Here is a 204,435-nt window from a genome sequence, read left to right as displayed (position 1 = left end):
CGTTTTATACGTGGCGTAAGAAGTTTGGTGGCATGGAAATACCTGAAGTAAAAAGGCTTAAGTCACCTGAAGAAGAGAACGCCCGCCTCAGGAAGCTGCTCGCCGAAGCCATGCTGGATAAAGAGGCGCTACAGGTGGCTCTGGGCCGAAAGTACTGACGACAGACCAGAAGCGGGAAGCCGTGACAGTGATGTGTAAAGCGACAGGTCTGTCGCAACGTCGTGCCTGCAGGCTGACGGGTTTGTCCCTGTCGACCTGCCGTTATGATGCGCACCGTCCGGCTACTGATGCGTATCTGTCTGCACGTATCACCGAACTGGCACTGGAACGCCGACGTTTCGGTTACCGGCGTATCTGGCAGCTTCTGCGTCGTGAAGGCCTTTGCGTTAACCACGGAGACGTAAAATCACAAAAAAGCTTTTAAAACAGAGAGATGAATTTTCTGCGAGATCCTTTTCAGAACCTGAAAACTGAAAAACACTGAAATTCTTTTCAGTTCCGTTTTTTCCGCAAGCCGCCAGCAGTAGTGCGGGCTGCCGGGATGGGGTCAGGCGATGATGCCCTGGTACTTGCTGCGGGTCTGTCCTGCCTTGCCAGCCGTCTGCGTAAAGGCGCTGGCGTTGATCGTGGTTTTGCGCGTCACATTTTCGCGGTTTTCCGTCCGCGTCAAGCAACTGCACATCCACCGCATAGCGAGGACATGTGGTGCTGGCTACGCCACGGTTTGCTGCGCAGGAAGTCAAGAAAAGCAGAGCGGGCAAGTCCGTTTTGCCCAAGTCAAACTGACGAGGCGGGCTTCCGCTATCCGCCATGCCTCGTTCCAGCGCAGTAATCCATCGCCAGGATTTCTCCTCCGGAGCCCCTCAGACAATAGAGCGCAGCACGCCGCCATCCACGCGCAAGGCCGCGCCGGTCGTCGCCGAGGCTTGTTCCGAAGCGACATAGACCACCATGTTGGCGACTTCCTCTGTGGTGGCGAAGCGCTGGATCAGAGTGGTCGGGCGCATCGTTTTCAGGAAGTTCTGTTCGGCCTGCGCTGGCGTGATGCCTTGTTCCTGCGCGGTGGACCTCATCCAGTTGGACAGGATTTCCGAATCCGTCGGGCCAGGCAGTATCGCGTTGACGGTGATGCCGCTGCCAGCGACGAGTTCGGCCAGCCCGCGCGACACCGCGAGCAACGCGGCCTTGGTTACGCCGTAGTCGATCATTTCCCTGGGAATGTTCAGCGCCGACTCGCTGCTGATGAACACCACGCGACCCCAACCACGCGTTGTCATCTTAGGAATGTAGTGGCGCGCCAGGCGCACGCCGCTCAACACATTGAGCTGGAACAGGTCCAGCCATTCAGAATCGACCTGGTCGAAGAAATTGTTCGGGTGCGCGGTGCCTGCATTATTGACCAGAATGTCGACGTCCGGCGCATGCGCGATCAACGCCGCACAACCATCCGCCGTGGCAACGTCGGCGGCGATGCCGTCCAGTTCGGCGAACGGCAACAGCGCGCGCATTTCGCGCAGCGCGGCATCCACGCGCGCCTGTGTACGGCCGTTGATCACCACCGCCGCGCCAGTCCTTCGGCAATCGCGCGACCAATGCCAGCGGTGGAGCCAGTGACGATGGCCTTGCGGCCCTTCAGTTCGATGTGCATGGGATTTTTCTCCGTTCGAATGTTGAAAATGTCAGTCTGCTTTCTTCGCCACTGCGGCTTCAGCCGCATGTGCGAGGCGTTCGACCCAATCCTGGTGATAGCGATACAGCGCGCCGGGATATTGGCGGCCGATCACGTCGAGGAAGAATTCGCCTTGCTGTGTCTCTTCGGTCAGCACATGGCAGCCTTCGGCCGTCGGCGTGATAACCCAGCCGTGGTAAGCGCTGGAATCCGTTTCGTCGCCATCGACGGTGGTCGCCCATGCCAGCCGACGGTTCGGCACGCACTCGGTCACCGTCAGTGACATCGGGTAGCCGACCGTCACCCGGTGGTAGCGCGTGCCCAACTGCAATTCTGGTTCGCCGGAGAGGATCTCCACCTGATCTTCGGCAGGGAAATAGCGCGACCAATGCGTGGCATCGACCAGCAGTCTCCACACCGCTTCCGGCGGGGCTTTCACGTCGATGTCGTTGAGCGCGTAGAGGGATGAAACGCCCGGGTGATAGCCTTCGGGCCAGATGACTTTGTCGATCATGTGCGTAATCCTCGATGCTGTCGGAAGGCTCAGGCGAGCTTGACCAGGTCCTGGAAAATCAGTGGTGCCCACGTACTGCCGCACGCCTGCACCAACGCGCCGCCTTCGGCGAGCTTGCCCAGCCATACAGGCGCGAAGCCGAGGCGTTCGGCCAGCGCCGCGACCGGTGGCACCGCGTTATCGTCGTCGCTGGACAGGAACACCACACGGTGCCCACCTTCGATATTCGGATCGGCGGCCAGTAAACCGGCGGGCAGATGATTGAAGCCCTTCACAACATTCGCACCGGCAAACGCCCTTGCGATGACGCAGGAAGAGGGCTGACCGCCGAGTTCTTCGACGGGCACGCCGTACGCATTGGTCACGTCGATGATCGTCTTGCCTTGCCAATTCGCCCGCGACCTGGCGACGGTCACGTGTTCCGCGAATGGCACGGCGAGGAAGATGACGTCTGCCTGCAAGGCGTCCTGCAACGTCCTGGGCGAGACGGCCGAACCGATGGCTTGTGCCTGCGGTGTCAGTGCTTCAGGTGTACGCCGACTGGCGACGGTGACTTCGATGTTCTGGCGGGCGAAGGCACGGGCAAGTGCCTGCCCCACAGCGCCAAAACCGATGATCGAATACGACATGAAATTTCTCCTGACACTAATGTTTGTGTGAGGAGGAGAGTAATTTAATTCCATTTTGATGATAATATGCACATTCATCATAAAACTTATTCCGGAAAAGAATGGATAGATTTCAGGAATTAACGGCCTTCATCGCCGTGGTCGAGACCGGCGGCTTCTCTGCGGCAGCACGTAAGACGGGTGATTCACAATCGGGGATCAGCAAAGCGGTGAATGCGCTGGAGAAACGTCTTGGCGTAGCGCTGCTCCATCGCAGCACGCGCAAGGTAACGCTGACCGAGCAGGGGCAGAAGTACTACGAACGCACCAAGCCGTTGCTCGATGAAATCCAGGTGGCCGATGGCGAATTGACCAGTAGCGTACAGACCGTGTCCGGCCTGATGCGCATTGCCGCGCCTTCAACGTTCGGACGGCTGCATGTGCTGCCGCTGATCCCCGAACTGCTATCGCAGCATCCCGGCTTGCGCATCGATCTGGTGCTGTCCGATGCGTTGCGCGACATGATCGAAGACCGGATCGATCTGGCTATCCGCATCAGCCAGATCAATGATCCGGATTCCGTAGTGCGGCGCGTGACGGGCACTTCGCTGGTTTGCGCCGGCTCCCGCCACTACTTCGAGCAGCACGGCATTCCCGGGACGCCCGCCGATCTGGCCGACCACAACTGCCTGATCTACGGCGAAATGACCGAATGGCCGTTCACCGGGCCGGAGGGGCATTTCAGTGTTCCGGTGCGCGGCAATCTCTCGTCCAACAGTGTCGAAACCATTCTGGCTGGCGTGGTGGCGGGCGTCGGTATCGGCCTGTTCCATCGCGCATCGCTGGTCGGCGAGTTCCAGCATTCGGATGTCATCACCGTGCTGGATGAATTCATGCACGAGCCACGCGACATCAGCCTTGTCTGGCCGAAGCGTCGGTTTGTGCCTACGCGCGTGCGTCGGGCGACTGACTTTCTTGCCTCGGCGCTCTCGAAACGTATCCAGGACGGCAAAATTAACTATCCCCCGCTTACGCCTTGAATACTCAAAGCGCATCAAAGAATTACGGGCAGAAGCGACTGCGGGTGTGATTTTGTGGGAAAAAGCTGAGACCACTCACGCTGGCAGCCTCTCTGCCAGCGTGAGACCGCTTTAGAAAAGAATCATTAACCATATTCCCCCAACGGTTTTCGGTATTTTTGCTGAAAGCGGTGGAAATACCTGCGATGAAAAAGCTGAAACCTCTTTCACATCCTGTATCGCGTAGCCATTAATATTTAGCGCTCTAATATTGATATAAATGGAGAATCATTAATAGCGACCAACGTATTTCCTTTGCGTTGCCATTTCAGACGGCTATCCGAATCGTCAGGGTATTTTTTTAGACCGCCAGGCCGAACAAGTAATTTGATACAGTTATTAATCGATAACTGAAGATTCCGGGAAACCGCCCCTTTCTTTTCGCCTTTTTTCGCCCACTGATCGCCTGCTTTTGGCGGAATACCTTTGACGCATAACCATTGCAACGTCTCACCATCGTTGCGGAAAGTGCCGCCGGTACGGACAATACGTAATCGGCTGGATTGTTGCCCATCCAGGCGCATCAGGGGCGGCGTAACAATAAATGGCGCCTTATCCTTTTTGTTTTCCGTCAGCACCTGAGACTGAATTAAAATAGGGTAATTGTGCGGATTGGTTACCGTCAGGGTTGCCCCATTGGAATCAGGATCATAAATCAGGCGAGAAGCGCCAAGCCTGACTAAAGACATCCGGCTGGAGGTTTCAGGGCTGGAGAGCATTGCTAAAACACTATCTGTAAAAAAATAAACAGATGCGATGATGAGTGAAAATACTGCAATCCTTTTCTTCACGTGACATCCTGTATAAAAATCGAAGAAAAAACGCTAAATCATTGTTTCCGGCAGGCTCTCATCCGGAGAGCGTTATCGGTTTAATTGCCCGGCAGAAAAAGATCACCCATTGAATGCACAATACCGTTCGTCATTATTTATGCAGCAACAGCATCATATTATAAATAACGGCAACCTATGTTCTGAGCCATGATAACAACAATATCAACAACATGAATTCTTTCCATGTAGTTATTTAGCGATTTTATAAAATACAAAAACTTTATTTTCGAAATACAACCATCATCGCCACATTAAAATTTCACCCAGCAATGATGGATGCAAAAAATCATGACATAAATAATAACAAAAGAGAATCTATCGAAGTCACCATGCAAATTTAATAAAAAATTAAAGCCATCTATATTAAAATTAATTATTCATAGTAAAATATTAAAAATCATTACAATACAAAAACCTAACAGGTTGCACCGGTAAATATAACCCCTCATTTTTCTGTCAGGGGAAAAGAAAAGTCGTCACTCTCAGCCAGCCCATTCTTAATTTTAAAAAATATTCCAGATTATTCTTTCCCTGCATCCGATAAACCAGGCCACCTTCAACGAGTTTGATCATCGCCTGCCCGAAGCCGTCTGGCACCATAAAATAAAAACCCCGACAGACCTGAACCCGCCGGGGTTTGCATCCAACCGGCGCCCGCTAAATGACAGAGCGCAGCAGTTTCTCAAAACCTCACGCCACTTCCGCGCCATTCACCCCCATAAACTGGCGGATGCGTTGCAGCGCTGGTGTCGCTTCGCCGTGGCGAATATTTTCCGGCGTGGTATCGGCCTGAATAGTGCCTTTATCCATCAGCACCACGCGGTCAGAAATCGCCAGCGCAAAATCCATTTCGTGGGTCACAATCACCATGGTCATCCCTTCCCGCGCGAGATCGCTTATCACTTTCAGCACTTCGCCGACGCGTTCCGGATCCAGTGCCGAGGTCGGTTCGTCGAACAGCATAATATCGGGCGATAGCGCCAGCGCGCGGGCAATCGCCACCCGCTGCTGCTGCCCGCCGGAAAGTTGGTGCGGATATTTGTTCATATGGGCCAGCAGGCCGACTTTATCCAGCAGCCACAGCGCCTGCGCACGCCGTGCGGACTCCTGCTCCGGCTGCTGGTGATAACGCTGCGCCAGCATCACGTTCTGCAAAATGGTGTAATGCGGGAACAGATTAAAACCCTGAAAAACCATGCCGATGCGGCGAATACCCTGCTTGCGTAAACGGGAGTGGCGGTTGTCGCCGGCCTGAATAAAACTTTCGCCAAATAGCACAATCTCACCGCTATCCAGCGTCTCCAGACCATTAATACTGCGGATAAGCGTGGTTTTCCCGGAGCCGGAAGGCCCGATCACACTGACCACTTCGCCGGGCGCGACCCGCAAATCAATATCCTTAAACACCGGGTTTTGCCCCCAGGTTTTCTGGATCTGTTTCATCAACAGCGCGTCAGGCGTACCGTGCTGTTCGACAGCCTGACGTTTAGCCAACGGCACGGCCTGCTGGCGCAGCGCGTCAAGCTGGTTATCATGCAAGGTTTGCGGGGTTTTCACCTGCACGTTCGCCCAACGCTCCAGCGCCTGGAACAGCAAACTGAAAACGGAAACGATCAGCACGTAATAGACCGCCACCGCCGCCAGCGTCTCCATCACCAGAAAGTTTTCCGCGTAGAGTCGCTGCCCGGTCATCAGCAGTTCCGGCAGAGAAATCACCGACACCAGCGAAGTCTGTTTAACAATGGTAATAAACTCATTCACCAGCGCCGGTAACGCAATGCGCAGCGCCTGCGGGATCACCACCTTCCGCTGAATGCCGAGGTAGCTGAAACCCAGTGCATAGCCGGCCTCATGCTGGCCCTTCGCCACCGAGATCAGGCCGCCGCGGTGGATCTCTGCCATATAAGCCACTTCAACCAGAATGGTGGCAAGAAGCCCGGCAAAAAAAGCATTGCCGAGCACCGCGCCGCTGGCCGGGAACATCTGCGGCAGGTTATAAACAAACACCACCAGCACCAACAACGGCACGCTGCGAAACAACCAGATGTAGACCTGGCAAACGCTTTTCAGCCAGAGAGGGCCGGATAACCTGGCGCTGGCGACCACAAACCCCAGCACCAGTCCCGCGCACCAGGCAAGCACGCTGAGTTCCACCACGGTGACGCTGGCTTGCCAGAATGTCGCCATCGAAAACAGTGAAAAGAAGTAGTCCCAGTTAAATGTCATGCGTGCCGCTCCCTTATCTGGTGAGGCCAGGCGCTATCAACGCGCCTGGGTTTCGGTGATGCCATAACGGGCGTATTTCTGCAGCAGCGCGGCGTATTTACCGTTTTCACGCAGGGCGTTCAGCGCGGCGGTAATTTCGGTTTTCAGCGCGGTGTTGCCTTTCTTCACATAAATCCCCAGCGTCTGCGGATAAATGGTCTGCGGCGAGGTGATTTTGACGCGGCCATTGCTGCGCTCAGCGAACATACTCACCGCGCCAGCAATATCCACCTGCGCCTGCACATTGCCGGAAAGCAGAGCCTGCAACGTCTCCGGCGCAGTGGGGAACTCTTTCACGGTGATGCGTTCTTTACCGTTTGCTTTACAGTAGTTTTCCGACAGATCACGCAGTTTGGTCACCCATGAAGTGCCCTGCTGCAAACCGACGGTTAAGCCGCACAGATCCTGTTCGGTTTTTGGTGCGACCTTGCTGTCGCTGCGCACCATAATGTAGGCCCCGGTATCGGCATAAGGAATGGCGTCGGCCTGCGCGATGCGCCCTTCGGTGATGTACAGCGCGGAAATCACCGTGTCGTGACGATTGGCGTTCAGCCCGAGGATCAACCCGGCGAATTTGGTGTCGGCCAGTTGCAGTTTCAGGCCCATTTGATCGCTAAGGAGCTGTGCCAGCTCAGCATCAAAACCAACAATTTTATTATCCTGCCAGGATTCAAACGGCGGATAGGCCACTTCCAGCCCGACTTTCAGTTCTCCGGGCGTCAGAATGCCGTCTGCGGCGCTGGCCGCCGACATGCCCGCCATCAGCGCCGCTGCGGCGCAAAGCCCACGTAACATTTTCATTTTTTTCATTCCCCTGCTCCTGTAGAAAGCCGCCGCCGATGATGCGCATCAGCAAGCTGGCAAAGTAGTTCAAACATCATGGTGGCACCGGTCAGGCTGGTCAGATTGCCCTGATCAAACGGTGGCGAGACTTCCACCACGTCGGCTCCCACCAGATTTAACCCCTGTAATAAACGGATCCCTTGCTGCCCCTGTAGCGAGGTCAGCCCGCCGATTTCCGGCGTTCCGGTTCCCGGCGCGTACACCGGATCCAGCACATCAATATCAAAACTCACATAGGTCGGCTGCTGACCCACAATGGCTCTGGCCCGCGCCATGACTGCTGCCATGCCCTCTTCGACTACCTGCTCCATGCGAATCACCGTGATGCCGTTGTCTTCGGCCCAGCGATGATCTTTTTCGCTGAACAACGCGCCGCGAATGCCAATCTGCACGGTGCGTTTCGGATCCAGCACGCCCTCTTCCACCGCGCGGCGAAACGGTGTGCCGTGGGTAAAGCGCTCGCCGCCGAAATAGGTGTCGTTAGTATCGGAATGTGCATCAAAATGGATCATTCCCAGCGGCTGCTCACGCCCTAACGCCCGTAAAATGGGTAGCGTCGTCAGGTGATCGCCACCGGCGGTCAACGGCATCACCTTTTGCTCATGCAGCGCGCGGTACCAGGCCTCGATCAGCACCAGCGTGTCCTGCACATCTACCGGGTTGACCGGCACATCCCCCAAATCACCGACGCGGGCCTGGTCATACGGCGACTGAAAAGTCACCGGATGCACCCGCCGTACCAGGCTGGAGGCATTGCGTAATTCACGCGGGCCGTGCCGGGTTCCCGCCCGGTTGGTGGTGCCACCATCCCACGGCACGCCAACCACGCCGATATCGAGCGATGCAATTTGCGCGCCAAACGGCAGGCGAAAAAAGGTCGGCAGCCCGCTGTAGCGCGGAATTTCGCCGCTTTGCGGCTGCGGGTAATCCACTGGCGTTGAATGATTCACAGACGTTTTTCCCCCTGATAATGAACACCGGGCAACACACACAACATTTCGTACAGCAGGTTGGCGCCAAGCTGCGCCGTGATCCCGCTGATATCGTAAGGCGGAGAGACCTCCACCAAATCGCCGCCAATCAGGTTCAAGCCGCGGCAGCCACGTACAATCTCCAGCGCCTGAATCGCGCTCAGCCCGCCGACTTCCGGCGTGCCGGTGCCTGGCGCCCAGGCGGGATCGATGCTGTCAATGTCATAGGAAAGGTAGACCGGCCCGTCGCCGAGCATTTCGCGGATCTCTGCCATCAGCGGCGTCAGGCTTTTATGCCAGCACGCTTCTACCGGGATCAGTCGAAATCCCTGCTCCACGCCCCACTGGAAATCGCCGCTGGCATAGCCCTGCGCACGCTGGCCAATCTGCACCACGCGTTTGCAGTCCAGCAGCCCCTCTTCCACCGCCCGGCGGAAGGTGGTGCCGTGGGCAATCTTCTCGCCAAACATCTCGTCGTTGGTGTCGGTGTGGGCATCCACATGAATCAGCCCGACCGGGCCATGTTTTTTGGCGAGCGCGCGCAGGATCGGCAACGTCAGGGTGTGATCGCCGCCGAGCGTCAGCGGGATCACCGGCCACGCATTGAGTTCGCTATAAAACGCTTCGATAAGATCGACAGACTTCAGCAGGCTGTAGGTATTGATCGGCACATCGCCAATGTCCCCCACCTGCAATGACTCAAACGGCGCAGCGCCGGTCGCCATGTTGTACGGGCGAATCATCACCGATTCGCTGCGGATATGGCGCGGGCCATAGCGGGTACCGGCCCGCTGCGACGTACCGACATCCAGTGGAATGCCGACAAACGCCACATCCAGCCCGGCCGGGCTATCGCAATACGGCAGACGCATCATGGTGCTGCGTCCGGCGAAACGGGGCATGTCGTTACCGCTCTGCGGCTGGTGAAAAAGAGTTTCCATGCTGACTCGCTCCTCGCAATACAGGGTGTGTTGCGAAGATAGTGCCCGGGGGGAAACGGCGAAAAAATAGCAAAATACAAAAAATTAGTTTAGAAAAGTGAAAACTAATTACGCGCGAAAAAGAGGGCAATCGACTGTCATGGCTGCAAAATTTCCCAATCTGCGGTTAATGCATATTTTCGTCACCGTGGCGAAACATCAGGGCTTTGCCAGCGCGCAACAGGATCTCAACCTGACGGTATCGGCCATCAGTAATTACATGAGCGAACTGGAAGAGAAGCTGGGTTTTGTGCTGTGCCGCCGGGGGCGGGGAGGTTTTGCACTCACGCCGAAAGGCGAAGCGTATTTGCAGCAAAGCATGACGCTACTGAATACGCTGGAAAACTTTGAGCGCTACACCGCCTCGCTGCGCGGCGAACAGGGCGGGACGCTCAACCTTGGCGTCATTGACTCGACCATTACCGACCCGATGTTGCCGATCACCGATGCAATTGGGCAGTTCAGCGATCTCTTTCCGCTTGTGCATCTGAATCTGCAAATCAAAAACCCGAACGCCCTGCTACACGGCATTTTAAATAATGAACTGGATATCGCCGTCGGCACCTTTTCATTACAGGGAAACAGCGTGGTTTCGCATCCGCTGTACCGCGAGCAACACTGGTTATATTGCAGCGATCAGCACGAATTATTCGGCGTGCGCCATCCGACCGTCGCACATATTTCGCAGATGCGCATGGTGACCCGCAGCTACTGGAGCGCGGCGGATTTGGGGAAAAAAGGCTTTAAGCAGAGCGTGGCCAGCGTGGAGAGTATGGAAGCGCAGTTGATGCTGATCCTGTCCGGAAAATACATCGGTTATTTACCAGAACACTATGCGCTGCCGTGGGTGCAGCAGCAACGCCTGCGCGCCCTGCTGCCGACCGATTACGGCTACCAGGCGCCGTTTTCCCTGATCTTCCGCCGCGGGCGCAGCAAAGAGATCCTGATCCGCACGCTGCGCGATTTACTGCGCAGCGCGTCGAAATCGTGGAAAACGCGGCGTTAGCAATGCCAAAACAAAAGGCGCGTCCTGCGCCTTTTGTTCGTTTATTACCGCATTCCCGGCCCCTGATACATACCACCACCGCCGCCGTGACCGCCACCGCCAGGGCCACCACCGCCGGGTCCCCACGGTCCCCAGGGGCCAATACAACCGGTCAGCGCGCAGGCGCTGGCTAACATCAGCACGGCAAAAACTACTTTTTTCATATCCACTCCTCAGGGACATCACAGGTAAAACAAAACATTACTCGGACTGGCTGGCATGCCAGCCGCCGCCAAGCGCGGCAATCAATTCGACGCTCGCCACCCACTGCGTGCTCTGTAGCGACAGCAGGCTCTGCTGCTCGCTCAGGCTGCTGTTTTCGGTAGTGGCCACGTCGAGGTAATCAATCATCCCGGCTTCATACTGGTTGCGGGTTACGCGCGCGGATTCCTGCGCGGCATCGGAAGCGCGCTGCTGCGCGGCAATTTCCCCTTGCAGGGTATTCAGCTCCACCAGCCCGTCTTCCACTTCCTGCAACGCCGACAGCACCGTTTGCCGGTAGGTCGCGACTTTGCTGTCATACGCCGCGCGCGCCTGATCGACTTCGGCAGACGTCGCGCCGAAATCAAGCAGCGTCCCGCTCAGCGATGGCCCCAACGACCAGACGCGGTTCGGCAGCGAGAACAGGCTCTGAATGGCAGAGGCGCTGACGCCGCCGCTGGCGCTTAAACTCAGATCCGGATAGTAACCGGCCACCGCCACGCCAATCGCCGCATTGGCCGCAGCGACGTTACGTTCTGCTTCGGCAATGTCCGGCCGGCGCTGCAACAGCCCGGCGGGCAAGGTTTGCGGAATGGCGGGCATCGTGGCGCTGAGTTTTGCCACCGGCAGGCTGAAATCGGCAGGTGCTTTACCCAGCAGAATGGCGATGGCATGCTCCAGTTGCGCGCGTTGCCACTGGTAGTCCTGCGCAGTCGAGCGGGCGCTTTCCAGTTGCATTTGCGCCTGCGCCAGCGTGCCGCGCGATTCGCTTCCAGCCTGATATTTATTGTTGATGACCGTCAGATAGCGCTCATAAGCGGCAACGCTGCGCTGGTAGAGGGCGATTTTTTCGTCCATCACCCGCAGTTCGAAATAGTCCTGCGCCAGTTCGGATTGCGCACTCAGCGTCATGTTTGCCAGCTCAGCCGCGCTGGCTTCGGCGCTGGCGCGGTTCTCTTCCAGCGTGCGCCGCTGTTTTCCCCATAGATCCAGTTCCCAGCTGGCGCTGAGTTCCGCCTGGTGCGCATTGCCGGTGCTGCGCTGCCCGTCGCTATGGCTGCTGCTGCGGGTGGTACTGGCGTCATAACTGACGGAAGGGTATAGCCCGGCGCGCGACTGCGCCGCCAGCGCCAGCGCCTGGCGATACAGCGCGGCGTAACTGGCGACATTCTGGTTGGAGAGGCTCACCTGGCGCAGCAGCGCATCGAGTTGCGGATCGCGGTAAACCGCCCACCACTCGCCTTTGCTTGCGCTATCCTGCGGCGTTGCCTGCTGCCAGCCGCGCGCCTCTTTGTAGTGAACCGGCAGCGCCATCGACGGGCGCTGATAGTCCGGGCCGACGGTACAGCCGCCAAGCAGCAATAAGATGACCGGAGTCAGACGTAACGACATTTTCATCAATCAGGATCCTGCATGGCGCAGACGACGCCACTGACGGCGGGTCGCGCGGCTAAGCGTATCGAGCCAGAGGTAAACCACCGGCGTCGTAAACAGCGTCAGTAGCTGGCTGAGCGCCAGACCACCGGCAATCGCCAGCCCCAGCGGGCTGCGTAAATCGGCATCACCGCCGCTGCCCAGTGCCAGCGGCAAGGCACCAAAAAAGGCGGCAAGAGTGGTCATCATGATCGGGCGAAAGCGCATCAGGCAGGCCTGCACGATCGCCTGCTGCGGCGTCATCCCCAGCCGCCTTTCGGCGTCCAGCGCGAAGTCGATCATCATGATGGCGTTCTTCTTGACGATGCCAATCAGCAGGATGATGCCGATCAGGGCGATCACCGTCAGTTGGGTATTGCTGAGCAGTAACAGCAGCAGCGCGCCAACGCCTGCCGACGGCAGCGTGGAGAGGATCGTCAGCGGATGGATGTAGCTCTCGTACAGCATGCCCAACACGATATAGATCGCCGCCAGCGCAGCGACGATCAGCCACGGCATAGTGGCCGCCAGTTCCTCATAGGCTTTCGCCGTGCCCTGGAACCCGGCCTGAATCGATGCGGGTAAACCGATTTTCGCCATCGCGGTTTTAATCAGGCTCTGCGCCTGCTCCAGCGAGACGCCATCGTTAAGGTTAAAGGCTACCGTACTGGTCGCCGACTGCCCCTGGTGCGCCACCGACAGCGGCGCATTCCCGCTGACAATCGAGACAAATGCCGCCAGCGGCACGCGGTCGCCATCGTCATTAATCACAAACAGCTCCTGCAATATCGCCGGATCGCGGGTGTAGTTATCGGCGAGCGTCATCACCACATGGTACTGATTCAGCGTGTGATACAGAGTGGCGATCTGCCGCTGGCTGAACGCGTTATTCAGCAGGGTATCGAGCATGCTGACGTTGACGCCGAGGCGGCTGGCGCGATCGCGGTCGATCTGCAACACCACTTCCTGGCCGCCGGTTTGCGAGTCGGAATCCACGCTGTTCAGTTGCGGGATCGCCGCCAGTGCCGCCTGTACTTTTGGCGTCCACTCGCGCAGTAAATCGAGATCGTCAGCCTGCAGGCTGTACTGGTAGCTGGCGTTGGCGCTGCGCCCGCCAATGTGCAGATCCTGCGCCGCCATCAGGAACATTTGCGCACCGGGCACGTGGCTGGTTCGCCTGCTCAGCCGGTTGGCGATTTCAGTCGCGGTGGCGTCGCGCTGGCTAAAATCCTTCAGCCGGACAAAGAAGTTGGCGCTGTTGCGCGAACCGAACATGCCGCTGCCCATCGATGACATTACGCTGTCCACCGCCGGATCGGCCTCGATCAGTTTGGTGAACATCTGCACTTTCGGCTCCATCGCCTGGAAGGAGATATTCTGATCGGCACGCACTGCGCCCATCAGCAGCCCGGTGTCCTGATCCGGGAAGAAACCTTTCTGCACCACGCTGTAGAGAAACACGTTGAGTATGACGGTGAGCAGCAGGCTTAACATCACCACTTTCTGGTGCTCCATCACCCACGTCAGCCGCCGCGAGTAGGCCGCCAGCAGGCGGTTGAGCTGATTTTCAATCCACTGGTACAGCGGATGACGACGTTCATTGACGGCGGGTTTGGCTTTCAGCAACCGCGAGCACAACATTGGCGTCAGGCTGAGGGAGACGAACATCGAAATCAGCAGCGCCACGCTGAGCGTCACGGCGAATTCGCGGAACAGCCGGCCAATAATGCCGCCCATCAGCAGGATAGGAATAAACACCGCCACCAGCGAAACAGTCATCGACAGTACGGTGAAACTGACCTCGCGCGCGCCGCGCAGGGCCGCACGTAACGGGCTAAGCCCCTCTTCGATATGGCGGGCAATGTTCTCCAGCACCACAATGGCGTCATCAACCACAAAGCCGGTGGAGATAATCAGCGCCATCAATGAGAGGTTATCAAGGCTGTAGCCGAGCAGATACATCACCGCGCAGGTGCCAATCAGCGACACCGGCAGCGCCAGCGCCGGGATCAGCACCGCCTGCGCATTGCGCAGAAAAACAAACACCACCGCGATCACCAGCAGCACGGCGATCAGCAATGTCTCTTCGGTGTCATACAGCGATTCGCGCACCGTACCTGAACGGTCGACCACCACTTTGAGCTGCGTATCTGCGGGCAGATCTTTCTCAAGCTGCGGAAGCTGCGCTTTCACCGCATCGATAGTCTCCAGCATATTCGCGCCCGCCTGGCGCTTGATGCCCAGCATCACCGACGGGCTGCCATTGAGGAAACCGGCCTGGTATTTATCTTCGATCGAGTCATAGACGTTGGCGACATCGCTCAGGCGCAGCGCTTTGCCATTCTGATAGGTAATGATCAACGAGCGGTACTGCGCGGCTTTGTCGAGCTGGCCGTTGCCATCCACCACCCAGGATTGCGTGTCGCCCTGCAACATGCCTTTCGGCAGATTGGAGGTACTGTTGGCGACAGCCTTGCGCACGGTGTCGAGCGAAATGCCGTACTGCGTCAGGCGCTGCGGTTGCAGATCGATGCGCACCGCGGGCAAGGCGCTGCCCATCAATGACACTTCCCCGACGCCTTTCACCTGCCCAATGGCCTGCTCAATTTTGCTTTCCGCCAGATCGTAGAGTTCGCCCGGCGAGCGCGTCGCAGAAGTCAGCGCCAGCATCACGATCGGCGCATCAGACGGGTTGGCTTTGCGGTACGTCGGCAGCGACTCCATGCTGCTCGGCAGCAGGCTGCGCGCGGCATTAATTGCCGCCTGCACGTCACGGGCGGCGCCGTTGATATCGCGGTCGAGATCGAACTGCAAAACAATGCTCGCCGAACCCTGAGAGCTGCTGGAGGTCATCTCGGTAATACCGGCGATCTGCCCAAGCGATCGCTCCAGCGGCGTGGCAACGGTGGCCGCCATGGTTTCCGGGCTGGCACCGGCGAGGCTGGCGCTGACCATAATGGTCGGGAAATCGACCTGCGGCAGCGGCGCGACCGGCAACAGCCGGTATCCAAGGCTACCCAGCAGCAGGATAGCCAGCGTGATCAGCAGCGTGGCGACCGGGCGGAAGATAAACAGACGCGTCAGGTTCATGATTTCGCCTGCTGCCGACGTTTTATCCAGCGGCTACCGCGCGTGGCAAGGTCATCAAACAACAAATAGATCACCGGCGTGGTAAACAGCGTCAACATCTGGCTGACCACCAGCCCGCCAACAATCACCAGCCCCAGCGGCTGGCGCAGTTCCGCGCCCGAACCGGAAGCCAACATCAGCGGCAGCGCGCCAAGCAGCGCCGCCATGGTGGTCATCATGATCGGTCGAAAGCGCAATAAACACGCCTGATGAATCGCCTCGCGCGGGCTGAGCCGCTGCTTGTATTCGGCCTCCAGCGCAAAGTCGATCATCATAATGGCGTTCTTTTTCACGATGCCGATCAGCAGGATCACGCCGATCAGCGCAATCAGGCTGAAATCGGATCCGGCCAGCATCAGCGACAGCAAACCACCCACCGCCGCCGATGGCAACGTGGAGAGGATGGTCACCGGATGGATAAAACTTTCATACAGGATGCCGAGCACCACATACATGGTGAGCAGCGCCGCGAGGATCAGCCACAGCGTATTGCTGGTAGCGCTCTGGAAGGCGTCGGTTTCCCCCTGGTAGCGCAGGGTCATGCTGGAAGGCAACTGCAACTGCTCGCTCACCGCAGCAATTGCTTTTTGCCCGTCCCCCAGCGAATAGCCGTCATTCAGATTGAACGAAATCATCGCCGCCGGGAACTGGTTCAGGCGCATATGCATCAGCGAACCGGTGCGCTGATGGATGGTGGCAATGGAGGTCAGGCGAACCATACCGCTGGTGCTGGTTGAGGTCGTACTGGTCGAGCTACTGCTGGTTGAGCTGCTGGACGACGAGGTGCTGGTCGAGCTGCTGTCTGATGACGAAGAGGCACTGCTGGTCGACGGTTGCAACCAGACATCATCAAAAGAGGCCGGTGATTGCTGATACTGCGGCGCGACTTCCAGCACCACGCGATACTGGTTCGACTGGGTAAAAATGGTCGAAACCAGCCGCTGACCAAAAGCGTTATACAGCGCCGTATCCACATCGGAAGCGGTAATGCCAAAGCGGGAGGCTTTATCGCGATCCAGCGAAACATACGCCACGCGCCCCTGCGATTGCAGGTTGCTGACCACGCCGTTAAATTCCGGGCGTTTTTGCAACGCCGCCACCATCTTCGGCACCCAGGTGAGCAGATTTTCGCTGTCGGCATCGTCAAGGGTGAACTGATACTGGCTGGGTGTCACCTGGTCGTTGACCGTCAGATCCTGCGCCTGTTGCAGGTAGAGCTGAATACCCACCACCTGCTGCGCCGCCTGCTGCAACTGTTTGATCACCACCGGCGCTTTATCGCTGCGCTCAGCGAACGGTTTCAGGTTGATCTGCAACCGTCCGCTGTTGAGGCTGGTATTGTTGCCATCAATCCCAATCGTTGAAGAGAGGCTCTCCACCGACGGATTCTGCAAAATCACGTTCGCCAGCGCCTGCTGACGCTTCGCCATTTCATTGAACGATACGTCCTGCGAGGCAATGGTCACGCCCTGAATCAGCCCGGTATCCTGCACCGGGAAAAAGCTTTTCGGAATGGCGATATAGAGCACGGCGGTCAGCGCAAAGGTTGCCAGCGCCACCAGCAGCGTTAACTTGCGATGGTTAAGCACCACGGTCAGCAGACGGTCGTAGTAATGAATTAACCGATCAAACAGTTCCCCGCCCTTGCGGGAAAAACGCGACTGCTGTTCCGGCGGAATATGCCGCAGCAGATAAGCGCAAAGCATCGGCGTCAGGGTCAGCGACACCAGCATCGAAACGAGGATCGAAACCGCCAGCGTAATGGCGAATTCGCGGAACAGCCGCCCGACCACATCGCCCATAAACAGCAGCGGGATCAGCACCGCAATCAGCGAAAAGGTCAGCGAGATGATGGTAAAGCCAATCTGCTGCGAGCCTTTCAGCGCCGCCTGCATCGGCGTTTCGCCCTCCTCCAGCCGACGGGAAATGTTCTCCACCACCACAATCGCATCGTCAATGACGAAACCGGTGGCGATGGTCAGCGCCATCAGCGACAGGTTATTGAGACTGAAACCGGCGAGATACATCACGCCAAACGTGCCCACCAGCGACAGCGGCACCGCGATGCTCGGAATGAGCGTTGCCGCCACGCTGCGCAGAAACAGGAAGGTCACCATCACCACCAGCGCGATCGACAGCATCAACTCAAACTGCACATCGCTGATGGAGTCGCGAATGGTCTGTGTGCGATCCGACAGAATGCTCATCTTCACGCCATCCGGCAGCGCCGCCTGAAGCTGCGGCAGGCGCGCTTTGATGCTGTCCACCACCTGAATCACATTCGCGCCGGGCTGGCGCTGCACGCTGATGACAATCGCCGGGCTGTTATTGGCCCACGCCGACTGGAAGCTGTTTTCCGGCCCCTGCTCAATATGGGCAATGTCTTTCAGACGCAGCGCGGCGCCGTTCTGATACGTCAGAATCAGATTGCCGTACTCCTGCGCCGTACGCAGTTGGTCGTTGGCATCGATGGTGACCGAATGGTACTGGCCGTCAAAACCCCCTTTCGAGCCGTTGACGTTGCTGTCGCCGATCAGCGTATTGACGTCTTCCAGCGTCAGGCCGTGCGCCGCCAGCGCTTTCGGGTCCATCTGCACGCGAATCGCCGGTTGATGGCCGCCCGCCAGCGTCACCATACCGACGCCGGAAATCTGCGACAATTTCAGCGCCACGCGGGTGTTGACCAGATCCTGCACGCTGGTCAGCGGTAAGGTGTCCGAGCTGGCCGCCAGCGTGATGACGGCGTTATCCGCCGGGTTCACCTTTTTGTAGGTCGGCGGGTTCGGCAGGTCGCTCGGCAGCAAATTGTTGGCGGCGTTGATGGCCGCCTGCACTTCCTGCTCTGCAACGTCCAGCGACAGATCGAGCGAGAACTTCAGGGTGATGATCGACGAACCGCCGGAACTGGAGGAGGTCATCTGGCTGAGCCCCGCCATCTGCCCAAGCTGGCGCTCCAGCGGCGAAGTGACGGACGAGGCCATCACATCCGGGCTGGCGCCAGGATAAAGCGTCGTCACCTGAATCGTCGGGTAATCAACCTGCGGCAGCGCCGAGGTGGAGAGAAAACGGTAGGCGAAAATACCGCTGATCAGCACGCCGACCATTAACAGAATGGTGGCAACCGGACGTTGAATAAACAGACGTGACGGGTTCATTTCGCGCTGGCCGCCGCCGTTTTCGCCGGGCTTTCATCCACGACCGACACTTTGCTGCCCGCGCTAAGACGATCGATCCCTTCGGTTACCAGCCTGTCGCCCGGCGCAACGCCGGTGAGCACCACTTGCAGGTTATTCTGCCAGGCCGGGCCGGTCGTCACCGCTTTGCGGGTAACGGTATTGTCTTTGTTGATCAGCCAGACAAAGGTACCATCGCTGCTCAGTTGCAGCGCCTGCGATGGCACTACCGTGGCCTGTTTCAGCACGCGGGTCTGCAAGCGCAGATTGACAAACTGGTTGGCGTACAGCGCTTCGTTCTGATTGGGGAACAGCGCTTTCAGGGTAACCGTGCCGGTGCTGGTGTCGATCTGGTTGCTGATGAATTTCACCGCGCCCTCGTCCAGCACGCTGTTGTTGTCGGCATCGAAAGCGGTCGCAGGTAACGTCTGGCCGGCGTGCAGCGTTTTCGTCAGTTCAGGAATATAGCTTTGCGGCACGCTGAAGGTCACCGCCGCAGGCTGCATCTGGGTAATGATCACCAGCCCGGTGGTGCTGGAGCTTTGCACCATATTGCCCGGATCGACCAGCCGCAGGCCGACGCGCCCGCTGACCGGCGCGGTAATACGCGCGTACTCAATGTTCAGTTGCGCGCTGGCGATCTGCGCCTCGTCGGACGCCACCGCACCGCGATACTGGCCGACGGTGGCGATTTGCGAATCCAGATCCTGGCGCGCCAGCGAGTCCTGCGCATACAGCTTGCGATAACGCGCCAGCGTCAGCTCTGCGCTTTGCAGCAACGCTTTGTTTTCGCTTAATTCGCCCTGGTACTGTTTCAGCGTTGCCTGGTAAGTGCGCGGATCGATCTGCGCCAGCAACTGCCCGGCTTCCACTTTTTGCCCTTCGGTGAAGAACACGTTTTCCAGTTGCCCGTCCACCCGGCTGGTGACAGTGACCGACGCGTTGGGGATCACGGTGCCAAGCGCATTCAGGTAGACCGGCACATCCGCCGCGCTTGCTGTACCGCTATGCACCAGCGTGGTTCCGGCACCCAGCCTCGCCATCGGACCACCAGATCCTCCGTGCCCGTGCGGCCCACCGCCTGGAGGGAAATCACCGCCGGGCCCTTTCCCCACAGGCAGCAGACGCCACACCACACCGGCTGCAATCAACACCAAAATCAACACTATTAGCCATTTGAGCCAGCGGGAGCCATTGCTCGGGGATACGTTCGTTTTCATTGAATTCTTCTGGTGGACGGGAAAAAAGTCGCTGCTACCCGGCCAGGGAAAAACCTGTCGCCGGTTATGCCCGGTTAAACTCACATGAAATTATGAAGATAATTACTTTGGCGATATTTCAATTTATTTCAATATAATTCAAATAAATAACACCAAGGAAATAAATCAAATTTAATAATATTAAACAGTTCTTTTCATGCCCCTGACAAAAATACAGAATGCTCTCACAGACAAATAAAAATATCTCAGCCGGGTCGACAGATTCTTTACCCGCAGCTCCATAACCCTACCACTATCGAAGCTATTTCCCATATTCAGACGTTTATCCCCTCCGAATAATACTCCCGCATCGGGAAAACATAATTTATGGACAATTTGAGCAATGAAAATTAAATCATTGGCGTTACTGATCTGCGCAGTACTCCCCTCTTTCTCTGCGCTGGCGGAAAATATTCCGGTTATTCAGATCGCTTGGAAAGGCAATACTTACCCGGCCATTATGGTCAAAATGAAGGCCGCCTCCGGCCTCACTCGTCAGCAACTGCCCGCGCTGTTAGCGCTCGGCGATTCGTCTCTTAGCGTTAACGCGGCATTTAAGCACGCCACCGCACGCGGGACAGAAATAAGTGAGTTGCAGGCGCTGGATGCGAAGTACGGTTTTGACCGCTACCTGCGCATTGCCATTCCGGACGAACGCAAACGTGATATCGCGTATATCAACGGCATCGTCGAAGAGCTAAAACAAAATGCCAACGTTGAAGTGGTTTATCCGGAAGCGGAACTGATACCGCACGAAGATGCGGTAAAGACAGGGCGCGCCGCGAAGCAACTGAAAGTTATCGATTATCGCTCGTTGCAGTATTACACCAAAGGACCACATGACTCTTCCCCCTCCTACAGCCTCGGCGGCGTGAACCGCGACAGCGTAAATCAGTTTGAAGGTCATGAGGGTGCCAACGTCACGATCTTGTCCCATGAGCTGGGCATGTGGAACCAGAACCATATTAACCTGCCCAAAGCGGCCTTTATTCTGGGTACACCGAATAACAACCAGGCGATGACGGACCATGACACCGCATCGGTGGGCATCATGGCAGCGACGGATATCGGTGCGGGCGTGAAGGGCCTGGCCTGGAATACGCGCATGGCGTACGCCGCAGCGGGCAGCGATCAACTCTATAACGCCATTCCGCGTCTGCAAGCCGGGGACGTGGTGCAGATTGGTTTTGAGATTGCCGGTGGTCAGCAGGTTGGCTGTGCCGACGTGTGCGCTCTGCCGCTCGAAAGCCAGCAGGCGTACTTTGATGTGCTGAAAGCGCTGACCGACAAAGGCGTACACGTGATTGAAGCCGCTGCCAATGGCAATATTGACCTCGATAACAGCGCCTTCGGCGGCCTTTTCGATCTCAAAAAACGCGATTCCGGCGCCATTCTTGCGGGCGCAATCAACCCGGTAGACAGCATGCGCGCCAGCTTCAGTAACTACGGCAGCCGTGTCACCAGCGCAAGCTGGGGTTTATATGTCACCAGTACCGGCTATGGCGATCTCGCCAGACCGAATGTCAACGAAACCTATACCTGGCAGTTCAACGGCACCTCGTCGGCTAACCCGATTATCGCCGGGGCCGTTGCCAGCCTCTCCAGTATCGCCAAAGCGCACGGCAAAACCGTTACCCCACGCCAGATGCGAGACATCATTCATGACACGGGCACTCCGCTTGCGGGTAATACCTCCACGCTTATCGGTACCCAACCGGATATGGGCAGAGCGGTCGAGAAGATCCTTGAGCTGGACGGCGAAGTCATCTCCGATGAAGCGCCGGTTATCAGCGTCGATCGCGCCACCATCAATACCGTTGCCACCAGCACAAACTGGAGCTATCCGGTGACCGCCAGCAGCGATCAGGCCAACGTCTCCTGGGAGTGGAAATTCATTTCCGGCGACAGCAGCATCCGCCTGAGCAATACCAGCAGCGACAGCACCTCGATTATCGTCCCGGGCAACGTGGGCGATACTCAGGCGCGTTTCCAGGTGACGGCGACCAACGGCAGCGGTAAATCCTCCACCACCGACGTCACGATCGTTGTTACACAACCGACGGTGGTTATCGTCGGCGTGGACAGCATGGACACCAACAGCCCGGCCAGAATGTTCGCTCAGGCAAACTTTGAGCAGGCAAGCTATGCCTGGCAGTTGCTGAAAAATGGCCAGCCAGTGACTGGCGGCATCGATCAGAACGGCCAGATCAAAGCCGGTCTGCCTGCGGGCAACTATATGGCAGAAGTGACGGCCACCAATACCGCGCAGGGCACGCGCACAGCCACCACCCGCCACAGCATTAATGTGACCGGTGAAGCGGTACAGAACAACGATGCCGCCTTCATTCAGGCATTGCAGATGGCGATTTCCGCCACCGATAACGAACGCAGCGTGACCTTCAACGGCAACGTCACTTCCACACAAGCGGCGACCAGCACGCCGTCTTATCACTGGGCGCTGCCAGCGGGCGCACAGGGCAGCACTGACGGCCTGCCTTCCCAGCGTTTCACCATCACCAAAACCAGCCAGCCGCAAACGCTGACGGTGAACGTCACGGTGAACGCCGGTACCGAATCCCGCGTGCTGGCGCAGACGCTTACCGTTCCGGCGCTGACCAGCAACGACGGCGAAAACGACAAAGCACCGGTCCTCAACGTCGATCGTCGCATTATCAACACCGTTGCCAGCAATATGGCCTGGAGCTACCCGGTTGTTGCCAGCAGCGATCAGACCAACGTCGCCTGGGAGTGGAAATTCATTTCCGGTAACAGCAACATTCGCCTCGGCGGTAGCACCAGCGACCGTACCATCATCTCTGTACCGGCGAATGTGGGCGACACTCAGGCGCGCTTCCAGGTGACGGCCACCAACAGCAATGGCAAAGCCACTTCCACAGAAGTGGTCATCGTGGTGGCGAAACCGGCAGTCGTCATTGCCGGTGTGAAAAGCATGGATACCACCAGCCCGGCGAAACTGTATACCCAGGCGAACTTCGAGCAGGCAGGCTATGCCTGGCGTCTGCTGAAGGGCGGCCAGGTGGTCCGCAACGGCATCGATCAGAGCGGCCAGATCCAGTCTGGGCTGACAGCAGGTGACTATGTGGCTGAAGTGACCGCCACCAACACCGCGCAGGGCACCCGTACCGCCACCGCGACACACACGATCAAAGTGACCGGTGAAACCGTGCAGAACAACGACGCCGCGTTTATTAACGCGCTGCAAATGGCGTTCTCCACTACCGATAACGGCGACAGCGTGACCTTCAACGGCAACGTTACTTCCGCACAAGCTGCAACCAGCGCGCCGACCTATAACTGGTCGCTGCCAGCAGGTGCGCAGGGCGGCAGCAACGGCCTCGCGTCCCAGCGTTTTACCGTCGCCAAAACCAGCCAGCCGCAAACCCTGGCGGTGAATGTCACGGTGAAAGCCGGAACGCAATCCCGCGTGCTGACGAAGACCATCACCGTTCCGGCGAAAGAGGTGCCGAACACCGATGCCGCGTTTATTAACGCGCTGCAAATGGCGCTCTCCTCCACGGATAACGGCGACAGCGTAACCTTCAACGGCAACGTCACCTCCGCACAAGCAGCAACCAGCGCGCCAACCTATAACTGGTCGCTGCCAGCAGGCGCGCAGGGCGGCAGCAATGGCCTCGCGTCCCAGCGCTTTACCGTCGCCAAAACCAGCCAGCCGCAAACCCTGGCGGTGAATGTCACGGTGAAAGCCGGAACGCAATCCCGCGTGCTGACGAAGACCATCACCGTTGCGGCGCAGGCCAGCAATGATGACGGCGGCTATCCGCAGTGGGCCTTCGGCACCGCGTATAAAGCCGGTGATGTGGTGACGCACAAAGGCAAAAACTTTGAGTGCGTTGTTGCAGGCTGGTGTTCTCAGGCCGGTGAGTTTTCTCAGCTGCATTATGAGCCGGGCGTCGGTCTGAACTGGGGAATGGCGTGGAAACTCTCTAACTAAGTCATCTGGTTATCAAAGGCGATGATATCCGTCATCGCCTTTTTTATGCATTTTGTTAATACCGCGCAACATCTGAATTTATATTCAGCCAATAAGTAACAGCCTATTAAAATTCATTAACATTTATCCTGTAACTTCATTTACGCAAACACATCAAATAGATAAGAATGTATTTCCTTATCATTTAGCGCCGCTAAATTATTAATATCAAGAATATTCACCAAATAAATGCATCCTGTTGAAAAAGAGAAGAAAACTGCCGCCACCATCTATTTAAACTAACGAAATGCCTACTTTTTTACTTTCAATTGTATTGTTAGCCGACTTTCTTTTGTGTATCCTTATTTTCGTCTTAAGAATACTCCCTTAAGAAACTACTCAATAAGCGCACTATGATGCGCCGTAGTATGAAGTTCATTTATTATTAAATTGTTATTTGTTTTTTATTGTCGAAATAAGTGGTTGCTCGCTTTTATTAAATTAAGAAAAACATCGTTAACAGATTGTTGACATGTTGTTCTCAGGAGCAAACACATGCACGAACAAAATATGAATGAGCAAATGCAGTCTATTGAGGATCTGAACCTGTCCTATCTGTTACTGGCACAGCGTCTGATTCGCGAAGATAACATTGCGGCAGGTTTTCACCTTGGGTTGAACGAAACCACGATGGAAACCATCAAGGGGTTATCTCTTCCGCAGTTCATTAAATTGTCATCAACCGGTCAGTTAATTAGCCGACTGCGTATTGATGACGAAGCACTGATTGCTTGTTTGACAAAAGAATCCCGTATCGATGCGCTTCAGCGTTTTCATACTGGCATTATTTTATCGAGCAATTTGCTTTCTGAAGACAACGAAAGCAAAGCCGCATGAGGGATGACATGATGTGTGATAAAAGCATTATGTCTGAAATCAGGGACGCGCAAATCGCCATTGAGTTAATTACTTTTGGCGCCAGAATGCAGGTTCTGGAGAGCGAAACTGGCCTCAGTCGTCGCAAGCTGTTGAAACTTTATAAAGAACTGAAAGGCTGTTCACCCTCAAAAGGTATGTTGCCGTTCTCTGCGGACTGGTATATGGCCTGGGAACAGAATATTCATTCTTCTATTTTTTATAATATTTATTGTTTCATCAAAAAATCTGTATCTGGTCGCCCGGTAGAACTGATGCTGAAAGCATACCGTATTTATCTGGCGCAAGGTTTAGCGGATGCAGAGGAAAAGCCGGTACTGGATCTCACGCGGGCGTGGACACTCTTACGGTTTATTGATAACGGCATGATAAAACAGACCGAATGCAGCGAATGCAAAGGGAAATTTATCACCACGCCAGAACATATGTTTAACGGTTTTACCTGTAGCTTATGTGTTCCGCCATCGCGGGCCATGAAAAAAAGCGACAGATTAAATCAGTCAGCTTCTGCGTGAGTTTGTCGGGATAAATATTAATACCGTGCTTGAAACGTTTTCGGCGGCCTCGCATATTCAGGAAAATCCTGAAAATGCGAGGCCGTCGCGTTTTATCGTTATTCGGTAAACATACCGCGATAATAGGTAGGACAAATATTCAGGCGCATCAGAATATCACGTCGGTGAACATAAGCCGTTTTCAGGCTGATCCCCAGAGAGTCAGAAACCTGCTGCGCGCTCGCGCCACAGGCCAGCATACGAAGCACTTCGCGCTGACGCAGCGTAAGCAGCGGCGTAGTAGTGGTTCTGCGTTGAGGAAGCCTGTTTTTTCTCGCCAGGTGGCTTGCCAGAAACTCAAAGATTTCCGTCATTGATGCATTCAGTCCCATTACCGGAATCTCCGGAAATAATGCGGACAAGAGTGAATTACCGCTATCCCCTAATAACACACAGGGTAAATTTGCATTTTCCTTGCGCATATTATCAAACAGATGCGACATATCCCCGACGTTGGTTGCATCTGTCGCAATCCCTACCACCAGCCGTAGTCTGTTATTTTTCACCTGACGCATCTCCTCCGCGCGGCGAATATGGTAGACCTTCAAACTGGGTCGATAGAGTTTAATTAACTTGATAAGACCTGATGCAGCAAAAATATCCCCACTGTGAACCAACACATGTGCAGCTGCTAATGATAATTTTCCGTTCATAGCTCCCGGGCCTGTTTTTACGTCACCTCATGTGAACGCAGGTTGTCAAAAAAACGCAGGGCTCATTGTTCCTGCGTGTGTTAACCGAACCCTTTCAGAATGATGAAAAGAGTGTCGAAAATGCCCGCCATCATGTTTTCAAAAAAGGGGGCAAGCGTGTACATCACCAGCGACATGGCGACCATGCCGACAGTCAGCGAGACGGGAAAACCGACGATAAAAATAGAAAGTTGCGGTGTCAGACGGTTCAGCAACCCCAGCGTGAGGTTGAGGCACAGCAGCAAAGTAATGACCGGCAGACCGAGCATAAAACCGTACTGAAAGATCATGCGACCCTCGCGGACGATCTCCATCATTCCCTTAGCGCCCATCGGCGCGGCACTGACCGGGAACGCATTGAAGCTGCTCGCCACCACTTCCAGCAGATAGAGGTGACCATTGAAAACGAGGAACAGCAGCGTCACGCACAGGTTCAGCAGGCGGGCCACCACCGGCATATTGGTACCGCCGCTCGGGTCGTAGACCATCGCCATCGACAGCCCCATTTGCATACCGACCAACTCACCGGCGTGACGTACCGCGACAAAAATCAACTGTACGGAGAAGCCAATCGCGATGCCGATGATCAGTTGCTGGCAACCAGCCATCAGGCCATCCAGCGAGGCAATCGCAATGCCTGTATCGGGTAACTGCGGCGCAATTAAGAAGGTTGAAACCAGCGCCAGCGCAATTTTGATGCGCGCATTGATCTGTTTTTCACTGAAAATCGGCGCGGTGCCCAGGAGCGCGAGAATGCGCAGGCACGGCCAAAAGTAATGATTTACATACGGATACAGGCTGGCCAGAGAGAGCGTAAGCATTGTTAACGAAGGCTGGCAAGCGAGCTAAACAAACCGTGCATATAATCCACCAGCGTCGCCAGCATCCACGGCCCACAGGCAATCAGCACCACAATAATCGTCAGGATCTTGGGAATAAACGACAGGGTCATTTCGTTGATCTGTGTCGACGCCTGCAAAATACTGACAATCAGACCCGCAGCCAGTGCGGCTAACAATAAAGGCGCAGCAACCAGCAGCCCAACTTTGGTGGCCTGAAACGCCAACGACATTACACTTTCCGGAGTCATTCTCTTCTCTCACTTAGCGGAAAAAACTGTCTGCCAGCGAACCGATAATCAGTTGCCACCCATCCACCAGCACAAACAACATCAGCTTGAACGGCAGAGAAATTGTCGCCGGGGGAACCATCATCATTCCCAGCGCCATCAAAATACTTGCTACCACCAGATCGATAATCAGGAACGGGATGAACATTGTGAAACCAATCTGGAAGCCAGTTTTCAGTTCGCTGGTCACGAACGCGGGCACCAGAATGCTCATCGGAACATCCTCTGGCGTATTAAATTCAGCGGCTTTCGCAATACGGGAAAAGAGTGCTAAATCCGTTTCACGGGTCTGTTTGAGCATAAAGGCGCGCAGCGGCTGCGACCCTTTCTGCAATGCCACTTCCATGGAAATTTTGTCCTGCGACAGCGGCAACCAGGCTTCGTCATAGATGCGGTTAGCAACCGGCGACATCACGAAAAAAGTCAGGAACAGCGCCAGCCCCAGCAGCACCTGGTTAGGCGGCGTACTGGCAGTGCCGAGTGCGTTGCGCAGCAGACCGAGCACAATCACGATGCGGGTGAACCCGGTCATCATCAGCAACACCGCAGGTAAAAACGTCAGCGAGGTCATTAACACCAGCGTTTGCACCGGCAGAGACCAGCTTTCGCCATTCGCGGAATGGGTAAGCATGATGTCGTTATTTGCCGCCCAGGCGAAGTGCGCTGGCAGCAGGATCCCTGCCAGCACGGCACCGAGGCCAATCATTCTGGATGTCAGACGAGAGACGTTTTTCATGACTGGCTCCTGGCGGCGCGCTGTTTAAAACACCGGAGCAAAGAAGCCTGAAAATCAGAAACCACCGGCATGGCCGTGCTGCTCTCCTGCTTTTCCATCGTCATCAGAGGCGTAATGCTTTGTTGCGTCACCCCCAACAACAGCCATTTATCATCAACCTCAACCACCACCAGCCGCTCACGCGAACCGATACTCTGGCTGTGTTTCACTGCCAGCAGGTTATGGCCTTTAGCGACGCGAGAAACCACGCCAGTGCGACGGAGGATCCACGCAACCGCCACAATCATCACCAGCACCAGCGCCAGTGAGCCAACGATATTTCCCATGGAAATCGGGAAGGTCGCCGCTTCTGTGGTATGCGGCGCAACAGTATTCAGCGTCCCGGTATTCATTATCTGCTCAGCCGATGCATGCGCTCAGAAGGGGTAATAATGTCGGTAATACGAATCCCGAATTTATCGGAAACGACAACCACCTCGCCCTGAGCAATTAAATAACCATTAATCAAAATATCGAGCGGCTCACCCGCCAGGCCTTCCAGAGAAACAATGGAACCTGGGCTAAGTCTTAACAGCTCTTTAATTGTCATTTTCGTGCGCCCGAGTTCCACGGTCATTTTCACCGGGATATCAAGCACCAGATTTAAATCGTCAGTAAAATTCACCACAACATCTTCTTTTTCTGCAGATTGCATGGCCGTACCGTTTTCTGCGGTCAACTGTTCACTCATCGCGTCGCCCCAAAGATCGTCAAGTGATGATTTTTTTGCACCAGCAGATTGTTCAATATCGCTCATGTGACGATCACTCCTTCTTAAACGCTGATAATGTTGAATCCATCAGAGATTCGACCCGGATGGCATATTGATTATTGGCAAAGCCATATTTACCTGACATAACAGGCACATCATTAACAAAACCACCGACATCTTCTGGTTTATCCAGAGGAATAATATCTTGTGGTTTCAGACTCATAATTCTGGAAAGACGAGTCGAAATTTCGGCGAATTTCACCACCAGTTCCAGTTCGGTATCCCGAACCTGCGTTGCCAGTGAACTGCGCCACTGATTATTTTCCTGCTGTGAATTTTCCAGCGGCGGATTGGTTAATAATTCGCGCAGCGGCTCAATAATGCTGAACGGCATACAAATTTGTAATTCACCACTGTGCGAACCAATATCAACATGAAAAGGTGTGGTAACCACAATATCATTCGGTGAAGAGGTAATATTGGTAAACTTCACCTGCAATTCCGAACGCACATATTCCGTTTTGATTTTGTAAATCGAACGCCAGGCGTAATCGTACGCTTCCTGAGCCATCGCCAGCATGCGCTGGATAATGCGCTGTTCCGTCGGCGTAAATTCGCGACCATCGGCTTTAGTCGGGAAACGGCCATCGCCGCCAAACAGGTTATCCACCGCCATGAACACGAGGTTCGGCGAGAAGACAAACAGTGCCGTACCGCGCAGCGGATGCATGTTCATCAGATTCAGGTTGGTCATTACCGGCAAATTACGTGCAAACTCATGGTAAGGCTGAATCTTGATATTACCGACGGTGACATCCGGGCCACGACGGAGGATGTTAAATAACCCGATACGAAACTGGCGGGCAAATCGTTCGTTAATAATCTCTAATGAGTGCAGACGTTCACGAATAACACGGCGCTGCGTATTAGGATCATAAGGTTTAATATTATCGGCTGCGGTTAATGATGACATAGCCTCGATGCTACTGTTGCCAGCATTAGGGCCACCATTCAGCAGGTTATCAATTTCATCCTGAGATAAAAGGCTATCAGACATAATCACTACCGTAAGATAAATGCATTAAACAATACGCTTTTTACCATCACGCGTTTTTTTCCTGACAGTGGTTCACTCACCACAGCCATTATTTTTTCAGAAAGTTTTTTCTTTGCGTCATCGCTGATAAGATCTTCGGCTGACTGTTGAGAAAAAAGCACCAGCAAACGACTACGTACATCCGGAAGGTTTTCAACGAGAATGGCTTTCGATTTATCGTCCTGCAAGCGCAAGGTCAAACCAATATACAGAACACGATCGTCGCCATGGCTATCTGGTTTCAGGCTGACGGTAAAAGCTTCGAGATCTTCATACACCGGAACAATATTCTCTTCGTGTGCCGCAGATTCATTTGGGCCTTTCATATTGGCGATCTGTAAATTCAGCTTTTTAATTTCAATATAAGAATATGTCGCAACCGCACAGATACCAACGGCAATTAATAAGGTGAGCAGAGTCAGCAGCAGAGAACGCTTCCCGCTGTTAGCAGATAATTTCTTTTTCGACATTTAATGATTAGCTCTGTAAAAAATAAATCAAGATTCAGCAATTTGCCGGACTTGATGGGATGCGAATATAGTAATACAGCACCCACCAAGTACAATTCATTGATAAGCTGAAATTATTGCCAGTAACTTACTATTTAAGGCAATAATATCAGGCAAAAGTATTGATTCCGCTGGAATATATCAGCGTACGCGGTGTTGAAATGCGCTCTTCCGGCGCGGAAATGGCCATTTCGGACGACTCTTTCTCAGACTTTCCTTGCCCGGAATGCTCACCCGATGGCGCATCGCCGGTCGAGGAGAAACTTTCGGCGCCAACGCTGCTCTGCCCAAGCTGGATGCCGGATTCCTGCAGTTGCGTGCGCAGATGCGGCATCGCGGACTCCAGCGCGGCACGTACCTGATGATCGCCGGTAACAAAGTGCAGTTGCGCCTGATCGTTATTTAAACGCAGGCTAATCTGCAACGATCCCAGATCCTCAGGATGCAGACGCAGCTCCGCATGATGAACGCCATCACGGGTGAACACCGCAATCTGCTGGCCCAGCGATTGCTGCCAGGCGGGCGTTCCCACTTCAGCTTGCAGCGCGCCGGTAACCACTTTGTCGCCCGGCATCGCCGTCACCGGTTGGCTGACAGGCGTACTGATGTGGGCGGGATGCGCGTACTGAATCGGCTCCGCCGTTAAGGCAGAGTGCGGTTTCGCGGCGACATTTTCGCTGGTGACAACCGGCTGTGCGGCGGCCTCAGCGGTTTTCGCCGCCTCTGCGCTCTCCGCCGTTACCAGTTTCTCAACCGGCACCTCAGCCGTTTTTGCGGCTGCCGGTTTGGCAATGTGCAGCGTCGTCGCCAGCGGCGACATGCCGCTCTCCTGCGGTGGAAGTTTCGGCAGTGCGTCGCTCAGCAACGTGGCACTGCTTTGTGGGATATCCGCCGACATCTCACCGCTCAGCTCACTGCCCGGTGCTGCGGCGACCAGTGCTGCAGGATCCTGCACGGCTGAAATCTCTTGCTGGCCTGCTTGCAGGGCAGGCTCCTGAGGCAACAGTTCCTGCGGCAGCGTCACCGGCACCACTGGCGGTAACGGCAACGTGTTATCCGGCGCGATCGCAGCCGGTAACGGATTCAGTTGCGCGGCGTCGCCCTGCAAATCCGCCAGCTGTAACTCTTTTGTCGCGGGCTTCTTTTTGATCCCTTGCGGCAGGGGATCTTTTTCATCTCTCTGTTGCGGTTTATCAGCGGAGAGCTTCTTTTTCAGCTCCGTCGAGAAGCGATCATCCTGCGGGGCAGAAATCGACGCCGTTTGTTGTCCATTATTCCCGCTGGTGGAGGTCACAGGTTGTTGAATAATCATCTTATAACTGCCTCTGGCTGGCTGCCCGGCGAGCAAATTCATCCATCATTTTTTGCTCCAGCCGGTTCTCTTTTAATAATTGCTGCTCGTCGGCACGATCTTTCAGTGTCTGGAACGCATTCAAACGCCGCTTATCCTGTTTCCAGGCATCTTTCTCACTGTCAACCTTGTGCTGGCTGACGGAAACGCGTCTCACCTGCTGCGCCACAACGCCATCCAGCGAAGCGAGAAAATTCTGCTGCGTCTGCAAGCTGAGAATCGAAACACTGCTGGTGCGAATCGAATCCTGCAACTGCTGACGGTATTCGTGCGCGTAGGTGTGAAGCTGCTCCAGGCGAGAAGTTTCCTGTACATAACTCTGCTGCGCGCTGCCCAGCCTGATTGCCGTGTTATTGAGCTTTTTTTCTGCTAACTCACGAAGGTGATCCATCGGACCCGGTTTTGCCATTCGTTCCTGCCTTATTCCGGAAAGAGCGTAGAGAGCGCGTTATATGACGCCTCATATTCGCTGGACTCATGTATCCCCTGGCAGAGGAAATCCTGCATTTTGGGGTACTGCACAATCGCCTGATCCAGCAGCGGATCGCTGCCTGCGGCATAAGCGCCCACGCTAATCAGATCGCGGTTGCGCTGATAAGCAGAGAGCATCTGTTTGAAACGTTGCACTTTTTTATAGTGTCCCGGTTCAATCAATTCGGTCATCGCACGGCTAATGGAGGCTTCAATATCAATCGCCGGATAGTGTCCCGATTCCGCCAGACGGCGCGACAGCACCACGTGGCCATCGAGGATCGCACGGGCAGAGTCGGCAATCGGATCCTGTTGATCGTCGCCTTCGGTTAACACGGTATAGAACGCCGTGATCGAACCGCCGCCCTGCGTGCCGTTCCCGGCACGTTCCACCAGCGCCGGTAATTTCGCAAACACAGAAGGCGGATAGCCTTTGGTGGCAGGTGGTTCACCAATGGCGAGGGCAATCTCACGCTGCGCCATCGCGTAGCGGGTGAGTGAATCCATAATCAGCAGCACATCCAGCCCGCGATCGCGAAAATCCTCCGCAATGCGCGTGGCGTACACCGCGCCCTGCATACGCAGGATTGGCGATACATCTGCTGGCGCAGCAATAACGACCGAGCGTTTAAGCCCCTCTTTGCCGAGGATATTTTCGATGAAGTCTTTAACTTCGCGGCCACGCTCGCCAATCAGCCCGACCACGATGACATCCGCTTTGGTAAAGCGCGCCATCATGCCGAGCAGCACGCTCTTCCCTACCCCGGAACCGGCAAACAGCCCCATACGCTGGCCGCGACCGACAGTCAGCAGGCCGTTAATCGCCCGCACGCCGACATCCAGCACGGTTTTTATCGGATCGCGTTGCAACGGGTTAAACGGCGCGGTAAACAGCGGGCCTCTTTCGGAAGAGCCGGGCGCAGGAAGGCCATCCAGCGGACGGGCACTGGCATCCAGCACGCGGCCGAGCAGCTCCGGCCCCAGCGGTAAAAGCTTGCCTTTGGTATCGCCGCCGTGCGCATAGACGCGCGCGCCCGGCAGTACACCTTCCACGTTTTCCAGCGGCATCAGATAGAGCACGTTGCCGCTAAAACCGACCACTTCACTCTCGACGCGCTGCACGCCCTCTTCGCTGTCACGTTCGACAATGCACAACGTACCGATGGGCAGCTTTAAGCCAACCGCTTCCATCACCAGCCCGGTAGCCCGCGTCAGGCGGCCATACTGGCGGTACGGCGGTAGCGCTGACATTCGCTGTTCAGCGCGCGCGATACCATCCAGCCATGTTTTCAGCCGCGCCGTCATAAGGAAAACTCCTCGCGGCTCAGGGTACAGAGCGTATTCCAGCGGGTTTCCACGCTGGCATCGAGATCGCCGCTGTCGGTTGAGATCCGGCAGCCGCCAGGCAGCATCTGTGTATCGGGACAGAGTTCCCAGCCGCGCGGCTCAACAATGGCTTTCAGTTGCTGTAACACGCTTTCCGGTTCTTTATCGCTGACCCACAGTTGCACACTGCCCTGCTTTAAGCTCTCTTCATTCAGCAGTTGCTGAATACGCGTCATCAGACACTGGTGCGCATTCGCCGTGAGCGCGCTTTCACCCAGCATGCTGCGCGTCGCCATTAAAGCCACCTGCACCAGTCGCGAGGTCATTACGCTGTCGAGGCTATCGAGGGTAATGTTAAAATTATCAATCAGTTGCACAAGCTGTGCTAACTGTTCCTGCTGACGCTGTTGCTGTTCGATCAGCCCCTGCGCAATACCCTCTTGCAGACCTTGCTGGAACCCTTCGTCATAACCCTGCGCTTTGCCCTCTTCGATACCGCGCGTCTGGCCCTGGGCATAACCTTTCTTCTCGGCCTGCTGGCGAAGACGGGACAACTCAACCTGCATGGCGGCTTCTGTTGCCGGATCGGTTGTGGCGCTCGTCGGACGGAATTCAGGCTCTGCGCTGCTCTCATCGTGCAGGAGGTTTTCCGGTTTCCACGCCAGCCATTGCGTATTAGACATAGGCATCGTCGCCTCCACCGATCACGATTTCGCCGCTCTCGGCAAGACGACGCACCACCAGCAGAATGTTTTTCTGTTCCGTTTCGACCTGCGACATACGCACCGGCCCGCGGGAAGCCAGATCGTCGCGCATGATATCGGCCTGACGTTTCGACATATTGCGGAAGAACTTGTCGCGCAGTACGTCGTCAACGCCTTTCAGCGCCACAATCAGCGATTCACCGTCGATATCCTGCAAGATGCGCTGAATACTGCGGTCTTCCATCTCGACGAGGTTTTCGAACAGGAACATTTCGTCGATGATTTTCTGCGCCAGCTCCTGGTCGAATTCGCGCACGGCGGCAATGGCCGCATCTTCCTGGTGCGATTTCATCAGGTTGAGGATCTCCGCAGCAGGACGAACGCCACCCATCTTGTTGCGCTTGATATGCTGACCGTGCAGCAGCGAGTTGAGCACTTCGGTCAGTTCCTGCAACGCAACCGGCTGTACGCCGCCAAACGTGGCGATACGCAGCATAATGTCGTTACGTTCACGCTCATCGAAGTTCGCCAGCACATCGGCAGCCTGGCCGCGTTTCAGGTGAACAAGGATGGTGGCGATGATCTGCGGATGCTCATCACGGATGAGATCGAAGACCATCTGCGGTTCCATAAAGTTGAGCGTCTCAATCCCGTTGCTGCCATCTGACGAGTCGAGCAGATCTTCCAGCAGCGCGTTGGCACGCTCCTCGCCCAACGCTTTCACCAGCACGCTACGCAGGTATTCATTGGTGTTGACATCCAGCGCAGCATACTCGCCGGAGTCGCGACGGAAATCGCGGACCACGGACGAAAGCTGTTCATGGGTGAAGCTGCCCATGGAGACCATGGCGCTACTGATCATCGTCACTTCGTGGGTGTTAAGGTGCTTAAAGACTTCCGCAGCCCGCTCGTCACCGAGCGTTAGCATGAGGACAGCGCTTTTCTCGGCGGCATTCATGATGATTTCTTTTCCTTATTCAGCCACTGGCGAATAACCAGCGCGATAATCTGCGGCTCCTGCTCGGCAATCTTGCGCAGGTGCTGGGTTTCCTGTTCGGTCTCCATGCGCTGCTGTGCTTTTGCAGTCTCGTGGTGCTGTTTCTGACGTTGCTGTGCTTCCATCTCCGCCTGACGAGCTTCTTTTTCCAGCTCCAGACGATGCAGCAGCAGCTCCTGATGCTTGATCCAGAACGGCTGAACCGCTTTACGCCACAGGATCCAGGCAATCAGCGCCACAAAGAGGTAACGCGCGCCGGAGAGCAGCAACTTAATGAAGTCAGGTTGTTTCCACAGCGGTACGGGAGCTTCCGTATCTGCATCGGTGAACGGGGTATTGACGACGTTGAGGGTATCGCCACGTTTGTCGGAGTAACCCATCACCTCTTTGACCAGACCATTCACCTGATCAAGCTGCGCTTTGGTCAACGCGATGGTTTTACCGTTGCCATCCGCCACGTAATTCACCACCACCGCGACAGAGAGGCGCTGCACCGTGCCGGTATTACGCTTGATGTGCGTCAGCGTTTTATCCAGCTCGTAGTTGGTGGTTTCATCGTTCTGCTTGTTGTAAGGCGTGGTGGTCGTTGTCCCGCCCTGGCCATTGGCTGGCTGGTCGATCGGCGCGGTAACCGCCGCAGGCGGCTCGTTGCTTAACGCCCCCGGAACGCCGCCGACGCTGTTTTTACCGCCCTGCTCCGCATTGCTGCTCTGACGGCTGCGGATGGCCATGTTTTCAGGCCGACTGTTGGGCTGGTACTGCTCGGCAGTTTGCTCATGCTGAGTAAAATCGATCTGCGCCGTGACCTGCGTTCTGACATTCTGCGCGCCGACGATCGGCGCAAGGATCGCCTGAATACGGTGCTCATATTCGGATTCCACTTTACGGGTATATTTCAACTGCGTGGTTTGCGTGGCCTGCTCGCCACTCTGCGTCATCAGATGTCCGCTTTGATCGACGATAGTAACGCGATCGGCGCTCAGCCCCGGCACTGCGCTGGAGATCATGAAGGTGATCGCGCTGACCTGCCCGGCATCCAGCTTACGGCCATTGAGCAGATTCAACGTTACGGAAGCAGACGGCTGTTTTTTATCGTGCACAAACAGCGATGGCTTCGGCATGGCCAGATGAACGCGCGCGGTACGCACCGGACCTAACGTCTCGATAGTGCGTGACAGTTCGCCTTCCAGCGCGCGCTGGAAGTTAACCTGTTCGTTAAACTGGCTGATACCAAACTTTTCCTGATCCAGCAGTTCAAAGCCGACAGAACCGCCTTTCGGCAGCCCCTGCTGCGCCAGCTTCAGGCGCACCTCATAGACTTTGTCCGCCGGGATCTGAATAGAACCGTCATGCTCGGCAAAACGATAAGGTATCTGCATCTGCGTCAGCTGGGTGACGATCTCGCCGCCGTCCTGCTCGCTGATGTTGTTGTATAAGATGCGGAAGTCCGGCTCTTTTGCCCAGAACATCAATGCAATCACAACAGAAATAGCCGCCGCAGCAGCGATGAAAAAAATGATTCTGGGATTGCGCCAGATATTTTCAAGCATCGTTTTAATATCATCGATGCCTTTCTTTTTATTACCGTTGTTCGTGGCAAGCATGCCAATTTCCTGTGACAGTGAAAGGAGGCTATATAAATGAAACCCTATAGCGGCTCAGCGTTTCGCGTATGTAATAAAGTAGTAAATCGATATTTCGCAGGATATTTCCTGGTTGCGTATTATCTACAAAATGCGATGTTTCTTAAGTGCTGATAAGCTGAAACTTGTGTCAGCTTTTCACATTATGTTGTTGTCTGACCACATGTTAGGATTGCCGCAATTAATAGAAAGGTGTTTGTTATGTCAATAAATATGAGCAGCAGCATACTGGAGCAGATGCAGAGCCAAACTCGTCAAATTACCGGCGCGTCTTCGCTGAATCCATTTGCTTCTGCTAAAACCACTGAGAATAATCCATCCTTCTCAGATATTTTATTTAACAGCGTAAATTCAATTAGCCAAATGCAAAACCATGCCAAAACCCAGGCGGAAGGCTATCTGTCAGGCGTCGAAGGCATTGGTTTGAACGACGTAATGGTTTCCATGCAGGAATCTTCTCTGGCATTAAATATTGGTGTGCAGGCAAGAAATAAACTTGTTAATGCCTATCAGGAAATAATGAACATGCCGGTTTAATACCGGCCATTATCTTAATAACCACGAAATGAATTAACTATTCCGTTTCATCTTATTAATAACTGATTATTTTGCTGCGTACCTGAGCATCGCTGAAAACCCGGCAGGGGTACTACCGCTTATTATGATAAATAACTGGAACATTATGAACCCCGCAACCGAAGCCAATCAGTCTGGTCAGAAACAACTTACGCACAATGAAATAGAAAGAATTAGCGCGCTGATTTATCAACGTGCAGGCATTGTTCTTACTCCACAAAAACGCGACATGGTTTATAACCGCCTGTCGCGACGCATTCGCGTGCTGGAACTGAAGGGATTTACCGATTACATCAATTTGCTGGTCGCCAATCCGGAGAGCGATGAATGGCAAGTCTTTATTAATGCATTAACCACCAATCTGACCTCTTTTTTTCGCGAGGCGTACCACTTTCCGATCCTGGCGCGCCATGCGCAGGCCAGAGGCGGTATGTACAACGTGTGGTGTGCGGGCGCCTCGACCGGTGAAGAACCGTGGTCCATCGCCATGACGCTGGAAGAGACGCTGGGCCGCAGCATTACCGGCCCGCGCGTACTGGCAACCGACATTGATACCGATGTGCTGGAAAAGGCCGGTCAGGGCGTTTATCGCCTGGCGGATATCGACAGCCTGAGCGAACAGCAGAAGAAAACCTGGTTCCTGCGTGGTACCGGCGCGCAGAAAGAGCTGGTGAAAATCAAAGATGAATTACGCCATGCCGTTCAGTTCCGCCAACTGAACCTGATCGATCCGCAGTGGAACATCCAGGGCAATTTTGACGCCATTTTCTGCCGTAACGTGATGATTTATTTCGATCATAAAACGCAGGAAAAACTGGTCATGCGCTTCGCAAAAATGCTCAAACCCGATGGCTTGTTGTTTCTGGGGCACTCGGAACATTTTAACAGCGCTAACAGCCCATTCCGTCTGCTTGGGCAATCCGTCTACCGCATCGCAGAGTAAAAATTATGAACAAGATTAAGGTGTTGTGCATTGATGATTCGTCTCTGATGCGCAGGATACTGACGCAGATGGTCAATGAGCAACCGGATATGGAGATGGTCGCGGCGGCGCCGGATCCGATTATCGCCCGCGATCTGATCAAGCAACACAACCCGGATGTACTGACGCTGGATGTCGAAATGCCGCGCATGGACGGGCTGGAGTTTCTCGATCGTCTGATGCGCCTGCGTCCGATGCCGGTGGTGATGCTCTCGTCATTAACCAGCAAAGGCTCCGATATTACGCTGAACGCGCTGGAACTGGGGGCGGTAGATTTTATTACCAAGCCGTCGATGGGGCTGCATGACGGTATGGGGCAATACAGCGAGATGATTGCCGACAAAATTCGTATGGCGGCCAAAGCGCAGGTTCGTCGCCGCGAAGGACAACCGACCGCACCGCGAGTGATTCAGGCACCACGCGCAGGCAGCGATAAGATCATAGCGATTGGCTCATCAACCGGTGGCACCGAAGCGCTGCGCCAGATCCTGATGTCGATGCCGCAGGGTTGCCCGGGCATCGTTATCGCCCAACACATGCCGCCAGGATTTACCCGCTCATTTGCCGACCGCCTGAATAACTTGTGCCAGATTTCCGTGAGTGAAGCGACCGAGGGCGAGCGCGTGCAGCCTGGTCATGCGTACATTGCGCCGGGCGGGTTTCACATGGAGCTGAAGCGCAGCGGTGCAAACTACCAGATTGCGCTGAACAACGGTCTGCCCATTAACCGCCACCGTCCGTCGGTGGATGCGTTGTTCCACTCTGTTGCACGCTGCGCCGGTAAAAATGCCCTTGGCGCCATCCTCACCGGAATGGGCCACGATGGCGCCGCAGGGTTACTGGCGATGCGCCAGACGGGCGCGTGGACCGTCGCGCAGAGCGAGCGAACCTGCGTGGTATTCGGCATGCCGCGAGAAGCGATTGCCCTCGGCGGCGCCTGCGATATCGCCGACCTCGACCAGATTAGCCAGCAACTTCTCAACCATGCTGTCTCCCGGGCTCGCAGAGTCTGAGCCCTGGTTTCTCTCACCGTTCAATGACTTAACCTGGAAATAAAAAATTATGGCAGATACCAACTTGCGCTTTTTAGTGGTCGATGATTTCTCCACGATGCGCCGTATTGTTCGCAACCTGTTGAAAGATTTAGGGTTCAATAATGTCGAAGAGGCAGAAGATGGCCTGGATGCACTGAACAAACTGCGCGCCGCCACCTTCGATTTCGTCATCAGCGACTGGAATATGCCCAACATGGATGGCTTACAGCTGCTGACGGAAATTCGTAACGATGCCGCTTTCAGCAAAATGCCCGTGTTGATGGTCACCGCTGAAGCCAAGAAAGAAAACATTATTGCCGCCGCCCAGGCGGGCGCCAGCGGTTATGTCGTGAAACCTTTCACGGCGGCGACGCTGGAAGAGAAGCTCAACAAAATTTTTGAAAAGCTTGGGTGGTAATCGATGGACAAGATGGCACAAACACAATCGACAGACGATTTTAAAAATCTCTTTTCGCGCGTTGGCCACCTGGCCCGTTTGTTACGCGACAGCCTGGTTGACCTCGGGCTGGATCGCACCATTGCCGAAGCGGCAGAAGCTATCCCGGATGCACGCGAACGTCTGGACTATGTCGTCGGTAAAACCGCCGAGGCCGCCGAGCGCGTACTGACCAGCGTCGAACAGGCACGTCCTTTACAGGACGAACTGGGCGAACGCGCGGAGCAACTGACTGCTCGCTGGGACGGCTGGTTTGCCGCGCCGGTAGAGTTAGCCGATGCACGCGAACTGGTGGCGGACACCCGCAGCTTCCTCGCCAGAACGCCGGACCTTGCACGCAATACCAACAACCAACTGATGGAAATCATGATGGCGCAGGATTTCCAGGATCTTACCGGCCAGGTAATTCGCGGCATGATGTCGCTTATCGAAAGCGTCGAAAAAGAGCTGATTCTGGTGCTGCTGGAGTACCTGCCGGAGGACGTCAGCGGTCTGAAAGAGGTTGATACGACGCTGATGAACGGCCCGCAAATCGACCAGAACAAAACCGGCGTCGTCGCCAGCCAGGATCAGGTCGATGATCTGCTCGATAGCCTGGGTTTCTGATGACCGCCTCACCCACCGGGATGAGGCACTAACGGGAGGCCAGCGGCAGAGAATATGTCCGAAGAAAGTGATGTAGAAAAAACCGAAGAACCCACACCCCACCGACGACAAAAAGCGCGTGAAGAGGGGCAAATTCCGCGTTCGAAAGAGCTGAGTTCGCTGCTGATGTTGCTGGCCGGGTGGGCGCTGTTGTTATCCGGGGGGCAACATTTTGCCCATAACCTGATGCAGATCCTGCATAGCGGACTGATGCTGAACAGGCTACCGGTGACGGATCCCCGTTCCATGCTTCAGCAGGCCAGTTACCTGTTCTCGATGATGGCCAGCGGGCTGCTGCCAATTTTGCTGGGGTTATTCATCACCGGGCTGCTCTCTCCCATGCTGCTGGGCGGCGTGAACTTCAGCGGCAAGTCGCTGAAAGTGGACCTGGCGCGCATGTCGCCGATGAAAGGGCTGCAACGCATGTTCTCGGCGCAGGTGCTGTCAGAGATGTTGAAAGGTTGCCTGAAAGTTGCGCTGGCCGGTTGCGGGTTTGCGTTGTACGTCTACAACAACCGACCGCACTTTATTCAACTGGTTAACGCCTCATTCCCGACCGCAGTGAGCGGCGCCATCGGCATGATTTTTGACTGCCTGCTGATGGTGATTTTCTTCCTGCTGCCGGTAATGGGTTACGACGTGTTTTACCAGATCACCAGCAACCTGAAAAAACTGCGTATGAGCCGTCAGGAGATCCGCGACGAGTTCAAACAGCAGGAAGGCGACCCGCACGTTAAGGGGCGCATTAAGCAGATGCAACGCGCAGCCGCCCGTAATCGCATGATGACGGACGTACCGAAAGCCGATGTCATCGTTAACAACCCGACGCACTACTCCGTCGCGCTCTCTTACAAAGAAGGCGGGATGAGTGCGCCAACGGTACTGGCGAAAGGCGCGGGCGAAGTTGCACTAAAAATTCGTGAACTGGGCGCTGCACATCGCATTCCGATGCTTGAAGCGCCGCCGCTTGCCCGCGCCCTGTATAGCCACTGTGAGATTGGCGAACAGATCCCCGGCGAGCTTTATAGCGCTGTCGCAGAAGTTCTCGCCTGGGTCTACGGCCTGCGGCGGTGGCGCACCTCTGGCGGAGTTCCGCCTGTACAGCCCAGGGATCTTCCGGTTCCTGAGTCGATGGATTTTGCAAATGAGAGAAACTAATGGCCAGTATCGCCAGTAAATTACGTTTACCCGCATTTAAAGAGACACAGTGGCAAATTCTGGCTGGTCCGGTACTGATCATGCTGATTCTGGCGATGATGGTACTGCCGCTGCCGGCATTCCTGCTGGATACGCTGTTTACCTTCAATATCGTGCTGTCACTGATGATTTTGTTGGTGGCGATGTTTACGCAGAAAACCCTCGAATTTTCTGCGTTTCCTACCGTGTTGCTGTTCTCCACTCTGCTACGCCTGGCGCTGAACATCGCCTCTACGCGTATCATTTTGATGGAAGGACACACCGGCGCGGCCGCTGCCGGACGCGTGGTGGAAGCGTTCGGCCACTTCCTGGTGGGCGGTAACTTTGCCATCGGTATCGTGGTCTTCGCCATTCTGATCATCATTAACTTTATGGTGATCACCAAAGGTGCCGGGCGTATCGCCGAAGTGGGCGCGCGCTTTGTGCTGGATGGCATGCCGGGCAAACAGATGGCGATTGATGCCGATCTTAACGCCGGGCTGATTGGTGAAGCCGAAGCGAAACGCCGTCGTAATGAAGTGACGCAGGAGTCCGATTTCTACGGTTCAATGGACGGTGCCAGTAAATTCGTGCGCGGGGATGCCATCGCCGGGCTGCTGATTATGGCGATTAACGTCATCGGCGGGCTGACCATCGGTGTGCTTCAGCATGGGCTGAGCGTCGGCGAAGCCGGTGAAACCTACACTCTGTTGACTATCGGTGACGGCCTTGTTGCCCAGATCCCGGCGCTGATTATCTCTACCGCCGCAGGCGTTATTGTTACCCGCGTGTCCAACGAGCAGGATATCGGCGAGCAGATGGTCGGACAGTTGTTGAACAACCCGAAAGTGATGCTGCTTTCCGCTGGGGTGATTGGTCTGCTGGGGCTTATCCCGGGGATGCCGAACGTTGTCTTCCTGCTGTTTACCGCCGTTCTGCTGGGGCTGGCATGGTGGATGCGCGGTCGTCAGATGCAAGCACCTGCCCGTAACGTCACGCGTGAAGATAATGATAAAGCCGCGCAGGCTGCCAACGATCAGGCCTCTGCAGAAGCCTCATGGGCCGATGTGGAAATGGAAGATGTGCTGGGGCTGGAAGTCGGCTATCGCCTGATCCCACTGGTGGACAGCGCGCAGGATGGTCAGTTGCTGATCCGCGTGCGCGGTATCCGTAAGAAATTTGCCCAGGATATGGGCTTCCTGCCGCCGCCGATCCATATTCGCGACAACCTCGATCTGGCGCCAGGCGAGTACCGTATTCTGCTGAAAGGCGTTGAGATTGGCCGCGGCGAGATCGAACCGGAACGCTGGATGGCGATTAACCCTGGCTACGCCGAAGGGGAATTGCCGGGTACGCCGTGCGAAGATCCGGCGTTTGGTCTGCCAGCGTGCTGGATCGACGAAGTCTTCCGCGAGCAGGCGCAGATTCAGGGGTATACCGTGGTCGATCCGGGTTCCGTTATCGCAACGCATCTTAACCACGTGATCTCGCTGAATACGGAAGAGTTGTTCAGCCGCCAGGAGACACAGCAACTGCTGGAGCGCATTAATAAAGAGATGCCGAAGCTGGTTGAAGATCTGATCCCGGGCGTGATCTCACTGACGCTGTTCCACAAAGTGTTGCAGAATCTGCTGGCCGAGCGCGTCTCTATCCGCGATATGCGCACCATTATCGATACGCTGGCTGAACATGTTCCGCTACAAAACGATCCGGACGAACTGACCGCACAGGTTCGTATCCGTTTGGGCCGCGCCATTACGGCGCAGTGGTTCCGCACGGATAACGACATCAAGGTGATTGGGCTGGATACCACGCTGGAAAAACTGTTGATTCAGGCTCGCCAGAACGGCAGCGCGATCGAACCGGGTATTGCCGAAAATCTGATGAAGCAGGCCGAACGCGCCATCACCGACCAGCAAGCGCTGGGCATTTCGCCGGTACTGCTGGTGAATCCGGGGCTGCGCCTGATGGTTTCACGCTTCCTGCGCCGCGCCTTCCCGCAGCTGGCAGTCATGTCAACGCTGGAAATCAGCAGCAACAAAACGGTGCAAATGACCACCGTAATCGGTACACATTCATGATACCTGCCGCTGCTATTTTGGGCATGGCGCTGGTATTGCCAGCGAATGCCGCACCTTCCAGCGGTTCCTGGAGCGATACGGCAGCGGGTGGTAGCACCCGCACCGGCAAGCAGATTGTACGCGGGCGAGCGTTAAGCTCGCCTTCTGCGATCCCGGCGTCGGCAAAGGTTACCCGTGTTTCATGGCGTATTACGCTGCTGGCTCCGCCGCCGCCAGGGCTGGAGATCAAGCTGTGTCGTCACGATCGCTGCTTACGGCTGCCTTCCCTGGCCGGGCAACGCAGCATCACTTTTCCGCTCTCCGCAACGGGTGAATTTCGCTTTATTTACACAGTGAATAAGCGCGGCCCGTTACGACCCGCCCTGAATGTGGTCAACCAACAGTTAATCGTTAACTACCGCTAAAAAAAGAATAAGGCCATCAGTAAGTTAATTACTGGGCCTTATTTGTTTAATGTATTGAAGAGGTTTGCTGACTGGAGTAGAGCTTACTGAACGTGGTTCCACGATGTATTGAGGACAGATTCTGTTTCAGAACATGAAGGCGCGCCTGCAATTTCCGGGTTATTTCACCCTCGTTTTCGACCATCTGCTTTAATACCATTTTCAGATTTTCTCTTTCCGCAACAGATAGATCATCGGCGCTGACTTCCATAATGTCCTGCTTTTTCAGCATATAGCCAGCGGCCATTTCGGCAAGCAGGTCCCATTCTTCTTTCGCTGCCATATCCAGCAGCGTTAAATTCATCTCGTATAATTCAACGATAATTTTTGGCAGCACCTCACCCATAATTCACCCGACGTTGTGTTGGTTCGATCTCTTTCCATGTCATGGCCAGTTTCATTAACAGCGCATCGATGTGCTTTAATTTCTCCGGCTCGTTACGCAGATTCGCCTCTAATAATGTCCGCGACATATATTCGTACATTTGCTCCAGTTCTGCGGCAATGTGTACGCCCTTTTCGTGATCGAGCGCAGCGCGCAAACCGTTATCAATAATATTGATCGCCTTAGAGATCATCTTGCCACGCTGGGCGACGTTGCCATTCTCAAAATAGATATTGGCTTGCAGAATCGCGCTGTGCGCGCCGTCGAACAACATGGAAATTAACTGGTGCGGCGTGGCGCCAGAGAGCTTACTTTGAAGACCCACCTGCTCATACGCCTGGCTCCCCTGTGCTGCATACATGTTTGTCACTCCTGTTGGCAGGCCGCGGCGGGCCTGCGCAATGAAAAATTAGAGGGTTGAAAGCAATGACGTTAACTGACTGCTCATGTTGTTCAGATTCGACATCATGGTGTCGAGGTTCTGGAACTGCACACGGTAACGTTCGACCTGTGCGTCAATCAGCTTCTGCGTCTTGTCGATCTGGGTTTGCGCAATTTTAGTTTGCGACTCCAGGCTGTCGGTGGTGGTTTTAATCAAACCGTCCGTTTTGGTCTTCGAATCGCCAACGTAGCTGGTGATGATGGAGCCCAGCGCCGAAGAGAGCCCTTCGCTGTCGCCACGGCCGGAGAACATCAGGCTGATTTGTTCCGGATTATCGGCAATCGCTTCATCCAGCGTGTCTTCATCCAGCGTCATCTGGCCGGTTGCCGAATCAATCTTGATGCCTAAATCCGCCAGCGAGCCGTAATCTGCCCCGGCATCGCCGTAGACGCCATTGACGGTGGAGCGCACCTGGCTGACCAGGCTGCGCAGCGTGGAATCCCCCACCAGCGAGCCGCTACCGGAGTTTTGCGTCGCCACTTCTTCATCACCCAGGCTGGAGGTATCCGCCGCGACATATTTGCTGTCAGCGGTAGTCTCGGTAAGCAGCGCATTGTATTGCTTAACAAAATCCTGCAGGCTGGTTTTGATGGCCGAGGTATCCGAGGTCAGCGTCAACTGCTCAGCTTCGCCGTTTTCCGACACTTTTTTCAGGTTCAGCGTCACGCCGTCAATGATGTCGCTGATGTTGTTGCTGGAGCGGGTATAGTCAGAACCATCGACGCGCAGTTTGGCATCCTGGGCATCGGAAACGGCGATCATATTGTCGTTTGCGCCGCCATCAGCCACCACAGAGCCGTCATCATTAATATGCTGGCCGCCGCCGGAGGTGTTCAGCACACCCGCCAGCGTATTATCACCATCAACACTGACGGTCATTTCGCCATCGGAGCCGGTCTTTTTCGAACTCAGTACCAGCTGGTAGCCATCATCGGTACGCTGTACGGAAGCGGTAACATCACCCTTCTCTTTATTGATCGCTTTCGCAATCTGGTTCAGTGAGGTTTCATCATCCGCCAGCTCCACTTCCATGGTCTTGCCGTCATTCTGCGTGATCGTCACTGTACGGCTGCCGCCGGTGGTTTCGCCCAGCATGTCATCTGCGCTGGCTTCCGGCTGGGTTTTCAGTTTATGTGCCGTCGCGAGCTGTGAAATGGTCACCGAATGGCTGTCCGCCTGCGCGCCGCTGCCAGCAACGGCAGTAAAGGCTTCATTGGCGCTGACGTTCATTTTATTAAAAGCATCAGAACCCATGGTGGTAACGCTTTTTTGCAGATTCGACAGCAGGCTGGAGATCTTACCCCATGCTGAAATCTGCGACTTATAGCTGTTCTGTAGTTTGGTATAGGGTGTTAAACGCGATTGCTCACCGGCCTTCAGCTGTTCCAGCATTGATGCCGTATCGATCCCGCCAGTACCTACACCTAATGATGATATTCCCATTTCGTCTCCGGTCGGAAAGGTCATTTTGTTGAGTGAATTCTATTAACCAATCGGCCTGGGAAATAAAAAGATGAATATTTAATAAAGGAACTATATAGAAGAAAGAAAAAACTCAGCGCTACAGAGAAAATTCGCTAAATCGATAAGGGAATATAACGTCAGTTGTGCGCGCAATTCATATCTTCAATATCAGAATCGGCTGAAATAGCAGCTAAAAAATAGCTAAGTCATTGTTTCCTGAAATTCCCTTCAGCTATTCAACAAATCTTTCCGCAGCAAAAAATTTCAGTCCTTTTTTGAAGGGCCGATTTATTTAGTATGCGAGACAACTTACGCATAACCATAATCCATGTGAACTATAGAGTATTAAGGAATAAACATGTCCCAGGTTATTAACACTAACGCCCTCAGCCTCGTTGCACAGAACAACCTGAATAAATCTCAGAGCTCTCTGGGTACCGCTATTGAGCGTCTGTCTTCTGGTCTGCGTATTAACAGCGCGAAAGACGATGCAGCAGGTCAGGCAATTTCTAACCGCTTCACCGCGAACATCAACGGTCTGAGCCAGGCTTCCCGTAACGCCAACGACGGTATCTCTATCGCACAGACGACTGAAGGCGCGCTGAACGAAATCAACGATAACCTGCAGAACATCCGTCGTCTGTCTGTACAGGCGCAGAACGGCACCAACTCTGATTCTGACCGTCAGTCCATCCAGGACGAAATCAACGCACGTCTGGACGAGATCAACCGTATCTCTGAACAGACTGAGTTCAACGGCGTGAAAGTACTGAGCAAAGATCAGACTCTGTCTATCCAGGTGGGTTCTAACGACGGCCAGACTATCGATATCCAGCTGAACCAGATGGACTCTTCTACTCTGGGTATGGACGACTTCACCATCGCTAACGGCGTTGACGCAAGCACCCTGACTGATGCGACCACCGTTAAAGTTGATACCGGTGCTAAATACGATGTATCCACCATCACGGATACTGACGCTGCTGGCAAAGCTGCTGATGACGTTGTTGAGGGTGACGACGGTAACATCTACGTTAAATCTGGTAGCGACTACTTCCTCGCAACGACTGATGCAACGGGTGCTGTAACGTTTGACTCCGCTAGCACTGCTGCAACAGGTGTTACCATGGGCAACAGCGTAGCTGGCGACGCCGTTATGTTTGACAAAGCTCCGGACGTTTCTGGTATCACCGGTACCCTGAAAACTGACGGCGAAGGCAACTACTATGTTGAAGATGCTAACGGCGCGCTGACCGCTGCAACCGTTGACGATGCTGGCGTTGTGACTGATTCCGGTAAAGCAGTTTCTACCGCTCAGGCAACTGAAGATCCGCTGACCAAAATCGACGAAGCGCTGGCTCAGGTTGACGAACTGCGTTCCGGTCTGGGTGCGGTACAGAACCGTTTCGATTCTGTAATCAGCAACCTGAACAACACCGTTAACAACCTGTCTGAATCTCGTTCACGTATCCTGGATGCTGACTTCGCTTCTGAAGTTTCTGAAATGAGCCGTGCGAACATTCTGCAGTCTGCGGGTACTTCTGTACTGGCACAGGCTAACCAGGTTCCGCAGAACGTCCTGTCTCTGCTGCGTTAATTCGCGCTTTTCAGCCGAAGCCAAAGACCGCCCTCTCCGGGCGGTTTTTTTTTGCCCTTTCCTTACAACTCTTCTTTTTCGTCTGATCCCTTAGATGAGAAGAACGAATTCAAACTTGCGTTATCGTCGTAATCCGATGCGCCCGCAGCCGGACTGCGGGCCTGTGGTTCAGACGAGCCAGCTTAATAACAAGGTGGCAAAAATGACCGTTGAAGCACCACCAATGCGGGTGGCGATTTGCGCGAAGGGCATCAATGCCATTCTGTTGGATGCTGAGAGGATCGCCACATCCCCCGTACCGCCGAGGCCACTATGGCAGCTGGTGACGATCGCCGCCTCGACCGGATACATATTTAACTTTGTGGCAATGAAATAACCGCTGAGCGCCATAGCAATGACGATGGAGCCGCACACAATAACGTAGCCGACAGAGAATACCGCGACCACGCTTTCCAGCGGCACATAAAGCATGCCGAGACCAATCATCAGCGGCCAGACTAATGCTGCGGAAACAAACTTATAGCAACTGTGCGCGCCCTGCTCCATGGATTTGGGGATCACCTGTGCGTACTTGCACAGTACGGCAATCAGGATCATCAGCACCGGACCAGGAATATGCACCAGTTTTTCAAATAACCCGCCGACGATAAAAAAGGCGCATATCATCAACAGCCCGCCGCCCATAAGTTGAAAATCGGTATGCTGCGCCTCCTGCGTCTGTGCGAAGACGCGGTTATCCTCATCACTGCGGATCAGCATACCGTTACCGGTCAGGGAAGGACGGCGCATTCCTATACGCGCCAGCACGCCAGCGCAGATAATGGCAAAGATATTGCCCACCACTGCCGCGGGTGCCAGTTGGGCAACATAAACATCCGGGGTTTGCCCAAGAATGGCGGAATAGGCCAGTGACAGCGGTAATATGCCTTCGCCAATCCCACCGCCGATAATAGGCACGATGATAAAGAAAAAGGTGTGATACGGCGTGTAGCCAAATAATGTTCCTACCAGCAGCCCGGCGAGCACCGCGACCACAGTACCGGCCACCAGGGGCACAAACATGCGGATCATGCCCTGGATCAGGATCACCCGGTTCATGCCGAGAATGCTGCCAACCACCAGACAGGCAATAACAAAATAAAGCAGGTTGGCTTCTTTCATCAGCAGATGGACGGTGGCTAACGTATGCGCTTCAAACAGACCAAAATAGACCAGTACCGAGGGCACCATCAGGCACAATATTGCTGGCCCACCGACGTCCTTCAGCACCGGCAACATACGGCCTATTTTGGCAAAGGCAAAACCAAGCGTCATGATCACCGCCAGGCCGCCAATCATGTTTTTCGGCAATAAACCTGCGATAGCTGAAATGGCGACAATCGAAGCGATACCGATAAAGAGCAGCAAGGGTACGGCGCCGACTTCAAGCCCGTGCAGGCGCGAGAGTTGTGCACCCGCAGGGGATGCGTCAACAGAGGAAGAGAGAGGATTATCTTTCATTATTTTCACCTGATTCGCTATTAATAATTAACAGTGGGTCAGGAATAACCGCTGGGTTATTCGTAATAGGATAAAATGCTTGAAAAAATAAAGCCAACAAAATAAATATTGCCACCAGGAAGTTATGATTGAATAAATAACATAATCTTCGGCCTGTAAAGTGAGCAATAGTTACTGCTTATTGAATTTGTGAGTGCCGTAGTAATTCACATTTAAATAACTTAAACAGGCTATTCGTAAATAAAATAATTGCGCAGATACATGCATTAGATTCTTCTAATGAAAATATAAACTTAGCACCTCAATCTTTCCATTTAATTAAAGTATTCCTTTTGAAACTAATTAAAACACACGAAGTGTGATTCTAATCACCTTTGGAAGTAAATACGATAGATAGAGTTCCTGCCTGAAAACTATTTAAATAAAACAAAAACAGGACATTTTATGCCTTCACTACTCCTACAATCTTTATTCCCTTTAGTATTTATCATGTTACTAGGGTGGCTAAGTGGAAAATTAGGGTATACGCACCGTAAGGATGCCACTGTATTAGCGACAGTGGTGATTCGCTTTGCATTACCCTTTCATCTTTTTATCGGAGCACTGAACACCAACCCGGACAAAATCAAAAACTTCTCGTTTATGGCTGTGCTGGTAATTGGTCTGATGGGCTCTTATTTACTGACGCTGATCCTGTCGCGTTACGTTTTTCGTCATGATATCAAGACCAGCGCAATACAGTCTTTGGTTTGCGCTTTTCCTGATATGGCCTATTTTGGCGCGCCGGTACTGGCCGTGCTGATTGGACCGGAAGGATTTTTAGGTGTGCTAATTGGCAATTTAGTCACCAGCGTTTTAATGATTCCGTTGACCATTATCTTAATCCGCATGGGCGATAAAGATAGCGACATTGAAACGCTACATCCGGGCAAACTGATTATGCAGAATTTACTGCGGGCGGTGCGTAACCCGATTGTCTGGATCCCCGTATCCGGTGTGGTGCTGAGCCTGGCCGGTGTGCAGTTACCGCATCTGTTGAGTGCGCCGATTGAGATGGTTGGCAAAATTGCTGGTGGTCTGTCGCTGTTTGCCCTCGGTCTGCTGTTTTACGGTGAGCGCCCGTCGCTGAATCTCCAGACCTTTACCAATATCAGCATCAAAAATCTGATCCAACCCGCCATGATGGCAGTTGCCGGGCTGGCATTTGGCCTGAGCCACACCTTAATGCAGCAGGTCGTGATTATTGGTGCAACACCTTCTGCTATCGCTGCGGGAATGTTCGCCCTGCGCAGCGACACTTATATCGAATCCGCATCCTCTTCCATTCTTATTGGCACTGCGATCGGCGTATTAACTGAGGGCGTGATGATCTACTTGATTTCTTGAGCCTCTTTTCTGTTATCCCCGATACATCGGCAGCCGTGCCGTTATTATTTAGTCAGGAGCAGCAATAATGTTACGCAAAGAAACGCTTTATACGCCTTATAATGGTGCCGTATTACTGGAAAACCCGTTACTTAATAAAGGGCTGGCATTCACTGAGGATGAACGTCTGGCCTTTAATCTGTATGGATTATTACCGCATAACGTTGAAACCATCGAAGAACAAACAGCGCGCGCATGGCAACAATTTTGTCATTTTAAAAAAGACATCTCCCGCCATGTTTACTTACGCAATATTCAGGACACCAACGAGACGCTTTTTTATAATCTTCTGCGCTGTCATATGCAGGAAACCCTGCCAATTATCTACACCCCAACGGTAGGCGAAGCCTGTGAGCATTTTTCTGAGATTTATCGCCGCGCCAGAGGGTTATTTATCTCATGGCCGGATCGGCACCGCATCGATGAAATGCTGCAAAGTTTTTCACGCAATGATATTCGCGTAATTGTGGTTACCGATGGGGAACGCATTCTCGGTCTCGGCGACCAGGGCATCGGAGGGATGGGGATCCCGATTGGCAAACTTTCGTTATATACCGCGTGCGGCGGAATTGACCCGGCATCGACGCTGCCTATCATGCTGGATGTGGGTACCAACAACAGCCAGCATCTTGAAAATCCGCTGTATATGGGGTGGCGCCATCCGCGAATCAGCGACGAAGACTATATCGAATTTATGGATATGTTCGTTGAGGCCATCAAAGCGCGCTGGCCAAATGTCCTCCTGCAATTTGAGGATTTTGCCCAGAAAAATGCGACCAAACTTCTGAACCGTTACCGCCACCAACTGTGCTGCTTTAATGATGATATTCAGGGAACGGCAGCGGTCACCACCGGCACGCTGATTGCCGCTTCGCAGGCGGCGGGAATGCGCTTACGCGATCTGCGCGTGGTTTTCCTCGGCAGCGGCTCCGCCGGCTGCGGCATCGCGGAGAAAATCATTGCCTTGATGGTCGACGATGGTCTGACCCCGGAGGAAGCCCGCAACAACATTTTCATGATCGATCGCTTTGGCCTGTTAACAGATGACATGCCTAATTTACTGGATTTCCAGCAAAAACTGGTCACGCCACGTCGTCTTATCGCCGACTGGGATACCGATTCAGAGAATATGTCTCTGCTGGACGTGGTGCGCAATGTCCATCCCAACGTACTGATTGGCGTTTCCGGGCAACCCGGTCTTTTCAGCGAAGAAATCGTGAAAGAGATGCATCGTCACTGTTCCCGTCCCATTATCATGCCGTTGTCGAACCCGACCTCACGCGCGGAAGCCCAGCCCCGGGATCTGATTGAATGGACGCAGGGAGCCGCGCTCATTGCAACGGGAAGCCCTTTTGAGCCGGTCTTTTATCAGGATGAATCGTACGAAATAGCCCAGTGCAACAATGCGTATATTTTCCCGGGATTAGGTCTGGGCGTACTGGCAGGCAAGTTAACTCGCGTCACCGACACCATGCTGAGCGTGGCCAGCAAAACGCTTGCAGCATTCTCTCCGCTGGCAAATACAGAGAAAGGAGGGCTGCTGCCGCCAGTCGATATCATTGAAACCGTATCGAAAGCCATCGCCCTGCAGGTAGCCCAGGCGGGTCAGCAGGAGGGCGTCGGCCCGCTGATGAGTGAAGAGGAATTAACAACACGTCTCGAAAATATCTATTGGGATGCGCGCTATAAAGCGTACAAACGCGCGTCCTTCTGAGAATCGGCACGGCAGAGCGAGCCATACTCTGCCGTGCGTTAATCAGGACCAACCGTACATTAACTAAAACAGATGCGTTGAGGAGAAAAAGCCATTACGCCCGGCATATTTTGCGTGATAAAGCGCATCATCAGCTAATTCGATAAGCGTTGTCTCCTTGCCTTTCACTGCCGGACCGGGGCCGGAAGCGATACCAATGCTTACGGTCACTATTCCGAACGGGCTATATTCATGAGGGATATTTTCCTGACAAATACTTTGAATTATTTTTTTGGCTTTCTTTTCCGCCGCGATCAAATCGATTGCAGGAAGAATAACAACAAACTCTTCTCCACCATAGCGGGCAACCAGCGCAGAGCTGCTTTTTATTGTTTTTTTCAGGGATGTTGCGACTTGCCGTAAACAGTCATCACCCGCTAAATGCCCGTAATTATCGTTATATTTTTTAAAGTAATCTATATCAATGAGCATCAAGGATATTGCATGCTTATTTACGGCGCACTGTAATACCTCACGGGGCAGCGCCTCATCGAATTTGCGACGATTCGCCAGCCCGGTTAAACTATCCTCAGCCGCCATAGCCTTTAATTTCTCATTTGCGGTCATGAGTGATTCAGTAGTTTTTGACAATTCACGACTGGTGCGCACTCGCCGATGGATATCCCGCAGAAGAAAATAACCTGAAGTTATAACGCCTCCCATCAGGAAAATAACAATCACTATCAGAATCTCTGATTGTTTTTTCCAGGCCAACATTCCTTCGTCGATACTCACGGCGACAGTGGTAACTAATCCATATCGTTTGTTTTTTTGAAATGCATACATCCGTGGTATATTGTCAAAGCGAGAGACACTTCTTGCGGTACCGGAATTACTGTTTTTCAGGTATGTTGTAAAAAGTGGCGAATTGGAAATAACCCGACCAATATATTTATCGTCAAAAGGATAGCGTATCAGTAATATTCCAGACTCGCTTGTTAATGCAATAGCACCAGAATGTCCAATATCGATCTTGCCAAACGTTTCAAGGAAATTTTCAATATTGAGAGTGAGAACGGCGACCCCGGCAAATCTACCCTGGTGATCTTCCAGCCTGCGACTGATGGTTATCACCCATTTCCCGTTCGTCCGGCTTACTACGGGAGGACCAATAAAAACTTTTTTGGACGTATTGTTTTGATGATAAACGAAGAAAAAACGGTCTGCGCTATTGGCGCGGCCAGAAAGCCTTTCGTGTAATGCGATGAGCGTATTGCCAGTAGCATCATAAATAACAACATTATTGAGTTGCTCCAGCAATTCATCCTGACCAGCAAGAATTTTCTTTATATTGGTAATCTGGCTTTTGTCTTCACCATAAATTTCCGTTATGTCCGAAAGATTTTCTATGAGCATCTCGCCCTGCCGGATAACCCCCTCAGAATAAAGATTGAGAGTATGGCTTAAATTCGAAACGTTGGTATTAAGATCGTTGATTGTCTGTACACGGGTGATCCAGATATGGAAGGATAAAATTATCGACATCACGAAGAAGACAACAACAAGAATTGTCAACCCAATAAAACTCTCTCTCTTCATTATGATTTACCACCAGCCCAAATCACGTCTTAAATACCTTCATTACTGAGAACCTTTATCGTTAAAAATATAAACCCTGGCAGAAAATCGTTGCGGTCAGCAGGCAAATACATTTTTGCATTCAACTTTAAAGATTAACACCTGCAGCATAGCTGTGCTTTGCTTATTAATAAAGTGTTATATGAAATATTCATAAATTCATCTTATTACTATTAAAGCGAGAATGAGCGTAATTTCTTACAGACTGGAATTAGCACAGTAGTGCCACTGAAAAATATCCTATTTTGTTTCGTCTAATTTGCTGAATCGTAAGGTGATTAAAAGGATTGCCCGGCTGGTAAGCACTATCACTCTACACAGCGAAACGACATCGCCAATATACTTTCCTGAGCAGAACCAGCCCCTTCCAGCCCAACGCCATGGCGATGCCATGGCGTTGAAGTAAGCGCATTGCCAGGAAGGCATTCACCTGGCTTCACTCATCCACGCTTTCAGGGTAAGAGAGTAAAGCAGGCTCGGTGGCGCACTACATTACTTAAACAGTTTCTGGACAAACTCCGCATACGCCGGACGCCAGACATCCATTTCATGGTTCAGACCGGGGTACACTTTGTAATCAAACTTAATGCCCTGTTTCTCCAGCTCGCTCTTCAGCCCGGCGATGTCTTTCCCGGTGACGGAATCCTTTTCTCCGACAACAACGGTGAAATTATGCAGTTGCTTATTAATTAACGCCGGTTTACTGAACTGCGCGCTAACGCCAGCGTCAGGGACCGTTGTGGTGGTGACACCGCTAAAGGTTGCCAGCCAGCCGAAGCTTTCAAGATGGTTCATCCCGGAAACCAGCGCCTGATATCCCCCTTGCGACAACCCTGCCAGCGCGCGTCCGCTTGCATCTTTGCGTACGTTAAACCGCGCGTCGACCAGCGGAATAATATCGTGCATCAGTTCGCGGTCTGCCGCTTTGGCATTGAGAGGGTAAAATGTTTTGCGGCGATCTTTCGGCGGAAAATTCTCCGGGATCGCCTGCACAATGTCAGTTTCGGTATCCGGAACCACGACCAGCATCGGTTTGATTTTCCCTTCGGCCAGCAGGTTATCCATGATCTGCGGCAGACGTCCCTGATCGATAGCGGAAAGGCCGGTATCGCCAAAACCGTGGTAGAAATAGAGCACCGGTAGCGGTTCGCCTTTTCCGTTATAACCTGGCGGCGTCCAGATATAGACCCGCCGCTCGGAGCCCAGCTCTTTCGAGTGATAAGTCACCGTCAACAGATCGCCATGAGGAACAGCGCGATCGTCGAGAATACTGCCCGGCACCAGAATCAAACTGGTATTCACCTGGCGCTGCGGCTTCTGAAAACGGCTTCCCGTATCCACCGAGCGGAACCCATCGACATCAAAATAGTACTCATAGAGGTTCGGTGCCAGCGCCCCGCTCTTCCAGGACCAGACGCCGCTGGCGTCTTTACTCATATCATGCGAAACATAGCTGTCCGGGGTGGAACCCGTGATCACCGAGACCCGTTTTGCGCCCGGCGCGAAAAGGCGAAAGGTTATGCTTTTATCCGCGTTAACCTGCGTCACATACTGGCTGACCGGTACCGATAAGTCAGGCGTCACCGGAAAGGGCGCAGCAAAAGCCGGAACAGCCGCGCTGCCCAACAGAGCGGTAATGGCCAGCGTCAGACAAGCGATGTTTCTTTTCATATCACTCCCTCGTTTTTCACATTTATGCAGATTTATCGACCGGGCATTACTACCAGACCTTAGCCTGAACACCTGGGGCAAATGGTTTGTTTTTCTCATCAGTGCCGTTGAGATTACCCTGTTCGCTGCCCGGCGCATGAATGCCGATATCACAAAAAAGCATTTCCGCATGGAATTCAGGCATGCAGACGTTTCTTATCGACGTATTGGGTAAATTTTTTCAGGGGAGTGGAAATACAGCGAGGACGCGGCGTTAGCGTTACGCGTATTACACAGGCGGCGTTTTTTACTGTGTTCTTTCCGAACTCACACCCATTCTTTTATCAATAAGCAACAATAAAAAAAGCCTCTCCGTTAACCGGAAAGGCTTGTGAAATAAAAACGCAGAAAGAATTAATTGAAGCCGTTATCGGCGACTTTATCGATCAGTTCCATCTCATCACTGTTTAACAGTTTTTCGATATCCACAAGAATCAACATCCGCTCACCCATCGAACCGAGGCCCAGCAAATATTGCGTGGAGAGCGCGACGGTATATTCCGGCGCAGGTTTAATCTGCGCGGCGTCCAGCGACAGCACATCGGAAACGCCATCAACGACAATGCCCACCACGCGGCTGCTGTTCAGGCTGAGGACAATCACAATGGTGTTGTCATCAAAATTGGCCGACTCAAGAGCGAATTTCACCCGCAGATCGACAATTGGCACAATCACGCCGCGCAGATTGGTGACGCCAGCGATAAAGTCCGGCGTATTGGCAATACGTGTCACGCGATCGTAGCCACGGATCTCCTGCACTTTCAGGATCTCAATGCCGTACTCTTCATTACCCAGACGGAAGGCGAGGAATTCATGCCCCGCGTCATCCTTCAATTGCTTTTCTGTATCAGTTAAGTTCATTTAATAACCTTTCAACCTGTGATTCAGGCACCATTGTCAACGCATCTCTTTTTTTGGCTAATGTCGTTAACACGGCGACATCCAGTATTAACGCCACGCTGCCGTCCCCCAGAATGGTGGCGGCAGAAATGCCCGGTATTTTGCGGTAGTTTTGCTCAAGGTTTTTCACTACCACCTGATGCTGACCGATCAGTTGATCCACCAGCAGGGCATAGCGATTGCCCGCGCTCTGTACAATCACGGCAATCCCCTCGCTGATGTCGTAATCCGCTTCGTGAATGCCAAAGAGTTGTCCCAGTTCGACAAGCTGCAAATACTCATCGCGCACCTGCAACATCCGTTCACCACCGGTCATACGGTGCATTTTCGTTTCAGAAAGCATTAACGATTCCATCATGCTGCCGAGCGGCAACACATAGATCTCAGAACCGATGCGAACCGACATGCCATCAAGGATTGCCAGCGTCAGCGGCAAAATAATCCTGATAGTCGAACCTTTACCCTGCTCAGAATGGAGGGTGATATGGCCGCCCATCTCCTGGATATTACGGCGCACAACGTCCATACCCACGCCGCGACCGGAGATATCCGTCACTTTTTCTGCGGTGGAGAACCCGGCGGCGAAAATCAGCATCCACACATCTTCATCGCTGATGTTTTCGCTGATCAACATGCCCTGAGCCTGCGCCCGCGCGAGAATTTTTTCGCGGTTCAACCCGGCACCGTCATCGCTCACTTCAATAATGATATTGCCGCCATGATGTTCCGCAGAGAGCACCAGATTGCCCTTATCCGGCTTGCCGTTGGCGCGACGCACATCAACCGGTTCAATTCCGTGATCGAGGCTGTTACGCACCAGATGCGTCAGCGGATCGACGATCTGTTCGATCAGGCGTTTGTCCAGTTCCGCGGAGCCGCCCACCAGCGTCAGCTCCACCTCTTTATTCAGTTTCGCCGCCAGATCGTGAACCAGACGCGGGAAGCGGCTAAAGACGTAATCCATCGGCATCATGCGGATAGACATCACCGATTCCTGAAGGTCGCGGGCATTACGCTCAAGCTGAACAATGGTATTGAGCAGGGTATCGTGGCTTGATGAATCAAGGGTGCCGGAAAGCTGCGACAGCATCGCCTGCGTGATGATCAGTTCGCCAACCTGGTTGATGATCTGATCCACTTTTTCCACCGCTACGCGAATGCTGCTCGCTTCCGCCGCCTGCGGGCGGTTGCGTGAAGATTCCGGTCGCGAAGGACGCGGCTGTGCTGATGCGCCAGCAACAGGCTGCGCAACCGCGCTGCTTTCTGCCACTTCCGGCACAGCAGCCTCCTCAACGGCCAGCGGAGTAGCAGCTTTAGCTGGTGCCGGAGAGATGGTTATCTGCTCCGGTTCCAGAATAAAGCACAGTACCGCCTGGATATCATCGGCGCTGGTGGTGGTTTGCAATACCAGTTGCAGAGCGCCGTTTTCACGCTGCACATCGCTGATGCTCCCCAGATTCGCCAGCTCTTCCAGCAGCGGATCCTGATCCTCATCTTTCACTTTTTGCAGCACGATGAGCAGGCGCGGTTCGCCCTCTTCAGCTTCCGCCGGCACCGCGATGGCAGAGGCCGTCACTGGCGCGACGATAGCCGCCGGGACAACCGCCGCAACAGGCGGCTGTGCTGCGTGGTCGTTAGCAATTTGCCGTAGCGCTTCGCAAATATACTGATAAGCCTCCTGATCCGGTTCAGAGGAGGATTTGTAGGCGTCCAGTTGATCCTGCATGATGTCCTTACCTTCCAAAAACAAACTTCGAATCTCTTCTGTAATCCGCAGCTTGTCGCTACGAACATCATCGAGGAGATTTTCCAGAATATGCATTGTCTGCTGCAGCGCAGAAAAACCAAACGTACCGGCTCCCCCTTTTATCGAGTGGGCGGCGCGAAAAATGGCATTCAATACTTCTCTGTCTGGCGACAGCAGATCGAGGTCAAGCAGGTGCTTTTCCATGTCGGCCAACAACTCGTCAGCCTCATCAAAAAAAGCCTGATAAAAGTCGCTGATATCCACTTAGTTATTCTCCATGGCCGTTTTGACTGTTGATTCCGTTGCAGGTGCTGCTGCACCCTGCTCCGCTTTTTTACTCTCATCCGACAGAGAGACAGGGTCACGTAGCAGCACATCTTCCTGCAGGATTTGTTTGGCGCGCTCCTGGCTGAGCACCAGGATACTGATACGCCGGTTAATCGGGTCGTCGGCGATCGTTCCCGACTGCACCATCGTGTCGGCGGTACCAATCACCCGGATAAATTTATTGCTGCCAAGCCCGGCGCTAACCAGAATGCGACGCGAGGCGTTGGCGCGATCGGAGGAGAGTTCCCAGTTGCTGTAACCCGCTTCGCCATTGGCATACGGCAGCGCATCGGTATGGCCGGTCATAATGATGCGGTTAGGCAATTCATTCAGTACCGGAACCAGAGCCTGGAGGATATTCACCATATAGCTCTCCGGAACCGGGCTGCCGACTTTAAACATCGGGCGATCGGCGCTGTCGGTGATCTGAATAAGCAGACCATCATCGGTCAGCGAAAGCCGTAAATTAGAGGTGAAATTGTTCAGACGTGGATCGGTTTGAATCAGGCTTTGCAGCTTGTTTCTGGCGCGCTTCAGATTCGCTTCCCGCTTTTTCTCATCAATTTTATTCAACGTCTTTTTGAAGACTTCCCCGTCATTTTTCAGGGGATCGTCCCCGCCGCCGGGGATCACACTGTCGCTCAGGCTGGCTTTATCGCCCTTCGCCAGCGCGTTTTTCAGCGGGACTTTGAAATATTCAGCGATCTGCATACGCTGCTCCGGAGAAGAGGATGAGAGCAGCCACATCACCAGGAAAAAAGCCATCATCGCGGTCATAAAGTCCGCGTAGGCGATTTTCCATGAGCCGCCGTGCGACTCATGTTTTTTTCGGTTGAATTTGCGGACAACAATGGTTGCGGCTGACTTTTTCTTCACGTTGCCTCTCCCGTCGGTACGGACGATGAAGAGGAGCGGACTTCGCGCACGTGCTCATCAAGTTCAGCAAAACTCGGGCGCTCAGTCGAATAGAGCGTTTTACGGCCAAATTCAACGGCAATCTGCGGCGCATAACCATGAATACTGCACAGCAGCGTGGTTTTAATGCACTCCAGCATTTTCAAATGTTCGGCGCTACGCTGACGCAGCAACGTTGCCAGCGGCAGAACCATGCCGTAAGCAATCAGGATGCCGAGGAAAGTACCTACCATCGCATGGGCAATCAGTTCCCCCAGCTCCGCCGCCGGGCGATCCGCCGCCGCCAGCGCATTGACCACGCCCATCACCGCCGCAACGATACCAAATGCAGGCAGCGCATCACCCACGGCATTGATGCTGTTCGCCGGAACGTCGTGTTCGTGCTCGCAGGTCTCGATCTCCTCATCCATTAGCGCTTCCATTTCAAAGGCATTCATATTGCCGCTGATTATCAGACGCAGGTAATCGACAAGGAAATTCATGATTTCGGAATCCGCCAGCAGGCGCGGATAGGCAGAAAAGATGGCGCTGTTTTGCGGATCTTCTATGTCGTTCTCCAGCGCAACAACCCCACTTTGACGGCTTTTTGACAACAGCAGATACATCAGCGCCATTAAATCCATGTATAACGCTTTGGTGTAATACGAACCCCGAAATAAACGAGGAAAAGATTTCATGGTCGCGCGGATCGCTTTGCCATTATTCCCCACCAGAAAAGCGCCCAAGCCGGCGCCACCGATGATTAATAATTCAGTCGGCTGAAAGAGTGCGCCGAGATTACCGCCACTGATAGCAAAGCCACCAAATACGGCTGCAAATACCACGACATAGCCAATAATGACTAACACGTTAACTCCTTAATAATCTAAACGTCCGTTTATCATCTTTATTCCATGCATATAAGCGCGTAACCAGGCACGCATCGCTGCCGTTCTTCACGGGGTGGTGATGTACATAGCAGTGAGCCAATATTTACCGGTACCGATCCATTAAAAAAACTTCCGGATTGACACGTTTAATTGCTCGCGAAGGCGGAAAACACAAACTGCAAGTGTATATAGCGTCAGGGCTCTCCTGTGTGGTAATAAACGAACCACCACAAGAGCAACATTCCGTATGCCTGATCATGCCGCAATCAACAAATCGTAATAACGTCCATGCGCGAGTAATACCGAGCACAGGTTTTTTATCTTTGCCGTCAAGACTATTCTCAAGGTACAGACGATAACTTTTCAGCATTGTTTCAACAGGACGGCCACCTTCGGTTTTTTCCAGATAACGATAAATATTATAGAAAATCGATGAGTGAATATTCTGTTCCCAGGACATATACCAGTCCGCGGAAAACGGTAACATCCCCTTCGGTGGTGAACATCCCTTAATTTCTTTATAAAGTTTTAAAAGCTTGCGGCGACTTAAACTTGTTTCGCTCTCGAGGACTTGCATCCGTGCACCAAAGGAGATCAATTCCACGGCGATTTGCGCATCCTTGATTTCAGAGATGATGCTTTTCTCACACATAGATATTTCCCTGTCAGGCCGCCGGACGTTCTTCCTCGGCAAGAGAATTAAGTAATTCTGTAGACAAAATGATTCCAGTATGAATGTTTTGTAAAGCATCAATACGCGAATCTTTCGTCAGACAGTCGATAACCATATCGCTGTCAATGCGCAAACGGCATATTAGCTGGCCTGTTGATGAAAGTTTAATAAGCTGTGAAAGCGATAAATCTTTCAACATATCAATTGTTGATTCATTTAACCCAAGGCGAAATGTAGCGGATAATTTGTCTTCCATAATTAACCGCTGCGCCAGCAGCAGGTAAGAAAGATTCATATCCCGGATACATTGCAGTGGCTCGTCAAACGCTGTCACATTCATGGTAAACGTACCCTTATTATTCCCACCCGCGATCTTCCAGGCGGGCCCGTAATCGTTTAATTGTTTGGCTATGCAGCTGGCTCACGCGTGTTTCCGTAATGCCCAGCAGCACGCCAACCTCTTTCATATTCAAATCTTGTTGATAATAAAGATTCAGCAGCATCTGCTCTCTTTCCGGCAACGCTTTGATCTCATTGCTGACTTGCTTTGTCAGATCGCCTAACAGCGCATCATGCAACGGGTCTAAGTGATCCTGTTCCATCTCTTCCAGTTCAAGACCATCTGCCAGCAGCTCCTGGAGCTCATCCAGCGAGCAGAGCATGCTGGTATTCGTATCTGCCAGCGTCTGCTGATACTCCTGCAGCGACATTCCCATTTCCGCTGCAACATCCGCTTCCGAAGCAACACCGCCGGTGCTCTGTTCCACCCGCATAATCGCGGCAGAGACTTCGCGGGATTTACGGCGAACGCGGCGAGGAACCCAGTCATGTTCGCGTAATTCATCCATAAATGCCCAGCGAAGGCGTTGTGCAATATAAACGCTCATCTTGACCCCTTTAGTCGGGTCAAACTGTTCTACTGCATCCAGAAGCGCAATGGCGCCTGCCTGAATTAAATCGTCAATATCAACGCTTGATGATAATTTGGATTGTAATTTCAGTGCTTCGTAGCGGACTAAATAACCATATTTAGGCCATAGTTGTTCTTTCTGAATTGTGCCGTCAGAGCGATAAATCCCATTCACTATAACCATTCCCGAAGTGCTATTAATATATTTAAATTATTATTAATAATCGCCAAATCAAATAGCCCGATAAGCGAACGGAAAGTGAAACATACTCCTTATTTACGTCATGGCGGCACGACAGAAATTAAAAGGTTTCCCATTCACCTTCTGTTTTTGGCGCAGGTGAGAATTCCCGAATAACCGGAGAATTAACCACGCGGGGAACTTCAACCTTATTTCGCTCACGGGCTACAGCCGAAACATGGTGCTCATTCACCGTAAACTCCGCGACAATCTGATCGAGATTACGGGCATGCTGTTCGACATTCGTGGCCGTGCCAGCCGCCTGCTCAACCATCGTGGCGTTCTGCTGCGTGACGAGGTCCATTTCGTTGACCGCCTGGGCAATCTGGTTGATGCCGGTGCTTTGCTCTTCAGAAGCAGAAGCGATTTCCGCCATAATATCAGTCACCTGGATAACAGACTTCACGATCTCCTGCATCGATGTACCGGCCAGTTGCACTTCCTGCGAGCCGGTATTCATATTCGCCACGCAGGTGTTGATCAGCTGACGGATCTCTTTAGCAGCATCGGCGCTGCGTTTTGCCAGGTTACGCACTTCGCCTGCGACCACGGCAAAGCCACGCCCCTGTTCCCCGGCGCGGGCCGCTTCCACTGCCGCGTTAAGCGCCAGGATGTTGGTCTGGTTAGCAATGCTGTCAATAACGCTGTTGATGTCGGCAATTTGACGGGAGTTAACCGTAATTTCTTCCATGATGCGCTCAAGATTGCCCATCACTTCACCACCACTTTGCGCGCTGCTGCTGGCGCTTTCCGCCAGTTGTTTCGCGCTGTGGGCGTTGTCGGCGTTCTGACGCACGGTGATTTTCAGCTCTTCCATGCTGGCTGCGGTTTGTTGCAGCGCGGAAGCCTGCTCTTCGGTACGTGAAGAGAGATCGTTGTTGCTGTTGGCGATTTCTTGCGCATTACCATAAATATGCTTCACGCCGTTACGAATGCCATAGACCGTATCGGTCAGCGACAGACGCATCTTTTCGACTTCAATCAGCATCTCGCCAATTTCGTTTTTTGCACCAATATCAATCGCTTCGCTCAGGTTGCCGGTAGCAATCAACTGGAAAGACTGTTTCACCTGCTCCAGACGTCGGAACAGCGTTCGCTTAAGCCACTGACGGGAAAGGAAGGCGCACAGCAGGGCCACAACCAGTGCCACGGCAGTGAAAATAATCATTTTCTGAATGTGCCCGTGCGAAGTTTCACCATACTGTTTGAGCAGGCGATTTGCGTACTCTACGTATTGAGAAACACGATCCTGCAAGGCAATACGCTGTTTGGATTCTGCCAGCAGGTTACCGTGATAGTTGCCTGGATTGGTGATAAATTCCTTTTTATTCAATGTGGTAGAAATTACCGCTTCAAAACTCTGCTGAATGTCATGGCCGATTTTTTTCTCGGTTTCATCATCGAAAGGCGAGGTGGCGAAGGTATTCACCTTTTTTTGTGCGTCAGCCAGCGTGGCACTGATCTCCGCAATATCGTCTTGTTTTATTTCCTGTTGCAGCATGACGGCCAGCATCATGGCATTCACGCGGGAAACGCTACTGTTTACGCTAATTAATGCATCATTAAGCGTATCAATTTTTTTATTCGCTACGACAGTTGCATCGAAATTATCTGCCGCAGTCAGCGCATTACTCATTCCATAAGATGAAACAAAAATAATACAGACAACAATAACACCGAGAACAATACTGATCCCGGTTGAAATTTTTAACTCTTTAAACATAGAGAGACCTTTGAAGTAAAGGAGCGCCACAAAATATCTTTTAACGATATTTTTTCCGTGTGGTTTTAATTTCGCTCCTGCCGATAAACAATAAAAAAAATATCGCGAGGGTTAACCAACGATGTTGAAGATATTCAGTTGTTGCATCGACTGAAAAACCGTCATCGATGAATTCAGCGCGAACTCAGACATTTTTGACTGTGACAGCAGAGTGATCATCGAATCCCAGTCGGAACCTAGCGTCTCTTGCAGATGACTTTGGGTATCAATCCCCAGCGCATCCGCGCTGAAACCGAGCGTTTCCAGTTGCTGTAAGTTGGTGCCGACGACGGCGCGCACTTTACCGAGGTTATCGATGTTGCTCTTGATGCTGCGGTTGGTGCTGTCCAGCGTATCCTGCAACGCCTGACGATCGGCATCGTTGGTCACCGGTTGTTGTAATGCTGAGATAGCCGCATCCAGCGAGGCAAACAGATCATCCGCCGTACCGCTCATAAAGACATCGCTGCCAGTGTGACCGACCTGCATTTCGGTGCTGTCAGAAACCACTTGCGTCATCGCCGTATCACCGCCAACGTAAGTGCCATCATCCTGGAAAGGCGCAGAACCGGTTTTGTAGCCGCCGAAGATATAGCGGCCATCGCTGTTTTTGGTGTTCGCCAGATCCAGTAAGTTGTCGCGGATCCCCTGCAATTCCGTCGCCAGCGCCTGACGATCTTCATCAGAATAGGCGCCATTACCCGCGGCGACGATTTTTTCACTCAGATCTTCAGACAGCAGATTGGCAATCGAACCGAGAGTGTTATCTTCCTGGCCCAGCGCGTCCTGCGCGTAAGTGCGCGCCATATCGAACTGGCTCATTCTCGACAGCGCGCTTTGCAGCGTTACCGCCTGTGAAGCGCCGGTCGGATCGTCAGACGGCGTCAGCAGCGTTTGTCCGGCAGACAAGCGGCTGGAGAGATCGTTATAACCGGTCATCGCCTTCGACAGGCTGTCAATCCGGCTCTGAAACATAAACTGTGTGCTAAGACGCATCATTTATCCCTGTAGAGTGGATAGCGTGGGCCAGCCTGGCTGGCCGCAGGCTTAACGGATACTTAAAATGGTGTCGAAAATGGTGGTCGCCGTTTGTAATACCTGCGCATTCGCCTGGTAGTACTGAGAGAACATCTGCATATTGACGTACTCTTCATTCATATCGACGCCGGAGACCGACTGCTGCTGCAGCGACCACTGGTCGTAGACTTTGGCGGAGGTGGTAATGTCCCCCTTCAGCGCGCTCACCGATGAACCGACGGAACTGACCAGGCTGGCATACGCACCTGACAGCGTCATCTTGCCTACCACTTCCTCATCTTTAATGCCGATTAACGCGAGGATGTTTTCGTTGTTGCTCTCCTCTGTCGGATCCGCAGAAGAAGAGGCCGCAATTTCATCGCCATCGGTAATGGCAACGGCGATGCGATCGGCTGCGCCATCGGTCGGGTTAAGCGTAAAGCTGTCGCCCGGTTGCGGCGTACCGCCAGGCATAATGGAAATGCCCTCGAATTCCAGTTCGCCATTGCCGCCGATGGTCGGCGTGATGGTGCGCCCGTCGCGGGTGGTTACCGTCCAGTCGGTGCTGCCCGGCCCGTTATAGACCAGCTGATAATCTTGTGATTTCACTGCCGTGATATCGGTAAAAGAGACATCCAGCGAGCCGCTGCCCGCATTGTCGGTATTGCCAACCGCCTGCGGGTTGCCAATGGAGAAAATATCGCCGCCAGCGTTGCCGTTCAGATCGTAACCGTTACCGTTCACTTCGTTGAACTTGTTTGCCATTTGCAGCGCCAGCTGGTTCAGTTGATCGCGCGCGGAAACCAGATCTTCATTACGGAATTTAAACAGCCCGCCCAGCTTGCCGGAGGTCGCATTTTCATCCAGCGCCAGCGCATTGCCGGAGGCATCGACATAGGAAACCACCGTCTGCGCCGGGTTTTCTGCGGAAGTGCTGGCCTGCAACTGGTACGACTTACCGCCGCTGACCAGCGCCATACCATTACCCATCGAGACATCAACCGTGCCGGTCTCTTTATTCTCGCTGACCTTAATGCCGATATTCTGACTCAGCTGATTTAATAGCTGGTCGCGCTGATCGAGTAAATCGGATGGCATACCACCGGTCTGCCCGTGAATCTTCTCAATCTGCTGATTCAGTTCGGCAAGTTGTTTGGTACAGGCATTAATATCCGTCACGGTCTGATCAATTTGTGTATTCGTACTTTTCTCAAGACCGTTTAATGTTGAGCTGTTTGAACGATATTGGTTAGCAATGGCATTAAATTGCGCCAGTACGCCCTGCCGAGCCGCAGGATCAACCGGATCTTTACTCACGGCTTCCATGGCTTCAAACAGTCCATCCATGCTGGTTGAAATATTATTGGTACTGTCGCCCAACATATTATCAATTTGGCTAACTTGCTCGTAACGACCCGTTAATGACATATATTGAGTGGCTGCGCCGCGTACCTGATTGCTAATAAAACCATCATAGGCACGCTGCACGTCGCCTGTTTTTACGCCGTAGCCGAAGAAGCCGTAATTTGTGGATTTACCACCCGCTTCTCCCAGAATAATATTCTGTCGGCTATAGCCTGATGTCGTCGCATTGGTCAGGTTATTACCGACGACATTCAATGCGTTTTGAGCAGCACTCAGCCCACTTTGGGCAAGATTGAATAAATTCATAAATTATCGACCATGATCGGAAGAGGAGATCCATTATCTCCGGTAAAAATACGCTCTATATATTTAATCGGCCCGGTAAGAATTCACTAAAGCCCGGAGCTTAAAATAATGAAGAAAAATCTGACGACCACGCATCCACCGCCTGATTCACATGCTGTCTGACCTGCTGAACAATATTAATCAGTTTTTTCGCATACGCCGGATCGGTCGCATAACCTGCGGATTGCAGTGCTTTTGCGGCTATTTCCGGTGAATCTGAATTAACAACATTTCTATAACGAGGATTACTACTTATTAACGATGTATAATCAGCCAGCGCGTCAGCATAAGAATCATAAACTTTAAATTTCGCTTTTACTTTTTGCGCGACGCCATTCTCATATTCTGTGGTGGTAATTTCCGTGGTTTCCCCCTCCCAGTGACTTGTCGCTTTGACACCAAACAGGTTATGGCTGGGTTTGCCGTCATTGGTCATAATTTCCCGGCGTCCCCAGCCCGATTCCAGCGCGGCCTGCGCAATAATCAACTGATGCGGGATCCCGCTCATACGCGCCACTTTCATCGCTGGTGCCATCAGGCGTGAAATGAACCCTTCCCCGGAAATGGCCGCCGTTTTAGGCTGTGCCTCTGGTTCCGGTTCTGGCGTATTTTCCACGTCGGCGTTCACCGCTGGCGCTGCGGAATGCAGCGGCGCGACAAGCATTTGCGCCGGGCTGATACTCAGCGGCACTTCCTGCGTTGTCGTCACGCTGCCCGCACTCGCGGCTTTACCGGTCATCTGCTGGATCATCAGATCCGCAAAGCCCATTCGCCCTTTATCAGCGATGTTCTGCGCCACCTGTTGATCGTACATCGAGGTGAACATCTCAGACTGCTGGGTGTTGAACAGGCCATCTTTGAACGAGGCCTGGCGCATGCTTTTCAGCATCATCTGCACAAACAGACCTTCCATCTGTTTTGCCGCCGCTTTAAGCCCGTCTGGCGAGTCATCCCTGACTGCCAGTTTCAGCTTAGCAAGCGAACGCGCATCAAATGCCGCCCCCTGCGAGACGCTGGCGCTATTCATTAGTTGATCTCCAGACGCGCCCGCAAGCAGCCTGCGGCTTTCATCGATTGCAGAATCGCCATCAAGTCGTTCGGCGTCGCGCCCAGGCTGTTCAGCGCTCTGACCACACTGTTCAGATCGGTGCTGGTGTTCACCCGTTGCAGGGAGCCATTTTGCTCGCGCACCGACAACTGCGTATTCGGCGTCACCACGGTTTGTCCGCCCGCCAGCGGCGTGTTCGGCTGGTTGACCTGGTTGGTTCGGTTCACTTCGACCGCCAGATCGCCCTGCGCAACGGCACAGGAATCCAGCGCCACGCGACCGTTGATCACCACCGAACCGGTACGAGAGTTGATAATGATCCGCGCATCGCCTGCATCAACACGCAGCGGAATATCCTGCACTTCGGCAAGAAAACGCACGCGTGATGCGCTGTCTAACGGCGCACGCAGGCTCACAGTACGGGAATCCTGCGCGCTGGCGCTGCCAGGGTAGCGTCGGTTGATGGCGTCGCTGATCTGCTGCGCGACGGTAAAATCTTCATTATTCAGTTGCAGCATCAACGTATTCTGCCCGGCAAAACCTGACGGGACGCTACGCTCTACCGTCGCACCGCCGCTGATGCGGGCACCGTTAAGCTGATTGACCTGCACCCGGCTGCCGCCTGCCTGCGCACCCGCACCGGAAACCAGCAGGTTCCCCTGCGCCAGCGCATAAATCTGGCTGTCGGCCCCTTTCAGCGGCGTCATCAGCAGCGTGCCGCCGCGCAGGCTTTTCGAGTTACCCATCGAGGAAACCACCACGTCAATTTTCGCGCCTGGCTGGGCAAAAGGCGGTAACTCGGCAGTCACCATCACCGCCGCCACGTTTTTCAACTGCATGTTGACGCCTGCGGGCACCGTAATGCCCAGTTGCGACAGCATGTTGTTCAGGCTTTGCGTGGTGAAAGGCGTTTGCATGGTCTGGTCGCCGGTACCGTCCAGCCCAACCACCAGGCCGTAGCCCATCAGAGAGTTACTGCGAACGCCTTCTACCGTCGTCAGATCGCGGATACGTTCTGCGCTGGCTGTTGCCGGTAACAGCAGGCAAAGCAGCGCCATAAAGCAGGTTAAAAAAGCAGTTTTCATCATCAATTACATCGGAGAAAGGTTAAGGAACAGCCGCTGCAACCAGCCCATTTGTTGTGCTTCGTTGATGTAGCCATTGCCCACATATTCAATGCGCGCATCCGCCACCTGGGTGGAAACAACCGTATTGCTGCCGCTGATGGTGCGTGGGTTCACGATGCCGGAAAAACGTATAAATTCAGTCCCCTGGTTGATGGCGATCTGTTTTTCGCCCACCACAGCCAGGTTGCCGTTTTCCAGCACCTGTTTCACCGTGACGGTGATGGTGCCGCTGAAGGTATTTTTTGCCGCCGCGCCGCCTTTACCGGCAAAATCGTTGCTGCCGCTGAACGAGGCGTCCGCCTTCCCGCGGCCAACCAGCCCGGACATAAAACCAGGAACAGCCGTAATGCCCACATCCGTCGAGCCATCACGCGAGGCATTGGCGGAAGAGCTCTTGCTGGCACTGACATTTTCTTGCAGCACGATGGTCAGCGTGTCGCCGATGTTCCGTGGACGGCGGTCTTCAAACAGCGGTTGATACCCATAGTTCATCGCCTGCCCCGACTGGAAAATCGATCCATTGACCGCGGCCGCCGCAACGGGTGCGGGCGCCGCGCTGGTTGCGCCATCCACCAGCGGCTTTTGCGGGATATACGCGCAGCCAGCGATCACAAACGGCAGAATAAGGGTCGTTGCCAGACGACGGAGCACAGGCAGAGAGCAAAGGTGATAGGTCATCTCAGTCACTAAAGGAAAAGCAGCCGCGAGTGAACCCGCGGCTAAAGATCAAAGTTGAGTCAGGCGTTGCAGCATCTGGTCAGAGGTGGAAACCGCTTTACTGTTGATTTCATAAGCGCGCTGGGTCTGGATCATGTTGACCAGCTCTTCCGCTACGTTAACGTTGGAGGTTTCCACGTAGCCCTGTTTCAGGGTGCCAGCACCGTTCAGACCGGGGGTTGATTCATTCGGTGCGCCGGAAGATTGCGTCTCGCGGTATAAGTTTTCGCCAATGCTTTCCAGGCCGGAATCATTGATAAATGACGACAGCGTCAGTTGCCCAACCTGCTGCGGCGCAGTCTGCCCGGCGACCGTGACGCTGACCGTGCCATCGCTGCCGATAGTCAGGCTTTGCGCTTCCTGCGGAATGGTGATGGCAGGCTGCACCTGATAGCCGCTGGAGGTCACCAGTTGCCCATTCTGATCGAACTGGAACGAGCCATCGCGGGTGTAGGCCGTGGTACCGTCCGGCAGCAGCACCTGGAAGAAACCGCCGCCTTCAATCGCCACGTCTTTGGTGTTATTGGTCTGCGTCAGGCTACCCTGGCTGTGAATACGCTCGGTCGCCACCGGACGAACCCCGGTCCCTAACTGCAAGCCAGAAGGAATAGTGGTCTGTTCGGAAGACTGCGCTCCCGGCTGGCGCAATGTCTGGTAAATCAAATCTTCAAACACAGCGCGCTGGCGTTTAAAGCCATTGGTGCTGACATTCGCCAGGTTGTTGGAAATTACATCCATATTGGTTTGCTGAGCTTCAAGGCCCGTTTTTGCAATCCACAGGGAACGGATCATTCTCTTTCTCCTCGCCAGGATTAACCGGCGCTCAGTAACTGGTTGGCGCTTTTTTCGTTGTCATCCACGGTGGTAATGACTTTCATGTTCATGTCAAAACCACGGGCCGTTGCGATCATCTCCACCATTGATTTCATCGGGCTGGCGTTGCTGCCTTCCAGCATGCCGGGCATCAATTTGAGATTCGCGTCGGCGGGAAGCGTCGCCGGGGTCGTCGGATCGGCAACGTGAAACAGACCGTCATCGCCGTTTTTCAGCAGCGCCGGAGAGGCATTCACCATCTTCAGCCGCCCAACCTGCGCCACCGCTGTCGGTTCATCGCCCGCACCAAGCGCGGTGATTGTGCCGTCCGGCGCAATGGTCAATTTGGCTTGCGGCGGCACGGTTACCGGGTCGCCATCGCCCATCAACGGCATACCGCGAACCCGCAACGTGCCTTCGGCATCCACTTCAATGTTGCCGTCTTTGGTATAGCCTTCGCTGCCATCCGGCAGTTGTACTGCCAGCCAGCCGTTCTGCGGCAGCGCAACATCCAGATCGCGCCCGGTCGGATTGATGGCACCCATCGTGTCATCGCTCCACGGCGTGGACGCCGCCACCATCGTGCGGGTTTCAACCGACGGGCCGTGCACCGGAATAGCGCGATAAGCCGCTATCTGAGCGCGAAAGCCGTTGGTTGAAGTGTTGGCCAGATTGTTTGCGGTTACCGCCTGGCGATTAAGCGCCGCATTCGCGGCACCCATCGCGGTATATATCGCGCGATCCATAAGACGTTACCCTTAGCCCAGGTTAACCAGCGTTTGCAGGATGTCAGACTGGGTTTTGATGGTCTGAGAGTTGGACTGATAGTTGCGCTGGTAGACGATCAAATTGACCATCTCCTGGCTCAGATCCACGTTGGAGGCTTCCAGCATGTTGCCGTTCAGCGAACCCAGGTTGCCCGTATCGGCGATACCGATTACCGGCTGGCCCGACTCCGGTGTTTCCGCCCAGCAGTTGTTGCCCTGAGAAGAGAGACCGCCCGGGTTGGTGAAGTTGGAGAGCACCACCTGGCCCAGCAACTGGCTCTTACCGTTGCTGTAGGTTGCAATGATCTGCCCGTTATCACCCACGTTGTAGCCGTTCATCATTCCCGGCGGGTAACCAGTGGTGCTTGGGCTGTCCATGGTGTTTTCGGAAGCCTGCTGGGTAAGACCAGAGAGATCGATGTCGAAGTTCAGCGCATCGCCGCCTTTATAGGCCGCGCCCTGCACGTTCAGATCCGCCGGGTTAGTTATCAGCTTGCCGGAGGTATCAAATTCCAGATCCACCTGGCCCGGCGTCGCGCCCGGAGCGGTAGAGTCAACGGAGTAAGCCGTCCACTTGTTATCGGCGGTTTTAACGTAATAGACGTTAATGGCATGCTCGTTGCCCAGGCTGTCGTAAGCGTTAACCTGGGTGGAGTAGGTGTAGCTGTCGCCATCTTCCGGATCGAACGGCGTGGTGGTTACAACGTCGTTGCCGGAGTCGAGGTTACCGCTGATCGATCCAGCATCAGAGGCGCGAGCCGGCATCTGGCCGGTCGGGATCTGAATCGGCCCAACCGGTGAACCCTGCTGAATTTCCGGCGGAGTACCAATGGCCATATAGCCCGTCAGACGCATGCCCTGGCTATTAACAACATAACCATTCTGGTCGGTTTCAAACTGACCGTTACGGCTGTAAAACACGTTGCCAGCTTCAGTGACCATGCGGAAGAAACCGTTGCCCTGGATACCCATATCCAGCTGGCTGCTGCCTGCGCCCAGTACGCCATCGCTGAAGTTCTGGTTTACACCGGCAACCTGAACGCCCATGCCGATCTGCGATCCGGCAAAAACGTCAGCAAACGCAATCGCGCCTGATTTAAACCCTACGGTTTGGGAGTTAGCAATGTTGTTACCGACAACATCGAGTGCCTGCGAAGCGGCATTCAGGCCACTAAGACCTTGAGAAAAACCCATTTGATAAATTCCCTGTACAGTGATTGCACAAAACTAGAGGTGAAAATTATTCGATGAGGAACACATCGCTCAGTGAGGCTGAACCATCGATACCCAATTGCAGTTCCGCACCGCTGGCGGTGAACGCAACGCTCTGAACTTTTGCAGGCTTCAGCGCTTCAACTTCAGGCGTATTTCCGTCGGCGTTCGTCGCGGAGAAAGAGACGGTGAAGGTGGTATCGCTCAGCGCGCGCGGATCGGCAGGCTGGAAATCGCCCAAATCGTCCAGCGTGTACTGATGAACACCCGCTTTCACGTCCTGCATGGTGGTGGTGTACGCATTACCGGCGGAGTCGGTCAGCGTGACGGTGATTTCATCTGCATCGCTGCCAAGGTTGAGACCCATTTTCTGGTTGCCGCCCTCGGCAGTAGAGACCACTGGATCGCCTTTGATCATGATGTCGCGCCCAACCCAGTCCGCTGAGTTCATCTGCTGCATACCGGCAACCAGCACGCCCATGCTGTCCATGGTGCTGTTAAGCTGTTCGACGCCTGCGGCGGTGTTGAACTGCGCCAACTGCGAGGTCAACTGGTTGTTGTCCATTGGCGATGTCGGATCCTGGTTCTGCATCTGCGCGACCAGCAACGTCATAAAGTTATCCAGCAACTCATTGGCGGTGGAGTTGGTGCTGACACCGCCAGAGCCCGACGACTCAGACGCCGCGCGAGTTTTCGCGGTCGTCGTGGTCTGGTTATTCATTACGGGTGAAACAGACATAACAATCCTTATTGGCCTAAAGTCAGCGTTTTCAGCATTAACGTTTTTGCCGAATTCATAACTTCAACGTTCGCCTGATAACTGCGGGAAGCCGAAATGGTATTCACCATTTCACCGACGACATCGACGTTCGGCATATGTACGTAACCTTTGTCATCCGCTAATGGATTCGCAGGTTCATACACCAGACGATCCGGATTATTAGACTCGGTAATACCGCTAACTTTTACGCCGCCAATATTCTGGCCGACAGCATTATCGACATTAAATACAACCTGTTTGGCGCGGTAAGGTTTACCATCCGGCCCGGCTATACTGTCGGCATTTGCCATATTACTGGCACTTACGTTAAGTCTTTTTGACTGAGCGGACATGGCTGAGCCAGAGATATTGAAAATACTAAACAGCGACATGAGAATGATTAGCCCTGATTAATGACACTCATCATATTTTTAATCTGAGTGCCGAGAATGGTTAAACTCGACTGATATTTCACATTATTATCAGCAAAATTAACGCGTTCACGATCCATATCCACCGTATTACCATCCGCGCTTGGCTGGTCAGGAATACGGTAGAGAAGTTGCCGATCGTCCATTTTCGGCGCGACGCCAGGAATATGTTTCCCGGACGTTAATGATAATGACAATGGGCCATTATGTTGTGTTTCCTGACGCATCGCATTTTTCAATTGCTTAGAGAAATCAATATCTCGCGCCTGATATCCTGGCGTATCGGCATTCGCAATATTAGAAGCCAGAATATCTTGCCGACGGGACATCAAACTTAATGCCTGCTGCTGGAAACGTAATTCATTATCAAGTTTGTCAAACATGAAACGACTCGCCCTCGTTCGGGAAATGATTCTGGGCATAGTCTAAGAGACAAGCAGATAATTCTAAACTTTAAAAACCCGTCAGAAGTAAGCGCATTTGGATACTTCAAAAAAAGAGGATGACAAAAAGATAACGTAGAGATAGCCGACAACATTAATAGCGGGAATTGCCAGCAAAAGTGTCAGCATTTTACTCAGCAATAAAAGACGTACTCCATTACAATCAAATAACTATATCCGACATTTTTTATATTATCACCAGGGCCGTGTTTGTTATGCCTATTTCGTTAAGTAAACTCTCATGCACTTTATTAATGTGCTGGGGGTTATCTCTGTCCCCGGCGCAGGCAGCGACCAGCGAACTGCAAAGCCGAATCGCCAGTCTGTTAGCTGCTAATAATGAAGGGCAAAACCAGCCGACGTTTCATATCGCCATTTTGACGCCCGAAGCGAGACTCGCAAAGCTATGTCCTGAGCCGGATTTGCGCCTTATCGGGAATCCGGCGCGACTGACCGGAAACCGCAGCGTGGCGGCCCGCTGCGGGAATAAGCAGCATTTTATTCAGATAAAGGTAAATGCCACCGGCAAATACTGGGTTGTTGCACGCCCACTCACCGCCGGCCAGGTCATCACCCCGCCGGATATTCGCCCGATGGAGGGTGAACTGGCCAACTTACCCGCTGGTCTGCTGTTCGACGCAGAAAAAATTATCGGCTCCACGCCTACACGAGCGCTGCATCCGGGGCAGCCGCTGGCGGCCAACCAGTTGCGCCATCGCTGGGCGGTACTGGCGACCCAGGAAGTGGATATCGTCGCGCCGGGCGAAGGCTTTATGATCCACGCCCGGGGGAAAGCGCTGAATAACGGCGGGCTGGACGATCGCGTCCGGGTACAGATGCGTAATGGGCAGATTTTGACTGCCGTTGTGATCGGCGACGAGAGGGTAAGTATGAACATGGACAATTGATTTCAGTTTTATTGCCTGCGTGCCGACTTATGTATTAAAGGCCCACGCAACGCATTAAAACCAGGAACAGTATGAACATAGAACGCACCCGGCAGGCGAAGCCTGTCCAGGCAACCAGCATGCAATCTCAATCTGAGATACGCGACAAAAACGCTCAGGCTTCTCAAGCGCGTAAAGACGCCGCCGGAGAATCCAGCACCCAGGTCAAACTCAGTCAACTGACCCAACAGTTCAAATCGGATACCAGCCGGGATATCGATACCGCACGCGTTGCCGGGATCAAGGCCAAAATGGATGCCGGTGAACTGACCCTCGACAGCGACAAAATCGCCAGCGCGCTGGTGCGCGACATCTTCAATTTCTCGTAATACAGAGTCTGATGTAACGATGGAAAATTTTACCGTTATTTTGCACAACATGGTGAAGCGGCTGGACGAACTGGACAGCACGCTCGCCGAAGAGAACCGCCAGCTAAGTCAGGCGCAAATCAATCCGGTCTCGCTCCAGGTGATCTCGGATAACAAGAGCCGGCTGTTAGCGGCGATCAACTTTTATGATGAACAGCGCCGTCAGGAAGAGACGCAGTTGCGGATAGCGCCTCCCTTTATGCGTCATCGCGAACCTGCCGCCCTGTGGGAGCGCATTACCCGCGTGGTGAAAAAGTGTAATGAGCAGAATCAGCAGAGCTATCAACTGCTGGAGATGCACATGAAACGGGTGAGCGACGTGAAGAAGCTGGTCAGCCAGGTGGCCTCTTCGCCAATGTACGGCGCAAGCGGCGGTAGCGGCCAGCAGGATGCAGGCACGATGTACCGCATCTCGGTGTGATGCGCTGTCTCTATAGATGGTACAAACAGCGGGAAAGTGTTTCCAGATGTTTCAACCGGTTTGATAACCTTACGACATCGGGTCGCATTAAAGCGCAAAACCGCTTTTTTTGATCCTTTTTTTCCGGTTAAAAATTCTGAGTCAGCATAATTGAGCAACATTAAATAAAAAGGCACGGTAAATAAGTGGATATTCTGTGCCTTTTATCGTTGTTTGCAGAGAGAAGTTGCTTAAAAATAATGTTTACGAGCAGCATAAAAATAGCGAAAATATCCCTGTCGCGAAAATTCTGATACCGCGCCCGCGTATTAGTTTAGTAGTAGTTGCGATTATCCATTCTTATCATGCGATATAAACCACTTCTTTCGACTTGCCACCATTAGGTGGCAATTTTTTTGCATATCAATAATTTATAAAATAAAAATAAAAACCACATTATAAATACAAGTAAATTGAGTGGTATTTATTTAATTTCAAAAGAAGGGAATGAATGACAGGACATATATAAAAAAACAAACACCAAAAGATGCCATTAAGGCACCCATTTGTTTGTCATAGAATATACTTATCAGAACGTGAAGATCGGTTAATTTAATAATTAACAGAACACGTAGCATGTATTTTATGTGCAGAATGTGTTGCCGTCCAGCCTGACTTATGGCAAAAAGAAACAATATAACTCATTGTTTTAAAACAATATAAAAGTAAAATTACACATTACAGCCGCAAAACAGTAGCGGAAAGTATCGCTGAGCAGCGATCTCCCGCCAAATAACCGAATTTAAAAACCACAAGACAGCAATTCAGTGAGATATAACACTAGCGCGACGCATCTGCGACAACACCTTCCTCTGTGTCAGGTTCGTCGGTCCACAGGCGAGTAAAATCCGGCCAGCACTGTGAGTAGCAGCGAATCCCCTGAATTGAAGTCGGCGCCATCAGCCGGTAGCGTTGCAGGAACTGGGGCACTATCAAACCACGGTGAATCATAAAACGCAGCAGGCGCTGAATGCGCTGCTGATACGCTGTCGCAGCCCCGGCATTGATCTTATCCAGCGTGCTGGTTGCGCGCTGCCACTGTTCCGTTCCCCAGAACCAGCGCCAAATCACGCTGTGACGAAAGCGCTCTTCCATTGAAAACTCCGGGTAGTGACCAAAGCGCATAAACGCGAAGCAGATATCCTGCTCTTCCCAGATATTATCCTGCAGCAGCCAGTGGGTGACGTTCACCGGCGTCACGTTGAGCCGACACCCGCGATAGCTCAGGCTCTTCTCCAGCGCACCGACCAGCTTCGTCATTTTCGGCGAACGAAAATAGATCAGATTAAGGGTGGCAGGGAGTGTCGTTTCGACGTAACTCTCCTCTTCTTCCCGCATCCACTCCGGCAGCGGGGCGGCATTCTTCTCATTCTTGATAAAGGCCGCGCTAATCGATCGCGTGAGAACGCGGATCGTCTTCTGCTGCTCCGGGCTCAACCGGGCACGCAGCATATTAAAGAAAAGATAGTAAAAGGCATCGGCGCTCTGCTTGCAGGTCACGGCGTCCGGCGTCAGCAGCGAGCGGGGAGTATCCAGATGTACTTCGAACGGCAGCGGCAGGCTGTTCAGCGGTGTATTGAACGTCACTTCCGCGGCCTGCGGTGTTTCGCCGTACCAGTTGGCGGCGCGCGAGAGAACCAGCCGGGTATTGGTGTGCTCACTGACGCGAAACGGCCCCAGCCCGATCGAGCCATTCTCAGGGTGTGGCAAAGCATAAACCGGGTTAGCCAGCCGCCAGGGCAGCATGATATCCGGCTGGCGCAGCGTCAGCGTTAATACATGACCGCGCAGCGTTGCCGACACCACATGCGGCAGACCCGGCCCGCCGACATAGCGTTGCAGTGCAGCCAGCAGTTGTTCCGGTGCAACCGGTTCGCCGTTATGCCACACCAGCCCGCGCCGCAGCATAAAACGCCAGCACAACCCATCGTCACTGACGCGTACCGTATGCGCCAGACCGGGAACCGGCTCGAGCTGTTCTGGCAGGTGGCGCATTAATCCATCGTGCACCATCTGCAAAACATGACGTCCTGCCCTGTCGACATGCACTGAAGGAACCGGCGTCAGCAGCGGGCGATAAAAAGAGATGACGTAACGGTAACCATCTTCAGAAGCCTGCGTTCCAACCGTCGCAGGGGCGTTTTTCGTCTCCGACGCCGGATACTCTCCGGCGATCAAGGTTTCCATCGCCGCCGTTGTCATCCGGCACTGCAAAACGCCCAGCGCGCCGCGTCCCGGCCGGGAACTCCAGGCAAGCCAGCCCTCTTCCTGCATCTCATTCAGTAGCGAGCGCGCATAACGTGACGTGCAGGCCAGGGTTTCAGCAATCTGCGCCAGTGATAATTCGTTAGGATAAGTGCTGTACTTATTAAGCAGACGGTTATATCGACGAAGCAAACCACTTTTTTTGGCGGCGGAATTAAAAATCATTGACTTTTACCATAATGACGCGACACAACCAGAGGGAATCAGTGCTTCTGAAAAGAAACAATTTTAATTATAGCCTATTTTTCACACATTAAGACTATTCTCAATTAAAGCAATGAATAATTGCCATGTTAATTATTCCTAATAGTTAACATAATGAATTAAAAGAATTTTTTAAAAATAACTTTTAGTGCAAGAAAAGGATTCCAACGCGAGCGAAACACCTTAACGAGCGGTATTACTGACAGCATAGCGTTTTTCTTTTTTGCCGGTTAATTGATTAGGAATTATCACATCATAAATTCCTTACTTATATTTAGCAGTCGTGAAATACACTCAATGAATAAATGAAACCAGGCTACAGCACAACAAGTGAGCAAGTGCGGAGAAAATTTTCTGCCCGGCGAAACTTTTCCCTCTGTAGCGGCGAACTGTCTATGAGCGTTAACGTTCTTCACCCTTATGGAGCGCAACATGACCCCGATAAAAAAACTCGTGCTTAGCCTTACTGCCGCTGCCCTGCTCAACATCGCCAATGCCCAGGCCGCCCTGCCCGCCGGAGCACAGGCACCGGATTTTCAACTGCAAGGTGCGCTGGCCGGGAAACCGCTGACCTTCTCCTTACAGCAGGCGCTGAAAAAAGGGCCGGTGGTACTCTACTTCTTCCCGGCGGCGTTTAGTAAAGGCTGTACCATTGAAGCGCATGCCTTTGCCGAAGCCACTGACGATTTCAAAAAGCTCGGCGCCACGGTGATTGGCGTCACCGCCGGGAATACCGATCAAGTGGATGAGTTCTCGAAGCTGGAGTGCCGCGATAAATTCACCGTCACCGCCGATCCGGGAGCCAAAGTGGCCGCCCGCTACGACACGCTGATGCAGATGAATGGCAAAACCCTTTCCGATCGCACCTCGTTTGTCATCGCCCCGGATGGCAAGATCCTGCTGAGCTACACTGACAGAAATCCGGAAACGCATATTCAGAAAACAATGGAAGCGGTGAAACAGTACGCCAGTGCGCATTCCTGATGCGCAGTAACCCTCCAACTTGCAGAGAATCGCTATGTTGACCGCTATGCTCGCCGCCTTCGCAGGCGGCATTATTCTCAACTTTATGCCCTGCGTCTTTCCGATTATCTCGCTGAAAGCGCTGGGCCTAATCCGTCACGTCGGGGGACCGGCGCAAACCCGTCAGGAAGGTTTCGGTTTTCTGCTCGGCACCGTGGTGACGATGATGATACTGGCCGGGGTTCTGCTTGCATTACGTGCGGGCGGCACAGCGGTCGGCTGGGGGTTTCAGCTCCAGTCGCCGCTGGTGATCGCCTTTCTGGCGCTGGTGATCCTCGGCGCGGCGCTCAATTTGCTCGGCGTGTTTGAGGTGGGCCTCAGCCTGCAACGCGCCGGAGAGATTGAGGTTGAACGCGGCGCATTTATCCGCGCGGCGCTGACCGGCGCACTGGCGATCATTGTCGCAACCCCTTGCGCTGCGCCGTTTATGGCGGGCGCGATTGGTTATGCGTTAGTGCAGCCGCCCGCCGTTGCGCTGGCGGTATTTTTCGCGCTGGCGCTCGGGTTTGCCGCGCCGTTCAGCCTGATTTCGCTGTTTCCGTCGCTCGGTAAATGGCTGCCGCGCCCCGGCGCATGGATGAATACGCTCAAACGCGGGCTGGCGTTTCCGATGTTCGGCGCTTTCGGCTGGCTGGTGTGGGTGCTGGCGCAGCAGGCGGGCACCACGGCGCTGGCGGCGATTCTTGCTGCATCGGTGGTGGTGAGTTTTGCCGCCTGGCTGTACGGTATGGCGCAACAACGCCGCTTTGCCGGACGCGGTCATAAAGTGTTGTTCGCGACTACCGCCGTGCTGCTGCTTGCCGCCATTGTGCCGCTACCGCCGGTGGTGAAAAGCGGTAGCACGCTGCCCGCAGCGCACATTGCCGAGGTGAAATGGTCACCGCAAACGGTGGCGGAGAATCGCGGGCATGGCAAAGCCATCTTTGTCAATTTCACCGCCTCGTGGTGCATCACCTGCCAGGTTAATGAGCGTACATCGCTCTCCACTCAGGCAGTGAAAACCGCGCTGGCGCAGACAGGTACACTCTATATGGTGGCCGACTCCACGAAATTTAACGCGGATATTGATGACGCGCTCAACGACCTGGGCCAGGGCAGCCTGCCGCTCTATGTGGTCTACCCGGCAGACGGCAGCGCGCCGAAGATCCTGCCGCAAGTGCTGACGCCCTCGATCGTGGTGAATGCGCTGAATCAGGCGAGCGGGAAAAAAACCTAAAGGCGGATTATGCAAAAAAGTGAGGCAGCGCGTGACGAATGGCCACGCCTGATGGCGCTTGCGCAGGCAGGCGACCAGCAGGCTTACACGCGGCTGCTGAAAGCGCTGGTGCCCGTTATCCGCACGCTTGCCCGCAGGCAGATTGCCGACGAGGTGCTGGTGGATGATGTGATTCAGGATGTGCTGCTCACCGTGCACCGGGTGCGTCATACCTACGATCCCAGCGCCCCTTTCCTGCCGTGGCTGATGGCGATTGCTCATGCCCGCACCGTCGATGCACTGCGCAAACGCGGTCGCCACTGGCAGCGGGAAGTGGAAAGCGAGGACGCATCACTGCTGATTGCCAGCAGCGAGCCATCGCAGGCGCCGGAAGAGCTGTCGGCGCTGCTGAATCAGTTACCGGACCGCCAGCGGCAGGTGATTGAGCATGTTCATCTGCGGGAGATGAGCCTTGCGGAAACCGCGACGCACAATAACCTGACGGTCTCCGCCGTGAAGTCATTGCTGCATCGCGCCCTGAATAATCTTCGTCGGTTGGGAGCACATCATGGCCGATCATGACCTGTTAATTGAGAAGTTAAGCCGCTCCATCGCGCCGGTAAAACGCCCCTGGCAACCTGGCTTGCGCGTGATTGCCTGGCTGGCGACGGCGTTACCGTGCGGTATTGCCGCCAGCTTATTGCTGAACAGAACCCTGACCGACTGGTCGCAGAGCGGCGCGGCGTGGGTTATCGTGCAGTTGCTGTTGACCTTTGTTGCCGGAACGCTGGCGATTCGTAATGCTTTTTTGCTGAGCATTGCCGGGCAGCAGCCGCTTGGCTGGAAGTGGTTTGCGCCGCTGTTTAGCATCTGGTTCGCCAGCACGCTGAGTAATCTGCACCTGCACTACTCGCAGGCTTCTGCCACCAGCGTTGAAGGGCCGAATTGCTATCTGTTTATGCTGGTGGTCAGCGCGCCAATGATGGCGATTGTGATTGGTTATCTGCACCGCACCCGATCGCTGTTCCCGGCGCGGAGCCTGGCAGTGGCGGGCGCGGGCGTGGCCTGTATGGCGCTGACGTTGCTGGCGTTTTGCCATCCGGCGCACCTCAGCGCGCCGGATCTGTTAATGCATTTCGCCGCCATTTTGACCATTATCGCCGGCACCATTGCGCTGGGTTACCGCTGGGTGGCGTTACCCTGGTGAACCGCTTTTCGGGAAGATCCATAGCTGTTCGGCGGGCAGCACCAGGCGGTAATTCTGCTCGCTGCGCGGCTGAGTACCGTAAACGCGCAGCACAAAATCATCCCCCTGCGTGCGGAACAGATATTCCCAGCGGTCGCCAAGATACATGCTGGTAAGCATCGGCAGCTCCAGCGAGTTGTCCTGCGGTTGATCGCTTAACCGCAGGCTTTCCACGCGGATCACTGCCGTCGCTGGTTGGCCCACCTCGACGCCCGGCCCGGCCACGCCCCACAACGCCCAGCGCGCACCTTCAATACGCGCCTTGCCGTTCACCACCTCGGTAATGTTGCCATGCAGGCGGTTATTGCTGCCCATAAATTCAGCGGTAAACAGCGTTGAGGGCGTGCTGTACATCTCCTGCGGTGTGCCCTGCTGTTCGATAACGCCATTGTTCAGCAGCAGGATGCGATCCGAAATCGCCATCGCTTCATTCTGATCGTGCGTTACCATCAGCGCCGATAAACCGAGTTTGACGATCAGCTCGCGCAGGAATACCCGCGCCTCTTCACGCAGCTTGGCATCGAGGTTTGACAGCGGCTCATCCAGCAAAATAACCGGCGGGTTATAGACCAGCGCCCGGCCAATCGCCACGCGCTGCTGCTGGCCGCCGGAGAGTTGATGCGGGTGGCGTTTGCCCAGCGTTCCCAGCCCGAGTTGATCCAGCACCGTTTGCACCCGCTGAGCGATCTCCGCCGACGCCACTTTACGCAGTTTCAGCGGATACGCCACATTCTCGAATACCGTTTTATGCGGCCACAAGGCGTAAGACTGGAACACCAGCCCCAGATTGCGCTCCTCGGCGGGCACTTCACTGCGCGGATTGCCGTCGTACACCACATTGCTGCCAATGGTGATGCGCCCCTGGCTCGGTTTTTCCAGCCCGGCGACGGCGCGCAGCAGCGTGGTTTTACCGCTTCCGGAAGGGCCAAGCAGCGAAACAACTTCGCCCCGTTTCAGTTGCATGGAGACGCCTTTCAGTACCGGATTGTCGCCATAGGTCAGATGCAGATTATCTACAGCCAGCTCAATCATGTAATTTCACTCCAAAGCGCAGGGCCACGCCAAGACCGATGACCACCAGCAGAATATTGATAAACGACAGGGCAGCGACGATATCGATCGCGCCCGCCGCCCACAGCGACACCAGCATCGAGCCGATGGTTTCCGTCCCCGGAGAAAGCAGGTAAACGCCGGTTGAGTATTCACGCTCAAAAATCAGGAACATCAGTAGCCAGGAGCCGATCAAACCGTAGCGCGACAGTGGCACCGTGACGTGACGGGTTACCTGCCCGCGCGACGCACCAGTGCTGCGCGCCGCCTCTTCCAGCTCCGGCCCGACCTGCAACAACGTGGAGGAGATCAAGCGCAGACCGTACGCCATCCACACCACGGTATAGGCCAGCCAGACGCTGAAGATGGTGGTGCGCAATGAACGTAGCCAGACGATCAGGTTGTCGCGCAGCCACTGCGCCACCGGCAGCCCCGAGAGCCAGCCGTTTTTCAGCGACTGATCCAGCCACATCGGCAGGAAAAGGAACACCCATAAGAACGCCAGCCCCGCCAGCAGCCCAGGCACAGCGCGCGGCACCAGCACGCTATAGTCGAGAAAGCGCGTGACGTTATCCTGCTTGCGGTGCATCGCAATGCCGACGAACAGATAGCAGACCACCGCCAGCACGCCGCCAATCACGCCAATAGCCATTGAGTTGACGATGGCGCGCAGCAGGTTCGGCTGCTGCCAGATACTGCGAAACGTGGAGAGCGAAAACTCGTCCCACAACGAAACGCCGACGCCCCAGTTGGCAATAAACGCCCGCAGCACCACGCCTATCAATGGCACGCCGATGGTCACGGTGAGCCACGCCACCACCACCATTCCTGCCACCCAGCGCCATTTGCCGAGCGGCAGCGCGCGCGCCTGAGAGGCTTTGCCCTTCATGGTGACGAAACGGTTGGCGGTGCGCATCAACCGGCGCTGCAACATCACCAGCGGAATGGTGATGCAAATCAGCACCACGGCCACCGCCGCCATCAGGTGGTACGACGGCGTACCCAGTTTGTTGGTCAACTTATACAGATATGTTGCCAGCACCATGTTGCCTTCGGGATCGCCGAGCACCAGCATCAGGCCGAACACTTCCAGACCGAGGAAAAAGAGCAGCACGCAGGCATACAGAATCGAGGGGCGAACCATCGGCAGGCTGACGGCAGTCATCACCTGAAGTGGCGATGCGCCGACGGTACGCGCCGCCTCTTCAACATCCGAACCGACGCTGCGTAATGCTGACGAAATATAGAGATAAGCGTGCGGCACATGGGTTAAACCGGCAATCACCACAATGCTGAACATCGAGTAGATGTTCCACGGCACAAAACCGATAAGCTCCTCCGCCCAGCGCGAGAAAAAGCCCACCGGCCCGGCGGCAACCACATAGCCAAAACCGAGCACCATCGGCGAGACGAAAATCGGCACCAGAATCAACGGCTCGATAAACCGACGGCCCGGTAAATCAGTGCGTACCATCAGAAAGGCGAGAATACCACCCAGTGGAATCGCAATAATCACCAGCCCGAAAGCCAGAATGAAGCCGGATTTCAGCGCCAGATAAAAATCAGGATCGGTAAAAATAAAGGCAAAGGATTCAAGGCTGAACTCTTTGCTGCGGGCGAAAAAGGGTGCGGAAAGGAAGCTCTGCACCACAATAAATAACAGCGGGATATAAATAACCAGTGCGGTAATTAATACGGTTACGCCACGCGGCAACCCCTGCCATTTTCTGCGCACGATATTCATAAATCATCCCTTTACGCTCTGTCATGCCAACAAAACGTTGTGCATCGCAGCGATGCACAACGGTGATGGAGATTATTTGGCGGCGGCTTCACGCCACTGTTTAATAAATTCCAGACGTTTTTTCGGCTCCAGATATTCCAGCAATGATTCATCCACCGGGATCGGCTTCAGCGCCTGCCCCAGCAGTTTGGTCATGCCATCAATATCGTTTTTGCCTTCAATATCCTGGCGCAGGGAAGGAATATCCGCCTGGTTGGCGAGAATACTCTGCCCTTTTTCCGACAGCACATAGTCAAACCACAGTTTCGCCGCGTTGCTGTGTTCCGCTTCCGCACTGATAAACGACACGCGCGACAGCACCAGCACATAATCTTTCGGGTAAGAGATGCCCAGCGATTTATCCCCTTTAATGCGCGCTTCAGCATACGAGCCAAGGATGTTGTAACCGATCAGGTTTTCACCCGACGAGACGCGCTCCATCATGGTGCCGGTGGAGGATTGCACCGTCAGGCCGCCTTTGGCGATATCCCCCAGATGCGCGAAATAGTCTTTGTCGCTTTTGCTGTCCTGCACGGCGAGCATAAAACCGAGGCCGGACTTTTCAATATCGTAGGTGGTGACTTTATTTTTGAATTTATCGCTCTGCGCGGCGATTAATTTCGCCAGCGCGCTGTGAGAATCGGGAACATCGCCTGCGGGGATCAGCCGTTTATTATAAATAAACACCACCGGTTCATAGGTGGTGCCATAGGCTTTTTGCTGCCACACCGCCCACTTCGGTAATTTCTCTTTTTCTGGTGAAGCATATTCGGCGGCATAATCCGTCGCCAGCTTCAGCGCGGTATCCATCGATGAACTCCAGACCACATCGCCGCTGCCGCTGCCGGAGGCCTGCTCGCTGAGATAGCGGTTATACAGCTCGGTGCTGTTCATATCGTTATATTCGACTTTAATTCCCGGATATTGCTCCTCAAAGCCTTTAATCAGCGGGCCTGCAGCTTTGGTATCCGTTGTCGAATAGATAACGACTTTGCCCTCTTTCGTCCCGGCATCGACGATTTTCTGATACTCCGCCGGATAGCCCGCAGGCACCGCCGCCAGCGCAGAGCCAGCAAATACGGTGGCCAGAACGGCGGCCAGCGTTGCAATCTTCCCTTCCATACAACCCCCAGGTATTGTTTTTGAAACACAAAATTAACATATAGACCGTGCGCCAACCGATGCAATAAAGTTGCTTGTTTTTTCTGACTTTTGTGACGGTGACGTGATTTAAATATATGCTGTTTCCGCGCGGAAAATAGCAGGCAAAAAAACCGTAAATATCCGCTTAATATCATGCTCTGTCCGCCTTCTCGTGCCGAAAAATAGCCAGAAAGAAGAAAATAACGTCGTGTGAAATAACGTAAAAATACCCCGTTTAGTGTCTTATATCGCCCCATCGATATACCGATACAAGCGTATGCTGACCGCAAACTTTCAGGAGATCACAACGCAATGGCAGCAGTGGCAACGGACGTTATCAGCGGCGCAATCATTTCCGGGATTGAGAAAGCGCATGAAGATTACCGGAAAATGTCAGGTGGATACTGGGTGTGGACAGCCGCGGAGTACATGCTGACCACCTATATCGCCAAAGAGTTGAGCGAAATGGAAGGGGCGAAATTCGTTACCATCGAGAGTAATGGCAGCAGTTCGATGGAACATGCGCAGGCTATCGCGCCTGGCCCCAAACCTCTTAAAGCGCGGCTGAATGGGCGCTTTGATATTCTGCTGTGGTGGGGAAAATCCCAGCCGCGCGCCGTTATTGAAGTGAAAAACCAGCCCGGCGGCCCCTCCACCTGGTATCACGATATCGAGCGTATTACCTCAGTGCTGAAAATCAGCCGCGAAACCTCTTCCATTAAATTTGGCGCCTTCGCCTATTACTACTCCGCCGCCGACGGTGAGTTGCTTAGCGGTGCGGAGAAGGTGTCGCAGAAATTTGCGCGCGTGGAAGACTACGTACGGAAACAGATCGCTGACCGTTATCACGTTTACCAGGTCACTTCGGAAATTCATGACGAAGGGGTAGAAGGCGCCTGGGGCGCAGCGTGTCTGATTATCCGCATGATATAAACATCGCCTCAGCTACCCGCCACCGCAGCCTGCGGTGGCCTGCCCAACCTTAAGCGAAACCTTCGCGTTCATTATTTGTTCGCCTGTTCGTCATAAAACGATCATCTGTTGTGCCGTTAATGGTCGCCAGTTGAATGACAAAAACCGGAAGACTTATGAACAGCGCGTTGGCAGAACTTTCTGAACACCCCTATTCGCCTCTGCATCAATTAAACACCGTGCCGAAACAAAAGGTGCTGAGCGTCAGGAACTTGCGCAAATCATATAACGAGCATCAGACCGTGCTGGACGATATCAGTTTCGATCTGCACAGCGGCGAGATGGTCGGCGTGATTGGCCGTTCCGGCGCGGGTAAATCAACGCTTTTACATGTAATGAATGGCACGCACAGCGCCAGCGCTGGCGAGATCTTAAGTTACACCGATGATGAAGGCGAGCCGCGTGATGTCTCACGTCTGAAAGGCCGTGCGCTCAATCAGTGGCGCAGCCAGTGCGGCATGATTTTCCAGGACTTCTGCCTCGTTCCGCGCCTGGATGTGCTGACCAACGTGTTGCTTGGGCGTCTGAGCCAGACATCAACGCTAAAATCGCTGTTTAAAGTTTTCACCGACGAAGACCGCGCGAAAGCCATCGCCCTGCTCGAATGGCTGAACATGCTGCCGCATGCGTTACAGCGTGCAGAGACGCTCTCCGGCGGGCAGATGCAGCGCGTGGCGATTTGCCGGGCGCTGATCCAGAACCCCTCGTTATTACTGGCGGACGAACCTGTCGCTTCGCTGGATCCGAAAAATACCCAGCGCATCATGGACGTGCTGCGCGAAGTGAGCCAGCAGGGCATCAGCGTGATGGTCAACCTGCACTCTGTTGAGCTGGTGAAAGAGTACTGCACGCGGGTTATCGGCGTGGCGCAGGGACGCATTATTTTCGATGACCACCCTTCCCGGCTGACACAGGATGTTCTGCACGTGCTGTACGGCGATGAAATCAGCCAATTGCATTAATTATTCCTTCCAATGAGACAACACAGGCAATGACAATGAAAAACCCTATTTCTGGCGCATTACGTTTATCTGCATTGATGACAGGTCTTCTGTTGGCATGGCAGGCCTCTGCCGCTGAGCAGCCGAAGGAATTGAATCTGGGGATTCTGGGCGGGCAGAACGCGACCCAGCAAATCGGCGATAACCAGTGTGTGAAAGAGTTTCTCGATAAAGAGCTGAACGTCGATACCAAACTGCGCAACTCCTCTGACTACTCCGGTGTGATCCAGGGGCTGCTGGGCGGGAAAGTTGACGTGGTACTGAGCATGTCGCCTTCCTCTTACGCCTCGGTGTATATCAACAACCCGAAAGCGGTCGATATCGTGGGCATCGCCGTTGACGATAAAGATCAATCGCGCGGTTACCACTCCGTGGTGATCGTGAAAGCCGACAGCCCGTACAAAAAGCTGGAAGATCTGAAAGGCAAAGCGTTCGGCTTTGCGGACCCGGATTCCACCTCCGGCTACCTGATCCCGAACTACGCGTTCAAACAGAAGTTCGGCGGCAATGCCGACAACAAATACAACAACTACTTCTCCAGCGTTACCTTCTCTGGCGGTCATGAGCAGGACATCCTCGGCGTGCTGAACGGCCAGTTCGCGGGCGCGGTCACCTGGACGTCAATGGTTGGCGATTATAATACCGGCTACAGCACGGGCGCCTTTAACCGCCTGATCCGCATGGATCACCCGAATCTGATGAAAGAGATCCGCATCATCTGGGAATCGACGCTGATCCCGAACGGCCCGATTCTGGTGAGCAACAGCCTGCCGGCGGATTTCAAAGCCAAAGTCATTACCGCCGTGAAGAAACTGGATACCGATAATCACGCCTGCTTCGTGAAAGCGATGGGCGGCACGCAGCATATCGGCCCGGGCAGCGTGGACGATTTCAAACAGATTATCGAGATGAAACGCGAGCTGGTAACTGCACGTTAATCGGCACGCCATGAAATAAGCCCCTGCGTCGCACCAGGGGCTTTTATTCGATTGTCATACAGGACGCTATTGCAACGCATGAACACGTCGAATACGCAGTTTGAGCACTATTACCAGCAGGTCAGAGCGCGCCAGAAGCGCGACACTGTGGCCTGGTCGTTACTACTGCTGGCGCTCTGGTTTGCCGCCGGGAACGCCGCCGAATTTAATATTTTTACCATCTGGCACTCACTGCCCAACTTCCTCGATTACATGCTGGAAACCGTGCCGACGCTGCACTGGTCTGTGCTTTTTGCCGACAGCCACACCAAAGGCTCGCTGGCGTATTGGGGTTATCGCCTGCCGATTCAGTTACCGCTGATTTGGGAGACTCTGCAACTGGCGCTGGCCTCAACGCTATTCTCTTTTGTCATCGCTGGCGTGCTGGCTTTTCTGGCAGCGGGCAACACCTGGTCGCCACCGCCGGTACGTTTTGCCATTCGCGCGCTGGTGGCGTTTTTGCGCACCATGCCGGAGCTGGCGTGGGCGGTCATTTTCGTGATGGCATTTGGCATTGGCGCGATTCCCGGTTTCCTCGCGCTAGCGCTGCACACCGTCGGCAGCCTGACCAAAATGTTTTATGAAGCGGTGGAAAGCACGCAGGATCGCCCGGTACGCGGGCTGGCCGCCTGCGGCGCCACGCATCTGCAACGCATCCGCTTCGCGCTGTGGCCGCAGGTCAAACCGATTTTTCTCTCCTACGGTTTTATGCGCCTGGAGATTAACTTCCGCTCCTCCACCATTCTCGGTCTGGTTGGCGCAGGCGGCATCGGCCAGGAGCTGATGACCAATATCAAACTCGACCGCTACGATCAGGTCAGCATTACACTACTGCTGATCATCATTGTGGTTTCGGCGCTCGATACCCTCTCTGGCCGTTTGCGCCAGTGGGTGCTGGAGGGGACAAAATGACAAGCTGGCAAGCCGTACCGAATGTGACCTTAAGCCGGAAACTGCACAGTGATTTGTTCAAAGCGCAGGGGCGCTATCTGCGCCGTCTCGGCCTGATCGCGCTGGCCGCTGCGCTCTATTATCTGTGGTTTTTTATGCAGTTCGGCATTCCGCTCGATCAGGCACTTAACGGCATGCAGCAGATTGGCCGCTATCTGCTGCGCATGTTTGTCTGGCACGATTTCCTCAACTGGCCATTTGGCTACTATTTCTCGCAGATTGGCATCACGCTGGCGATTGTTTTCGCCGGTACGCTCACCGCCACCATGCTGGCGTTACTGCTCTCATTCCTTGCCGCACGCAACATCATGCGCGGCGGGTTTCTCGGTGCGGTGGCGTTTTGTATGCGTCGCCTGTTCGATATTCTGCGCGGCATCGATATGGCGATCTGGGGGCTGATTTTTGTGCGTGCCGTTGGTCTCGGGCCGCTGGCCGGGGTACTGGCAATCATCATGCAGGATACCGGTCTGCTTGGCCGTCTGTATGCGGAAAGCCATGAAGCGGTGGATCGTTCGCCGGGACGCGGTATGACGGCTGTCGGCGCGAGCGGCCTGCAAAAGCACCGTTTCAGCACCTTTACCCAGTCATTCCCGACCTTCCTCGCGCTGAGCCTTTATCAGATCGAGTCCAACACCCGTTCGGCGGCGGTGCTGGGGTTTGTCGGCGCGGGCGGTATCGGTCTGATTTATGCCGAAAACATGCGGCTATGGAACTGGGATGTGGTGATGTTTATCACTGTGATTCTGGTCGCGGTGGTGATGCTGATGGATATGGCATCGGCCTGGCTGCGCCGACGCTATATTATCGGTAAACCGGTGCCGCTGTTTAAGCCAGAGTAAGCTGCCAGTTAAGTTGCGGCCAGCGGCGCAGTTCTCCTTGCGCCGCCAGTTGCGGGCAGGGATTCACCATAAACACGTGGTTGGCGTATTCGCAGAGCGGCAAATCGTTAATCGAGTCGGTGTAAAACGTCACCTCCCCACGATGCTGCGGGTGATGAACAAGGAAGTTTTCCAGGCAGGTAATTTTGCCCTGCTGATAGCTCGGCGTACCGTCGATGACCCCCGTGTAGCGCCCGTTATCGGTTTTCACCTCCACGCCAATCGCGTGCTCAATGCCCAGCACTGGCGCAATCGCCTTCACCAGTAAACTGACCGACGCGGAGATAATCAGCATCGCCTGGTTGCTGGCCTGCAATTCCCTGATTAACGCCAGCGCCTGCGGGTAGATGCGCGGCACAATCTCCGTTTCCACACACCGCGCCACCATGCTATCCACCAGCGCCACCGGGAAATCGCGCAGCGGCGACATGGTCAGCGCCACATACTCGTGCAGATTCATTTCGCCACGCGCGTAATCCTGCATCATCCGCTCTTCATGGTGCAAATATTCCGCGCCATCGGCAAAACCTTCACGCACCAGGTAGCGGCTCCATAGCGTGCTACTGTCACCAGAAATCAAGGTGTTATCGAGATCGAAAACGTACAGCGGTTGCGGCATTGTTGCGTCCAGAGTAAGGAAACCCGCCCTGCACCTTAGCAAAAAAAGATGACAACTTAACGATGCAGTTGATTTGCTAAACCGGTTTAGTTAAGTTTTAGCGATTATTTTAAAGCGGGAGAGAGTTATGTCAGCACGAGTCTGGTGTCTGGGCGACGCCGTGGTCGATTTACTGCCGGAAGGCGCAGGGCGCTTGTTGCAGTGTCCCGGCGGCGCACCAGCGAATGTGGCGGTCGGTATTGCGCGTTTGCAGGGAAACAGCGGTTTTATCGGCCGCGTCGGTGACGATCCTTTTGGTCATTTTATGCGTCAAACCCTCGACGCCGAACAGGTGAATACCGCGTTTATGTCTGCCGATCCGGCGCAGCGCACCTCCACGGTGATAGTCGCGCTCGATGAAGGGGGTGAGCGCTCATTTACCTTTATGGTACGACCGGGCGCCGATCTGTTTCTCGCTGTGGATGATTTACCCCCCTTTCAGCGCGGCGAATGGTTGCACTGCTGCTCGATTGCGCTCTCTGCTGAACCGTCGCGCAGCACCACGTTTACGGCGATGACGCGCATCCGTGAGGCCGGGGGATTTGTTAGCTTCGACCCGAATATCCGCCACGATCTGTGGGCCGATCCGCAGCAGTTGCACGATGCCCTGAGCCAGGCCTTCACGCTGGCGGACGTGGTAAAACTCTCGGAAGAAGAGCTGGCCTTTTTTAGTGGCCAGGCGGATATCGACGCCAGCATGCAGCAATTGGCCGAACGCTTCGCCATCCCGCTGTTGCTGGTGACGCAGGGTAAAGCAGGCGTCAAAGCCTGCCTGCGCGGCGCGCTCAGCGCCTGGCCGACACAGCCGGTTATCAGCGTCGATACCACCGGCGCGGGAGATGCGTTTGTTGCCGGATTACTGTGGGAGCTGGCGCAGCACGGGCTACCGGATACCCAGGCGCAACTTGGCGAACGTCTTGCCACCGCGCAGCGCTGCGGAGCACTCGCCACCACGGCGAAAGGCGCGATGACCGCCTTGCCCTATCGTCATCAACTGGAAGAACAACCCGTCTGAGTGCCGCTTCGTTTTGCGAGCCGTCTCACAATCACTAAACCGGTTTAGCAAATTTGATTGCGTGATGAAATTAGCCGTGCGTATGATTCATCACCTAAACCGGTTTAGCAAAAAAAACAATCCTGTGATGATAGCTCTTCCTTAGGGATGCAAAATGATGAAAAAAAGCACGCTTGCTGTAACCCTTGGTTTGATATTCAGCTCTGGCGCTGCACTGGCAGCCGATCCCAGCATGAGCAGTATAGAAGCTCGTCTTGCCGCGCTGGAACAGCGTTTACAGGCGGCAGAACAACGCGCAAATGCCGCAGAAACCCGCGCCAAAGCGGCGGAAAAACAGGCGCAGCAACTGGCAACCGCGCAGCAGCAGACGCAAACCACGACCAGCCAGGTTGAGCAGCGCACTGCCAAACTGGAGCAAAAAGCCACCGATGAAGGCGGGTTTGAGTTCCACGGCTACGCCCGCTCCGGCCTGCTGATGAACAACTCCGCTGCTAAAACGCAGGGCGGACCAACGGTGACCCCGGCAGGTGAAACCGGTGGTCATGTCGGTCGCCTGGGTAACGAACCGGATACCTATGTCGAGATGAACCTCGAACATAAACAGACGCTGGCAAACGGCGCAACCACGCGCTTTAAGGTAATGCTGGCCGACGGGCAAAAAACCTATAACGACTGGACAGCCTCCAGCAGCGATCTCAACCTGCGCCAGGCGTTTACCGAAATCGGCCATCTACCGAGCTTCACCGGCGCATTTAAAGACTCCACCGTCTGGGCCGGTAAACGTTTTGACCGCGATAACTTTGATATCCACTGGATCGACTCCGATGTGGTGTTCCTCGCCGGGACCGGCGCAGGGATCTACGACATGAAGTGGAATGATGACACACACAGCAACCTGTCAATTTACGGCCGCACCTTCGGCGACATTGAGAACAGTGAAAACACGGCGCAGAACTATATTCTGTCGCTGAACAACTTCTACGGCCCGCTGCAACTGATGGTCAGTGGCATGCGCGCCAAAGATAACGACGATCGTGTCGATCTCGACGGCAATAAAGTGAAGGGCGATGCCGCGAATACTGGCGTACATGCGCTGCTCGGCCTGCATAACGACAGCTTCTATGGGCTGCGGGAAGGCTCGGCGAAAACCGCCCTGCTCTACGGCCACGGGCTGGGCGCAGAGGTGAAATCAATCGGTTCCGACGGCGCGCTGCTGCCGGAAGCGAACACCTGGCGCCTCGCCAGCTACGGCATCACACCGCTGGGCGGCGGCTGGCATATCGCACCGGCCGTACTGGCGCAAAGCAGTAAAGATCGCTACGTCAAAGGCGACAGTTACCAGTGGGCGACCGCCAACTTGCGCCTGATTCAGGGGATCACCGAAAACTTCGAAATGCAGTACGAAGGCAGCTACCAGTACATGGATCTGCGCCCGGAAGGCTATAACAGCCGTAACGCAGTGAGCGGTAGCTTCTATAAACTGACCGTCGCCCCAACGCTGAAAGCCAGCGACGTCGGCGAATTCCTCAAACGCCCGGAAATCCGCCTGTTCGCCACCTGGATGGACTGGGATCACCGTCTGGATAAGTACGCCAGCGATGATGCCTTTGGCAGCAACGGCTTTAAATCCGGCGGCGAGTGGAACTTCGGCGTCCAAATGGAGACCTGGTTCTAATGAGTTCGGCCCCTGCGGGGTGCGGGGGTCGTCTCAACCGGGTTAACACCACAATAACGAGAAGACAGAGGTTGTTATGGATTTTGCACAAATTGCCCGCGCGCTGCTGCCGCTGCTGGGCGGTAAGGATAATATCGCCAGCGCCGCGCACTGCGCCACGCGCCTGCGCTTAGTGCTGGTGGAAGACGCGAAAGCCGATACCGCGGCGATCGGCAAAATTGACGGCGTGAAAGGCTGTTTTCGTAACGCCGGGCAGTTGCAGATTATTTTCGGCACTGGCGTGGTGAATAAAGTCTACGCCGCGTTTATCGCTGAGGCCGGGATCAACGAATCGAGCAAGTCAGAAGCCGCCGATATTGCTGCGCGCAAGCTTAATCCGTTTCAGCGTATTGCCCGCCTGCTGTCGAATATTTTCGTGCCAATTATCCCGGCGATCGTTGCCTCCGGCTTGCTGATGGGGCTGCTGGGAATGGTGAAAACCTACGGCTGGGTGAACCCGGACAACGCTCTGTACATCATGCTCGACATGTTCAGTTCGGCGGCGTTTATCATTCTGCCAATCCTGATTGGCTTTACCGCCGCCCGCGAGTTTGGCGGTAACCCCTATCTTGGCGCGACACTGGGCGGCATTCTGACGCACCCGGCGCTGACCAACGCCTGGGGCGTGGCGGCGGGCTTCCATACCATGAACTTTTTCGGTATCGAAGTGGCGATGATCGGCTACCAGGGGACCGTTTTCCCGGTGCTGCTGGCCGTGTGGTTTATGAGCCTGCTGGAGAAGCAACTGCGCCGGGTGATCCCGGATGCGCTGGATCTGATCCTGACGCCGTTCCTGACGGTGATTATCTCTGGTTTTATCGCCATGCTGGTTATCGGCCCGGCGGGGCGCGCACTGGGCGACGGCATCTCTTTTGTCCTCAGCACATTGATTAGCCATGCAGGCTGGCTGGCTGGCATGCTGTTCGGCGGGCTCTATTCGGTGATTGTGATTACCGGCGTGCATCACAGTTTTCACGCGATTGAAGCCGGGCTGCTGGGCAATCCATCTATCGGCGTCAACTTCCTGCTGCCGATCTGGGCGATGGCTAACGTCGCGCAGGGCGGTGCCTGTCTGGCGGTGTGGTTTAAAACGAAAGATGCGAAGATCAAAGCCATTACCCTGCCTTCGGCGTTCTCGGCGCTGCTCGGCATCACCGAGGCGGCGATTTTCGGTATTAACCTGCGCTTTGTAAAACCCTTTATCGCCGCGCTTATCGGCGGGGCTGCGGGCGGCGCGTGGGTGGTTTCAGTGCATGTGTATATGACGGCGGTCGGCCTGACGGGCATCCCTGGTATGGCGATTGTGCAGGCCAGCTCGCTGCTCAACTATGTTATTGGGATGGTGATTGCATTTAGCGCCGCGTTTGTTATCTCTTACCTGCTGAAATACAAAACGGACTCCGAATAATGGCTTCAACAACCCTGCTGCCTGCCATGTTGCAGGCAGTAATGAAAGGCCAGCCGAAAGCGCTGGCAGACCCGCACTACCCCGCCTGGCATCTTGCGCCGGTGACCGGGCTGCTTAACGATCCGAACGGTTTTATCCAGTTCGCCGGGCGTTATCATCTGTTCTACCAGTGGAATGCGCTGGGGTGTCAGCACCTGCACAAATGCTGGGCGCACTGGAGTTCGGCGGATTTAGTCCACTGGCAACATGAACCGATCGCGCTGATGCCCGACGAAGAGTATGACCGCAATGGGTGCTACTCCGGCAGCGCCATTGATAACAATGGCGTACTGACGCTGTGCTACACCGGCAACGTGAAGTTTGACGATGGTTCCCGCACCGCGTGGCAGTGCCTGGCGGTACAAAACAGCGACGGCGGTTTCGACAAGCTCGGCCCGGCCATTCCGTTGCCGCACGGCTACACCGGCCATGTGCGCGATCCGAAAGTGTGGCGGCACGACGGGCAATGGTACATGGTGCTGGGCGCGCAGGATTTACAGTTGCAGGGCAAGGTGCTGCTGCTGCGCTCAGAGAATTTGTGGAACTGGCAAAACCTCGGTGAAATCGCCGGTAGCGACCTGAACGGGCTGGGCGATGCGGGCTATATGTGGGAGTGCCCGGATATGTTCACCCTCGGCGACCGCACCTTTCTGATCTGCTGCCCGCAGGGCGTAGCGCGTGAGGAGAAACGCTACCTCAATACCTACCCGAGCGCCTATCTCAGCGGTACGCTGGATTACGCCGGCGCGCAGTATCAGCACGGTGAGTTTGCCGAACTGGATGCCGGGTTTGAGTTTTACGCCCCGCAAACCACGCTCGCCGATGATGGCCGCCGCCTGCTGGTCGGCTGGATGGGCGTACCGGATGGCGAAGAGATGTTACAGCCAACCGTGGCGAATGGCTGGATCCACCAGATGACCTGCCTGCGTGAACTGACTGAACATAACGGTAAGCTCTATCAGCAGCCGGTTGCTGAGCTACAGGCGCTGCGCGGTGAAGAACAGCGCTATCGCGGTACGGCAGAAGCGATGCCTGCGCTGGAGGCAGAGCAACTTGAGCTGGTGCTGGAAAGCGAGGGCGGGTTAACGCTGAATTTCGCCGATACGCTCATTCTCGAATGGCGCGGCGACGAACTGCGTCTGGCCCGTCGCAGCCTGCAAACCGGCGAGTGGCTGTACCGTTACTGGCGCGGCAGCGCGCAGAAGTTGCAGATCCTCTGTGATCGCTCAAGCGTGGAGATCTTTATCAACGAGGGCGAAGGGGTGATGAGCAGCCGCTATTTCCCGACGCATCCGGCGCAATTAACCCTGCGCGGAGGCGCAGAAGTACAGGCCCACTACTGGTCGTTACGTTCTTGCATGGTAGAATAAGTGCTTGTTTCCTTAAACGATGCAAAACCGTGCGAAAAACAAAACGCGTTACCATCAGTGATATCGCTGCGCTGGCCGGGGTGTCGAAAGCCACTGCCAGCCTGGTGCTTAACGGCCGCGGCAAAGAGCTACGCGTGGCGCAGGAGACGCGTGACCGCGTGCTGGCGATCGCCCAACAGCATCACTACCAGCCGAGCATTTATGCCCGTCTGCTGCGCGAAAACCGCAGCCACACGCTGGGGCTGGTGGTGCCGGAAATCACCAACTACGGTTTTGCCGTTTTTTCCCATGAGCTGGAAAACCTCTGCCGCGAAGCCGGTCTGCAACTGCTGATCGCCTGTACCGACGAAAATGCCAGCCAGGAGACAGTGGTGGTCAATAACCTGGTCGCGCGCCAAGTGGATGGCCTGATTGTCGCCTCCAGCATGCAGAGCGACAGCGACTACGTGAAGCTCAGCGAACAGTTGCCGGTGGTGTTGTTTGACCGCCACATCAATGACACTCAGTTGCCGCTGGTGATCACCGATTCGCTGACGCCGACGGCGGATTTAGTCGAACGCCTGGCGCGGGCAAACCCCGATGAAATCTACTTTCTTGGCGGCCAGCCACGGCTTTCTCCCACCAAAGATCGGCTCGCCGGGTTTATGCAGGGGCTGGAGCGTGCGGGCGTAACGCCGCGCCCGGAGTGGATTATTCACGGTAACTACCACCCGAGCAGCGGTTACGAGATGTTCGCCGCGCTGTGCGCCAGGCTGGGTCGCCCGCCGAAGGCGCTGTTTACCGCCGCCTGCGGGCTGCTCGAAGGGGTGCTGCGCTATATGAGCCAGCACCATTTGCTGGAGAGCGACATCCATATCGCCAGCTTTGACGATCATTACCTGTATGATTCGCTGTCGCTGCACATCGACACCGTCGAGCAGAACGTGCCGCGTCTGGCGCAGGATTGCTTCGAGATAATCACCCAAATGATTGAAGGCAACGAACCGGCAATGCCGCAGCGCGTACTGCCAGCGACATTGCGCTGGCGTCATGCACAGTAATGACGGCCCGGAATTCAGATATTTGGCCAGGTAACAGAACAAAAGCCCCGATGGGGCTGTTGTTTAATGGGCGGCAAGTTCACGAAAGAAATCGGGATTTGCCTGAATTGTTGCCAGTACCTTGGCTGCCAGGCCTGTCGGGTTACGCCGTTTGGATTCCCAACTTTTAATGGTATCAACGCTGGTTCCCATCGCTTTCGCCATCTCACTTTGTGAAACGTTGAGTTGCTCTCTAATCGCTTTTACATCAGCTATTTCATAGCGGGTGACATTTGCCGGCGCTTTAACCCCATTTTTGATGTCTACCGCCTCTTCCAGAGAGGCTTTTAGTTCGTCAAAAAAATGCATGTCACACCTCATTTTTCAGTAATTTCGTCAGTTTTTTCAATTCACTCTTTTCCACATCAGTCAGGTTATCTTTGATGTTTTTCGGATAAGCCATAATCAAATAGATAACCTCTTTGGTCGCCAAAAAGTAAATGACTCTGGCGCTACCGCTTTTCCCCAGCGAACCCGTAGCCATTCTGATTTTTCCCCGCTCACCGCTTTTCGGTATAAAGCTGACTTTTGTGCGACTAATTAAACGCCACGCCCTTTGTGGGCTGCTGCAATTTCCCGGGCGGCTGCAACGAACCGCAGCTGTTGGGCTGTGGAGCGTTTTCCATCACGCCGCGGACAAACTTCAGTTCATCGGCAAAAGCGACGTTGACGGTGCCGTTATGGGTAATGCCGGGATAGGTTTTCCACTCCACCGCATTACCGCCGGCGCACAGCGCGGCCACTGCGGCATATTGGTGGTGCGGCGATAAGGTGTGATCGGCGAGCCCCGTGGCGGCAAATAGCGGCGCCGGGAAGGCTTTGACCGGCATATCGGTGACCGGCAATAGCGCATTAGTGACCTGCGCGGAACCGCCGATAAATGCCGCACTGCCGTCGAGTTTTTCGTGGCGCTCATAGCGGCCCAGCTCGCTCATACAGGTGGTTTTCGCCAATGCCAGCAACTTCGCACCCTTTTCTGTTACCCACTTTTCAGCGGGCGGCGCGCCATCCGGCAACGAGCCGCCAATCAATCGTAACATCGTAAAGCGTGATGGATCGCGATTGCCCGGACGCGCATTGCCGGGTTTCACTGGCCCATCCGGAAACGTTGCCACCACCCCCGTGGCAAGGGTGGCGCGCAGTTTCAATTCCGGGGCGTAATCCGGCGCAATCAGGCTGGCGCCAAGCGACGCGCCCGATCCCTGCGACTGGCCGCTGATCACCAGGTTATTCGCGAGCTGCTGCGGATACGCCTGTAACGCCGCGCGTACGCTGTCAAGCACCGAACGTCCTTCCGCTTCCCAGTTCATATACGGATGCGGCCCCGGCCCGCCGAGCCCCTGATAATCGGTGGCGACAACCGCAAAACCCTGCTGGAGCCACTGGTTAATATAATGCGCATCCCGTGCTGTCGGGTTAGTCCACGACGGCGCACAGCTATCGGCAACGCCCAGCGTACCGTGCGCCCAGGCGAGAACCGGCCAGCCTCCGGCCGGTGGATTGCCTTTCGGGAACCAAAGCGCACCGCTGACCGGCACAATTCCGGCGTTCCAGCGTTTATCGCGCGAGGTATACAGAATGCGTTGCGACTTGCTGGCTGCGGTGATTTCCGGCTGTGCGGGAAGCGGCTCTTCGCGCAGCATCATGCCGGGGTTCGCAGGTAAAGAACCGTCCCAGATATAAAAAGGTGAAAGCGATTGATCGCCTGCCGCAGGCCCGACGGGCAAGGCATTACTCCAGGCGCTCGCGCCATGAACCCAGACGCTGACAGCGCAGAGCGCATATTTCAAAACCTTCACATTCTTCTCCGGAAATATCGCCACACATAACCCTCAGTAAACGAAGGTGTTGAAGAGAATTCAAACCAAAAATGTTAAGGATTTATTCAGTGCTTGAATTCTTTCGCTCTTTATTTTAGATTTATCTAAATTTAGAAAAAACTAAATAACCATGACCAAACCCGATATCCCGTTACTTCAGAAACAGGCTGAGCAGGCATCCGGCTTACTGAAAGCGATGAGCAACCCGCACCGGCTGCTGATCCTCTGCATGCTGTGCGACGCGCCGGGCACCTCTGCGGGTGAACTGAGCGCCATCACGGGCCTTAGCCCTTCAGCAACATCGCAACATCTGGCGCGGATGAAAGAGGAAGGTCTGGTTGAAAGCCTGCGCCAGGCGCAGCGGGTCAACTACTTCATTAAAGATGAAGCGGTTGGCAAAATTATCAGCACACTCAAGGGGCTCTACTGCCCGCAGGAGTAACTATGTCTTATACCCGGATCTCCGCGGCTGACGCCCGCGCACAGCAAGCGGCAGGCGCACTGCTTATCGATATTCGCCAGCCTGATGAATTTCGCCGCGAGCACCTGCCTGGCGCCGTCTCATTGCCGCTGGAAGCATTGCTGAACGGTGCGCCAATTACTACCGACTCGCCCACACAAACAGTGATTTTTCACTGCCAGTCCGGCAGACGTACGCAGGAGAATGCCGATGCGCTGGTACGTGTCGCAGGGCAAGCGCCGGTGGCCATTCTCGAAGGCGGGCTAAATGGCTGGAAGCAGGCGCACCTGCCAACGGTGGAAGATAAACGCCAGCCGCGTCCGCTGATGCAGCAGGTGCAAATGGTAGCGGGCAGCCTGATCCTGCTCGGCGTGATACTCGGTTACGCGGCGCATCCGGGTTTTTTCCTGCTCTCCGGTTTTGTCGGCGCAGGCCTGCTGTTCGCCGGAGTCAGCGGCTGGTGCGGCATGGCGCTGCTGCTGGCGAAAATGCCATGGAACAAAGTGTGAAAATATGTGCATTTATCTGCCGATGAGGTGACCGCAACCGCCGTCGGCCAGCGCCACGGCAAACCGGTGGTGCTCACCGTTGAAGCGGGGCGGATGCACGCGCAAGGCTTTGTTTTCTATCAGGCCGATAACGGCGTGTGGTTGACGGAAAGCGTACCGGTTGCGTTTATCCGCCAATAACAGCTTGTCTGGCGTTTCTCCTCTGGGTCAAATGAGTGATATATTTCAGAGCGTCAATCCAAGGAGACGCCATGGCGGAATTTGATTCACTCGCACAGGAACTGCTGGCGCAGGCAGAGACTGAACAACAGCGACAGCAGGAACGCGACCGGGCATTACTCGATCAGGTGCTTGAAATCTACGGACAAAAGTACGTGGCCGAGCAGTTGAAAAAGGCGGGTAAAGCGGAATGGAGCCGTGAATCGCTCAACCGTTGGATAAACGGTAAAGGCAGCGCCAAAACGCTGACCGCCGCCGAAGAGGCGCAACTGCGTGCGCTGCTCCCCTCGCCCCCCGCTCATCACCCCAACTATCGTTTCCGTTTTATCGATCTCTTTGCCGGTATTGGCGGTATTCGCAGCGGGTTTGAAGCTATCGGCGGGCAGTGCGTGTTTACCAGTGAATGGAACAAAAACGCGGTGCGCACCTATAAAGCCAACTGGTACAACGATAAGTCCACGCACACCTTTAATCAGGATATCCGCGAAGTGACGCTGAGCGGCAATCCTGCCGTCTCTGAAGCCCAGGCTTACGCCCATATCAAACAGCAGATCCCCGAGCACGACGTGCTGCTGGCGGGCTTTCCCTGTCAGCCTTTTAGCCTCGCCGGGGTAAGTAAAAAGAATGCGCTCGGTCGCGCCCACGGTTTTGAGTGCGAAGCGCAGGGAACGCTGTTTTTCGACGTTGCGCGCATTATCAAAGCCCGCCGTCCGGCTATCTTCGTGCTGGAGAACGTCAAAAACCTCAAAAGCCACGACAAAGGCAAAACCTTCAGCGTGATCATGAATACGCTGGATGAACTGGGCTATGACGTGGCCGATGCCGATGCTTCCGGCAAAGACGATCCGAAAATCATTGATGGCCGCCACTTTTTACCGCAGCACCGCGAACGCATTGTGCTGGTTGGTTTTCGCCGCGATTTACACCTCAATGAAGGTTTTACCCTGCGCGATATCGACCGCTTTTACCCCACGCAGCGCCCGACCTTCGGCCAACTACTCGACCCGACGGTCGACAGCAAATATGTGCTGTCGCCCAAGCTCTGGGAGTACCTCTATCGCTATGCGCAAAAACATGCGGCAAAAGGGAATGGCTTCGGTTTCGGGCTGGTGGATCCCACCAATGCCGCAAGCGTGGCCCGCACGCTGTCGGCGCGCTATCACAAAGACGGTTCAGAGATCCTTGTCGATCGTGGCTGGGATAAAGCGCTGGGTGAAGCCGATTTCGGCAATGCAGAGAACCAGGCGCGCCGCCCGCGTCGCCTGACGCCGCGCGAATGCGCGCGTCTGATGGGTTTTGAAAAAGTCGGCGAACAGCCGTTTCGCATCCCGGTTTCCGACACGCAGGCTTACCGCCAGTTTGGCAACTCGGTGGTGGTGCCGGTATTCGCCGCCGTGGCGAAATTGCTGGAGCCGCGTATTGCGCTGGCAGTAAAAAAACACCGCAACAACCTGTAACGCACTTCCCGGCATGTGATATGCCGGGCACTTATTTAAGTCTTATTTAAGTGTTTAAAAAGCGATCATAAAGTTAACTTTGGCCAGGCCGATATTAACAGAGCAATCCCGACTCTCTCACGGACTATGGCCATGCTCAAAAATATACGGGTTATTACCGGCATCATTATTGCTCTTTCGGTATTTTGTCTTCTCCAGTTGGTCACCGGGGGACTTTTCTACTCTGCAGTCAATAATGACAGGCTGAACTTCCAGAACACCGGGGTTCTTAACGCACAGCAAGAAAACTTAGGCGACAGCGTTAACACGCTGATCAAAACACGCGTCACCGTTACACGCGTGGCGATTCGCTTTTTGAAAAACCAACGCGATCCGGCCTCCCTTGCCAGCATCGATAAACTCCTCACCACGGCAACCGACTCACTCGGCAAAGCAGAAGGTTATTTTAATAACTACAAAAACACGCCGCGCGTGGCGGGCCAGGACAGTGCATTAGCCGACGAAGTTTCGCAAAACATCAGCAAAATGCATGACGTTTTGCAGCAGTCGATCACCTTCCTGCGGGCCAATAATTACGAGGCTTACGGTAACCTGGATGCGCAACAGGCGCAGGATGATATGGACGCCAGTTATACGAAGTGGCGGGCGGAAAACAACACCTTCCTGCAAGCGGCGGCACAGCAAAACCAGAACAGCTTTACCAGTATGCAATGGACGCTGGGCGTAATTTTGCTGGTAGTGATTGCCGTAATGGTCATGATCTGGCTGGGTCTGCAACACCTGCTGCTGCGACCGCTGCACAGCATTATGGGACATATTCGCGCCATTGCCGGAGGCGATCTGACACAATCGATCGCTGCCGAAGGCCGCAACGAGATGAGCCAACTGGCAACCGGCCTGCATGAGATGCAATCAGCGCTGGTGCAAACCGTCAGCGCGGTGCGTAACAGTTCTGATTCGATCTACACCGGCGCCAGCGAGATCTCCACCGGCAACAACGATCTCTCCTCCCGTACCGAGCAACAGGCGGCTTCGCTGGAAGAGACCGCGGCCAGCATGGAGCAACTCACCGCTACCGTGAAGCAGAACACCGATAACGCCCGCCAGGCATCGCTGCTGGCGAAAAATGCCTCCGATACGGCGGCTCGCGGAGGCGAAGTGGTCAGCAATGTGGTGCGTACCATGAGCGAAATTTCCGATAGCTCCCAACAAATCGCGCATATCACCAGTGTGATTGACGGTATCGCCTTCCAGACCAATATTCTGGCGCTGAACGCTGCGGTGGAAGCCGCCCGCGCAGGCGAACAGGGACGCGGCTTTGCCGTGGTGGCCGGTGAGGTACGTACGCTGGCAAGCCGCAGCGCACAGGCAGCAAAAGAGATTAAGACGCTGATTGAAAACTCGGTGAACCGCGTAAACTCTGGCACCACGCTGGTTGCCGAAGCGGGCGATACCATGAAAGAGATCGTCAACGCGGTGACGCGCGTGACCGACATTATGGGTGAAATCGCCTCCGCTTCCGATGAGCAGAGCAAAGGGATTGAGCAGGTCAGCCTTGCGGTATCGCAGATGGACAGCGTCACGCAGCAGAACGCCTCGCTGGTGCAGGAATCGGCGGCGGCTTCTGCGGCGCTGGAAGAGCAGGCCGAGCAGTTGCGTCAGGCAGTGGCGGTGTTCCGCGTGAATGGACACAGCACGCTGCTGAGCAAAAAATCCGGTACGCCAAAACCGACAGCGCTGCGCCCGGCCACGCCGACGGCAGCCTCCGGGGACAGCAACTGGGAAACGTTCTGATAACTTCGCAAAGGCGCGATACTTGTTATCGCGCCGCTGCGTTAATCGCGGGTCTGCACCCAGAAAGCGTGAATCAGGCCGGGAACGTAGCCCAACAGGGTGAGCAGGATATTGATAATAAATGCCCAGCCAAAGCCTTTGCCCAGCAGCACGCCGAGCGGCGGAAGAATAATCGTCAGGACAATGCGCCAGAAACCCATGTTGCCTCCCATGCAGAAAAAATTCAGGTAATTGAAATAAAAGACTTTCTCTTTAAGAATAGCCACTCTGCAATGTACCGCCACCTCCGTCGCGCGCTTTTACCCTCTTTTACGCTGTACCCCCTACGACCTCCAGGCTAAGGTTAGAGACACAACAAATGAGAAAGGAGGAAGGTATGTTTTCTGTCGGCGATATTGTGCAACCGCGCGTTGGCGGGCCAAAACTTAAAGTGCTTGAAGTTCATCAGGATCAAATCGTTGCAGTTCCCGTTCACGATGAGACGGCAGACAAAATTACGCTGAAAGCGGAAGATGTCTCGCCATATAAAGAAGACGGCGATTTCGGCGTCTGTTAATCCCTCAGCGGTGGGCGTTCCCCACCGCCCTGACTATTATTTTATGCAAAACATAAGCATAAATAATCACGCACCACATCAGAATTAAACTCCACAAAAACACCCTTATCAGCATAAAAAATGCTGTTGGCTGTTTTATCTGCACGGCGGAAGCAGAGTACGCTAAAACGCGCTGCGTCTTCCCCTTCAGAGTGCTGCATTTATTCTCACATCATCCATAAGCTTTTGATATTGAATAAATTTAACAACCAGTCCAGTTAAAATAATGAAATGAGCATAAAACGCACAAACACAGAGCACTTTATCCAACAAAGAAAAGAAAATAAAAATTTATCCCTAGTTGTTAGTTTCAAACCAGATGGATACTCTATCCGCATTAATTCAGCCACTTCAAAACGCTAAAAGACCTGTTTATTCGCCTTTTCGTTGATTCTCAAGGAGCAGCACCATGTTCTCTTCGCAGTCTCGCCTGCGTCACGCCGCAGCAGACACCTTTGCGATGGTTGTCTATTGTTCGGTCGTGAACATGCTGATTGAAATATTTCTCTCCGGAATGAGCTTCGAACAGTCACTTTCATCGCGCCTGGTCGCCATCCCGGTAAACATTATTATTGCCTGGCCTTATGGTTTGTACCGCGATGCCTTTATGCGTTATGCACGCCGTATTAGCCCTTCCGGCTGGATGAAAAATCTGGCGGATGTGCTGGCATATGTCACCTTCCAGTCGCCGGTTTACGTGGCGATCCTCTGGTCGGTAGGTGCGGACTGGCATCAGATTGTCGCTGCGGTCAGTTCCAATATCGTGCTGTCGATGATGATGGGCGCCGTTTACGGCTACTTCCTCGATTACTGCCGCCGTCTGTTCCGGGTGAGCAGTTACCACCAGGCTAAAGCCTGATAGCGGATGGCAGGCAACGCCTGCCATCGTTTAGTGCTGTTCGCCAAATAATCCTTTCAGAAAACGTTCCAGCGCCACGCGCGAACTGAATCCGTGCGGAATGCCGTAATGCTCCTGGGAATCGCCGCCAAAATAGAGCGGGAAATTCTGGTAGTGATCGCACAACTTGATGTCCGAGGCGGGATCCGCGAGCGACGAACTGCGTTCTTTCAGCGTGGGGTGGATCACCAGCGCCGTACGGCCCATTCGCGCTTCGCGATTCACATAAACATAATTTTCACCGCGACGATAACCATAGGTTTTTGGCGTCGCCACATCCATTGTAAATCCCACGTTTTCCAGAACGCGTGCCACTTCATCGGGTCTTAAGTACATAGATTTTCCTCGTCATCTCTCTACAGCCTCGCCACCTTACATGACTAAGCATTGACCGTGATTCAGAAAATTCCACAAACGGGCGTGAAAGAGGTGATTGCCGTCAGGCCTTAAAAATTATGGTCTAAACTAAAATTCACATCAAAAACGAGGGAGGATCCTATGTTTAACAGACCGAATCGCCGTGATGTTGATGAAGGCGTCGAGGATATCAACAACGATGTCAGCCAATTAGCCGATAGTCTCGAAGAGGTACTTAAATCATGGGGCAGCGACGCCAAAGACGAAGCGGAAAGCGCACGTCGTAAAGCACAGGCGCTGTTAAAAGAGACCCGCGCACGTCTGCATGGCCGCAACCGTGTGCAACAAGCCGCGAGCGACGTTGTGAGCTGCGCAGATACCTTTGTGAAAGACAAACCCTGGTGCAGCGTTGGTGCTGCCGCCGCCATTGGTATTTTCGTCGGCGCGCTACTCAGTTTGCGTCGCTAAAACCCATTGTTTTCGCAAAAACCCTTGCCCGGTTAACCCGCGCAGGGGTTTTTATTTGCCCTCGCATCGCTGTATCCCTGTGTAAAATGTGTACAAATCACCCTTACCCATTGTGTCCATCCTTTGGGCAAAGCCTATGACAATTTCCTATATATTGTGTGGTTGCATCTTTCAATAACTACATCTAGTATTCTTCTCAGTAGCACACATACTAACTGACGCGAACCTTCGCGCCGTTTCTTCATTTTAAACGGAAATACGAATTATGCGCATTACCATTTACACTCGAAATGATTGTGTTCAGTGCCACGCCACGAAACGCGCCATGGAAAGCCGTGGCCTGGCGTTCGAAATGGTGAACGTTGACCATGTGCCCGAAGCGGCCGATGAGCTTCGCGCGATGGGCTTTCGTCAGTTACCGGTGGTTGTCGCCGGGGAAACGCGCTGGTCCGGCTTTCGCCCGGATATGATCAACCGCCTGCACAGCGCTCCCAACGTGGCCAGCGCATGAGTACCCTCGTCTACTTCTCCAGCAGCTCCGAAAATACGCAGCGCTTTATTACGCGTCTTGGGCTGCCGGCGGTGCGTATTCCGCTCAATGAGCGGGAACGCCTCTGGGTAGACGAACCTTATATCCTTGTCGTGCCCAGTTATGGCGGCGGCGGAACAGCAGGCGCGGTTCCTCGCCAGGTGATCCGCTTTTTAAACGATCCGCACAACCGGTCGTTGATCCGCGGCGTGATCGCCTCCGGTAACCGGAATTTTGGTGAAGCGTACGGTCGCGCAGGCGATGTGGTCTCGCAAAAATGCGGCGTACCGTATCTCTACCGTTTTGAGCTGATGGGTACGCAGCAGGACATCGACAATGTGCGTAAAGGAGTGAGCGAATTTTGGCAACGACAACCGCAGAGCGCGTGAAACACGAAACGCCGGATTACCATGCGCTGAATGCGATGCTGAATCTTTATGATAAAGATGGCCGCATTCAGTTTGATAAAGACCGTGAGGCGGTTGATGCCTTTATGGCGAATCACGTGCGCCCCAATACCGTCACCTTCAGCAGCCAGGATGAACGGCTGAACTGGCTGGTGAGCGAAGGTTATTACGATGCTACCGTGCTGTCGCGCTACGATCGTGCTTTCGTCGTCGATCTGATTGCACACGCGCACGCCAGTGGTTTTCGTTTTCAGACCTTCCTTGGCGCATGGAAGTTTTACACCAGCTACACGCTAAAAACCTTCGACGGCAAACGCTATCTTGAGCACTTTGAAGATCGCGCCAGCCTGGTCGCGCTGACGCTGGCGCAGGGCGACGAAGCGCTGGCGCGGCAGCTGGCGGAAGAGATCCTCTCTGGTCGTTTCCAGCCCGCGACGCCAACCTTCCTTAACTGCGGTAAACAGCAGCGCGGCGAACTGGTTTCCTGCTTCCTGCTGCGCATTGAAGACAATATGGAATCGATTGGCCGCGCGGTGAACTCGGCGTTGCAGCTTTCCAAACGTGGCGGCGGCGTGGCGTTTCTGCTCTCTAACCTGCGCGAAGCGGGCGCGCCGATTAAGCGTATTGAAAACCAGTCTTCCGGCGTGATCCCGGTAATGAAGATGCTGGAAGATGCCTTTTCCTACGCCAACCAGCTTGGCGCGCGTCAGGGCGCGGGCGCGGTTTATCTGCATGCGCATCACCCGGACATTCTGCGTTTCCTCGATACCAAACGTGAAAACGCCGACGAGAAGATCCGCATTAAAACCCTGTCGCTGGGCGTGGTGATCCCGGATGTCACCTTCCGGCTGGCCAAAGAGAACGCGCAAATGGCGCTGTTCTCGCCTTATGATGTCGAGCGCCTGTACGGCAAACCATTCGGCGATGTGGCGATTAGCGAGCTGTACGATGAACTGCTGGCCGACGATCGCGTGCGCAAAAGCTACATTAACGCCCGCGATTTCTTCCAGACACTGGCGGAGATCCAGTTTGAGTCCGGCTATCCGTACATTATGTTTGAAGACACGGTGAACCGCGCGAACCCGATTGCCGGGCGCATCAATATGAGCAACCTGTGCTCGGAGATTTTGCAGGTCAACAGCGCTTCGACGTTTGATGAAAACCTCGATTACGCCACGACCGGCCACGATATCTCCTGCAACCTGGGTTCGCTGAATATCGCGCACACCATGGATTCACCGAATTTTGGCCGCACGGTGGAAACCGCGATTCGCGGGCTGACGGCGGTGTCCGATATGAGCCATATCCGCTCTGTACCGTCTGTTGAGACCGGCAATGCCGCCTCGCACGCCATTGGCCTGGGCCAGATGAATCTGCACGGTTATCTGGCGCGCGAAGGTATTGCCTATGGCAGCCCGGAAGGGCTCGATTTCACCAACTTCTATTTCTACACCATCACCTGGCATGCGCTGCATACCTCGATGATGATCGCCCGCGAGCGCGGCCAGCATTTTGCCGGTTTCCCGGCATCGCGCTACGCCAGCGGCGAATACTTCAACCAGTACCTGGAAGGCGACTGGCAACCGAAAACGGAGAAAGTCCGTGCGCTGTTTGCCCGTTCCGGCATCACCCTCCCCACACGCAAGATGTGGCAGCAACTGCGTGAAGATGTGATGCGTTACGGCATTTATAACCAGAACTTACAGGCGGTTCCGCCGACCGGCTCCATCTCGTACATCAACCATGCGACATCGAGTATTCACCCGATTGTGTCGAAAATTGAGATCCGCAAGGAAGGCAAAACCGGGCGCGTTTACTACCCGGCCCCGTTTATGACCAATGAAAACCTGGCGCTGTACGAAGATGCGTATGAGATTGGCCCGGAGAAGATCATTGATACCTACGCCGAAGCCACGCGCCATGTCGATCAGGGGCTGTCGCTGACGCTGTTCTTCAAAGACACCGCCACCACGCGCGATATCAACAAAGCGCAGATCTACGCCTGGAAAAAAGGCATCAAAACGCTGTACTACATTCGCCTGCGCCAGCTTGCGCTGGAAGGCACTGAGATCCAGGGCTGCGTGTCCTGCGCGTTATAAGGAGAAAAGGATGAGCCAATTAACACGTATCAGCGCGGTGAACTGGAACAAAATCCAGGACGATAAAGATCTGGAAGTGTGGAACCGGCTGACCAGCAACTTCTGGCTACCAGAAAAGGTGCCGCTGTCGAACGATATTCCCGCCTGGCAGACGTTAAGCCCGGCGGAGCAACAGCTTACCATCCGCGTTTTTACCGGTCTGACGCTGCTCGACACCATCCAGAATACCGTTGGCGCACCGGCGTTAATGAGCGACGCGCTGACGCCGCATGAAGAGGCGGTTTTGTCGAACGTCAGCTTTATGGAAGCGGTGCATGCCCGCTCCTACAGTTCGATTTTCTCCACGCTATGCCAGACCAAGGATGTCGATGCCGCGTATAGCTGGAGCGAAGAAAACCCGGCGTTGCAGCGCAAGGCGCAGATCGTCCTGCAACACTATCGCGCCGATGAGCCGCTGAAGAAGAAGATCGCCAGCGTTTTTCTGGAATCTTTCCTCTTCTATTCCGGTTTCTGGTTGCCGATGTACTGGTCAAGCCGCGGCAAACTGACCAACACGGCAGACCTGATCCGGTTGATCATTCGCGATGAAGCGGTACACGGTTACTACATTGGTTATAAGTACCAGAAAGGGCTGGAGAAAGTCAGCGCAGAAAAACGCGAGGAACTGAAGAATTTCGCGCTGGATCTGCTGATGGATCTCTACGATAACGAACTGCAATACACCGAAGATGTATACGCGCAGAGCGGCTGGGCCGAAGAGGTGAAAGCGTTCCTCTGCTATAACGCCAACAAAGCGCTGATGAACCTCGGTTATGAAGCGCTCTTCCCGGCGGAAATGGCGGACGTGAACCCGGCCATTCTTGCCGCACTTTCGCCAAATGCCGACGAAAACCACGACTTTTTCTCCGGCTCTGGTTCCTCCTACGTGATGGGGAAAGCCGTCGAAACCGAAGACGAAGACTGGAATTTTTAACCACCTGCCCCTCTCCCTTTCCGGGAGAGGAATATTCCCGCTAATATTCTTTTTAAAAAACCCGCCTGTGAAAAAGGTTATTATTATTACGAGAATATCTGCGTATTTTTCCGGCATAATATTCAAACAGGCACTACACTGTAATTTCCTTGTCATTTTCACCTGAAGCGCTCCATTTCAGGTGCGATTTCGCGACGAATACGAAAAAATTATCATCCGCCGTCAGCCCTTATCTCATGGGAAATAGGGACGATTCTGCAAACGTCAAATTGTGCAGGCCCGGCAATTGAGGGTTGTCTCAGATTCTGAGTATGTTAGGGTATAGCCAGTCAATTATTCTCATCAGGTATTATATCGACACAATAAATAACAGGAACTCTTTTATTGCATGGCAATTAAATTAGAAGTGAAGAATCTCTATAAAATATTTGGCGAGCATCCGCAGCGGGCTTTCAAATATATTGAGAAAGGACTTTCAAAAGAAGCGATTCTGGAAAAAACGGGTCTGTCGCTTGGCGTTAAAGACGCCAGTCTGGCCATTGAAGAAGGCGAGATATTTGTCATCATGGGGTTATCCGGTTCGGGTAAATCCACTATGGTACGCCTTCTCAATCGCCTGATTGAACCCACCCGCGGACAGGTGCTGATTGATGGTGTGGATATCGCCAGAATATCAGACGCCGAGTTACGCGAGGTGCGCAGGAAAAAAATTGCGATGGTCTTCCAGTCGTTTGCGTTAATGCCCCATATGACGGTGCTGGATAATACCGCATTTGGTATGGAATTAGCGGGAACTGCTCCACAGGCGCGACAGGAAAAAGCGCTCGACGCCCTGCGTCAGGTCGGACTGGAAAATTATGCACACGCGTATCCGGATGAACTCTCCGGCGGTATGCGCCAGCGTGTTGGTCTGGCGCGCGCATTAGCCATTAATCCGGACATTCTATTAATGGATGAAGCCTTCTCAGCGCTCGATCCATTAATTCGTACGGAAATGCAGGATGAGCTGGTAAAACTGCAAGCGAAACATCAGCGCACCATCGTGTTTATTTCCCACGATCTGGATGAAGCCATGCGTATTGGCGACCGGATTGCCATTATGCAAAATGGCGAAGTGGTACAGGTCGGTACGCCGGATGAAATATTGAATAATCCGGCCAATGATTATGTGCGCACCTTCTTCCGCGGTGTGGATATTAGCCAGGTGTTTAGCGCGAAAGATATTGCGCGTCGAACACCGGTGGGTTTGATCCGTAAAACGCCTGGTTTCGGCCCGCGATCGGCGCTGAAACTGTTGCAGGATGAAGACCGTGAATACGGTTATGTGATTGAACGCGGCAATAAATTTGTCGGCATTGTCTCCATCGACTCCCTGAAAGCGGCGCTCAGCCAGAACCAGGGCATCGAGGCGGCGTTAATTGACTCCCCGCTGGCGGTGGAGGCAGAAACGCCGCTCAGCGAGTTGCTCTCCCATGTCGGACAGGCGCCCTGCGCCGTGCCGGTCGTCGGTGAAGAACAACAGTACGTGGGCATCATCTCGAAACGGATGCTGCTACAGGCTTTAGATCGCGAGGGGGCAAACAATGGCTGATCAAAATAACCCGTGGGATAGCGCGCCAGCGACCGATAGCGCGGCGCAGTCCGCAGATGCCTGGGGCGGCGGTTCTGCCACGCCCACCGACGGCAGCGGCGCCGACTGGCTGCACAGCGCGCCAGCACCCGCGCCGGAACATTTCAATATTATGGATCCGTTCCATAAAACGCTGATCCCGCTGGATAGCTGGGTAACGCAGGGGATCGACTGGGTAGTGATGCATTTCCGCCCGGTATTCCAGGGGATCCGTATCCCTATCGACTATATCCTGAGCACTTTCCAGCAACTGCTGCTGGGGATGCCCGCGCCGGTTGCGATCATCGTGTTCTCGCTGATCGCCTGGCAGATGAGCAGCGCCGGAATGGGGATTGCCACGCTGGTATCGCTGATTGCCATTGGCGCGATTGGCGCCTGGTCGCAGGCGATGGTCACGCTGGCGCTGGTGCTGACCGCGCTGCTGTTCTGCGTAGTGATCGGTTTGCCGCTGGGGATCTGGCTGGCGCGTAGCCCACGGGCGTCGAAAATCATTCGCCCGCTGCTGGATGCCATGCAGACCACGCCGGCGTTTGTTTACCTGGTACCAATTGTGATGCTGTTTGGTATCGGCAACGTGCCGGGCGTGGTGGTAACGATTATCTTCGCCCTGCCGCCGGTGGTGCGTCTGACGATCCTCGGTATTAACCAGGTTCCGGCGGATTTGATTGAAGCTTCACGCTCATTTGGCGCCAGCCCGCGTCAGATGTTGTTCAAAGTACAGTTACCACTGGCCATGCCTACCATTATGGCGGGAATTAACCAGACGCTGATGCTTGCCCTCTCCATGGTAGTGATCGCCTCGATGATCGCCGTTGGCGGGCTTGGCCAGATGGTACTGCGCGGTATTGGCCGCCTCGATATGGGGCTGGCGACCGTCGGCGGCGTTGGGATTGTGATCCTCGCCATCATTCTCGACCGCCTGACGCAGGCTGTCGGCCGCGATTCCCGCAGCCGTGGAAATCGTCGCTGGTATCAAACCGGCCCGCTGGGTCTGCTGACCCGTCCATTCGCCAAATAAACCGGTTTCCCGGCGCTCAGCGCCGGGCCAACACGTCCCACCTGAACAATAAGGAACAACGATGCGACATAGCGTACTTTTTGCCACAGCGTTTGCCACCCTTGTCTCTACCAGCACATTTGCTGCAGACCTGCCCGGCAAAGGCATCACCGTACAGCCCTTCCAGAGCACCATTTCTGAAGAAACCTTCCAGACGCTGCTGGTCAGCCGCGGGCTGGAAAAACTCGGTTATACGGTGAATAAACCGAGCGAAGTGGATTACAACGTCGGTTACACCTCTCTTGCCGCTGGCGACGTCACCTTTACCGCCGTTAACTGGCAGCCGCTGCACGACGACATGTATGCCGCTGCAGGCGGTGACAGCAAGTTCTACCGTTCCGGGGTGTTTGTCACCGGCGCGGCGCAGGGTTACCTGATCGATAAGAAAACCGCCGAGCAGTACCACATTAAAAGCATCGATCAGCTTAAAGATCCGAAAATCGCCAAACTGTTCGACACCAATGGTGACGGCAAAGCCGATCTGACCGGCTGCACGCCCGGCTGGGGCTGTGAAGCGGTGATTAATCACCAGATCGACGCTTACGGCCTGAGCAACACCGTGGTGCATAATCAGGGCAACTATGCGGCGATGATGGCGGACACCATTACCCGCTTCAAAGAAGGTAAACCGGTGCTTTATTACACCTGGACGCCGTACTGGGTAAGCGATGTGCTGAAACCGGGTAAAGATGTGGTCTGGTTGCAGGTACCGTTCTCTTCCCTGCCGGGCAAGCAGAAAGATATCGACACCAAACTGCCGAACGGCATGAACTATGGCTTCCCGGTGAACACCATGCACATTGTCGCCAACAAAGCCTGGGCAGAGAAAAACCCGGCAGCGGCGAAATTGTTCTCGGTGATGAAGCTGCCTATCGCCGATATCAATGCGCAGAATGCGATGATGCATGACGGCAAAGCCTCTGAAGCGGATATTCAAGGTCATGTTGACGGCTGGATCAAAGCCCACCAGCAGCAGTTTGACGGCTGGGTAAAAGAAGCGCTGGCCGCGCAGAAGTAATCCCTCCTGATAAAGCGCCATTCGGTTTATGCCGGATGGCGCTTTCGCTTATCCGGCCTGTGCGCCATATACCGCCAGCGTTGCAAATTCAGGCACCACCCGAAGGCCGGATAAGGCTGTACCACCATCCGGCAATTAAATCTCCCCCCGCGCTAACTGCACAGATAACAACACGCCCTCTCAAGTAATTGACTATGATAGGTTTCTGAAAAAACCATTACTGATTACGCATTCCTATGACACAAGCAAACCACGGCCTTAGCCCGGCGCTGATTGCGCTGATGTCTGTCGCCACGGGCCTTGCGGTCGCCAGCAATTACTATGCGCAACCGCTGCTCGATACCATCGCTCATGCCTTTTCGCTGTCGCCTAATCAGGCGGGCTTTATTGTCACCGCCGCCCAACTTGGCTATGCCGCTGGCCTGCTGTTTCTGGTGCCGCTCGGCGATATGTTTGAGCGGCGCACGCTCATTGTGGTGATGACGCTGCTGTCGGCGGGCGGCATGTTGATTACCGCCAGTAGTTCGTCGCTGAGCTTCATGATCCTCGGCACCGCACTGACCGGGCTATTTTCCGTCGTCGCGCAAATCCTCGTGCCGCTGGCCGCAACATTAGCCACGCCGGATAAACGCGGCAAAGTGGTCGGCACCATCATGAGCGGGTTGCTGCTGGGGATTTTACTGGCGCGCACCGTTGCCGGGTTGCTCGCCAGTCTCGGCGGCTGGCGCACGGTGTATTGGGTCGCCAGCGTACTCATGGTGCTGATGGCGCTGGCGCTATGGCGTGGTCTGCCGAAGCTCAAACAGGAAACGCACCTCAATTATCCGCAACTACTGGGCTCTGTTTTTACGTTATTCGCCGGTGATAAAGTGCTGCGCACCCGCGCCCTGCTCGGCTGCCTGAGCTTCGCCAACTTCAGTATTCTGTGGACGTCGATGGCGTTCCTGCTGGCCTCGCCGCCGTTCAACTTCTCCGAAGCGGTCATCGGTTTGTTCGGTCTGGTCGGTGCGGCGGGCGCATTAGGCGCGCGTCAGGCCGGTGGTCTGGCGGATCGCGGTAAATCGCACCTCACCACCACGGGCGGTCTGCTCTTGCTGCTGCTTTCATGGCTGGCCATTTGGCTCGGTCACAGCTCGGTTATCGCGCTGATTATTGGCATCATCGTGCTGGATCTTACCGTGCAGGGCGTGCATATCACCAACCAGACGGTGATTTACCGTATCAAACCGGATGCGCGTAACCGCCTGACCGCCGGTTATATGACCAGCTACTTTATTGGCGGCGCGGCAGGTTCGTTGATCTCTGCCTCCGCCTGGCAGCATGCGGGCTGGACGGGCGTCTGTGCGGCGGGCAGTACGCTGGCGCTGCTGAATCTGCTGGTCTGGTGGCGAGGATTTCACCGCCAGCAAGTGGCGAGGTAAGCAAGCGCTCACATTTACATCATTCCACTAAAAACCGGGTGTTAACGAGTCCTTCAGTCTGTTAAGGTTATAGGACTTGTTTATCCCGGTTATATTAACGTGGGTGATATATAACAAACACTATGGATAGTTCAGCAATACCTCCAGACGCCGAGCCAGTGAGAGTAGCCACGCTACAGGAAGGCATCAAAGACAGTCTTCCCATCGTTTTAAGCTACATCCCCGTTGCATTTGCCTTTGGCATGAATGCCAGTAAGCTCGGTTTTTCTCCTCTCGAAAGCCTCTTTTTCTCCTGCATTATCTACGCGGGTGCCAGCCAGTTTGTGATCACCACCCTGCTTGCTGCGGGCAGCACCTTATGGGTTGCCGCGCTGACCGTTATGGCGATGGATGTTCGTCATGTGCTGTATGGCCCGTCGTTACGCAACCGTATTCTGCAACCGCTTAAAAATCCGAAAACCGCGATCTGGGCCTTTGGCCTGACGGACGAAGTATTTGCCGCCGCGACCACCAAACTGGTGCGCGATAACCGTCGCTGGAGCGAAAACTGGATGATCGGCATCGCGTTATTCTCATGGCTCTCCTGGGTCGCGGGAACGGTGCTGGGCGCATTTTCCGGCAGCGGCCTGCTGGAGGGGTATCCGGCGGTTGAATCGGCGTTAGGTTTTATGTTACCCGCCCTGTTTATGAGCTTCCTGCTGGCATCATTCCAGCGTCGCCAGACGCCGAGCGTCACCGCCGCGCTGCTTGGCGCGCTGGCCGGTTTAACGCTGTTCTCTATCCCTGCGGCAATCCTCGCCGGGATCGGTTCTGGCTGCGTTGCCGCGCTGGTACAGGCGTTTTATCAGGGTGTTCCCGATGAGGCATGAAATTTTACTGCTCGGTCTGCTGGTGGGCGGCGTTAATTTTTTATTTCGCTATCTTCCTCTGCGCGTTCGCGTCGGGCGGCCAAATCCGACAAAACGCGGGGTTGCCGGCATCCTGCTTGACACCATCGGCATCGCCTCTATTTGTTCATTGCTGGTGGTGTCATGCGTACCAGAGATTATTCATGACGGCCGCCGCCTGTTACCAACGCTGATTGGCTTCGCGGTACTGGGCCTGAGTTTCTGGAAAACTCGCAGCATTATTCTCCCCACGCTACTGAGCGCACTTGCGTACGGAATCGCATGGAAACTGCTGACGGATGCATAGATGAGGCAAATTTATTAGCAGCAATAATACATTTACTTTATTTGTCACTGTCGTTACTATATCGACTGCAATTAATGAGGTCATACACAAATGGATAGTTCGTTTACGCCCATAGAGCAAATGCTTAAGTTTCGCGCCAGCCGCTATGAGGATTTTCCGTTTCAGGAGATTTTGCTCACCCGTCTTTGCATGCACATGCAGGGTAAGCTGCTGGAAAACCGCAACAAAATGCTGAAAGCGCAGGGTATTAACGAGACGTTGTTTATGGCATTGATCACGCTGGAGTCGCAGGAAAACCACAGCATTCAGCCGTCTGAATTGAGCAGCGCGCTGGGTTCTTCACGTACCAATGCCACACGTATCGCCGATGAACTGGAAAAACGCGGCTGGATCGAGCGTCGCGAAAGCGATAACGATCGCCGCTGCCTGCATCTGCAACTGACCGATAAAGGTCACGAATTCCTGCGTCAGGTTCTGCCCCCGCAGCACAACTGCCTGCATCAACTGTGGTCTTCCCTGAGCGAAGCGGAGAAAGACCAGCTTGAGCAGATCACACGCAAGTTACTTACGCGTCTCGACCAGATGGACGAAGACGACGTCATTCTTGAGGCGCTGCGCTAACGCGACAAGCCGCTCGAATATCCAGGATATAAGAATATAAGGGCCAGCCTGATGCTGGCCTTTCTAACGGAAGGTCGGCTGTGCCGACATCAAAAAATAAGATCGTGGAGAAAAGCATGAGCGCAAATGCGGAGAGTCAAACCCCGCAGCAACCGGTCAAAAAGAAAGGCAAACGTAAAGGCGCCCTTCTGATGCTGACCTTGCTCTTTGTTGTTATTGCCGTGGCATATGGGATTTATTGGTTTTTGGTACTGCGTCATTATGAAGAAACCGATGATGCTTACGTAGCAGGGAACCAGGTGCAAATCATGGCGCAGGTATCCGGCAGCGTGACGAAAGTCTGGGCTGACAATACCGATTTTGTAAAACAGGGAGATGTACTGGTTACGCTGGATGCCACCGATGCGCAGCAGGCGTTTGAAAAAGCGCAGACCGGTCTGGCAAGTAGCGTTCGTCAAACCCGCCAGTCGATGATCAACAGCAAGCAGTTGCTGGCGAGCATCGAAGTGAAAAAAACCGCCCTCGCCCAGGCGCAGAGTGATTTAAACCGTCGTATTCCACTCGGTACTGCCAATTTGATTGGCCGCGAAGAGCTGCAACACGCCCGTGATGCCGTGACCAGCGCGCAGGCCGATCTGGATGTTGCCATTCAGCAATACAACGCCAACCAGGCGATCGTGCTTGATACGCCGCTGGAAGATCAACCGGCCGTTAAGCAAGCGGCCACCGAAGTCCGCAATAGCTGGCTGGCGCTGCAACGTACGAAGATCGTCAGTCCAATCACCGGCTACGTTTCGCGCCGCGCGGTACAGCCTGGCGCGCAAATCAGTCCAACCACCGCATTAATGGCCGTTGTTCCTGCCACCAATTTGTGGGTGGACGCTAACTTCAAAGAGACACAGCTTGCGCATATGCGTATTGGTCAGACGGCAACCGTGGTCAGCGACATCTATGGCGATGAAGTAACCTACAACGGGAAAGTGGTCGGACTCGATATGGGCACCGGCAGCGCGTTCTCACTGTTGCCTGCGCAAAACGCGACCGGTAACTGGATCAAAGTGGTTCAGCGCCTGCCGGTACGTATTGAGCTGGATGCCAAACAACTTGCCGATCATCCGCTGCGTATCGGTCTCTCTACGCTGGTGAAGGTCGATACCGCCGATCGTGAAGGTCAGGTACTGGCAAGCCAGGTGCGTAGCAGCCCGGCGTATGAAAGCAACGCCCGGGAGATTAGCCTTGAGCCGGTCAACACGCTGATCGAAAACATCGTGAAAGCCAACGCCGGTTAATCTGAGGTGAGTGCAATGCAACAGAAACCGCTGGAAGGCGCGCAACTGGTCATTATGACCATTGCGCTGTCGCTTGCGACCTTCATGCAGGTGCTGGACTCCACCATCGCTAACGTGGCGATTCCCACGATCGCTGGCAACCTTGGCTCGTCACTGAGCCAGGGGACATGGGTGATCACCTCTTTCGGGGTAGCAAACGCCATCTCGATTCCGATCACCGGCTGGCTGGCAAAGCGTGTCGGGGAAGTAAAGCTGTTCCTGTGGTCAACGGTGGCCTTCGCTATCGCCTCCTGGGCGTGTGGCGTCTCCAACAGCCTGACGATGCTGATCTTCTTCCGCGTGATCCAGGGGATTGTCGCCGGGCCGTTGATCCCGCTCTCCCAGAGTTTGTTGCTGAGCAACTACCCGCCCGCTAAACGCTCCGTCGCGCTGGCGCTGTGGTCAATGACGGTGATCGTCGCGCCGATTTGCGGGCCGATCCTTGGCGGTTATATCAGCGATAACTACCACTGGGGCTGGATCTTCTTTATCAACGTGCCGATCGGCGCGCTGGTGGTGTTGCTGACGCTGCAAAGCCTGCGCGGCCGTGAGACGCGAACCGAACAGCGACGCATTGACGGTATTGGTCTGGCGCTGCTGATTATCGGTATCGGCAGTTTGCAGGTAATGCTCGATCAGGGCAAAGAGCTGGACTGGTTTAACTCGACGGAGATCATCGTGCTGACGATTGTCGCCGTGGTGTCGATCAGCTTCCTGGTGGTCTGGGAGTTGACCGATGAAAACCCGATAGTCGATCTGTCGCTGTTTAAGTCGCGTAACTTTACCATCGGCTGCCTCTGTATCAGCCTTGCTTATATGCTCTACTTCGGCGCGATTGTTCTGCTGCCGCAGCTATTGCAGGAAGTCTATGGCTATACGGCAACGTGGGCGGGCCTGGCCTCCGCGCCTGTCGGGGTAATCCCGGTACTGCTGTCGCCAATTATTGGCCGCTTCGCCCATAAGCTGGATATGCGCCGTCTGGTGACCTTCAGCTTTATTATGTATGCGGTCTGCTTCTACTGGCGTGCGTACACCTTCGAACCGGGAATGGATTTTGGCGCTTCTGCGTGGCCGCAGTTTATTCAGGGTTTCGCCGTGGCCTGTTTCTTTATGCCGCTCACTACCATTACGCTCTCCGGCCTGCCGCCTGAGCGACTGGCGGCGGCGTCCAGCCTGTCGAACTTCACCCGTACGCTGGCCGGTTCGATTGGGACATCGATCACCACCACATTGTGGACTAACCGGGAATCGCTGCACCACGCGCAGCTCACCGAGTCGGTCACCCCGTACAACCCCAATGCGCAGGAGATGTATAACCAACTGCAAGGCATGGGGATGTCGCAACAGCAGGCGTCCGGCTGGATAGCGCAGCAGATCACTAACCAGGGGCTGATCATTTCCGCCAATGAGATTTTCTGGTTCTCGGCGGGCATATTCCTGATCCTGCTCAGCCTGGTGTGGTTTGCCAAACCCCCTTTCGGCGCCGGTGGCGGCGGAGGCGGCGCGCACTGATTTTTACCGCTCCTTGTCCAGAACGCGACAGTGGTTGTCAGTTCCGATAAAGCAGCGCTCCTGAAATCGCTTCACGATGGTGAAAAGACAACAGGAGCGCATCACATGCTGAAAAACCCCGCAGAAAAATATTCCCCGTTTATCCCTTTCGCCCTGCCCGATCGCCGCTGGCCGGAACAGCGCATTACCCATGCGCCGCGCTGGCTTTCCACCGATCTGCGCGACGGTAACCAGGCGCTGGCGGAACCGATGGACAGCGCACGCAAGCTGCAATTCTGGGAACTGCTGCTGGCGTGCGGCTTTAAAGAGATTGAGGTAGCTTTCCCTTCGGCCTCGCAAACGGATTTCAACTTTGTTCGCCAGTTGATTGAAGAGCAGCGCATTCCCGATGATGTGACGATTCAGGTATTAACCCAGGCGCGGGAGGATTTAATTCACCGAACCTTTGCTTCGCTGCACGGAGCCAGACAGGCGACAATTCATTTGTACAACGCCACGGCACCGCTGTTTCGCCGCCTGGTATTTGGCATGGAGAAAGCGCAAATTGTCGAGCTGGCGACGCGCTCCACGCAGCTGATTCGCCGGCTGTGCGAAGAGAATCCGCAAACACGCTGGCAGTATGAATACTCGCCGGAGACGTTTTGCTTTACCGAAGCCGATTTCGCGCTGGAGATTTGCGAAGCGGTGGCCGATGTCTGGCAACCATGCGCCGAACGCCCGATGATCATTAACCTGCCGGCGACCGTTGAAGTCAGTACGCCGAATGTTTATGCCGATCAGATTGAACATTTCTGCCGCCACTTCAGCCGCCGTAGCGACGTGTGCATTAGTGTGCATCCGCATAACGATCGCGGTACCGGCATTGCGTGCGCAGAACTGGCGGTGATGGCCGGAGCCGATCGCGTTGAAGGCTGTCTGTTTGGTAACGGTGAGCGTACCGGTAATGTCTGTCTGGTAACACTGGCGATGAATCTCTACAGCCAGGGGATCAGCCCGCAACTCGATTTCAGCGATATGCAGCGCGTGGTGGAAGTGGTGGAAAGCTGTAACCAACTGCCGGTACACCCGCGTCATCCGTGGGCTGGCAGCCTGGCCTATACTGCGTTTTCCGGCTCACACCAGGATGCGATCAAAAAAGGGTTCGATGCCCGTAAAGCGGGCAGCCGCTGGGAGATGCCCTACCTGCCGGTCGATCCGCAGGATATTGGCTGTAGTTATGAAGCGGTGATCCGTGTGAACAGCCAGTCCGGAAAAAGCGGTAGCGCCTGGCTGATTGAACAGAACCATGGCCTGAAACTGCCACGCGCCCTGCAACAGGATTTTAGCCAGCATGTGCAGCAGGAGACGGATAAACACGGCAAAGAGATGACGCAAAATGCGCTGTGGCAACTGTTCCGCAATCGCTACGGTCTTATACCTTCGCCGCCGCTGGCGCTGCAACGCTATCGCAGCGACAGCCAGCAGGATGGTCAGTTACGCCTGACGGCGACGGTCATGCGGGAAGGTAAAACGCGCGAGCTGACCGGCAGCGGCAATGGCTTGCTTTCGGCGGCCGTCAACGCCATCACGCCATGGCTGGGCACACCGTTTGTCATCAAGGATTACCACGAGCATACGCTTGGCGCGCGCAGCGACAGCCGTTCAGTGGCGTATATTCGCTGCCTGTACCAGGATGGCAGCAGCCGCTGGGGTGTGGGGATTGATAATGATGTCGCGCGCGCCTCATTACAGGCGTTGCTGAACGCGGTGGGCTAAAGAGAAGGTTCGGCGGAAGTAATCGCTGGGTGAGACGCCCATCACCCGGCGGAACATCGCCGTAAAAGCGCTGTGGCTGCCGTATCCCAGATCCAACGCCACGCGCAGTACCGACTGCCCTTGCGCCAGGCGCAACAGCGCCGCCAATAAACGGGCGCGTCGCACCCATTCGCCGTAACTTAGCCCCGTTTGCTGCTGAAAATGCCGGTTCAGCGTGCGCTCGCTCATGTTCGTCAGGCTGGCTGACTGCGCACTGCTCCAGCTTAATCCCGGTTCGGCGCGGATCTGTTCGCAGAGCTGGCGCAACGCTGCGCTTTGCGGCTCCGGCAGGTGAAATGGCAGCACCGGCATGGCGCGGATTTCATCCAGAATCAGTTCATAGATGCGTTCATCACGGCTGCCGGGCGCATACTCCTGGGCCAGATCGAACGCAGCGACGATGAGTTCGCGCAGCAGCGGCGTGATCTGCACGATTTGGCAGGACGCAGGCAGATCGGCGCGAGCCAGCGGATCGATAAACAGCGTGCGGGCTGCGACGCTACCGGTAATGCGGATAGCATGCTGTGTTCCGGCGGGTAACCACACGCCGCGACCAGGCGGAACGACCCAGCACCCGGCAGCGGTATCCACGCGTACCACGCCGCTCAGGCTATGCAATAGCTGCGCGCAGTCGTGCTGATGCCACGGTTCGCTGTCGCCGTGCTGATAATCATGGGCGAAGGGATGCAGAGGGCGGTGCGTAAAGGAGAAGGTTAAAGTGGTCGTCATCGGGTTGCCGCTGGGTGGCGAGAGAGCAGGCCCGGTAAGCGAGCTACCGGGCGCTACAATGACAGCACTAGATGTGCAGTTCCTGCAATTTTTCTTTCGGCAGGGCCAGCTCTTCGTTGCTGTTAACGCGGACATCGCGGTCGAGAATGTGACGAGCGATTTCCTGCGCTTCTTCCAGCGAGTGCATGGTATAGGTGCCGCACTGGTAGACGTTCAGTTCCGGGATCTGGCTCTGTTCTTTCACCTTCAGCACATCGGCCATCGCCGCTTTCCACGCATCCGCAACGCGCTGCTCATCCGGCGTGCCAATCAGGCTCATGTAGAAGCCCGTGCGACAACCCATCGGCGAAATATCGATGATCTCAACGCCGTTTCCGTTGAGGTGGTTACGCATGAAACCAGCAAACAGATGCTCAAGCGTGTGGATCCCTTTTTCCGGCATGACTTCTTTGTTAGGCACGCAGAAACGCAGGTCGAATACGGTGATGGTGTCGCCATGCGGCGTGTCCATGGTCTTGGCTACACGGACAGCAGGGGCTTCCATACGGGTATGATCGACAGTGAAGCTATCCAACAATGGCATTTAGTCACCTCCGACAGTGATTTTTTTTAAATAAAAATGAACTCTTCTTTTTCATGCGAGTCTGAGTATATGAAAGACGCGCATTTGTTATCATCATCCCTGATTTTCAGAGATGAAATTTTGGCCACAGCGATGTGGCCTTTTTCTTTTCTGTCAGGCGTGACGCGCGAGTAACGCTTCAAATGACTCGGTATCCCGGGCTTCAACCTCTGCCTGACGCGCCAGCGATGCTTTGCACTCGGCGATAAAATCTTCCTCATGCAGGATTTCCAGCGGCTCTTCGCGAAGCTGTGAACGATACTGATCGCCCAGCGCTTTGCCGGTGCCGCCAATTCCGTTATCGATCATCGAACGCAGGATGCGCGCCGAGAAGGTAAGCTCCGGATCGTCGAAGCTGGCGACCAGTTGTTCACACACCTGTTCGTATTCGTTGCCACCGTACACGCCATCGAGCGTCTGCGCCACTCGTTTCAAATCCCGGAACAGATCCTTGCCGACGTTCGCCAGCGGGAATTGCGCGGTTTCACAGCCAATACCCAGCGTCAGCCCAGGTTTACGGCCTTCAAGAATCACGCGATTCCAGTTTGTACGCGTACACAGCAGTTCGTCGCTGCTCATCTCCGGCGCATCGGCCAGCACGCACCAGACCATAAACAGATCGAGGAAACGAACCTGCTGCTCGTCAACGCCAATCGCCGTGAAGGGGTTGATGTCCAGCGAGCGCACTTCAATATATTCAATGCCGCCGCGCAGCAGCGCGTCCGACGGTGTTTCACCGCTACGGGTCACGCGTTTCGGGCGAATCGGCGCATACAGTTCGTTCTCGATCTGCAAAATATTGGTATTGATTTGCAGATACTTATCGTCTTTCTTCAGACCAATTTTAGCGTACTCTTCCGAAGGCGTTTTTATCGCCCGCTTCAGCGCCACCACATAATCGTGCAGATTGTTAAAGGTGATGCCCAGATTGTTCTGCGATTTATTGGTATAGCCCAGATCGCTTAAGCGCAGCGATGTGGCATACGGCAGGTAATACATGCCGTTCGGCGTTTTCTCAAACGGCAGCGTGGTCGGTTTCCCTTGCAGGAACGACGAACAGATTGCCGGAGACGCACCGAACAGATACGGGATCACCCAGCCAAAACGGTAATAGTTACGGATCAGGCGGAAATAGCCGTCGGATACCGTTTCTTTATCGGTACCGCCGCTTTTCGCTTCCCAGAATGCCATCGGCAACGAGAAGTTATAATGCACGCCGGAAATGGTTTGCATCAGCGCGCCATAGCGGTTTTTCAACCCTTCGCGATAGAGCGTTTTCAGGCGACCGATGTTGGAGGTGCCGTACTGCGCCAGCTCAATCTGCTGACCATCTTTGATGTAGCACGGCATACTCAGCGGCCACATCCGCTCGTCACCAATCTGGCGCGCGGTGTAGCGATGAATATCGCGCATGATCGTCAACATATGGTCGATATCGCTATCGACCGGCGTAATAAACTCCAGAAGTGCTTCCGCAAAATCAGTGGTGATCCACTGATGAGTTAAGGCAGAGCCGAGCGTCGCCGCATGACCGGTGGTCGCCAGTGAGCCGTCTGCGTTTACGCGCAGCGTCTCACGTTCAAGACCGCGTTGGATCCCCTTTACTGCCTGAGGATGTTTTTCCAGCCAGGACAATGCCTGTGATACGTCCGGGATCAAGTTGACCTCCCGCCTGTAATAATCATTTTATTAAGCATAATTGTAATGGTTGACGATTAAAGGTCACTCACTCAGTCCAATTAGTGCCACCACGTCATACCTTGTAGCGTTACCAGGGCTATCGCCATATAGCGTAACGCCTTGCCAAGGCATAAAAAAAACAGCACTGGTCCCCATGAAAGGCGCATCCAGCCCGCCAGCAGACACAGCACATCGCCTATAACAGGCATCCAGCTCAGAAGCAGCGCTGCCGCGCCGTAACGTCTGAGCCAGTGAGTCGCTTTTTCCTGCCAGCGCGATGTTTTACGCTGCGGAAAGAAACGCCCAAGAATAACGTTAGTCAGCCCTCCAAGGCTATTACCCATTGTTGCTATTACTACGAGCAGCCAGGGCTGACTGACACCAGAGAGCAGCATCGCAATCAGCACAACCTCAGAATTGCCGGGCAACAGCGTGGCGCTGAGGAAGCTACTGGCAAACAATGACAGGAGCGACAGGCTGTCACTCACAATAAGCGTACATCAACTGCATCCATACCGGCGGCCTGCGCTGCCTGGATACCAAAATCTGCATCTTCAAATACTACGCATTGCGTCGGCTCCACGCCCATTTGTTGGGCGCAAAGCAGGAAAGTATCCGGTGCAGGTTTGTGATTTTTAACATGATCGGCGGCAACAACCGCATTGAAATAGTGACGCAGGCCAAGGTGCGCCAATAGCGCTTCTGCAATAGCGCTTTCACTGCCGGTTCCCACCGACATGGGACGACGGCCGTGCCACTCTTTTACAACTTCGATTAATGGCAAAGGGCGCACTGAATCCAGCAGCATTGCTTTGACCGCTGCGGTTTTCTCCTGCGCCAGCGCATGCGGATCGAGATCGCCCTGATTAGCTTCAATGATGAACTGCGCGATACGCCAGGTCGGTGAGCCGTTTAGCCCGACCATTGACTGCTCGTCAAAACGCATCCCGTAACGCCCCAGCACTTCATGCCAGGCTTTACGGTGGGTCGGCTCGGTGTCCAGAATAGTGCCATCCATATCAAAAATCAGACCAGCGTAACGTTCGTACATCATGTTCTCACAAAGCGGATAACAAACAGTTACTTTAACGTAAACAGCGTTTTTTGTCGCTGCTGGCAAGAGAAAGCTGAGATGCCTTTACTGGAAGGGGGTTCGCAGAATATGTTTTTTCAGAAGAGGTGGAGCTTGTAGAACATGAGTGGAATTTTGCAGAGAGATGGTGCATCCGGGAGGATGACTCGTCTTTCGACTCGCCCTGCGGGCCGTTGCTAAAGCAACGTTATCCGTCCTGGTGCCAACGGTTTTATCCGCGACGCCAGAAACATCCGGCTGGCTGTTATTTTATAAGAAGATGGTGCATCCGGGAGGATTCGAACCTCCGACCGCTCGGTTCGTAGCCGAGTACTCTATCCAGCTGAGCTACGGATGCATCGGGAATACTTGTTTACTACGCTGATTCAGTGCTGCGTTCCTCGCCACACTGACAAAGATGATGCATCCGGGAGGATGACTCGTCTTTCGACTCGCACTGCGGGCCGTTGCTAAAGCAACGTTATCCACCCTGGTGCAGGCGGTTTTATCCACCGTTATGGAAACGACAAACTCGCTGTCACTTCTTCACAATATGGTGCATCCGGGAGGATTCGAACCTCCGACCGCTCGGTTCGTAGCCGAGTACTCTATCCAGCTGAGCTACGGATGCATCGGGAATACTTGTTTACTACGCTGATTCAGTGCTGCGTTCCTCGCCACACTGACAAAGATGGTGCATCCGGGAGGATTCGAACCTCCGACCGCTCGGTTCGTAGCCGAGTACTCTATCCAGCTGAGCTACGGATGCATCGGGAATACTTATTTACTACGCTGATTCAGTGCTGCATTCCTCGCCACACTGACAAAGATGGTGCATCCGGGAGGATGACTCGTCTTTCGACTCGCCCTGCGGGCCGTTGCTAAAGCAACGTTATCCACCCTGGTGCATGCGGTTTTATCCGCCGTTTCGGAAACAACAAATTCGCTGTCATTCCCTCAAAATATGGTGCATCCGGGAGGATTCGAACCTCCGACCGCTCGGTTCGTAGCCGAGTACTCTATCCAGCTGAGCTACGGATGCAAAATGGCGGTGAGGCGGGGATTCGAACCCCGGATGCAGCTTTTGACCGCATACTCCCTTAGCAGGGGAGCGCCTTCAGCCTCTCGGCCACCTCACCACACGCCTCTTTCGAGTGCTTTGAAGAACTTGTTGAGAGCTCATCGTCGCTGCGTGGCGCACATATTACTTTCTGGGACTTATAAGTCAAACAATTTTTCCAGCCCCTGAATCGTTTGCACACTTCGCAGTCAATTAGCCTGTAAAAAGGCCAAAAAGGATGTTTTCTCAGCAGAATTTCCGCCGCTTCGCTGGAGAAAAACAGAAACAAACCTGCCACGAAAATACGAGCCTGATATAAAAAATCAGCGGGCTGAAATAAAAAGGAAACCTGGAGAGGGGAAAATCCGGAGGAGGTGTTGCGTCTCGCCGTACAACCGCGAGACGCATAATAGCATCAGTAGTTGGACTGCTGTGATTTTTCAGCCTGGATACGCTGGTAGATCTCTTCACGGTGAACAGATACTTCTTTCGGGGCATTAACGCCAATGCGCACCTGGTTACCCTTAACCCCTAAGACAGTCACAGTGACCTCATCCCCAATCATGAGGGTTTCACCAACTCGACGAGTCAGAATCAGCATTCTTTGCTCCTTGAAAGATTAAAAGAGTCGGGTCTCTCTGTATCCCGGCATTATCCATCATATAACGCCAAAAAGTAAGCGATGACAAACACGTAAAGTGTAAGCAGTCACGGCATCACATTCTGTTAAACGTAAGTTTAGCCGATATACACAACTTCAACCTGACTTTCTTGTTATCAATAGCGTAGTGGCAACAAGGCCATAATCGGTAAGATTATGGCCTGTGCATTCGCTTTGTAGTTATGACAGTTTCGCGCTTACCCAGTCTTTAACACTGGCAAGAGCAGCGGGAAGCGCAGCCGCGTCGGTACCACCGGCTTGCGCCATGTCCGGACGTCCCCCCCCTTTGCCCCCAACCTGCTGGGCAACCATACCAACCAGATCCCCTGCTTTCACACGGTCAGTCACATCCTTCGAGACGCCCGCAATCAGAGAAACTTTCCCTTCAGCCACAGTGGCGAGAACAATAACAGAAGCGCCTAACTGGTTCTTCAGATCGTCCACCATGGTACGCAGCATCTTCGGCTCGACGCCTGCCAGTTCGCTGACCAGCAGTTTCACGCCGTTAACTTCAATCGCTTTGCCGGACAGGTTCGCGCTCTCCTGCGCTGCTGCCTGCTCTTTAAGCTGCTGCAACTCTTTTTCCAGCTGACGCGTACGATCGATAACGGTACGCACTTTGTCACTGAGGTTCTGGCTATCGCCTTTCAGCAACTGCGCGATATCGTGCAGTTGGTCGCTCTGCGCATGCAGGCTGGCAATCGCACCTTCACCGGTAACCGCTTCGATACGACGAACGCCAGCAGCAGTGCCTGATTCAGACACAATGCGGAACAGACCAATATCACCGGTGCGGGACGCGTGCGTACCACCGCACAGTTCGGTAGAGAAATCGCCCATGCTCAGTACACGCACGCGCTCATCGTATTTCTCGCCAAACAGCGCCATCGCGCCATTCGCTTTCGCGGCTTCCAGATCCATGATATTGGTTTCGATCGGCAGGTTACGGCGAATCTGCGCGTTCACCAGATCTTCCACCGCGCGGATCTCAGACGGTTTCATCGCCTCGAAATGAGAGAAGTCAAAGCGCAGCGCTTTGTCATTCACCAGCGAACCTTTCTGCGCGACGTGAGTACCAAGAACGGTACGCAACGCAGCGTGCATCAGGTGCGTTGCAGAGTGATTCAGGCGGATGCGCGCGCGACGCGCTTCGTCGACTTCTGCTTTCACACCGTCACCCACTTTCAGGGTCCCGGTCGCCAGCTTGCCGATGTGGCCAATCGCCTGACCATATTTCTGCGTATCCTGCACGGTAAACGTAAAACCGTTGCCTTTCAGTTCGCCTTTATCGCCAACCTGACCGCCGGATTCTGCATAGAATGGCGTTTCATCAAGCACGACAACCGCTTCCTGGCCTGCAGCAATCGCGTTCACCGGTTTGCCGTCGACAAACAGCGCGGTCACTTTGCCGTTCAGTTCAAGGTGATCGTAGCCTTTAAATTCCGACGCGCTATCAACGCGAATCATCGCGTTGTAGTCTGCGCCAAATCCGCTGGATTCGCGTGCGCGGCGGCGCTGCTCTTCCATGGCGGCTTCAAAACCGGCTTCATCAATTTTCAGGTTACGCTCGCGGCAAACGTCCGCGGTCAGATCCATCGGGAAACCGTAGGTATCGTACAGACGGAAGACTGTTTCGCCGTCCAGCGTATCCCCTTTCAGTTTTGCCAGCTCTTCGTCCAGCAGCGCCAGACCGCGCTCCAGAGTACGGGCAAACTGCTCTTCTTCAGTTTTCAGAACCTGTTCAACCTGCGCCTGCTGGCGTTGCAGATCTTCACCGGCAGAGCCCATCACAGCGATCAGCGGCGCAACCAGTTTATAGAAGAAGGTGTCCTTCGCGCCCAGCATGTTACCGTGGCGGATAGCACGACGGATGATACGACGCAGCACATAGCCGCGGTTTTCGTTCGATGGGATCACACCGTCAGCAATAAGGAAAGCACAGGAACGAATGTGGTCCGCGATAACGCGCAGGGATTTGTTGCTCAAATCCGTCGCACCGGTCACTTTCGCTACGGCTTCGATCAGCTTAACGAACAGATCGATTTCATAGTTGGAATTCACATGTTGCAGTACGGCTGCCACACGCTCCAGGCCCATACCGGTATCCACTGACGGTTTCGGCAGCGGTTCCATGGTGCCATCGGCCTGGCGGTTAAACTGCATAAAGACGATGTTCCAGATTTCGATGTAACGGTCACCATCTTCTTCCGGACTGCCCGGAGGGCCGCCCCAGATGTGATCGCCATGATCGTAGAAAATCTCGGTACACGGACCGCACGGACCAGTATCGCCCATCTGCCAGAAGTTATCAGACGCGTAAGCTGCGCCTTTGTTATCACCGATGCGAATAATACGCTCACGCGGGATACCAACTTCTTTTTCCCAAATTTCGTAGGCTTCATCATCCGTTTCGTACACCGTCACCCACAGACGCTCTTTCGGCAGGTTGAACCAGTTTTCACCGGTCAGCAGTTCCCATGCATACTGAATAGCATCATGTTTGAAGTAATCGCCGAAGCTAAAGTTGCCCAGCATTTCAAAAAAGGTGTGATGACGTGCAGTGTAACCGACGTTTTCCAGGTCATTGTGTTTACCACCGGCACGGACACAACGCTGTGCCGTGGTGGCGCGGGAATAATTACGTTTGTCGAGCCCAAGGAACACATCCTTGAACTGGTTCATCCCTGCGTTGGTAAACAGCAAAGTCGGGTCGTTATTTGGCACAAGGGAGCTGCTGGCAACTACCTGGTGTCCTTTGCTATGGAAAAAATCGAGAAACGCCTGACGGATCTCAGCGGTGCTCTTGCTCATAATTATCCTGAAATCAAGCTAACGAAATGTGGTAACCAGCCGCCGCCATGACATAGCAGACGCGCCAGTTACTGGAAAAAGTGGGAATAAGATAAGTTTTCTTTAGTGCGAAGTAAAATCCCGTATGCGCTCAGTCGGCAAAATTTCGCCATATCTCCTGAATATCTTCCTGCAAAAAGCCACGATAGAGCAAAAAGCGTTGCACTTTTACTTTCGCGACAAACTCTGTCGGCAGTGGTTCTCCATACTTGCGCAGCGCCTGATCGCGAGCGCTGGCGACCCAGTCGATATCGCATTCGCGCATCGCCTGTTCCGTCGTTTCCCGCGCTATCCCTTTTTGATTCAGTTCCTGGCGAATACGAACAGGCCCATAGCCTTTGCGCGCCCGGCTGGCGATAAACTGACGCACGAAACGGGCATCATCGAGAAAATGGTGCTCAAGACACCACTCTACAATCTGCACCACCTCTTCTTCCGTACAGTCGAGTTCCTCCGGGCCGTTTTTCCCCATTACCGGCGCCGTCAATTTGCGGCGAAACTCTTTTTCACTGTGATCGCGCATCGCCAGAATCCGCATCGCCCGATCGCGCAAACGGGGAAGAGCAGAGCGGCGGGGAGTATCGTCAGACATGGCTCATTCCTGTGGTCGCAGAAAAGCAAAAGGGCTGCATCAGCAGCCCTCGATTGCGGTTCAGATTATCAGAAATCTTCGTTGGTTTCTTCAACGTCTTCGCCGTTGCTATCCACCGAGAATTCCGCAGCGGAATTCTGATTACTGAGCAGAATCTCGCGCACTTTTTTCTCGATCTCTTTCGCCGTTGCCGGGTTCTCTTTCAGCCAGGTTGTTGCATTCGCTTTACCCTGTCCGATTTTTTCACCGTTGTAGCTGTACCAGGCACCCGCTTTTTCAATCAGCTTCTCTTTCACGCCAAGGTCAACCAGCTCGCCGTAGAAGTTGATACCTTCACCGTAAAGGATCTGGAATTCAGCCTGTTTGAACGGCGCAGCGATTTTGTTTTTCACCACTTTTACGCGGGTTTCGCTGCCGATAACGTTGTCACCCTCTTTTACCGCACCGATACGGCGAATATCCAGGCGCACAGAAGCGTAGAACTTCAGTGCGTTACCGCCGGTGGTGGTTTCCGGGTTACCGAACATCACACCAATTTTCATACGGATCTGGTTGATAAAGATCAGCAGCGTATTGGACTGTTTCAGGTTACCGGCCAGCTTACGCATCGCCTGGCTCATCATACGTGCCGCGAGGCCCATGTGAGAGTCACCGATTTCGCCTTCGATTTCCGCTTTCGGCGTTAATGCCGCCACGGAGTCGACAACCAGCACGTCAACTGCGCCGGAGCGCGCCAGCGCATCACAGATCTCCAGCGCCTGCTCACCGGTGTCCGGCTGGGAGCACAGCAGGTTGTCGATATCAACGCCCAGCTTACGGGCATAGATAGGATCCAGCGCGTGTTCCGCATCGATAAACGCACAGGTTTTACCTTCACGCTGTGCTGCGGCAATCACCTGCAATGTCAGCGTGGTTTTACCGGATGATTCCGGCCCGTAGATTTCGACGATACGCCCCATCGGCAGACCGCCCGCGCCCAGCGCAATATCCAGCGAGAGCGAACCGGTGGAGATGGTTTCCACATCCATGGAGCGGTCTTCACCCAGACGCATGATGGAGCCTTTACCGAATTGCTTTTCGATCTGACCCAGTGCAGCTGCAAGCGCCTTTTGTTTGTTTTCGTCGATAGCCATTATTACTCCTGTCATGCAGAGTGAAGCGCGTTACGCCCCGCGGTGAATTACTGTTCTGTTGTCGCAATTATACTGTATGGTCATACAGTATCAAGTCTTTTGTAGAAAATGTTGCCAGAGGGTTTGCAGCGCATAAGCCGTCGCCTGCCTGCGCACCGCTTCGCGATCGCCAGGAAAGCATTCGCGCCGCGTAATCCCTTCCCCACTGACGCTGGCAATGCCAAACCAGACGGTGCCGACCGGCTTCGCCTCACTGCCGCCATCCGGCCCGGCGATACCGCTGATCGAAATAGCATAATCGGCACGCGCCGCTTTCAGCGCGCCAATCGCCATTTCCACCACCACCGGCTCGCTCACAGCACCGTGCGCATCCAGCGTGTCGGGCTGCACGCCAATCATTTGCGCTTTTGCTTCATTACTGTAGGTAACAAACCCACGTTCAAACCAGGCGGAACTGCCGGCAATGTCAGTGATGACCTTTGCAACCCAGCCACCTGTGCAGGATTCCGCCGTCGTTAGCGTTGCGCCGCGCGCTTTTAACGCCTGCCCGATACGCTCACTCAGTTGCATTAATTCAGTGTCCGTCATGATGGCTCCCGTGCACAAAAATCGTGGCGGAAAAGATACCACTTTCCGGGCAAATATGGGGATGGGTTAATGAATTTACGAGGAGGCTTCCGAAAAAAGCGCGGTAGAGAAAATGGCGGCCCTAACCACAGACCCGGCCGCCGGGTAATTCGCCGGAAAGCGGTTGCCGCTTATCCGGCTTATTGGGAGTTATTTCATGCTGTTTGCGATGGTGTCAACGTTATGGCGAAACGCTTTCTGATAAGTATCCGCCACGCCGCCTTTCGCGCTGAGCGCTTCCGGATAGAGTTCACCGCCCGGCTGCGCGCCGGTCGCACTGGCAATCTGTTTTACCAGACGCGGATCGAGCTGGTTCTCCATAAACCAGACGTGAACGCCATCGGCTTTAATCTGTTTAATCAACGACGCTACCTGCGCTGCGCTGGCTTCACTCTCCGAGGAGATCCCCTGCGGCGCCATAAACTCAACATTGTAGGCACGGGCGAAATAGCCGAAGGCATCATGGCTGGTCAGCACTTTACGTTTCGCCTGCGGGATAGCGCTGAAGCGCTCTTTCGCCCAGCTATCCATTTGTTTTAACTCGGCGATATAGCGCTGGCCGGAAGCATTAAGCGCGGCTTCATCTGCCGGATCGGCTTTCACCAGCGCGGCCAGAATATTTTGTGCATACAGCGCACCGTTGGCGGCGCTGTTCCAGGCGTGAGGATCGGTCACGGTTTTACCATCCTCTTCCAGAGTATGCGTGGATACGCCAGTTGAAGCCACCACCAGTTGGCCTTTAAAACCGGAGGCTTTCACCAGCCTGTCGAGCCAGCCTTCCAGCCCTAAACCATTAACCACCACTACATCGGCTTTATTCAGCAGCGCGCTGTCTTTTGCCGAGGGTTCAAAGGTATGCGGATCGCCATCCGGCCCGACCAGCGCCGTCACCTTTACATGATCGCCGCCAACTTCTTGTGCGATATCACCGAGAATAGAAAAACTGGCCACCACATTTAATGTTTTTGCCATCGCGCCCTGCGCCATCAAGCCCAGCGCAAGCGCCAGCATCACCCCTGTACGTTTCATCATTTCCCCTTGCTATGTTAAAAGCGCACGCAGGCTTTGAGCCAGCCCGCTGCGCGTGCCAAATAAAATGGAAAAAAAGAACACCGCGCTGGCGGTCAGCACAATGGCGGGGCCAGCAGGCAGGCCCGCCATCCACGATAAACTTAAGCCCAGCCAGGCGCAGAGCGCGCCGGTTATCGCCGCCAGCAGTAACAACGCCGGTAGCGTGCGCACCCAACAGCGCGCCGCCACTGCGGGCAGCATCATGACGCCCACCGCCATCAACGTGCCGAGGACCTGAAACCCGGCCACCAGGTTTAATACCAGTAACGCCAGAAACAGCCCGTGCAGCAATCCCGGCAAGCGGGATGCATTCACCTGCAAAAACGCACTGTCGAACGCTTCGCTGACCAGCCCGCGATACCCCACCGCCAGCACGATCAGCGTCAGGCTGGCGACACCCGCGACAAACAGCGCCGCATCACTATCCACCGCCAGAATCGAACCAAACAGTAGGTGCAACAGGTCAACGTTCGAACCGCGTAACGACACCAGCGTGACGCCCAGCGCCAGCGAGCCGAGATAAAAACCGGCAAAGCTGGCGTCCTCTTTCAGCGGCGTACGGCGGCTGACCCAGCCAGCGACCAGCGCCACGGTGATGCCTGCAATGAAACCACCAATACTCATCGCCAGCAGCGACATGCCGTTCAGCAAGTAACCGACTGCCACACCCGGCAAAATGGCGTGCGAAAGCGCATCACCCATCAGGCTCATACGACGCAGCAGCAAAAAGACACCCAGCGCCGTGGTGCTAACCGAAAGCGCCATGCAAACCACCAGAGCGCGGCGCATAAAACCAAATTCAATAAACGGCTGGAAAAAGAGATGCCAGATCATGCGCTGCACACCTCAGCCGTCATCTGAGACTGAGCGGATGCGCCCCACTGCGCGGTTTTTTCGCCAAGGCGCAAGGTTTGCGGAAAGTAACGCGCCACGCGTTCACTATCATGTAGCACCGCCAGAATGGTCTGCCCTTCGTGATGCATATCAACGATTTGTTCCATCAATATCTGCGAGGTAATTTCATCAATGCCAGTGAAGGGTTCATCCAGCATGACCAGCGGCGCGTTTTGTACCCAGACGCGGGCAAATAACATGCGCTGGAATTGCCCTCCGGAGAGCGTATCAATGGTTTCACGCGCCATGGCCGTTAAGCCCACGCGTTCCAGCCCTTGTGCAACCCGCATACGCGCATCACGATTCAGGCCGCGAAACAGGGAGATACGCGGCCAACAGCCCATGCAAACCACATCCTGAACGGTAAGCGGAAATTGTGATTCCAGCGCGTGACGCTGCGCCAGCCAGCCAATTGTCGGGCGTGATGGTTGCCAGCGCAGCACGCCGCTCACCGGAGGTAAAAATCCGGCCAGCGTTTTTAATAATGTCGATTTGCCGCAGCCGTTAGCGCCGACAATAGCGGTCATACTTCCGCGCTCCAGCGTGCCGCAGAGCGAAGGGGTAATTGCCAGCCGGTCATATCCCGCCACTAAATGGTCAAGTTCAATCATGGCAACGTGACCGCCCAATCAGTCAGGAGCCAGAGCACCAGCAATAACGCGACGGCCAGCAGCAACCGGGTCGCACCAGACAGAGAAAACAGAGTTACGGGGATCATCGATACGCCTCAAATATGTTATAACGTAACAATAAACATTCACGGCGTTGATGTAAATGCAGAGGCGAAACGGGAGTGCATCGAAATGTTTCAGATTCCCCTCCAGTAGGCTATCTCTTGATCAGATCGTCTGATCAAGAGGCTTCGCTGGGTGATATTCTTCAACGATATTCTGAAGCCTGAACCAGGCCGTGCCATATCACTACCCATCTGTCATCCATCGCCCCATCTTCGCAAGAGCCATTTACACTCATGTTTTTCCCATGGATGGGAAAAAGGCTCAAAAAAATCCCCGACGACCACATCAGGGATTTGAGTATAAGAAACAGAAAAGGGAAAGGGGGGAAAACGCGCTGTCCACATAAGATACCGTTCGTGTCACGTCACATTCAAACGATCATATTCTTTGCATAACAACCACTTCACGGGGACATCCTCCTCAATGGTCGGAAAACGCCCGCCAGGTTCGAGGAAATAGTTATCGCGCTTATCGTCATTCACCATCGAAATCTCCCAACCGAGCACAAGCGTTTTCTCGGCCCAGAAACGGTGATACAAACGCGGCGGCAGACACACCCCCTGCCCCGGTTTTAACACCAGCGTCTCGCCGGGCTTAAACGTACGTTGCCGCCCGTCCACGCTCACTTCAACCATGCGCCGCTCGTCAAACAGCGCCTCATCCGTCGCCCAGCCGAGCTGCATACACAAATCGCCGCGGCCCCGGTTCAGAATGTCTTTCATCTTATGGGTATGAAAATGCCACGGCGTCTGCTGCTCCTGCTGAATTTGCAGCATCTTTTCGGCATACGGCTTTGGGTACGCTCTCGAATTCAGCGCGCCGTTACGCAACGTCAGCAGCGTCAGGCCAATCTTGTCGAAATCACCCCGGCCAAAATCGGTGATATCCCAGCCCAACTGCAGATCCAGTACTTCGCCCCACTCCCCCAGCGGCTGCTTTCGCCAGGCATCGGCGGTAAAAAATGCAAACTCCGGCAGGCACACCCCGAACGTCTCGGCGATGGCATGAGCTTTATCAATGGCATAGTTAATCTGTGAACGTTTCATTCTGTTCTCCCGGTTCGAATGGCAAGCCAGGCAGCGCCACGCATGCCGCTGCTGTCGCCGTGATGGGCTTTCACGATGGGGGTGGAGAAATGATCGGTAAAAACGAAGTGGGCCACTTCGGTGTCCAGGTTCGCGATAAGCAACGCCGCATTCGACAGCCCGCCGCCAATCACAATCACACCTGGATCGAGAAGATTCACTACCGTCGCCAGAGTGCGAGCAAGCTGCTGGCGAAACCGCGCTACCTGCCGCACGGCATCGGGCTCCCCCTGCTGCGCCAGCGCCACAATCGCATCGCCCGTAAGATGCTGTCCGTTAAGCCATTGATAGCGTTCGCTCAACCCCGTCCCGGAGACAAACGACTCCACGCAGTTATCTTTACCGCAGTAACAGCGCACTGGCGGCCCATCGAGTTGCTCGCTGTAGCCAGGCAGGGTGATATGTCCGCACTCGGCGGCATTCCCCCACGCGCCAACAAACGGCTGGCGGTGAATGGCTATCCCGCCACCGCAGCCGGTACCGAGCGTGATACCGAACACGACTTCATGCTGCTGCCCCGCACCGTCACAGGCTTCCGACAAAGCGAAACAGTTTCCGTCGTTTGCCATCACCATTGTCTGCCCCAGCAACTGCTGGAGATCCGTCTGCAACGCGCGACCATTAATTACCTGGATATTAGAGTTCTTAATCAGACCGCTCAGCGGCGAGACGCTGCCCGGCAGGGCAATCCCCGTCATCATCGGCAGTTGTATGTCATGGCTAATCTGGTCGATAAAGGCGACCACCGATTCCACAAACTGCGGATAACTCGCTTTCTGCGTCGGACAACGGTAACGGGCTATTTCCTGCCCTTGTGCGTCCATCACCACCGCCGCAATTTTCGTGCCGCCGATATCCAGCCCCAGGTAGTACATATCTCTTTCCTTATTGCGAAAGAGGCGGGCGAACCCGCCTCAATGGCCTTAGTAGAGTGACGCTTTCCCGGTTGATCCAAACAGCTTCATTTTGTGGCGGATCACATCTCGCGCAGCGTTGATCGCATCCGGATAGATCACGTTCGGATCCCACCAGGTTTCTCTGGCAAGGATCTCACGCACTTTCTGGAAGTAGGCGTACTTCATGTCGCTGGAGATATTGATTTTGCCCACCCCCAGGGTCACGGACTCGGCGATTTCTACATCCGGGTTGGCCGAACCTCCGTGTAGCACCAGCGGAATATCCAGACGCCCGGCAATGTCGCGCAGAATGTTCATTTGCAGCTTCGGCTGCATCCCTTTCGGGTAGATACCGTGTGCCGTCCCGATCGCCACCGCCAGAGTATCTGCCCCGGTGCGGGCAATAAAATCCTCTGCCTGTGCCGGGTCGGTATAGGTCACTTCCGACACGCCGCCTTCCACAGACGTGCCCGTCTGGCCGATGGTGCCCAGTTCCCCTTCCACCGAAACGCCCACCGCATGCGCCAGACGCACCACTTCTTTGGTCAGCGCCACGTTCTCCTCATAGGGCAGTAGCGAGCCGTCGATCATTACCGAGGTGAAGCCGCACTGGATTGCCCGAAGCACATGCTCGACCGATGCGCCGTGATCCAGGTGCAGGGTGAACGGCACCGGGCTGCGCATGGTGATATCGCGGACATAGCCGAAAAAGCTATCCCCGACAAAATCGTGTTCGCTGGGGTGGATAGAGATAATTGCAGGCGTGTTGGTGGCTTCCGCTTCTTCCACCACCGCGCGAATGAAGCAGCTGTCCGCCACGTTGAACGCACCAATAGCGAAACCGTGTTGGCGGGTGGGTTTCAGTAACTCTTTCATCGAAATTAACATGTTAATTCTCCAGTTTCAGGGTGTAGCAAGCCCTGCCGGTGCATCGTTGCAGAGGCATAGAAGGCGTTACAGAAAAATGAATCAGGCTTTGCCGATGGCGCCGCTAGCCTGTAGATACGGGATAATGGCTTCCTCGCTGGCCTGCTCCATGGCCATCAGCACATCCACCAGTTCGCGAGAATGGTCATGACACAGGGTATGCAGCAGCGCGGCTTTCCCGGCTTCGAACACCGCAGCGCCGACGTTGATCTTGGCGACACCAAAGGACGGACAGCGCTGCATCTGGTCAAACGGGGTTCCGCTGCCGCCGTGCAATGCCAGGGGCACCGTCGATTTACGCGCCACCTCTTCCAGGCGTTGAAAATCGATGGCGGGCGTGATGCCGGGGGCGTACATGCCGTGCGCGGTTCCGACTGACACTGCCAGAAGGTCAATCCCAGTCTGCTGGATAAACGGCTCGACGTCGGCGGCCTGGGTCATCAGATCCGCATTGGTGGCGTGGTCGTAGCGCGGTGCATCGGCCAGATGGCCTAACTCCCCCTCCACACACAGCCCGGCGCTGGCAGCCAGCTCAACCACCGCGCGGGTCTGACGGACGTTCTCTTCCAGCGGGAAGGCGGACGCATCAATCATCAGCCCGCTAAACCCGGCGCGAAACGCCTGGCGAATACGCACGGGATCTTTCCCGTGGTCCAGCGCCAGTGTGACCGGCACCGTGGCCTCCTCGGCCAACGCTTTTACCACCGCCACGGCAACCGGTGCCGGGAAATGGGCAAGATGCTCCTGATACAGGTTCAGGATGATCGGTGCGCGGTGTTTCTCGGCAACCCGAACCGCCGCACGGGCGCTTTCCAGGTTCATACAGTTGATAGCGAGCAACGCATAGTGTTCACACCAGGCTTTGGTCACCATGCTTTTCATATCGGCAAACATAGGGTCTCCGTTTATTCCAGGGTGAAGGTGATCTCTTCGTCTTTCAGTTTCTTATCGCTGAGCTCGTCAAACTCTTCGTCGCGTTCGGTCACCGGTTTCTTCCACAGCGACAGCATCACGCCGCAGATAACCGTGCCGATCCCCAGCGCCAGGCAGAACAGCAGCGGATGGGTAAACAGCGGGACCACGAACATGCCACCGTGCGGCACCGGGCTTTCCACGCCCCACACCATGATCAGGCCACCCGCAATAGCCGAGGCCACCACACAGGAGCCGACCACGCGCAGCAGGTCACGCGCCGCAATCGGGATAACTCCTTCGGTAATCATGCAGATCCCCATCGGGAAGGCGGCTTTCAGCGCTTCACGTTCAGCGCGGGTGTATTTGTGGCGTGTCAGCAGGAACGAGAGGGTAATGCCGAACGGCGGAATGATAGAGCCGACAAACTTCACCGCTTCCGGCCCGTACACACCACTCACCAGCAGCCCATCGGCGAACAGCGACATGGTTTTGTTCACCGGGCCGCCGAAGTCGAACGTCGCCATTGCACCGAGGATGGCCCCCATCAGGAAGCGTGAACCACCCTGCATCGACTCCAGCATGTGGATCAGCGCTTCCTGCAGCCAGGCGATGGGTTTGCCGATCAGCGTCATCATCAGCAGGCCGCCGATAATGGTGCTCAGCACTGGCAGCACCATGATAGGCATCAGACCCTGCATTGATTTCGGCAGGCGAATATAGTGTTTAAGCAGCAGGACGGTGTAACCCACCAGGAAACCACCCAGCATCCCACCAATAAACCCGGTATGAATCTGTCCGCAGATAAAGCCAACAATCAGGCCCGGTGCGAATCCGGGACGGTCAGCAATGGAGTAGGCAATGGCGGCGCTGATCAGGGGTACAATCAATCCCATTCCCCAGCCGCCAATCTGATTGAGCATCCAGGGGATGGTGCCCGTTTTTTCTCCAACGTTTGTGCCGCCGAGTACCTGGCCGAGGGCAATACAAATGCCCGCTGCCACAATTAACGGAATCATCCACGAGATGCCCGTCAAAAGATGTCTTTTTATTTCCTGCGAAACAGGAACTTTATTTTCACTCATGTGACCTCCAGATAAGGATCACGCATTAGCTAATGATTTCTCGACCTTTTCAAGAAACTGAACGGGTGATTTAATGACAATTTCGGTTTTAACTCGCACGATGCGTTTATTAATGAAGCGCTCTTCTCCTTTTATTTTGACATCGACCGCAAGAATAACGACGTCGGCTGCGGAAATATCTTCCGCCAGCAACTCATTTTCAGTACCGATAGTGCCCTGAGTTTCAATTTTAATATTATGCCCAAGCGCTTTCGCGCCTTTAATTAACTTCTCGCGGGCAATATACGTATGTGCAATTCCTGCCGTACAGGCAGCGACACAAACAATATTCATAACATACCCCACTTTTTATTTAGCAAACATCGGATTCAGCATATTGACTAAACAAGTCAATAATCTTTTGTGGACTGCTCTCTTCAAGTAATTGCTCGATGATTTCTTCATCCGCCAGTGCACCTGCCACCTGAGAAAGCAGGCGAATATGCGTCGTATTTTGATCTTCAAGCCGTACAGCAAATAAAATAATGCAGCGCACGTTACTGCCATCCAGTGTTTCCCAGGGAATATCGTGGTGTGTGCGTCCAATCGCCAGGGTGGTATTAACTACCGCCGAGGATTTACCATGGGGTATCGCGATATGATTTTCGAAGCCAGTCGATCCTTCTGATTCACGTTGCCAGACATCCTGAATAAACGTTTCCCGGCAACTAATAGCGCCATCTTTTTGTAAAAGATCGGTTAATTCCTCAATCGCCTCCGTTTTATTCGTAGCTTTCATATTCAAAATAACGCGATTTGTATTCAGGATTTTTGTTATGTCCATTAAACATACCTCATGGATTCAGATATTAATGTTCGACGACCAGAGACGTCGCACGATGCAATTTTTCCGTAATAATCGTTTCCGTCACGCGCTTAATATCGGCGTCATTAAAAAAAGCGGTGACGTATACCACCGGCAGAGCAATGGTCGGCAGATTGATCGTCGAGACAACCAGTTCAATATCTTCCGTCAGTACCGACGGCAAGCTCCCCGCAGAAACCACGCCAACGATGGTCCAGTCCGGGAAGGCGCGCAGAATGCGGCTTTTCAGCAGATGCGAGGTTCCGACACCCGTCGAACAGACCAGCAGTACGCGCTTACGGGCAATCTGTCGCTCCATCGCCGCCTGGAAATGCACGGTTAAATAGCCGACTTCATCTTCCGATACAGCCTGCTCGCCCCAGCCACTGAACACCCGGTTCACCGCACACTGGGTCAGCCGCCAGACGTCCTGTAACTCGCCTTTGATATCGTCCAGCAGCGGGTTACGAATGCAAATCTGGTAATTGAGACGGTTGATCAATGGCTTAATGTGAATCAGTAGCCCGTCGTACAGCGCGATGTCCTGGCTAAAATCGCTGTCGACCATATCGGCGAAGGTTGCGATAAGCCGGCAGGTAATCAGCCGGGCCTCATCGCTGGAGTGCATATGGCCAATCACGCTGACGTCGTTATGCTCTTCGATGACCACGCCGGAAGAGATAATATATTGATAAATAAACCAAACTTCGTCTTCCGGCAGCGGATGGGCAATGCGTGTTTCGATACGCTGAATCATGCGGCTGGCAACAGAAAAGATGTTTTCATCGAAGACGCTGGTGTTATCGTCCTTTTTCGGCAGCGCATTGCCGCGCGTAATACGGTACATCATGATCAGGATATGAGTAAAAATATTGACGTAATACGGCTCGCCCAGCGACCAGCAGAGATCGTTTTCCATCTCCTGTAATAATGACTGAACGAATAAAACGTCTTCTTCGCCAAAATAATGGACCAGCGCGTTATAACTTCCCGGGTCGAGGCGGGAATAGATCACGCTGCCCGGTTCGTTATGGTTAATGATGCCATTAATCAGCGATGCCATCGCCTGACGCACACTACTTTCGCTGCCTTCGATATGCGTTCCGCTCTGGCTACGAATCAACGTCAATCCTAGCGGAGCAATCCAGGATTCAATCACTTTCAGATCGTTAACGATTGAAGCATTGCTGATAAAATAGCGTTCCGACAATTTGCTGATGGACGTTTCATGTGGCGTTTCGCTTAATAATTGTGAGGCTATTTTCACTCGCCGGGAATTGTTCATCATGCCATCGGTATCGTCACCTTCCACACTAAGTAGCTGCTCAAGATGCAACAGGTCCGTTATATTATCTGCGCTTAACATGACCCCGGCACCGGCACGTTTATTTATGCGAATACTCCATTCTGCTAGCCACGGCTCCAGCATTCGGAAATCGCGTTGAATGGTTTTTTCCGAAACATTTAAGTATTCAGCGATTTTTAACAAGGTAATAAATTCCCTTCGTGGAAGAAGGAATTTCAATAATCTGTTTTGTCGCGAGGTAATCATTTGCATTATTTACCCTTACGCAGATTAAAAATAATTAAGAAGCTCTCAACACATAAGCTCCACTTGCAATCCGTGATGATAAATATAAGAGGGCATTGAAATAACGACAATACTAAATCGTGTCCTGCCTTCCGGACAGAGAATAAGACAAGAAGGGGAATCTAAGAGATATTTCCAGCGCAGATCACACTTTTCACGCTAATTAACGTGATAGCGCTCGCAAATATGGGGAGGATAAAATTTTAAATCAGATAATTCTTTTGCGGATGTCCGGCGTTGCCCGTGTCAGGTTCAAAAAAATCCCTGACGACCACATCAGGGATTTGTGTATAAGAGACAGCCCGCAGAAGGGGGAGGGATCAGCGCACGCGCGCTAACGCCACAGCCTGGCCAAGCTGCCAGACCGCCATCGCGTAGTGGGTGCTGTGGTTATAGCGGGTGATGGTGTAGAAGTTCGGCAACCCGTACCAGTATTCATAACCAGTACCAATATCCAGGCGCAGCAGGCTGGCCTGTTGATGATTGCCCAGCGACTGCTGCGGCGTTAAACCTGCCGCCGCCAGTTGTCCGACGCTGTAGTTGGTTTTAAAGCCATTATCCAGCCCCGGCGCCTGGCCGTTGGCCGGTACAGCCACCAGATCGCCTTTCACCCAGCCGTGCTGTTTGAAGTAGTTCGCCACGCTGCCGATGGCATCGACCGGATCCCACAGGTTGATGTGACCATCACCATTAAAATCAACGGCAAACTCTTTATAGGAGGAAGGCATAAACTGGCCGTAACCCATTGCTCCGGCGAAAGAACCTTTCAAATCGAGCGGATCATCACTCTCATCGCGCGCCATCAGCAGGAAGGTTTCCAGTTCGCTGGCAAAGTATTGCGCGCGGCGCGGATAAGCAAAGGCCAGCGTCGCCAGACCATCCAGAATACGGGTTTTGCCCATCACCCGGCCCCAGCGCGTTTCCACGCCAATAATGCCGACGATGATTTCCGGCGGTACGCCATAGACCATCCACGCGCGATTGAGCGCATCTTCGTACTGGTTCCAGAACGCCACGCCGTTTTGCACGTTATCCGGGGTAATGAACTGTTTGCGATAGCGCAGCCAGGCGCCATTCGGCCCCGTCGGCCCGGTGTATATCGGCGCCTGTTTATCCATCAGGCGCAGCACGTAGTCCAGACGTTTCGCCTGCGACAGAATTTCGTGCAGTTGCTGGCGGTCAAAACCGTGCTTACTCACCATCATATCGATGAATTGTTCAGCGGCCGGATTATTGGCGAAGTCGCCGCCGGTCATCACTACCGAATGCTGCGGCTCCAGCAGAAAACCGCCGGAAGGCTTAGGTGATACGGTTTGAGGGGTTTCGGCAAGCTGGGGTTTACTGCTACAGGCGCAGAGCACAACAAACGCAGGCAGCAACGCTGCGTAATAACGCTTCAACATGGGACATCCATTTTAAACGAATTCAGCCAGGAGCAAGTATGGTAAAGCATCTGGCTATCCACAAGGAAGCAACATCAGGCCTGCGCGCACGATCGCACCCCACTTTTTCTCTTCTCATTGCGTGTTCATTTAAAAGCGTCGCTCTTCGCATAATCTTTCACAATGATCATTTTTTCTTTCATAACGAGATCTAAATAACACATTTCAACCTTTCATCATGATTATGATAGCGCACGGTTAAACAACAAAACGACAACCCTACAGGAGAGAACAATGGAAACCATCACGCATGGTGCCGAATGGTTCATCGGGCTGTTTCAGAAAGGCGGAGAAGTTTTTACCGGCATGGTGACCGGTATTCTGCCGCTGCTGATAAGCCTGCTGGTAATCATGAATGCGCTGATTAACTTTATTGGTCAGCAGCGAATTGAAAAGCTCGCGCAGCGCTGCGCGGGCAATCCGCTGACCCGTTACTTACTGCTGCCGTGCGTCGGCACTTTTGTCTTCTGCAACCCGATGACATTAAGCCTTGGGCGCTTTATGCCGGAGCGCTACAAACCCAGTTATTACGCTGCGGCGTCTTACAGTTGCCACTCAATGAACGGCCTGTTTCCGCACATTAATCCCGGCGAACTGTTTGTCTATCTCGGCATTGCCAACGGCCTGACCACGCTCGGTTTACCGTTAGGCCCGCTGGCAGTGAGCTATCTGCTGGTTGGCCTGGTCACTAACTTCTTCCGTGGCTGGATTACCGATCTCACAACGGCCATTTTCGAGAAGAAAATGGGGATTCAACTTGAACAGGATGTCCAACTCGCCGGAGCAACATCATGACCCACATTGTGATTGAAAAAGGCGCTGGCGGTTGGGGCGGCCCGCTGGAAATCGACGCCAGCGTTGAGAAGAAAATCGTCTATATCACTGCCGGAACACGTCCGGCCATCGTTGACAAGCTGGCGCAACTTACCGGCTGGCAGGCGGTGGACGGTTTTAAAGAGGGCGAACCACCGGAAACAGAGATCGGCGTGGCGGTGATTGACTGCGGCGGCACGCTGCGCTGTGGCATCTACCCGAAACGGCGCATCCCGACGGTGAACATCCACGCAACGGGAAAATCCGGGCCGCTGGCGCAATACATCCTCGAAGATATCTATGTCTCTGGCGTGAAAGAGGAAAACATTCATCTGCAAGGCGAAGCGGCCACGGCCAAACCGGCCGCCCGGCGGGAGTACGACAGCAGTAAAAAAATCACCGAGCAGAGCGACGGGCTATTGGCAAAAGTCGGTATGGGCATGGGCTCGGCAGTGGCGGTGCTATTCCAGGCCGGGCGCGACACCATCGATACGGTGCTGAAGACCATCCTGCCGTTTATGGCCTTCGTCTCGGCGTTAATCGGCATCATTATCGCCTCCGGTCTCGGCGACTGGATCGCCCACGGTCTGGCGCCGCTGGCCAGCCATCCGTTGGGTCTGGTGACGCTGGCGCTGATCTGCTCTTTCCCGCTGCTGTCGCCGTTTCTCGGCCCTGGTGCCGTGATCGCGCAGGTGATTGGCGTGCTGATCGGCGTGCAAATTGGCCAGGGGAATATCCCACCGCATCTCGCCCTGCCCGCGCTGTTTGCCATTAACGCACAGGCGGCTTGCGACTTTATCCCTGTCGGTTTGTCGCTGGCGGAAGCCCGCCAGGACACGGTTCGCGTCGGGGTGCCCTCAGTGCTGGTCAGCCGCTTTTTGACCGGTGCGCCAACGGTGCTGATTGCCTGGTTTGTTTCCGGTTTCATTTATCAGTAAGGAGCTGTCATGAGCGTTATTTATCAAACCACCATTACCCGCATTGGCGACAGCGCAGCGGATGCGCTCAGTGACAACATGCTGATTACCTTCAGGGAAGGCGCGCCCGCCGATGTTGCCGAGTTCTGTTTTATCCATAACCACGGTTCGCTTAGCGGCGCACTGCTACCCGGCGCGCAATTCGAGCTTGGCGAACAGCATTACCCGGTTACCGCCGTTGGCGATGTCGCCGAACAGAATTTACGTGAGCTTGGCCATATCACCCTGCGTTTTGATGGGCAAACGCAGGCGGAATACCCCGGAACGGTACATGTCGCAGGCCCGGTGCCGGACACTATCGCCCCCGGCTGCATTTTGAAATTTGTCGCTTAAGTCGTAAGGAGAAGAGTATGAAACAGGTTGCCGTAGTCATTGGCGGAGGACAAACCCTCGGGGCGTTCCTGTGCCGTGGGCTTGCCGCAGAAGGATACCGCGTGGCGGTAGTGGATATTCAGAGTGATAAAGCGGCGAATGTCGCCCGGGAGATCAACAGCGAGTTTGGCGAAGGGATGGCCTACGGTTTTGGCGCGGATGCCACCAGCGAACACAGCGTGCTGGCTCTGGCGCGCGGCGTGGACGAAATTTTTGGCCGTGCAGATCTGCTGGTCTACAGCGCCGGCATCGCCAAGGCGGCTTTTATCAGCGATTTTGCGCTGGGGGATTTTGACCGCTCGCTACAGGTCAACCTGGTTGGCTATTTCCTCTGCGCACGCGAATTCGCCAAATTGATGATTCGCGACGGTATTCAGGGGCGCATTATCCAGATCAACTCAAAATCCGGCAAAGTGGGCAGCAAACACAATTCCGGCTACAGCGCGGCAAAATTCGGCGGAGTCGGCTTAACCCAGTCGCTGGCGCTGGATCTGGCGGAATATGGCATTACGGTACATTCGCTGATGCTGGGCAACCTGTTGAAATCGCCGATGTTCCAGTCACTTATCCCGCAATACGCCAGCAAACTGGGCATTGCGGCTGACGAGGTTGAGCAGTACTACATCGACAAAGTGCCGCTGAAACGCGGCTGCGACTATCAGGACGTGCTGAATGTGCTGATGTTTTACGCCAGCCCGAAAGCCTCTTACTGCACCGGGCAGTCGATTAACGTGACTGGCGGCCAGGTGATGTTCTGACCGTGCATGCGCCATCATCTGATGGCGCTTTGCTTACAGGCCTGTGCGTACTGTCTGAAAGCGAAACGTCGCAGGCCGGATAAGGCGTTACCCTGACGCAACAATAAAGGAGGACAGAATGGTTTCAGCCCTGATTACCGTCGCCGCCATCGCCTGGCTCAGCCAGTTGGCGCTTGGCGGCTGGCAAATCCGCCAGTTCAACCGGGCGTTCGACGCGTTGTGCCAGCGCGGACGCGTCGGCGTTGGCCGCTCCGGCGGGCGCTTTAAACCCCGCGTCGTTCTCGCCATCGCTTTTGATAAGCAGGACTGCGTTTGCGATACGCTGCTGATGCGCGGCATTACGGTTTTCGCCCGCCCGGCAAAAATCAACCATTTAATCGGTGTGAAAAGAGAGGAATTAGAGCCTGATGTGATCTTTCCCCATGATCCGGCCTGTCAGAATGCTCTATCATTAGCGCTTAAAATGAAACATTGATAATTTCGTTGTGAACGCTATTAGCTTGCGAAATTATCATTTCGCAACGTAACGCAGGATATCAGCGCCTATGAAACCACGTCAGCGTCAGGCGGCTATTCTTGAGCATCTGCAAAAGCAGGGAAAGTGTTCTGTTGAAGAGCTGTCAGCATACTTCGACACCACAGGGACGACCATACGTAAGGATTTGGTCGCGCTGGAGCATTCCGGCGCGGTGATCCGCACCTATGGCGGCGTGGTGCTCAATAAAGACGAAGCCGATCCCCCTATCGATCACAAAACGCTGATCAACACCGTACAAAAGGGGCTGATTGCCGAAAAAGCGGTCACCTATATTCATGACGGCGACTCGATCATCCTTGATGCAGGCAGCACCGTTTTGCAGATGGTGCCGCTGCTCAGCCACTTCAATAACATCACGGTGATGACCAACAGCCTGCACATCGTTAATGCGTTATCGGAACTGGATAACGAGCAGACCATCCTGATGCCCGGCGGCACCTTCCGCAAAAAATCCGCCTCGTTTCACGGCCAACTGGCGGAAAACGCTTTTGACCATTTTAGCTTCGACAAGCTGTTTATGGGCACGGACGGCATCGATCTGAACGCGGGCGTCACCACCTTCAACGAAGTGTTCACCGTCAGCAAAGCGATGTGCAACGCCGCGCGGGAAGTGATTCTGATGGCCGACTCATCGAAGTTTGGCCGCAAAAGCCCGAACGTGGTGTGCAGCCTGGAAAGCGTCAATAAATTGATCACCGACGCCGGGATCCCGTCAGACGTTCGCGCCGCGCTGGAAGCCAAAGGTGTCGAGGTGATTATTGCCGGAGAAGATCATGAGTGAGTCGTTAATTAATGCCGGGCGTCAGACCCTGTTACTGGAGCTTCAGGAAGCAAGCCGCCTGCCGGAGAGGCTCGGAGAGGCTTTCGTGCGAGCCGCCGAAACGGTGCTGAAGTGCGAAGGTAAAGTGATTGTTTCCGGCATTGGCAAGTCTGGTCATATCGGCAAAAAAATCGCCGCCACCTTTGCCAGCACCGGCACTCCGGCTTTTTTTGTTCATCCGGCGGAAGCGCTGCATGGCGATCTGGGCATGATTGAAAGCCGCGACGTGATGCTGTTTATCTCCTACTCCGGTTCGGCAAAGGAGTTGGATCTGATCCTGCCGCGGCTGGCGGAGAAATCCGTCGCCCTGCTGGCGATGACCGGCAAACCGCGCTCGCCGTTGGCGCTGGCCGCTGACGCAGTGCTGGATATCTCCGTTGAACGTGAAGCCTGCCCGATGCATCTGGCGCCGACCTCCAGTACCGTCACGACGCTGATGATGGGTGACGCGCTGGCGATGTCGGTGATGCAGGCGCGCGGCTTTGACGAAGAGGATTTTGCCCGCTCGCATCCGGCAGGCGCGCTCGGCGCGCGGCTGCTGAATAAAGTGCATCATCTGATGCGCAAAGAGGAGCAGATCCCGCAGGTGCAACTGACGACCAGCGTGATGGAGGCGATGCTGGAACTGAGCCGCACCGGTTTAGGCCTGGTTGCCGTTTGCGATGGACAACGCCAGGTTAAAGGCGTCTTTACCGATGGCGATCTGCGTCGCTGGCTGGTGGCAGGCGGCGCGTTAACCACCGCCGTCAGTGAAGCGATGACGCACGGCGGCATCACCTTAGACGCCAACAGCCGCGCAGTGGATGCCAAAGAGCGCCTGATGCAGCGTAAAATCGCCGCCGCCCCGGTGGTGGATGACGCGGGAATTCTGGTGGGCGCCATCAACCTGCAGGATTTCTATCAGGCCGGTATTCTTTAACGCTTCAGCCCCAGACGTTTCGCCAGCCGGTGCAGGTTGGCGACGTCCATTTCCAGCGCCCTGGCGCAGGCCGCCCAGTTTCTCCCACACTCTTCAAGCGTTCTGGCAATCAGCGCCCGCTGGAAATCCTCAGTGGCATCGCGCAGATTCTGCCCCGCCGGTAACGCCGAAGCGGTTTGTACCACCGGCGTCTGTTCATCGCTGAGGGCAAAATGTCGCGCCTCCAGCACCACATCGTCGCTGTTGCGCGTCCCGCGCGCCAGAATCACCGCGCGGTGAATGGCATGTTCCAGCTCGCGCACATTGCCCGGCCAGCCGTAGCTGAGTAAATGCGTTCGTGCGCCAGGGCTGAGTGCCACCCGGCCAAGACCCAGACGCAGGCGGCACTGCTCACAGAAGTAACCTGCCAGCAGCACCACATCGTCACCCCGTTCACGCAGCGGCGGCACCGACAACGGAAACACGCTAAGACGATGATAGAGATCGGCGCGAAAACGGCCAGCCAGCACCTCTTCACGCAGATCGCGGTTCGTCGCCGCCAGCACGCGCACATCCACGCGCAGGCTGCGGTCGTCGCCGACACGTTGCAGATCGCCATACTGCAAGACCCGCAGCAGCTTGGCCTGCAATGAGAGGGACAATTCACCGATCTCATCAAGAAACAGCGTGCCGTTATCCGCCATCTCAAACTTGCCGCTGCGATTGCTGATGGCTCCGGTAAAGGCGCCTTTCACGTGGCCGAACAGTTCGCTCTCGGCCACGCTTTCCGGCAGCGCTGCGCAGTTGAGGTAAACCAGCGGGCTGGCTGCCCGCGCGGAACCTTCATGAATCGCCTTAGCCACCAGCTCTTTCCCGGTGCCGGTTTCGCCGCTGATCAGCACGTTAAGATCGGACGCGGCGACAATATCGATCTCTTTTTTCAGCGCCACCATACCGGGCGATAAACCAATCATTTCGCTGTGCGCCACCGGCTCAAACGCGGCGGGCGCGCCGGGCAGCATATTCTGGCTCTCCAGTTGCTCAATCAGCAGCGCGTTGTTCAACGCCCCTGCCGCCAGCGCTGCAATCAGTCGCAGCTCTTCGTCGCTGAAGGTGTCGAACTGATCCGGTGACATACCATCCAGCGTCAGCGCGCCAATCAGGTTCTGCCCGGCAAACAGCGGCAGCCCGACGCAGGCGTGCACTTTCAGGCTCTCCTGGCCGGGGATCAGCCCATCATAAGGATCGGGCAAATCACTATCGGCCGGAAAACGCACCACATCCCCGGCGCGGGCAATCGCTTCCAGCCTTGGGTGCCCTTCCAGCGTAAAACGCCTGCCGAGTACGTCCTGCGCCAGCCCGTCGATAGCCAGCGGGATAAACTGCCGCGCCTCATAACGCAGCAGCGCAGAGGCATCGCACGCCAGCACCTGGCGCAGCGTGGCGATCAGCCGCTGGAAACGATCCGCATGGCCGATACCGCTCTGCAATTCAATGGCGATTCCTGCCAGCACATTCAGCGAAAAACTCATGCTTACCTCAATGTCTTTTTGACAATGCATGGTGTCATATTGACTGTAAATATCATAGTCATAATGACATCCATTTTTTCAGCAAAATCATTAAAAATGATAAAAATCAATTAATTAAAAAGTTGGCACAGCCTTTGATATTAGCCATACATCGAACTGAAAAAAGTACAGGACATTTGATATGGCTATTCATGTAAAAAACAACATTCACTGGGTTGGGCAACGTGACTGGGAAGTGCGTGATTTTCACGGTACTGAATACAAAACGCTGAAAGGCAGCAGCTACAACAGCTATTTGATCCGCGAAGGCAAAAACGTGCTGATCGATACCGTCGATCACAAATTCAGCCGCGAGTTTGTACAGAACCTGAGCGCAGAGATCGATCTGCAAAGCATCGACTACATCGTGATTAACCATGCCGAAGAAGATCACGCCGGTGCGCTGACCGAGTTGATGTCGCGCATCCCGCATACGCCGATCTACTGCACGGCGAATGCGATCGACTCGATCACCGGCCATCACCATCACCCGGAGTGGAACTTTAACGTCGTGAAAACCGGCGACACGCTGGATATCGGCAACGGCAAGCAGCTGATTTTCGTTGAAACGCCGATGCTGCACTGGCCGGACAGCATGATGACCTACCTGACCGGCGATGCCGTACTGTTCAGCAATGACGCTTTCGGCCAGCACTACTGCGACGAACGCCTGTTTAACGATGAAGTGGATCAGGCGGAGCTGTTCGAACAGTGCCAGCGCTACTACGCGAATATCCTGACGCCATTCAGCCGCCTGGTGACGCCGAAAATCACCGAGATCCTCGGCTTTAACCTGCCGGTAGATATGATTGCCACCTCGCACGGCGTGGTGTGGCGCGATAACCCAACGCAAATTGTCGAACTGTACCTGAAATGGGCGGCCGATTATCAGGAAGATCGCATCACCCTTTTCTACGACACCATGTCCAACAACACCCGCATGATGGCCGACGCCATTGCGCAGGGCATTAACGAAGTTGACCCACGCGTGGCGGTGAAAATCTTTAACGTCGCCCGCAGCGATAAAAACGACATTCTCACCAATGTGTTCCGCTCGAAAGGCGTGCTGGTTGGCACCTCGACCATGAATAACGTGATGATGCCGAAAATTGCCGGGCTGGTCGAAGAGATCACCGGCCTGCGTTTTCGCAACAAACGCGCCAGCGCGTTTGGCTCTCACGGCTGGAGCGGCGGCGCGGTAGATCGTCTCTCCACCCGCTTACAGGATGCCGGGTTTGAAATGTCCGTCAGCCTGAAAGCCAAATGGCGGCCGGACATCGATGCGCTGGAAGTGTGCCGCCAGCACGGGCGCGATATCGCCCGCCAGTGGGCGCTCTCTCCTTTGCCGGAAGCGGTAAAACCGGCCTCCTCAGCAGCTCAGGAAGCCTGTGCCTGTGCCGCAGCAGCCGCTGCGGAACTCGGCCCGCGCATGCAGTGCAGCGTCTGCCAGTGGATCTACGATCCAGCAAAAGGCGAGCCAATGCAGGATGTTGCGCCAGGAACGCCGTGGAGCGAGGTACCGGATAACTTCCTCTGCCCGGAATGTTCTTTAGGCAAAGAGGTGTTTGACGAACTGGCAACGGAGGCAAAATGAGCGCAGGCATTGTGATTATCGGATCGGGCTTCGCCGCCCGGTCGCTGGTGAAAAACATCCGTAAACTCGACAGCGCCGTACCGCTGACGCTGATTGCCGCCGACAGCATCGATGAGTACAACAAACCGGATCTCAGCCATGTCATCAGCGAAGCGCAAAGTGCCGATGATTTGCTGCGCCAACCGGCGGGAGAATTTGCCGAGCAATTTAACCTGCGACTGTTCCCGCACACGGTTATCACCGCCATTGATGCTGAAGCGCAGGTGGTGAAAAGCGTCGATAAACAGTGGCAGTACGACAAACTGGTACTGGCGACGGGGGCAAAAGCCTTCGTTCCGCCGCTGCCGGGGCGCGAGCACATGCTGACGCTCAACAGCCTGCAAGAGTATCGCGCCTGTGAAAACAGGCTGCGCGATGCCGCCAGCGTGCTGATTGTCGGTGCCGGGTTGATTGGCTGCGAGCTGGCAATGGATTTTCGCCGTACCGGGAAAACCGTCACGCTGCTGGATAACGCCGCCAGTATTCTGCCTTCGCTGATGCCGCCGGAAGTCAGTAGCCGCCTGCAACATAGCCTGACGTCGCTGGGTGTGCGCCTGCTGCTCTCCTCCCGTTTGCAACACCTGACGGCGAGCGCGAATGGCATTTGTGCGCAGCTTGATGACGAACGCTGCGTAGAGGCGGATGTGGTGATTGCCGCCACGGGCCTGTCGCCGGAAGTGTCGCTGGCACAAGCCGCCGGGGTGGAAACCCGCCGTGGCATCGTGGTTAATGAGGCGCTGCAAACCAGCAACCCACAGATCTATGCACTCGGCGACTGCGCCGAGATCAACGGCAGGGTGCTGCCTTTCCTGCAACCCGCCCAGCTCAGCGCCATTACGCTTGCGAAAAACCTGCTCGGCAACAACGCGCAACTGGCGCTGCCTGCCATGCTGGTGAAGGTAAAAACGCCGCTGATGCCGCTGCATCTGGCCGGAGAAACCGCCCGCCGCGATCTGAACTGGCAGATTACAACCCACCCCCAGGGTATGGTAGCGAAAGGGCTTGATGCCGATGAAAAACTGCGCGCTTTCGTGGTCAGCGAAGAACGCATGAAAGAGGCTTTCGCCCTGCTTAAAGCGCTGGCGCTATAGTCCGCGCAGCAGCAACCAGCCCCTGGCCGAAGGCAATTCCGCCATCACCGGCCGGGAGCTGGTGCGGGAACAGCAAGGTAAAGTCAGGAAGCCAGGCTTGCAGGCGCGCCTTCAGCAGGCGGTTATGCAGTACACCGCCGCTGAATACCAGTGTCTGAATATCGCGTCGCTCTGCCTGTTCGCGGGCAAGGCTTGCCAGCCCCTGCGCCAGCGCGTCGTGAAACGCCCATGCACGCTGTGCGGGTGATGCCTGCCAGCCCAGCCACTGCCGCCAGAAGGCGGCGAGATCAAGCTGGTTTCCGCGTAGCGGCAGCGTGACGGGGTGCTCCACCGCAGAAGTGGACGCCGCCAGCGCTTCAAGCTGGCAGGCGGCTTCGCCTTCATAACTCAGTTGCAGCGGCGCGCAGCCCAGCGCACAAGCTACCGCATCAAATAAACGTCCGCAGGAAGAGGCCAGCGGCGCGTTGATGCCGCGCTCAATGGCGCGTGCCAGCAACGGCCAGTTTTGCTGCCGGAGAACCGCGGTTTCCGGGTAATGTTGCCACTCAGGCACAAACGCCAGCATCTGCGCCAGCAGGTTGCGCCACGGCTGCCGCGCGGCCAGATCGCCGCCCGGTAACGCCACCGCCGGTAAGCCGCCAAGGTGCTCGCATTCGCGATAATTGACGCGCAAACATTCGCCGCCCCACAGTGCGCCGCCCTCCCCCATGCCAATCCCGTCCAGGGTCAGCGCAATCACATCACCGCCGTCAAGCGGCCAGTTGTGCTCGCCGAGACACGCTGCGGCATGCGCATGGTGATGCAGCACCGTTTGCAGTGGCAATCCACTGCAATGAGCCCACTGGCTGGTGCGATAAGCGGGATGCGCATCGATGACCAGTTGCTGCGGAGTGAAGTCGTAAATCGTCTGCATCAGGCGCAGCGCGTTGCGCCACTGCGTTTCCACACCTTCATCGGTGAGATCGCCAAAGTGCTGACCCGGCACCGCCGCTTCACCGCGCAGCAGGCAAAAGGTGTTTTTCATATCCGCGCCAAGACACAGCAGCGGCGGTATGGCGTTGAACCCTTCCGGCAGGCTCAGCGCATCCGGCACGTAGCCGCGCGAGCGGCGCAGCATCTCGCCGTTTGCCCGCAGCACGGAATCATCCATGCGTTGCACAATGTCGCGATTGTGCAGTAAAAAACCACCGGCAATTCCCGCCAGATCGACCAGCGCCTGTTCATTCGTGAGGGCGGGCGGTTTGCCGCTGAGGTTGCCGGAGGTCATCACCAGCGGGCGCTGCAAACCCTGCGCCAGCAGATGCTGCAACGGATTGGACGGTAACATAACGCCCACTTCATCCAGGCCCGGCGCCACGGCGTCGCATAAACCGTCAACGGTGGATTTCGCTACCAGCACAATCGGCGCGGCTGGCGTGGCGAGTAAACGCTGCGCATCGGCAGGTAACCCTGCGGCATCCGGCAGCATCACCGCCAGCGGTTTTGCCGGGCGGCGTTTACAGGCGCGCAGATGCTGCACCGCCGCCTGGTTATGCGCATCGCAAGCGAGATGAAAACCGCCCACGCCTTTGACAGCCACCACGCCTCCGCTTTTCAGGAGTGAAATCGCGGCCTGCAATGCCGCTTCGCCAGTGGTTTGCCAGACATCGCTGCGCCACTCAAGCTGCGGGCCGCACTGCGGGCAGGCGACGGGCTGAGCGTGAAAACGACGATCGAAGGGGCTGCGATACTCCGCTTCGCAGTCCGCGCAGAGCGGGAACGCCGCCATCACCGTATAAGGCCGATCGTAAGGCATGGCGTTGATAATGGTAAAGCGCGGCCCGCAATGGGTGCAGTTGATAAACGGATAACGGTAGCGGCGTTCGCGGGGATCGTTCATCTCCGCGAGGCAGGCGGGACACGTCGCCGCATCGGGAACAATTTGCGTATTCATCGTGCCACCCGCGCTCTGGCGGATGGTGAAATCTTGTGGTGGCGATGGCCAGTGGAACGGTGAACTGACGACGCGATCGATGCGCGCCAATGGCGGGCAGTGTTGCTGCAACAGGGTGACGAAATCACCGGCATCGCCGAGCAGGCGAACTTCGACACCCTGTGCATCATTACAGACATCGCCTTTGCAACGGTGCTGCTGCGCCAGTTGCCAGACAAAGGGGCGAAAACCCACCCCCTGAACTTTACCGTATACGCGTAAGCAAACACCGTTGCTGGTTATCATCGCATCACTGCATCGCCGCGTTGAGCAAGCGATTCTTCATCTGTTGATAAGTGCTCTGAGTGTACTCCTCGGCCCAGCGCTGATCGTTGATCGCACTCACCCGAACGGCGCAGTATTTGGTTTCCGGCGTTTTGGAAATCGGATCCAGATTATCCTGCGTCAGTTCGTTACAGGCGCCAATCCACCACTGGTACGTCATATAAACGCTACCGTTGTTGATGCGTTCGTTGACATCCGCGCGGGTGATCACTTTGCCACGGCGTGATTCCACCCACACCAGTTGCCGGTCTTTCACACCCAGCGCTTCGGCGTCGGCCGGGCTGATCTGCACAAAGCCCGGTTCGTCGGCAAGGGTTTGCAACGCGGCACAGTTGCCTGTCATAGAACGGCAAGAGTAGTGGCCTACTTCACGCACGGTACAAAGCACCAGCGGGAATTCAGCATCCGGGCGCTCTGCGGGCGCACGCCACGGCGCGGCAAAAAGATGGCCTTTGCCGTCCGGGGTATCGAACTTATTGTTCTGATACAGGTACGGTGTACCAGGGTGATCGAGGGTCGGGCACGGCCACTGAACGTGTCCCATGTCGCCCATTTTCTCGTAGGTGACGCCGTAGAACAGCGGGCACAACTCGCGCAGTTCGTCCCAGATCTGCTGGTTATTGTCATAGTGCATCGGGTAGCCCATCTCGGTGGCGATCAGGCTGATGATCTCCCAGTCACGTTTGACGTTATACTTCGGTTCGATGGCTTTTTCGAAACGCTGGAAGCCACGATCGGCGCAGGTGAAGACGCCGCCGTGTTCGCCCCAGGAAGTGGCGGGCAGCAGCACATCAGCTTGTTCGGCGGTTTTGGTCATAAAGATATCCTGCACCACCACAAAATCGAGCGCTTCGAAACCTTTACGCACCAGCCCCAGATCCGCTTCGGTCTGCAACGGATCTTCACCCATGATGTAATAGGCTTTCACCTTGCCTTCCAGCGCCAGATGCGGCACTTCGGTAATGCGGACGCCGACTTTGTCATCCATCACTGCCGGATCGATGCCCCAGGCTTTGGCAAATTTTGCCCGCACCTCCGGGTTCACCACATCCTGATAACCTGGAAACTGGTTGGGGATCACGCCCATATCGCACGCGCCCTGCACGTTGTTCTGGCCGCGCACCGGGCCGACGCCGACATTTTCGCGCCCAAGATTCCCGGTCAGCAGCGCCAGGCTGGAGAGCCCTTTCACCACATCCACCGCCTGGCCGAACTGCGTCACGCCCATGCCCCACATAATGGTGGCGGATGGCGCTGCCGCGTAGGTGCGCATTGCCTGGCGAACCTGTTTTGCCGGCACGCCAGTCAGATGCTCTACCGCCTCCGGCGCATAGTCTTTAACCGTTTCACGATAGTCATCCAGCCCGGTGGTAAAGCTGGCGACATAATCTTTGTCGTACAGCTCTTCTTCCAGCAGCACATAGCCGAAAGCGTTGACCAGCGCCATATTGCAACCGTTTTTGAGTTGCAGATGCTGATCGGCAATACGCGCGGTCTCAATGCGGCGCGGATCGCAAACAATAATTTTGGCCCCTTTCTGTTTGGCTTTGATCACCCGGCGCGCGACGATCGGGTGCGAATCGGCGCAGTTATAACCAAATACCAGCAGGCAACTGGAGTTTTCGATATCGCCGATAGAGTTACTCATCGCACCGTTGCCAAGGGTTTCCTGCAAACCGGCCACCGATGGACCGTGGCAGACGCGGGCGCAACAGTCGACGTTATTGGTGTTAAGCACACCACGGGCGAATTTCTGCATCACATAGTTGGTTTCATTGCCCGTACCGCGAGATGAACCGGTAGTCATAATGGCGCGCGGGCCATATTTGGCTTTGATTTCACTGAGGCGCTTTGCGGTATAACGGATCGCTTCATCCCAACTGACGGGGGTCAATTTGCCGCCTTTTTCGTAACGGATCATCGGCTGCGTAAGACGCGGTGTCAGCAGTTTGGTGTCGTTGAGGAAATCCCAGCCGTAGTAGCCTTTCAGGCAGAGTTCATTCTGATTGGTGTGGCCGTCGGCCGCTTCTGCGCGGATGATTTTTCCGTCGTCGACAACCAGTTTCAGTTTGCAGCCCGCGCCGCAGTATGGGCATACACTTGTGATTTTTTTCATCAGTAACAGACCTGTTAAAAGTGAAAGTCAGATTGTTTAGAACACCAGAGAAACAGCGCTGTCCAGCGCGGCGCGACGTCGTTTCTCCGCGCTCATCTGTTCCAGTAAATTACGATCGACACAGACCAGCGCTTTCGTCGGGCACGCCTGCATACAGGCGGGACCGCTTTCACTGTGGTGGCACAAATCGCATTTGTTGGCTTCGGCTTTTTCTGCGCGAACATTCAGCCCTGCGCCGCTATGGCGAATAACCGGACGCACAACCACTTCCATCGCACCGTACGGGCAGGCCACGACGCAGGTTTTGCAGCCAATGCAGCGTTCCTGCATCACATGCACAAACCCTTCGTCACGGCTAATGGCACCGTTCGGGCAGACGTTGGCACACGGCGCGTCTTCGCACTGACGACAGAGTGTCGCTGTCGAGACGTTGACGCCTTTGACGACATGGATACGCGGTAAAAAGCTCTCAGGCGTGAGCGCCGCGCAGTCCTGGTTTTCCTGATGAGACACCACACAGGCGACCTCGCAGGTGCGGCAGCCAATGCATTTTGCAGCGTCCGCCATGATAAATCGGTTCATTATCTTCTCCGGCAATGTGCTTTATCCCGCCGGAATATTCATAAACCGTGCCAGTTTTTAATTTGCTGTTATTTAAGGAAATTTAAAGAAGCATTCGGTAAGGATGGCTGTCATCGACACTTCTGTCGATGACAGATGTCGAGGTCAGGCGTGCGGGCCGGAAATCAGTGAGTCACGTAACATTAATTCGCCAGGAAAGGTTTGCTGATAAGTAAAGTCGCCGCCATCGAGCATAAAGATTAAGCGGTTGATCGTCTCTTTGATCATTTCGGTGACCGGTATTTTCACGCTGGAAAGTGCCGGAACGGTAAATGGCGCCATCGCAATATCATCGAAGCCAATCACCGAAACTTGCTGCGGCACCGTTATTTTGCTGTCGTGTAACTGTTTAATTGCGCCAATCGCCATGTCGTCATTACTTGCCACCAGTGCGCTAAATTCAACGTTCCGGGATAAGAGTGTCTGTACGCCCTGCGCGCCGCTAACTGGCGTCCATTTCCCTTCAACAATCAACTCATTACGCAGCGCAATACCCTGCTGCGCCAGCGCATCTTTATACCCGGATAAACGTTCAATACCGGTCGGAGAATCGAGTGAACCGGTAATAAACGCAATATCACGATGACCATGAGAAATTAATTGTGACACCGCGCTAAAGCTTGAGGCTTTTTGATCGGAATAAACACAGTGGCTGCTGTTTTTACGTAAACGACGGTTAAGCACCATTATTGGCTGCGAATGACTGTCGATAATTTTATCCATTTCATCGACGCTCAAAAAACGCGGATAAATAATGATCGCATCACAGCGTAAATCGAGCAGATATTGAATCGCCTGACGCTCCTCTTCCGCGCTGTGTTTTCCGTCGGCCAGCAGTAACTGACGGCCTTTGTCTTCGGTCATTCGCGCAGCATGGAACAGCAATTCACTAAAATAAACGCCGTGGTAGAGGGTGTTAGTTACCACCAGCCCCAGCGTCTGGGTTTTACTGCTCGCCAGGCTACGGGCCAGTAAATTCGGGCGATAGCCACTTTCGGCAATGGCCTGAAATACGCGGTCTTTCGTCTCTTCGCTGACATATCCTTTGCCCGTCAGAACGCGGGAAACCGTCGCTTTCGACACGCCTGCCCGCTTCGCCACCTCCAGCATTGTCGCCATCTTTTCCCCCTGAAAATGTTATGAGCCGAAGTGTACTTCAGGCGTTGCGTTTAATGGAACTCTTTACGCCGCACAACGATTTCACATCCCGCGATCTTATAAGTGATCGTTATCACGATTTCAAAAATTGGCGCTTTTTAGTCCTTGTTAACCACAAATAAACTCTTCATGATTTTGTGGAACCGGTTACCTATTTCATGTTTCACAGCCGCCAGGCGCGGCTGTGAGCTAGTACCTTATTGATAAAACAGGATAATAACTCCATGGCAAAGAATTATGCGGCGCTGGCCCACTCGGTGGTCGATGCGCTGGGCGGCGCGGAAAATATCGCGGCCGTCACGCACTGCATGACGCGCCTGCGCTTTGTGGTGAAAGATGAAACGCGCGTGGACAGTCCGACGCTGAAAAGCATCAGCGGCGTGATGGGCGTGGTGCGTAACGACAAACAGTGCCAGGTGATTATCGGCAATACCGTCTCCCAGGCCTTCCGCGAAGTGGTCAGCCTGCTGCCGCAAGATATGCAGCCAGTTGAAGAACCTTCCACGCAAAAACTGACGCTGAAGCGCATTGGCGCGGGCATTCTCGATGCGCTGATCGGTACCATGTCGCCGCTTATTCCGGCGATCATCGGCGGCTCGATGGTGAAACTGCTGGCCATGGTGCTGGAGATGACCGGCGCACTGCCGAAAGGCTCCTCGACGCTGACCATTTTGACGGTGATCGGCGATGGCGCCTTCTTCTTCCTGCCGCTGATGGTTGCCGCATCTGCGGCGGTGAAATTCAAAACCAATATGTCGCTGGCGATTGCCATTGCGGGCGTGCTGGTGCATCCGAGCTTTATTGAATTGATGGCGAAAGCCGCGCAGGGTGAGCACGTTGAGTTCGCGCTGGTGCCGGTAACGGCGGTGAAATACACCTACACGGTGATTCCGGCGCTGGTGATGACCTGGTGTCTGTCGTATATCGAGCGCTGGGTCGATCGCATCACTCCGGCGGTAACGAAAAACTTCCTTAAACCGATGCTGATTGTGCTGATTGCCGCGCCGCTGGCGATTGTGCTGATTGGCCCGCTGGGCATCTGGATCGGTAGTGTCATCTCCGCGCTGGTGTATACCATTCACGGTTACCTCGGCTGGCTCTCCGTCGCCATCATGGGCGCGCTGTGGCCGCTGCTGGTGATGACCGGGATGCACCGCGTCTTTACGCCGACCATTATTCAGACCATTGCCGAGACTGGCAAAGAGGGCATGGTCATGCCGTCTGAAATTGGCGCGAACCTGTCGCTTGGCGGCTCTTCGCTCGCCGTGGCGTGGAAAACGAAAAACCCGGAACTGCGCCAGACAGCAATGGCGGCAGCGGCTTCCGCCATTCTGGCGGGGATTTCCGAACCGGCGCTCTACGGTGTGGCCGTTCGTCTGAAACGTCCGCTGATCGCCAGCCTGATTAGCGGCTTTATCTGCGGCGCGGTTGCCGGTATTGCCGGGCTGGCCAGCCACTCGATGGCCGCGCCGGGCTTATTTACCAGCGTGCAGTTCTTCGATCCGGCCAACCCAATGTCCATCGTCTGGGTGTTTGGTGTGATGGCGCTGGCCGTGGTGCTGTCGTTTGTGCTGACGTTACTGCTGGGCTTTGAAGATATTCCGGTGGAAACCGCGAGCAAACCGCAGGCAGCACAGCCGGTCAATGTTAAAGAAGCACGCGCCTGATTAACAAAAAAGAGGTTACGCATGTCAGTATTTCCGCAAGGATTTTTATGGGGCGGCGCACTTGCCGCCAACCAGTCGGAAGGGGGTTATCTGGAGGGCGGTAAGGGGCTGACCACCGTCGATATGATCCCGCACGGCGTCAACCGCCTGCCAGTGAAACTGGGCCAGGAAAAGCGCTTTCAGCTGCGTGACGATGAGTATTATCCGAGCCATCAGGCGATCGATTTTTACCATCGTTATAAAGAAGATATCGCGCTGATGGCAGAGATGGGGTTTACGGTATTTCGCACCTCTATCGCGTGGAGCCGTTTATACCCGAAAGGCGATGAGCTGACACCAAATCCAGAAGGCATCGCCTTCTATCGAGCGGTGTTTGAAGAGTGCAAAAAGTACAATATCGAGCCACTGGTGACGCTTTGCCACTTTGATGTGCCGATGCATCTGGTGATTGAGTACGGCTCCTGGCGCAACCGTAAAATGGTGGAATTTTTCACCCGCTACGCGCGCACCTGCTTTGAGGCGTTCGACGGGCTGGTGAAATACTGGCTGACCTTCAATGAGATCAACATCATGCTGCACAGCCCGTTCTCCGGCGCGGGCCTGGTATTCGAAGAGGGTGAAAATCAGGATCAGGTGAAGTACCAGGCCGCGCATCATGAGCTGATTGCCAGCGCGCTGGCGACCAAAATTGCTCATGAAGTGAACCCGCAAAACCAGGTGGGCTGCATGCTGGCGGGCGGTAATTTCTACCCTTACTCCTGCAAACCGGCCGATGTGTGGACCGCGCTGGAAAAAGATCGCGAAAACCTGTTCTTTATTGATGTACAGGCGCGCGGCAGCTACCCGGCCTACTCTGCACGCGTGTTCCGCGAAAAAGGCGTCAGCATTGTCAAAGAAGCGGGCGATGACGAAATCCTGAAGAATACCGTCGATTTCGTCTCCTTCAGCTACTACGCCTCACGCTGCGCCTCGGCCGATATGAATGCCAACAACACCAGCGCCGCCAATATCGTGAAATCCCTGCGTAACCCGCATATTGAAGTGAGCGAATGGGGTTGGGGCATCGATCCGCTGGGTCTGCGCATCACCATGAACATGATGTATGACCGTTACCAGAAACCGCTGTTCCTGGTGGAAAACGGCCTCGGCGCGAAAGATGAGTTTAATGCCGACGGCGAAATCGTCGACGATTACCGCATCAGCTATCTGCGCGAACATATCCGCGCAATGGGCGATGCCATTGAAGACGGCATCCCGGTTATCGGTTACACCACCTGGGGCTGTATCGATCTGGTGGCAGCTTCCACCGGCGAGATGAGCAAGCGCTACGGTTTTGTCTATGTCGATCGTGACGATGCAGGCAACGGCACGCTGGCGCGCAGCCGGAAAAAGTCATTCTGGTGGTATAAAAAAGTGATCGCCAGCAACGGCGAAGATCTCGACTGAGTTTGTCACGCAACCGGCCTGCGGACTCTGCAGGCCGGATAAACGCCAGCCTTACCTGCCAGACACCCGATATCCCGCTTGTTGTGCCGCCCGCGCGCCGGTGCCATCCCGGACATTGGCCAGTAGGATTGATGATAAAGCGTTATGAAATCCATGGTCGTCTCCGGTTGTGTTGTGCGATGAGTGTGGCGTTTGCCGCCTCTCCCTCACAACCGAAAATCGGACGACCATTTTTTACAGCCAAAGGCAGCATTACAGCCCGACAGCAAATAATCTTAAAAACGCCGTCTTGCCTTCCCCGGTAATGGTCACTTCACGGTAGCCGGGCGTTCTGCGCAGCCAGCCCTGCTGCTCGAAGGCGATAAGTAGCGCGGCACCCGCATCGCCGCCAAGATGGAAACGCCTTTCGCTCCAGTCCAGGCACGCGCAACAGGGCTTGCGGCGAGTATGCGGATCGAGCGTCACGCCGATCTTTTCCAGTTGCCGTTTACCGACATTCGTTACCGCGCTGCCATCGTCAGTGATCCAGCCTTCACGCTGCAAAAACGCGTAGATGTCCACCGCGATTTCACCGGCAAGATGATCGTAACAGGTGCGTGCCTGCCGCAGTTCCGGCGGCGTTCGGCTGGTCAGCGTACGTCCTGTGCGCATCGACACGCCCATCATATTTTCCAGCAGCGCAGCGACATCACTGCCCGCCAGCCGGTAGTAGCGGTGCCGCCCCTGCGAAACGCAGACCAGCAGGCCATGATTTAACAGCCGGTTCAGGTGGGCACTGGCGGTCGAAGGGGCAAGCTCCGTCGCCGTCCACGCCCGTCCATCCATCAGCGCACAAAGCATCCGCGAGCGCGAAGGATCGGCCATCGCACTGGCAATACCGGCAAGCGCCTCTTCCAGCGCCAGCGTGTTGCCGTGTGCCGCAGATAAACCGGGTAAACTCATGTCGCCCCCTTCCAGGGTTGCGTGACCTCATGGGTCAGCGGATCGTTGTCGGTCAGCAGAATCAGGCGATTATCATGATCGCTGTACTGCACAAGAATAGTGATGCCATGTTGCGCGATCGTGCGGGCAATCGCGCCTAGCTCACCGGGTTTTTCCTGCTTTAGTTTGCGGATCACCGGCTGCGCTACATTGCACACTGTAAATCCGGCAGACTCCAGAACCTGACGGGCACGTTCACCGTCGGCCACCAGAAAATGGGCATGGCTTTCACTCCCGATGCTGAAAACGCCGCCGCCTTCCAGACCAATACCGTTTTTACCCAGAGTTTCACCCAGTTCTGCCAGCCCGCCGGGCGCCTCATTAAGCATAACGTGAATATCATACATGGTCGGTCTTCCCTGCTGCGGATGAATAATCGCGAAAAACCTGCGCGACACGGATACGGTAAAACGAGAAAATCGATCGCCGTCCTTCCGCCTGCGCAGCCTGGTGCAGGACGTTGCTCTTCCATGCCAGTACCGCCTCTTCATCCCGCCACCAGGATAATGACAAAATCTTCCCTTCCGTGCTCAGGCTCTGAAAGCGTTCAATGGCGATAAAACCCTCGATTTCTGCCAGTTGCGGCTTGAGCTCCGCGGCTAATTGCAGATAGCGCTCCTGCTTGCCAGCGGCGACATCGGCTTCAAACAGTACAGCGATCATAAGCGCTCTCCATCAGTGAATGTGCCGCCAGTTTACGTAGCCCGGCACACCATGCTTCGGCCTGCAACGAAATATAAATGCCAAATATTGTGGCGTGATTTCCTTCGCAGTTTTCCATGAAACCGGTTGCGCGGCGATCTGACCAGGTTAGCATGAAACCGGTTTCACCCAGATACACCTACTCAGTCACCGATAATAAAAGGTAAACAAAAATGGCCGTTATCAGGGATTACAATAAGTTAGCGAGTGATATCCTGCGCGAGGTGGGTGGCGAAGAGAACATCAGCAACTTCTCCCGCTGCGCTACCCGCCTGCGTCTGGTATTAAACGAAACGCCCGCCACGGCGAAAGCCAGCATCCAGAGCCTGCCCGGCGTTATCGCCGTGGTGGAGAGCGGCGGTCAGTTCCAGGTGGTTATTGGTACCCATGTCGCCGATGTGTTTAACGCCCTGAGTGGTATGGTGAAAGAGAAAGACGGCAGCGCCGCGCAGCCGAAAACACGCTGGCTGGATGCGGTCATCGCCACCATGTCAGCGGTGTTTGCCCCGATTGTCTATATTCTTGCCGCCGCCGGGATTTTGCAGGGGCTGCTGATTCTGCTGGGCCTCGCGGATGCGGATATCAAAACCACCGGCACCTTCGCCATTCTTAACTTTATGTCCTGGACACCGTTTGCCTTTCTGCCGGTGTTTATCGCCATTACCGCGGCGCGCCATTTCAAATGTAATCCGTTTATTGCCGTGCTCTGCTGCTGTGCGCTGATCAACCCGGAGTGGACGGCACTGGCCGGGAAAATCGCCGCCGGTAGCGAAGTGAAATTCCTGTTCTTCCCGCTGGCGGAAACGGTTTATACCTCATCGGTACTGCCGCCACTGTTCCTGGTCTGGGCGCTCTCCTGGTTTGAACGCCGCGTCGAAAAATGGCTGCCGGAAGTAATAAGCCCGCTGTTTACGCCGCTTCTCTGCTTTGTGGTGATTGTGCCGCTGACGCTGGTGGTGATTGGGCCAATTACCAGTTGGGCCGCGCTGGGCGTTGCTCATGGCTATAACACGTTGTTCCATGCCGCTCCGGCCGTTGCCGCTGCGATCATTGGCGGCGTATGGCAGGTGATCGTCATTTTTGGCGTTCACTGGGGGATCACGCCGGTGATCATGGCGAACTTCGATACCCAGGGTTATGACTCATTCCAGGCTTACCAGACCATCGCGGTGATTGGCCAGATGGCCGCCGTGTTTGGCGTGTTTATCAAAAGCCGCAATAAAGCGCTAAAAGCCACCTCGCTTTCTGCGGGGGTTACCGCCATTTTCGGCATCACTGAACCCGCCATTTACGGCGTGACGCTGCGCTTTAAAAAACCGTTTATCTGCGGCTGTATCGGCGGAGCGATTGGTGCGGTGGTCGCCAGCCTGTTTGGCAGCCTCTACTACGCTTATGCGGCGCTGCCCGGCCTGTTCACGCTGGTGAATGCCATTAGCCCGGATGCGCCAATGTCGTTTATTGGCGAACTGGTTGGCGCAGGCACCGCGATTGTGCTGACCATTGTGATGGTGCAGTTTGTCGGTTTTGAAGATCCGCAGGAAAGCGCTGACCCCGCGCCGCTGAAGGTTGGTTCATTACAGATGCTCAGCCCGATTAAAGGCGAAGTGATCGCACTGGAAAACGTGCCAGATGAAGCCTTTGCCGGGAAAGTGCTCGGCGACGGTGTGGCGATCGTTCCTCACGAAGGCAAAGTGGTCGCCCCGTGTGACGCGCAGGTCGCCACATTAATTGACACGCATCACGCTATCGGCCTGATATGTGATAATGGCGCAGAATTACTGATCCATGTTGGTCTGAATACCGTTAACCTTCAGGGTCAATACTTTACGCCGCTGGTAAAAGAGGGCGACAGAGTCACCGCTGGCACGCCGCTGCTGGAGTTTGATAAAGCGCGCATTGAGCAGGCGGGTTACGATCTGACCACGCCGGTGCTGGTGGTGAACAGTGATGAATTTACGCTGACTCGCCATCAGTCGCAGGGTGCCGTCAGCCCCGGTATGCCGCTGATGTCACTGGAGACAGGAGCGCAGCCAGCATAATAACAAGAGTGAGGTCGAAAAATGGTAACGATACTGGATGTCGCCAGGCTGGCTGGCGTATCGAAAGCGACGGTATCGCGCACGCTAAATGGCAAAGTTTTTGTCCGTGAGGAAGTGAAGGAACGCATTTTCCAGGCCATTGCCGAGACGGGGTATCGCCCCAACCAGCTGGCGCGCAATCTTGCCAATAATAAGACCAACTCAGTGGGGCTGGTGATCACCAACGGGCTGTATAACGGCCCGTTTTTCGCCAGCCTGACTTACCACGCGGCGACCAACAGTGAAATGCATGGCCGACAATTGGTGCTGGCAGACGGTAAACACAGCGCGCAGGAAGAGCGCGACGCCATCGATCTGCTGATGTCGTTGCGCTGTGAAGCGATCATGATTTACCCCAAATACCTGACGGTCGATGAGCTGGACGCAATTATCGATAACAGCCAGACGCCTATCGTCGTCATCAACCGTGAACTCTCCCGCCACCGCAATCAGTGCGTGTTTGTCGATCATCAACAAAGTTGTGAAACGATGATGGCCCACCTGTTAGCGCAGGGGCATACGCGTATTGCTTTTGTTGCCGGTGCTGAAGGTTCGCCAACCGGGGAAAAACGCCTGGCGGGCTACCGGCAGGCGCTGCGCCGCGCCGGTATTGAGCCAGACCCGCAACTGCTGGTACATGGCGCATGGTCTACCGACAGTGGTTATGCCGCAGGGCGTGAACTGTTAGCGCGCAAGGTGCCGTTTACCTGCATCCTCGCGGGCAATGACGATATGGCGATTGGCGTGGCGAAAGCCTGTCTGGAAGCGGGGCTGCGCCTGCCGCAGGATGTGTCGCTGGCCGGGTTTGACGATTCGGTGCTCGGCAAGTATTACAACCCGTCGCTCACCACCATTCATGTGCCGATGGAGGCGATGATCCGTCACGCCATCGACATTCTGTTGACGCCAGGCGAGCACGCGGCCCGTTCACACGAAGGTGAACTGGTGCGGCGCGAGTCGGTGGCGCCCCCCAAATAATGGCTCTGTGGCGGCTGATTGCCGGATGGCGGCGATGCTTTATCGGGCCTATGAACCGATGCGATCCCACAGGCCCGATCGGGGCAACCATCCGGCGCAGAAGCTACGCGCCAATGCCGTTGAGTTTTTCCAGCGCTTCCGGCGGCAGCACGAGGTTCGCGCTCGCCATGTTTTCCTGTAAATGCTGCGGCGACGACGTACCGGGGATCAGCAGGATATTCGGCGAACGCTGCAACAGCCACGCCAGCGCCACCTGCATCGGCGTGGCGTTAAGCGATTGCGCCACCTCGTTCAGCTCACCGGATTGCAACGGCGTGAAACCGCCCAGCGGGAAGAACGGCACGAAGGCAATGCCCTGCGCGTTCAGGCTATCCACCAGCGCATCATCCTTACGGATCGCCACGTTATACAGGTTCTGCACGCAGACAATGGGCGTCATTTTCTGCGCGTCGGCCACCTGCTTCGCTGTAACGTTGCTCAGCCCGATATGGCGGATCAGCCCGCGCTCTTTCAGTTTGATCAACGCCTCCAGCGGCGCTTCGAGCGGCCCCTCTTCCGGCTCGTGCACACCAAACATCGAACGCAGGTTGACCACCTCTATCGTCTCCAGACCGAGGTGACGCAGATTATCTTCCACCGCACGGGTCAACTCTTCGGCGCTGAATGCGGGCAGCCAGTTGGCTTTATCATCACGACGCGCGCCGACTTTGGTGACGATGCATAAGTCGTCCGGATAAGGATGCAGCGCCTGTTTAATCAATTTATTGGTGACATGCGGACCATAAAAATCACTGGTGTCGATATGATTCACCCCGGCAGCAATAGCATCGCGCAATACCGCCAGCGCCTTTGCTTCGTCCGCGGGCGGACCAAACACGCCAGGGCCAGCCAGTTGCATCGCACCGTAACCCAGACGACCAACCTGACGATCGCCAAGACGATAAGTAAGTGTGGATTGAGACATGGAAAACCTCCTGTGCGTTAAGTAACCCGATTGTAGGAGCTGTACGGCTGTGCAACAATCCAGCAAAATTAATACACACTGTACGGTTCACCGAACAATGAAGCTGGATTTCGCCCTGTTAAATGCCATTGTCGCGGTCGCCAACGCCGGAGGCTTCCGTGAAGCCGCGCGCGTGACCGGTTCCAACCCCTCCCGCCTGAGCGACGCGGTGCGCCGCGCCGAGCAGCAACTCGGCGTACGGCTGTTTAACCGCACCACCCGTACCGTGGCGCTGACCGAGGCAGGCAGAGCGCTGATGGAGCGCCTGCAACCGGCAATGAGCGAAGTGAATGCCGCGCTGGACGCCATCAACCGCTATCGCACCACGCCGAGCGGCACGCTGCGTTTGAATGTCCCGGTCAGCGCGGCACGGCTGGTTCTGCCCACCATCGTCCCCCCTTTTCTGGCGCAATACCCGGACATTCGCCTGGAGATCGTCGCCGAAAGCAACGTACAGGATGTGTTTCGCGACAATTGCGATGCGGGGATCCGTTACGACGAAAGCCTGGAACAGGATATGGTGGCGCTGCCCATCGGCCCGCGCCGTCAGCGTTTTGCCGCAGCGGCGGCACCGGCCTATTTGCAGCGTTACGGCCTGCCGCAGCACCCGCGCGATCTGATTAGCCATAACTGCATTCGCGGGCGCTATGCCAGCGGCGTGATGCCAGAGTGGGAATTTACCCGCGAGGGTGAAACCCTGCGCATTCAGGTGAATGGTTCACTGGTGGTCAGCGTCGGCAGCGCGGTGGATCTGGCGGTGCAGGCAGCGATTGCCGGTAGCGGCATCATCTATCTGTTTGAAGAGTGGCTGCGCCCGTCGTTCGAAAGCGGCGCGCTGACGCCGTTGCTGGAAACCTGGTGGCAATCATTTAGCGGCCCGTGGCTCTATTACAATTCGCGGCGCTTAATCCCTGCGCCATTACAGGCATTTATCAATTTTATCCGCGCGCAGGGGCAAACCACGGATATATAACGCAATGATGGGAAGATCTGTCTACACTTGAGAAAACAAAGAAAATCGAGGATGCCCTATGATCTTCCCGGCCATGCCAGTCAATGAAAGAGAGCGGCTTAAGTCTTTGTATATGATGGATCTTCTGGATAAAAAGGATGATGAACGTTTTGACCGGCTCACCCGCACGGCAAAGACTACCTTTGATGTCCCCATCGCGGTGATAAGTCTGCTCGATCGCGATCGTCAGTGGTTGCTGTCGCGCAGCGGCATCGATACCCACGAAACGCCGCGCAATCTGTCGTTCTGCGCGCACGCGATCCTCGAAGAGGGCGTGTTTATTGTCAAAGATACCCTTGCCGATCCGCGCTTTGCCGAAAACCCGTTTGTCGTTGGCGAGCCGTGGGTGCGATTTTATGCGGGTTGCCCGGTGCGACTGCCGGACGGCGCAATTGCCGGAACCATCTGCGTCATCGATACCTATCCGCGCCCGTTTTCCAGTGCGGAAATCAATACCCTGCTCGATTTCGCCGCCATTGTGGAAGATGAGTTTCTGATCCTCAGCATGGCAATGACCGATTTGCTGACCGGCATGCCCAACAGCCGTGGCTTTTACCGCTCCGGCGAAAAACGTTTTGCCTGGCTCAAAGAGCATAAAAAAGATCTCAGTCTGCTCTATTTCAGCATCGACAATCTGAAATCGATCAATGAATTGCTGGGGAATAAAGAGGGCGACGAGGTGGTAAAAATCTTCGCCAGCAATATGACAAAATGCCTGAAAGATCAGGATATCGCCGCCCGGCTTAGCGGAGGTGAGTTTGCGGTACTACTGGCGAACACGCCGACTCACAATGCTGATGCGTTTCTCTTCGATCTGCAATCACGCATCGATGCCATCGACCATCTTTCCGGCAAGAATTATCACATCAACTACTCGCACGGGATTATTGAAAACGGCGGCGATAAGTACACCACGCTGCGCGGCATGCTGGAAGATTGCGATAAGGTGATGTACTCGGAAAAACGCCGTCGTTAATACAGCGCCGGAAACCCGGCGCTGTTTATAGCGGCTCGAACCCGCCGTTGCCTTCCCAGCCAGCCAGCCGCTGGTAAATTGTTTCTACCGCCGCTTTCACTGGCGGCGTCATCGGGTAGTAAAAGCCGACAATATCGGGCTGAATGCCAAGAAAAATCACCTCGCCAATATCCTCTTTCAACTGATCGATCAGATAGTTGAGCGGCATATTGTGAGTGGTCATCAGGAACATCTCCGCGATGTCATCGGGATCGACAATGCGCATCTCGCCGGGGTTCAGCCCCATATCGGTAGCATCCACAATCAGCAACCGCGTCGGGCGCAGCTCGCGGATCGCCACCACGTCGTTTTCCGGTGCGCTGCCGCCGTCGATCACGCGCCAGTTTCCCTGCGGGTTTTCCGCGCACATCTGCGCCAGCAACGGGCCTGCGCCATCGTCGCCCATCATGCTGTTGCCCACGCAAAGTAATACGTCAGTCACGTAATCTCCTTACCATCAAATAGATAGCGCTTTCCTGATGAATGTCGTGCAACATCGACAGCAGCGCCCTGCTCCAGGCCTGCTGCTGTTCATTCTGCCCGGCCAACGCCCGGTCAAAGGCGTTGGCCAGCATCATCACGTGCGTGCTGTCGATAACAATCTCGCCGTAACGCGGCACGCCTTCCATTTTTCGCCGCGCTTCACTGCCGCTCTCCAGCGTGCCGATCCACGCCAGATAAGCCTCCCAAGGGCAGGAAAGCGCCGTTTCCAGGCAATCGATCACGCCAAGATGGTGACCAATCGCCAGAGAGTAATAGACCACCTGCTGCGCCTGCGGCGGCGTGGCATCATTCTCATCGACAAATTTCCGCCGCAGCTGGCTAAAGGCCACCGTCTCGCTCATCAGATTTTCGCCTCCTGCACCACCTGATTAAGGTGGCTGACAATTTCGGTCAGACGCGGATCGTTCTCCTGCGCTAACCAGCGCACCACTTCATGTTCGCCGACGCTGCGCAAGCGCAGGTAATCATCGGCAATTTGGCGGCCATAGCGGTAACCCGCGAGGCGACGAGCGGTGCGATCCACTTTCACCCGCAGCGGCTGCACCATAGTCGGATGCAGGATCTCTGCCGGTTGATCGTCCTGCTCGCCAGGCAGACGGGCATGAATTTTCTGCTCCAGCAGCCCCAGCGCCATGGCAAAACCATACAGCGTGGCGGCAGGCGTCGGCGGGCAGCCGGGAATATAGACATCCACCGGAACGATTTTATCCGTGCCGCCCCAGACACAGTACAGGTCGTGGAAGATACCACCGCTGTTACCGCATGCGCCGTAGGAGATACAGATTTTGGGATCCGGCGCAGATTGCCAGGCGCGCAGCGCCGGTGAACGCATCGCGCGGGTGACGGCGCCGGTAAACAGCAGAATGTCGGCGTGGCGCGGTGAAGGTACGACCTTAATGCCGAAGCGTTCTGCATCGAACAACGGCGAAAGCGTCGCGAAAATCTCGATCTCACAGCCATTGCAGCCGCCGCAATCCACACGATAAACGTAAGCGGAGCGTTTGATTTTATTCAACAGCGAGGCTTTCATACTGGCGATGGATTCCTCCACCGTCATCGGCACCGGAATACCATCCGCATCACGCGGACCTATTAGCTGGCTCATTAGCTGGCCTCTCTCATATGGCGGGTCAATTCGACGCGGTCGGACGACACCAGGCATTTCTGACGTTTGCAATCCGGGCAGGTCTCAAAGCTGGCGCGGTGCTGCTCGGCGCGGGTATCGCCGTTATGCGCCAGCAGCGCAATGGCGTAATCGATCTCTTTCTGCACCGCGAAAGGCCGCGCGCATTCGCGGCACTGGCACAGCTCGTAGCGCGACTGTTGCAGAAAATCGGCTTTGCTCCACACCGCCAGTTCGTACTCCTGAGAGAGCGTAATCGCCGCCGTTGGGCACACTTCTTCGCAGCGGGCGCAGAAAATGCAGCGCCCGAGATTAAACTGCCAGGCCAGTTCGCCGGTCGCAAGATCGGTTTCCACCGTCAGCGCGTTCGACGGGCAGGCATTGACGCACGCCGCGCAGCCAATGCACTGCTGCGGGTTGTGCTGCGGTTTGCCGCGGAAGTTTTTATCCACCGGCATCGGCGCAAGCGGATACGCGCTGGTTGCCGTCCCGGTTTTGATCACTTTTTTGATAAAGGTAAACATCGCTAGCGTTCTCCCACTATTTCAACGGCGAGTTTTTACGCTCGATCCCGTAACGCTCCAGCTCTTTGTACGGCACGACCTTGCTTTTTTTCTTGCGCACATCCACCACCGTCATGCGGTCGGTGCAGGAGTAGCAAGGATCGAGGCTGCCAATAATCAGCGGCGCATCAGAAACGGTGTTGCCGCGCAGCATATAGCGCAGCGTTGGCCAGTTGGCGTAGGTCGCCGCACGGCAACGCCAGCGATAGAGCTTCTGGTTGTCGCCGGTCATACTCCAGTGGATATCATCCCCGCGCGGCGCTTCGGCAAAACCAAGGGCAAAACGGTGCGGAATGTAGGTAAAGCCTTCAACCATCAGCGGGCCGCCGGGCAGATTATCCAGACCGAAATCGATCATGTTCAGCGCGGTCAGCACTTCGTTGATACGCACTTTCAGGCGGGAAATGACATCGCAACCCTGCTCGCTGTGCACGGTCATTGGCAACAGGCCGTAACCGGCAAACGGGTGATCGGCGCGGGTATCGCGGGCGTGACCGCTGGCGCGCACCATCGGGCCGACGTTACTGAAATCGCGGGCGATTTGCGGATCAAGACGGCCAATACCCACGGTGCGCTGCTCGATATTCGGCGTGCTCATCAGCACATCAACCAGCTCCATCACATCGCGGCGCATCTGCTGCGCCAGCGCGCGCGTCTGCACCATATCGTCTTTCAGCATGTCGCGGCGAATGCCGCCGATCAGGTTCAGACCGTAGGTTTTACGCGCCCCGGTAAGAATTTCCGCCATCTTCATTGACGTTTCACGCACGCGGAAAAACTGCATAAACCCGGAGTCAAAACCGACAAAGTGGCAAGCCAGACCGAGGTTTAACAGGTGCGAGTGCAGACGTTCCACTTCCAGCAGAATGGCGCGGATCATCTGCGCGCGTTCCGGCACCACGATGCCCATCGCGTTCTCTACCGAGGTGGTGTAAGCGGTACTGTGGGCAAACCCACAGATGCCGCACACGCGATCCGAGAGAAAGGTGACTTCGTTGTAACCCATGCGGGTTTCCGCCAGTTTCTCCATCCCGCGATGCACATAGAACATGCGGTAGTCGGCATCGACAATATTCTCGCCATCCACAAACAGGCGGAAGTGGCCCGGTTCATCCGACGTAACGTGCAGCGGGCCAATCGGCACCACATTGTTTTTCTTGTCGCCCAGCTCGTTGATGAATTCATAAGTTTCCGCGTCGGTGGTCGGCGCGGGGCGCTGGCGATAATCCATGCTGTCTTTACGCAGCGGATAGAGTTCGTCCGGCCAGTCATCCGGCAGCACCAGGCGGCGCTCATCCGGCAAACCGACCGGCACCAGGCCATACATATCACGCACTTCGCGCTCGCCCCACACGGCCGCAGGCACGCGCGGCGTCACGGATGGATACTCCGGTTTCAGCGCATCGACTTCAACGCGCACCGTTATCCAGCATTTGACGCCCTGCTCCATCGACAGCACGTAGTAAACGGCAAAATGACCGTTCAGCTTGCGCTCGTCGTTACCAAACAGCACCGACAGCCAGCCGCCCTGCTGGTAGTAAAGAAACTCCACCACCTCCGGCAGATAGTTCACTTTCACGGTAAGGGTGATTTGGTCTTTGGTCTGCCACGCTTCATCCAGCACTACGCCGGGAAATTTCTCGTGCAGCGCAGCCAGATAGTGTTGACCGATTTTTTCTTCAGACATGCATAAACTCTCTTAATACGTCGCCAGTAAGGAGACGAACGCTAAAAAGGCAACGCCGAACCCGGCCCAGGTGACACGTGACGTGGCAGCAAAACGCAGGCGTGCCATGCTGTTTTCAAACAGGGCAATCACCAGTACGCCAACGATTAATTTCACTACCGCCACCACCAGCGCCAGCAGCAGACCCGCCGCGCTGAAGCTGCTCATCTGCCCCCACGGCAGAAAGACGCCGACAAACATTTGCAGCACCACCAGCTGTTTTAAGCTGATCCCCCACTTCAGCAGCGCAAAGCCGCTGCCGCTGTACTCCGACAGCGGCCCTTCCTGCAACTCCTGCTCCGCTTCCGCAAGATCAAACGGCAGTTTGCCCATTTCGATAAAGGTGGCGAACGCGCAGGCGCAGAGCGCCAGAAACAGCGGGATTGAAGCCGCGCGCGGCCAGTGGTAAACGGTGTCGGTGATATGGCTGATATGAGTGGAACCCGCGACCAGCGCCGCCACCCACAAACCGAGCAGCAAAATCGGCTCGACCAGCACGCCCAGCATCGCTTCGCGGCTGGCGCCGATGCCGGTAAACGGGCTACCGGTATCCAGCCCGGCAATAGCAAAGAAGAAGCGGGCAATGGCGAACAGATAGATCAGGGTGATCAAATCGCCCAGCAAAGGCAGCGGCGAGTTAATGGTGACCACCGGCAAAGCCGTCGCAATGGTCAGCATCACGCCCACCATCACAAACGGCATCAGGCGAAACACCCAGCCGGACGCTGCAGGCGCAATACTCTGGCGGCCCAGCAATTTGACCAGGTCGCGGTACTCTTGCAGCACGCCAGGCCCACGGCGATTGTGCAACCGGGCGCGCGCCACGCGGCTGATACCGGACAGCAGCGGCGCAAAGGCAAACAGCACCAGCGCCTGCAATAACGCATACAGAAAATTCATCATCAGGCTCCTCGGGAAATCACCACAACCACCAGCACCGCCAGCTCAATCAGTGCCAGCCGACGAAACAGCAGCGGAGCCGCGTCGGTACGCCAGCCGGGCAGAATCAGCGTGGGTTCCAGCCATTTGCGCAGCTTCAACACCGGGGCAAATGCGGCTTTTACCGGCATGGCAAAACCGTGGGCGGTGATCACCATTGAGCCTTCATGATCGTAGCCGCAGACCCAGGCGCTTCCGCGGTTGCGGGACGGAAGACGATCGCCTTTAAACAGCACCATCAACAGCAGCGGCAGCAGTGGCATGGCAATCAGCAGCAGCGTGATCATCGGTTGCGACACCACCGTGTTCGCGGTATGCAGCGGCAGCGGTACGGCGGCATACAGACGCGGCAGCAGCCACGGCGCAGCAACGCCGCCAATAACGCAGCAGAGTGCCAGTACGGCCACGCTTGCGGTCATCAGCCAGGGAATAGATTGCGGGTTTTCCGCCTGCGGGGTGCGCGGCGCGCCAAGGAAGGTGACGCCATAGACTTTCGCCATACACATCACCGCCAGCGCACCGGTTATCGCCAGGCCAACGGCCAGCAGCGGCCCAATCAGTTGCAGGACAAAGTGGCCGCTACCGCTCAGGCTGAAGAAGGATTGATAAATCACCCACTCACCGGCAAAGCCATTGAGCGGCGGCAGCGCTGCCATCGCCATCAGCCCGACCAGCATCGCCTGCGAGATCAACGGCATTTTTTTGCCGATGCCGCCCAGTTTTTCGATATCGCGATAGCCGGTGCCAAACCACAGCGCACCCGCGCCAAGAAACAGCGTGCTCTTAAACAGGCTGTGGTTGAAAAGGTGATACAGACCGCCAACCAGCCCCAGCGCCATCAGCGCCGGTTGCTGCAATGCCAGCCCGGTTACGCCCGTGCCAAGGCCAAGCAAAATGATGCCGATGTTTTCCAGCGTGTGATACGCCAGCAGGCGCTGAATATTGTGCTCCATCAGCGCATACAAACCGCCGACAAAGGCGGTGATCATGCCGAATACCAGCAGCACAACGCCCCACCACAGCGGCGGCTGGCCGCCCAGCAAGGAGAAACTGAGAATGCCGAACAGCCCGACTTTCATCACCACCGTAGAAAAGAGCGCGGCGGCCGGCGCTTGCGCGCTGGCATGCGCCTGCGGCGCCCAGGCGTGCAGCGGAATAATCCCCGCCAGCAAACCAAAACCAATCACCCCCAGCAGCCAGACGCCACTGCTCAGTTGTTGCCCGCTAAGCTGAACAAAATCGAGCGTCTGATAACGCTGCCAGATAAACCAGCAGGCCAGCACCAGCAGCACCGTGCCAAGACGCCCCATGGCAAACCACAGCTTGCCAGAGGCGCTGCACCCGGTAAGAAACACCGCGCTCAGCGCCATGATTTCGCTCATCACGACCAGCTCGCCCAGATTCGCGGCGCAGACGGCGCACAGCGCGGCGGCCAGTAGCAAATTGATCAACAACCCGTTGGCTTTCACCGCGTCATGGCGGTGCCAGTGGATGTTATAGAGGCTGATAAGCAGGCCGCAGAGGCCGAAGGTGATCACCCACACGGCACGCAGGGGTGTGACCAGTAACGGGTACTGCAACAGCGTCAGGCTGCCGGAAACGGCATCAGCGCCCAGCAGCGACAACAACCCGGCGGCTGTCGCCATGGCGCTGCCGATTGCGCCGCCAAGACCGGCCAGCCAGCCGCTGAGAATTTTCGCCCGCGTAAACAGGTACGCCAGCGCAGCAGCGCAGATAAACACCGCCACCGCGCCGTTGAGCAAAGAGAGGATCGTCATTTTGCACTCCGGTTAAGCTGGGTAAACAGCGACAAATCGCCGTAGTCCGTATTCAGGGTCTGCTCGCGTTTGCGACGGCTGGCGCGGGCGATGTCGAGGTTATTGACCAGATGCAGCGCCTTGGTCGGGCACATCCGCACGCAGGCCGGGCCTTGATCATCGAAATGGCAGAGATCGCACTTCACGGCGATAGCCCGCACGCCAGGCACCCAGTCCAGCAGCGTACTGACGCGCGCAGGCGCAGGCGGCGCGGCGGGCGCGAGCGGCGAGTTAACGTTGGCCGGAATATCCAGCGGACGGCTACCGGCAAATTCGATAGCGCCAAACGGGCAGGCAATCGCGCACAGTTTGCAGCTTACGCACAGGCTTTCATTTAACTGCACCGCGCCATCGACGCGATTAATGGCATTTACCGGACAAACGCCCGCACAGGGCGCGTCTTCGCAGTGGTGGCACTGCTGCGGCGCGGATTCATGTTCATTACGCATCACGCGCAGCCGCGGCATCGACTGCAAGCCATACGCGCGGTGCGTCTCCGCGCAGGCCGCCTCGCAGGTGTGGCAGCCGATACAGAGCGCCGGGTCGGCAATTACAAAACGGTTCACCAGCTAATCCTCAGGTGATTCACCCAGTCCGGGCGGTCATTTTTGACGAAATCAGTCGCACGACGTGTCACTTCGACACATCTCGACACCCAAACTCAGGCCAGCGCAGACGCGTGCGCGCTGCTGGCAAGAAGAGAGAGATTGATGGGGGTATCGTTTTCCACCGCCGCGTACAGGCTGTCGTAAACCGTGGCGATTTTTTCCAGATAGTGCTCCAGCACTTTTTCACGATCTTGGGTGCTGATAACGCCGTCCACTTTGCCGTCGCTGGTGAGCTGCGCCTTTGCAATCAAGCGTTTATCGCTGCCATCTTTATTGGCAATCGCATATTCGATGGTATGACCATTAAAGCCGCCGGTCAGAGAGACGGTGACCGTGAAGTGGCCGAACAGCTCAAAACAGAGCTGCTGCTCTGGCGCGCAACCTATGGCATGGTGCAGGCGCGCTTTTGACAGCGTGATCCCCTGAACCAGCGCGTTGCAGTAACTGCGCCACTCCTCCTGCAGGAGATGGTGTCGCCCGGCAATGTAATCTGCCTTTTCGCTAATTTCCCAAATCGTCATGTCTGCTTACCTGATTAATTGAAACAACGGCGGTAAAGCATCATCCATGCCAACATTTAATTTATTGATTATTAAAGGAATAAATAAAAATATTCGTTAATTTCGACGTGTCATCTCGACAGGTTCGACATCGTCACAGTGTCAAAATCACTCATGGCACTCTTATTGCATTAACGCGGCAACTCATAAGGAGGGATTATGCATGAGATCACTTTGTGCCAGCGGGCGCTGGAAATTATTGAACAACAGGCCACCGCGAGCGGCGCGCGTCGGGTTACCGGCGTCTGGTTAAAAGTGGGCGCATTTTCCTGTGTCGAAACCGAAGCTTTAACGTTTTGTTTTGATCTGGTGTGCCGTGGCAGCCTGGCTGAAGGTTGTACACTGCACATCGAACAACAGCAAGCGGAGTGCTGGTGCGAGTCTTGTCGGCAGTACGTCACGCTGCTCACCCAGCGTGTTCGCCGCTGCCCACAATGCCACAGCGACCAGTTGCAGATCGTTGCCGACGATGGAATGCAAATTCAGCGCCTGGAAATTGAGGAGTAAACAATGTGTACAACATGTGGTTGTCAGGACGGTAACCTTTATATCGAGGGTGACGAACATAACCCGCACTCTGCGTTTCGCAGCGCACCGTTCGCCCCTGCTGCGCGCCCTGCGCTAACTATAACCCGCGTCAATACCCGAGAGTTCACCCCAACCCAATCGGGTAACGGCGATTTGCATTACGGTCACGGCGAAGCCGGCACCCACGCGCCGGGCATGAGCCAGCGCCGGATGCTGGAAGTGGAGATCGACGTACTGGATAAAAATAACCAGATCGCCGCCCGCAACCGCGCCCGCTTTGCCGCCCGCCAGCAACTGGTGCTGAACCTGGTCTCCAGCCCTGGCTCCGGCAAAACCACCCTGCTTACCGAAACCCTGCAGCGCCTGAATGCGCGCGTACCCTGCGCGGTGATCGAAGGGGATCAGCAAACCGTCAATGACGCCGCGCGTATTCGCGCCACCGGTACCCCGGCGATTCAGGTGAACACCGGTAAGGGTTGCCACCTGGATGCGCAGATGATTGCCGATGCTGCGCCGCGTCTGCCGCTCGACGATCGCGGCATTCTGTTTATTGAAAACGTTGGTAACCTGGTATGCCCGGCGGGCTTCGATCTGGGCGAACGCCATAAAGTGGCGGTACTGTCAGTGACTGAAGGGGAAGACAAGCCGCTGAAATATCCGCACATGTTCGCTGCCGCCTCGCTGATGCTGCTGAACAAAGTGGATCTGCTGCCGTACCTCAATTTCGATGTCGAACGCTGCATCGCCTACGCCCGTGAAGTGAACCCGCAGATTGAGATCCTGCTGGTTTCCGCCACCAAAGGCGACGGGATGGACGCCTGGCTCGACTGGCTGGAGACGCAACGATGTGCATAGGCGTACCGGGGCAAATTTGCGCCATTGACGGCCTGCAAGCCAAAGTGGACGTCTGCGGCATTCAGCGCGACGTGGATTTAACCCTGGTCGGCAGCCATGATGAACACGGCCAGCCGCGTCTCGGCCAGTGGGTGCTGGTGCATGTCGGTTTTGCCATGAGCGTGATTAACGAAGCGGAGGCGCTGGATACGCTGGCGGCGCTGCAAAACATGTTCGATGTCGAGCCGGATGTCGGCGCGCTGCTCTACGGCGAGGAGAAATAATGCGTTTTGTCGACGAATATCGCGCCCCGGAACAGGTGATGCAACTGATTGCCCATCTGCGCGAACGGGCCTCTCATCTTAGCTATACCGCCGCGCGTCCGCTGCGCATTATGGAAGTGTGCGGCGGCCATACGCACGCCATCTTTAAATTCGGCCTCGATCAGTTGCTGCCGGAAAACATCGAGTTTATCCACGGGCCGGGCTGCCCGGTGTGCGTGTTACCAATGGGGCGTATTGATACCTGCGTGGAGATCGCCAGCCATCCGGAAGTGATCTTCTGTACTTTCGGCGACGCCATTCGTGTACCGGGGAAAAAAGGCTCGCTGTTACAGGCGAAAGCGCGCGGTGCCGATGTGCGCATCGTCTATTCACCGATGGATGCGCTGGCGCTGGCGGAAAAAAATCCGCAGCGCAAAGTGGTGTTCTTCGGCCTCGGTTTCGAAACCACCATGCCCGCCACGGCCATTACGCTGCAACAGGCGAAAGCCCGCAACATCAATAACTTCTGGTTTTTCTGCCAGCACATTACGCTGATCCCAACGCTGCGCAGCCTGCTGGAGCAGCCGGATAACGGCATCGACGCTTTCCTTGCGCCCGGCCATGTCAGCATGGTGATCGGTACCGACGCGTACACCTTTATTGCCGAAGAATTTCGCCGCCCGCTGGTGGTTGCCGGGTTTGAACCACTGGATCTGTTGCAGGGCGTGGTGATGCTGGTGGAACAGAAAATCGCCGCGCAGAGCCGGGTGGAAAACCAGTACCGCCGCGTCGTACCGGATGAAGGCAACCGGCTGGCGCAGGCCGCCATTGCCGATGTGTTTGCCGTCAGCGGCGACAGCGAGTGGCGCGGGCTGGGGGTGATTGGCGAATCCGGTGTACATCTGACGCAGGCTTATCAGCAGTTTGATGCCGAAGCGCACTTTCGCCCGGCAGCGCAGCAGGTGTATGACGATCCGCGCGCCCGCTGCGGCGATGTGCTGACCGGCCGCTGCAAACCGCACCAGTGCCCGCTGTTTGGCAACACCTGTAATCCGCAAAGCGCCTTTGGTGCGCTGATGGTCTCCTCAGAAGGAGCCTGCGCAGCCTGGTATCAGTATCGCGCTCAGGAGTGTGAAGTATGAATGAAGTCCAACTCGCCCACGGCAGCGGCGGCCAGGCGATGCAACAGCTTATCAGCCAGCTCTTTATGGAGGCGTTTGCCAACCCGTGGCTGGCCGAGCAGGAAGATCAGGCGCGGCTGGATCTGGCCGCACTGGCCGCCAGCGGTGACAGGCTGGCGTTCTCCACCGACAGCTATGTGATCGATCCGCTGTTCTTTCCCGGCGGCAATATTGGCAAGCTGGCGGTGTGCGGCACCGCCAACGACATCGCCGTCAGCGGCGCGACACCGCGTTATCTCTCTTGCGGGTTTATCCTTGAAGAAGGCCTGCCGATGGCGACGCTGAAAACCGTCGTCGATAGCATGGCCGCCACCGCACGCGCGGCCGATATCGCGATTGTGACCGGCGATACCAAAGTGGTGCAGCGCGGCGCGGCGGATAAGCTATTTATCAATACCGCCGGGATTGGCGCGATTCCACGTTCGATTCGCTGGGCGGCGCAGTCGCTGCAACCGGGCGATGTACTGCTGGCAAGCGGTACGCTGGGCGATCACGGCGCAACGATTCTTAACTTGCGCGAAGGGCTGGGGCTGGACGGCGAGTTGTCCAGCGATTGCGCGGTGCTGACGCCGTTAATCGCCACCCTGCACGATCTTCCCGGCGTGAAAGCGCTGCGCGATGCCACGCGCGGCGGCGTGAATGCGGTAGTGCATGAGTTTGCCGCAGCCTGCGGCTTCGGTATCGAACTCAACGAAGCCGCGTTACCGGTGAAACCGGCGGTGCGCGGCGTTTGCGAGTTACTGGGGCTGGAAGCGCTGAACTTTGCCAACGAAGGCAAACTGGTGATTGCCGTACAGCGCGAGGCCGCAGAGCAGGCGCTGTCACGTTTACGCGCCCACCCGCTTGGCGCGGATGCCGCTATCATTGGTGAAGTTGTTGAACGTCAGGGCGTACGCCTGGCGGGGCTGTACGGCGTTAAACGCCTGTTAGATTTACCCCACGCGGAACCGTTACCGCGTATTTGCTAATTTTTTGTTTTTTATTATTTTTTTCACACCTGCGAGTGTGTTCCTGGATGAGCAATATGTCGTATACACCGATGAGCGATCTCGGACAACAGGGGTTGTTCGATATCACCCGTGTTTTGTTACAACAGCCGGATATGGCGTCACTCAGCGAAACGCTGGCCCGGCTGACCCGCCAGGCGGCACTCGCGGATAGCGCGGCGATTGTGCTGTGGCATGCAGACAGCCACAGCGCCAGCCGCTACGCCGTCAACGCCCCTGCAAACAACGCAACTTATGAGGATCATTTACTGCTGGCGAGTGGGCCAGTCAGGCACATTCTTTCCCACCCACAGGCGCTCTATTGCAGCGCAGCCACGTTTGCGGAAACCTGGCCGGCGTTGACGCAGAACCGGCTCTATCCGCCGTTTGCGCACTACTGCCTGCTGCCGCTGGCGGCGGAGGGGCAAATTTTCGGCGGCTGCGAATTTTTTCGCCATGACGGGCAACCGTGGAGCGATAAAGAGAGCGAACGCCTGCACACCCTGGCGCAAATCGTCGCCGTGGTCGCCGAGCAGCTCCAGAGCCGCGACAGTCAGACGCCGGATTATCAGCTATTGTGCCAGGAGCGGGACGATTTTCGCATTCTGGTAGCCATCACCAATGCGGTGCTCTCGCGGCTGCATATGGACGAGCTGGTCAGCGAGGTGGCGAAAGAGATCCACTACTATTTCGGCATCGACGCCATCAGCCTGGTGCTACGCGGTAGCCGCAAAGGCAAGCTGACTATCTATTCGACGCACTACAAAGATGAACTGAATCCGAAGCATGAGATTCAGGAAGCCGACGAAGAGGGAACGCTGACCGAACGGGTATTCCGCAGCAAAGAGATGCTGCTGCTCAATCTGCACGAACGCGACAAACTCGCGCCCTACGAGCGGATGCTGTTTGAAACCTGGGGCAACCAGATCCAGACGCTGTGCCTGCTGCCGCTGATGTCCGGCAAAAATCTGCTCGGCGTGCTGAAACTGGCGCAGTGCCAGAAAGAGGTGTTTACCCAGGCGAATCTCAAGCTGCTGCGCCAGATCGCCGAACGCATCGCCATTGCCGTGGATAACGCGCTGGCGTACCAGGAAATTCACCGCCTGAAGGAGCGGCTGGTGGATGAAAACCTGGCGCTGACCGAGCAGCTAAATAATGTCGATAGCGAGTTTGGCGAGATCATCGGCCGCAGCCAGGCGATGTTCAGCGTGCTGAAACAGGTTGAGATGGTGGCGCAAAGTAACAGCACGGTGCTGATCCTTGGCGAAACCGGCACCGGCAAGGAGCTGATTGCCCGTGCGATCCATAACCTCAGCGATCGCAATAGCCGCAGAATGGTGAAGATGAACTGCGCCGCCATGCCCGCCGGGCTGCTGGAAAGCGATCTCTTTGGCCATGAGCGCGGCGCGTTTACCGGTGCCAGCACCCAGCGAATTGGCCGCTTCGAGCTGGCGGATAAAAGCTCGCTGTTTCTTGATGAAGTGGGCGATATGCCGCTGGAGCTACAACCGAAGCTGCTGCGCGTATTGCAGGAGCAGGAGTTCGAGCGGCTCGGCAGTAATAAACTGATCCAGACCGATGTGCGGCTGATCGCCGCCACCAACCGCGATCTGAAACAGATGGTCGCCGATCGAGAGTTCCGCAGCGATCTTTACTACCGGCTCAATGTCTTCCCGATTCATCTGCCGCCGCTGCGCGAACGGCCGGAAGACATTCCGCTGCTGGTGAAAGCCTTCACCTTCAAAATTGCCCGCAAAATGGGCCGCAGCATCGACAGTATTCCGGCGGAAACCTTACGCGTGCTGAGCTCCATGGAGTGGCCGGGCAACGTGCGTGAGCTGGAGAACGTCATCGAACGGGCGGTACTGCTGACGCACGGCAATGTACTGCAACTTTCGCTGCCGGAAATCACCGTTCCGCCTCAGCCCGTAGCGGAGCCTGCTGAAGTGGCTCGCGAAGGCGAAGATGAGTACCAGCTGATTGTTCGTGTGCTGCGCGAAACCAACGGTGTGGTCGCCGGGCCAAAAGGCGCAGCGCAGCGGCTGGGACTTAAACGCACCACCCTGCTTTCGCGCATGAAACGTTTAGGTATCAATAAAGACGCACTATGTTAAGCTGAAAAAACATTCAACATATCCATACATAATGGAGGGTCTATGGCAGTTTCAGCGCGAAATCAATTAACAGGCAAGGTCAGTGCAACCTCTCACGGTGCCGTGAATGATGAAGTGGAACTCACTCTCGACGGCGGCGCAACGCTGGTGGCGATTGTCACCAGCAGCAGCCAGGCGGCGCTGGGGCTGACACCAGGCAAAGAGGCTATCGCGCTGATCAAAGCGCCGTGGGTGACGCTAGCGACCGAAGATAGCGGGCTGAAGTTCTCCGCCCGCAATCAGTTCGCCGGGAAAGTCACTTCGGTTACCGAAGGCGCGGTCAATGCCACGGTGCATGTGCAGACCGATGCCGGGTTTGAGCTGGTGGCGGTGGTGACTAATGAAAGTGTGCAGGATTTGCAGTTGGACAGCGGTAAACGCGTGATCGCGCTGATTAAGGCGTCGGCGATTTTGATCGCTACGCGCGCCTGAGTGCAGCCGCAGTTGCAGGCCGGATAAGGCGAAGCTGCCATCCGGCCTGCGCCGCTGGTGAACGAAATAATTCCACGATCTTCCAAAAACGCCGGACGGCAACTCAACCTATTTCCGCCGATACTTCTCCGGCAGCTCTGGCACCGGGCGTTTATCGTCAATCAAATGGCGTACCGTCAGCACCGGATGCCGCCATAACATACGCGGCCCCGCCCAGCGCATAATCTGCTTCATCTCTTCACGCTTTGCGGGCTGGTAACAGTGCACCGGGCACTGCTTACAGGCCGGTTTTTCTTCGCCGAACACGCACTTATCCAGCCGTTTTTCCGCATAAGCGAACAAATTCACATAGTGCGACTCGCTGCTAACCGCATCCGCGCAGGCACGCTGATAGAGCGCGATCATTTTGCGGATGGTCAGTTTCTCCCGCAGGATCCGTGGACCAGACATACACAATACCCATCAATTAAGATGCATTAATAATACATCTTAATATAACTCCGTTGCACCTCATTAGTGCACTTTCTGCGCAATCATGGGGGCCTCTTCCCCGGCCCTGCGCTGCAGTGCGCGTGAACGCCCGCCTGCAAGAGTGGCGCGTTTCTTGCGTAACTGACTGTTTACCCGAGGAGACGTTTTCCCATTCATTTCACAAGGTATCGCTATGGAATTGAAATGGTTCGAAGATTTTCTCAGTGTCGCCCGCAGTCTTAGCTTCACGCGCGCCGCCGATGAGCGGCACATCACCCAGTCCGCCCTTAGCCGTCGCATCCGCCAACTGGAAGAGTGGCTTGGCGTCCCGCTGTTCGATCGCAAAACCTATCCGGTCACGCTGACGCCGGAGGGAGAAGCCTTTCACGCCACCGCCAGCGAAACCGTGTTCGCCATGACCCATCTGCGTAACGATCTCAACCAGCGCTTTCGTTCCCGCACGGCGGTGTTGCGCTTTGCCATGCTCAATACCCTGTCGCTGACCTTTTTCCCGGACTGGATCCAGCGCCTGAACCTGCAACACCAGCTTGGGTATATCCGCATGTGCAACTCCAAGCCGAGCTTTGTCGAGCATATCGCCACTCTGCACAGCGGCGAAACCGATTTTCTGCTTACCTACGCCCACGATGCAGTGTCGCTGATCCGCCAGCTTGCGCCTTACCCGATGATCCATTTAGGCCGCGAATGGGCGATTCCGGTCTGCCGACCGGACAGCGGCGGGCAGCCGCTTTACCCCATCAACCCCAATGGACGCCCGATTCCGTGGCTGAGCTACGGCAGCCACTCCTTTTTCGCCCATGCGCTGGCGCAAATGCTGAGCGAACGCCCGTTGCCGCTGGAAGCGGTGTATGAAAACGGCATGTCGGCCAACCTGAAAGCGATGACGCTGGCGGGCGGTGGCGTCGCCTGGCTGCCGCTGAGCCTTGTCCACGAGGAGCTGTCAAACGGCACGCTGGTGCGCGCCGGCAGCAGCGACCAGGAGATCAAACTGGCGATCCGTCTCTATCGCCAGCCGGTGCTGCGCAACCCGCAAGCGGAACAACTTTGGCAGTTGATCCAGCAGAGCGAAACCGCCCATGCCGCCTGATGGCGGCAGACTATGCAAGAACGGAATAGCCAGTGTGAATTGCTCATTGGCCTTTTACGAACCGTTGCCCTCATTCTGGTGGTACAGCGACGTTAACGCGTGCGCATTATGCCGACCAACCAAACTGGGGAGTATCATGGAAAACAAAGCGTTAGTCTGGAAGTGGGTAGAGAACTATCAGCACGATTTCTGCGATCTCAGCGATCGTGTATGGGGTACACCAGAGATCTGCTACACCGAATACCGCTCGGTGGCCGAACATACCGCCATGCTAAAAACGCAAGGTTTCCGCGTCACTGAAAACGTCGCCGGTATTCCTACCGCCGTAATGGGCGAAGCGGGAAGCGGCGGGCCGATCATCGCTTTCCTCGGTGAATACGATGCATTGCCTGGTCTGAGCCAGGCCTCCGGCGTCGCGCACTACTCGCCGCTGCCGGGCAACGGTCATGGACACGGTTGTGGGCATAATCTGCTCGGCTCCGGCGCCATGCTGGCAGCCACCGCGCTGAAAGCCTGGCTGGAAGAGACCGGCACGCCGGGCCGCGTACGTTACTACGGTTGTCCGGCGGAAGAAGGCGGCGCGGCGAAATCCTTTATGGCGCGCGCCGGAGCTTTCGATGGTGTTGATGTGGCGATCACCTGGCACCCCAGCGCACATCATGAAGTGGCGAAACCGCTGTCGCTGGCCAATACCCGCATGGATTTCTTCTTCACTGGCCGCTCCTCCCACGCCGCCGCCTCCCCACATTTAGGCCGCAGCGCGCTCGACGCCGCAGAATTGATGAACGTGGGCGTCCAGTTTCTGCGTGAGCATGTACCGCAGGATTCCCGCATCCATTACGCGATGCTCGATTCCGGCGGCATTGCGCCAAACGTGGTGCAGGCGAAAGCAGCGGTGCGCTACGCCATTCGCGCGCGCGATGTCCACGCCATGTTTGAACTGAACGAACGCGTAAAACGTGTGGCGCAGGGCGCTGCGCTGATGACCGACACCAAAGTGGAGATCAGCATCATGAGCGCCGTCTCTAACCTGCTCGGCAACCGTCCGCTGGAAGAGGCGATGCAGCGCAATCTGGAAAGCCTTGGTACGGTGCCGTTCGACGATGCCGACATGGCCTTTGCCGCTGAAATCCAGGGCACGCTCTCCGAAGAGGAGATTGCCAGTTGCTATCGCAAAACCGGGATTAAACCCGCAAACCCGAAACCGCTCAGCGACTACATCATCCCGCTGGATACCCACGGCGAAGTGATGATTGGCTCCACCGACGTCGGCGATGTCAGTTGGGTGCTGCCGACCGTGCAGGCGCATATTCCCACCATGGCGATTGGCACGCCGGGCCACTCCTGGCAACTCACCGCACAGGGCAAGATGCCTGCCGCCCATAAAGGCCTTTCCCATGTGGCGAAAGTGATGGCTGCCACTGCCGTCGATGTGTTGACCGACAAGGTACTACTGGCGCAAGTGAAAAAAGCGCACTTCGAGCAGGTGAGCGAAAAACCGTATCACTGCCCTATCCCGGAAGAGGTGATGCCGCCCATCCAGCCACGCCCGGCCACGTTATAAGGATATCCGACATGAAATTCACCCCGATTGCCGTAGCCGTGGCGCTGACCAGCGCCGTCAGCCTTCATGCTCAGGCCGCCACGCCGCCGGATTCACTGGTGATGGCATGGAATATTGACGCCATCAGCACCTGGGACCCGGCGCAGATTGGCGAAGTGGTGACCAGCGAAATCTACGCCAACACCTGCGATGCGCTGGTCGATTTTGATGTGAAAGATGAGAAGAAACTGACCCCGGCCATGGCGAAAAGCTGGGATGTCTCGCCGGACCGCAAGACCCTTACGTTCCATTTGCAGGACAACCTGAAGTTCCCGGACGGCACGCCCGCCAGCGCAGGCGATCTGGCGTGGTCCATGCAGCGGGTGGTGAAACTCGGTTACGGTAACGCCGCGCAAATCACCGAATATGGCTTTAACAAAGAGAATGTCGACAGCCGCATTATCGCGCCGGACGACAAAACGCTGGTGATGACGCTGGATAAACCCTACCCCACCAGCCTCGTTTTACAGGCAATCGCCGCCAATAACGTCTCGTCGCTGCTCAACCGCAAAGTGGTGGAAAAAGAGGCCGTGGAGGGCGATTTCGGCCACAAATACCTCACCACGCATACTGCCTGCGTTGGCCCGTATCAACTGGTGCGCTGGAACGCCGGTGAAGGCGTGATGTTGCAGGCCACCGATCACTACTGGGGCAAAGCGCCGGTACTGAAACGTGTACTGATCCGCCACGTTGCCGAAACCGGCACGCAGCGCCTGCTGTTGACGCAGGGTGATGTGGATATTGCCCGCGATCTGTCGGCTGATGATCTGAAAACCCTGGATCAAGGCGGCAAAGTCAGGGTGGACAAAGTCCTGAAACCGCAGCTCTTTTTCTGGACCTTCAACAACGAAGATCCAATCTTCAAAAATGAAAAAGTGCGCCTCGCCATGCGCTATCTGATCGACTACGACGGCTTAGGCAAAAGCGTGATGCCTTACCTCGGTGTACCGCGCGCGAGCTTTGTGCAGCTTGGCGCGTTCGGCGCGCTGGACGAAAAGGAGGGCCAGCCGTTCAAACTCGATCTGGCGAAAGCCAAACAGCTACTCACCGAAGCCGGTTACCCAAATGGTTTTAGCGCGTCGGTCATTTTCGGCACCCTTGCCCACTCCGCGCCCATCGCGCAAAGCATTCAGCAGAATGCCTCGAAAATCGGCGTCAAGCTGACGCTGGAGCGCATGGCGAACGCCCAGTTGTTTAGCCGGGCGCGCGGACGAGAATTCCAGAGCGCGATGATGGCCTGGCAAACCTCCGTGCCGGATGCCTACGGCAACGCCTCAAGGCTGGTGTTTAACCCGGATAACCGCAAAGAGGCTCGCGCCACGCAGTATCCGAGCTGGCGCGCCGCTTACTACGACCCGCAGATGAACCAGAAAGTGGAAGCCGCCCTGCTGGAGCCGGATGACGCCAAACGCAGTGAGATGTATGCCGCATTGCAGAAAGAGGTCATGGAAAAAGGACCGATGGCGATCATGTTCCAGATGTACAACAGCGCGGGCATTAGCCCGGCGGTGAAGAACTGGACGTGGAATGGTTTTCGCGTCTGGTACGGTGACGCAAGTAAGTAATGGAGGTTGCTGATGTCTCAGGTTATTGCACCGACCACAACCGATAACGCTCCGCCGCCGTGGATGCGCCTGACAGGCCGTATCTTCCGGGGAGCCCTTTCCATCTGCTGTACGCTGCTGGGGCTGGCGGCGCTGACCTTCTTTATCGGTCGGCTGCTGCCTATCGACCCGGTAGTGGCGGTGATTGGCGATAACGCCAGCCACGAAGCCTACGAGAAGATGTATGCGCAACTCGGGCTGAATCAGCCGCTGTGGAAACAGTTTGTCGATTATGTCTGGCAGTTGCTGCACCTGGATTTCGGCACCGCGCTGACCACCAGCCAGCCTGTGGCGCAGGATATCGCCCGCGTCTTTCCGGCAACGCTGGAACTGGCCACGGTGGCGGCGATAATTGGCGTCGGCCTCGGCATTCCCGCCGGGGTTTTCGCCGCAATGTATCGCAACTCGTGGTTTGATCACCTGATCCGTTTTGTCGGTTTGCTGAGTTACTCCACGCCGCACTTCTGGCTGGGGTTAATGGGGCTGCTGCTGTTTTACGCCACCCTTGGCTGGATCGGTGGTCCGGGGCGCATCGACTTTATCTACGAATTCGAGCTACACCCGGTCACCGGATTCTGGCTGCTGGATAGCGCCCTGAGCGGCAACTGGGCGGTATTCAAAAACGTCTTCAGCCACATCATTCTGCCCGCCTCGATCCTCGGGCTGAGCGCGCTGGCGTATATCAGCCGCATGACCCGCAGTTTTATGATCGAGCAGCTTTCCCAGGAGTACATCATCACTGCCCGCGTCAAAGGTTTGTCCTGGGCGCGCTGCGTCTGGGTACACGCGTTTCGCAATATTGCCGTGCCGGTGCTGACCGTGGTGGCGCTCTCCTGGGCGTGGCTGCTGGAAGGGGCGGTATTGACGGAAACCGTCTTCGCCTGGCCCGGTTTTGGCCGCTACCTGACCAACGCTCTGCTGGCGGGCGATATGAATGCCGTGGTCGGCTGCACTCTGCTGACCGGCGCGATTTTTGTCGCCCTTAACCTGTTGTGCGATCTGCTGTACCGCATCTTCGATCCGCGCACGCGACGGGAGGAGCAATGACCGATTCGACCAAATACCTGCGCGCCCATCCGCACCAGGGGCTGCGCGCGTGGCTGCGCGATCCGGCGCCGCAAACCCCGTTGCAAGCCAGAGTGCAGCTTAGCTGGATCCAGTGGCGACGTTTTTGCGCCAACCACTCCGCGCTGTTTGGCCTGCTGGTGCTGCTGATCATTGTTGCCGCCGCGCTGTTTGCGCCGTGGCTGGCAAACCACGATATCTACGCGCAAAACCTGGCGCTGCGCCTGCAGCCCCCGAGTGCGGAGCACTGGCTCGGCACCGATGAACTGGGGCGCGACATCTTCAGCCGCCTGCTTTATGGCGCGCGCATCACGCTCTATATCACCGGGTTGACGGCGCTGATTATCACCCCGCTCGGGCTGGTGATTGGCGCCACGGCGGGCTATCTCGGCGGGCGCGTCGATACGCTGCTGATGCGGCTGGTGGATATCTTTCTTGCCTTCCCCAGTCTGATCCTCGCACTGGCGTTTGTCGCTGCCCTCGGCCCCGGCATTGAGAATGCGATTATCGCCATTTCCCTCTCCGCCTGGCCGCCGATTGCCCGCCTGGCACGCGCTGAAACGCTGGCTATCCGCAAGATGGATTACATCGCCGCGGTGCGCTTACAGGGCGCATCGGCGTGGCACATCATTTTGCGCCACGTGATGCCAATGTGCCTGCCGTCGGTGGTAGTGCGCGTCACGCTCAATATGGCGGCGATTATTCTCACCGCCGCCGGGCTTGGCTTTCTTGGCCTTGGTGCGCAAGCACCCAGCCCGGAATGGGGTGCGATGCTGGCCTCCGGGCGCGAATTTATGCTGAACAATGGCTGGATTGCCGCCATTCCCGGTTTAGCGATTTTGTTTACCAGCCTGGCCTTTAACCTGCTCGGCGATGGCCTGCGCGATGTAATGGATATCCGCCATGAATAATCCACTGCTGGAAGTAGAAAACCTGAGCATCCTGTTTAAAGGGGCGCACGAAGATAACCTCGCGGTGCGCGACGTGAGCTTTCAGGTAGGGCGGGAAAAGGTCGCGATTGTCGGCGAATCCGGTTCAGGGAAATCACAGACCTGCCGTGCCCTGCTGAAGCTGACGCCGAAAATCGGCCAGGTGCGGGCCGCTAAAATGCGTTTCGGTGAGTTCGATCTGCTGAACGCCAGCGAACGGCAAATGCGCACTATTCGCGGCAACCGCATTTCGATGATCCTGCAAGACCCGCGCTTTTCGCTGAATCCGTTAATGCGCATTGGCGATCAGGTGGCGGAAGCCTGGCGTTTACACCGTCGCGTCAGCAAAGAAGAAGCCCACGCCCGCGCGCTGGAGATGCTAGAGTCGGTGCATATTCGCGAGGTGGCGAAAGTCGCCCGCCTCTACCCGCACGAAATCTCTGGCGGTATGGGGCAGCGGGTGATGATCGCCATGATGTTGATCCCGGAACCGGATCTGATCATCGCCGACGAACCAACCTCGGCGCTGGATGTCACGGTGCGCCGCCAGGTGCTCAGCATTCTTGATGAGCAACTGCAACGCCGCCAGACCGGGCTGCTGTTTATCACTCATGATTTAAACCTGGTGTCGCGTTTCTGCGACCGGGTGCTGGTGATGTACGCCGGGCGCATTGTCGAAGAGATCCGTGCCAGCGAACTTGACCAGGCCTGTCATCCCTATACTCAGGCGCTGCTCGCCAGCCAGCCCCGGCTGCGCGAACCGGTAGAAACGCTGCGCGTGCCGACGCGCGATCCCGCCTGGCTCTACGGCCCCAGTTACCGCAATGGAGTAGCCCAATGAACCCGATCCCGACAACCGAACGCGCCGTTGAAATGGTCAATCTCGCCATCGCTTTTGGTCAGGGCAACCAGCGCCGCCAGGTGGTGAACGATGTCAGCCTGATTCTGGCGCGCGGTGAAAGTTACGGCCTGATTGGAGAATCCGGCTGTGGAAAATCCACCATTCTGCGGGCGCTGGCCGGGCTGAACCCGGACTATCACGGCCATATTTTGTTTAATAACCGTGAACAACAGCCGCACCGCGATAAAGCCTTTTACCGTCAGGTGCAGATGGTTTTTCAGGATCCGTATGCCTCGCTGCACCCGCGAAAAATGGTGTGGGCCAGCCTGCGCGAGCCGCTAAAACTGCACGATATGGATCGGCACGAAGCGCGGATCAGCGAGGTGCTGCATGCAGTCGGCCTCTCTGACGCTTTTCGCTACCGCTATCCGCACCAGCTCTCCGGCGGCCAGCGCCAGCGCGTGGCGATTGCCCGCGCGTTGATCCTCGAACCGTCGGTTCTGCTGCTTGATGAGCCTACTTCCGCGCTGGATGTTTCTGTCCAGGCGGAGATCCTCAACTTACTCAGCCGCATGCGCCAGCAGCGCAACCTGACCTACCTTTTGGTCACCCACGATTTGGCGGTGGTTACCCACCTTTGCGAACGCATTGGCGTGATGTATCAGGGGAAATTGCTGGAAGAGATTAGTGCGGCGCGTTTACGAAAGGGCGACGCGCAAGAAACCTATACCCGTGAGTTTCTCGCGGCGAGTGAAGCATAAGCGCCATCTGGCGTCGGAAGGAGTTGGCATCATGACACTGATCGAAACGCTGGTGCGCTGGTGCGCCGCACCGCAGCCCTTTAGCGAGCGGGCAAAAACGCTGGCGCGCGAAGCCATTACCGATACGCTGGCCTGCATGGTCGCCGGGCAGAATGACTTTTCCACCCGCGCGGTAAGCGAGGCGTGGCACGATTCGCCGCGCAGTGCCGCACAGGCGGCGCTGGTGAACGCTACCGCTGCGCACGCCATCGACTATGACGATAATTTTACGCCGGGCATGAGCCACGCTTCCGCCGTACTGCTCCCGGCTCTATTACCGGTGGCACTGGCGCAGAACAGCAGCGGCGCGGAGCTGATTGCCGCTTATCTGGTGGGTTTGCAGGCGCAGGCGTTTATTGGTGAAGCGACCGGTTACGGCCATTACACCGCCGGATGGCACGGCACATCGACCATTGGCTGCATCGGTAGCGCCGCAGGCGTGGCAGCGCTGATGGGGCAAGATGCGCCAGGCATTGCCCGCACGCTGAGCATAGCGGTCAGCATGGCCAGCGGCGTAAAAGGCCAGTTCGGCACGCCGCTCAAACCGTTTCATGCTGGTATGGCCGCGCGTAACGCCGTTGAAGCTGCAACCCTTGCCCGCACGGGGATGCACGGCAGGCTGGATATTTTTGAATGCCCGCAGGGTTTTGCCGAACTCTATGCCGGAACGCTGAGCCAGCCGGGCTGGCTTAACGACCGACAGCATGTGATTGAGCGCATCGGCGTCATGCCGAAAAAACACCCCTGTTGCGGCTCGACGCACCGCATTCTGGATGCGATTGCCGATTTGCAGGCGCAACAGCTCTTCCATACCGATGAAGTTGAACAGGTGCACTGCCAGGTGGGCATTGCCAACTGGCGCAACCTGGCGTACCCGCAACCCGCTGACGAAATGCAGGCGCGGTTTTCCATGCCTTACTGCGTGGCGGTGATGCTGGAAAAAGGGGCGCTCAGCGTTTCGGATTTCACGCCGCAGGCCGTTGCTGCGCAGAGCGATGCGCAGAAACTGGCGCGTATTACCATGAGCCACTGGACAGCAGAGCAGGAAAATGAAAACGCCGCACTGCCGCATACGCTGACGGTAACGCTTAAAGATGGCCGCACGCTTCGCCACTCGCGCTGGCAGGCAAAAGGCGTGCTGGAGGAGCCGTTCAGCGAGGCGGAACGGCAGACGAAATTCCTCGATTGCTGCGCGTATCTGCCCGATGCGCAGGCGCTTTACCAGCAATTAGCGGATCTGGAACAAACGCGCGATATCGATTTTCTGCGCCGGATGATGGTCACCTGCCGCCCTTCGCTACCGGTTGATGCATAAGCCAGCATCGCCCTGCGGTTGCCGGGTTCCACAGAGCTTTGCCAGACTGCTGGTGATGATAAGCCGCCGCCGTAAACCACTAATAGACATCCCGCAGGTAGCGTTTCTCGCGCGCCAGTGCCGCCACCCAGTCGCTGGCCTCATCGGCGCGCATGCCGCCAAAGGTTTGCACCACCTGCTTTAACGCCGCGTCGACATCTTTCGCCATCTGGCTGGCATCGCCGCAGACATAAAAACAGGCACCGTCGCACAGCCAGCGCCACAGCTCAGCCCCCTCTTCCACCATGCGATGCTGCACGTAGATTTTTTCCGCCTGATCGCGGGAAAACGCCGTGCTCAGGCGGTGCAGAATGCCGTCGCGCTGCCAGGCTTCCAGCTCCTCCTGATACCAGAAATCCGTTGCCGCATGCTGCTCGCCAAAGAATAACCAGTTGCGGCCCGGCGCAGCGGTGGCCTGCCGTTCCTGTAAGAAGCCGCGAAACGGCGCGATACCGGTGCCCGCGCCAACCATAATCACCGGCGTTTGCGGGTTGGCGGGCAGACGGAAGTGCGGCGACGAGTGAATAAATACTGCCGCGCTGGTCGCCCGGTCGGCGAGAAACGTTGAGCAGACGCCACCGCGCTGATTCCCTTCACCATAACGCACCGTCGCGACCGTCAGCGCTACCTGCTGCGGCGAAACCTTTGGGCTGGAAGAAATGGAGTAGAAGCGCGGCTGTAAACGGCGCAGCACCGACAACCACGCCTGCGCCGACGCGCGAACCGGGGACATCTGCAGCAGATCGCTAAGCTGGCGTCCCCACAGCCACTGCGATAATTCCCCGGTGTTGTCGAGCCGCGTTTTTAGCGCCGCGTTGCCGGTCTGTTCACAGACAAACCGCATGATTTCCGGAGTAATGCGCGTGATATCCATCTCGTTGGTCAGCGCTTCACGTAACGTCATTTCACCTTTATCACTCAGTTGTACCGGCGTTTGTGCATCCAGTTCCAGCAGACGCAGTATCTGATCAACCTGCTGCGGGCAGTTGATCGGCCAGACGCCGAGCGCATCGCCCGCCTCGTAATGCATGCCGCTGCCTTGCAGATCAAAAACCACCTGGCGGATCTCTTTTTGCGCCACCGACGCGTTCAGCCGCTGATTGACTACCAGCGGAACAGTTAACGGCTGATGGCGGCTAAAGCTAGGCTTTGGTTGCGTTTCGCCGGTTTCCGCGATGACCTCACCGAGCAGCGCGCGCTGCACCGCATTCAGCCACTGCTGCGCTGGCACATTATCGCCAGCATCGCATTCATGGCGCGCCACCAGCCGCTGAGCGCCCAGCGCTGCCAGACGGGCATCAAGCTTGCGGCCAAAGCCGCAAAACCGATCGTAGCTGGTGTCGCCAAAGGCCAGCACGGAAAAGGCGATACCGGTAAGTTCAGGCGCGCTGTCGCTTTCCAGCGCGGCCCACAGCGCCGCGCCATTGTCCGGCGGATCGCCATCGCCGAAGGTACTGGCAACCAGTAATACGTGCGAGGCGGCGGCAATATCGGCCACGCCGACGCTCTCCATTCCCCGCAGTTTTACCGCCTGCCCGGCATCGAGAAAATGCCCGGCGCAGCGGCGGGCAAAGGCCTGCGCATTGCCGGTCATTGACGCCCACAGCACCAGCAGCACGCCCGGCGTGGCTTGCGCGGTTACGGCGTTTTTTTCGCTCATCACCGGCTGCTGCGCGCTGCGCGTCATCGCGACGGCGGCATGTTTCAGTTCCGGTTGCAGTGAAATGGGATCGATGGCGTCGCTGGTCACCGCATTGATTGCCAGCCTGTCGCCAAACAGATCGTTCCAGTGAAACGGCGCGAAACAGGTGCCGGGGCTGACCCGATCGGTGATCACCGCAGGTAGCGTCGCCAGCCCGCGCCGGGAGCGAATATCCACATGATCATTTTCTCGAATGCCGAGCCGTTCGGCATCCTGTGGTGCGATTTCAACAAACGGACCAGGGTTAAGCTGATTGAGCATCGGGATCTTCCCGGTTTTCGTCAGGGTATGCCACTGGTGCTGGACGCGCCCGGTATTCAGCACCAGCGGAAATTCGTCATCCGGCATCTCCACGGGTGCCAGATCCGGGCGGGCGAAGAATTGCGCCTTGCCGCTGGCGGTGGCGAAACGCACCCGCGCCGTGGCGCAGTGCTGCAGATAACGAATCGGGTGGCGTTGCTGTGTGTCATCCGGCGGGCACGGCCATTGCAACGGCATCTCGCGCAGCCGCGCATGGCTGGCACCGCGAATATCATAGCCGGTTTCCGGGTTATACGACTGGCGGATCTCGTCGAAGACTTCGGCGGCGCTGGCATAGGTAAAGCCATCGGCATAGCCCATTTCGCAGGCCACGCGGGCGATAATTTGCCAGTCGGCCAGCGCCTCGCCCGGCGGCAACACCGCCTGCTGCATCAGCGTCATGGTGCGTTCGGAGTTGATCATCACCCCTTCCGCTTCCGCCCACAGCGCGCCCGGCAGCAAAATATCGGCATAGCGGTTGGTTTCGGTATCGAGAAACGCATCCTGGGTGATCACCAGTTCCGCCTGCTGTAGCGCGGCAATCACCTGCTGGCGATTGGGGACCGTGGCGACCGGGTTAGTGCAGATTATCCAGCAGGCTTTAATTTTCCCGGCGCGCATCTCATCGAACATCGACACCGTGCCGTGGCCGCTATCGCTGCGCAATGAACCCGGTGGGCGCTGCCAGAGTTGCTCGACAAAGGCTCTGTCTTTTTCCACCAGCAGCGAGCGCTGGCCGGGCAATCCTGCGCCCATATAGCCCACTTCGCGCCCGCCCATCGCGTTTGGCTGCCCGGTCAGCGAGAACGGGCCGCTGCCGGGACGGCAAATCGCCCCTGTTGCCAGATGCAAATTGCACAGCGCATTGGTGCTCCAGGTGCCGTGGGTGCTCTGGTTCAGCCCCATCGTCCAGCAACTCATCCACTCGGTGGCTTCGCCAATCCACTGTGCCGCCTGGCGAATGTCCGCCTCCGCCAGCCCGGTACGTTCGGCCACCTGCTGCGGTAAATAGTCCTGCAAGAAATCCGGCATCGCCTGCCAGCCTTCGGTGCAATGTTCAATAAACGCCTCGTCGATCTGGCCGTTCTGCACCAGTAACCCGAGCAAACCGTTCAGCAAAGCGAGGTCGGTGCCGGGTTTGATCTGCAAAAACAGCGAGGCTTTCTCCGCCGTGGCGGTGCGGCGGGGATCGACGACAATCAGCTTTGCCCCGGCTTTGACTCTGTCCATCATGCGCAGAAACAGGATCGGGTGGCAGTCGGCCATGTTTGCGCCGATCACCAGAAAGAGATCGGCGCGATCGAAATCATCATAAGATCCCGGCGGCCCGTCAGCCCCCAGCGACAGCTTATAGCCGCTGGCGGCGCTGGCCATGCACAGCCGCGAGTTGGACTCGATATGTTGCGTGCCGATAAACCCCTTTGCCAGCTTGTTCGCCAGATACTGCGCTTCCAGCGACATCTGCCCGGACACATACAGCGCCAGCGCATCAGGGCCATGATTATCGATAATGGCGCGCAACCGTTGTGCGGTTTGCGTGATGGCGCTGTCGATGCCGACCGGCACCGACTCCTGCTGGCGCGAAGTGCGCAGCCATGCGCGATCCAGCCTGCCCGCTGCGGTAATCGCCTGCGCACAGCTTTTACCTTTGGTGCATAAACGCCCCTGATTGGTGGGGTGCGTTTTATCCCCTACTACGTTGATAATGCGCTGGTTTTCCACTTTCATAACCAGCCCGCAGCCTACCCCGCAATAAGGGCATACACTTTTTAGATCCATTTTTGCCCCCGTTGCGGCTTATGACGCTTCGGCAATCGCCGGGAAAGTGCTCTCTGCCAGCGGCTGGCGATGAACCCAGATATGCCCGTCGATAATGTTGACCGGCCAGACGCGCACCCGCAGCGTGGCATCGTCGAGGCTGACGCCGTCGCACAGTCGGAAACGCTGTTTGTAGAGCGGCGAAATCACGATCGGTTCGCCCTCTTTATCGCCCACCAGACCGCGCGCCAGCACATTGGCTTCGCTGCCCGGTTCGCGATTGTCCAGCGCGAAAATCTGCGCCTCGCTTGCGGGCAGATGGAACAGCGCAATCTGTTGCTGACCCAGACGCGCGGCAACCCCGCTGTTGGCCGGAATATCCGCCACCGCGCCAACATGCACCCATTCGGCTTCGGCGCCCGGCAGCGTTGTCGCCTGCGCGGGTTTTTCCTCGCTTCTGGCCGGGCGGATCTGCCCGCGCTCCGGCACCATCACCACCGCTTCATCCGGGCGATCGCTGTTGAGGAAGCCGCGGAACAGCAGACGGTTTTCCGCGCTATCGAGCGTGGTTTTCCATTCGCACTGGTAAGCGTCCACCACCTGCTGCATTTCACGCTCCAGCTCCGCGCCAATCTCCAGGCTGTCGTGCAGGATCACCTGTTGTAAGTACGTAAGCCCGCCTTCCATATTGTCGAGCCAGGTGCTGGTGCGCTGCAGGCGATCGGCGGTGCGGATATAGAACATCAACACGCGATCGATGGTGCGGATCAGCGCTTCGCTGTCGAGATCGCTGGCGAACAAGTCCGCATGGCGCGGCTTCATGCCGCCATTGCCGCAGACATAGAGGTTCCAGCCTTTATCGGTGGCGATCACGCCAATGTCTTTGCCCTGCGCTTCGGCGCATTCGCGGGTACAACCGGAAACGGCCATTTTGATTTTGTGCGGCGAGCGCAGCCCCTTGTAGCGGTTCTCCAGGGTGATCGCCATGCCGGTCGAGTCCTGCACGCCGTAGCGGCACCAGGTAGAACCGACGCAGGATTTCACCGTGCGCAGGGATTTGCCGTAAGCATGGCCGGTTTCAAACCCGGCGGCGATCAGCCTCTCCCAGATCGCAGGCAGTTGCTCCAGCCGCGCGCCAAACAGATCCACCCGCTGGCCGCCGGTAATTTTGGTGTAGAGGTTGTAGCGCTGCGCCACTTCGCCAATGGCGATCAAACCCTGCGGCGTGATTTCGCCAGCCGGAATGCGCGGTACCACTGAGTAAGTGCCATCTTTCTGGATATTGGCGAAGAAGCGGTCGTTGGTATCCTGCAACGGTAGATGCTGCGGTTTGAGCAGGTAATCATTCCAGCAGGAAGCCAGCAAAGAGCCGACCAGTGGCTTGCACACTTCACAACCGTGGCCTTTGCCGAAGCGGCTAATCAGTTCATCGAAGCTGCGAATTTCATGCAGGCGGATCAGGTGATACAACTCCTGGCGCGACCAGGCAAAGTGCTCGCAGAGATCTTTTTTCACTTCCACGCCAAGCTGTTGCAGCTCATGCTCCATCACCTGCTTCAGCAACGGCACGCAGCCGCCGCAGCCAGTTCCGGCTTTGGTGCAGCTTTTTATCGCCCCCAGTTCGCTGCAGCCGCCAGCGACCGCCGCAGCAATGTCGCCTTTGCTGACATTGTGACAGGAGCAGATTTGCGCGCTGGCCGCCAGCGCCGCCACGCCGAGGCCTTTCGGCGCATCGCCGGAACGGGCGGGTAAAATCAGCGTTTCCGGCTGCGCGGGCAGCGCCATGCCGTTGAGCATCATTTGCAGCAGCATGCTGTAATCGGCGCTGTCGCCAATCAATACTGCGCCGAGCAGCCGTTTGCCGTCGGCGGAGACAACGATTTTCTTGTAGATTTCACGCGGGCCATCGGTCCACTGATAGCTCTGGCAGCCTTCCGTTTTACCGTGTGCATCGCCGAGCGACGCCACTTCAACGCCGAGCAGCTTCAGTTTGGTGCTCATGTCCGCGCCGGTAAACGGCGTATCGTGCGCCGCCAGTGTGTCCGCCACGCTGCGCGCCATCTGGTAACCGGGCGCCACAAGGCCGAAAATCTGCCCGTTCCACAATGCGCACTCGCCAATGGCGAAAATCGCCGCGTCGGAAGTGCGGCACTGGTCATCAATCACAATGCCGCCGCGCGACCCTTTTTGTAGTTGCGCACTTTCCGCCAGCTCATCGCGCGGGCGAATACCGGCTGAAAAGAGCAGCAGATCGGTCTCCAGCCAGCTACCGTCGGCAAAGCAGAGGCGATGCAGCGCCTGCTCGCCATCAACGATTTCCCGCGTCTCTTTGCGGGTGTGCACCTGCACGCCCAGGGCTTCAATTTTGCGTTGCAGCATCATCGCGCCGCCTTCATCAAGCTGTACCGCCATCAGGCGCGGGGCAAACTCCACCACGTGGGTTTCCAGCCCTAACTGACGCAGCGCGTTGGCCGCTTCCAGCCCCAGCAACCCGCCGCCGATCACCACGCCGCGTTTGGCGTTTTTCGCCTGCGCGGCGATAGCGTCCAGATCGTCAAGCGTGCGGTAAACCAGGCACCCAGGGCGGTTATTGCCACTGATCGGCGGCACGAAGGCGTAAGAACCGGTGGCGAGCACCAGTATGTCGTAATGCGTTTCTGTGCCCTGTTCGTCGCGTAAACAGTGACGTTCGCGGTCGATCGCGACAATTTTGCAGCCGCTGCGCAGAGTGATGCCGCTGTCGGCAAAAAAACCATCGCTGACCAGCGAGAGCGATTCGGCGCTGCGCCCGGCGAAGTATTCCGAGAGGTGGACGCGGTCATAAGCGGGCAGACGCTCTTCGCCGAACACCACGATGTCGTAATGCTGGTGCAGCTCGCGTTCCACCAGCTGTTGCAAAAAATAGTGGCTGACCATGCCGTGCCCAATGACGGCTAAAACCGGCTTTTTCATCATCTGGATCCTTATCGAACAAGTGACAGAGACATCAGGCCGCTTTCGGCTGTTTCTCGTACAGAAATTGCAGAACCTGCTGGCGATAGCGCTGATACTGCGCGTCGTCGGCCAGCGCCACGCGCGAACGCGGACGCTCCAGCGACACGTCCATGATTTCGCCAATCGTTGCCGCCGGGCCGTTGGTCATCATCATCACCCGATCGGAGAGCAGTACCGCTTCGTCAACGTCATGGGTGATCAGCACAATGGTGGTGCGCAGGCGCTGCTGGATCTCCATTACTGCATCCTGCAAATGGGCGCGGGTTAAGGCGTCCAGCGCGCCAAAGGGTTCGTCCATCAGCAATACGGTGGGTTTCATCGCCAGCGCGCGGGCAATGCCGACGCGCTGCTTCATGCCACCGGAGATTTCGTGCGGGCGCTTGTTCCAGGCGTGGCTCATCTGCACCAGATCGAGGTTGTGCATAATCCACTCGTGCATCTCTGCTTTGCTCATTTCGCCGCGAAAAACCTGGCGAACGGCCAGCGCCACGTTGTCATAGGTGGTGAGCCACGGCAGCAGCGAGTGGTTCTGAAACACCACGCCGCGCTCCGGCCCTGGACCATCGATTTCGCGGTTATTGCACAGCAAGCCGCCGCTGGTTGGCCGCGTCAGACCGGCAATCAGGTTTAACAGCGTTGATTTGCCGCAGCCGGAGTGGCCAATCAGGCTTAGAGTTTCACCGGCGTGGATATCAAAGCTGACGTTATCCAGCGCGAGAAACTCGCCGCTGCGGGTGTTGAAACGCTGGCTGACCTGCTGAACCTGAATAATCGGATGGGTACGCATCGTGGCCTCCTTAGCGGCTGGTGTAGTTAAAACGGCTGGCAATCCACATCAGCCCCTGCTCCAGCAGCAGGCCGATCACGCCAATCACCACGATGGCGATAATGATGTTTTGCACATTGAGGTTGTTCCATTCATTCCAGATCCAGAAGCCGATACCGATGCCGCCGGTCAGCATTTCTGCCGCCACAATCACCAGCCAGGCAATGCCAATGGATAAGCGCATGCCGGTGAGAATGCCGGGCAGCGCGGCGGGCAGCAGGATTTTGCGCATGATGGCGAATTCCGAAAGCTTCAGCACCCGCGCCACGTTCAGGTAATCCTGCGGGATCTGCCGCACGCCTTCGGCGGTGTTGAGGATCATCGGCCAGATCGAGCAGATAAAAATCGTCCAACTGGAGGCCGGTTCAGCGCGCTGAAACAGCAGCAAACCAATCGGCAGCCAGGCCAACGGGCTGACCGGGCGCAGCAGCGAGATCAGCGGGTTGAGCATATTGGCGACAAACCGGAAGCGGCCAATCAAAAAGCCCGCCGGAATGCCGACCAGCGCCGCGAGGCCAAAACCGACCGCCACGCGCTGCAACGAGGCCAGCACGTTCCAGCCAATGCCCTGATCGTTCGGCCCGGCGATATAAAACGGGTCGGCAAAGATCTCCAGCGCCGCCTGCCAGGTTTGCCACGGCGTGGGGAAGTTTTTACTGTTGAGCGCCGCTACCTGCCACAGGCAGATCAGCAGGCCAATTCCGAGCAACCCCGGCAGTACGCGCTCCATCAGCGGGCGTAACAGCGGTGAACGACGCGCTACGGGTTTGCTGGGCAGCGTCACAATTTCGGCGGCCATACGCGGCTGCGCCGTCTCTTCGCGAGGAAGGGGGATAATCTGCGCCTGGTTTTTCATAAGCGACCTCCTATTTCTTTACGCTAAAGCCGCTGGCATAGGCGGCAGGGTTGCTGCCATCCCAGCGAATGCCATCGATCAGGACACTGCTGCGCATGTCGCTGCCCGGCAGCGGGACGTTACTGACCGCCGCAGCAGCCTGTTTGTAGATGTCGATGCGGTTAACCTTGCGGGCGACGCCGAGGTAATCCGGATCGCTGGTAAGCAGCCCCCAGCGTTTATGCTGGGTGAGGAACCACATGCCGTCGGAGAGCCACGGATAGTTGACGGAGCCGTCGTGGAAGAAGCGCATCGCGTGCTCATCTTTCCAGCTTTTGCCCAGGCCGTTTTCGTACTGGCCGAGCATGCGCCCGAGAATGGTTTCCTCTTTGGTGTTGAGGTAAGCGCGCCCGGCGATGACCCGCGCCGTTTCGCGGCGGTTATCGTCGGAGGCGTCAATCCAGCGTGAAGCCTCAAGAATGGCGGCAGTCAGCGCACGGGCGCTGTTGGGATTTTTGGCTACCCAGTCTGCGCGGGTGCCGAGCACTTTTTCCGGATGATCCGGCCAGATATCCTGCGTGGTGGTGGCGGTAAAGCCGATGCCATCGCTGATGGCGCGTTGGTTCCACGGTTCGCCCACG

The 204,435-nt window shown here is 55.6% G+C and carries 194 protein-coding genes, 5 tRNA genes and 4 pseudogenes (1 of these 203 running past the window's edge); 86 read left to right on the top strand and 117 right to left on the bottom strand.

Annotated elements, in window-relative coordinates; all coding sequences use genetic code 11:
- Positions 1-394: pseudogene (locus CWM66_RS22770) on the top strand (IS3 family transposase); the annotation flags it as partial.
- On the opposite strand, the gene CWM66_RS28955 reads toward CWM66_RS22770, so the two are convergent.
- The 4 genes and pseudogenes from CWM66_RS28955 to CWM66_RS22755 form a co-directional block, all read right to left on the bottom strand.
- Positions 387-812: a hypothetical protein gene (locus tag CWM66_RS28955; RefSeq protein WP_158262965.1), complete on the bottom strand. Its 426-nt coding sequence runs from the start codon at positions 810-812 to the stop codon at positions 387-389. The pseudogene CWM66_RS22770 and the gene CWM66_RS28955 overlap by 8 nt on opposite strands.
- Positions 813-863: 51 nt before the next feature.
- Positions 864-1,648 (bottom strand): annotated as a pseudogene (locus tag CWM66_RS22765) (SDR family NAD(P)-dependent oxidoreductase).
- Positions 1,649-1,679: 31 nt separating this feature from the next.
- Positions 1,680-2,108 (bottom strand): SRPBCC family protein, encoded by a 429-nt coding sequence (locus CWM66_RS22760; RefSeq protein ID WP_233218420.1) that lies wholly within the window; start codon positions 2,106-2,108, stop codon positions 1,680-1,682.
- 104 nt (positions 2,109-2,212) lie between these two features.
- Positions 2,213-2,812 carry an NADPH-dependent F420 reductase gene (locus CWM66_RS22755; protein ID WP_107147330.1) on the bottom strand — a complete coding sequence of 200 codons (600 nt, stop codon included), beginning with the start codon at positions 2,810-2,812 and terminating at the stop codon, positions 2,213-2,215.
- Between the two features lie 101 nt (positions 2,813-2,913).
- On the opposite strand from CWM66_RS22755, the gene CWM66_RS22750 reads away from it, so the two are divergent.
- Positions 2,914-3,831, top strand: coding sequence for a LysR family transcriptional regulator (locus CWM66_RS22750; RefSeq protein ID WP_107147329.1), 918 nt, complete (start codon positions 2,914-2,916; stop codon positions 3,829-3,831).
- Positions 3,832-4,067: 236 nt separating this feature from the next.
- Here CWM66_RS22750 and CWM66_RS22745 read toward each other — a convergent pair whose 3' ends face one another.
- The 5 genes from CWM66_RS22745 to speB (CWM66_RS22725) form a co-directional block, all read right to left on the bottom strand.
- On the bottom strand, positions 4,068-4,661 hold the full coding sequence (locus tag CWM66_RS22745) for a fimbria/pilus periplasmic chaperone (RefSeq protein WP_144136108.1): 594 nt from the start codon (positions 4,659-4,661) through the stop codon (positions 4,068-4,070).
- Between the two features lie 732 nt (positions 4,662-5,393).
- The gene (locus CWM66_RS22740; RefSeq protein WP_107147327.1) at positions 5,394-6,929 is read right to left on the bottom strand and encodes an amino acid ABC transporter permease/ATP-binding protein; all 1,536 of its coding nucleotides are present in this window, start codon (positions 6,927-6,929) and stop codon (positions 5,394-5,396) included.
- A gap of 36 nt (positions 6,930-6,965) precedes the next feature.
- Positions 6,966-7,778 (bottom strand): ABC transporter substrate-binding protein, encoded by an 813-nt coding sequence (locus tag CWM66_RS22735; RefSeq protein ID WP_007370689.1) that lies wholly within the window; start codon positions 7,776-7,778, stop codon positions 6,966-6,968.
- Positions 7,775-8,761, bottom strand: a complete 987-nt coding sequence (gene speB, locus CWM66_RS22730) for an agmatinase (RefSeq protein WP_090398473.1) — start codon at positions 8,759-8,761, stop codon at positions 7,775-7,777. Before speB (CWM66_RS22730) ends, CWM66_RS22735 begins: the two co-directional genes overlap by 4 nt.
- Complete coding sequence (speB, locus tag CWM66_RS22725) at positions 8,758-9,723, bottom strand: agmatinase (protein ID WP_090398475.1); 966 nt, start codon at positions 9,721-9,723, stop codon at positions 8,758-8,760. The genes speB (CWM66_RS22730) and speB (CWM66_RS22725) overlap by 4 nt, the downstream gene beginning before the upstream one ends.
- A 139-nt stretch (positions 9,724-9,862) precedes the next feature.
- Between speB (CWM66_RS22725) and CWM66_RS22720 the strand changes: the two genes are divergently transcribed.
- Positions 9,863-10,768 (top strand): LysR family transcriptional regulator, encoded by a 906-nt coding sequence (locus CWM66_RS22720; RefSeq protein WP_007370686.1) that lies wholly within the window; start codon positions 9,863-9,865, stop codon positions 10,766-10,768.
- Between the two features lie 44 nt (positions 10,769-10,812).
- Here the strand turns inward: CWM66_RS22720 and CWM66_RS29130 are convergent, their stop codons facing one another.
- From CWM66_RS29130 to CWM66_RS22700, 5 genes are read right to left on the bottom strand one after another with little or no spacing between them, the layout of a single operon-like run.
- On the bottom strand, positions 10,813-10,971 hold the full coding sequence (locus CWM66_RS29130) for a hypothetical protein (RefSeq protein ID WP_007370685.1): 159 nt from the start codon (positions 10,969-10,971) through the stop codon (positions 10,813-10,815).
- A gap of 37 nt (positions 10,972-11,008) precedes the next feature.
- A complete protein-coding gene (locus tag CWM66_RS22715; RefSeq protein WP_035888467.1) occupies positions 11,009-12,400 on the bottom strand; it encodes an efflux transporter outer membrane subunit in 1,392 nt (463 codons plus the stop codon).
- Positions 12,401-12,409: 9 nt separating this feature from the next.
- Positions 12,410-15,511 (bottom strand): multidrug efflux RND transporter permease subunit, encoded by a 3,102-nt coding sequence (locus CWM66_RS22710; RefSeq protein WP_090398481.1) that lies wholly within the window; start codon positions 15,509-15,511, stop codon positions 12,410-12,412.
- Entirely contained in the window at positions 15,508-18,705 is a 3,198-nt protein-coding gene (locus CWM66_RS22705) for an efflux RND transporter permease subunit (protein ID WP_035888308.1), read from the bottom strand. The genes CWM66_RS22710 and CWM66_RS22705 overlap by 4 nt, the downstream gene beginning before the upstream one ends.
- Positions 18,702-19,943, bottom strand: a complete 1,242-nt coding sequence (locus CWM66_RS22700) for an MdtA/MuxA family multidrug efflux RND transporter periplasmic adaptor subunit (protein ID WP_072439221.1) — start codon at positions 19,941-19,943, stop codon at positions 18,702-18,704. The genes CWM66_RS22705 and CWM66_RS22700 overlap by 4 nt, the downstream gene beginning before the upstream one ends.
- Positions 19,944-20,325: 382 nt before the next feature.
- Here CWM66_RS22700 and CWM66_RS22695 point away from each other — a divergent pair, with 382 nt between their 5' ends.
- From CWM66_RS22695 to flhC (CWM66_RS22685), 3 genes are all read left to right on the top strand, one after another.
- Entirely contained in the window at positions 20,326-23,955 is a 3,630-nt protein-coding gene (locus CWM66_RS22695; RefSeq protein ID WP_107147326.1) for a carbohydrate-binding protein, read from the top strand.
- Positions 23,956-24,489: 534 nt separating this feature from the next.
- Positions 24,490-24,831 carry a flagellar transcriptional regulator FlhD gene (gene flhD, locus CWM66_RS22690; protein ID WP_107147325.1) on the top strand — a complete coding sequence of 114 codons (342 nt, stop codon included), beginning with the start codon at positions 24,490-24,492 and terminating at the stop codon, positions 24,829-24,831.
- Between the two features lie 11 nt (positions 24,832-24,842).
- On the top strand, positions 24,843-25,385 hold the full coding sequence (gene flhC, locus CWM66_RS22685; protein WP_035888464.1) for a flagellar transcriptional regulator FlhC: 543 nt from the start codon (positions 24,843-24,845) through the stop codon (positions 25,383-25,385).
- 98 nt (positions 25,386-25,483) lie between these two features.
- Here flhC (CWM66_RS22685) and CWM66_RS22680 read toward each other — a convergent pair whose 3' ends face one another.
- From CWM66_RS22680 to fliF, 14 genes are all read right to left on the bottom strand, one after another.
- Positions 25,484-26,077 carry a helix-turn-helix transcriptional regulator gene (locus tag CWM66_RS22680; RefSeq protein ID WP_007370673.1) on the bottom strand — a complete coding sequence of 198 codons (594 nt, stop codon included), beginning with the start codon at positions 26,075-26,077 and terminating at the stop codon, positions 25,484-25,486.
- 80 nt (positions 26,078-26,157) lie between these two features.
- Complete coding sequence (gene fliR, locus CWM66_RS22675; protein WP_071921240.1) at positions 26,158-26,937, bottom strand: flagellar biosynthetic protein FliR; 780 nt, start codon at positions 26,935-26,937, stop codon at positions 26,158-26,160.
- A gap of 2 nt (positions 26,938-26,939) precedes the next feature.
- A complete protein-coding gene (gene fliQ / locus CWM66_RS22670; protein WP_035942105.1) occupies positions 26,940-27,206 on the bottom strand; it encodes a flagellar biosynthesis protein FliQ in 267 nt (88 codons plus the stop codon).
- A 13-nt stretch (positions 27,207-27,219) separates the two neighbouring features.
- Positions 27,220-27,876 (bottom strand): flagellar type III secretion system pore protein FliP, encoded by a 657-nt coding sequence (gene fliP, locus CWM66_RS22665; RefSeq protein ID WP_369878938.1) that lies wholly within the window; start codon positions 27,874-27,876, stop codon positions 27,220-27,222.
- A 101-nt stretch (positions 27,877-27,977) separates the two neighbouring features.
- Positions 27,978-28,373, bottom strand: a complete 396-nt coding sequence (fliO, locus tag CWM66_RS22660) for a flagellar biosynthetic protein FliO (protein ID WP_007370669.1) — start codon at positions 28,371-28,373, stop codon at positions 27,978-27,980.
- Positions 28,373-28,777 carry a flagellar motor switch protein FliN gene (gene fliN, locus CWM66_RS22655; RefSeq protein ID WP_007370668.1) on the bottom strand — a complete coding sequence of 135 codons (405 nt, stop codon included), beginning with the start codon at positions 28,775-28,777 and terminating at the stop codon, positions 28,373-28,375. The genes fliO and fliN overlap by 1 nt, the downstream gene beginning before the upstream one ends.
- A gap of 7 nt (positions 28,778-28,784) precedes the next feature.
- A complete protein-coding gene (fliM, locus tag CWM66_RS22650) occupies positions 28,785-29,789 on the bottom strand; it encodes a flagellar motor switch protein FliM (protein WP_035888299.1) in 1,005 nt (334 codons plus the stop codon).
- 5 nt (positions 29,790-29,794) lie between these two features.
- A complete protein-coding gene (locus CWM66_RS22645; RefSeq protein WP_107147324.1) occupies positions 29,795-30,298 on the bottom strand; it encodes a flagellar basal body-associated FliL family protein in 504 nt (167 codons plus the stop codon).
- A 148-nt stretch (positions 30,299-30,446) separates the two neighbouring features.
- Positions 30,447-31,649 carry a flagellar hook-length control protein FliK gene (locus tag CWM66_RS22640; protein ID WP_199200061.1) on the bottom strand — a complete coding sequence of 401 codons (1,203 nt, stop codon included), beginning with the start codon at positions 31,647-31,649 and terminating at the stop codon, positions 30,447-30,449.
- A gap of 1 nt (position 31,650) precedes the next feature.
- Complete coding sequence (gene fliJ, locus CWM66_RS22635) at positions 31,651-32,097, bottom strand: flagellar export protein FliJ (RefSeq protein ID WP_107147322.1); 447 nt, start codon at positions 32,095-32,097, stop codon at positions 31,651-31,653.
- Between the two features lie 11 nt (positions 32,098-32,108).
- The gene (gene fliI / locus CWM66_RS22630; RefSeq protein WP_035888295.1) at positions 32,109-33,464 is read right to left on the bottom strand and encodes a flagellar protein export ATPase FliI; all 1,356 of its coding nucleotides are present in this window, start codon (positions 33,462-33,464) and stop codon (positions 32,109-32,111) included.
- Entirely contained in the window at positions 33,461-34,168 is a 708-nt protein-coding gene (locus CWM66_RS22625; RefSeq protein WP_107147321.1) for a flagellar assembly protein FliH, read from the bottom strand. The genes fliI and CWM66_RS22625 overlap by 4 nt, the downstream gene beginning before the upstream one ends.
- On the bottom strand, positions 34,161-35,147 hold the full coding sequence (gene fliG, locus CWM66_RS22620; RefSeq protein ID WP_007370661.1) for a flagellar motor switch protein FliG: 987 nt from the start codon (positions 35,145-35,147) through the stop codon (positions 34,161-34,163). Before fliG ends, CWM66_RS22625 begins: the two co-directional genes overlap by 8 nt.
- Complete coding sequence (fliF, locus tag CWM66_RS22615; RefSeq protein ID WP_035888291.1) at positions 35,144-36,790, bottom strand: flagellar basal-body MS-ring/collar protein FliF; 1,647 nt, start codon at positions 36,788-36,790, stop codon at positions 35,144-35,146. The genes fliG and fliF overlap by 4 nt, the downstream gene beginning before the upstream one ends.
- A 240-nt stretch (positions 36,791-37,030) precedes the next feature.
- On the opposite strand from fliF, the gene fliE reads away from it, so the two are divergent.
- The 8 genes from fliE to CWM66_RS22575 all read left to right on the top strand — a co-directional run bounded on the left by fliE (position 37,031) and on the right by CWM66_RS22575 (position 44,184).
- A complete protein-coding gene (gene fliE / locus CWM66_RS22610; protein WP_007370659.1) occupies positions 37,031-37,366 on the top strand; it encodes a flagellar hook-basal body complex protein FliE in 336 nt (111 codons plus the stop codon).
- 145 nt (positions 37,367-37,511) lie between these two features.
- The gene (locus CWM66_RS22605) at positions 37,512-38,348 is read left to right on the top strand and encodes a CheR family methyltransferase (RefSeq protein WP_051644032.1); all 837 of its coding nucleotides are present in this window, start codon (positions 37,512-37,514) and stop codon (positions 38,346-38,348) included.
- Between the two features lie 5 nt (positions 38,349-38,353).
- Positions 38,354-39,400, top strand: coding sequence for a chemotaxis response regulator protein-glutamate methylesterase (locus CWM66_RS22600; RefSeq protein ID WP_035942102.1), 1,047 nt, complete (start codon positions 38,354-38,356; stop codon positions 39,398-39,400).
- Positions 39,401-39,449: 49 nt separating this feature from the next.
- On the top strand, positions 39,450-39,839 hold the full coding sequence (gene cheY, locus CWM66_RS22595; protein ID WP_035888287.1) for a chemotaxis response regulator CheY: 390 nt from the start codon (positions 39,450-39,452) through the stop codon (positions 39,837-39,839).
- A 3-nt stretch (positions 39,840-39,842) separates the two neighbouring features.
- The gene (gene cheZ, locus CWM66_RS22590) at positions 39,843-40,484 is read left to right on the top strand and encodes a protein phosphatase CheZ (RefSeq protein ID WP_007370655.1); all 642 of its coding nucleotides are present in this window, start codon (positions 39,843-39,845) and stop codon (positions 40,482-40,484) included.
- A gap of 54 nt (positions 40,485-40,538) precedes the next feature.
- On the top strand, positions 40,539-41,681 hold the full coding sequence (flhB, locus tag CWM66_RS22585; protein WP_107147320.1) for a flagellar biosynthesis protein FlhB: 1,143 nt from the start codon (positions 40,539-40,541) through the stop codon (positions 41,679-41,681).
- Positions 41,681-43,780, top strand: a complete 2,100-nt coding sequence (gene flhA / locus CWM66_RS22580) for a flagellar biosynthesis protein FlhA (RefSeq protein WP_107147319.1) — start codon at positions 41,681-41,683, stop codon at positions 43,778-43,780. The genes flhB and flhA (CWM66_RS22580) overlap by 1 nt, the downstream gene beginning before the upstream one ends.
- A complete protein-coding gene (locus CWM66_RS22575; RefSeq protein WP_071921249.1) occupies positions 43,777-44,184 on the top strand; it encodes a flagellar protein FlhE in 408 nt (135 codons plus the stop codon). Before flhA (CWM66_RS22580) ends, CWM66_RS22575 begins: the two co-directional genes overlap by 4 nt.
- Before the next feature lie 46 nt (positions 44,185-44,230).
- On the opposite strand, the gene fliT is transcribed toward CWM66_RS22575, so the two are convergent.
- The 3 genes from fliT to fliD are packed head-to-tail and all read right to left on the bottom strand — an operon-like array spanning position 44,231 to position 46,493.
- Positions 44,231-44,569: a flagellar protein FliT gene (fliT, locus tag CWM66_RS22570; protein ID WP_071921250.1), complete on the bottom strand. Its 339-nt coding sequence runs from the start codon at positions 44,567-44,569 to the stop codon at positions 44,231-44,233.
- A complete protein-coding gene (gene fliS, locus CWM66_RS22565; protein ID WP_107147318.1) occupies positions 44,562-44,969 on the bottom strand; it encodes a flagellar export chaperone FliS in 408 nt (135 codons plus the stop codon). The genes fliT and fliS overlap by 8 nt, the downstream gene beginning before the upstream one ends.
- A gap of 48 nt (positions 44,970-45,017) precedes the next feature.
- A complete protein-coding gene (gene fliD / locus CWM66_RS22560) occupies positions 45,018-46,493 on the bottom strand; it encodes a flagellar filament capping protein FliD (RefSeq protein WP_107147317.1) in 1,476 nt (491 codons plus the stop codon).
- A gap of 379 nt (positions 46,494-46,872) precedes the next feature.
- Here fliD and CWM66_RS22555 point away from each other — a divergent pair, with 379 nt between their 5' ends.
- The gene (locus CWM66_RS22555) at positions 46,873-48,111 is read left to right on the top strand and encodes a FliC/FljB family flagellin (RefSeq protein ID WP_007370648.1); all 1,239 of its coding nucleotides are present in this window, start codon (positions 46,873-46,875) and stop codon (positions 48,109-48,111) included.
- A 168-nt stretch (positions 48,112-48,279) separates the two neighbouring features.
- Here CWM66_RS22555 and CWM66_RS22550 read toward each other — a convergent pair whose 3' ends face one another.
- On the bottom strand, positions 48,280-49,611 hold the full coding sequence (locus CWM66_RS22550) for a 2-hydroxycarboxylate transporter family protein (protein WP_007370647.1): 1,332 nt from the start codon (positions 49,609-49,611) through the stop codon (positions 48,280-48,282).
- Positions 49,612-50,055: 444 nt separating this feature from the next.
- Here CWM66_RS22550 and CWM66_RS22545 point away from each other — a divergent pair, with 444 nt between their 5' ends.
- Together CWM66_RS22545 and CWM66_RS22540 are read left to right on the top strand one after the other, a co-directional pair.
- Complete coding sequence (locus CWM66_RS22545) at positions 50,056-50,997, top strand: AEC family transporter (RefSeq protein WP_035888280.1); 942 nt, start codon at positions 50,056-50,058, stop codon at positions 50,995-50,997.
- Positions 50,998-51,064: 67 nt separating this feature from the next.
- Positions 51,065-52,750 carry an NAD-dependent malic enzyme gene (locus CWM66_RS22540; protein ID WP_071921251.1) on the top strand — a complete coding sequence of 562 codons (1,686 nt, stop codon included), beginning with the start codon at positions 51,065-51,067 and terminating at the stop codon, positions 52,748-52,750.
- 63 nt (positions 52,751-52,813) lie between these two features.
- Here CWM66_RS22540 and CWM66_RS22535 read toward each other — a convergent pair whose 3' ends face one another.
- The 22 genes from CWM66_RS22535 to flgB form a co-directional block, all read right to left on the bottom strand.
- Positions 52,814-54,328 carry a sensor domain-containing diguanylate cyclase gene (locus tag CWM66_RS22535; RefSeq protein WP_071921252.1) on the bottom strand — a complete coding sequence of 505 codons (1,515 nt, stop codon included), beginning with the start codon at positions 54,326-54,328 and terminating at the stop codon, positions 52,814-52,816.
- Between the two features lie 531 nt (positions 54,329-54,859).
- Positions 54,860-56,038: an alpha/beta hydrolase-fold protein gene (locus CWM66_RS22530; protein ID WP_035888276.1), complete on the bottom strand. Its 1,179-nt coding sequence runs from the start codon at positions 56,036-56,038 to the stop codon at positions 54,860-54,862.
- Positions 56,039-56,087: 49 nt separating this feature from the next.
- Positions 56,088-56,222 carry a hypothetical protein gene (locus CWM66_RS29440; protein ID WP_007370640.1) on the bottom strand — a complete coding sequence of 45 codons (135 nt, stop codon included), beginning with the start codon at positions 56,220-56,222 and terminating at the stop codon, positions 56,088-56,090.
- A 209-nt stretch (positions 56,223-56,431) separates the two neighbouring features.
- Positions 56,432-56,938: a chemotaxis protein CheW gene (cheW, locus tag CWM66_RS22525; RefSeq protein ID WP_007370639.1), complete on the bottom strand. Its 507-nt coding sequence runs from the start codon at positions 56,936-56,938 to the stop codon at positions 56,432-56,434.
- Positions 56,925-58,988, bottom strand: coding sequence for a chemotaxis protein CheA (gene cheA, locus CWM66_RS22520; RefSeq protein WP_007370638.1), 2,064 nt, complete (start codon positions 58,986-58,988; stop codon positions 56,925-56,927). Before cheA ends, cheW begins: the two co-directional genes overlap by 14 nt.
- Positions 58,989-59,927 (bottom strand): flagellar motor protein MotB, encoded by a 939-nt coding sequence (motB, locus tag CWM66_RS22515; RefSeq protein WP_035888274.1) that lies wholly within the window; start codon positions 59,925-59,927, stop codon positions 58,989-58,991.
- The gene (motA, locus tag CWM66_RS22510; protein ID WP_007370636.1) at positions 59,924-60,814 is read right to left on the bottom strand and encodes a flagellar motor stator protein MotA; all 891 of its coding nucleotides are present in this window, start codon (positions 60,812-60,814) and stop codon (positions 59,924-59,926) included. The genes motB and motA overlap by 4 nt, the downstream gene beginning before the upstream one ends.
- Positions 60,815-60,938: 124 nt before the next feature.
- Positions 60,939-61,487, bottom strand: a complete 549-nt coding sequence (gene flhC, locus CWM66_RS22505; RefSeq protein WP_007370635.1) for a flagellar transcriptional regulator FlhC — start codon at positions 61,485-61,487, stop codon at positions 60,939-60,941.
- A 13-nt stretch (positions 61,488-61,500) separates the two neighbouring features.
- Positions 61,501-61,848 (bottom strand): flagellar transcriptional regulator FlhD, encoded by a 348-nt coding sequence (flhD, locus tag CWM66_RS22500; RefSeq protein ID WP_007370634.1) that lies wholly within the window; start codon positions 61,846-61,848, stop codon positions 61,501-61,503.
- A gap of 16 nt (positions 61,849-61,864) precedes the next feature.
- Positions 61,865-62,593 (bottom strand): RNA polymerase sigma factor FliA, encoded by a 729-nt coding sequence (locus CWM66_RS22495; RefSeq protein ID WP_007370633.1) that lies wholly within the window; start codon positions 62,591-62,593, stop codon positions 61,865-61,867.
- A 127-nt stretch (positions 62,594-62,720) separates the two neighbouring features.
- Positions 62,721-64,382, bottom strand: coding sequence for a methyl-accepting chemotaxis protein (locus CWM66_RS22490; RefSeq protein ID WP_071921255.1), 1,662 nt, complete (start codon positions 64,380-64,382; stop codon positions 62,721-62,723).
- 111 nt (positions 64,383-64,493) lie between these two features.
- A complete protein-coding gene (flgL, locus tag CWM66_RS22485) occupies positions 64,494-65,420 on the bottom strand; it encodes a flagellar hook-associated protein FlgL (RefSeq protein ID WP_227136478.1) in 927 nt (308 codons plus the stop codon).
- Between the two features lie 48 nt (positions 65,421-65,468).
- On the bottom strand, positions 65,469-67,109 hold the full coding sequence (gene flgK, locus CWM66_RS22480) for a flagellar hook-associated protein FlgK (protein WP_007370630.1): 1,641 nt from the start codon (positions 67,107-67,109) through the stop codon (positions 65,469-65,471).
- 100 nt (positions 67,110-67,209) lie between these two features.
- Positions 67,210-68,175 carry a flagellar assembly peptidoglycan hydrolase FlgJ gene (gene flgJ, locus CWM66_RS22475; protein WP_107147316.1) on the bottom strand — a complete coding sequence of 322 codons (966 nt, stop codon included), beginning with the start codon at positions 68,173-68,175 and terminating at the stop codon, positions 67,210-67,212.
- Positions 68,175-69,284 (bottom strand): flagellar basal body P-ring protein FlgI, encoded by a 1,110-nt coding sequence (locus tag CWM66_RS22470; protein ID WP_007370628.1) that lies wholly within the window; start codon positions 69,282-69,284, stop codon positions 68,175-68,177. Before CWM66_RS22470 ends, flgJ begins: the two co-directional genes overlap by 1 nt.
- A 3-nt stretch (positions 69,285-69,287) precedes the next feature.
- Positions 69,288-70,001 carry a flagellar basal body L-ring protein FlgH gene (locus CWM66_RS22465; RefSeq protein WP_035942100.1) on the bottom strand — a complete coding sequence of 238 codons (714 nt, stop codon included), beginning with the start codon at positions 69,999-70,001 and terminating at the stop codon, positions 69,288-69,290.
- A 48-nt stretch (positions 70,002-70,049) separates the two neighbouring features.
- Positions 70,050-70,832: a flagellar basal-body rod protein FlgG gene (gene flgG / locus CWM66_RS22460; protein WP_007370626.1), complete on the bottom strand. Its 783-nt coding sequence runs from the start codon at positions 70,830-70,832 to the stop codon at positions 70,050-70,052.
- Between the two features lie 20 nt (positions 70,833-70,852).
- Positions 70,853-71,599, bottom strand: coding sequence for a flagellar basal body rod protein FlgF (locus CWM66_RS22455; protein WP_107147315.1), 747 nt, complete (start codon positions 71,597-71,599; stop codon positions 70,853-70,855).
- Positions 71,600-71,611: 12 nt separating this feature from the next.
- A complete protein-coding gene (gene flgE, locus CWM66_RS22450) occupies positions 71,612-72,814 on the bottom strand; it encodes a flagellar hook protein FlgE (RefSeq protein ID WP_107147314.1) in 1,203 nt (400 codons plus the stop codon).
- A 46-nt stretch (positions 72,815-72,860) separates the two neighbouring features.
- Positions 72,861-73,571, bottom strand: a complete 711-nt coding sequence (locus tag CWM66_RS22445) for a flagellar hook assembly protein FlgD (protein WP_007370623.1) — start codon at positions 73,569-73,571, stop codon at positions 72,861-72,863.
- An 8-nt stretch (positions 73,572-73,579) separates the two neighbouring features.
- Positions 73,580-73,984: a flagellar basal body rod protein FlgC gene (gene flgC / locus CWM66_RS22440; RefSeq protein ID WP_007370622.1), complete on the bottom strand. Its 405-nt coding sequence runs from the start codon at positions 73,982-73,984 to the stop codon at positions 73,580-73,582.
- 8 nt (positions 73,985-73,992) lie between these two features.
- A complete protein-coding gene (gene flgB / locus CWM66_RS22435; protein WP_035888263.1) occupies positions 73,993-74,406 on the bottom strand; it encodes a flagellar basal body rod protein FlgB in 414 nt (137 codons plus the stop codon).
- Between the two features lie 275 nt (positions 74,407-74,681).
- On the opposite strand from flgB, the gene flgA reads away from it, so the two are divergent.
- The 3 genes from flgA (at position 74,682) to CWM66_RS22420 (ending at position 76,202) form a co-directional block, all read left to right on the top strand.
- Positions 74,682-75,374, top strand: coding sequence for a flagellar basal body P-ring formation chaperone FlgA (flgA, locus tag CWM66_RS22430; protein WP_233218419.1), 693 nt, complete (start codon positions 74,682-74,684; stop codon positions 75,372-75,374).
- Between the two features lie 71 nt (positions 75,375-75,445).
- Entirely contained in the window at positions 75,446-75,742 is a 297-nt protein-coding gene (gene flgM, locus CWM66_RS22425) for a flagellar biosynthesis anti-sigma factor FlgM (RefSeq protein ID WP_007370618.1), read from the top strand.
- 19 nt (positions 75,743-75,761) lie between these two features.
- On the top strand, positions 75,762-76,202 hold the full coding sequence (locus tag CWM66_RS22420) for a flagella synthesis protein FlgN (RefSeq protein ID WP_072439194.1): 441 nt from the start codon (positions 75,762-75,764) through the stop codon (positions 76,200-76,202).
- Positions 76,203-77,021: 819 nt separating this feature from the next.
- On the opposite strand, the gene CWM66_RS22415 is transcribed toward CWM66_RS22420, so the two are convergent.
- Positions 77,022-78,671: an SgrR family transcriptional regulator gene (locus tag CWM66_RS22415; RefSeq protein WP_107147312.1), complete on the bottom strand. Its 1,650-nt coding sequence runs from the start codon at positions 78,669-78,671 to the stop codon at positions 77,022-77,024.
- A gap of 471 nt (positions 78,672-79,142) precedes the next feature.
- Between CWM66_RS22415 and CWM66_RS22410 the strand changes: the two genes are divergently transcribed.
- Genes CWM66_RS22410 through CWM66_RS22395 form a run of 4 tightly spaced genes read left to right on the top strand, consistent with a single transcriptional unit; the run spans position 79,143 to position 82,135 of the window.
- Positions 79,143-79,694, top strand: a complete 552-nt coding sequence (locus tag CWM66_RS22410) for a peroxiredoxin (protein ID WP_007370614.1) — start codon at positions 79,143-79,145, stop codon at positions 79,692-79,694.
- A gap of 34 nt (positions 79,695-79,728) precedes the next feature.
- On the top strand, positions 79,729-80,949 hold the full coding sequence (locus tag CWM66_RS22405) for a protein-disulfide reductase DsbD (RefSeq protein WP_072439190.1): 1,221 nt from the start codon (positions 79,729-79,731) through the stop codon (positions 80,947-80,949).
- 9 nt (positions 80,950-80,958) lie between these two features.
- A complete protein-coding gene (locus CWM66_RS22400) occupies positions 80,959-81,510 on the top strand; it encodes a sigma-70 family RNA polymerase sigma factor (protein ID WP_007370612.1) in 552 nt (183 codons plus the stop codon).
- Complete coding sequence (locus CWM66_RS22395; RefSeq protein WP_107147311.1) at positions 81,497-82,135, top strand: DUF1109 domain-containing protein; 639 nt, start codon at positions 81,497-81,499, stop codon at positions 82,133-82,135. Before CWM66_RS22400 ends, CWM66_RS22395 begins: the two co-directional genes overlap by 14 nt.
- On the opposite strand, the gene CWM66_RS22390 is transcribed toward CWM66_RS22395, so the two are convergent.
- From CWM66_RS22390 to CWM66_RS22380, 3 genes are all read right to left on the bottom strand, one after another.
- The gene (locus CWM66_RS22390) at positions 82,124-83,206 is read right to left on the bottom strand and encodes an ABC transporter ATP-binding protein (RefSeq protein ID WP_007370610.1); all 1,083 of its coding nucleotides are present in this window, start codon (positions 83,204-83,206) and stop codon (positions 82,124-82,126) included. The genes CWM66_RS22395 and CWM66_RS22390 overlap by 12 nt on opposite strands.
- Positions 83,199-84,968 carry an iron ABC transporter permease gene (locus CWM66_RS22385; protein WP_007370609.1) on the bottom strand — a complete coding sequence of 590 codons (1,770 nt, stop codon included), beginning with the start codon at positions 84,966-84,968 and terminating at the stop codon, positions 83,199-83,201. Before CWM66_RS22385 ends, CWM66_RS22390 begins: the two co-directional genes overlap by 8 nt.
- Before the next feature lie 72 nt (positions 84,969-85,040).
- Positions 85,041-86,129, bottom strand: coding sequence for an ABC transporter substrate-binding protein (locus CWM66_RS22380; RefSeq protein ID WP_007370608.1), 1,089 nt, complete (start codon positions 86,127-86,129; stop codon positions 85,041-85,043).
- Between the two features lie 333 nt (positions 86,130-86,462).
- Here CWM66_RS22380 and CWM66_RS22375 point away from each other — a divergent pair, with 333 nt between their 5' ends.
- The 5 genes from CWM66_RS22375 (at position 86,463) to phnE (CWM66_RS22355) (ending at position 90,890) form a co-directional block, all read left to right on the top strand.
- The gene (locus CWM66_RS22375) at positions 86,463-87,083 is read left to right on the top strand and encodes a hypothetical protein (RefSeq protein WP_007370607.1); all 621 of its coding nucleotides are present in this window, start codon (positions 86,463-86,465) and stop codon (positions 87,081-87,083) included.
- Between the two features lie 155 nt (positions 87,084-87,238).
- Positions 87,239-88,084 (top strand): phosphonate ABC transporter ATP-binding protein, encoded by an 846-nt coding sequence (phnC, locus tag CWM66_RS22370; RefSeq protein WP_090398506.1) that lies wholly within the window; start codon positions 87,239-87,241, stop codon positions 88,082-88,084.
- 35 nt (positions 88,085-88,119) lie between these two features.
- Positions 88,120-89,061 (top strand): phosphonate ABC transporter substrate-binding protein, encoded by a 942-nt coding sequence (gene phnD / locus CWM66_RS22365; RefSeq protein ID WP_035890112.1) that lies wholly within the window; start codon positions 88,120-88,122, stop codon positions 89,059-89,061.
- A gap of 78 nt (positions 89,062-89,139) precedes the next feature.
- Positions 89,140-90,012 (top strand): phosphonate ABC transporter, permease protein PhnE, encoded by an 873-nt coding sequence (gene phnE, locus CWM66_RS22360; protein ID WP_007370603.1) that lies wholly within the window; start codon positions 89,140-89,142, stop codon positions 90,010-90,012.
- Positions 90,009-90,890, top strand: coding sequence for a phosphonate ABC transporter, permease protein PhnE (phnE, locus tag CWM66_RS22355; protein ID WP_007370602.1), 882 nt, complete (start codon positions 90,009-90,011; stop codon positions 90,888-90,890). Before phnE (CWM66_RS22360) ends, phnE (CWM66_RS22355) begins: the two co-directional genes overlap by 4 nt.
- Here phnE (CWM66_RS22355) and CWM66_RS22350 read toward each other — a convergent pair.
- The gene (locus CWM66_RS22350) at positions 90,877-91,548 is read right to left on the bottom strand and encodes an HAD family phosphatase (RefSeq protein WP_007370601.1); all 672 of its coding nucleotides are present in this window, start codon (positions 91,546-91,548) and stop codon (positions 90,877-90,879) included. The genes phnE (CWM66_RS22355) and CWM66_RS22350 overlap by 14 nt on opposite strands.
- Positions 91,549-91,675: 127 nt before the next feature.
- On the opposite strand from CWM66_RS22350, the gene CWM66_RS22345 reads away from it, so the two are divergent.
- From CWM66_RS22345 to CWM66_RS22325, 5 genes are all read left to right on the top strand, one after another.
- Positions 91,676-92,602, top strand: a complete 927-nt coding sequence (locus CWM66_RS22345; RefSeq protein WP_035890115.1) for an aminoimidazole riboside kinase — start codon at positions 91,676-91,678, stop codon at positions 92,600-92,602.
- Positions 92,603-92,759: 157 nt separating this feature from the next.
- Positions 92,760-94,277 carry a carbohydrate porin gene (locus tag CWM66_RS22340; protein WP_035890143.1) on the top strand — a complete coding sequence of 506 codons (1,518 nt, stop codon included), beginning with the start codon at positions 92,760-92,762 and terminating at the stop codon, positions 94,275-94,277.
- Between the two features lie 76 nt (positions 94,278-94,353).
- Positions 94,354-95,724 (top strand): sucrose-specific PTS transporter subunit IIBC, encoded by a 1,371-nt coding sequence (locus tag CWM66_RS22335; protein WP_035890117.1) that lies wholly within the window; start codon positions 94,354-94,356, stop codon positions 95,722-95,724.
- On the top strand, positions 95,724-97,133 hold the full coding sequence (locus tag CWM66_RS22330) for a sucrose-6-phosphate hydrolase (protein ID WP_107147310.1): 1,410 nt from the start codon (positions 95,724-95,726) through the stop codon (positions 97,131-97,133). The genes CWM66_RS22335 and CWM66_RS22330 overlap by 1 nt, the downstream gene beginning before the upstream one ends.
- A gap of 29 nt (positions 97,134-97,162) precedes the next feature.
- Positions 97,163-98,173, top strand: a complete 1,011-nt coding sequence (locus tag CWM66_RS22325) for a substrate-binding domain-containing protein (RefSeq protein ID WP_035890121.1) — start codon at positions 97,163-97,165, stop codon at positions 98,171-98,173.
- A gap of 63 nt (positions 98,174-98,236) precedes the next feature.
- Here CWM66_RS22325 and nadS read toward each other — a convergent pair whose 3' ends face one another.
- The 3 genes and pseudogenes from nadS to CWM66_RS22310 all read right to left on the bottom strand — a co-directional run bounded on the left by nadS (position 98,237) and on the right by CWM66_RS22310 (position 100,011).
- Positions 98,237-98,521, bottom strand: coding sequence for a NadS family protein (gene nadS, locus CWM66_RS22320; RefSeq protein WP_079517477.1), 285 nt, complete (start codon positions 98,519-98,521; stop codon positions 98,237-98,239).
- Position 98,522: 1 nt separating this feature from the next.
- A pseudogene (locus tag CWM66_RS22315) lies at positions 98,523-98,708 on the bottom strand (type II toxin-antitoxin system RelE/ParE family toxin); the annotation flags it as partial.
- Positions 98,709-98,748: 40 nt separating this feature from the next.
- Complete coding sequence (locus tag CWM66_RS22310) at positions 98,749-100,011, bottom strand: lipase family protein (protein ID WP_071921270.1); 1,263 nt, start codon at positions 100,009-100,011, stop codon at positions 98,749-98,751.
- A gap of 151 nt (positions 100,012-100,162) precedes the next feature.
- On the opposite strand from CWM66_RS22310, the gene CWM66_RS22305 reads away from it, so the two are divergent.
- The 5 genes and pseudogenes from CWM66_RS22305 to CWM66_RS22285 all read left to right on the top strand — a co-directional run bounded on the left by CWM66_RS22305 (position 100,163) and on the right by CWM66_RS22285 (position 104,471).
- Positions 100,163-100,474 carry a helix-turn-helix transcriptional regulator gene (locus tag CWM66_RS22305; protein WP_007370592.1) on the top strand — a complete coding sequence of 104 codons (312 nt, stop codon included), beginning with the start codon at positions 100,163-100,165 and terminating at the stop codon, positions 100,472-100,474.
- A 2-nt stretch (positions 100,475-100,476) separates the two neighbouring features.
- On the top strand, positions 100,477-101,001 hold the full coding sequence (locus CWM66_RS22300; RefSeq protein ID WP_090398513.1) for a rhodanese family protein: 525 nt from the start codon (positions 100,477-100,479) through the stop codon (positions 100,999-101,001).
- Positions 101,002-101,181: pseudogene (locus CWM66_RS22295) on the top strand (RNA 2'-phosphotransferase); the annotation flags it as partial.
- A 71-nt stretch (positions 101,182-101,252) separates the two neighbouring features.
- Positions 101,253-102,677 (top strand): DNA cytosine methyltransferase, encoded by a 1,425-nt coding sequence (locus tag CWM66_RS22290; RefSeq protein ID WP_072439171.1) that lies wholly within the window; start codon positions 101,253-101,255, stop codon positions 102,675-102,677.
- 132 nt (positions 102,678-102,809) lie between these two features.
- Positions 102,810-104,471: a methyl-accepting chemotaxis protein gene (locus CWM66_RS22285; protein WP_007370588.1), complete on the top strand. Its 1,662-nt coding sequence runs from the start codon at positions 102,810-102,812 to the stop codon at positions 104,469-104,471.
- A 41-nt stretch (positions 104,472-104,512) separates the two neighbouring features.
- On the opposite strand, the gene CWM66_RS22280 is transcribed toward CWM66_RS22285, so the two are convergent.
- Positions 104,513-104,671, bottom strand: a complete 159-nt coding sequence (locus tag CWM66_RS22280) for a YqaE/Pmp3 family membrane protein (protein WP_035890145.1) — start codon at positions 104,669-104,671, stop codon at positions 104,513-104,515.
- Positions 104,672-104,847: 176 nt separating this feature from the next.
- Between CWM66_RS22280 and CWM66_RS22275 the strand changes: the two genes are divergently transcribed.
- Positions 104,848-105,027, top strand: coding sequence for a hypothetical protein (locus tag CWM66_RS22275; protein WP_007370586.1), 180 nt, complete (start codon positions 104,848-104,850; stop codon positions 105,025-105,027).
- A gap of 41 nt (positions 105,028-105,068) precedes the next feature.
- Here CWM66_RS22275 and CWM66_RS28950 read toward each other — a convergent pair whose 3' ends face one another.
- Entirely contained in the window at positions 105,069-105,227 is a 159-nt protein-coding gene (locus CWM66_RS28950) for a hypothetical protein (RefSeq protein WP_156036587.1), read from the bottom strand.
- 248 nt (positions 105,228-105,475) lie between these two features.
- On the opposite strand from CWM66_RS28950, the gene alaE reads away from it, so the two are divergent.
- Complete coding sequence (gene alaE / locus CWM66_RS22270; RefSeq protein WP_007370584.1) at positions 105,476-105,925, top strand: L-alanine exporter AlaE; 450 nt, start codon at positions 105,476-105,478, stop codon at positions 105,923-105,925.
- Positions 105,926-105,955: 30 nt separating this feature from the next.
- On the opposite strand, the gene CWM66_RS22265 is transcribed toward alaE, so the two are convergent.
- Entirely contained in the window at positions 105,956-106,300 is a 345-nt protein-coding gene (locus CWM66_RS22265) for a DUF2002 family protein (protein WP_007370583.1), read from the bottom strand.
- 162 nt (positions 106,301-106,462) lie between these two features.
- On the opposite strand from CWM66_RS22265, the gene CWM66_RS22260 reads away from it, so the two are divergent.
- The 15 genes from CWM66_RS22260 to leuA all read left to right on the top strand — a co-directional run bounded on the left by CWM66_RS22260 (position 106,463) and on the right by leuA (position 122,333).
- Complete coding sequence (locus CWM66_RS22260; RefSeq protein ID WP_043952525.1) at positions 106,463-106,789, top strand: DUF883 domain-containing protein; 327 nt, start codon at positions 106,463-106,465, stop codon at positions 106,787-106,789.
- 265 nt (positions 106,790-107,054) lie between these two features.
- On the top strand, positions 107,055-107,300 hold the full coding sequence (gene nrdH, locus CWM66_RS22255; protein ID WP_035890130.1) for a glutaredoxin-like protein NrdH: 246 nt from the start codon (positions 107,055-107,057) through the stop codon (positions 107,298-107,300).
- Complete coding sequence (gene nrdI, locus CWM66_RS22250) at positions 107,297-107,707, top strand: class Ib ribonucleoside-diphosphate reductase assembly flavoprotein NrdI (protein ID WP_107147309.1); 411 nt, start codon at positions 107,297-107,299, stop codon at positions 107,705-107,707. The genes nrdH and nrdI overlap by 4 nt, the downstream gene beginning before the upstream one ends.
- Complete coding sequence (gene nrdE / locus CWM66_RS22245) at positions 107,680-109,824, top strand: class 1b ribonucleoside-diphosphate reductase subunit alpha (protein ID WP_107147308.1); 2,145 nt, start codon at positions 107,680-107,682, stop codon at positions 109,822-109,824. The genes nrdI and nrdE overlap by 28 nt, the downstream gene beginning before the upstream one ends.
- A gap of 10 nt (positions 109,825-109,834) precedes the next feature.
- Positions 109,835-110,797 (top strand): class 1b ribonucleoside-diphosphate reductase subunit beta, encoded by a 963-nt coding sequence (gene nrdF, locus CWM66_RS22240; RefSeq protein WP_007370578.1) that lies wholly within the window; start codon positions 109,835-109,837, stop codon positions 110,795-110,797.
- A 388-nt stretch (positions 110,798-111,185) separates the two neighbouring features.
- Positions 111,186-112,388: a glycine betaine/L-proline ABC transporter ATP-binding protein ProV gene (gene proV, locus CWM66_RS22235; protein ID WP_007370577.1), complete on the top strand. Its 1,203-nt coding sequence runs from the start codon at positions 111,186-111,188 to the stop codon at positions 112,386-112,388.
- Positions 112,381-113,445: a glycine betaine/L-proline ABC transporter permease ProW gene (proW, locus tag CWM66_RS22230; RefSeq protein WP_007370576.1), complete on the top strand. Its 1,065-nt coding sequence runs from the start codon at positions 112,381-112,383 to the stop codon at positions 113,443-113,445. The genes proV and proW overlap by 8 nt, the downstream gene beginning before the upstream one ends.
- A gap of 61 nt (positions 113,446-113,506) precedes the next feature.
- On the top strand, positions 113,507-114,502 hold the full coding sequence (gene proX, locus CWM66_RS22225) for a glycine betaine/L-proline ABC transporter substrate-binding protein ProX (protein ID WP_107147307.1): 996 nt from the start codon (positions 113,507-113,509) through the stop codon (positions 114,500-114,502).
- Positions 114,503-114,738: 236 nt separating this feature from the next.
- A complete protein-coding gene (locus CWM66_RS22220) occupies positions 114,739-115,923 on the top strand; it encodes an MFS transporter (RefSeq protein WP_007370574.1) in 1,185 nt (394 codons plus the stop codon).
- Positions 115,924-116,045: 122 nt separating this feature from the next.
- Positions 116,046-116,792 (top strand): AzlC family ABC transporter permease, encoded by a 747-nt coding sequence (locus CWM66_RS22215; protein ID WP_035942096.1) that lies wholly within the window; start codon positions 116,046-116,048, stop codon positions 116,790-116,792.
- Entirely contained in the window at positions 116,782-117,117 is a 336-nt protein-coding gene (gene ygaH, locus CWM66_RS22210; protein WP_035890139.1) for an L-valine transporter subunit YgaH, read from the top strand. Before CWM66_RS22215 ends, ygaH begins: the two co-directional genes overlap by 11 nt.
- Positions 117,118-117,207: 90 nt before the next feature.
- Positions 117,208-117,738: a transcriptional repressor MprA gene (gene mprA, locus CWM66_RS22205; protein ID WP_007370571.1), complete on the top strand. Its 531-nt coding sequence runs from the start codon at positions 117,208-117,210 to the stop codon at positions 117,736-117,738.
- A 116-nt stretch (positions 117,739-117,854) separates the two neighbouring features.
- Positions 117,855-119,027, top strand: coding sequence for a multidrug efflux MFS transporter periplasmic adaptor subunit EmrA (gene emrA, locus CWM66_RS22200; RefSeq protein WP_071921274.1), 1,173 nt, complete (start codon positions 117,855-117,857; stop codon positions 119,025-119,027).
- 15 nt (positions 119,028-119,042) lie between these two features.
- A complete protein-coding gene (emrB, locus tag CWM66_RS22195) occupies positions 119,043-120,578 on the top strand; it encodes a multidrug efflux MFS transporter permease subunit EmrB (protein WP_007370569.1) in 1,536 nt (511 codons plus the stop codon).
- 105 nt (positions 120,579-120,683) lie between these two features.
- Positions 120,684-122,333: a 2-isopropylmalate synthase gene (gene leuA, locus CWM66_RS22190; protein WP_107147306.1), complete on the top strand. Its 1,650-nt coding sequence runs from the start codon at positions 120,684-120,686 to the stop codon at positions 122,331-122,333.
- Here the strand turns inward: leuA and CWM66_RS22185 are convergent.
- The 27 genes from CWM66_RS22185 to mltB all read right to left on the bottom strand — a co-directional run bounded on the left by CWM66_RS22185 (position 122,304) and on the right by mltB (position 144,843).
- Complete coding sequence (locus tag CWM66_RS22185; RefSeq protein WP_079517470.1) at positions 122,304-123,101, bottom strand: helix-turn-helix domain-containing protein; 798 nt, start codon at positions 123,099-123,101, stop codon at positions 122,304-122,306. The genes leuA and CWM66_RS22185 overlap by 30 nt on opposite strands.
- Positions 123,102-123,168: 67 nt before the next feature.
- Positions 123,169-123,684 carry an S-ribosylhomocysteine lyase gene (gene luxS / locus CWM66_RS22180; protein WP_007370566.1) on the bottom strand — a complete coding sequence of 172 codons (516 nt, stop codon included), beginning with the start codon at positions 123,682-123,684 and terminating at the stop codon, positions 123,169-123,171.
- A gap of 153 nt (positions 123,685-123,837) precedes the next feature.
- On the bottom strand, positions 123,838-125,382 hold the full coding sequence (gene gshA / locus CWM66_RS22175; RefSeq protein WP_007370565.1) for a glutamate--cysteine ligase: 1,545 nt from the start codon (positions 125,380-125,382) through the stop codon (positions 123,838-123,840).
- An 80-nt stretch (positions 125,383-125,462) separates the two neighbouring features.
- Positions 125,463-125,891, bottom strand: a complete 429-nt coding sequence (locus CWM66_RS22170) for a YqaA family protein (protein WP_007370564.1) — start codon at positions 125,889-125,891, stop codon at positions 125,463-125,465.
- Positions 125,888-126,454: a fructose-1-phosphate/6-phosphogluconate phosphatase gene (gene yqaB / locus CWM66_RS22165; RefSeq protein WP_007370563.1), complete on the bottom strand. Its 567-nt coding sequence runs from the start codon at positions 126,452-126,454 to the stop codon at positions 125,888-125,890. The genes CWM66_RS22170 and yqaB overlap by 4 nt, the downstream gene beginning before the upstream one ends.
- Before the next feature lie 302 nt (positions 126,455-126,756).
- Positions 126,757-126,833 (bottom strand) — tRNA-Arg (locus CWM66_RS22160).
- A gap of 196 nt (positions 126,834-127,029) precedes the next feature.
- Positions 127,030-127,106, bottom strand: a tRNA-Arg gene (locus tag CWM66_RS22155).
- Between the two features lie 61 nt (positions 127,107-127,167).
- Positions 127,168-127,244: transfer RNA gene (locus tag CWM66_RS22150), tRNA-Arg, on the bottom strand.
- Positions 127,245-127,440: 196 nt separating this feature from the next.
- Positions 127,441-127,517, bottom strand: a tRNA-Arg gene (locus CWM66_RS22145).
- A 4-nt stretch (positions 127,518-127,521) separates the two neighbouring features.
- A tRNA-Ser gene (locus tag CWM66_RS22140) sits at positions 127,522-127,614 on the bottom strand.
- Positions 127,615-127,950: 336 nt separating this feature from the next.
- Positions 127,951-128,136, bottom strand: coding sequence for a carbon storage regulator CsrA (csrA, locus tag CWM66_RS22135; RefSeq protein ID WP_007370562.1), 186 nt, complete (start codon positions 128,134-128,136; stop codon positions 127,951-127,953).
- A 240-nt stretch (positions 128,137-128,376) separates the two neighbouring features.
- On the bottom strand, positions 128,377-131,007 hold the full coding sequence (gene alaS, locus CWM66_RS22130) for an alanine--tRNA ligase (protein WP_035942094.1): 2,631 nt from the start codon (positions 131,005-131,007) through the stop codon (positions 128,377-128,379).
- Between the two features lie 130 nt (positions 131,008-131,137).
- Positions 131,138-131,638, bottom strand: coding sequence for a recombination regulator RecX (gene recX, locus CWM66_RS22125; protein WP_007370559.1), 501 nt, complete (start codon positions 131,636-131,638; stop codon positions 131,138-131,140).
- 68 nt (positions 131,639-131,706) lie between these two features.
- Positions 131,707-132,771 (bottom strand): recombinase RecA, encoded by a 1,065-nt coding sequence (gene recA / locus CWM66_RS22120; protein WP_007370558.1) that lies wholly within the window; start codon positions 132,769-132,771, stop codon positions 131,707-131,709.
- Between the two features lie 90 nt (positions 132,772-132,861).
- Positions 132,862-133,359: a nicotinamide-nucleotide amidase gene (gene pncC, locus CWM66_RS22115; RefSeq protein ID WP_007370557.1), complete on the bottom strand. Its 498-nt coding sequence runs from the start codon at positions 133,357-133,359 to the stop codon at positions 132,862-132,864.
- A 189-nt stretch (positions 133,360-133,548) separates the two neighbouring features.
- Positions 133,549-134,427 (bottom strand): metal ABC transporter substrate-binding protein, encoded by an 879-nt coding sequence (locus CWM66_RS22110; protein WP_007370556.1) that lies wholly within the window; start codon positions 134,425-134,427, stop codon positions 133,549-133,551.
- Between the two features lie 12 nt (positions 134,428-134,439).
- Complete coding sequence (locus CWM66_RS22105) at positions 134,440-135,303, bottom strand: metal ABC transporter permease (RefSeq protein WP_007370555.1); 864 nt, start codon at positions 135,301-135,303, stop codon at positions 134,440-134,442.
- On the bottom strand, positions 135,300-135,974 hold the full coding sequence (locus tag CWM66_RS22100; protein WP_071921280.1) for a metal ABC transporter ATP-binding protein: 675 nt from the start codon (positions 135,972-135,974) through the stop codon (positions 135,300-135,302). The genes CWM66_RS22105 and CWM66_RS22100 overlap by 4 nt, the downstream gene beginning before the upstream one ends.
- 485 nt (positions 135,975-136,459) lie before the next feature.
- Positions 136,460-137,146, bottom strand: a complete 687-nt coding sequence (locus CWM66_RS22095; protein ID WP_079517467.1) for a D-lyxose/D-mannose family sugar isomerase — start codon at positions 137,144-137,146, stop codon at positions 136,460-136,462.
- Positions 137,143-138,060: an ROK family protein gene (locus tag CWM66_RS22090; RefSeq protein WP_072439158.1), complete on the bottom strand. Its 918-nt coding sequence runs from the start codon at positions 138,058-138,060 to the stop codon at positions 137,143-137,145. Before CWM66_RS22090 ends, CWM66_RS22095 begins: the two co-directional genes overlap by 4 nt.
- Positions 138,061-138,108: 48 nt before the next feature.
- Positions 138,109-138,969, bottom strand: a complete 861-nt coding sequence (locus tag CWM66_RS22085; protein ID WP_007370551.1) for a ketose-bisphosphate aldolase — start codon at positions 138,967-138,969, stop codon at positions 138,109-138,111.
- Positions 138,970-139,050: 81 nt separating this feature from the next.
- Positions 139,051-139,902, bottom strand: a complete 852-nt coding sequence (locus CWM66_RS22080) for a class II fructose-bisphosphate aldolase (protein ID WP_007370550.1) — start codon at positions 139,900-139,902, stop codon at positions 139,051-139,053.
- A gap of 11 nt (positions 139,903-139,913) precedes the next feature.
- Positions 139,914-141,005, bottom strand: coding sequence for a PTS fructose transporter subunit IIC (locus tag CWM66_RS22075; protein WP_007370549.1), 1,092 nt, complete (start codon positions 141,003-141,005; stop codon positions 139,914-139,916).
- 18 nt (positions 141,006-141,023) lie between these two features.
- A complete protein-coding gene (locus CWM66_RS22070) occupies positions 141,024-141,338 on the bottom strand; it encodes a PTS fructose transporter subunit IIB (protein WP_007370548.1) in 315 nt (104 codons plus the stop codon).
- A 19-nt stretch (positions 141,339-141,357) separates the two neighbouring features.
- The gene (locus tag CWM66_RS22065) at positions 141,358-141,828 is read right to left on the bottom strand and encodes a PTS sugar transporter subunit IIA (protein WP_035890276.1); all 471 of its coding nucleotides are present in this window, start codon (positions 141,826-141,828) and stop codon (positions 141,358-141,360) included.
- Between the two features lie 25 nt (positions 141,829-141,853).
- Entirely contained in the window at positions 141,854-143,407 is a 1,554-nt protein-coding gene (locus CWM66_RS22060) for a transcription antiterminator (protein ID WP_107147305.1), read from the bottom strand.
- Positions 143,408-143,760: 353 nt separating this feature from the next.
- Entirely contained in the window at positions 143,761-144,843 is a 1,083-nt protein-coding gene (gene mltB, locus CWM66_RS22055; protein ID WP_035890274.1) for a lytic murein transglycosylase B, read from the bottom strand.
- A gap of 273 nt (positions 144,844-145,116) precedes the next feature.
- Here mltB and CWM66_RS22050 point away from each other — a divergent pair, with 273 nt between their 5' ends.
- The 7 genes from CWM66_RS22050 to gutQ all read left to right on the top strand — a co-directional run bounded on the left by CWM66_RS22050 (position 145,117) and on the right by gutQ (position 150,079).
- A complete protein-coding gene (locus CWM66_RS22050; RefSeq protein WP_007370544.1) occupies positions 145,117-145,677 on the top strand; it encodes a PTS glucitol/sorbitol transporter subunit IIC in 561 nt (186 codons plus the stop codon).
- On the top strand, positions 145,674-146,633 hold the full coding sequence (locus CWM66_RS22045) for a PTS glucitol/sorbitol transporter subunit IIB (RefSeq protein ID WP_007370543.1): 960 nt from the start codon (positions 145,674-145,676) through the stop codon (positions 146,631-146,633). The genes CWM66_RS22050 and CWM66_RS22045 overlap by 4 nt, the downstream gene beginning before the upstream one ends.
- Before the next feature lie 9 nt (positions 146,634-146,642).
- Entirely contained in the window at positions 146,643-147,005 is a 363-nt protein-coding gene (gene srlB, locus CWM66_RS22040) for a PTS glucitol/sorbitol transporter subunit IIA (RefSeq protein WP_107147304.1), read from the top strand.
- A 17-nt stretch (positions 147,006-147,022) separates the two neighbouring features.
- Positions 147,023-147,802, top strand: a complete 780-nt coding sequence (gene srlD, locus CWM66_RS22035) for a sorbitol-6-phosphate dehydrogenase (protein ID WP_043952496.1) — start codon at positions 147,023-147,025, stop codon at positions 147,800-147,802.
- Positions 147,803-147,920: 118 nt separating this feature from the next.
- Positions 147,921-148,277 (top strand): transcriptional regulator GutM, encoded by a 357-nt coding sequence (gene gutM / locus CWM66_RS22030; RefSeq protein WP_007370540.1) that lies wholly within the window; start codon positions 147,921-147,923, stop codon positions 148,275-148,277.
- A gap of 70 nt (positions 148,278-148,347) precedes the next feature.
- Positions 148,348-149,121: a DNA-binding transcriptional repressor gene (locus CWM66_RS22025; RefSeq protein WP_007370539.1), complete on the top strand. Its 774-nt coding sequence runs from the start codon at positions 148,348-148,350 to the stop codon at positions 149,119-149,121.
- Entirely contained in the window at positions 149,114-150,079 is a 966-nt protein-coding gene (gene gutQ, locus CWM66_RS22020; protein ID WP_007370538.1) for an arabinose-5-phosphate isomerase GutQ, read from the top strand. Before CWM66_RS22025 ends, gutQ begins: the two co-directional genes overlap by 8 nt.
- Here gutQ and norR read toward each other — a convergent pair.
- The gene (gene norR, locus CWM66_RS22015; RefSeq protein ID WP_090398538.1) at positions 150,076-151,590 is read right to left on the bottom strand and encodes a nitric oxide reductase transcriptional regulator NorR; all 1,515 of its coding nucleotides are present in this window, start codon (positions 151,588-151,590) and stop codon (positions 150,076-150,078) included. The genes gutQ and norR overlap by 4 nt on opposite strands.
- A 181-nt stretch (positions 151,591-151,771) precedes the next feature.
- Here norR and norV point away from each other — a divergent pair, with 181 nt between their 5' ends.
- Positions 151,772-153,223: an anaerobic nitric oxide reductase flavorubredoxin gene (norV, locus tag CWM66_RS22005; protein WP_107147303.1), complete on the top strand. Its 1,452-nt coding sequence runs from the start codon at positions 151,772-151,774 to the stop codon at positions 153,221-153,223.
- Positions 153,220-154,353 (top strand): NADH:flavorubredoxin reductase NorW, encoded by a 1,134-nt coding sequence (gene norW / locus CWM66_RS22000; RefSeq protein WP_107147302.1) that lies wholly within the window; start codon positions 153,220-153,222, stop codon positions 154,351-154,353. The genes norV and norW overlap by 4 nt, the downstream gene beginning before the upstream one ends.
- Here the strand turns inward: norW and hypF are convergent.
- The 4 genes from hypF to CWM66_RS21980 form a co-directional block, all read right to left on the bottom strand.
- Complete coding sequence (gene hypF / locus CWM66_RS21995; RefSeq protein WP_107147301.1) at positions 154,334-156,571, bottom strand: carbamoyltransferase HypF; 2,238 nt, start codon at positions 156,569-156,571, stop codon at positions 154,334-154,336. The genes norW and hypF overlap by 20 nt on opposite strands.
- Before the next feature lie 4 nt (positions 156,572-156,575).
- A complete protein-coding gene (gene fdhF, locus CWM66_RS21990) occupies positions 156,576-158,726 on the bottom strand; it encodes a formate dehydrogenase subunit alpha (RefSeq protein WP_072439142.1) in 2,151 nt (716 codons plus the stop codon).
- Positions 158,727-158,762: 36 nt separating this feature from the next.
- Positions 158,763-159,308: an electron transport protein HydN gene (gene hydN / locus CWM66_RS21985; RefSeq protein ID WP_007370532.1), complete on the bottom strand. Its 546-nt coding sequence runs from the start codon at positions 159,306-159,308 to the stop codon at positions 158,763-158,765.
- Positions 159,309-159,452: 144 nt separating this feature from the next.
- On the bottom strand, positions 159,453-160,466 hold the full coding sequence (locus tag CWM66_RS21980; RefSeq protein ID WP_007370531.1) for a LacI family DNA-binding transcriptional regulator: 1,014 nt from the start codon (positions 160,464-160,466) through the stop codon (positions 159,453-159,455).
- A 263-nt stretch (positions 160,467-160,729) separates the two neighbouring features.
- On the opposite strand from CWM66_RS21980, the gene ascF reads away from it, so the two are divergent.
- Positions 160,730-162,172 carry a PTS cellobiose/arbutin/salicin transporter subunit IIBC gene (gene ascF / locus CWM66_RS21975; RefSeq protein WP_107147300.1) on the top strand — a complete coding sequence of 481 codons (1,443 nt, stop codon included), beginning with the start codon at positions 160,730-160,732 and terminating at the stop codon, positions 162,170-162,172.
- A gap of 21 nt (positions 162,173-162,193) precedes the next feature.
- On the top strand, positions 162,194-163,618 hold the full coding sequence (locus tag CWM66_RS21970) for a 6-phospho-beta-glucosidase (protein WP_007370529.1): 1,425 nt from the start codon (positions 162,194-162,196) through the stop codon (positions 163,616-163,618).
- Between the two features lie 252 nt (positions 163,619-163,870).
- Here CWM66_RS21970 and CWM66_RS21965 read toward each other — a convergent pair whose 3' ends face one another.
- The 4 genes from CWM66_RS21965 to CWM66_RS28945 are packed head-to-tail and all read right to left on the bottom strand — an operon-like array spanning position 163,871 to position 165,416.
- A complete protein-coding gene (locus CWM66_RS21965; protein WP_107147299.1) occupies positions 163,871-164,560 on the bottom strand; it encodes a helix-turn-helix transcriptional regulator in 690 nt (229 codons plus the stop codon).
- On the bottom strand, positions 164,557-164,946 hold the full coding sequence (locus CWM66_RS21960; protein WP_072439137.1) for an amino acid-binding protein: 390 nt from the start codon (positions 164,944-164,946) through the stop codon (positions 164,557-164,559). The genes CWM66_RS21965 and CWM66_RS21960 overlap by 4 nt, the downstream gene beginning before the upstream one ends.
- Positions 164,939-165,262, bottom strand: coding sequence for an antibiotic biosynthesis monooxygenase (locus CWM66_RS21955; RefSeq protein WP_079517457.1), 324 nt, complete (start codon positions 165,260-165,262; stop codon positions 164,939-164,941). The genes CWM66_RS21960 and CWM66_RS21955 overlap by 8 nt, the downstream gene beginning before the upstream one ends.
- On the bottom strand, positions 165,243-165,416 hold the full coding sequence (locus CWM66_RS28945; protein ID WP_156036590.1) for a hypothetical protein: 174 nt from the start codon (positions 165,414-165,416) through the stop codon (positions 165,243-165,245). The genes CWM66_RS21955 and CWM66_RS28945 overlap by 20 nt, the downstream gene beginning before the upstream one ends.
- Positions 165,417-165,474: 58 nt before the next feature.
- Between CWM66_RS28945 and CWM66_RS21945 the strand changes: the two genes are divergently transcribed.
- Together CWM66_RS21945 and CWM66_RS21940 are read left to right on the top strand one after the other, a co-directional pair.
- On the top strand, positions 165,475-167,340 hold the full coding sequence (locus CWM66_RS21945) for a beta-glucoside-specific PTS transporter subunit IIABC (RefSeq protein WP_107147298.1): 1,866 nt from the start codon (positions 165,475-165,477) through the stop codon (positions 167,338-167,340).
- Between the two features lie 21 nt (positions 167,341-167,361).
- A complete protein-coding gene (locus CWM66_RS21940; protein WP_107147297.1) occupies positions 167,362-168,357 on the top strand; it encodes a LacI family DNA-binding transcriptional regulator in 996 nt (331 codons plus the stop codon).
- A 103-nt stretch (positions 168,358-168,460) separates the two neighbouring features.
- On the opposite strand, the gene CWM66_RS21935 is transcribed toward CWM66_RS21940, so the two are convergent.
- Positions 168,461-169,321 carry an aldo/keto reductase family oxidoreductase gene (locus CWM66_RS21935; protein WP_007370520.1) on the bottom strand — a complete coding sequence of 287 codons (861 nt, stop codon included), beginning with the start codon at positions 169,319-169,321 and terminating at the stop codon, positions 168,461-168,463.
- Between the two features lie 97 nt (positions 169,322-169,418).
- On the opposite strand from CWM66_RS21935, the gene CWM66_RS21930 reads away from it, so the two are divergent.
- Together CWM66_RS21930 and CWM66_RS21925 are read left to right on the top strand one after the other, a co-directional pair.
- Positions 169,419-170,333, top strand: a complete 915-nt coding sequence (locus CWM66_RS21930) for a LysR substrate-binding domain-containing protein (RefSeq protein WP_107147296.1) — start codon at positions 169,419-169,421, stop codon at positions 170,331-170,333.
- A 58-nt stretch (positions 170,334-170,391) separates the two neighbouring features.
- Entirely contained in the window at positions 170,392-171,348 is a 957-nt protein-coding gene (locus CWM66_RS21925; protein WP_007370518.1) for a sensor domain-containing diguanylate cyclase, read from the top strand.
- A gap of 25 nt (positions 171,349-171,373) precedes the next feature.
- Here CWM66_RS21925 and hycI read toward each other — a convergent pair whose 3' ends face one another.
- The 9 genes from hycI to hycA form a co-directional block, all read right to left on the bottom strand.
- Positions 171,374-171,829 carry a hydrogenase maturation peptidase HycI gene (gene hycI, locus CWM66_RS21920; RefSeq protein ID WP_007370517.1) on the bottom strand — a complete coding sequence of 152 codons (456 nt, stop codon included), beginning with the start codon at positions 171,827-171,829 and terminating at the stop codon, positions 171,374-171,376.
- Entirely contained in the window at positions 171,822-172,232 is a 411-nt protein-coding gene (locus CWM66_RS21915) for a formate hydrogenlyase maturation HycH family protein (protein ID WP_007370516.1), read from the bottom strand. Before CWM66_RS21915 ends, hycI begins: the two co-directional genes overlap by 8 nt.
- Positions 172,232-172,996, bottom strand: a complete 765-nt coding sequence (locus CWM66_RS21910) for an NADH-quinone oxidoreductase subunit B family protein (RefSeq protein ID WP_007370515.1) — start codon at positions 172,994-172,996, stop codon at positions 172,232-172,234. The genes CWM66_RS21915 and CWM66_RS21910 overlap by 1 nt, the downstream gene beginning before the upstream one ends.
- A complete protein-coding gene (locus CWM66_RS21905; RefSeq protein ID WP_107147295.1) occupies positions 172,996-173,538 on the bottom strand; it encodes a formate hydrogenlyase complex iron-sulfur subunit in 543 nt (180 codons plus the stop codon). The genes CWM66_RS21910 and CWM66_RS21905 overlap by 1 nt, the downstream gene beginning before the upstream one ends.
- 16 nt (positions 173,539-173,554) lie before the next feature.
- On the bottom strand, positions 173,555-175,264 hold the full coding sequence (gene hycE, locus CWM66_RS21900; RefSeq protein WP_035890225.1) for a formate hydrogenlyase subunit HycE: 1,710 nt from the start codon (positions 175,262-175,264) through the stop codon (positions 173,555-173,557).
- A 12-nt stretch (positions 175,265-175,276) separates the two neighbouring features.
- The gene (locus tag CWM66_RS21895; RefSeq protein WP_071921297.1) at positions 175,277-176,203 is read right to left on the bottom strand and encodes a respiratory chain complex I subunit 1 family protein; all 927 of its coding nucleotides are present in this window, start codon (positions 176,201-176,203) and stop codon (positions 175,277-175,279) included.
- Positions 176,204-176,205: 2 nt separating this feature from the next.
- Entirely contained in the window at positions 176,206-178,020 is a 1,815-nt protein-coding gene (gene hycC / locus CWM66_RS21890; RefSeq protein ID WP_107147294.1) for a formate hydrogenlyase subunit 3, read from the bottom strand.
- Positions 178,017-178,625, bottom strand: a complete 609-nt coding sequence (locus CWM66_RS21885) for a 4Fe-4S dicluster domain-containing protein (RefSeq protein WP_035890220.1) — start codon at positions 178,623-178,625, stop codon at positions 178,017-178,019. The genes hycC and CWM66_RS21885 overlap by 4 nt, the downstream gene beginning before the upstream one ends.
- 95 nt (positions 178,626-178,720) lie before the next feature.
- A complete protein-coding gene (gene hycA, locus CWM66_RS21880; RefSeq protein WP_107147293.1) occupies positions 178,721-179,188 on the bottom strand; it encodes a formate hydrogenlyase regulator HycA in 468 nt (155 codons plus the stop codon).
- A 198-nt stretch (positions 179,189-179,386) separates the two neighbouring features.
- Between hycA and hypA the strand changes: the two genes are divergently transcribed.
- Genes hypA through CWM66_RS21845 form a run of 7 tightly spaced genes read left to right on the top strand, consistent with a single transcriptional unit; the run spans position 179,387 to position 185,604 of the window.
- Positions 179,387-179,734: a hydrogenase maturation nickel metallochaperone HypA gene (gene hypA, locus CWM66_RS21875; protein ID WP_007370508.1), complete on the top strand. Its 348-nt coding sequence runs from the start codon at positions 179,387-179,389 to the stop codon at positions 179,732-179,734.
- Positions 179,735-179,737: 3 nt separating this feature from the next.
- The gene (gene hypB / locus CWM66_RS21870) at positions 179,738-180,610 is read left to right on the top strand and encodes a hydrogenase nickel incorporation protein HypB (protein WP_007370507.1); all 873 of its coding nucleotides are present in this window, start codon (positions 179,738-179,740) and stop codon (positions 180,608-180,610) included.
- Positions 180,601-180,873: a HypC/HybG/HupF family hydrogenase formation chaperone gene (locus CWM66_RS21865; protein WP_007370506.1), complete on the top strand. Its 273-nt coding sequence runs from the start codon at positions 180,601-180,603 to the stop codon at positions 180,871-180,873. Before hypB ends, CWM66_RS21865 begins: the two co-directional genes overlap by 10 nt.
- A complete protein-coding gene (gene hypD, locus CWM66_RS21860) occupies positions 180,873-181,994 on the top strand; it encodes a hydrogenase formation protein HypD (protein ID WP_007370505.1) in 1,122 nt (373 codons plus the stop codon). Before CWM66_RS21865 ends, hypD begins: the two co-directional genes overlap by 1 nt.
- On the top strand, positions 181,991-183,001 hold the full coding sequence (hypE, locus tag CWM66_RS21855) for a hydrogenase expression/formation protein HypE (RefSeq protein WP_007370504.1): 1,011 nt from the start codon (positions 181,991-181,993) through the stop codon (positions 182,999-183,001). Before hypD ends, hypE begins: the two co-directional genes overlap by 4 nt.
- A 56-nt stretch (positions 183,002-183,057) precedes the next feature.
- Complete coding sequence (flhA, locus tag CWM66_RS21850; RefSeq protein WP_007370503.1) at positions 183,058-185,133, top strand: formate hydrogenlyase transcriptional activator FlhA; 2,076 nt, start codon at positions 183,058-183,060, stop codon at positions 185,131-185,133.
- Positions 185,134-185,175: 42 nt separating this feature from the next.
- Entirely contained in the window at positions 185,176-185,604 is a 429-nt protein-coding gene (locus CWM66_RS21845) for a molybdopterin-binding protein (protein WP_007370502.1), read from the top strand.
- Between the two features lie 108 nt (positions 185,605-185,712).
- Here the strand turns inward: CWM66_RS21845 and CWM66_RS21840 are convergent, their stop codons facing one another.
- A complete protein-coding gene (locus CWM66_RS21840) occupies positions 185,713-186,054 on the bottom strand; it encodes a nitrous oxide-stimulated promoter family protein (RefSeq protein WP_035890212.1) in 342 nt (113 codons plus the stop codon).
- 214 nt (positions 186,055-186,268) lie between these two features.
- On the opposite strand from CWM66_RS21840, the gene CWM66_RS21835 reads away from it, so the two are divergent.
- From CWM66_RS21835 to CWM66_RS21800, 8 genes are all read left to right on the top strand, one after another.
- Positions 186,269-187,183: a LysR family transcriptional regulator gene (locus CWM66_RS21835; RefSeq protein ID WP_007370499.1), complete on the top strand. Its 915-nt coding sequence runs from the start codon at positions 186,269-186,271 to the stop codon at positions 187,181-187,183.
- Between the two features lie 136 nt (positions 187,184-187,319).
- On the top strand, positions 187,320-188,747 hold the full coding sequence (locus CWM66_RS21830) for a M20 family metallopeptidase (protein ID WP_007370498.1): 1,428 nt from the start codon (positions 187,320-187,322) through the stop codon (positions 188,745-188,747).
- Between the two features lie 11 nt (positions 188,748-188,758).
- A complete protein-coding gene (locus tag CWM66_RS21825; protein ID WP_107147292.1) occupies positions 188,759-190,351 on the top strand; it encodes an ABC transporter substrate-binding protein in 1,593 nt (530 codons plus the stop codon).
- A 12-nt stretch (positions 190,352-190,363) separates the two neighbouring features.
- Complete coding sequence (locus CWM66_RS21820) at positions 190,364-191,437, top strand: ABC transporter permease (protein WP_071921301.1); 1,074 nt, start codon at positions 190,364-190,366, stop codon at positions 191,435-191,437.
- Positions 191,434-192,366 (top strand): ABC transporter permease, encoded by a 933-nt coding sequence (locus tag CWM66_RS21815; RefSeq protein ID WP_107147291.1) that lies wholly within the window; start codon positions 191,434-191,436, stop codon positions 192,364-192,366. The genes CWM66_RS21820 and CWM66_RS21815 overlap by 4 nt, the downstream gene beginning before the upstream one ends.
- Positions 192,359-193,225, top strand: a complete 867-nt coding sequence (locus CWM66_RS21810; protein ID WP_107147290.1) for an ABC transporter ATP-binding protein — start codon at positions 192,359-192,361, stop codon at positions 193,223-193,225. Before CWM66_RS21815 ends, CWM66_RS21810 begins: the two co-directional genes overlap by 8 nt.
- Positions 193,222-193,986, top strand: a complete 765-nt coding sequence (locus tag CWM66_RS21805) for an ABC transporter ATP-binding protein (protein WP_107147289.1) — start codon at positions 193,222-193,224, stop codon at positions 193,984-193,986. The genes CWM66_RS21810 and CWM66_RS21805 overlap by 4 nt, the downstream gene beginning before the upstream one ends.
- A 31-nt stretch (positions 193,987-194,017) precedes the next feature.
- Complete coding sequence (locus tag CWM66_RS21800; RefSeq protein WP_107147288.1) at positions 194,018-195,340, top strand: MmgE/PrpD family protein; 1,323 nt, start codon at positions 194,018-194,020, stop codon at positions 195,338-195,340.
- A gap of 79 nt (positions 195,341-195,419) precedes the next feature.
- Here CWM66_RS21800 and CWM66_RS21795 read toward each other — a convergent pair whose 3' ends face one another.
- The 5 genes in view from CWM66_RS21795 to CWM66_RS21775 are tightly spaced (at most 34 nt apart) and all read right to left on the bottom strand, a layout consistent with a single transcriptional unit that may run on beyond the window.
- A complete protein-coding gene (locus tag CWM66_RS21795) occupies positions 195,420-199,160 on the bottom strand; it encodes a bifunctional nitrate reductase/sulfite reductase flavoprotein subunit alpha (protein ID WP_107147287.1) in 3,741 nt (1,246 codons plus the stop codon).
- A gap of 18 nt (positions 199,161-199,178) precedes the next feature.
- Positions 199,179-202,091, bottom strand: a complete 2,913-nt coding sequence (gene nirB / locus CWM66_RS21790) for a nitrite reductase large subunit NirB (protein ID WP_107147286.1) — start codon at positions 202,089-202,091, stop codon at positions 199,179-199,181.
- 34 nt (positions 202,092-202,125) lie between these two features.
- Positions 202,126-202,920, bottom strand: coding sequence for an ABC transporter ATP-binding protein (locus CWM66_RS21785; protein WP_107147285.1), 795 nt, complete (start codon positions 202,918-202,920; stop codon positions 202,126-202,128).
- Between the two features lie 10 nt (positions 202,921-202,930).
- Complete coding sequence (gene ntrB, locus CWM66_RS21780; protein ID WP_007370488.1) at positions 202,931-203,815, bottom strand: nitrate ABC transporter permease; 885 nt, start codon at positions 203,813-203,815, stop codon at positions 202,931-202,933.
- Between the two features lie 10 nt (positions 203,816-203,825).
- Positions 203,826-204,435, bottom strand: partial view of a CmpA/NrtA family ABC transporter substrate-binding protein gene (locus CWM66_RS21775; RefSeq protein WP_035890193.1) — the 3' end only. Its footprint extends 647 nt past the window's final position; the window shows 610 of its 1,257 coding nt (coding positions 648-1,257); its start codon lies off the right edge, out of view — the gene reads right to left on this strand; it ends in the stop codon at positions 203,826-203,828.

It is taken from the genome of Kosakonia sp. H7A (assembly GCF_003028445.1).
Lineage (GTDB): Bacteria > Pseudomonadota > Gammaproteobacteria > Enterobacterales > Enterobacteriaceae > Kosakonia > Kosakonia radicincitans.
Note: the sequence above shows the minus strand (reverse complement) of the source record. Positions and strands in the feature narration are given on the sequence as shown.

Bases quoted from the DNA above. Each gene is read 5' to 3' on its own strand.
- CWM66_RS28955 (WP_158262965.1), bottom strand. From the start codon at position 812: ATGGCGGATAGCGGAAGCCCGCCTCGTCAGTTTGACTTGGGCAAAACG.
- CWM66_RS22755 (WP_107147330.1), bottom strand. From the start codon at position 2,812: ATGTCGTATTCGATCATCGGTTTTGGCGCTGTGGGGCAGGCACTTGCC.
- CWM66_RS22750 (WP_107147329.1), top strand. From the start codon at position 2,914: ATGGATAGATTTCAGGAATTAACGGCCTTCATCGCCGTGGTCGAGACC.
- CWM66_RS22740 (WP_107147327.1), bottom strand. From the start codon at position 6,929: ATGACATTTAACTGGGACTACTTCTTTTCACTGTTTTCGATGGCGACA.
- CWM66_RS22735 (WP_007370689.1), bottom strand. From the start codon at position 7,778: ATGAAAAAAATGAAAATGTTACGTGGGCTTTGCGCCGCAGCGGCGCTG.
- speB (WP_090398475.1), bottom strand. From the start codon at position 9,723: ATGGAAACTCTTTTTCACCAGCCGCAGAGCGGTAACGACATGCCCCGT.
- CWM66_RS22720 (WP_007370686.1), top strand. From the start codon at position 9,863: ATGGCTGCAAAATTTCCCAATCTGCGGTTAATGCATATTTTCGTCACC.
- CWM66_RS29130 (WP_007370685.1), bottom strand. From the start codon at position 10,971: ATGAAAAAAGTAGTTTTTGCCGTGCTGATGTTAGCCAGCGCCTGCGCG.
- CWM66_RS22715 (WP_035888467.1), bottom strand. From the start codon at position 12,400: ATGTCGTTACGTCTGACTCCGGTCATCTTATTGCTGCTTGGCGGCTGT.
- CWM66_RS22710 (WP_090398481.1), bottom strand. From the start codon at position 15,511: ATGAACCTGACGCGTCTGTTTATCTTCCGCCCGGTCGCCACGCTGCTG.
- CWM66_RS22705 (WP_035888308.1), bottom strand. From the start codon at position 18,705: ATGAACCCGTCACGTCTGTTTATTCAACGTCCGGTTGCCACCATTCTG.
- CWM66_RS22700 (WP_072439221.1), bottom strand. From the start codon at position 19,943: ATGAAAACGAACGTATCCCCGAGCAATGGCTCCCGCTGGCTCAAATGG.
- CWM66_RS22695 (WP_107147326.1), top strand. From the start codon at position 20,326: ATGAAAATTAAATCATTGGCGTTACTGATCTGCGCAGTACTCCCCTCT.
- flhD (WP_107147325.1), top strand. From the start codon at position 24,490: ATGCACGAACAAAATATGAATGAGCAAATGCAGTCTATTGAGGATCTG.
- flhC (WP_035888464.1), top strand. From the start codon at position 24,843: ATGTGTGATAAAAGCATTATGTCTGAAATCAGGGACGCGCAAATCGCC.
- CWM66_RS22680 (WP_007370673.1), bottom strand. From the start codon at position 26,077: ATGAACGGAAAATTATCATTAGCAGCTGCACATGTGTTGGTTCACAGT.
- fliR (WP_071921240.1), bottom strand. From the start codon at position 26,937: ATGCTTACGCTCTCTCTGGCCAGCCTGTATCCGTATGTAAATCATTAC.
- fliQ (WP_035942105.1), bottom strand. From the start codon at position 27,206: ATGACTCCGGAAAGTGTAATGTCGTTGGCGTTTCAGGCCACCAAAGTT.
- fliP (WP_369878938.1), bottom strand. From the start codon at position 27,876: ATGCTTACCCATTCCGCGAATGGCGAAAGCTGGTCTCTGCCGGTGCAA.
- fliO (WP_007370669.1), bottom strand. From the start codon at position 28,373: ATGAATACCGGGACGCTGAATACTGTTGCGCCGCATACCACAGAAGCG.
- fliN (WP_007370668.1), bottom strand. From the start codon at position 28,777: ATGAGCGATATTGAACAATCTGCTGGTGCAAAAAAATCATCACTTGAC.
- fliM (WP_035888299.1), bottom strand. From the start codon at position 29,789: ATGTCTGATAGCCTTTTATCTCAGGATGAAATTGATAACCTGCTGAAT.
- CWM66_RS22645 (WP_107147324.1), bottom strand. From the start codon at position 30,298: ATGTCGAAAAAGAAATTATCTGCTAACAGCGGGAAGCGTTCTCTGCTG.
- CWM66_RS22640 (WP_199200061.1), bottom strand. From the start codon at position 31,649: ATGATTATTCAACAACCTGTGACCTCCACCAGCGGGAATAATGGACAA.
- fliJ (WP_107147322.1), bottom strand. From the start codon at position 32,097: ATGGCAAAACCGGGTCCGATGGATCACCTTCGTGAGTTAGCAGAAAAA.
- fliI (WP_035888295.1), bottom strand. From the start codon at position 33,464: ATGACGGCGCGGCTGAAAACATGGCTGGATGGTATCGCGCGCGCTGAA.
- CWM66_RS22625 (WP_107147321.1), bottom strand. From the start codon at position 34,168: ATGTCTAATACGCAATGGCTGGCGTGGAAACCGGAAAACCTCCTGCAC.
- fliG (WP_007370661.1), bottom strand. From the start codon at position 35,147: ATGAATGCCGCCGAGAAAAGCGCTGTCCTCATGCTAACGCTCGGTGAC.
- fliF (WP_035888291.1), bottom strand. From the start codon at position 36,790: ATGCTTGCCACGAACAACGGTAATAAAAAGAAAGGCATCGATGATATT.
- fliE (WP_007370659.1), top strand. From the start codon at position 37,031: ATGTCAATAAATATGAGCAGCAGCATACTGGAGCAGATGCAGAGCCAA.
- CWM66_RS22605 (WP_051644032.1), top strand. From the start codon at position 37,512: ATGAACCCCGCAACCGAAGCCAATCAGTCTGGTCAGAAACAACTTACG.
- CWM66_RS22600 (WP_035942102.1), top strand. From the start codon at position 38,354: ATGAACAAGATTAAGGTGTTGTGCATTGATGATTCGTCTCTGATGCGC.
- cheY (WP_035888287.1), top strand. From the start codon at position 39,450: ATGGCAGATACCAACTTGCGCTTTTTAGTGGTCGATGATTTCTCCACG.
- cheZ (WP_007370655.1), top strand. From the start codon at position 39,843: ATGGACAAGATGGCACAAACACAATCGACAGACGATTTTAAAAATCTC.
- flhB (WP_107147320.1), top strand. From the start codon at position 40,539: ATGTCCGAAGAAAGTGATGTAGAAAAAACCGAAGAACCCACACCCCAC.
- flhA (WP_107147319.1), top strand. From the start codon at position 41,681: ATGGCCAGTATCGCCAGTAAATTACGTTTACCCGCATTTAAAGAGACA.
- CWM66_RS22575 (WP_071921249.1), top strand. From the start codon at position 43,777: ATGATACCTGCCGCTGCTATTTTGGGCATGGCGCTGGTATTGCCAGCG.
- fliT (WP_071921250.1), bottom strand. From the start codon at position 44,569: ATGGGTGAGGTGCTGCCAAAAATTATCGTTGAATTATACGAGATGAAT.
- fliS (WP_107147318.1), bottom strand. From the start codon at position 44,969: ATGTATGCAGCACAGGGGAGCCAGGCGTATGAGCAGGTGGGTCTTCAA.
- fliD (WP_107147317.1), bottom strand. From the start codon at position 46,493: ATGGGAATATCATCATTAGGTGTAGGTACTGGCGGGATCGATACGGCA.
- CWM66_RS22555 (WP_007370648.1), top strand. From the start codon at position 46,873: ATGTCCCAGGTTATTAACACTAACGCCCTCAGCCTCGTTGCACAGAAC.
- CWM66_RS22550 (WP_007370647.1), bottom strand. From the start codon at position 49,611: ATGAAAGATAATCCTCTCTCTTCCTCTGTTGACGCATCCCCTGCGGGT.
- CWM66_RS22545 (WP_035888280.1), top strand. From the start codon at position 50,056: ATGCCTTCACTACTCCTACAATCTTTATTCCCTTTAGTATTTATCATG.
- CWM66_RS22540 (WP_071921251.1), top strand. From the start codon at position 51,065: ATGTTACGCAAAGAAACGCTTTATACGCCTTATAATGGTGCCGTATTA.
- CWM66_RS22535 (WP_071921252.1), bottom strand. From the start codon at position 54,328: ATGAAGAGAGAGAGTTTTATTGGGTTGACAATTCTTGTTGTTGTCTTC.
- CWM66_RS22530 (WP_035888276.1), bottom strand. From the start codon at position 56,038: ATGAAAAGAAACATCGCTTGTCTGACGCTGGCCATTACCGCTCTGTTG.
- CWM66_RS29440 (WP_007370640.1), bottom strand. From the start codon at position 56,222: ATGCCTGAATTCCATGCGGAAATGCTTTTTTGTGATATCGGCATTCAT.
- cheW (WP_007370639.1), bottom strand. From the start codon at position 56,938: ATGAACTTAACTGATACAGAAAAGCAATTGAAGGATGACGCGGGGCAT.
- flhC (WP_007370635.1), bottom strand. From the start codon at position 61,487: ATGTGTGAGAAAAGCATCATCTCTGAAATCAAGGATGCGCAAATCGCC.
- flhD (WP_007370634.1), bottom strand. From the start codon at position 61,848: ATGAATGTGACAGCGTTTGACGAGCCACTGCAATGTATCCGGGATATG.
- CWM66_RS22490 (WP_071921255.1), bottom strand. From the start codon at position 64,382: ATGTTTAAAGAGTTAAAAATTTCAACCGGGATCAGTATTGTTCTCGGT.
- flgL (WP_227136478.1), bottom strand. From the start codon at position 65,420: ATGATGCGTCTTAGCACACAGTTTATGTTTCAGAGCCGGATTGACAGC.
- flgK (WP_007370630.1), bottom strand. From the start codon at position 67,109: ATGAATTTATTCAATCTTGCCCAAAGTGGGCTGAGTGCTGCTCAAAAC.
- flgJ (WP_107147316.1), bottom strand. From the start codon at position 68,175: ATGAATAGCGCCAGCGTCTCGCAGGGGGCGGCATTTGATGCGCGTTCG.
- CWM66_RS22470 (WP_007370628.1), bottom strand. From the start codon at position 69,284: ATGATGAAAACTGCTTTTTTAACCTGCTTTATGGCGCTGCTTTGCCTG.
- CWM66_RS22465 (WP_035942100.1), bottom strand. From the start codon at position 70,001: ATGACCTATCACCTTTGCTCTCTGCCTGTGCTCCGTCGTCTGGCAACG.
- flgG (WP_007370626.1), bottom strand. From the start codon at position 70,832: ATGATCCGTTCCCTGTGGATTGCAAAAACGGGCCTTGAAGCTCAGCAA.
- CWM66_RS22455 (WP_107147315.1), bottom strand. From the start codon at position 71,599: ATGGATCGCGCGATATATACCGCGATGGGTGCCGCGAATGCGGCGCTT.
- flgE (WP_107147314.1), bottom strand. From the start codon at position 72,814: ATGGGTTTTTCTCAAGGTCTTAGTGGCCTGAATGCCGCTTCGCAGGCA.
- CWM66_RS22445 (WP_007370623.1), bottom strand. From the start codon at position 73,571: ATGTCTGTTTCACCCGTAATGAATAACCAGACCACGACGACCGCGAAA.
- flgC (WP_007370622.1), bottom strand. From the start codon at position 73,984: ATGTCGCTGTTTAGTATTTTCAATATCTCTGGCTCAGCCATGTCCGCT.
- flgB (WP_035888263.1), bottom strand. From the start codon at position 74,406: ATGTTTGACAAACTTGATAATGAATTACGTTTCCAGCAGCAGGCATTA.
- flgA (WP_233218419.1), top strand. From the start codon at position 74,682: ATGCCTATTTCGTTAAGTAAACTCTCATGCACTTTATTAATGTGCTGG.
- flgM (WP_007370618.1), top strand. From the start codon at position 75,446: ATGAACATAGAACGCACCCGGCAGGCGAAGCCTGTCCAGGCAACCAGC.
- CWM66_RS22420 (WP_072439194.1), top strand. From the start codon at position 75,762: ATGGAAAATTTTACCGTTATTTTGCACAACATGGTGAAGCGGCTGGAC.
- CWM66_RS22415 (WP_107147312.1), bottom strand. From the start codon at position 78,671: ATGATTTTTAATTCCGCCGCCAAAAAAAGTGGTTTGCTTCGTCGATAT.
- CWM66_RS22410 (WP_007370614.1), top strand. From the start codon at position 79,143: ATGACCCCGATAAAAAAACTCGTGCTTAGCCTTACTGCCGCTGCCCTG.
- CWM66_RS22405 (WP_072439190.1), top strand. From the start codon at position 79,729: ATGTTGACCGCTATGCTCGCCGCCTTCGCAGGCGGCATTATTCTCAAC.
- CWM66_RS22400 (WP_007370612.1), top strand. From the start codon at position 80,959: ATGCAAAAAAGTGAGGCAGCGCGTGACGAATGGCCACGCCTGATGGCG.
- CWM66_RS22395 (WP_107147311.1), top strand. From the start codon at position 81,497: ATGGCCGATCATGACCTGTTAATTGAGAAGTTAAGCCGCTCCATCGCG.
- CWM66_RS22390 (WP_007370610.1), bottom strand. From the start codon at position 83,206: ATGATTGAGCTGGCTGTAGATAATCTGCATCTGACCTATGGCGACAAT.
- CWM66_RS22385 (WP_007370609.1), bottom strand. From the start codon at position 84,968: ATGAATATCGTGCGCAGAAAATGGCAGGGGTTGCCGCGTGGCGTAACC.
- CWM66_RS22380 (WP_007370608.1), bottom strand. From the start codon at position 86,129: ATGGAAGGGAAGATTGCAACGCTGGCCGCCGTTCTGGCCACCGTATTT.
- CWM66_RS22375 (WP_007370607.1), top strand. From the start codon at position 86,463: ATGGCAGCAGTGGCAACGGACGTTATCAGCGGCGCAATCATTTCCGGG.
- phnC (WP_090398506.1), top strand. From the start codon at position 87,239: ATGAACAGCGCGTTGGCAGAACTTTCTGAACACCCCTATTCGCCTCTG.
- phnD (WP_035890112.1), top strand. From the start codon at position 88,120: ATGAAAAACCCTATTTCTGGCGCATTACGTTTATCTGCATTGATGACA.
- phnE (WP_007370603.1), top strand. From the start codon at position 89,140: ATGAACACGTCGAATACGCAGTTTGAGCACTATTACCAGCAGGTCAGA.
- phnE (WP_007370602.1), top strand. From the start codon at position 90,009: ATGACAAGCTGGCAAGCCGTACCGAATGTGACCTTAAGCCGGAAACTG.
- CWM66_RS22350 (WP_007370601.1), bottom strand. From the start codon at position 91,548: ATGCCGCAACCGCTGTACGTTTTCGATCTCGATAACACCTTGATTTCT.
- CWM66_RS22345 (WP_035890115.1), top strand. From the start codon at position 91,676: ATGTCAGCACGAGTCTGGTGTCTGGGCGACGCCGTGGTCGATTTACTG.
- CWM66_RS22340 (WP_035890143.1), top strand. From the start codon at position 92,760: ATGAAAAAAAGCACGCTTGCTGTAACCCTTGGTTTGATATTCAGCTCT.
- CWM66_RS22335 (WP_035890117.1), top strand. From the start codon at position 94,354: ATGGATTTTGCACAAATTGCCCGCGCGCTGCTGCCGCTGCTGGGCGGT.
- CWM66_RS22330 (WP_107147310.1), top strand. From the start codon at position 95,724: ATGGCTTCAACAACCCTGCTGCCTGCCATGTTGCAGGCAGTAATGAAA.
- nadS (WP_079517477.1), bottom strand. From the start codon at position 98,521: ATGCATTTTTTTGACGAACTAAAAGCCTCTCTGGAAGAGGCGGTAGAC.
- CWM66_RS22305 (WP_007370592.1), top strand. From the start codon at position 100,163: ATGACCAAACCCGATATCCCGTTACTTCAGAAACAGGCTGAGCAGGCA.
- CWM66_RS22300 (WP_090398513.1), top strand. From the start codon at position 100,477: ATGTCTTATACCCGGATCTCCGCGGCTGACGCCCGCGCACAGCAAGCG.
- CWM66_RS22290 (WP_072439171.1), top strand. From the start codon at position 101,253: ATGGCGGAATTTGATTCACTCGCACAGGAACTGCTGGCGCAGGCAGAG.
- CWM66_RS22285 (WP_007370588.1), top strand. From the start codon at position 102,810: ATGCTCAAAAATATACGGGTTATTACCGGCATCATTATTGCTCTTTCG.
- CWM66_RS22280 (WP_035890145.1), bottom strand. From the start codon at position 104,671: ATGGGTTTCTGGCGCATTGTCCTGACGATTATTCTTCCGCCGCTCGGC.
- CWM66_RS22275 (WP_007370586.1), top strand. From the start codon at position 104,848: ATGTTTTCTGTCGGCGATATTGTGCAACCGCGCGTTGGCGGGCCAAAA.
- CWM66_RS28950 (WP_156036587.1), bottom strand. From the start codon at position 105,227: ATGCAGCACTCTGAAGGGGAAGACGCAGCGCGTTTTAGCGTACTCTGC.
- alaE (WP_007370584.1), top strand. From the start codon at position 105,476: ATGTTCTCTTCGCAGTCTCGCCTGCGTCACGCCGCAGCAGACACCTTT.
- CWM66_RS22265 (WP_007370583.1), bottom strand. From the start codon at position 106,300: ATGTACTTAAGACCCGATGAAGTGGCACGCGTTCTGGAAAACGTGGGA.
- CWM66_RS22260 (WP_043952525.1), top strand. From the start codon at position 106,463: ATGTTTAACAGACCGAATCGCCGTGATGTTGATGAAGGCGTCGAGGAT.
- nrdH (WP_035890130.1), top strand. From the start codon at position 107,055: ATGCGCATTACCATTTACACTCGAAATGATTGTGTTCAGTGCCACGCC.
- nrdI (WP_107147309.1), top strand. From the start codon at position 107,297: ATGAGTACCCTCGTCTACTTCTCCAGCAGCTCCGAAAATACGCAGCGC.
- nrdF (WP_007370578.1), top strand. From the start codon at position 109,835: ATGAGCCAATTAACACGTATCAGCGCGGTGAACTGGAACAAAATCCAG.
- proV (WP_007370577.1), top strand. From the start codon at position 111,186: ATGGCAATTAAATTAGAAGTGAAGAATCTCTATAAAATATTTGGCGAG.
- proW (WP_007370576.1), top strand. From the start codon at position 112,381: ATGGCTGATCAAAATAACCCGTGGGATAGCGCGCCAGCGACCGATAGC.
- proX (WP_107147307.1), top strand. From the start codon at position 113,507: ATGCGACATAGCGTACTTTTTGCCACAGCGTTTGCCACCCTTGTCTCT.
- CWM66_RS22220 (WP_007370574.1), top strand. From the start codon at position 114,739: ATGACACAAGCAAACCACGGCCTTAGCCCGGCGCTGATTGCGCTGATG.
- CWM66_RS22215 (WP_035942096.1), top strand. From the start codon at position 116,046: ATGGATAGTTCAGCAATACCTCCAGACGCCGAGCCAGTGAGAGTAGCC.
- ygaH (WP_035890139.1), top strand. From the start codon at position 116,782: ATGAGGCATGAAATTTTACTGCTCGGTCTGCTGGTGGGCGGCGTTAAT.
- mprA (WP_007370571.1), top strand. From the start codon at position 117,208: ATGGATAGTTCGTTTACGCCCATAGAGCAAATGCTTAAGTTTCGCGCC.
- emrA (WP_071921274.1), top strand. From the start codon at position 117,855: ATGAGCGCAAATGCGGAGAGTCAAACCCCGCAGCAACCGGTCAAAAAG.
- emrB (WP_007370569.1), top strand. From the start codon at position 119,043: ATGCAACAGAAACCGCTGGAAGGCGCGCAACTGGTCATTATGACCATT.
- leuA (WP_107147306.1), top strand. From the start codon at position 120,684: ATGCTGAAAAACCCCGCAGAAAAATATTCCCCGTTTATCCCTTTCGCC.
- CWM66_RS22185 (WP_079517470.1), bottom strand. From the start codon at position 123,101: ATGACGACCACTTTAACCTTCTCCTTTACGCACCGCCCTCTGCATCCC.
- luxS (WP_007370566.1), bottom strand. From the start codon at position 123,684: ATGCCATTGTTGGATAGCTTCACTGTCGATCATACCCGTATGGAAGCC.
- yqaB (WP_007370563.1), bottom strand. From the start codon at position 126,454: ATGTACGAACGTTACGCTGGTCTGATTTTTGATATGGATGGCACTATT.
- csrA (WP_007370562.1), bottom strand. From the start codon at position 128,136: ATGCTGATTCTGACTCGTCGAGTTGGTGAAACCCTCATGATTGGGGAT.
- alaS (WP_035942094.1), bottom strand. From the start codon at position 131,007: ATGAGCAAGAGCACCGCTGAGATCCGTCAGGCGTTTCTCGATTTTTTC.
- recX (WP_007370559.1), bottom strand. From the start codon at position 131,638: ATGTCTGACGATACTCCCCGCCGCTCTGCTCTTCCCCGTTTGCGCGAT.
- recA (WP_007370558.1), bottom strand. From the start codon at position 132,771: ATGGCTATCGACGAAAACAAACAAAAGGCGCTTGCAGCTGCACTGGGT.
- pncC (WP_007370557.1), bottom strand. From the start codon at position 133,359: ATGACGGACACTGAATTAATGCAACTGAGTGAGCGTATCGGGCAGGCG.
- CWM66_RS22110 (WP_007370556.1), bottom strand. From the start codon at position 134,427: ATGAAACGTACAGGGGTGATGCTGGCGCTTGCGCTGGGCTTGATGGCG.
- CWM66_RS22105 (WP_007370555.1), bottom strand. From the start codon at position 135,303: ATGATCTGGCATCTCTTTTTCCAGCCGTTTATTGAATTTGGTTTTATG.
- CWM66_RS22100 (WP_071921280.1), bottom strand. From the start codon at position 135,974: ATGATTGAACTTGACCATTTAGTGGCGGGATATGACCGGCTGGCAATT.
- CWM66_RS22095 (WP_079517467.1), bottom strand. From the start codon at position 137,146: ATGAAACGTTCACAGATTAACTATGCCATTGATAAAGCTCATGCCATC.
- CWM66_RS22090 (WP_072439158.1), bottom strand. From the start codon at position 138,060: ATGTACTACCTGGGGCTGGATATCGGCGGCACGAAAATTGCGGCGGTG.
- CWM66_RS22085 (WP_007370551.1), bottom strand. From the start codon at position 138,969: ATGTTAATTTCGATGAAAGAGTTACTGAAACCCACCCGCCAACACGGT.
- CWM66_RS22080 (WP_007370550.1), bottom strand. From the start codon at position 139,902: ATGTTTGCCGATATGAAAAGCATGGTGACCAAAGCCTGGTGTGAACAC.
- CWM66_RS22075 (WP_007370549.1), bottom strand. From the start codon at position 141,005: ATGAGTGAAAATAAAGTTCCTGTTTCGCAGGAAATAAAAAGACATCTT.
- CWM66_RS22070 (WP_007370548.1), bottom strand. From the start codon at position 141,338: ATGAATATTGTTTGTGTCGCTGCCTGTACGGCAGGAATTGCACATACG.
- CWM66_RS22065 (WP_035890276.1), bottom strand. From the start codon at position 141,828: ATGGACATAACAAAAATCCTGAATACAAATCGCGTTATTTTGAATATG.
- CWM66_RS22060 (WP_107147305.1), bottom strand. From the start codon at position 143,407: ATGCAAATGATTACCTCGCGACAAAACAGATTATTGAAATTCCTTCTT.
- mltB (WP_035890274.1), bottom strand. From the start codon at position 144,843: ATGTTGAAGCGTTATTACGCAGCGTTGCTGCCTGCGTTTGTTGTGCTC.
- CWM66_RS22050 (WP_007370544.1), top strand. From the start codon at position 145,117: ATGGAAACCATCACGCATGGTGCCGAATGGTTCATCGGGCTGTTTCAG.
- CWM66_RS22045 (WP_007370543.1), top strand. From the start codon at position 145,674: ATGACCCACATTGTGATTGAAAAAGGCGCTGGCGGTTGGGGCGGCCCG.
- srlB (WP_107147304.1), top strand. From the start codon at position 146,643: ATGAGCGTTATTTATCAAACCACCATTACCCGCATTGGCGACAGCGCA.
- srlD (WP_043952496.1), top strand. From the start codon at position 147,023: ATGAAACAGGTTGCCGTAGTCATTGGCGGAGGACAAACCCTCGGGGCG.
- gutM (WP_007370540.1), top strand. From the start codon at position 147,921: ATGGTTTCAGCCCTGATTACCGTCGCCGCCATCGCCTGGCTCAGCCAG.
- CWM66_RS22025 (WP_007370539.1), top strand. From the start codon at position 148,348: ATGAAACCACGTCAGCGTCAGGCGGCTATTCTTGAGCATCTGCAAAAG.
- gutQ (WP_007370538.1), top strand. From the start codon at position 149,114: ATGAGTGAGTCGTTAATTAATGCCGGGCGTCAGACCCTGTTACTGGAG.
- norR (WP_090398538.1), bottom strand. From the start codon at position 151,590: ATGAGTTTTTCGCTGAATGTGCTGGCAGGAATCGCCATTGAATTGCAG.
- norV (WP_107147303.1), top strand. From the start codon at position 151,772: ATGGCTATTCATGTAAAAAACAACATTCACTGGGTTGGGCAACGTGAC.
- norW (WP_107147302.1), top strand. From the start codon at position 153,220: ATGAGCGCAGGCATTGTGATTATCGGATCGGGCTTCGCCGCCCGGTCG.
- hypF (WP_107147301.1), bottom strand. From the start codon at position 156,571: ATGATAACCAGCAACGGTGTTTGCTTACGCGTATACGGTAAAGTTCAG.
- fdhF (WP_072439142.1), bottom strand. From the start codon at position 158,726: ATGAAAAAAATCACAAGTGTATGCCCATACTGCGGCGCGGGCTGCAAA.
- hydN (WP_007370532.1), bottom strand. From the start codon at position 159,308: ATGAACCGATTTATCATGGCGGACGCTGCAAAATGCATTGGCTGCCGC.
- CWM66_RS21980 (WP_007370531.1), bottom strand. From the start codon at position 160,466: ATGGCGACAATGCTGGAGGTGGCGAAGCGGGCAGGCGTGTCGAAAGCG.
- ascF (WP_107147300.1), top strand. From the start codon at position 160,730: ATGGCAAAGAATTATGCGGCGCTGGCCCACTCGGTGGTCGATGCGCTG.
- CWM66_RS21970 (WP_007370529.1), top strand. From the start codon at position 162,194: ATGTCAGTATTTCCGCAAGGATTTTTATGGGGCGGCGCACTTGCCGCC.
- CWM66_RS21965 (WP_107147299.1), bottom strand. From the start codon at position 164,560: ATGAGTTTACCCGGTTTATCTGCGGCACACGGCAACACGCTGGCGCTG.
- CWM66_RS21960 (WP_072439137.1), bottom strand. From the start codon at position 164,946: ATGTATGATATTCACGTTATGCTTAATGAGGCGCCCGGCGGGCTGGCA.
- CWM66_RS21955 (WP_079517457.1), bottom strand. From the start codon at position 165,262: ATGATCGCTGTACTGTTTGAAGCCGATGTCGCCGCTGGCAAGCAGGAG.
- CWM66_RS28945 (WP_156036590.1), bottom strand. From the start codon at position 165,416: ATGCTAACCTGGTCAGATCGCCGCGCAACCGGTTTCATGGAAAACTGC.
- CWM66_RS21945 (WP_107147298.1), top strand. From the start codon at position 165,475: ATGGCCGTTATCAGGGATTACAATAAGTTAGCGAGTGATATCCTGCGC.
- CWM66_RS21940 (WP_107147297.1), top strand. From the start codon at position 167,362: ATGGTAACGATACTGGATGTCGCCAGGCTGGCTGGCGTATCGAAAGCG.
- CWM66_RS21935 (WP_007370520.1), bottom strand. From the start codon at position 169,321: ATGTCTCAATCCACACTTACTTATCGTCTTGGCGATCGTCAGGTTGGT.
- CWM66_RS21930 (WP_107147296.1), top strand. From the start codon at position 169,419: ATGAAGCTGGATTTCGCCCTGTTAAATGCCATTGTCGCGGTCGCCAAC.
- CWM66_RS21925 (WP_007370518.1), top strand. From the start codon at position 170,392: ATGATCTTCCCGGCCATGCCAGTCAATGAAAGAGAGCGGCTTAAGTCT.
- CWM66_RS21915 (WP_007370516.1), bottom strand. From the start codon at position 172,232: ATGAGCGAGACGGTGGCCTTTAGCCAGCTGCGGCGGAAATTTGTCGAT.
- CWM66_RS21910 (WP_007370515.1), bottom strand. From the start codon at position 172,996: ATGAGCCAGCTAATAGGTCCGCGTGATGCGGATGGTATTCCGGTGCCG.
- CWM66_RS21905 (WP_107147295.1), bottom strand. From the start codon at position 173,538: ATGTTTACCTTTATCAAAAAAGTGATCAAAACCGGGACGGCAACCAGC.
- hycE (WP_035890225.1), bottom strand. From the start codon at position 175,264: ATGTCTGAAGAAAAAATCGGTCAACACTATCTGGCTGCGCTGCACGAG.
- CWM66_RS21895 (WP_071921297.1), bottom strand. From the start codon at position 176,203: ATGAATTTTCTGTATGCGTTATTGCAGGCGCTGGTGCTGTTTGCCTTT.
- hycC (WP_107147294.1), bottom strand. From the start codon at position 178,020: ATGACGATCCTCTCTTTGCTCAACGGCGCGGTGGCGGTGTTTATCTGC.
- hycA (WP_107147293.1), bottom strand. From the start codon at position 179,188: ATGACGATTTGGGAAATTAGCGAAAAGGCAGATTACATTGCCGGGCGA.
- hypA (WP_007370508.1), top strand. From the start codon at position 179,387: ATGCATGAGATCACTTTGTGCCAGCGGGCGCTGGAAATTATTGAACAA.
- hypB (WP_007370507.1), top strand. From the start codon at position 179,738: ATGTGTACAACATGTGGTTGTCAGGACGGTAACCTTTATATCGAGGGT.
- CWM66_RS21865 (WP_007370506.1), top strand. From the start codon at position 180,601: ATGTGCATAGGCGTACCGGGGCAAATTTGCGCCATTGACGGCCTGCAA.
- hypD (WP_007370505.1), top strand. From the start codon at position 180,873: ATGCGTTTTGTCGACGAATATCGCGCCCCGGAACAGGTGATGCAACTG.
- hypE (WP_007370504.1), top strand. From the start codon at position 181,991: ATGAATGAAGTCCAACTCGCCCACGGCAGCGGCGGCCAGGCGATGCAA.
- flhA (WP_007370503.1), top strand. From the start codon at position 183,058: ATGTCGTATACACCGATGAGCGATCTCGGACAACAGGGGTTGTTCGAT.
- CWM66_RS21845 (WP_007370502.1), top strand. From the start codon at position 185,176: ATGGCAGTTTCAGCGCGAAATCAATTAACAGGCAAGGTCAGTGCAACC.
- CWM66_RS21840 (WP_035890212.1), bottom strand. From the start codon at position 186,054: ATGTCTGGTCCACGGATCCTGCGGGAGAAACTGACCATCCGCAAAATG.
- CWM66_RS21835 (WP_007370499.1), top strand. From the start codon at position 186,269: ATGGAATTGAAATGGTTCGAAGATTTTCTCAGTGTCGCCCGCAGTCTT.
- CWM66_RS21830 (WP_007370498.1), top strand. From the start codon at position 187,320: ATGGAAAACAAAGCGTTAGTCTGGAAGTGGGTAGAGAACTATCAGCAC.
- CWM66_RS21825 (WP_107147292.1), top strand. From the start codon at position 188,759: ATGAAATTCACCCCGATTGCCGTAGCCGTGGCGCTGACCAGCGCCGTC.
- CWM66_RS21820 (WP_071921301.1), top strand. From the start codon at position 190,364: ATGTCTCAGGTTATTGCACCGACCACAACCGATAACGCTCCGCCGCCG.
- CWM66_RS21815 (WP_107147291.1), top strand. From the start codon at position 191,434: ATGACCGATTCGACCAAATACCTGCGCGCCCATCCGCACCAGGGGCTG.
- CWM66_RS21810 (WP_107147290.1), top strand. From the start codon at position 192,359: ATGAATAATCCACTGCTGGAAGTAGAAAACCTGAGCATCCTGTTTAAA.
- CWM66_RS21805 (WP_107147289.1), top strand. From the start codon at position 193,222: ATGAACCCGATCCCGACAACCGAACGCGCCGTTGAAATGGTCAATCTC.
- CWM66_RS21800 (WP_107147288.1), top strand. From the start codon at position 194,018: ATGACACTGATCGAAACGCTGGTGCGCTGGTGCGCCGCACCGCAGCCC.
- CWM66_RS21795 (WP_107147287.1), bottom strand. From the start codon at position 199,160: ATGGATCTAAAAAGTGTATGCCCTTATTGCGGGGTAGGCTGCGGGCTG.
- nirB (WP_107147286.1), bottom strand. From the start codon at position 202,091: ATGAAAAAGCCGGTTTTAGCCGTCATTGGGCACGGCATGGTCAGCCAC.
- CWM66_RS21785 (WP_107147285.1), bottom strand. From the start codon at position 202,920: ATGCGTACCCATCCGATTATTCAGGTTCAGCAGGTCAGCCAGCGTTTC.
- ntrB (WP_007370488.1), bottom strand. From the start codon at position 203,815: ATGAAAAACCAGGCGCAGATTATCCCCCTTCCTCGCGAAGAGACGGCG.